Source organism: Spiroplasma melliferum KC3, from assembly GCF_000236085.2.
GTDB classification, from domain to species: domain Bacteria; phylum Bacillota_I; class Bacilli_A; order Mycoplasmatales; family Mycoplasmataceae; genus Spiroplasma; species Spiroplasma melliferum.
This window is the reverse complement of record NZ_AGBZ02000004.1, coordinates 1-230686: the sequence shown is the minus strand read 5'-3', so window position 1 is coordinate 230686 and position 230686 is coordinate 1. Positions and strand designations below refer to the sequence as shown.

Annotated in this window: 233 protein-coding genes, 2 tRNA genes, 2 pseudogenes and 1 riboswitch (1 of these 238 cut by a window edge); of the genes and pseudogenes, 26 read left to right on the top strand and 211 right to left on the bottom strand. The window is 28.4% G+C overall.

The window, feature by feature from the left end; translation table 4 throughout:
- The 5 genes from SPM_RS05430 to thyA all read right to left on the bottom strand — a co-directional run.
- On the bottom strand, positions 1–429 hold the 5' portion of the coding sequence (locus SPM_RS05430; RefSeq protein ID WP_004028617.1) for a segregation and condensation protein A. The gene continues 333 nt to the left of window position 1, outside the view; the window shows 429 of its 762 coding nt (coding positions 1–429); its start codon is at positions 427–429; the stop codon falls past the left edge of the window.
- Positions 430–530: 101 nt separating this feature from the next.
- Complete coding sequence (locus tag SPM_RS05425; protein ID WP_004028616.1) at positions 531–1841, bottom strand: thymidine phosphorylase; 1311 nt, start codon at positions 1839–1841, stop codon at positions 531–533.
- A gap of 19 nt (positions 1842–1860) precedes the next feature.
- Positions 1861–2652 carry a lysophospholipid acyltransferase family protein gene (locus SPM_RS05420; protein WP_004028615.1) on the bottom strand — a complete coding sequence of 264 codons (792 nt, stop codon included), beginning with the start codon at positions 2650–2652 and terminating at the stop codon, positions 1861–1863.
- Position 2653: 1 nt separating this feature from the next.
- Complete coding sequence (locus tag SPM_RS05415) at positions 2654–3136, bottom strand: dihydrofolate reductase (RefSeq protein ID WP_004028614.1); 483 nt, start codon at positions 3134–3136, stop codon at positions 2654–2656.
- Positions 3136–4005: a thymidylate synthase gene (gene thyA, locus SPM_RS05410; RefSeq protein ID WP_004028612.1), complete on the bottom strand. Its 870-nt coding sequence runs from the start codon at positions 4003–4005 to the stop codon at positions 3136–3138. The genes SPM_RS05415 and thyA overlap by 1 nt, the downstream gene beginning before the upstream one ends.
- 140 nt (positions 4006–4145) lie before the next feature.
- Here thyA and SPM_RS05405 point away from each other — a divergent pair, with 140 nt between their 5' ends.
- Positions 4146–4502, top strand: coding sequence for a hypothetical protein (locus SPM_RS05405; RefSeq protein WP_004028611.1), 357 nt, complete (start codon positions 4146–4148; stop codon positions 4500–4502).
- A gap of 148 nt (positions 4503–4650) precedes the next feature.
- Here SPM_RS05405 and SPM_RS05400 read toward each other — a convergent pair whose 3' ends face one another.
- The 5 genes from SPM_RS05400 to SPM_RS06995 form a co-directional block, all read right to left on the bottom strand.
- Positions 4651–5700, bottom strand: a complete 1050-nt coding sequence (locus SPM_RS05400) for a hypothetical protein (protein WP_004028610.1) — start codon at positions 5698–5700, stop codon at positions 4651–4653.
- 138 nt (positions 5701–5838) lie between these two features.
- Positions 5839–7437: an MATE family efflux transporter gene (locus tag SPM_RS05395; protein WP_004028609.1), complete on the bottom strand. Its 1599-nt coding sequence runs from the start codon at positions 7435–7437 to the stop codon at positions 5839–5841.
- Between the two features lie 710 nt (positions 7438–8147).
- Positions 8148–9074: an NAD-dependent epimerase/dehydratase family protein gene (locus SPM_RS05390; protein ID WP_004028608.1), complete on the bottom strand. Its 927-nt coding sequence runs from the start codon at positions 9072–9074 to the stop codon at positions 8148–8150.
- Positions 9052–9750: a type 1 glutamine amidotransferase domain-containing protein gene (locus SPM_RS05385; protein ID WP_004028607.1), complete on the bottom strand. Its 699-nt coding sequence runs from the start codon at positions 9748–9750 to the stop codon at positions 9052–9054. Before SPM_RS05385 ends, SPM_RS05390 begins: the two co-directional genes overlap by 23 nt.
- Positions 9751–9800: 50 nt before the next feature.
- Entirely contained in the window at positions 9801–10055 is a 255-nt protein-coding gene (locus SPM_RS06995) for an ArsR/SmtB family transcription factor (RefSeq protein ID WP_101519225.1), read from the bottom strand.
- 639 nt (positions 10056–10694) lie between these two features.
- Between SPM_RS06995 and SPM_RS06580 the strand changes: the two genes are divergently transcribed.
- On the top strand, positions 10695–10832 hold the full coding sequence (locus tag SPM_RS06580; protein WP_004028605.1) for a hypothetical protein: 138 nt from the start codon (positions 10695–10697) through the stop codon (positions 10830–10832).
- Positions 10833–10874: 42 nt separating this feature from the next.
- Here the strand turns inward: SPM_RS06580 and SPM_RS05380 are convergent, their stop codons facing one another.
- The 15 genes and pseudogenes from SPM_RS05380 to SPM_RS05320 form a co-directional block, all read right to left on the bottom strand.
- Positions 10875–11603: a hypothetical protein gene (locus tag SPM_RS05380; protein ID WP_004028604.1), complete on the bottom strand. Its 729-nt coding sequence runs from the start codon at positions 11601–11603 to the stop codon at positions 10875–10877.
- The gene (locus tag SPM_RS05375; RefSeq protein WP_004028603.1) at positions 11582–12262 is read right to left on the bottom strand and encodes a phosphotransferase; all 681 of its coding nucleotides are present in this window, start codon (positions 12260–12262) and stop codon (positions 11582–11584) included. The genes SPM_RS05380 and SPM_RS05375 overlap by 22 nt, the downstream gene beginning before the upstream one ends.
- Before the next feature lie 78 nt (positions 12263–12340).
- Positions 12341–12796, bottom strand: coding sequence for a peroxiredoxin (locus tag SPM_RS05370; protein WP_004028602.1), 456 nt, complete (start codon positions 12794–12796; stop codon positions 12341–12343).
- Between the two features lie 110 nt (positions 12797–12906).
- Positions 12907–13239 (bottom strand): hypothetical protein, encoded by a 333-nt coding sequence (locus SPM_RS05365; RefSeq protein WP_004028601.1) that lies wholly within the window; start codon positions 13237–13239, stop codon positions 12907–12909.
- 58 nt (positions 13240–13297) lie between these two features.
- Positions 13298–14716, bottom strand: coding sequence for an NADP-dependent glyceraldehyde-3-phosphate dehydrogenase (locus SPM_RS05360; protein WP_004028600.1), 1419 nt, complete (start codon positions 14714–14716; stop codon positions 13298–13300).
- A gap of 60 nt (positions 14717–14776) precedes the next feature.
- Entirely contained in the window at positions 14777–16111 is a 1335-nt protein-coding gene (gene trmFO, locus SPM_RS05355; protein ID WP_004028599.1) for a methylenetetrahydrofolate--tRNA-(uracil(54)-C(5))-methyltransferase (FADH(2)-oxidizing) TrmFO, read from the bottom strand.
- Entirely contained in the window at positions 16092–18758 is a 2667-nt protein-coding gene (locus SPM_RS05350; RefSeq protein ID WP_004028598.1) for a valine--tRNA ligase, read from the bottom strand. Before SPM_RS05350 ends, trmFO (SPM_RS05355) begins: the two co-directional genes overlap by 20 nt.
- A 315-nt stretch (positions 18759–19073) precedes the next feature.
- Positions 19074–19226, bottom strand: coding sequence for a hypothetical protein (locus tag SPM_RS06575; RefSeq protein ID WP_004028597.1), 153 nt, complete (start codon positions 19224–19226; stop codon positions 19074–19076).
- Positions 19227–19229: 3 nt separating this feature from the next.
- Complete coding sequence (locus tag SPM_RS05345; protein WP_004028595.1) at positions 19230–20801, bottom strand: sodium-dependent transporter; 1572 nt, start codon at positions 20799–20801, stop codon at positions 19230–19232.
- A 256-nt stretch (positions 20802–21057) separates the two neighbouring features.
- A complete protein-coding gene (locus SPM_RS05340) occupies positions 21058–21372 on the bottom strand; it encodes a hypothetical protein (RefSeq protein ID WP_004028593.1) in 315 nt (104 codons plus the stop codon).
- A gap of 82 nt (positions 21373–21454) precedes the next feature.
- Complete coding sequence (gene rpmA, locus SPM_RS05335; protein WP_037551448.1) at positions 21455–21745, bottom strand: 50S ribosomal protein L27; 291 nt, start codon at positions 21743–21745, stop codon at positions 21455–21457.
- Positions 21746–21747: 2 nt separating this feature from the next.
- Entirely contained in the window at positions 21748–22062 is a 315-nt protein-coding gene (locus SPM_RS05330) for a ribosomal-processing cysteine protease Prp (RefSeq protein ID WP_004028591.1), read from the bottom strand.
- Between the two features lie 291 nt (positions 22063–22353).
- Positions 22354–22644: pseudogene (gene rplU / locus SPM_RS06865) on the bottom strand (50S ribosomal protein L21); the annotation flags it as partial.
- Between the two features lie 160 nt (positions 22645–22804).
- On the bottom strand, positions 22805–22975 hold the full coding sequence (locus SPM_RS06690) for a hypothetical protein (RefSeq protein WP_004028589.1): 171 nt from the start codon (positions 22973–22975) through the stop codon (positions 22805–22807).
- 66 nt (positions 22976–23041) lie between these two features.
- A complete protein-coding gene (locus SPM_RS05320; RefSeq protein ID WP_004028588.1) occupies positions 23042–23437 on the bottom strand; it encodes a hypothetical protein in 396 nt (131 codons plus the stop codon).
- 241 nt (positions 23438–23678) lie between these two features.
- Here SPM_RS05320 and SPM_RS05315 point away from each other — a divergent pair, with 241 nt between their 5' ends.
- The gene (locus SPM_RS05315) at positions 23679–24794 is read left to right on the top strand and encodes a GNAT family N-acetyltransferase (protein WP_004028587.1); all 1116 of its coding nucleotides are present in this window, start codon (positions 23679–23681) and stop codon (positions 24792–24794) included.
- An 83-nt stretch (positions 24795–24877) separates the two neighbouring features.
- On the opposite strand, the gene SPM_RS05310 is transcribed toward SPM_RS05315, so the two are convergent.
- From SPM_RS05310 to SPM_RS05285, 6 genes are all read right to left on the bottom strand, one after another.
- Positions 24878–26473, bottom strand: coding sequence for an MATE family efflux transporter (locus SPM_RS05310; protein ID WP_004028586.1), 1596 nt, complete (start codon positions 26471–26473; stop codon positions 24878–24880).
- Between the two features lie 127 nt (positions 26474–26600).
- Positions 26601–27581 (bottom strand): ABC transporter ATP-binding protein, encoded by a 981-nt coding sequence (locus SPM_RS05305; protein WP_004028585.1) that lies wholly within the window; start codon positions 27579–27581, stop codon positions 26601–26603.
- Positions 27582–27583: 2 nt separating this feature from the next.
- The gene (locus tag SPM_RS05300) at positions 27584–29542 is read right to left on the bottom strand and encodes an ABC transporter permease (RefSeq protein WP_004028584.1); all 1959 of its coding nucleotides are present in this window, start codon (positions 29540–29542) and stop codon (positions 27584–27586) included.
- Positions 29543–29687: 145 nt separating this feature from the next.
- Positions 29688–31070, bottom strand: coding sequence for a DEAD/DEAH box helicase (locus tag SPM_RS05295; protein ID WP_004028583.1), 1383 nt, complete (start codon positions 31068–31070; stop codon positions 29688–29690).
- A 78-nt stretch (positions 31071–31148) separates the two neighbouring features.
- A complete protein-coding gene (locus SPM_RS05290) occupies positions 31149–31883 on the bottom strand; it encodes a hypothetical protein (RefSeq protein WP_004028582.1) in 735 nt (244 codons plus the stop codon).
- A 141-nt stretch (positions 31884–32024) separates the two neighbouring features.
- Entirely contained in the window at positions 32025–32423 is a 399-nt protein-coding gene (locus SPM_RS05285) for a hypothetical protein (RefSeq protein WP_004028581.1), read from the bottom strand.
- A 287-nt stretch (positions 32424–32710) separates the two neighbouring features.
- Here SPM_RS05285 and ispH point away from each other — a divergent pair, with 287 nt between their 5' ends.
- Entirely contained in the window at positions 32711–33592 is an 882-nt protein-coding gene (gene ispH / locus SPM_RS05280; RefSeq protein WP_004028580.1) for a 4-hydroxy-3-methylbut-2-enyl diphosphate reductase, read from the top strand.
- Between the two features lie 9 nt (positions 33593–33601).
- Here the strand turns inward: ispH and SPM_RS05275 are convergent, their stop codons facing one another.
- The 15 genes from SPM_RS05275 to SPM_RS05205 all read right to left on the bottom strand — a co-directional run bounded on the left by SPM_RS05275 (position 33602) and on the right by SPM_RS05205 (position 52715).
- Positions 33602–34345: a Nif3-like dinuclear metal center hexameric protein gene (locus SPM_RS05275; protein WP_004028579.1), complete on the bottom strand. Its 744-nt coding sequence runs from the start codon at positions 34343–34345 to the stop codon at positions 33602–33604.
- Complete coding sequence (locus SPM_RS05270; RefSeq protein WP_004028578.1) at positions 34345–35007, bottom strand: tRNA (adenine(22)-N(1))-methyltransferase; 663 nt, start codon at positions 35005–35007, stop codon at positions 34345–34347. The genes SPM_RS05275 and SPM_RS05270 overlap by 1 nt, the downstream gene beginning before the upstream one ends.
- 11 nt (positions 35008–35018) lie before the next feature.
- Positions 35019–36356, bottom strand: a complete 1338-nt coding sequence (locus tag SPM_RS05265) for a sigma-70 family RNA polymerase sigma factor (RefSeq protein ID WP_004028577.1) — start codon at positions 36354–36356, stop codon at positions 35019–35021.
- A 5-nt stretch (positions 36357–36361) separates the two neighbouring features.
- The gene (gene dnaG / locus SPM_RS05260) at positions 36362–38242 is read right to left on the bottom strand and encodes a DNA primase (protein WP_004028576.1); all 1881 of its coding nucleotides are present in this window, start codon (positions 38240–38242) and stop codon (positions 36362–36364) included.
- A gap of 18 nt (positions 38243–38260) precedes the next feature.
- Positions 38261–39628, bottom strand: a complete 1368-nt coding sequence (locus SPM_RS05255; protein ID WP_004028575.1) for a glycine--tRNA ligase — start codon at positions 39626–39628, stop codon at positions 38261–38263.
- A 51-nt stretch (positions 39629–39679) separates the two neighbouring features.
- Positions 39680–40426 (bottom strand): DNA repair protein RecO, encoded by a 747-nt coding sequence (recO, locus tag SPM_RS05250; protein ID WP_004028574.1) that lies wholly within the window; start codon positions 40424–40426, stop codon positions 39680–39682.
- Between the two features lies 1 nt (position 40427).
- Entirely contained in the window at positions 40428–41321 is an 894-nt protein-coding gene (era, locus tag SPM_RS05245; protein WP_004028573.1) for a GTPase Era, read from the bottom strand.
- Between the two features lie 59 nt (positions 41322–41380).
- A complete protein-coding gene (locus SPM_RS05240; protein ID WP_004028572.1) occupies positions 41381–45739 on the bottom strand; it encodes a PolC-type DNA polymerase III in 4359 nt (1452 codons plus the stop codon).
- Between the two features lie 27 nt (positions 45740–45766).
- Positions 45767–47116, bottom strand: coding sequence for an RIP metalloprotease RseP (gene rseP, locus SPM_RS05235; protein ID WP_004028571.1), 1350 nt, complete (start codon positions 47114–47116; stop codon positions 45767–45769).
- Positions 47117–47155: 39 nt separating this feature from the next.
- Positions 47156–48301 carry a 1-deoxy-D-xylulose-5-phosphate reductoisomerase gene (gene dxr, locus SPM_RS05230; protein WP_004028570.1) on the bottom strand — a complete coding sequence of 382 codons (1146 nt, stop codon included), beginning with the start codon at positions 48299–48301 and terminating at the stop codon, positions 47156–47158.
- Positions 48302–48304: 3 nt separating this feature from the next.
- A complete protein-coding gene (locus SPM_RS05225) occupies positions 48305–49396 on the bottom strand; it encodes a phosphatidate cytidylyltransferase (protein WP_239643299.1) in 1092 nt (363 codons plus the stop codon).
- Positions 49374–50081: a polyprenyl diphosphate synthase gene (uppS, locus tag SPM_RS05220; protein ID WP_004028568.1), complete on the bottom strand. Its 708-nt coding sequence runs from the start codon at positions 50079–50081 to the stop codon at positions 49374–49376. Before uppS ends, SPM_RS05225 begins: the two co-directional genes overlap by 23 nt.
- A gap of 61 nt (positions 50082–50142) precedes the next feature.
- Complete coding sequence (gene frr, locus SPM_RS05215; RefSeq protein ID WP_004028567.1) at positions 50143–50691, bottom strand: ribosome recycling factor; 549 nt, start codon at positions 50689–50691, stop codon at positions 50143–50145.
- Positions 50692–51417 (bottom strand): UMP kinase, encoded by a 726-nt coding sequence (pyrH, locus tag SPM_RS05210; RefSeq protein ID WP_004028566.1) that lies wholly within the window; start codon positions 51415–51417, stop codon positions 50692–50694.
- A 125-nt stretch (positions 51418–51542) separates the two neighbouring features.
- Complete coding sequence (locus SPM_RS05205) at positions 51543–52715, bottom strand: hypothetical protein (protein WP_004028565.1); 1173 nt, start codon at positions 52713–52715, stop codon at positions 51543–51545.
- A gap of 408 nt (positions 52716–53123) precedes the next feature.
- On the opposite strand from SPM_RS05205, the gene SPM_RS06455 reads away from it, so the two are divergent.
- From SPM_RS06455 to SPM_RS05160, 10 genes are all read left to right on the top strand, one after another.
- The gene (locus SPM_RS06455) at positions 53124–53273 is read left to right on the top strand and encodes a hypothetical protein (protein WP_004028564.1); all 150 of its coding nucleotides are present in this window, start codon (positions 53124–53126) and stop codon (positions 53271–53273) included.
- A complete protein-coding gene (locus SPM_RS05200) occupies positions 53273–53500 on the top strand; it encodes a hypothetical protein (protein WP_004028563.1) in 228 nt (75 codons plus the stop codon). Before SPM_RS06455 ends, SPM_RS05200 begins: the two co-directional genes overlap by 1 nt.
- A gap of 308 nt (positions 53501–53808) precedes the next feature.
- Positions 53809–54243: a DUF3627 domain-containing protein gene (locus tag SPM_RS05195; protein WP_004028561.1), complete on the top strand. Its 435-nt coding sequence runs from the start codon at positions 53809–53811 to the stop codon at positions 54241–54243.
- A 1-nt stretch (position 54244) separates the two neighbouring features.
- On the top strand, positions 54245–54586 hold the full coding sequence (locus SPM_RS05190) for a hypothetical protein (RefSeq protein ID WP_004028560.1): 342 nt from the start codon (positions 54245–54247) through the stop codon (positions 54584–54586).
- Positions 54587–54762: 176 nt separating this feature from the next.
- Complete coding sequence (locus SPM_RS05185; protein ID WP_004028557.1) at positions 54763–54966, top strand: DUF2649 family protein; 204 nt, start codon at positions 54763–54765, stop codon at positions 54964–54966.
- Positions 54966–55979: a hypothetical protein gene (locus tag SPM_RS05180; RefSeq protein WP_004028556.1), complete on the top strand. Its 1014-nt coding sequence runs from the start codon at positions 54966–54968 to the stop codon at positions 55977–55979. The genes SPM_RS05185 and SPM_RS05180 overlap by 1 nt, the downstream gene beginning before the upstream one ends.
- Entirely contained in the window at positions 55972–56406 is a 435-nt protein-coding gene (locus SPM_RS05175; protein WP_004028555.1) for a hypothetical protein, read from the top strand. Before SPM_RS05180 ends, SPM_RS05175 begins: the two co-directional genes overlap by 8 nt.
- Before the next feature lie 18 nt (positions 56407–56424).
- Positions 56425–56661 (top strand): hypothetical protein, encoded by a 237-nt coding sequence (locus tag SPM_RS05170; protein ID WP_004028554.1) that lies wholly within the window; start codon positions 56425–56427, stop codon positions 56659–56661.
- A gap of 11 nt (positions 56662–56672) precedes the next feature.
- Complete coding sequence (locus SPM_RS05165; RefSeq protein WP_004028553.1) at positions 56673–56981, top strand: hypothetical protein; 309 nt, start codon at positions 56673–56675, stop codon at positions 56979–56981.
- Positions 56974–57594: a spiroplasma phage ORF1-like family protein gene (locus tag SPM_RS05160; RefSeq protein ID WP_004028552.1), complete on the top strand. Its 621-nt coding sequence runs from the start codon at positions 56974–56976 to the stop codon at positions 57592–57594. The genes SPM_RS05165 and SPM_RS05160 overlap by 8 nt, the downstream gene beginning before the upstream one ends.
- On the opposite strand, the gene SPM_RS05155 is transcribed toward SPM_RS05160, so the two are convergent.
- Positions 57524–57775 (bottom strand): lipoprotein, encoded by a 252-nt coding sequence (locus tag SPM_RS05155; RefSeq protein WP_004028551.1) that lies wholly within the window; start codon positions 57773–57775, stop codon positions 57524–57526. The two genes, SPM_RS05160 and SPM_RS05155, sit on opposite strands and share 71 nt — an antisense overlap.
- Positions 57776–57849: 74 nt before the next feature.
- Between SPM_RS05155 and SPM_RS05150 the strand changes: the two genes are divergently transcribed.
- Positions 57850–58935, top strand: coding sequence for an IS481 family transposase (locus tag SPM_RS05150; RefSeq protein ID WP_004028550.1), 1086 nt, complete (start codon positions 57850–57852; stop codon positions 58933–58935).
- Between the two features lie 184 nt (positions 58936–59119).
- On the opposite strand, the gene ffh is transcribed toward SPM_RS05150, so the two are convergent.
- The 5 genes from ffh to SPM_RS05125 all read right to left on the bottom strand — a co-directional run bounded on the left by ffh (position 59120) and on the right by SPM_RS05125 (position 65254).
- Positions 59120–60478, bottom strand: coding sequence for a signal recognition particle protein (gene ffh, locus SPM_RS05145; RefSeq protein ID WP_004028549.1), 1359 nt, complete (start codon positions 60476–60478; stop codon positions 59120–59122).
- A gap of 87 nt (positions 60479–60565) precedes the next feature.
- Positions 60566–62095 (bottom strand): ribonuclease Y, encoded by a 1530-nt coding sequence (gene rny / locus SPM_RS05140; RefSeq protein ID WP_004028548.1) that lies wholly within the window; start codon positions 62093–62095, stop codon positions 60566–60568.
- 310 nt (positions 62096–62405) lie between these two features.
- On the bottom strand, positions 62406–62615 hold the full coding sequence (locus SPM_RS05135; RefSeq protein ID WP_004028547.1) for a hypothetical protein: 210 nt from the start codon (positions 62613–62615) through the stop codon (positions 62406–62408).
- 182 nt (positions 62616–62797) lie between these two features.
- Positions 62798–63322: a ferritin gene (locus SPM_RS05130; protein ID WP_004028546.1), complete on the bottom strand. Its 525-nt coding sequence runs from the start codon at positions 63320–63322 to the stop codon at positions 62798–62800.
- Between the two features lie 48 nt (positions 63323–63370).
- Complete coding sequence (locus SPM_RS05125) at positions 63371–65254, bottom strand: prolipoprotein diacylglyceryl transferase (RefSeq protein WP_004028545.1); 1884 nt, start codon at positions 65252–65254, stop codon at positions 63371–63373.
- Between the two features lie 182 nt (positions 65255–65436).
- On the opposite strand from SPM_RS05125, the gene SPM_RS05120 reads away from it, so the two are divergent.
- A complete protein-coding gene (locus SPM_RS05120; protein ID WP_004028544.1) occupies positions 65437–66630 on the top strand; it encodes a DUF3137 domain-containing protein in 1194 nt (397 codons plus the stop codon).
- Here the strand turns inward: SPM_RS05120 and treC are convergent.
- From treC to SPM_RS05075, 9 genes are all read right to left on the bottom strand, one after another.
- Positions 66603–68252: an alpha,alpha-phosphotrehalase gene (treC, locus tag SPM_RS05115; protein ID WP_004028543.1), complete on the bottom strand. Its 1650-nt coding sequence runs from the start codon at positions 68250–68252 to the stop codon at positions 66603–66605. The two genes, SPM_RS05120 and treC, sit on opposite strands and share 28 nt — an antisense overlap.
- Positions 68253–68280: 28 nt before the next feature.
- A complete protein-coding gene (locus tag SPM_RS05110) occupies positions 68281–69849 on the bottom strand; it encodes a PTS transporter subunit EIIC (protein WP_004028541.1) in 1569 nt (522 codons plus the stop codon).
- Between the two features lie 68 nt (positions 69850–69917).
- Positions 69918–70907 carry a LacI family DNA-binding transcriptional regulator gene (locus tag SPM_RS05105; RefSeq protein WP_004028540.1) on the bottom strand — a complete coding sequence of 330 codons (990 nt, stop codon included), beginning with the start codon at positions 70905–70907 and terminating at the stop codon, positions 69918–69920.
- Positions 70897–71160 (bottom strand): TIGR04570 family membrane protein, encoded by a 264-nt coding sequence (locus tag SPM_RS05100; protein ID WP_004028536.1) that lies wholly within the window; start codon positions 71158–71160, stop codon positions 70897–70899. The genes SPM_RS05105 and SPM_RS05100 overlap by 11 nt, the downstream gene beginning before the upstream one ends.
- 82 nt (positions 71161–71242) lie before the next feature.
- Complete coding sequence (gene yihA / locus SPM_RS05095; protein WP_004028535.1) at positions 71243–71842, bottom strand: ribosome biogenesis GTP-binding protein YihA/YsxC; 600 nt, start codon at positions 71840–71842, stop codon at positions 71243–71245.
- Complete coding sequence (locus SPM_RS05090; RefSeq protein ID WP_004028534.1) at positions 71842–72624, bottom strand: TrmH family RNA methyltransferase; 783 nt, start codon at positions 72622–72624, stop codon at positions 71842–71844. Before SPM_RS05090 ends, yihA begins: the two co-directional genes overlap by 1 nt.
- A gap of 20 nt (positions 72625–72644) precedes the next feature.
- Positions 72645–73355 carry a hypothetical protein gene (locus SPM_RS05085; RefSeq protein ID WP_004028533.1) on the bottom strand — a complete coding sequence of 237 codons (711 nt, stop codon included), beginning with the start codon at positions 73353–73355 and terminating at the stop codon, positions 72645–72647.
- Between the two features lie 165 nt (positions 73356–73520).
- Positions 73521–73964 (bottom strand): hypothetical protein, encoded by a 444-nt coding sequence (locus SPM_RS05080; protein ID WP_004028532.1) that lies wholly within the window; start codon positions 73962–73964, stop codon positions 73521–73523.
- Between the two features lie 3 nt (positions 73965–73967).
- Entirely contained in the window at positions 73968–74441 is a 474-nt protein-coding gene (locus tag SPM_RS05075; protein WP_004028531.1) for a hypothetical protein, read from the bottom strand.
- A 125-nt stretch (positions 74442–74566) separates the two neighbouring features.
- Between SPM_RS05075 and SPM_RS05070 the strand changes: the two genes are divergently transcribed.
- Entirely contained in the window at positions 74567–74830 is a 264-nt protein-coding gene (locus SPM_RS05070) for a hypothetical protein (protein WP_004028530.1), read from the top strand.
- Positions 74831–75160: 330 nt separating this feature from the next.
- Here the strand turns inward: SPM_RS05070 and SPM_RS05065 are convergent, their stop codons facing one another.
- The 10 genes from SPM_RS05065 to rsmD all read right to left on the bottom strand — a co-directional run bounded on the left by SPM_RS05065 (position 75161) and on the right by rsmD (position 87467).
- Positions 75161–76504: a Sapep family Mn(2+)-dependent dipeptidase gene (locus SPM_RS05065; RefSeq protein ID WP_004028529.1), complete on the bottom strand. Its 1344-nt coding sequence runs from the start codon at positions 76502–76504 to the stop codon at positions 75161–75163.
- A 114-nt stretch (positions 76505–76618) separates the two neighbouring features.
- Positions 76619–77698, bottom strand: coding sequence for a radical SAM family heme chaperone HemW (gene hemW / locus SPM_RS05060; RefSeq protein WP_004028528.1), 1080 nt, complete (start codon positions 77696–77698; stop codon positions 76619–76621).
- Between the two features lie 494 nt (positions 77699–78192).
- Positions 78193–79905 carry an MSC_0882 family membrane protein gene (locus tag SPM_RS05055; RefSeq protein ID WP_004028527.1) on the bottom strand — a complete coding sequence of 571 codons (1713 nt, stop codon included), beginning with the start codon at positions 79903–79905 and terminating at the stop codon, positions 78193–78195.
- A gap of 53 nt (positions 79906–79958) precedes the next feature.
- Positions 79959–80219, bottom strand: a complete 261-nt coding sequence (locus tag SPM_RS05050; RefSeq protein ID WP_037551429.1) for a hypothetical protein — start codon at positions 80217–80219, stop codon at positions 79959–79961.
- Positions 80220–80287: 68 nt separating this feature from the next.
- Positions 80288–81646, bottom strand: coding sequence for a BMP family ABC transporter substrate-binding protein (locus tag SPM_RS05045; protein ID WP_004028525.1), 1359 nt, complete (start codon positions 81644–81646; stop codon positions 80288–80290).
- A 71-nt stretch (positions 81647–81717) separates the two neighbouring features.
- Positions 81718–83232: an MFS transporter gene (locus SPM_RS05040; protein WP_004028524.1), complete on the bottom strand. Its 1515-nt coding sequence runs from the start codon at positions 83230–83232 to the stop codon at positions 81718–81720.
- Between the two features lie 47 nt (positions 83233–83279).
- Complete coding sequence (gene argS / locus SPM_RS05035) at positions 83280–84953, bottom strand: arginine--tRNA ligase (RefSeq protein WP_004028523.1); 1674 nt, start codon at positions 84951–84953, stop codon at positions 83280–83282.
- Between the two features lie 54 nt (positions 84954–85007).
- Complete coding sequence (rsmB, locus tag SPM_RS05030) at positions 85008–86279, bottom strand: 16S rRNA (cytosine(967)-C(5))-methyltransferase RsmB (RefSeq protein WP_004028522.1); 1272 nt, start codon at positions 86277–86279, stop codon at positions 85008–85010.
- A 17-nt stretch (positions 86280–86296) separates the two neighbouring features.
- The gene (gene gmk, locus SPM_RS05025) at positions 86297–86872 is read right to left on the bottom strand and encodes a guanylate kinase (RefSeq protein ID WP_004028521.1); all 576 of its coding nucleotides are present in this window, start codon (positions 86870–86872) and stop codon (positions 86297–86299) included.
- Position 86873: 1 nt separating this feature from the next.
- Entirely contained in the window at positions 86874–87467 is a 594-nt protein-coding gene (gene rsmD / locus SPM_RS05020; RefSeq protein ID WP_257986831.1) for a 16S rRNA (guanine(966)-N(2))-methyltransferase RsmD, read from the bottom strand.
- 70 nt (positions 87468–87537) lie between these two features.
- On the opposite strand from rsmD, the gene def reads away from it, so the two are divergent.
- Together def and rnjA are read left to right on the top strand one after the other, a co-directional pair.
- Complete coding sequence (gene def, locus SPM_RS05015) at positions 87538–88119, top strand: peptide deformylase (protein ID WP_004028519.1); 582 nt, start codon at positions 87538–87540, stop codon at positions 88117–88119.
- 173 nt (positions 88120–88292) lie between these two features.
- Positions 88293–90053, top strand: coding sequence for a ribonuclease J1 (gene rnjA / locus SPM_RS05010; RefSeq protein WP_004028518.1), 1761 nt, complete (start codon positions 88293–88295; stop codon positions 90051–90053).
- A 51-nt stretch (positions 90054–90104) separates the two neighbouring features.
- Here rnjA and SPM_RS05005 read toward each other — a convergent pair whose 3' ends face one another.
- A complete protein-coding gene (locus SPM_RS05005) occupies positions 90105–90761 on the bottom strand; it encodes a hypothetical protein (RefSeq protein ID WP_004028517.1) in 657 nt (218 codons plus the stop codon).
- 175 nt (positions 90762–90936) lie between these two features.
- Here SPM_RS05005 and SPM_RS05000 point away from each other — a divergent pair, with 175 nt between their 5' ends.
- Positions 90937–92337 carry an alanine--tRNA ligase-related protein gene (locus SPM_RS05000; RefSeq protein WP_004028516.1) on the top strand — a complete coding sequence of 467 codons (1401 nt, stop codon included), beginning with the start codon at positions 90937–90939 and terminating at the stop codon, positions 92335–92337.
- A gap of 89 nt (positions 92338–92426) precedes the next feature.
- On the opposite strand, the gene SPM_RS04995 is transcribed toward SPM_RS05000, so the two are convergent.
- The 8 genes from SPM_RS04995 to SPM_RS04960 all read right to left on the bottom strand — a co-directional run bounded on the left by SPM_RS04995 (position 92427) and on the right by SPM_RS04960 (position 100827).
- The gene (locus tag SPM_RS04995) at positions 92427–93386 is read right to left on the bottom strand and encodes a CPBP family intramembrane glutamic endopeptidase (protein ID WP_004028515.1); all 960 of its coding nucleotides are present in this window, start codon (positions 93384–93386) and stop codon (positions 92427–92429) included.
- A 128-nt stretch (positions 93387–93514) separates the two neighbouring features.
- Positions 93515–95092 carry a 2,3-bisphosphoglycerate-independent phosphoglycerate mutase gene (gene gpmI / locus SPM_RS04990; RefSeq protein ID WP_004028514.1) on the bottom strand — a complete coding sequence of 526 codons (1578 nt, stop codon included), beginning with the start codon at positions 95090–95092 and terminating at the stop codon, positions 93515–93517.
- Positions 95093–95136: 44 nt separating this feature from the next.
- The gene (locus tag SPM_RS04985) at positions 95137–95949 is read right to left on the bottom strand and encodes a Cof-type HAD-IIB family hydrolase (RefSeq protein WP_004028513.1); all 813 of its coding nucleotides are present in this window, start codon (positions 95947–95949) and stop codon (positions 95137–95139) included.
- Between the two features lie 102 nt (positions 95950–96051).
- On the bottom strand, positions 96052–97014 hold the full coding sequence (locus SPM_RS04980; RefSeq protein WP_004028512.1) for a hypothetical protein: 963 nt from the start codon (positions 97012–97014) through the stop codon (positions 96052–96054).
- A gap of 87 nt (positions 97015–97101) precedes the next feature.
- A complete protein-coding gene (locus tag SPM_RS04975) occupies positions 97102–98112 on the bottom strand; it encodes an NAD(P)H-dependent glycerol-3-phosphate dehydrogenase (protein ID WP_004029095.1) in 1011 nt (336 codons plus the stop codon).
- 11 nt (positions 98113–98123) lie between these two features.
- Complete coding sequence (gene der, locus SPM_RS04970; protein WP_004028510.1) at positions 98124–99440, bottom strand: ribosome biogenesis GTPase Der; 1317 nt, start codon at positions 99438–99440, stop codon at positions 98124–98126.
- The gene (gene cmk, locus SPM_RS04965) at positions 99441–100112 is read right to left on the bottom strand and encodes a (d)CMP kinase (protein WP_239643298.1); all 672 of its coding nucleotides are present in this window, start codon (positions 100110–100112) and stop codon (positions 99441–99443) included. It lies immediately after the preceding gene.
- A gap of 13 nt (positions 100113–100125) precedes the next feature.
- A complete protein-coding gene (locus SPM_RS04960; RefSeq protein ID WP_004028508.1) occupies positions 100126–100827 on the bottom strand; it encodes a hypothetical protein in 702 nt (233 codons plus the stop codon).
- 95 nt (positions 100828–100922) lie between these two features.
- Here SPM_RS04960 and SPM_RS04955 point away from each other — a divergent pair, with 95 nt between their 5' ends.
- The gene (locus SPM_RS04955; RefSeq protein ID WP_004028507.1) at positions 100923–101168 is read left to right on the top strand and encodes a ferredoxin; all 246 of its coding nucleotides are present in this window, start codon (positions 100923–100925) and stop codon (positions 101166–101168) included.
- A 34-nt stretch (positions 101169–101202) separates the two neighbouring features.
- Here the strand turns inward: SPM_RS04955 and SPM_RS04950 are convergent, their stop codons facing one another.
- From SPM_RS04950 to SPM_RS04705, 50 genes are all read right to left on the bottom strand, one after another.
- Positions 101203–101712 (bottom strand): dUTP diphosphatase, encoded by a 510-nt coding sequence (locus SPM_RS04950; protein ID WP_004028506.1) that lies wholly within the window; start codon positions 101710–101712, stop codon positions 101203–101205.
- Positions 101702–103261 carry a vWA domain-containing protein gene (locus SPM_RS04945; protein WP_004028505.1) on the bottom strand — a complete coding sequence of 520 codons (1560 nt, stop codon included), beginning with the start codon at positions 103259–103261 and terminating at the stop codon, positions 101702–101704. The genes SPM_RS04950 and SPM_RS04945 overlap by 11 nt, the downstream gene beginning before the upstream one ends.
- Positions 103262–103287: 26 nt before the next feature.
- Positions 103288–104829, bottom strand: coding sequence for an AAA family ATPase (locus tag SPM_RS04940; protein ID WP_004028504.1), 1542 nt, complete (start codon positions 104827–104829; stop codon positions 103288–103290).
- Between the two features lie 13 nt (positions 104830–104842).
- Positions 104843–105511, bottom strand: a complete 669-nt coding sequence (locus SPM_RS04935; RefSeq protein ID WP_004028503.1) for a hypothetical protein — start codon at positions 105509–105511, stop codon at positions 104843–104845.
- 95 nt (positions 105512–105606) lie between these two features.
- The gene (locus tag SPM_RS04930; protein ID WP_004028502.1) at positions 105607–108348 is read right to left on the bottom strand and encodes a hypothetical protein; all 2742 of its coding nucleotides are present in this window, start codon (positions 108346–108348) and stop codon (positions 105607–105609) included.
- 48 nt (positions 108349–108396) lie between these two features.
- A complete protein-coding gene (locus tag SPM_RS04925) occupies positions 108397–109110 on the bottom strand; it encodes a hypothetical protein (protein WP_004028501.1) in 714 nt (237 codons plus the stop codon).
- Between the two features lie 14 nt (positions 109111–109124).
- Positions 109125–109883, bottom strand: coding sequence for a hypothetical protein (locus SPM_RS04920; protein WP_004028500.1), 759 nt, complete (start codon positions 109881–109883; stop codon positions 109125–109127).
- Positions 109884–109895: 12 nt separating this feature from the next.
- Positions 109896–110465: a hypothetical protein gene (locus SPM_RS04915; RefSeq protein WP_004028499.1), complete on the bottom strand. Its 570-nt coding sequence runs from the start codon at positions 110463–110465 to the stop codon at positions 109896–109898.
- 113 nt (positions 110466–110578) lie between these two features.
- Positions 110579–112786 (bottom strand): hypothetical protein, encoded by a 2208-nt coding sequence (locus SPM_RS04910; protein WP_004028498.1) that lies wholly within the window; start codon positions 112784–112786, stop codon positions 110579–110581.
- An 82-nt stretch (positions 112787–112868) separates the two neighbouring features.
- Positions 112869–114911, bottom strand: coding sequence for a hypothetical protein (locus tag SPM_RS04905; protein WP_004028497.1), 2043 nt, complete (start codon positions 114909–114911; stop codon positions 112869–112871).
- A 142-nt stretch (positions 114912–115053) separates the two neighbouring features.
- Positions 115054–116436, bottom strand: coding sequence for a dihydrolipoyl dehydrogenase (lpdA, locus tag SPM_RS04900; protein ID WP_004028496.1), 1383 nt, complete (start codon positions 116434–116436; stop codon positions 115054–115056).
- Between the two features lie 16 nt (positions 116437–116452).
- Positions 116453–117736 carry a dihydrolipoamide acetyltransferase family protein gene (locus SPM_RS04895; protein WP_004028495.1) on the bottom strand — a complete coding sequence of 428 codons (1284 nt, stop codon included), beginning with the start codon at positions 117734–117736 and terminating at the stop codon, positions 116453–116455.
- 19 nt (positions 117737–117755) lie between these two features.
- On the bottom strand, positions 117756–118745 hold the full coding sequence (locus tag SPM_RS04890) for an alpha-ketoacid dehydrogenase subunit beta (RefSeq protein ID WP_004028494.1): 990 nt from the start codon (positions 118743–118745) through the stop codon (positions 117756–117758).
- Positions 118745–119848: a pyruvate dehydrogenase (acetyl-transferring) E1 component subunit alpha gene (pdhA, locus tag SPM_RS04885; RefSeq protein WP_004028493.1), complete on the bottom strand. Its 1104-nt coding sequence runs from the start codon at positions 119846–119848 to the stop codon at positions 118745–118747. The genes SPM_RS04890 and pdhA overlap by 1 nt, the downstream gene beginning before the upstream one ends.
- 37 nt (positions 119849–119885) lie before the next feature.
- Positions 119886–120872 carry a lipoate--protein ligase gene (locus SPM_RS04880; RefSeq protein ID WP_004028492.1) on the bottom strand — a complete coding sequence of 329 codons (987 nt, stop codon included), beginning with the start codon at positions 120870–120872 and terminating at the stop codon, positions 119886–119888.
- 5 nt (positions 120873–120877) lie between these two features.
- Positions 120878–122236, bottom strand: coding sequence for an FAD-dependent oxidoreductase (locus SPM_RS04875; protein ID WP_004028491.1), 1359 nt, complete (start codon positions 122234–122236; stop codon positions 120878–120880).
- A 237-nt stretch (positions 122237–122473) separates the two neighbouring features.
- The gene (locus tag SPM_RS04870; RefSeq protein ID WP_004028490.1) at positions 122474–123415 is read right to left on the bottom strand and encodes a 3'-5' exoribonuclease YhaM family protein; all 942 of its coding nucleotides are present in this window, start codon (positions 123413–123415) and stop codon (positions 122474–122476) included.
- Between the two features lie 44 nt (positions 123416–123459).
- A complete protein-coding gene (locus SPM_RS04865; protein ID WP_004028489.1) occupies positions 123460–125316 on the bottom strand; it encodes a 2-oxo acid dehydrogenase subunit E2 in 1857 nt (618 codons plus the stop codon).
- Between the two features lie 41 nt (positions 125317–125357).
- The gene (locus SPM_RS04860; RefSeq protein ID WP_004028488.1) at positions 125358–127034 is read right to left on the bottom strand and encodes a phospho-sugar mutase; all 1677 of its coding nucleotides are present in this window, start codon (positions 127032–127034) and stop codon (positions 125358–125360) included.
- 524 nt (positions 127035–127558) lie between these two features.
- Positions 127559–128218 carry a phosphate signaling complex protein PhoU gene (phoU, locus tag SPM_RS04850; RefSeq protein ID WP_004028486.1) on the bottom strand — a complete coding sequence of 220 codons (660 nt, stop codon included), beginning with the start codon at positions 128216–128218 and terminating at the stop codon, positions 127559–127561.
- 20 nt (positions 128219–128238) lie between these two features.
- The gene (gene pstB / locus SPM_RS04845) at positions 128239–129048 is read right to left on the bottom strand and encodes a phosphate ABC transporter ATP-binding protein PstB (protein ID WP_004028485.1); all 810 of its coding nucleotides are present in this window, start codon (positions 129046–129048) and stop codon (positions 128239–128241) included.
- Positions 129048–131138: a phosphate ABC transporter permease PstA gene (gene pstA, locus SPM_RS04840; RefSeq protein ID WP_004028484.1), complete on the bottom strand. Its 2091-nt coding sequence runs from the start codon at positions 131136–131138 to the stop codon at positions 129048–129050. Before pstA ends, pstB begins: the two co-directional genes overlap by 1 nt.
- Before the next feature lie 2 nt (positions 131139–131140).
- The gene (gene ptsS, locus SPM_RS04835) at positions 131141–132463 is read right to left on the bottom strand and encodes a phosphate ABC transporter substrate-binding protein (protein ID WP_004028483.1); all 1323 of its coding nucleotides are present in this window, start codon (positions 132461–132463) and stop codon (positions 131141–131143) included.
- A 93-nt stretch (positions 132464–132556) separates the two neighbouring features.
- Positions 132557–135523 carry a chromosome segregation protein SMC gene (locus tag SPM_RS04830; RefSeq protein WP_004028482.1) on the bottom strand — a complete coding sequence of 989 codons (2967 nt, stop codon included), beginning with the start codon at positions 135521–135523 and terminating at the stop codon, positions 132557–132559.
- 154 nt (positions 135524–135677) lie between these two features.
- A complete protein-coding gene (locus SPM_RS04825) occupies positions 135678–137126 on the bottom strand; it encodes a uracil-xanthine permease family protein (RefSeq protein ID WP_004028481.1) in 1449 nt (482 codons plus the stop codon).
- Between the two features lie 256 nt (positions 137127–137382).
- Positions 137383–138921: a glutamine-hydrolyzing GMP synthase gene (guaA, locus tag SPM_RS04820; protein ID WP_004028479.1), complete on the bottom strand. Its 1539-nt coding sequence runs from the start codon at positions 138919–138921 to the stop codon at positions 137383–137385.
- Complete coding sequence (gene hpt / locus SPM_RS04815; protein ID WP_004028478.1) at positions 138922–139446, bottom strand: hypoxanthine phosphoribosyltransferase; 525 nt, start codon at positions 139444–139446, stop codon at positions 138922–138924.
- Between the two features lie 103 nt (positions 139447–139549).
- A riboswitch (purine riboswitch) is annotated at positions 139550–139647 on the bottom strand.
- Between the two features lie 204 nt (positions 139648–139851).
- Positions 139852–140589 (bottom strand): DNA-processing protein DprA, encoded by a 738-nt coding sequence (locus tag SPM_RS04810; RefSeq protein WP_004028477.1) that lies wholly within the window; start codon positions 140587–140589, stop codon positions 139852–139854.
- 78 nt (positions 140590–140667) lie between these two features.
- Positions 140668–141291: a ribonuclease HII gene (locus SPM_RS04805; protein WP_004028476.1), complete on the bottom strand. Its 624-nt coding sequence runs from the start codon at positions 141289–141291 to the stop codon at positions 140668–140670.
- A complete protein-coding gene (ylqF, locus tag SPM_RS04800; protein ID WP_004028475.1) occupies positions 141284–142174 on the bottom strand; it encodes a ribosome biogenesis GTPase YlqF in 891 nt (296 codons plus the stop codon). Before ylqF ends, SPM_RS04805 begins: the two co-directional genes overlap by 8 nt.
- Positions 142175–142229: 55 nt before the next feature.
- Entirely contained in the window at positions 142230–143078 is an 849-nt protein-coding gene (locus tag SPM_RS04795) for a P-loop NTPase family protein (RefSeq protein ID WP_004028474.1), read from the bottom strand.
- 66 nt (positions 143079–143144) lie between these two features.
- Entirely contained in the window at positions 143145–143501 is a 357-nt protein-coding gene (gene rplS, locus SPM_RS04790) for a 50S ribosomal protein L19 (protein WP_040584452.1), read from the bottom strand.
- Positions 143502–143527: 26 nt separating this feature from the next.
- On the bottom strand, positions 143528–144259 hold the full coding sequence (gene trmD / locus SPM_RS04785; protein WP_004028472.1) for a tRNA (guanosine(37)-N1)-methyltransferase TrmD: 732 nt from the start codon (positions 144257–144259) through the stop codon (positions 143528–143530).
- A gap of 1 nt (position 144260) precedes the next feature.
- Positions 144261–144752, bottom strand: coding sequence for a ribosome maturation factor RimM (gene rimM, locus SPM_RS04780; RefSeq protein WP_004028471.1), 492 nt, complete (start codon positions 144750–144752; stop codon positions 144261–144263).
- The gene (locus SPM_RS04775; protein ID WP_004028470.1) at positions 144753–145004 is read right to left on the bottom strand and encodes a hypothetical protein; all 252 of its coding nucleotides are present in this window, start codon (positions 145002–145004) and stop codon (positions 144753–144755) included.
- 27 nt (positions 145005–145031) lie between these two features.
- A complete protein-coding gene (gene rpsP / locus SPM_RS04770) occupies positions 145032–145391 on the bottom strand; it encodes a 30S ribosomal protein S16 (protein WP_004028469.1) in 360 nt (119 codons plus the stop codon).
- Between the two features lie 115 nt (positions 145392–145506).
- Positions 145507–145983 carry a hypothetical protein gene (locus tag SPM_RS06860; protein WP_239643297.1) on the bottom strand — a complete coding sequence of 159 codons (477 nt, stop codon included), beginning with the start codon at positions 145981–145983 and terminating at the stop codon, positions 145507–145509.
- Between the two features lie 49 nt (positions 145984–146032).
- Positions 146033–146356: a hypothetical protein gene (locus tag SPM_RS06855; protein WP_004028467.1), complete on the bottom strand. Its 324-nt coding sequence runs from the start codon at positions 146354–146356 to the stop codon at positions 146033–146035.
- Positions 146357–146431: 75 nt separating this feature from the next.
- Positions 146432–146902 carry a hypothetical protein gene (locus tag SPM_RS04760; RefSeq protein ID WP_004028466.1) on the bottom strand — a complete coding sequence of 157 codons (471 nt, stop codon included), beginning with the start codon at positions 146900–146902 and terminating at the stop codon, positions 146432–146434.
- On the bottom strand, positions 146902–147390 hold the full coding sequence (locus SPM_RS04755) for a hypothetical protein (protein WP_004028465.1): 489 nt from the start codon (positions 147388–147390) through the stop codon (positions 146902–146904). The genes SPM_RS04760 and SPM_RS04755 overlap by 1 nt, the downstream gene beginning before the upstream one ends.
- A 162-nt stretch (positions 147391–147552) precedes the next feature.
- Positions 147553–147870, bottom strand: a complete 318-nt coding sequence (locus SPM_RS04750) for a helix-turn-helix domain-containing protein (RefSeq protein ID WP_004028464.1) — start codon at positions 147868–147870, stop codon at positions 147553–147555.
- A 127-nt stretch (positions 147871–147997) separates the two neighbouring features.
- Entirely contained in the window at positions 147998–149365 is a 1368-nt protein-coding gene (gene asnS / locus SPM_RS04745; protein WP_004028463.1) for an asparagine--tRNA ligase, read from the bottom strand.
- A gap of 20 nt (positions 149366–149385) precedes the next feature.
- Entirely contained in the window at positions 149386–150096 is a 711-nt protein-coding gene (gene deoD / locus SPM_RS04740) for a purine-nucleoside phosphorylase (protein WP_004028462.1), read from the bottom strand.
- A gap of 80 nt (positions 150097–150176) precedes the next feature.
- Positions 150177–151007: a MurR/RpiR family transcriptional regulator gene (locus SPM_RS04735; protein WP_004028461.1), complete on the bottom strand. Its 831-nt coding sequence runs from the start codon at positions 151005–151007 to the stop codon at positions 150177–150179.
- 4 nt (positions 151008–151011) lie between these two features.
- Complete coding sequence (locus SPM_RS04730) at positions 151012–151827, bottom strand: MurR/RpiR family transcriptional regulator (RefSeq protein ID WP_004028460.1); 816 nt, start codon at positions 151825–151827, stop codon at positions 151012–151014.
- A 5-nt stretch (positions 151828–151832) separates the two neighbouring features.
- Positions 151833–152789, bottom strand: a complete 957-nt coding sequence (gene tsaD / locus SPM_RS04725; protein WP_004028459.1) for a tRNA (adenosine(37)-N6)-threonylcarbamoyltransferase complex transferase subunit TsaD — start codon at positions 152787–152789, stop codon at positions 151833–151835.
- Positions 152790–152922: 133 nt separating this feature from the next.
- The gene (locus tag SPM_RS04720; protein ID WP_004028458.1) at positions 152923–153186 is read right to left on the bottom strand and encodes an HPr family phosphocarrier protein; all 264 of its coding nucleotides are present in this window, start codon (positions 153184–153186) and stop codon (positions 152923–152925) included.
- A gap of 129 nt (positions 153187–153315) precedes the next feature.
- Entirely contained in the window at positions 153316–155508 is a 2193-nt protein-coding gene (locus SPM_RS04715) for an ATP-dependent helicase (RefSeq protein WP_004028457.1), read from the bottom strand.
- 38 nt (positions 155509–155546) lie between these two features.
- A complete protein-coding gene (locus SPM_RS04710) occupies positions 155547–156284 on the bottom strand; it encodes an RDD family protein (RefSeq protein WP_004028456.1) in 738 nt (245 codons plus the stop codon).
- Positions 156285–157259, bottom strand: coding sequence for a glycosyltransferase family 2 protein (locus SPM_RS04705; protein WP_004028455.1), 975 nt, complete (start codon positions 157257–157259; stop codon positions 156285–156287). It lies immediately after the preceding gene.
- 119 nt (positions 157260–157378) lie between these two features.
- Here SPM_RS04705 and SPM_RS04700 point away from each other — a divergent pair, with 119 nt between their 5' ends.
- Positions 157379–157855 carry a hypothetical protein gene (locus SPM_RS04700; RefSeq protein WP_004028454.1) on the top strand — a complete coding sequence of 159 codons (477 nt, stop codon included), beginning with the start codon at positions 157379–157381 and terminating at the stop codon, positions 157853–157855.
- A gap of 32 nt (positions 157856–157887) precedes the next feature.
- Here SPM_RS04700 and SPM_RS04695 read toward each other — a convergent pair whose 3' ends face one another.
- The 30 genes from SPM_RS04695 to rpsJ form a co-directional block, all read right to left on the bottom strand.
- A complete protein-coding gene (locus SPM_RS04695; RefSeq protein WP_004028453.1) occupies positions 157888–158067 on the bottom strand; it encodes a hypothetical protein in 180 nt (59 codons plus the stop codon).
- Between the two features lie 86 nt (positions 158068–158153).
- The gene (gene map, locus SPM_RS04690) at positions 158154–158897 is read right to left on the bottom strand and encodes a type I methionyl aminopeptidase (RefSeq protein ID WP_004028452.1); all 744 of its coding nucleotides are present in this window, start codon (positions 158895–158897) and stop codon (positions 158154–158156) included.
- Between the two features lie 73 nt (positions 158898–158970).
- The gene (gene rplQ / locus SPM_RS04685) at positions 158971–159330 is read right to left on the bottom strand and encodes a 50S ribosomal protein L17 (RefSeq protein WP_004028451.1); all 360 of its coding nucleotides are present in this window, start codon (positions 159328–159330) and stop codon (positions 158971–158973) included.
- 15 nt (positions 159331–159345) lie between these two features.
- Entirely contained in the window at positions 159346–160299 is a 954-nt protein-coding gene (locus SPM_RS04680; RefSeq protein ID WP_004028450.1) for a DNA-directed RNA polymerase subunit alpha, read from the bottom strand.
- 15 nt (positions 160300–160314) lie between these two features.
- Entirely contained in the window at positions 160315–160704 is a 390-nt protein-coding gene (gene rpsK / locus SPM_RS04675; protein WP_004028449.1) for a 30S ribosomal protein S11, read from the bottom strand.
- Between the two features lie 18 nt (positions 160705–160722).
- A complete protein-coding gene (gene rpsM, locus SPM_RS04670; RefSeq protein ID WP_004028448.1) occupies positions 160723–161088 on the bottom strand; it encodes a 30S ribosomal protein S13 in 366 nt (121 codons plus the stop codon).
- 17 nt (positions 161089–161105) lie between these two features.
- A complete protein-coding gene (rpmJ, locus tag SPM_RS06450; RefSeq protein ID WP_004028447.1) occupies positions 161106–161219 on the bottom strand; it encodes a 50S ribosomal protein L36 in 114 nt (37 codons plus the stop codon).
- A gap of 37 nt (positions 161220–161256) precedes the next feature.
- Positions 161257–161475 (bottom strand): translation initiation factor IF-1, encoded by a 219-nt coding sequence (gene infA / locus SPM_RS04665; protein ID WP_004028446.1) that lies wholly within the window; start codon positions 161473–161475, stop codon positions 161257–161259.
- A gap of 24 nt (positions 161476–161499) precedes the next feature.
- Entirely contained in the window at positions 161500–162138 is a 639-nt protein-coding gene (locus SPM_RS04660; RefSeq protein WP_004028445.1) for an adenylate kinase, read from the bottom strand.
- Between the two features lie 18 nt (positions 162139–162156).
- A complete protein-coding gene (gene secY / locus SPM_RS04655; protein ID WP_004028444.1) occupies positions 162157–163584 on the bottom strand; it encodes a preprotein translocase subunit SecY in 1428 nt (475 codons plus the stop codon).
- The gene (rplO, locus tag SPM_RS04650) at positions 163584–164021 is read right to left on the bottom strand and encodes a 50S ribosomal protein L15 (protein WP_004028443.1); all 438 of its coding nucleotides are present in this window, start codon (positions 164019–164021) and stop codon (positions 163584–163586) included. The genes secY and rplO overlap by 1 nt, the downstream gene beginning before the upstream one ends.
- Before the next feature lie 12 nt (positions 164022–164033).
- Entirely contained in the window at positions 164034–164645 is a 612-nt protein-coding gene (gene rpsE, locus SPM_RS04645) for a 30S ribosomal protein S5 (RefSeq protein ID WP_004028442.1), read from the bottom strand.
- A gap of 18 nt (positions 164646–164663) precedes the next feature.
- Positions 164664–165029, bottom strand: a complete 366-nt coding sequence (gene rplR / locus SPM_RS04640; protein ID WP_004028441.1) for a 50S ribosomal protein L18 — start codon at positions 165027–165029, stop codon at positions 164664–164666.
- A gap of 21 nt (positions 165030–165050) precedes the next feature.
- Positions 165051–165590, bottom strand: coding sequence for a 50S ribosomal protein L6 (gene rplF / locus SPM_RS04635; RefSeq protein WP_004028440.1), 540 nt, complete (start codon positions 165588–165590; stop codon positions 165051–165053).
- 24 nt (positions 165591–165614) lie between these two features.
- The gene (rpsH, locus tag SPM_RS04630) at positions 165615–166004 is read right to left on the bottom strand and encodes a 30S ribosomal protein S8 (protein ID WP_004028439.1); all 390 of its coding nucleotides are present in this window, start codon (positions 166002–166004) and stop codon (positions 165615–165617) included.
- Positions 166005–166023: 19 nt separating this feature from the next.
- Entirely contained in the window at positions 166024–166209 is a 186-nt protein-coding gene (locus tag SPM_RS04625) for a type Z 30S ribosomal protein S14 (protein WP_004028437.1), read from the bottom strand.
- Positions 166210–166222: 13 nt separating this feature from the next.
- Positions 166223–166765 carry a 50S ribosomal protein L5 gene (rplE, locus tag SPM_RS04620; protein ID WP_004028436.1) on the bottom strand — a complete coding sequence of 181 codons (543 nt, stop codon included), beginning with the start codon at positions 166763–166765 and terminating at the stop codon, positions 166223–166225.
- 19 nt (positions 166766–166784) lie between these two features.
- Positions 166785–167105, bottom strand: a complete 321-nt coding sequence (gene rplX / locus SPM_RS04615) for a 50S ribosomal protein L24 (protein ID WP_004028435.1) — start codon at positions 167103–167105, stop codon at positions 166785–166787.
- Positions 167106–167116: 11 nt separating this feature from the next.
- Positions 167117–167485, bottom strand: coding sequence for a 50S ribosomal protein L14 (gene rplN, locus SPM_RS04610; protein ID WP_004028433.1), 369 nt, complete (start codon positions 167483–167485; stop codon positions 167117–167119).
- A 21-nt stretch (positions 167486–167506) separates the two neighbouring features.
- The gene (gene rpsQ / locus SPM_RS04605) at positions 167507–167767 is read right to left on the bottom strand and encodes a 30S ribosomal protein S17 (RefSeq protein WP_037551401.1); all 261 of its coding nucleotides are present in this window, start codon (positions 167765–167767) and stop codon (positions 167507–167509) included.
- Positions 167764–168783 (bottom strand): 50S ribosomal protein L29, encoded by a 1020-nt coding sequence (gene rpmC, locus SPM_RS06990; RefSeq protein ID WP_004028430.1) that lies wholly within the window; start codon positions 168781–168783, stop codon positions 167764–167766. The genes rpsQ and rpmC overlap by 4 nt, the downstream gene beginning before the upstream one ends.
- Positions 168784–168786: 3 nt before the next feature.
- On the bottom strand, positions 168787–169200 hold the full coding sequence (gene rplP, locus SPM_RS04595) for a 50S ribosomal protein L16 (protein WP_004028429.1): 414 nt from the start codon (positions 169198–169200) through the stop codon (positions 168787–168789).
- Positions 169200–169958: a 30S ribosomal protein S3 gene (gene rpsC / locus SPM_RS04590; protein ID WP_004028428.1), complete on the bottom strand. Its 759-nt coding sequence runs from the start codon at positions 169956–169958 to the stop codon at positions 169200–169202. Before rpsC ends, rplP begins: the two co-directional genes overlap by 1 nt.
- 19 nt (positions 169959–169977) lie before the next feature.
- Positions 169978–170316 (bottom strand): 50S ribosomal protein L22, encoded by a 339-nt coding sequence (gene rplV, locus SPM_RS04585; protein WP_004028427.1) that lies wholly within the window; start codon positions 170314–170316, stop codon positions 169978–169980.
- 29 nt (positions 170317–170345) lie between these two features.
- Positions 170346–170621 (bottom strand): 30S ribosomal protein S19, encoded by a 276-nt coding sequence (gene rpsS / locus SPM_RS04580; protein WP_004028426.1) that lies wholly within the window; start codon positions 170619–170621, stop codon positions 170346–170348.
- Positions 170622–170704: 83 nt separating this feature from the next.
- Positions 170705–171541 carry a 50S ribosomal protein L2 gene (rplB, locus tag SPM_RS04575; RefSeq protein WP_004028425.1) on the bottom strand — a complete coding sequence of 279 codons (837 nt, stop codon included), beginning with the start codon at positions 171539–171541 and terminating at the stop codon, positions 170705–170707.
- Between the two features lie 55 nt (positions 171542–171596).
- Complete coding sequence (rplW, locus tag SPM_RS04570; RefSeq protein ID WP_004028424.1) at positions 171597–171884, bottom strand: 50S ribosomal protein L23; 288 nt, start codon at positions 171882–171884, stop codon at positions 171597–171599.
- Entirely contained in the window at positions 171884–172510 is a 627-nt protein-coding gene (gene rplD, locus SPM_RS04565) for a 50S ribosomal protein L4 (protein WP_004028423.1), read from the bottom strand. The genes rplW and rplD overlap by 1 nt, the downstream gene beginning before the upstream one ends.
- Before the next feature lie 22 nt (positions 172511–172532).
- Entirely contained in the window at positions 172533–173309 is a 777-nt protein-coding gene (gene rplC / locus SPM_RS04560) for a 50S ribosomal protein L3 (RefSeq protein ID WP_004028422.1), read from the bottom strand.
- A 64-nt stretch (positions 173310–173373) separates the two neighbouring features.
- Positions 173374–173682 (bottom strand): 30S ribosomal protein S10, encoded by a 309-nt coding sequence (gene rpsJ / locus SPM_RS04555; RefSeq protein WP_004028421.1) that lies wholly within the window; start codon positions 173680–173682, stop codon positions 173374–173376.
- A gap of 256 nt (positions 173683–173938) precedes the next feature.
- Here rpsJ and SPM_RS04550 point away from each other — a divergent pair, with 256 nt between their 5' ends.
- A complete protein-coding gene (locus SPM_RS04550) occupies positions 173939–174433 on the top strand; it encodes a hypothetical protein (protein WP_004028420.1) in 495 nt (164 codons plus the stop codon).
- A 22-nt stretch (positions 174434–174455) separates the two neighbouring features.
- Here the strand turns inward: SPM_RS04550 and SPM_RS04545 are convergent, their stop codons facing one another.
- From SPM_RS04545 to SPM_RS04480, 14 genes are all read right to left on the bottom strand, one after another.
- Complete coding sequence (locus SPM_RS04545; RefSeq protein WP_004028419.1) at positions 174456–174926, bottom strand: 23S rRNA (pseudouridine(1915)-N(3))-methyltransferase RlmH; 471 nt, start codon at positions 174924–174926, stop codon at positions 174456–174458.
- Positions 174926–176149, bottom strand: coding sequence for a lipoprotein (locus SPM_RS04540; protein WP_004028418.1), 1224 nt, complete (start codon positions 176147–176149; stop codon positions 174926–174928). Before SPM_RS04540 ends, SPM_RS04545 begins: the two co-directional genes overlap by 1 nt.
- Before the next feature lie 55 nt (positions 176150–176204).
- Positions 176205–177581, bottom strand: a complete 1377-nt coding sequence (gene dnaB / locus SPM_RS04535; RefSeq protein WP_004028417.1) for a replicative DNA helicase — start codon at positions 177579–177581, stop codon at positions 176205–176207.
- 3 nt (positions 177582–177584) lie between these two features.
- Positions 177585–178034, bottom strand: coding sequence for a 50S ribosomal protein L9 (rplI, locus tag SPM_RS04530; RefSeq protein WP_004028416.1), 450 nt, complete (start codon positions 178032–178034; stop codon positions 177585–177587).
- Between the two features lie 83 nt (positions 178035–178117).
- Positions 178118–179047 (bottom strand): hypothetical protein, encoded by a 930-nt coding sequence (locus SPM_RS04525; protein ID WP_004028415.1) that lies wholly within the window; start codon positions 179045–179047, stop codon positions 178118–178120.
- A gap of 182 nt (positions 179048–179229) precedes the next feature.
- Positions 179230–179305, bottom strand: a tRNA-Ala gene (locus SPM_RS04520).
- Positions 179306–179323: 18 nt separating this feature from the next.
- Positions 179324–179400, bottom strand: a tRNA-Ile gene (locus SPM_RS04515).
- A gap of 92 nt (positions 179401–179492) precedes the next feature.
- The gene (locus tag SPM_RS04510) at positions 179493–180557 is read right to left on the bottom strand and encodes a hypothetical protein (protein WP_004028414.1); all 1065 of its coding nucleotides are present in this window, start codon (positions 180555–180557) and stop codon (positions 179493–179495) included.
- 253 nt (positions 180558–180810) lie between these two features.
- The gene (locus SPM_RS04505) at positions 180811–181551 is read right to left on the bottom strand and encodes a tRNA pseudouridine synthase A (RefSeq protein ID WP_004028413.1); all 741 of its coding nucleotides are present in this window, start codon (positions 181549–181551) and stop codon (positions 180811–180813) included.
- A complete protein-coding gene (locus SPM_RS04500) occupies positions 181551–182522 on the bottom strand; it encodes an energy-coupling factor transporter transmembrane component T family protein (RefSeq protein ID WP_004028412.1) in 972 nt (323 codons plus the stop codon). Before SPM_RS04500 ends, SPM_RS04505 begins: the two co-directional genes overlap by 1 nt.
- A gap of 5 nt (positions 182523–182527) precedes the next feature.
- Positions 182528–183445: an energy-coupling factor transporter ATPase gene (locus tag SPM_RS04495; RefSeq protein WP_004028411.1), complete on the bottom strand. Its 918-nt coding sequence runs from the start codon at positions 183443–183445 to the stop codon at positions 182528–182530.
- Positions 183433–184299 carry an energy-coupling factor transporter ATPase gene (locus SPM_RS04490; RefSeq protein WP_004028410.1) on the bottom strand — a complete coding sequence of 289 codons (867 nt, stop codon included), beginning with the start codon at positions 184297–184299 and terminating at the stop codon, positions 183433–183435. Before SPM_RS04490 ends, SPM_RS04495 begins: the two co-directional genes overlap by 13 nt.
- Before the next feature lie 159 nt (positions 184300–184458).
- Complete coding sequence (locus SPM_RS04485) at positions 184459–187425, bottom strand: DNA translocase FtsK (RefSeq protein ID WP_004028409.1); 2967 nt, start codon at positions 187423–187425, stop codon at positions 184459–184461.
- A gap of 101 nt (positions 187426–187526) precedes the next feature.
- A complete protein-coding gene (locus SPM_RS04480) occupies positions 187527–189194 on the bottom strand; it encodes a ribonuclease J (RefSeq protein WP_004028408.1) in 1668 nt (555 codons plus the stop codon).
- 236 nt (positions 189195–189430) lie between these two features.
- Here SPM_RS04480 and coaD point away from each other — a divergent pair, with 236 nt between their 5' ends.
- Entirely contained in the window at positions 189431–189865 is a 435-nt protein-coding gene (coaD, locus tag SPM_RS04475) for a pantetheine-phosphate adenylyltransferase (RefSeq protein ID WP_237238014.1), read from the top strand.
- Between the two features lie 38 nt (positions 189866–189903).
- On the opposite strand, the gene SPM_RS04470 is transcribed toward coaD, so the two are convergent.
- The 25 genes from SPM_RS04470 to rsmG form a co-directional block, all read right to left on the bottom strand.
- On the bottom strand, positions 189904–191178 hold the full coding sequence (locus SPM_RS04470) for a glucose-6-phosphate isomerase (RefSeq protein WP_004028406.1): 1275 nt from the start codon (positions 191176–191178) through the stop codon (positions 189904–189906).
- Between the two features lie 57 nt (positions 191179–191235).
- Entirely contained in the window at positions 191236–191571 is a 336-nt protein-coding gene (locus SPM_RS04465; RefSeq protein WP_239498709.1) for a S1 RNA-binding domain-containing protein, read from the bottom strand.
- Positions 191572–191676: 105 nt separating this feature from the next.
- Positions 191677–193671, bottom strand: a complete 1995-nt coding sequence (gene topA / locus SPM_RS04460) for a type I DNA topoisomerase (protein ID WP_004028404.1) — start codon at positions 193669–193671, stop codon at positions 191677–191679.
- Between the two features lie 86 nt (positions 193672–193757).
- Positions 193758–195287, bottom strand: coding sequence for a hypothetical protein (locus SPM_RS04455; protein WP_004028403.1), 1530 nt, complete (start codon positions 195285–195287; stop codon positions 193758–193760).
- Positions 195288–195485: 198 nt separating this feature from the next.
- Positions 195486–196598, bottom strand: coding sequence for an alanine dehydrogenase (gene ald / locus SPM_RS04450; RefSeq protein ID WP_004028402.1), 1113 nt, complete (start codon positions 196596–196598; stop codon positions 195486–195488).
- Entirely contained in the window at positions 196589–198238 is a 1650-nt protein-coding gene (locus tag SPM_RS04445; protein ID WP_004028401.1) for a sulfite exporter TauE/SafE family protein, read from the bottom strand. The genes ald and SPM_RS04445 overlap by 10 nt, the downstream gene beginning before the upstream one ends.
- A gap of 328 nt (positions 198239–198566) precedes the next feature.
- Positions 198567–199499 (bottom strand): carbamate kinase, encoded by a 933-nt coding sequence (gene arcC / locus SPM_RS04440; protein WP_004028400.1) that lies wholly within the window; start codon positions 199497–199499, stop codon positions 198567–198569.
- 36 nt (positions 199500–199535) lie between these two features.
- Positions 199536–201041: a YfcC family protein gene (locus SPM_RS04435; RefSeq protein ID WP_004028399.1), complete on the bottom strand. Its 1506-nt coding sequence runs from the start codon at positions 201039–201041 to the stop codon at positions 199536–199538.
- Positions 201042–201074: 33 nt separating this feature from the next.
- Positions 201075–202079: an ornithine carbamoyltransferase gene (gene argF, locus SPM_RS04430; RefSeq protein WP_004028398.1), complete on the bottom strand. Its 1005-nt coding sequence runs from the start codon at positions 202077–202079 to the stop codon at positions 201075–201077.
- A 39-nt stretch (positions 202080–202118) separates the two neighbouring features.
- Positions 202119–203318: an arginine deiminase gene (locus SPM_RS04425; RefSeq protein ID WP_004028397.1), complete on the bottom strand. Its 1200-nt coding sequence runs from the start codon at positions 203316–203318 to the stop codon at positions 202119–202121.
- A gap of 349 nt (positions 203319–203667) precedes the next feature.
- Positions 203668–204543 carry a hypothetical protein gene (locus SPM_RS04420; RefSeq protein ID WP_004028396.1) on the bottom strand — a complete coding sequence of 292 codons (876 nt, stop codon included), beginning with the start codon at positions 204541–204543 and terminating at the stop codon, positions 203668–203670.
- A gap of 71 nt (positions 204544–204614) precedes the next feature.
- Complete coding sequence (locus tag SPM_RS04415; protein ID WP_004028394.1) at positions 204615–205379, bottom strand: hypothetical protein; 765 nt, start codon at positions 205377–205379, stop codon at positions 204615–204617.
- The gene (gene rsmI / locus SPM_RS04410; protein ID WP_004028393.1) at positions 205357–206265 is read right to left on the bottom strand and encodes a 16S rRNA (cytidine(1402)-2'-O)-methyltransferase; all 909 of its coding nucleotides are present in this window, start codon (positions 206263–206265) and stop codon (positions 205357–205359) included. Before rsmI ends, SPM_RS04415 begins: the two co-directional genes overlap by 23 nt.
- Positions 206255–206827: an aminoacyl-tRNA hydrolase gene (gene pth / locus SPM_RS04405; RefSeq protein ID WP_239643296.1), complete on the bottom strand. Its 573-nt coding sequence runs from the start codon at positions 206825–206827 to the stop codon at positions 206255–206257. Before pth ends, rsmI begins: the two co-directional genes overlap by 11 nt.
- Before the next feature lie 13 nt (positions 206828–206840).
- Entirely contained in the window at positions 206841–208133 is a 1293-nt protein-coding gene (purB, locus tag SPM_RS04400; RefSeq protein ID WP_004028389.1) for an adenylosuccinate lyase, read from the bottom strand.
- The gene (locus SPM_RS04395) at positions 208133–209434 is read right to left on the bottom strand and encodes an adenylosuccinate synthase (RefSeq protein ID WP_004028388.1); all 1302 of its coding nucleotides are present in this window, start codon (positions 209432–209434) and stop codon (positions 208133–208135) included. Before SPM_RS04395 ends, purB begins: the two co-directional genes overlap by 1 nt.
- 68 nt (positions 209435–209502) lie before the next feature.
- Positions 209503–211098, bottom strand: a complete 1596-nt coding sequence (locus tag SPM_RS04390) for a CTP synthase (RefSeq protein WP_004028387.1) — start codon at positions 211096–211098, stop codon at positions 209503–209505.
- Between the two features lie 84 nt (positions 211099–211182).
- The gene (gene rpoE / locus SPM_RS04385) at positions 211183–211734 is read right to left on the bottom strand and encodes a DNA-directed RNA polymerase subunit delta (RefSeq protein ID WP_004028386.1); all 552 of its coding nucleotides are present in this window, start codon (positions 211732–211734) and stop codon (positions 211183–211185) included.
- 15 nt (positions 211735–211749) lie between these two features.
- A complete protein-coding gene (locus SPM_RS04380) occupies positions 211750–212982 on the bottom strand; it encodes an HD domain-containing protein (RefSeq protein WP_004028385.1) in 1233 nt (410 codons plus the stop codon).
- 7 nt (positions 212983–212989) lie between these two features.
- Complete coding sequence (gene gltX / locus SPM_RS04375) at positions 212990–214438, bottom strand: glutamate--tRNA ligase (RefSeq protein ID WP_004028384.1); 1449 nt, start codon at positions 214436–214438, stop codon at positions 212990–212992.
- A 26-nt stretch (positions 214439–214464) separates the two neighbouring features.
- Complete coding sequence (ispF, locus tag SPM_RS04370; protein WP_004028383.1) at positions 214465–214923, bottom strand: 2-C-methyl-D-erythritol 2,4-cyclodiphosphate synthase; 459 nt, start codon at positions 214921–214923, stop codon at positions 214465–214467.
- 12 nt (positions 214924–214935) lie between these two features.
- Positions 214936–216036, bottom strand: coding sequence for a redox-regulated ATPase YchF (gene ychF / locus SPM_RS04365; protein WP_004028382.1), 1101 nt, complete (start codon positions 216034–216036; stop codon positions 214936–214938).
- A 21-nt stretch (positions 216037–216057) separates the two neighbouring features.
- On the bottom strand, positions 216058–216954 hold the full coding sequence (locus SPM_RS04360) for a ParB/RepB/Spo0J family partition protein (protein WP_004028381.1): 897 nt from the start codon (positions 216952–216954) through the stop codon (positions 216058–216060).
- Positions 216944–217714, bottom strand: a complete 771-nt coding sequence (locus SPM_RS04355; protein WP_004028380.1) for a ParA family protein — start codon at positions 217712–217714, stop codon at positions 216944–216946. The genes SPM_RS04360 and SPM_RS04355 overlap by 11 nt, the downstream gene beginning before the upstream one ends.
- Positions 217715–217773: 59 nt before the next feature.
- The gene (gene rsmG / locus SPM_RS04350; protein WP_004028379.1) at positions 217774–218472 is read right to left on the bottom strand and encodes a 16S rRNA (guanine(527)-N(7))-methyltransferase RsmG; all 699 of its coding nucleotides are present in this window, start codon (positions 218470–218472) and stop codon (positions 217774–217776) included.
- A gap of 93 nt (positions 218473–218565) precedes the next feature.
- Between rsmG and SPM_RS04345 the strand changes: the two genes are divergently transcribed.
- Positions 218566–219069, top strand: coding sequence for an isochorismatase family protein (locus SPM_RS04345; RefSeq protein ID WP_004028378.1), 504 nt, complete (start codon positions 218566–218568; stop codon positions 219067–219069).
- Positions 219070–219104: 35 nt separating this feature from the next.
- Here SPM_RS04345 and SPM_RS04340 read toward each other — a convergent pair whose 3' ends face one another.
- The 12 genes and pseudogenes from SPM_RS04340 to SPM_RS04290 all read right to left on the bottom strand — a co-directional run bounded on the left by SPM_RS04340 (position 219105) and on the right by SPM_RS04290 (position 229625).
- Positions 219105–219692, bottom strand: a complete 588-nt coding sequence (locus SPM_RS04340) for an HNH endonuclease signature motif containing protein (protein WP_004028377.1) — start codon at positions 219690–219692, stop codon at positions 219105–219107.
- Between the two features lie 9 nt (positions 219693–219701).
- Entirely contained in the window at positions 219702–220295 is a 594-nt protein-coding gene (locus SPM_RS04335; RefSeq protein ID WP_004028376.1) for a DNA-3-methyladenine glycosylase, read from the bottom strand.
- Between the two features lie 45 nt (positions 220296–220340).
- Positions 220341–220994 (bottom strand): transcription termination/antitermination protein NusG, encoded by a 654-nt coding sequence (gene nusG, locus SPM_RS04330; RefSeq protein ID WP_004028375.1) that lies wholly within the window; start codon positions 220992–220994, stop codon positions 220341–220343.
- Between the two features lie 30 nt (positions 220995–221024).
- Complete coding sequence (secE, locus tag SPM_RS04325) at positions 221025–221462, bottom strand: preprotein translocase subunit SecE (RefSeq protein WP_004028374.1); 438 nt, start codon at positions 221460–221462, stop codon at positions 221025–221027.
- A gap of 9 nt (positions 221463–221471) precedes the next feature.
- Entirely contained in the window at positions 221472–221621 is a 150-nt protein-coding gene (gene rpmG / locus SPM_RS06445; RefSeq protein WP_004028373.1) for a 50S ribosomal protein L33, read from the bottom strand.
- A 53-nt stretch (positions 221622–221674) separates the two neighbouring features.
- Positions 221675–222259 carry an RNA polymerase subunit sigma gene (locus tag SPM_RS04320; RefSeq protein WP_239643295.1) on the bottom strand — a complete coding sequence of 195 codons (585 nt, stop codon included), beginning with the start codon at positions 222257–222259 and terminating at the stop codon, positions 221675–221677.
- 19 nt (positions 222260–222278) lie between these two features.
- Positions 222279–223013 carry a 23S rRNA (guanosine(2251)-2'-O)-methyltransferase RlmB gene (gene rlmB, locus SPM_RS04315; RefSeq protein WP_004028371.1) on the bottom strand — a complete coding sequence of 245 codons (735 nt, stop codon included), beginning with the start codon at positions 223011–223013 and terminating at the stop codon, positions 222279–222281.
- A 61-nt stretch (positions 223014–223074) separates the two neighbouring features.
- A complete protein-coding gene (trmFO, locus tag SPM_RS04310) occupies positions 223075–224388 on the bottom strand; it encodes a methylenetetrahydrofolate--tRNA-(uracil(54)-C(5))-methyltransferase (FADH(2)-oxidizing) TrmFO (protein ID WP_004028370.1) in 1314 nt (437 codons plus the stop codon).
- A gap of 4 nt (positions 224389–224392) precedes the next feature.
- Complete coding sequence (gene cysS, locus SPM_RS04305) at positions 224393–225730, bottom strand: cysteine--tRNA ligase (RefSeq protein ID WP_004028369.1); 1338 nt, start codon at positions 225728–225730, stop codon at positions 224393–224395.
- A gap of 11 nt (positions 225731–225741) precedes the next feature.
- Positions 225742–227625 (bottom strand): tRNA uridine-5-carboxymethylaminomethyl(34) synthesis enzyme MnmG, encoded by a 1884-nt coding sequence (gene mnmG / locus SPM_RS04300; protein ID WP_408640687.1) that lies wholly within the window; start codon positions 227623–227625, stop codon positions 225742–225744.
- 22 nt (positions 227626–227647) lie between these two features.
- Positions 227648–229231, bottom strand: a pseudogene (gene metG, locus SPM_RS04295) (methionine--tRNA ligase).
- A gap of 157 nt (positions 229232–229388) precedes the next feature.
- Positions 229389–229625, bottom strand: coding sequence for a hypothetical protein (locus SPM_RS04290; protein ID WP_004028367.1), 237 nt, complete (start codon positions 229623–229625; stop codon positions 229389–229391).
- Between the two features lie 331 nt (positions 229626–229956).
- On the opposite strand from SPM_RS04290, the gene SPM_RS04285 reads away from it, so the two are divergent.
- Positions 229957–230589 carry a type II toxin-antitoxin system antitoxin SocA domain-containing protein gene (locus tag SPM_RS04285; RefSeq protein ID WP_004027883.1) on the top strand — a complete coding sequence of 211 codons (633 nt, stop codon included), beginning with the start codon at positions 229957–229959 and terminating at the stop codon, positions 230587–230589.
- Positions 230590–230686 lie beyond the last annotated feature (97 nt).

Genomic DNA, 230686 nt, shown 5'->3' with positions numbered 1-230686 from the left:
TGGTAAATCTTCTTCTTTAATTGAATTCCCTTTAATAATTGTTCGTGGTTTTGATAAATAACGAATTCCCTCTTGATGTTGATCTTTAAAATATTGACTAACTTCTTTAATTTTTTTATATTCTAGCAAACGATTAATTAGTTCATCGCGAGCATCTTTTTCATAATTATCATCAATTTCAACCTGTTCTTTTGGCAACACTAACTTTGTTTTTGTCTCAACTAAATAACTTGCCATTGTTAAATATTCCGATGCAATTTCAATATTCAATTGTTCAATTTCCCTAATATACGCTAAAAATTGATCAGTAATTTCTGTTAACTTAATTTCAAAAAGATTCATTTCCTTTTCTTTAATTAAATGCAATAACAAATCTAATGGTCCTGAAAAATTATCAAGTTTTACTTCATAGCGTGGTAAATGTAACATTCTTTCTCTCCCATGTTTATTTTCTTAGTTAATAATACCGCTATTTTAAAAAAAATTAAAGACATTAAAACAAAAAAAGTGATTAACTTAATGCATCACTTTTATTGAATTATTTCATAAACTAATTCTTCTTGTGGTGGTTTTGTTGAAACAATTCGAAAAGTTCGTTGTGCTCAATCATAGACTGGAGCAGTAACATAGCGACTAGTATATAAAGTCATCACAACATCATCTTTTGCAACTTTTTCACCAGTTTTTTTATTTAAATAAATACCAGCATGATAATCAATTGCTTCATCTTTTGTATTACGTCCAGCTCCTAAACGAACAGCTAATAATCCCAACTCATTAGTATCGATAATTTCCATAAAACCAGCATGGTTTGCTTTAATTTCAATTACATTTTTTACTTTTAATACCTCTTTTAAAGTTAAATTATTATCAATAAAACTTAAATCTCCACCTTGCTTTTTAACAAAAGCACGGAAGTAATTTAATGGCTCTTCAGTTTGTAATTTTTCTTCACAAGCTTTAACTGCTGTTGCTAAATCGTTAAAAAGCCCTGCTTGGCATAAACTTAAGGCTGCCGCTTCACATACAATGTAAGTCAAATCATCAGGTCCTTTTCCTTGCAATGTTTGTAACGCTTCATAAATTTCAATTGCATTGCCGATGGTACGACCTAATGGTTGCGTCATATTAGTAATTTCAGCAGCAATTTTTTTATTAAATTTAATCCCAAGTTCAACCATAATTTGTGCTAATTTTCGCGCATCAGATATTGTTTTCATAAAAGCACCATTACCACATTTAACATCCAACACAATTCCATCACTACCAGTTGCAATTTTTTTACACATAATACTTGCCGCCACTAATGGTAATGAATCAACTGTTGCTGTCACATCGCGTAAAGCATAAATCTTTTTATCAGCTGGAACAAGATTATCAGATTGAGCCATAATTGATAAATTTGTTTTATTAATAACATCTTTAAATTCATGAAAAGAAAGTTCAACTTTAAAACCAGGAATACTTTCCAACTTATCAATTGTTCCTCCTGTTTGGCCTAACCCCCGCCCTGACATTTTTGCTACTTTTAAACCAAAGGCAGCAACTAAAGGCGCATAAATTAAACTAACCTTATCACCAACTCCACCAGAAGAATGCTTATCAACTTTAAAACCAGGAATCCCAGTTAAATCATATACTTCCCCTGAATTAACCATTGCTTCAGTTAAAAACGAAATTTCTGTAACTGACATTGATTGAAAATAAATTGCCATTAAAAAAGCTGACATTTGATAATCCGGAATAATCCCCGTTGTATATCCTTTAACAATAAAGTTAATTTCTTCTCGTGATAACTCTTGTCCATTTTTCTTTTTATCAATTAATTCTAAAATATTCACTATTCGATACCTTCTTTTTTTAAGTTACTTTTTTCTTTAATGAAGTTTTATATTCTTCATAAGCTTTTTTATGATCAACATCTTGATATTGGTCGATCCCTTTTTGAATAATTTGTTTAACATTATTTGCAATTAACTCAGTTGATTTGGTCATAAACGTATCTGGCTTAATTGGCTTGTGAAACACAACATGAACATACTTTTTCCCTCTTTTTTTAAATTCTTTATTAAAAATTGGATAAGAGTTAACAATTGAAACAGGAATAATTGAGACATGTGCTTTCTGGGCAATTTTAAAACTTCCAGCATGAAATTCTCCCATTTCTTGGCTTCGACTCCGAGTTCCTTCTGGAAAAACAACCATTGTTCGCGGTACACGAATTAAATAATTTGCCTCTTTAATAACTTCTAATGCCTGACGAGGGTTTTCACGATCTAAAAATAAAACATCAATTAATGTTAAAAAATTCCGAAATGTTCGGTTATTTTGCAATTCTTTTTTAGCAATAAATGCACAAGGTGCGGTTTTATTAAAATCATTTAAAGCAAATAATATTGCCGGGTCAACATTCGATTGATGATTGGCAATCATTAAACAACCTTTATCAATTCAATTATCACGATCATGAACAATTATTTTAACATCGTGTACTCATAACATATAACGTGTTCGTTTTTGCAATCAATGATAACGATATTCTTCTGAAACAATATTTGGATCTCTTTTAATTTTTTTGCTAATACTTCTTGCTTTAGTAATTGTTCGTAAAAATCGTGGTCATGTCAGAATAATTTTTCAAATATTTAACATTTTAACTTTGTTCCTTTCTCTTATAATATTTTATTACAAATTGTTGATATTCGTTTAATTTAGTTAAAGTAAATTGGTTTAAATCAAACGAAGGAAAATAAGTATCGCCTTGGTATTTTCCTTTAATAAGACTAGTAATTAATTCATCAGCATATGGTAATGTTGCCTCATAAATTTTTTTTCCCCCACAAATATAAATATCTTCGGTTGGATTTTGATGATAAAAATTAATAATTGCTGTTAAATCAGTTACTACTTCCACATCTGGATGCTTAATTTGATAATCAAGCTGTCTTGTTAAAACTAATGTTTTTCGTTTTGGTAATGGTCGTCCAATTCCTTCATAAGTCAACCGACCAAATAAAATTGTTTGCCCTAATGTTGTTTCTTTAAAATGCTGTAATTCTTCTCTTAAATGTCATGGTAATTGGTTATTTTGACCAATTAAATTATTTTCATCCATTGCTCATAATAACTTAATCATTATACTGCGACAGTTCCCTTAATTAATGGGGCTGGGTCATAATTTTCAAGCATAATATCCTCAAATTTAAAATCAAATAACGAAGAAATGGTTTGATTTAACTTCAAGGTTGGTAATTTCCGTAGAGAACGTGTTAATTGTTCTTTAATTTGACTAAGATGATTTTTATAAATATGACAGTCGCCTAAAGTATGGACAAAATCCCCAACATCTAAACCAACAACCTGAGCAATTAAATGGGTTAATAAAGCATAACTTGCAATATTAAAAGGAACTCCTAAAAAAACATCCGCACTACGTTGATATAATTGACAACTTAATTTATTATCTTTTGAAACATAAAACTGAATTAAAGTATGACAAGGTGGCAAAGCCATCTCATCAACTTCTGCTGGATTTCAAGCACTAATAATATGACGACGTGAATATGGATTCTTTTTTAAATTTTCTAATAATTTTGCTAACTGATCCACCCCATTAAAATTTCGTCATTGTTTCCCATATACCGGTCCTAAATCACCAAATTCAGCAGCAAAATTTGCATCAGTTTTAATTTTTTCAACAAATTCAGCTAATGTTTCATTATTATATTTTGATGATGCTTGATATTTCTCATATGGTCATTCATTTCAAATTCGAACATCATGATCCACTAAATATTTAATATTAGTATCGCCTTTAATAAATCATAATAATTCATAAACTATTGATTTAAAATGAATTTTTTTTGTTGTTAAAATTGGAAAACCTTCGCTTAAATTAAAACGCATTTGATAACCAAAATAAGAAATTGTTCCGGTATTTGTTCGATCATCTTTTTCTTGCCCGTGTTCCAAAATAAAACGAGCCATTTTAAGATATTGTTCCATCATTTTCACCCTATTTTCTATTCTCATATACTTAAATCTTACCTTATTTAAAAATAAAATCATCTGAAAAAATAAAAAAAAATCTTAACAAGATTATTTTTTTATGTTATCATATTACTAATTACAAGAGGTGAACAGCAATGAATAAATTTTTAAAAAAAATAATTAAAAAAATTAAGTTTTCATTAAGTTTATTTATTCCTGGCACTTTTAATCCTCTACGTAGTAAATATGAAAATGAAACCGAATTTGATTATGCATATATTTTAAGCAATTCAATTCATCAACAAAATGCTATTGATGAAACTGAAATTACATTAGAAGAAAAAGATAATAATTGTCAATATGATAAACAAATTATTAAAAAAATTAATCGTTTAAAAAAACCTAATAAAAATAATATTTTAGTAATTTTGGGTTTTGTTGTTTGGTTTTTTAAAATCAAAAATAGTACATTACCACCACAAGATTTTAATAGGACAATACAAGCAAAATAAATTAACGACCTAAAAATAACAAAATAATTTTTTCAAATAAAAAACCTTTCAAATTTTAAATAATAGTTAAAAATCTAGATTTTAACCCTTGTCTAGATTTTTTTTTATTTTATTAACATAAATAAAAAAATGTTATTAAATAACATTTTTAAAACCATGGATTAAATGGTACTTCAAGCCCAAATCAACCATTAATTAAATTATGAACTGCTTCTAAATTAAAATACAACATTACAATTGTTATAACTGCTAAAACTAAAACTACTAACACAACAATTAAAACTATTGCTCAAACTGGTAATTTTCGCTTGGTTGTTTCTTCATCATATTGAAATGGCATTTTTGTTGAATCAATTTTGCCCAAAACATTGCTATTATTAAAACCATCTGATGGAACAAAATCAGGTGATGAACTAAAACTTGGTGCTGCATTAAAATCTGGTGTTGGTCCAAAATTTGTATTTCCTTGGCCAAAATCATTTTGACCAGCAAAATTACCACCACCAAATTCATTTGTTTGATTAAAATCATGGTTTGACCCAAAAGGAGGCCCCTCATTAAATGTATCATCAAAACTCTCATCAAAATCGCTATTAATGCCTTGTTGTTGTTTCATCAAATCTGGATTCATAATTGCAAAATGACGGCCTGAATCTTGAGCATACTGTTTTTTATTAAAATTAGAACCTTGACTAGCAGATTGTTGTTGCATTCCTTGTAATTGTTGTTCTACTTCTGGCCCTGCCATTGGAGGATAAGTTAACATTCCGGGATATTGTGACATTTGCGGATAACCCATCATCATTGGAAATTGTGGCATCATTGGGTAAGGAAACATTTGCGGATAACCCATCATCATTGGATTATATGCTCCCATTCCCATCGCATTCATTGGGTTAGCCATAATAGGCATAACAAATGGTTGATAAATAATTGGTTGATAAATTGGTTTATTATGCTGCGGTTTAACTTCCGTCCCATTAATTCCTAAAGCTTTTGAAATATAAGAAGAATTAAAGGGTGGATTAGTTTTTGTTTTAAAATCATTTGCATTATCAGAAACTCTAATTGGTTTTGTTAATGGTGTTACTGGCGAATTTTGGTTTAATAAATTATCATTGCCAAAACCATTATTATTTTCAAACGAATTAAAATAATTTTCGTTTCCTCCATTAAATTTTGGATCATTATTATTCATGCGATACCCTCCATATCAATATGCCCTATTATCCACTTTGCTTATAAATGAATTATACCATATATTTAACTGAAATTAAATGAAACCATTGTCATAATTATTGGAAAGGTATATAATTATTTATCATTTTATTTAATTTTAATAACTTGTTTGTTGTTTTTTGCTTTGTAAATATTCTTGATCTTTTTCATCAACTTCATTAAAAATATGATGACGATGTTTATATCAAAAGAAATATAAAATAATGCCCACAACAATAGCTGAAATTAAATCATTTAACCCTAATAATATAAAATAATAAATATTACTCTGGTCTGTGCCATCCGATAATCCATGTGCTAAGAAATATCCACATAGCATTAAAATTGGTAACACAATAAAGGCACGAAACGAAGAACATAATGCTGCTTTCCGTGCATTATTCATTCCTTGAAATAACGAAACACCTAAAAATGAAATGGCAGCGCAAGGATAACTCATTAACATTAGAACTGCTATTCATCGATATTCATCAACTAAATCAGAAGGAAAAGCAAAAGCCATTAACAATTGTGGGCCAAGAGCAATAAATAATAATAGAGTAAAAAACAATCAGCCACTAATAATTGCTAATCCATATCAACAAGTTTGATACATTCGTAAATATTTTTTCGCTCCATAGTTATAACCAATAATTGTTTTCATCCCTTGTGCAATCCCTAACGCAATTGCGGTAAAGAAGGCAATTCAGGGACTTACCGCACTATTAAATAATTGGAAAGATGCTAAACCATATTGTTGCCGCTGAGCAAATTGTCCTGGCAACGATGAAATAATTGCTGATGATAAAATTGAAACTAAAACAGCACCTAAATTATTAATAAAAGATGAAAAACCTAACCGAAAAATTTCCTTAATTGTTGTTTTATGTAAATAAAAAAGATCACGTCAATGAAATCGCAAATAAGAATTCTTATTATAATAAATACAAATTAATGAAACAATAATAATAAAAATTCATGCAATAATTGTTCCTAACATTGTTCCTTCCAATAACATTTGACCATATTTTACAAAAATAATTGAAAATAAAGCATTAATTGCAATTGCTCCAATTGTAATGTAAATTGCAGCATGGCTTTTCCCATCTGTTCGTAATAATGTTAATAATAAATAACTAACAAACATTAAAGGACTAGCAAGTAACATTGGAAAAACGTAATGCCAAGTTAAATCTTGTACAATTCATGTTCCTTTTTTACTTAATTGAATTAAAATCATAATATTATCTCATTGTGGAAAGACTAAACAAAAAACAAAAAAAGCTGCAACAATTGAAAATAAAACGGTAATTGTTAAAGCATTTCCTGCTAAAGATTGTGTTTGTTGTTTATTACTTTGCCCAGATTTAATGGCAAATGTAATTGATGTTCCAATCGCAAATAAAATTGCAAAAGCAAATAATAAGTTATAAATTTGCATTGCAAAATGGGTTGATAAATTAACAAAAATTTTTGCTGATTCATATGTTAATTCACCATTATTAATTGAAATATGTTCTTTATATCAATCCAAATATGGTTGATGATGAAAAACATTTGGTGTAACAAATGTTAAGGCAATAAATTTATCAAGGATTGGATATAATGCTGTCATTGCCATCACAAGGACAGTTGGTAAAGAAAAAATAAAAATTGTTTTTCATAAATTGTCATAACATAACTTAATCTCGTTTTTTGAAAAAACGGTTTTGTTCATTATCTTCGTTCCCCTTTACAATACTATGTATCTATTATTTTATCATATTTTTAGCCAAAATGCTAGGTCAAAAGGAAAGGCTTATTTTAGTAGTTGGAATAAAGTAAGTGTTTGTTTAAGAGTCATAAATTTAATGCTTTTGGTATAAAAGCATTAACAAGACTTTGTCTTTTTAAGTTATTCTAATTAAACCATGAATATTTATATTCTGCAACATCAAAAATACAAATTAACCTTTGCCATTCGCATCGATAACATATTGTGAAAGACAATTTCACTATATGCTTTTGTTCCATGAGATTGAAAAAAAACAAACTTTTATTAAAATGAAAATACAAAGAAACTCAAATATGTTTTTAATAAAATTAAAAATTTTATTCTACTTTATTTAAGCGGATTTTGATTAATTGCTTATATTGTTATGTCATATCAAAATTAATGTTTCTTTTCTTAACATGACTAATGCAAGTAATAATTTTTTATTATTTAGATCTTAATCCTTTTAATAACAATAAAAAAGATTATTTATTCAATCTTGTTGCTTTTTGAATTTATTTGATATTTTAAGTTTTACTATAAAGTTTGTATGCAAGTTTATGTAACGCAATTTTGGACAATTCTTTAACTTCAAAATGAAAGATAACCGCTTGCATCATGGGAAAATATTTTAGTAAAAATAAAACCACAAAATCTTTTTTGTGGTTTAAAATTTAATTTGTAATTGGTAATAAAATATTTTTTATCCCTTCTTCAAAAGGGGTAATTTTAAATTGTGGAAAACATGTTTTGAATTTATCTGAGTTAAATAAATTATCAACTTTATAACGTGGTAACATTTCTAAAAGTTCTTTAACTTGGCTGTTAAAGTGACTTACAAATTTAAATTGCCATTCCTTAATTATTGAATAATGTAGTTTTCTATTCGTAACTTCACTGGCAATTTCTAAAATTTGTTTATATGTTAAACTTCGATCGCAGGGCAAATGTCAAGTTTGGTTATATGCATCTTTTGTATTACCAATTAAAGCCATCGCTTTGCTTGCATCGGGCGTTCAAATTAAAGTTCGTAACGTTTTTACCGTTATTGGAATTTTAATTTTTTTATGGCGTTTAATATTTTCAAACACCATAGAATTAGTAATACTCTGCGTGTGTCCAGGTCCATAAAATTCCGGGGCACGACATATAACGATATCAATTTCTTTTTTATCCATCGCTGCTAAAACCATATTAGTTAATTGCGCTCGCAAAACTGATTTTCTCCCTTTGGGCTCAAACGGTGTGTCCTCAAACTGTGTTTTAGTAGTTTTGGGATACATATAAGTATTATCAAAAAATACTAGTTTTGTATTATTTACTGTACAAGCTTTAAGCACATTTTGTACAATAACCGGAAACTGTTCTTCCATTAACTTTGCATTCATTGGTAAACCAACAGTAAAATAAACTATTTCGCTTCCTGCAATTGCATTAAGAGTGGAATTGTAATTAATCAAATCGGCTACCATAATTTGGTCTGTTTCATTTATCTTGACAGGTTTTCTACTTACCAATCTAATTTCTTTTGTATAGTTGTTATATAGTTCCTTTGCCAATTCATGACCAATTTGTCCATTACTTCCCAAGATTGTTTGCATTATTTAGTTCCCTAATAAGTAGCTTTGCAACTGATCGCACAGAAAATGGATTTTGTCCTGTAATTATATTGTTGTCAATCAAGGCATAATCTTTATAAAAACGTTTCTTATGTCAAATGGCACCACGACTTTTTGCAATTTTTTGATTTAAAAACGGTACTTGTTTTTTCTTTCCCGCTAAAATTTCTTCTGAGGTAGTAAAACCAGTGATTTTTTTACCAGCAATTATATAGTTTCCTTGATCATCTTTTAGATTTAATAAACCAGCAATTCCATGGCACACTGAAACTAAATAACCATTATTCATATAAATTTGTCTAGCTATTGCTTGAATTTCACTATTGTCTGGAAAATCTCACATTACACCATGCCCACCGGTATAGTAAATTGCACTATATTCATTTGGTTTTATTTCGTTGGGTTTTAATGTGTTTTGAATGCCCCTTTGTAAAAAATCTTTGTCTTCATATACATTTCAAATCGCTTCATCCATGTATTTCATGCTTCTAGGATCAAGGGGTACTAAACCACCGTTTGGACTCACAAAATCATATTTAATTCCATGTTTTTGTAATTCATCAACAAATTCTGCGCTTTCACCCAATCACAAGCCAGTAGCTTCATTGGTATTTTTATATCTATTTGTATTAGTTTCTACAATTAAAATTTTCTTCATTATTTTGTCCTCTCCTTATACATTATTTCACTTATCTTGGTTAAAAAACATTATAGTTTTCCAATTTCAGTTGTATCATTATACAAATAATAAAAATTTTTCGTGCCAACTGCATGAAATGAAACTATTTTAGCTTGTTTTAAAATTTTTAAATGGTGCGATATTGCAGGTCGCGAAAACCCCGTTGCTGCTATTAATTCTTCAACCTGAATTCCAACACAATCGTTTTCTTCTAATAAACAAATAATAATTGTTTGTCTTTTTTTGTCGTCAATTGCAATTAAAAACTTACTTATTTCATTTAATTCTAGCTACAGTTCGCTATATTTTGCCATGTAACCTCCAAAACAGTCATTTAATAGTTTAAATTATTAAACCATTAAATACCAAAAAAATCAATCTATTTTGGTATATAGTTAGAATAGGATGGAATAAAGTAAGTGTTTGTTTAAGAGCCATAAATTTAATGCTTTTTGGTATAAAAGCATTAACAAGACTTTGTCTTTTTATTTTTCCTAAACAATATTAAATACATTATAAGATTAACAATAAAAGACCCTAATAAAGAAAAACTATAAATAAAAATAATTAATTTTATTTTTAGTAATAGAATATTAAATCCAATTAATATAAATGGAATTAAATAAACTGTAAAATTTATTATACATGATTTTATTAATAAGAATTTTAATTTGCCAATCCCAATAAAAACAGCCTCAATCAATGTAGCTCAAGTATAAAAAAGATAAAATCAAATAACAATCGTCATAATTTGCATTGATTCGGTCATTTTTGTTTGATCATTATTAGTTAAAAACCTAGAAAAAGGAATTCATATTCCATAAACTATGCCTGCTTAAACAACAAATAAAAGAAATGAAAGTTTAAAATATTTAATAAATTTTTTATTAAGTTCCTTACTATTTATCCCCTCATCTACATTAATGGCAATTACAGCTTTAAATACTTCAACTAAAGCAATTATTGGTAATAAAATTCAATTTCAAATTAGTTGATTTGCTAATCAATATGAACCAGAAGCAGTTAATGAATTTAATGTTTTTGCAATTACTAATAAATAAAAAAAGTTATTAATTGCCGATGATAAAAAAGTAAAAATAAAATTAAGAAAAAAAAACTTTATTAAATTCTAATTTTGTTAATCGAAAAGTTTTAATATTTCAAAAAATTTTAAAACTAAAAAAGTTTGCAATAATTAATAAAGAAAAAACAAATAAAAATATATTGGTTAAAATACTACTTAATCCCAAACCAATATATGCATTTGGAAAAACATTTTCATTTACTAAAGTAAAATCTAAAATAATATAAATTATCATTTTACCTAGTAATAGAAAAAAGAACCATTTACTTTTACCAATATTTAATAAAAAGGCAGTAGAAATTAACAATAAAATTTCTGGAATTTTTGAATATAATTGCAAATTAAAAAATATTATTTGGTCATTATAATTATAACCATCAATAATTTTAATTAAATTATCAGTAAAAAAAGAAAAAAGAAAAATAATTCCTAAGTAAATCAAAAAAACAAATAAATAAATTTGACGAATTTTATTTAAGTCATTAATTTTATTATTTTTAATTTTTCCAAGAAAAAAGAACAATGGAAAAACAAAAGCTTCTTGAAGAATTTCAAGAATAGTATTGAGATATTCTCATTGGGCATAAGTATCTAATGACACATCCATATATTTTGTAATGATTATTGTACGAACTAAAATTCATATTGATGGAATTAAAGAATATAAGAAAAAACTTAAATATAAATTAGTTTCATTTTTATTTAATTTTATATCAAAAAATGATTTTAAATTCAAAGATTTTTTCATTCAGATTTAATCCAGTCGATACAGTTTAAATATCATTTTAATAATCAATCATTACCTTTAATTTGATAAGAATGTTTTTTCATTTCACTTTTTATAACCTTATAAATTCACCGTTTAAGATATTTAAGGTCTTTTTGATTATAATGTAAAGTGTTTTTAAAAATATTAGCTTCCTTTTTAATTTCACTAAAACTTTTATTATTTCCACCAAAATTTATTCATAATCAAAAAACATATGCTGGGTCTTGATATTTTGAACCAAGTTTAACATTATCTCAATCAACTATTTTTTTAATTTTTAAATCTTGCTTAAAAATAACATTAACCGGGCTTAAATCTCCATGGACAATATATTTATTTTTATATTTTAATTTTTGCAAATTTTGTAATACTAATAAAATACTTCTTAATTCTAATATACCAGTATCACCAATTTGAGTAAAAGTATATCCATCAATTAAATCATATGAAATATAATCTGGAAAAATAGTTATATTAGGAATATAATCATTATTACTTAATAATCAATTAATAATTTTTTTTGTTTTATTGTTTAATTTAATATATTTAAAAACTTTATTATAATTAACAATAATTTTTTGGTTAGACAAACCATTATATTTAAAATTTGTTGAAAAGTTTATTAAATTTTGTACCATATTAAAATCCTTTCGTAATTCTAAACATTTTTCTCCTAAAATTTAGATCACAATACTAATAACACTAAGATTTATTATTTATAAATTGGTTTCTGTTACGGCTAACAACACTGTTTTAATATGCTCAACTGGTTTAACTTTTCGTCATTCTTGAATAATCTTAAAATCATTGTCTAACAAAAAGGTACTTCGTTCAATTCCAAAATAAACATTATTAAACATTTTCTTTTCTTTTAAGACACTAAACATCTCACATAATTTAGAATCAATATCACATAACATGGGGAAACTAACATTATTATCATTTTGAAACTTAGTTTGTTTTTTTAAATTATCACGACTAATACCAATAACATTATAACCAGCAGTTAAAAACTTTTGATAATAACGATTATAAGCAATTGTTTCTAAAGTACAGCCTGGTGTTGCTGCTTTTGGAAAAAAATAAAAAATATAACCCTTTTCTTGCTGAAAATCAGTAATAAAATGTTCTTCCCCATCTGTAAACAAAAACTTCTCTTGTTTTAAATCCATTTTTAATAACCTCCATTAATAATAATAATAATAATAATAATAATAATAATAATAATAATAATAATAATAATAATAATAATAATAATAATATAAAAGACAATAATAATTAATTACTGTCTTTGAAAAAGTTGGATTAAATATTTTGTTACTTCTAACTTATTTTTTAAAATATTAAATGATAATTTTAAATCTAAAAAAATTAAATATAGTGAAATTTCCGTAATATCAAACTTATATTCTAAATCATTGATTTCCTTTGCAATATTAGCAATTTGCTCAGCAATAGTATCATACTCATCAAGAACAGCATTCGTTTTTAAACTTGCTCGTTCTTGTAATTCACTAAGATCTAAATTAATTGCTTGAATTATTGACATTAGTTCATTCAAAGTTTGTTCAATTTTTTCTTCACGCAAAGACATTTGCTCCACTTTATTTTCCATTTTTTATTTTCACCTACTTATAAATATAATATATCATAAAACTAAAAAAAGATTAGTTTTAATAATTAATTACTAATCCTTTAAAACGAGTAACTGAATTAATTGTTTCACGAATCCCTTGCACTCCCTGTCCAGAATCATGAATTCCTAAAAATGGGAATGAATCAGGCCCCCGTTGAGTACGACCATTAATGTTAACCGTTCCTGTTTCTAACTCATTAGCAATATTAAATGCTGCATTAATATCTTTTGTAAAAATACATGCCTGCAATTTAAAGTTTGATTTATTTGCTAAGGTAATCATTTCTTCAACATTTTTGCAACGAATAATTGGTAAGACTGGGCCAAATGGTTCTTCTCATGCTAATCGCATTTCTGGCGTAACATGGTCAATTAAAGTTGCACTAAGTAAATTATCTTTTCGTTGATTACCAAGTACTAATGTTGCTTTTTTTGCTAAAGCATCATCAATTAAACCTTGCACAAAATCTGCAGCTTTTAAATCAATTACTGGAATAATTGCTTTATTATCTAATGGCGAACCTACTTCTAACTTGCCAACTTCTATTTTTAACAATTGTACTAATTCAGCAGCAATTGTTTCATCTACTAATACTCGCTTAATTGCTGTACAACGTTGCCCAGAATAAGCATAAGCACCAGCAACAATTTCTTTTACCGCTTTTGCTAAATCAGCATCTTTTAATACTAAAGCTGGATCTTTTCCCCCTAATTCTAATACTAAGTCTTTTCCATGCCCTAATTTGCGAATATGATTCCCAACGGCAACTGACCCAGTAAATGAAATAACATTAATTTCAGGATTTAAAACTAATAAATCTCCAATATCACGTCCACGACCAGTTACAACATTAAAAACACCTTTTGGAAAACCAACTTCAAAAGCTAACTTTGCCATATATAATCCGGTTAAACTACCATTTGTTGCTGGCTTAAAAACAACAGTATTACCAACAACTAAGCTTGGTGCAATTTTTGCAATACTTAAATTGACGGGATAATTAAATGGTGAAATTGCTAAAACAACACCTTTAGGAACACGAGAAAAAATACCTATTTTATTTTTAACATTTCAACCATCACCAGTTAATGTTTCTGGAAAAACTCGTTTTGCTTCTTCAATCGTATAATCAATATATTCAATACTACGTTCAACTTCAATTTGACCATCTTTTAAACTTTTTCCAACTTCATGGGCCATAATTTTCGCAAGTTCTGTTTTATGACTTTCTAATAATTTTGCTCATTTTTGCAAATAACTAATTCGTTCAAATAAAGTTAATTTTGCTCATGCTTTTTGTGAATGTCGAGCCCCCTTAAAAGCTTCATTTATTTCTTTTTCTTTTAGAGCTGGAACACGACCATATGGCTTATTATTAATTGGTGAAATTATTTCTAATCAATCCCCATTATTGATTAATTCACCATTAATTAATGCATTTAATTCCAAATTCATTTTTAGCGCCTCTTTTCTGTTTGCATTATTCTACTTATATTTTATGCTTTTTTAAAATTATTAAAAGATACTTTCCATATTTAAATTATTGTTTATAATAAAATGTTTTAATATTGTTAATGCCCGATCACTATATGCTAAATATTTTTCATTTTTGCTTTTAAAATGTTGTTCAAAGGCAGGGATAATTCCAAAATTTGCTTTCATCGGTTGAAAATTAGTTTTTGAAGCATTAACAATATAATTCACTAATGCTCCCATCATTGTTTCAGGTGGAAATGTTAACATTGATTTCTTATTTAAAAATCTTGTAATATTTAATGCACTAATAATTCCTGTGGCCGCTGATTCAACATATCCCTCAACACCAATAATTTGACCAGCAAAAAAGATATTATGATGTTTTTTTACTTGTAAAAATTGATTTAATAAAATTGGCGAATTAATAAAATTATTCTTATGAATAACACCATATCGAACAATTTGGGCATTTGCTAAGCCTGGAATCATTCTAATAAGACGTTGTTGTTCAGGAAACTTTAGATTAGTTTGAAAACCAACTAAATTATATAAAGTATCAATTGCATCATCTTGACGTAATTGCACCACAGCATATGGGCGGTTACCACTTGAGGTTTCTAGACCAACTGGCTTTAATGATCCAAACAATAATGACTTAATACCCCGTTTTGCCATTACCTCAATTGGCATACACCCTTCAAAATAAATTTCTTTTTCAAAATCATGTAAGGCCACTGTTTCTGCTGTAATTAATGCTTGAACTCATAATTCAAATTCATCCTTACTCATTGGACAATTAATATAATCTTTGCTATCGCCTTGATCATAACGTGATTTATAATATACTTTAGTAAAATCAATACTATCTTTTGTAATAATTGGCGCTGCTGCATCATAAAAATAAAAATATTCTTGACCCAATAATGCTTGAATGGTAGTTTGAAATTTTGATGTTGTTAATGGTCCAGAAGCAATCAATGTAATTGCCTTATCATCAATAGTTGTTACCTCTTGGTCAATTAAAGTCACATTTGAATTATTTGTTAATCACGTTGTAATATATTCTGAAAACTGATGACGATCAACTGCTAATGCTCCACCAGCTGGAACACGACTTGCATACGCTGCTTTAATAATTAATGAATCAAATGCTAACATTTCTTGTTTTAATAAACCGATACCATTCGTTAAACTTTCACTACGTAATGAATTTGAACAAACCAATTCCGCAAATGAATTTTGTTTTTGTACTGGATTTTTTATTAACCGTTTAGTTTCATACAAGTTAACCTTAAAACCTCTCCGCGCTAATTGATAAGCTGCCTCGGTCCCCGCTAATCCAGCACCAATAATGTTAATTGTTGGAATTGTCATTTGTTATTTTTCCTTTTAATTGTTGATATTGTTCTAAATATTGGGCATATTTTTCTTCTTCAAGTTTAATCTTTTCAGCATTTGCCTTTGCTAAAAAATTTGGATTATTTAAAATGTTTTTGCTTCGTTTTAGTTCTTGTTCTAGGCGAGTTAATTCCGCATTGATTTTTTGGTGCTCAATTGTTTCATCAACAATATCATTCAATCCAACTTCTAAAATAACATTCGTTAATGGAATTGTTGCATATTTTTGGTTTTGATCTTTTTGGTGAAGCACACCCATAATTTTACTATTAACCATTTTTAAAATAAATTCATTAATTAATGAAATAACATTTGTAGTAATGTTATTCTTACTACTTGCTTGATCAAATCAAATTTCAATAATATGTTCTTTTTTAATTTGATAATTGCTTCGCAATTCGCGGATTGCAGCAACAATTTCCGTTACTAAATTTAAATAATCAACATTATAATTAAAATTAATTTTTGGATAAACTTCTAACATAATTGATTCTTTTAAATTTAATTTTTGATAAATTTCTTCCGTTACAAATGGAATAAATGGATGTAACATAATTAAAATTTGTTTTAAAACATAAAACAATGTTTGAGTTGATACCATTTTAATTGTTGCATTATTACTTTGCAAATTAACTTTTGTTAATTCAATATATCATGAGCAAAACTTATTTCATACAAAATCATACAAATCTTTTCCAACTAAAACAAATTCATATTTTTCCATATTAGTTTGTACTTTAGTAATTGTTTTTGCTAATTCTGATAAAATTCATTGGTCAATAGCATTTTCTTGATGGTTTAATAATAAGTTTTTAATTTCTATTTCAAAATTAACCAATGGTTTAAAATTATTTGCTAAATTCATTTCAACATAACGAGCAGCATTTCATAACTTATTAATAAAATTTCAAGCACTATTAACTTTTTCTAACGAAAAACGTAAATCTTGTCCTGGGGCACTATTTGTAACTAAAAAATAACGTAATGTATCTGCACCATATTCTTTAATAACATCCATCGGGTCAATCCCATTCCCTAATGACTTACTCATTTTTCGCCCTTCTTCATCCCGAATTAAACCATGAATTAAAACATCATTAAATGGTTTTTCCTTCGTAAATTCTAATGATTCAAACATCATTCTTGAAACTCAAAAGAAAATAATATCATAACCAGTTACCAAAACATTAGTTGGAAAATAGCGTTGAAATAATGTTTTATCTCAATTTCATCCTAAACTTGTCATTGGCCATAATGCTGATGAAAATCAAGTATCTAAAACATCTGCATCTTGAATTCAATTTTTACTATTATCTGGTGGAGTTAAACCGACATGAATTTTTGTTGAATCATCTTTATGATATCATGCTGGAATTTGATGTCCCCATCATAGTTGCCGTGAAATACATCAATCTTGAACATTTTTCATTCAATTAATTAATGTTATATTAAAGCGAGATGGATAAAATTGAATTTTATTTGTTGATGATTGAAATTTAATAATTTTTTCAGCAAAATATTCCATTTTAACAAATCATTGGTCTGACAAATATGGTTCAACAATAGCACCACTTCGTTCTGAAAAACCAACTTGGTGAGAATAATCTTTAATTTCAACAATTAACTTTTGTTGATTTAAATCATGCACTAAATTTTGACGAGCAGTAAAACGATCTTGGTTATGATATTTCCCAGCTAATTCGTTCATTGTTCCATCTAAGTTCATACAAATTGGCATCGCTAACTGATGACGCAAAGCAATTTCAAAATCATTAGCATCATGTGCTGGTGTACATTTCATTGCTCCCGTTCCAAAATCTTGTTCAACATAATCATCACAAATAATAGGAAGTAATTCACCGTTTGCGGGATTTACTACCTTTTTATTTCAATATTTGCGATAACGATTATCATTTGGATTAACAACAACACATTGATCAGCAAACATTGTTTCTGGACGCGTTGTTGCAATGGTCAAAAACTCACTTGTGCTATTCTCTAAAAAATATTTAAAGTAATACATTTTACCTTGTTGTTCTTGATAAATAACTTCAATATTTGATAAAGCGGTTTTTTGCACGGGATCTCATGAAATAATTCGTTTACCACGATAAATTAATCCTTTTTGGTATAAATCAATAAAAACTTTTTGCACTGCCACTGATAAATTATTATTTAACGTAAATTGTTCGCGTGAATAATCTAATGCTAAACCTAATTTAGCTCATTGCTCACGAATAATTTCAGCATATTCTTCCTTTCATGCTCAAACTTGTTCAATAAACTTTTCTCGTCCTAAATCATGTCGTAAAATATTTTTTGTTACACGCAAACGTTCTTCTACTTTTGCCTGGGTAGCAATTCCCGCATGATCCATTCCTGGTAAATATAAAGTATCAAATCCTAGTAATTTTTTATAACGAATAATCAAGTCTTGCAATGTTGTATCTCATGCATGACCTAAATGCAATTTCCCTGTCACATTTGGGGGTGGAATAACAATACTAAAACTTGGTTGTTTACTTTTAACATCCGCGGTAAAATAACCTTTTTTCTTCCAAAATTGATATTTTCCTGTTTCGACCAAGATATGATCATATTTCTTTGTTAATTCTTTTCCCATTTTTGTTTCCTTTCTAAATAAAAACTCCTATTATTTAAATAAAATAATAGGAGCAATTATTATCTAATAATTACGGTACCATCCTTTTTTTAATAAGTATCACTTATTACCTTAATTAAAATATCAAGTTAAAATATTTAGCAACCTTCATTAAAACAATAGATTAATTTCACACCACCACAATTAACTCTCTGAACTATCCTTTTAATTACTCCTCTAATATTTATGGTTTTATTATAATTCTTTTTCAATTAATTGCAACTATTTTTTGTTTCTCCAAACAATATTATTCTAAAGTAAAAATAAAAGTTATGATTAACTTTTATTTTTACTTTTTTTTAGTTTTGTTTCTTCTGCACTTTTAATATTATTGTTTCAATCTTTATACATAAAAAAGATAAATCCTCCAAATAAAACAAGAAATAACACAATAATAATAGTCAATGTAATAATTAATCAAGTTGCCATTGCTTAGTTCTCCAATCCTTCTTGTCATATTCCAATTGGTACTGGTTTAATTTGATATTTTTTTAAAACAGTAACCGACAAAACACTACATCCTAACGGAATAATAATTCCTAATAAGACTGCTAATACTGATAATCATCAAGGTTTTGATAGCCCCGAACTAATAAAGGCATAAAACATAAAGACACTATTAACTGCTAATAATAATGGTGTTAAATACGAAATAGCAAATTTATATGTTTTACCAATTTTAATTCATGAGTGTGCATTATTATATGCAATCATTATTGGTAACTTTTTGTAAATATGAACAAATAAAATAATTTCAACTAAAGCCATCACCAGCATGTTAACACTACCAGCTAAAGCTTGGAATGAGTAAAGTAACTGATTAGTATCTTTAAACATCAATACTAAACCAATTGTTGCCATTAATATCATTAAAATAATAATGACATACTTTTCCTTTACCTTGTAATTTGAAAAAATTCCATTTATAACAACTTCAATCATTGCAATAATACTACTTAATCCAGCAAATAATAGTGCTGTAAAAAATAAAATTCCTAAAAAGTTTCCAAAACCAACAAAGGTTTGTTTATTAATAACATTAAAAGTTTGTGGAAAGACATTAAAAATAAAACTAGAACCACCATCCTTTGGAAAAGCTTCATCAATTGCGTTGGTATAATCATCAATCGTAATTAATCCCGGATTTTGTTCATGAACTAAAATTCCTGCTGAACCAAAAACCATAATTAATGTTAAAAGCGAAATTGCTAAAACTCCAAATGATAAAATATATGCTTTATTCGTATTATCCTGTGTTTTTGGCGCTGCACCAGCAAATAACATCATAAATCCTGATCCGACGCAAACAGTAAACACACCTAATCCAAAGGCATCACTTCATACTTGCAAGTTGCCAAAGGAACTTAAAGTTTTTTCCGTTGGCATTAAAACTGTTCCTAGTCCTTGTAATGCTCCTGGAATTGTTAAAACATAAATTGCTAAAACTAATAAAATAACAAATAAGACTGGAATAAAAATAACATTCGCTTTTTCAATTCCTTTTGCTCGAAACATCACAATTGTCCCAGCAATAATAACAATCGCAATAAAGGCTAAGTATGCTAATCATTGAAAATTAGCATTACCGGTCACACCAATTCCACCAGGATTTAAAATATTATTATCAAACCATAACGGTGTATTAATTGACGATGTAAAATTTAGTATTAATGAAATTAAAACATAACCAATTAATACAGTATAGTAGTTAGCGACAATAAACATAAAAGCTGATTCAAACCAACCGATAAATCTACTTGCTTTGGGGTTTTCTTCATCAAAAATATTAATTAACGATTTACGACGCATATTACCAATGTTGAATTCCAAAATTAATAACGGAATCCCACAAGTAATAATTGCCAAAATATATAAAACAAAAAAGGCTAAACCTCCATTTTGTTTTAATAAGGTGGGGAACCCCCATACATTACCAAGTCCAATTGCTGCACCCAATGTGGAGACAATAAAACCAAACTTGCTAACATGCTTCTTTTTTTTCATTTTCTTTAATTCCTTTCTTTTAAAAATAAAAAACAATTACTAATAAATTATTAATAATTGTTCTTAACTAATGAGATTTCTTTTGTTTAATAAAAAGATCTCGTTGCATTACTTTATCAAATTTTTCTTATTATTAATTCTGTATCTAAAAAATTGAATAATAGTTTTATAGTTTAGAAAACTAATTCTGAAACAACTATCACCGTGTTCAGAAATCATCGTGCACCAAATACTCCTGCAAATACTTGATGCACATTTAAGAAAAATATTGATAGGGAGATGCCTTCCCTGTTTGGGAATGACATTCTCCATCGCTTATATTAATAATTTTTCCAATAACTGGGTAAAAATAAAATTTTCAAAGATCTCGTTGTTGATAAATGTTTGTTATTGTCATCTTATTTTGATATTTTATAAAAGATAAGAAATAAACAATCATCACAATTGGGCCTATGATATAAATATATTGAATTGGTAAAATAACACTAAAAAAACTAAACCCGATTAAAATGGCAAACAATAATTGATAATAAACTTGTCAAACTTTTCAAGTTTTTTTATTGCAAATCATTCTAATCCTCCTTTTAATAGATATATTATAACCATAAAAAAATACTAATTCTACTTTTTTTCAAAAAATTAGTATTTTTTATTTATTTAACTTGTTTTTGATAAACTGATGCTTTTGTTTTATTTCGTCCAAATTTTTCAAACTTAACAATTCCATCAATTAAGGCAAATAAGGTATCATCACCACCACGCCCAACATTTGCTCCTGGGTGAACTTTTGTTCCACGTTGACGATAAATGATTGATCCTGCTCTAATTGTTTGGCCATCAGCTCTTTTTGCACCTAATCGTTTTGAATGTGAATCACGACCATTTTTAGTCGATCCTACTCCTTTTTTTGAAGCAAATAACTGTAAACCTAATGCGAACTTCATCATTATTCTTCAACCTCCTTTACACTAATAAATTTTTGATATTGCTGATAAATTGTTAAAAATTGATAATAAATTGTTTGTAACACAACTTGTAAGTCAGCACTATTATTTTTTACTGTAATAATAATTAATCCTTCCTTCACAATGAATTGACAACTATTTGATTTAATTTGATCAATTGCATTTAAGCCACCAGTTGCAATTCCTGTTATTGCGGCACAAACAAGGTCTTTACCATATTCAGCTGCTTTAGCATGACCAGTAATTTCAATTTTCTTAATTTTTTGTTCAGTTTTAGTAATTATAATCTTAATCATAATGTTTTACTTGTCACTTTGTTTTGTTTTTGATGCTGGTTTTTTTGCTGATGTTGTTGATGAACTTTTAGCTGCTGGCTTTGCCGCAGTTGTTGATTTTGCTGCTGGCTTTGCCGCTACTGGTTTTTTATCACCTGAAGAAACTGTTTTTGTTGTTACTTTTTTTTCCGTTGTTACTGGTTTTTTATCAGCAACAGGTTTTACAGTTGATTTTGCAGCAGTTGTTGTTTTTGCTACCACAGGTTTAGTTTTGGCATCTGTTGTTGTTCCTTTAGCAGAACTTGATAACAAAATTTGATCAATTTTAACTTTTGTATATGGTTGACGATGCCCATATTTTTTATGTTGTGTTTTCTTTGGTTTATAATGGAAAACAACAATTTTCTTTTGTTTTCCTTGTTTTAAAATTGTTCCTGTTACTGATGCCCCTTTAATAAAAGGAGTTCCTACTTCGCCATCAATCATTAAAATTTCAGTGAAATTAACTTTTTCACCTTCATTACCATTTAACATTTCAACAAATATTTCATCACCTTGAGAAACACGAAGTTGTTTCCCCCCAGTTTTAATTATTGCAAACATTTTTACACCTCCAGTTTAGACTCGCCTTGTAAGTAGATAAGTATTGCATATCCTTTAGGTACTTAAAAGTCAAAGAGCGGTTGAAACTGAAACAACCATAATTAATTATATCGTTATCTTAAAAAAATTCAATAAATTTTATGTTTTTCTTAAAAATTAATTATTCTTCAGATTGTAACACAAGTTCTTCTTTTTTATTACAAGTACAACATTCTTCACAACTATCGCATATTTTACAATCTGGATCTAAATCATTAATTTTATTGCATTTTTTTCCACAATCACAAGTGATTTCACGATATGTCCCCATAATGTTTATATACGTTCCCATTTCTTTGCACTCCAATCTTTTTGTTAATTTTATTCTTCTTTTATTATTACTACATATCTTTTTTTATTATCGACTATATGTTTCATCTTCCTCACCTTGTTCAACAATAAATTTTGAATTCGTTTGTTTTAATTTTTTGCTATCTTCTGGTAAAAAGTTATTAACCTCATTAAATATTTTCTTATATTCATTAGCATACTCTTGATTATATCCTTTATTATTTTCAATATTTTTATTTCTTACATTAAATATTGGTTCTAATGCTTCAGCATCAATTTCAGCATTAATCCCACTATTCACATAGGTTTCTAAGGTTTCATCAATATGGTCAAAAATTTTAGTTGATATTTTAGTAGTTTCATTTTTATTAAAACCAAGTTTTTTTAAAAATGTATTAAGTTCTTTTTTAACTGCTTTATAACTTCTTTTAAAGGTAGATTTTATTTCTGAAATAAATTTCATATTAAATTTCCTTTTTTTATATAATCAAAGTAATTTATTTTAAAAATATTACTAATATTTTTAAAATCATCTACATTATGCTTGATTTTACAATTTTTATTATAAAGTGTCAATAAGATATGATAAAGAAAGAATTGGAATAGTAACCTTTTAATTAAATTTATTTTGAAAATCAACAGATTTTAATATTAGTTTCCTTAAAAACACGATATAATATATATAATTTAAGGTGGATGAAAAAATGAAACAAAAAAAGTATCGACAGAATCCTAAAATTAAGCGAATGTTCCGAATTAAAGGTGAATATGAGGCAACAAAATTAGCACAAAATTTTGTCCGTTACATGACCAATCCCTTTCAAGATAAACGCATTCGAAATGAATTAATTGATACTGAAAATGAAATTTATATGACTGATATTAGCAATGATGATGATAAAACATATACTATTGCAATTAGTACCCAATTAGATTACCAAGAAGATGCTGAACGTGTAAAAGAGTTAGTAAAAGACTATGTTGATAATGACTTAGATTTTTTATGATATACAATTGGCGAACAAATTGATGAAAAAGAACAAGCTTTTTTTGAATCATTAGGATTTATTCAAAATGAAATCTTAGTTGGAATGGTCCTTGATTTAACAAAATGAAAAAAAGTAAAATTAAAAGTTGATAAAAATCTTAAATTCCGACGTGTTAATGATAATAAACGATTAACTGATTTTAGTAAAATTCTTGAAAGTGCAATGGGACCAAAAAGTTGAGATTATGCATTTTATAAAACTTTATTAAAATTAAATAAAAATAAAGATACTGCTGAAATTGATTTATTATATAAAAATGATCTTCCTGCAGCAACTGGAAATATTTACTTTGAAAAAGATATTGCAATTATTGATGATATTTCAACTCATCAAAATTTTCGCCGACAAGGATTAGCAAAACTAATGATGAATCACTTAATTAATCGTGTTTATAATCAGGGTTACGACTTAGTTGGATTGATTGCAACGTCACAAGGATATAATGTTTATCGCAAATTAGGATTTCGTCCAATTAATTTATATTTAAGTGAATACATCACAAAAACAAAAATCACTAATTTAAGTCAAATTGCCACAAAAATTAGTCGTGGTAAAATTAAACATCTCCAAACATTAAATCAAACAGCAATTAATAATATGGTAAATAATTTTAGTTGTAAAAAATGTAATAAAGAAATCACTGATAATAAATATTTAATGGCTTTCAAAGGATTAAGTGATTTTGCTATTAATAATTATCACCAAAATTGTTATAGTTTTTCAACAAAAGATAAATGAGTAATTTTAGTTGAAAAAGATAATAATAATTAAATTTACCCTATAATAAATAATTTTCAATAAAATAGGCACATAAAAAACAATTTTATGTGCCTATTTTTGGTATTAAAACCTTGTTATTTTTTTTGTTGATGTTTTACTTTTAAAACTTTTTTAGTTCGTAAATCTTCTTGATATTCACTAAAATATGGATCAGGTTCATCCACTAATTTATTCCGATATTTTTTTCAGTAGTAAACTAAAATTGGAATAATAATTGCTGCTGAAATTAAATCATTTAAACCAATAAAGATATAATAGAAAATTGGATTTCCAGTTGCTTGACTAACCCCAAAACCAATTCCAATTAATGGTAAAATTACGACAATTGAACGTAAACTACTTGTAAATGTTGCTAAAAATGAACGATTAATTCCTTGGAACAACGTTAAAGCAATATAAGTTAACGAACAAAATGGATAAGTCATAAAGTTTAAAACAATTCATCAACGATATTTAATCGCATATTTTTCAGGAAAAGCAAATAGCATCATCATATCTTTTCCAAAAATAATAAAGACAATTAACATTAAACAAAATCAAATAATAATTAATAAACTAACACGTTTTAAAACTTCTCAAATTCGAGCATTCTTTTTCGCACCATAATTATAAGCAATAATACTACGAGCACCTTGTGTAACACCAACCCCAGCCGATAATACTAATGTCATTCATGGCACAATTGAAGAATAAAGTTCTTGTAAAACAGCAACCCCATTATGATATTCTTGGTTTGGTAATTGAACAACAAGAGATGTCGCAACATAAGATGTAACTACTAAAGCAGCATTATTAATAAAATTTGGTAGCCCTGCTTTAGTAAAATTAGCAATATTTTTTCCTTCAATTTGGAATAAATCATTTCAGTAAAATTTTGAATAACTATTTTTTGTTTTAAAAACAATAATAAATCCTCAGATTACTTGTACTGTTCAAGAAAAGACTGTACCTAACATTGCTCCTGACATACCAAGATGACAAACTTTCATAAAGAAAATTGCTGCTGCAGCATTAATTAATAATGAACTTAAAATCATAATTATTACTCATTTCATTCGTCCTTCACTACGAATTAATGACATAAAATAATAACTTAAAAACATCATTGGCGCGGCCGCTAACATTGGAAATGAATATTCCCAACATAAACTTTCTGTAATTGGATTATAATGTTTTCCCATTTGAGAAGTAATAAAAATAGCATTTCATCCTGGAAACACAATACAAAAAATTGCAAATGCTACCATTATTGAAAAAAGAACTGTTAATGAAAAACCATTTCCCGCAATCCGGCGCATACTTGGAATATCCCGTTGCCCATAAGCAATTGAAAAATTCATTGCACAACCCATTCCAATCATAATACTAAATGACCATTGTAAATTATATGTTTGTGAAGCATATTGAGTTGCAACATTAATAAATGACCGCATATCCGCTAAAGGAATTTCTGTAACATTAATATTTTTTAACCGATTATATGCATCAATATAAAATTGGTCATGAATTAAATCAGGTGCGGCAAATGATAACGCTAAACTTTTATCAACAATATTATACAGCCCTTGTACAATCATTAAAAAAACAGTTGGAACACAAAAGTAGGCTATTGTTTTTCAAGGTTTTTCAAACCGTAATTTTTTTTCACGAACCGTTAAAACTTCTGACAAATTAATTTCCCTCCCCTCAATAAAAAAATAAAAAAACCTTACGATGTAAAGTAATTTTGAAACTACATTAATAATCTTCGTTATAATTATAGCTCAAAAAAAATTATTTTACTAAGGTTTTTTAACATTAATTACTTAATGCACTTGCTTTACCAAAATTTTTATTAACTGAAAAAACAACACGATCGTAAATTTCTGTAATATTTGTTACAAATGGTTTAATCGTAATTAAGATAACTTTTTCCTCAAAAGCACGATAAGCAATATCTTTAATTTGCGCATTACCATTTTCTAAATGTAAAATTAAACCATCAGCTAATTTTTCAATTACTGGAAGATTTAATTTTTTTACAACATTTTCTAAACTTGCTAGCATTGGTTTTTCCATTACGGTAAATTGATAATAATTTTGACTAGAATTAATAACAGCGCCTGAAAACACAACCTTACCATAATTTAGAATTGTAATCTCATCGGCTAAATCTTGTAATTCAGTTAAAATATGTGAACAAATTAAAATTGTTTTACCTTGATTTTTAACTTTAATTAAATCATTGAATAATTCTTGACGAGCAGTTGGATCTAAATTAGCAGCTGGTTCATCTAAAATTAATACCTTTGGATCAGCGATTAATGCTTGTGCTAACAAGACCTTTTTCTTCATTCCTGATGAAAATGTATTAGGATTTTTAGTTCGAAATTTTCATAAATTTAGATTTTCTAAAATTTCCTTTGCTTTTATTTTTGCTTCTTTATACTTAACATCTCGTAAATAACTCATTTCAATTAAATATTTATAAACATTTAAGTGCTTTGGAAATCGAGCATTTTCAGGTATATATCCAATCAGTTTCTTTGCTGCTGGTGAATTAGATTTTAAACCATTAATACTAAAATTACCACTTGTTGGAATAATGGCCCCAACTAATGATTTAATTGTTGTGGTTTTCCCAGAACCATTTGGCCCAATAAAACCATGAATTTTCCCTTTTGCAACATTCATATCAATATCATCAACAGCTACAAATTTTTTAAATTTTTTTGTAAATCCATGAATCTCAATTGCTAAATCAGGATTTGGTGTAAAATTACTTTTTTTTGTTTTCATAACTATACAAAATCCTTTCTTGTAATTCATCATAATGTTAACCCTGCTAATGCAATAGTTACTAATAAATAACCTGTGTACAATCCAGCTAAACTTGTTAATGTTACTGGTTTATTAAAGTCCCCCATTAAAAAATAATTTGTTTTTATATTAGAATCACTTGTTTGATAAATAACACTATCAATTTTAACATCTAAATAATTATTAATTGGTAACAACATTGTTGCAGCCATATCGTTTGTTCCTGATACACTAGCACTAGCATTTCCTGTTCACATTACAACTCATTGTTGTCATAAATTTAAGTATGCCATTAATTTATAATTTGTTTGAGCTTTTTTAACACTATTTAATTCATTTTGTGACTGTTGTTCATTATCATGAATAGCATCATATCGACCATATATTCCTTGTTTTGACCAATAAGACATTTGCGCAATAAATTGAGTATATAACGACATAACTGGATCATTAATATAAACATTTTCATTATATAAATTATGGGCCAAGAATTCACGAAAATCTCAAGAAAAATTATTAAATCTATTTTGACTATTTTTTGACAATGTGTTAAAAACAAGAGATGCAATTCGACTTGGTGCAAGGATTCCTCCTGAAAGATAACTATTTTTTGGATAACCAAAAATTGTCGGTGAAAAAATTGATTTATCATACATTGTTTTAATAATTTGATAAATATTTTTTGTTGTTTTAGTTTTTAATTTTGTTTCATCTAAAACATTTAAATCAATTTTAGAATTAGATGATGGTTTTGTTCTTGACAGCGTAATTGGCTGTTGTAAACTTACATCATTATAAAAATCAGATAAAATATTAATTCCTTTATCACTATTATTGGTAAATGTAACTTCGTTACCTGTTGTAGGTTTAACAACATTAAATTTATTTGACTTATAACCATCAAATTCTAATACATTAGTATTAATTAATTTAGCTAATGTTGGATAATCATTTGGTGTTTTTTTAACTTCTGCAACAACATCATCTCAAGAAATATCTTTTCCATTATTAGGTATTTTCGTAATCACTAAATCAATATTTCGTGCTAGCGAAGTCACATCAAAAGCTTCCATATTTTCACTACTATTAGAAAATGACATACTAAGTTTATTGTCCGTTACGCTTCATACTGGTCAACCAGTCGGATTTAATAAATCATCATATGTTTTTTTAACATCAGAGTCCTTAAATTTAACTGGATTTTTTGCTAAATCCGCGGTTTGGATCAAATATTGTGATGCGCGATCACCTTTACTTGCATTATAAATAAAAGGAATCATTGCCCCAATTACGGTTAAAAAACCAATTGTAAATAAAATACCAATAACACCTTTTGCATTTAACCCTAACGAAATTAGAATACCAATTGTAGTTAAAAATAATTGTAAAATAAAACTTGTTAAAATCATAAAGTTAACTTTGCTTAAAATTACTTTTCCAAATGCTGTTCCTTTCGGTCCCATGGCTAATGATAAAATTGGTGGTAATAATAAAATAATTAGTGAATAAATTAAGCATAATAACTGTAAAGCTAATCATTTTTCAATAATCATTCTTGTTCGCGATATTGGAATTGATGAAAAAATTAATAACGTTCCATCATCAATTTCATCACGAATTAACTGTACCGCTTTAAAACCAATAAACATTGATGTTAACCCAAAGTATAGCATATATCAAATCCATGAATAAATAGTAAATAATGATTTAGCAGCATCAGTATAGTCTCCACTAGCGACATCTCTCATTCCTAATCCTAATGATAAAACCATAATTATTCCCACTGCTAATGTTAAAACAAACATCACCCATGTTGATGGTGCCTTTAACATTTTAATTAAAGTATAACGAAACATTTTTAATGAAAAAAAATGAACTATCTTTTTATTTAAATCCGCTTTTTTTCCTTGCGTTGCTTCGACTGTTTCATTATGAGTCATAATTTTCCTCCTATTTCATTAATTTCATAATATATTTTGTAATTTTAAAAACTACAAAATAATTATACAAAAAAAAAAAAAAAAAAAGACTTTTGTTTCTTGTTTTAAAAAATTAATATTAACAAAAAACTTGAAGTTTTTCTTTTTAATCTTTATCAAATAATTTGTTTGCCCGTTCTTTCGCTTTTTCTTTTTTAATTCTTTTAATTGATTCCTTAATATGACTTCGCCGAACTTGTTTTTTAAATTCATCAATTTCTGCTTTACGTTTTTTCTTATAACCAGGTTTAACTTTTTTATTATTATCTTTTGTCTTATAACGATGAATAATTTTATTAATTTCATTATCAACCACAAGAGAAGAATGTTTTTTAGACTTATCAATACTAATAACTGTTTCAACCAATTCTCCCTGTTGATTTCATTTCTTTGTTTTAAAAGTAATTCCCTTTGAAATTAATTGTTGAACTAAAGTTAAATTTTTCGTATCATAAAGAACATAACTATACCCTGTATAATTTGCCCGCCCAGTACGCCCACTACGATGAATATAATATTCTAAATCATTTGGTAAATCAATTGAAATAACATGACTAACACCAATAAAATCAATCCCACGGGCTGCAATATCACTTGCAATAACATATTTATATTCTAAATTTCGAATCCGTTTAACAACTTGTGTTCGCAATCGTGGTTCTAACCCTGCATGTAATTGAACTACAGAATAATTATGTTCTAATAACAAATCATAATACTTATTAATGTCTGTTTTTTTATTAACAAAAATTAAACATAAATATGGATCAAATGTTTTTAAAAGTTTTAATAAAATTGTTTCTCGTTCTTGATGCTTCGTTGGAATTAAAATATGTGTAATGTTTTGATTTGTTAATTGATTGGCATTTAAATCTAAATAATGTGGATTTTTTAAATATTTGATTAAAAAAGGTTTCAACTCATGCGGAATTGTTGCAGAAAAAACAGATACTTGAACATTAGAATTAACTTTACTCAAAATATAATCAACATTTTCAATAAAACCCAAATCAAAAAGCATATCACATTCATCAATAATAAAAGTTGTTAATTTACCTAAATTTAAACTTTGTTGCTCAAATAAATCTTTTAGCCGAGTTGGAGTGGCAATAATAATGTGCGGCTGTGTTCGTTGTAATTGTTCAATTTGACGTTTAATATCTTCGCCACCAATAAAATAATTAACTTGTAAATTTGGTTCAAATTTTTTAAAAAAACGAATATTATCATAAATTTGTTTTGCTAATTCACGTGTTGGGGTCACAATAATGGCTTGAATCTTCACTTGCTCATAATTTATATTATTTAAAATTGGCAAACAAAACGCAAATGTTTTTCCAGTTCCTGTATGCGCCTTGCATATAACATTTTGATGTTTTAACAATAATGGCATTACTTTTTCTTGAACAATAGTTGGTTCAACAAAATTTAATTCAGCAAGACCGAAATTTAAAAACCGTTTAAAGCCAAATTGATTAAAATTACTCATAATTTAACCCTCTTTTCTCACCTTCCAAATTATAACATATTTAAAAAATGAAATTATTGCTAATTTCATTAATAACTTTTATTTTTTACCAACAGGTACTAATTTTTTCACAACTGGTTTTTTATTATCCTGCGTTTTAAAAAGTTCTTTTTCTTTAATAAAATCTGCTTCAGCATTAACAATTAAATTAGCTCATCGTTCTTGTTCTCGTGCTAATGTTGTTGGTGTTTCACGTCCTTTGCGAACAGCTTTATTCATTTTTTTCAGTGCCTTTCTAGCTCCTTTTATTGTTTTTTTCAATTTTTTCTGTGTATCTAAATATTCAATTGAGTAAGGATGTGTCATTGCTTTTATCATTTTTTTTGTAACATATATCCCAATTAGGATTAAAACAGGAATAGCAACTAATAACACAATTAATAAACTACCAACTACTTCCGCAAAATTTGTCCCTGCTTCTAATTCATAATTTTGGGGTCATTGAATCACACCACTATTATTAACATTACCCGGTTGTTGCAATCATGTCATTAAATCAATTCCTTGACCACCATCAGGCACAACAATATTTGAATATCCTCAAATAAATGACCCGGATGATACTAACCGCATTAATTTTCCAATTCCCAATTGGGTTATTAACTGATAACCATTTCCATTAAATGTTTTAATATCATTAATATTAACCGGCAATCCTTTTCCTTCTCAATAATAACCATCATAGTATATTCCTAAAAAAACTAAGGCTAAAACTAAAATAATTAATACAATAACTCATATTAAAGTTATACTTCATTTACCAAATGATTTCATGATCCAACCTCTTCTCTTTTATTATTATAGTCCTAATTATTTCAAATTCTTAATCTTATTTTTCTATTTTGTAAAAACAGGAAAAATATTAATAAAAACTTTAAATAAAACAATAACTAGAAAATCTAGTTATTGTTAACATTACTTATTTTTTGTCCCTACTTTTTTCAAAGGTTTTTTTGGTGCTGCTTTTTTAGCAGGTGTTTTGTCTTTCTTTGAATTTAACATTTGAATGGTCTTTTTTTTACTTTGTGCTTCAATTGCTTTTCTCTGTGTTGCTGTTTTTCCTAAACGTTCTGCAATTAATCTTTCTGCTGTAATGGCAGTTCTAATGGCAGTTCCATCTTTTGCCCGATAATCTGCTGCTGTTTTTGTATAAATATCTCCTACTGAACGATCAATTGATCTTTTCATAGCTGGAGTTGAATCAACAACTGCTTGTGATTTAATGAATAATCATTTTTCTTCTGTCGCATTTTTTGCTACTGGTTTTTTCGACTGGGGCACCTTTTTGCTTTTAGCTTTTGAGCTTACTGGCATACTCAATCTCCTTTCATAATGAAATCAAACCAATGTTGGTTGCTAGTGTTAAAATAGCATTAATCATTAGTTTTTGCATTAAATAATTTTTTATCCCAAATTGAATTTAGTATTTAAGATAATTGTAATATTTTAAGAAAAAGATAAAATTTTCACTTAAAATAGACGAGTTAATTATATCAAATTTAGTTTGATTAATGAATAAGTTTAAGATATTATTTTAAAATGATAAAAGACATTTTTAGTTATGATATCATATAAGTAGATAAAAATGGATTGGTGAAAAAATGAAAGTTGTAAAAGTAACACCTCGTGGTTATTGTCTTGGTGTTGTTAAATCAATTAAATGAGCAAAAGAAGCTGCTATTAAATATGCCGGGCGACAAATTTATATGTTAGGTTATCTTGTCCATAATAAACATGTCATTGATGAAATCGTTAACTTAGGTGTTATTCCTGTTAATGATTTTAAACTTAATCGCCTTGAGTTAATTCAAACTTTGCCAGATAATGCTGTTGTGATTTTAAGTGCCCATGGTAGTGATGATCGGATTAAAGATGTTGCAGTTCAAAAAAATATTACACTTGTTGATACTGAATGTGAATGAGTAACAGTTACGAAAAATTTAATTAAGGAATATTTAGCAAAACCGGATTATCAAATTATTTTTATTGGGAAGCACTTTCATCCCGAAACAAATGCAATGTTAGCACTTAGTCCAACCATCAATCTTGTGACAACAGAACAGGAAGTTGCTAGCATTTTACCCAATCTTGATCCAACCAAAAAGATTTTAATTACAAACCAAACAACGCTTTCTAAAATTGATATTGAAGCAATTGTTGAAAAACTTAAAACTCTTGTTCCAAATGAAATTATTTTTAAAAATGATTTATGCAATGCAACATTAGAACGACAAAATGCTGTCCTAAGTTTAGATCCAACAACAATTGACCTTTTACTTGTTGTTGGTGATGATCGTAGCAGTAACACCTTAAAATTAGTTGCAATGGGTGAACAAATTGGTATTGAATCATATCGCATTAATGATAAAAGTGATATTCAACCAACTTGGCTAGCAAATAAAACTTGTGTTGCTGTTACTGCTGGAGCATCAACACCTAGTATCATCCAATTAGAAGTAATTCGTTATTTAGAACAAATATAAAAAATATTATTAACGATAGTTAATAATATTTTTTGTATGATATGGAATAATTGTTAAAGTTGGAAACTTTCGTGTTAAGTATCCAGCAAAAGCAGCAGTAAAAAAATCTTCCATATAGTGGTTGAAACAAATAACTGCTAATTGTTTTTCATTTGCTAATACTCATTGATCTCATTTAACTTCACCAGTAATAAAAAGATCAATATTTTGGTCAATATTTGCAATCACATTACCTGCTGCTCCTGCTGCTAAAGCAACTGTTTTAATTGGTTGATCTAACGTAGGTAAATTATGCTGTACTGTTGTAATTTTAAAAATTGCTTTTAATTTCGTAATAATTTCATCAGCTGTTAAACTGATATGACCAATCTTTGTTAAATTATCATCAAATGCAACAATTTTTTGAGGATTTAATTCTTGTAAAATCAATTCATTCATTAAACCATCATAATTGGTATGTAAAGCATAAACAGCAATTTGATGTTTATTAAGAAGCTCAATAATTGTTTGTTTATAAGGAATGCGTTGAATTCTTTTTTTCTTGCCAAAACAAAAAGGATGATGGGTTATAATAACATTAATTTGCTTAGCTATTGCCGCTGTAATTACTTCACTCGTTAAATCTAAACAAACCATAATTTTTGCTACAAAATGATTTTTACTTCCATACTGATGACCACTATAATCTCATTTACAAGCTGCTTTCAATGAAAAATCAGTTTCAATTTCTTGATATAATTTTTTAATTAACATTATATCACCTTGTTAATCATTTTTAGTTTTGCTTTAATTTCTTGATAGCTCTTAGTGTTCGAAGGAATCTTGTTTAATAATGTTAAATAATAATCATTTTTTAACAATCATTTTTCTTGAAAAAGTTTATTATGTTCTTTGCGAAGACAAGGACCAAAATATAAGTCTTTGTTATTTTTAACTTTTTGACCTGCACTTTTATTAACAACAATAATTTCATAAATAATATCATTTTCTTTAATTAATAATTCTTTTTCAACAAAGTATTTTTGTTTTTTAATTCATTCTCGTAATAAAAATGGATCATCATTAGGACATAAAATATAGCGATCAATTAAATCAGAATCTTGTTGCAGAATGGTTAAAATTGTTGCACTTCCTAATCCTGAAATAATACATGTATCAATCTTAATATGGGAAATTCCTGCTAAGCCATCTGCTAAAATTGGGGTAATAAGTTCTTCAGCATGATATTTTGCAATATTTTTTTTTGCTTGGTTTAATGGTTGTTCAGCAATGTCGCAAGCGTAAGCTTTGGTAATTAAATTTCCTTTTGCTAAATAAATTGGAATCATTGCATGATCTGTCCCAATATCACAAATAATATCTTTTTCATTAACTTGTTTAGCAATTAATAATAAACGTTCCGATAATCTATCCATTTTTAAAACCTCTATCCTTTAAAAAAGTCTTTTAATACTTTTGCTTTTGAGTTAGCTTGGTTTGGTTTAAACTTACGAATTGTTTTTGCTTCAATTTGACGAATTCGTTCACGTGTAACTTTAAACTCTTTGCCTACTTCTTCTAATGTTTTTGGCGAATCATATTTTGATAAATGTTTATCAATTAACGCATTTTTTTGACTTTGTACTTTTTCAATTGGTGTATCATAGTGAATATCAAGCGCTTTAACTGTTTGGACTAATTCAGGAAAAGTTTCATCTTCGCATTCTTTTGCTAACCGTAATACTGTTCGTAACTTTGTTGGTAAAAGTCCAAACCGCATTCTAATTACTTTTTCTTCTCGGGCTGATAAAATTTCATGGAAAACTTCATCAATTACTTCTCGTAATGATTCTTTTTCAGCATATTCATCCGGTGTAAAAATATCTTTATCATCAACAAAATCACCAAAATGAGTATCATCCTCATCACCAATTGGTTTTTCTAATGAAACCGGTTCAATTGATAATCTTTTAATTTCACGAACTTTTTCGCCAACCATTCCTTGCCCCATTTTTTCGGCAATTTCATTGTAACTTGGTTCGCGCCCTAATTCTTGTGTTAATTGACGTTCAATTCTTGTTAATTTATTAATTGTTTCAACCATATGAACAGGGATCCGAATTGTTCGCGCTTGATCAGCAATTGCCCGTGTTGTTGCTTGTCTAATTCATCATGTTGCATATGTTGAAAATTTAAAACCACGCTTATAATCAAACTTATCAACAGCTTTCATTAACCCGATGTTTCCTTCTTCAATTAAATCTGAAAAATCTAATCCCCGGTTTAAATGTTTGCGGGCAACTGAAACAACTAACTTTAAGTTAGAAGTGATTAATTTATCCCTTCCAAAACGTCTTTCTTCTGGATCAGATGATTCTAGAATTTTGGCATATTTAATTTCTTCCTCACGAGTTAAAATCTTACTTGTTCCCAAAATATTAAAGTAAGCTTTAATAATATCCTGAATTTTTGTTTCATTTGAAATACCACCAACTTTATAACGTAATTTTTCATCTGGTTGTTTTTTTGTTACTTTTTCTGGTTCAGGAACTTCATTTTCTTCTAATTCTTCTAAATTAACATCACTAAATTCAACACCATTAGTGACTAATTCTTCAAAATATTCTTTAACATCATTATCATCAACTTCAAAATGATCATTAATTAATGTTATTAATTTTTCTTGTTCAATTTCATTGTTATTTTCTTCTAAATATTTATTAATATATTCTTTAAATTCATCAAAAGATTTCATATCTCTGACTTCTTTTTTTGATAATCCCATTCTCTCTACCCCTTTTTAAATTTTAATCGTTGATTCAACTTGTCAATTTCCATTGAAATTGCTTGTTGCTCAATTAGATTACTTGCTTTTTCTAACTTATTTCATAGCATTGCAATCTCTTTTTCATTAGCAAAATCATCAATTAAGAGCGCATAGTCTTCTAATTCTTTCTTATTATATTTAATTTTAATCGTTGATTTATTAATAATATCCATTAATATTTTTTTTAAATTTGGATCATTTATTTCATCACACAACATATTAATTTTAACATTTTCTGCCCCCAAATGTCCATTATAATAAGTAATTATATCATTTGCTAACAAACGATAACCATCAAAATTTAAATTTCCAATTTTTCTTTGATAAAAATCCGCTGCTTTCCGAGAAGCAAGTAATTGTAAAACCATATTTTGCTCTGCTAAAAGATATCGCTTTAAATTTTTAATTTTATATTTTGTCTTTTTAATTATAACAGTCTTGCTTTGCTGTGGTTTGAACCTTGTTGATAACCTTTGCTGATAATTATTATCGTTCGTTACATTAGGAATTGGTTCTGATGTCATAGGTGAAAAAACTGCTTTTTGATATGATTTAATTTGCCCAATTTTTGTTGTAATTGTTTCTTTCGATATTCCTGTTATTTTAACTAAATTATTAACCGCTAATTCTTGTTCCAATGGATTTGGACTGGCTTTAATTAAAGGTGCCACAATATTAAAAAATTCTTCTAATTCATTTGCTGCTTGTAAATTAAATTTATTTTGAAAATAATCAAGAGCAAAATTAATTGGATGTTGGGCATTTGCTAACATTGTTTGAATTAATTCCCCTTGACCACTATTAACTAATTCGTCAGGATCTTGCTGAGTTTCATTCAAGACAATTTTAACTTTTAGATTATTACTTAACAATTTAATTGCTGCTTTTAAACTAGCATTAATTCCAGCCTTATCGCCGTCCAAAAAAAGTAAACATTCATTCGTTAATCTTTTAATTTCTTTTAAATGATATTCACTTAAATTAGTTCCCATCAAAGCAACGGTATTTTTAATATCTAATTTTTCTAAACTAATAACATCCATATATCCTTCAAGTAAAATTAGATTATTTTGCTGACGAATAAAAGGTTTCGCCCGGTGAATATTATACATTAGTTGTTCTTTTTTAAAAACCTTTGTTTCAGGAGTATTAAGATACTTTGCTACTTGGCTGGTAGTTCCAATTACTCGCCCAGAAAAACCGATAACATAACTATCTTCATTTTTAATTGGAAACATTAGGCGATTATTAAAATAATCATATACCTTACCATTTTTAATTGTAATTAAACCCGCTTGTTGGATATCATTAATTGAATATCCTTTTTTAATTAAAAAATGGTACAAATGATCAAAACCACTTTCCGCATAACCAATCTGAAATAATTCAATTTCAGTATTATTAATGTTCCGTTTTGTTAAATATTCTTTTGCATCATAAGCTTTTTTTGTTTCTAAATTATTACTAAAGTAAGCACTTGCTAAGGCATTAATTTCAAAAATTAACTGTTCACTTTGATCATATTTCGGTTTTTCTTGATAAGCAGTTAATTCATCTAATGAAATATTGGCCATTACTGCAACTTTTTTTAACGCTTCAATAAAACTAATATTTTCATATTCTTGTAAAAAAGTAAAAACATTGCCACCAGCTGAACAAGCAAAACAACGATAAATTTGCTTTTCTGGTGAAATACTCATTGAAGGATGTGAATCTTGATGAAATGGACAAACTGCTCAATAATTACGGCCACGTTTTTCAAGCGATAAATATTCTGACATTACGGTAACAATATTTACTTTTGACTTAATTAAATCAATTTTTTCATTACTAATTAATGCCATACCTTTCACTCCTTTTAATTATTTTAATGCTGCGGTGAAATAACTTTCTAAATTAGTAATTGCCACTCGTTCTTGTTTCATTGTATCACGATTACGAACGGTAACTTTTTGGTCTTCTTGAGTATCAAAATCAACTGTTACACAAAACGGTGTTCCAATCGCATCTTGACGACGATAACGCTTTCCAATATTTCCTGTTTCATCATAAGTACACTGAAAATGAACTAAGAGTTTTTCATATAGTTGATAAGCCTCGCTGTTTAATTGTTTGCTTAATGGAATCACCGCAATTTGATACGGAGCTAATAACGGACTTAATTTTAAAACAATTCTCGTCTCATTGTCATCAACTTTTTCAACATGGTAAGCATCATATAAAATAGCTAGCAGCAAACGACCAACTCCAACAGATGGTTCAATTACATGCGGCATAATTTTTTCATTTGTTTCTTGATTTAAATACGACAAATCATTTTTACTCATTTCACTATGACGACGTAAATCATAATCCCCACGGTCAGCGATCCCCCATAATTCACCTATTCCAAACGGAAATTTATATTCAATATCAATAGTTCGTTTCGCATAATGGGCTAATTCATCAGCATTATGCTCACGAAAACGATAGTTTTCTGATTTTAAATTAATTAATTCTAAAAACTTGGTTACTTCTTTAACTCAATATTCAAATCAATCAACCTTTTCGTTACTATCATAAAAAAATTCTAATTCCATTTGTTCAAATTCACGTGTACGAAAAATAAAATTTCCCGGGGTAATTTCATTACGAAATGACTTTCCAATTTGACCAACTCCAAAAGGGATTTTTTTTCGTAAAGAACGTTGGACATTTTTAAAATTGACAAAAATTCCTTGTGCTGTTTCTGGCCGCAAATAAACAACTGATTTTTCATCTTCAATTACACCTTGATTTGTTTTAAACATTAATTCAAACTGACGAATTTCAGTAAAGTCATGTCCACCACAATTTGGACATAAAATATTTTTTTCAGTAATAAAAGTTTCTAATTGTTCATTAGTTCAACCACCACAATTTAATTTCGGATAATTATCTTCAATCAGTTTATCTGCCCGCATTCGGGTTTTACACTTTTTACAGTCTAATAATGGGTCAGCAAAATTACCAAGGTGCCCAGAAGCTTTTCAAACATTATTGTTCATTAAAATAGCACTATCAAGACCAACATTATATTTTGATTTCGTAATAAAATGTTGTCATCATAAATTTTTTAAATTTCGTTCTAATTCAACCCCCAACGGTCCAAAATCTCAGCTGTTTGCTAAACCGCCATAAATCTCACTACCTTGAAACACAAAACCTTGTGTTTTTAAATGATTAACAACTTCTTCTAATGTATATTGCATTAATGTAACTCCTTCTTATTTTTCTATTCTCAATTATACTATTATACTATGTTATTCTTTAAAATAAATTGATTTTTGTCGCATTTCATAAATACTACACGAAAATATTCCAACTTTTGTTAAATAATACTCACATAACATTTTAAATAATATTATTAACACTTTTATATTAATCTTATTGTGAAAATAAAAATTAGTATGAAAATTACTATTAAAAACTTTAACTAATTCAATTGGAAAAAGATAATCTCTTGGTAATAAACAATTTTTACAAAGATATCCTTCTTCAAGAAAACTAATTGTTTTAATGTGTTGTTTGCTACCACAGCGTTTACACATTGTAAAGTTTCATTCTAATCCATATCATTTTAAAGTACGAAACATAAAAGCAATTACAATACTTAAATTATCTTCTCATGCAACTAAATTATCTAATGTTGTTGTTAATAATTCGTACAATGCATTATCGGGCTGACGGTCAGCCACCGCTTGTTCAGCAATTTCACAAATTAATGTTGCTAATAAATAATCATCATAATTTTGCGCTAATTTAATTCTTGTTCTTAATAAATTTCCTGTTTTTAATTTACTTAACTTATTATTATGATATGATAAAAATATTTCAAACTCACTTGTTGCTAAGAATTGTACTGCATACTGATTTTTTGATGTAATTTTTTGTACTCCAGGGGCAAAAAAAGCTAATTTGCCTAATTCTTTTGACAAAATCGTTACAATGGCACTATTATCATCATAAGGTTGTTTATTCAACACTATTCCTGTTAATTTTTGGGCCATTTTAATAACTTTCTTTGTTATAACCTAAACGAGCAATCATTGAAGGCTTATCCCGTCATTTATCAACTACTTTAACAAATAATTCTAAAAATATTTTTGTTCCTAAAATTTGTTCTAATTCTAAGCGTGCTTGTGTTCCAATTTTTTTAATTAGGCGTCCTTGTTTCCCAATAATAATTCCTTTTTGTGAATCACGTTCAACACAAATTGAAGCCATAATTTTTAATAGTTGTGGTTGATCTTCAATTTTATCAATTAAAATCGCAACACTATGGGGAATCTCATCTTCTGTTAATAACAAAATTTTTTCTCGAATAATTTCACGAATTAAAAACTTTTCGGGTTGGTCAGTTAGCATATCATCGGGATAATATTGTGGTCCTACTTCTAAATGTGTTTTTAATAAAATTAATAATGTTTCAAGATTTTTATGTTTAACTGCTGAAACTGGAATAACTGCAGTAAATTGATGAATTTTTTCTCATTCAGCAATTTTTACCATTAAATCACCTTTGGAAACTAAATCAATTTTTGTGACAACTAAAACAATTGGAATTGCTCGCTCTTGTAGTGCTTTGATAATATAACGATCATTATCACCAATTCGTTCATTTGCCGGGGCTAAAAATAAAATAACATCAGCTGCTTTGGTTGCTGATAACGCAACTTTGTTCATAAATTTTCCCATTTCATGATGAGCTTTATGAATGCCTGGTGTATCCATAAACACAATTTGTGATTCTTGATCATTATAAATACCTTGAATCCGGTTACGCGTTGTTTGTGCCTTTGCCGTTACAATTGCTACTTTATTATTTAAAATTGTATTCAATAATGTTGATTTTCCGACATTTGGTCGACCCACAATTGCAACAAAGCCTGATTTAATTGCCATTTTCCTCACCTCTTAATTATTCTAATTATAAAGGAAAATACCTTAAAAAATTATCTTATTTAAAACTCAAAAGCAATTTGATCATCTAACGATAAATCTTTTAAAATTCCAAGTTCTTCAAATGATTCTAAATGAGCCTTTGTAATATTTGTTCGTTTTTGTAAATCAGCAACTGATAAAAATGGTTTTTCATAACGAGCATTAATAATACTATCACCAACAGCACCTCCCAAGCCATCAATTGCCGAAAATGGTGGTAAAATAATTTTTTCATTATTTTCAGTTGTAATAACCGTAAAATTTTTATTGCGACTTGTTTTTAAATCAATATTACTCATTTTAATTCCTCGGGCATACATTTCTAATGCTATTTCATAAACTGGAATTAAATCTTTTTCTTTTTGAGTTGGTTTATTCGGTGCATTAAAATCTTTATTATCCAACCGAGTTTGAATATCTCTTAATACTTGTTTGATTGTTTCTGCTCCTTTTAAAATTGTTTTAATGTCAAAAACATCTGTTCGAGTTGAAAAAAATGTTGCATAATATTCAACTGGGTAATTAATTTTGTATCATGCCACCCGTCATGCCATTAAAACATAGGCTGTTGCATGTGCTTTTGGGAACATATACTTAATTTTATTACATGAATCAATATATCATTGTTCAACATTATTATCCCGCATTAATTGCTCATGTTCAGCTGTTAAACCTTTTCCCTTACGAACATCTTCCATAATCTTAAAAGCACTTTGAGCAGGTAACCCTTTATAAATTAAATTAACCATAATGTCATCACGACACCCAATTACTTCTGAGATACTAATATTTTGATTTCGAATTAATTCTTGGGCATTACCAATTCAAACATCTGTTCCATGTGATAATCCTGAAATTTGAACTAAATCTGCAAATGAAGTAGGTTTTGTATCTAATAGCATCTTACGAACAAAAAAAGTACCAAATTCAGGAATGCCAATTGCGCCAGTTTTTTCACCATTAATATCTTCTGGTTTAATGTTTAAAACATCTAAACTTCGAAAAAGACTTAAAACCGCTTCATCATTTGTTGGAATTGTTTTTGGATCCACTCCCGTTAAATCTTGTAGCATTCGCAAAGCAGTTGGATCAACATGACCTAAAATATCTAACTTTAAAACATTATCATGAATTGCGTGGAAATCAAAATGAGTAGTTAACCAATTTGATTTTATATCATCAGCAGGAAAATTAACTGGTGTAAACGCTTCAACTTCATATTCATTTGGAATAACAACAATTCCACCTGGATGCTGGCCAGTTGTTCGTTTAACCCCTTCACAACCCTTAGCAATTCGTTCTAATTCTGCGCGGCGTTTTAAATGTAAAATATTTTTACTTTCAAAATAACCTTTCACATAACCATATGCAGTTTTTTCTGCCACTGTGGAAATTGTTCCCGCACGATAAACACTACGCTCGCCAAACATTTCTTTGGTAAAATCATGCGCAATTGGTTGATATTCTCCTGAAAAGTTTAAATCAATATCAGGAACTTTATCCGCTTCAAACCCTAAAAATGTTTCAAATGGAATATCATGTCCTTCCCCTTTTAATGGTTTTTGACACTTTGGACAAGTACGAGCTGATAAATCATATCCACACTTAACCGATCCATCAACAATAAATTCACTATAACTACAATAAGAACATAAATAATGTGGTTGTAATGGATTTACTTCGGTAATATTACTCATTGTTGCAACAAAACTACTACCAACGCTTCCCCGCGACCCAACTAAATAACCATCTTGTAATGATTTATCAACTAATTTATGCGCAATTCAGTAAATAACAGCAAAACCATGTTTAATAATAGCATTTAATTCTCGTTCTAAACGGGAAGCAACAATTTCTGGCAATGGATTACCATAAATTTTATAAGCATTTTGATAACATAATTCTTTTAATAATTGGTCACTACCCTTAATCTTAGGCGTATATAATTTATCTTTAATAATTTCAACTTTTTCAATTTGGTCAGAAATTAAATTTGGATTTGTTACTACAATTTCATAAATTAATTCATCATCATTTAAAAACTTAAATTCGTTCATCATTTCCATTGTTGTTCTTAAAAACTGATCAGGATTATCCGTTACTCGTTGCTTATAGTCATATAAAGGATGTGGTCGGCCCCCAATTCCTTTTGCATTAATATAAACTTCACGAAAAATTTTATCTTCTGGATTAAGATAATGAACATCACCAGTAGCAACAACTAATTTATTTAATTCTTTTGCTGTAAAAACAATATCTTTGATTACCGTTAATAGTCGTTCTTCTGACAAATCACCCATTTGGACTAAATGTTTATATACACTTGGGGGTTGAACTTCAATATAATCATAAAACTTAATTGTTTCTCGTAATTCCGATAAATCTTTATTTCGTGCCACTTCAAAAACATCACCGTTAACACACGATGACCCAATTAATAAATTACTACGATGTTGTTCAATTACACTTCGTAATAATTTTGGTGATGAGTAAAAATATTTAGTATGTGCAGCAGTTATTAATTTAAATAATTCCAATAAGCCCGCCTGATTTTTTGCTAAAATTGTCATATGTTTTGGTCGCAATTTTTTGTAAACAGCCGGGTCATGAATATTCTCAATGTCATTATCAAACTCAATACCATAATTATTAATCATTTTCCGTAGTTGATGTTCATAAATGTCAGTTAAAACAATTGCATCATAATCACCACGGTGAGCAACTTCTTCATTATAAATAACACTATAACAACGAGCAATTGTTCCCAAGCGATAATTTTTCAAATGTGGTTCTAAAATCCGTGATAATTGTAAAGTATCAATTACTGTATTATTAATTTCTGAGCGCCCAGCTTTTTTTAACCATGATTGAATAAAACCAAGGTCAAACTCAGCATTATGCGCAATTAAAATTGCATCCTTAAAATATTCTAAAATTTGGTCAATTGATTCAATAAAAGTTGGTTTATCAGCTAATAATTCATCAGTAATTCCTGTTAATTCGGTTGTAAATGATGATAACTTAACTGATGGTTTGAACAGATGATTAATTGTTTGGCGTTCACCACTAATACCATCCATGATAACGGCTCCAAACTCAATAATTTCATCATAACTACTACTTAAGCCAGTTGTTTCTAAGTCAAAAATAACATATTTTGCAGTTCGTAAATTATGGTGATGAGGGTTTTTAACATATCATACTTTATCATCTAAAACATCTGCTTCAACACCATAAATAACTTTAATATCGGGATATTTCTTATTAAGATTATAAATTTCCGGATAAGCTTGAACATTTAAATGGTCAGTAAAAGCAATTGCTTTATGATTCCAATGCTGTAATGTTTTAAAAAGCATTGCAAGATCTGTTACTCCATCCATAACACTCATTTTAGTATGTAAATGTAACTCTATGCGTTTCTCAGGCGCATTATCTTCACGATACAAGTCTTCGCGATCTAAACGAGAAATTTTTTTAATAAAAAACATTTGTTCATTCGCATAAGTATCATACCGAATATCACCAAAAAGACTAACTCATTCATTAGTTTTTAATTCTTCAATAAAATCATCTGGTTGTTCTGTTCGAGTAAAAAACTTTGCGCCAATTGTATCACTATAATCAGTAACTGTTATTACATAAATAAATTTTTTTGTTGAAATTAATTGCCGTTCTTTACTCAAAATTTTTCCATAAATTGTAACATTGGGAACATCTTGGTCAATATCAATTAATCGTTCATAACTTGCTTCTCCAATTTTTGCTCTATGATAACTATTCGGTTCTCTTCGAACAGAATTAGCGCCATTTGTTGGCTTTGAAATTAACTGTTCTGTTTTTTGCGCTGTTTCTTGATATTTAATTAATTCTTGTTCGTTAATTTCTAAAATATTATTTTCCCGTAAATCAATCACTAGAGCTAATTGTAAATCACTAAAACCATAACGACGAAGTTTTTTTTGATAATAATTACAATGCTCACCTACTAATTTTTGTTCACTTTCTGAATGAACAGTAATTTTTAAAATATTATCAGTTAAAGCAAATCGCTCTGGGGATAATTTACTAAAAAAACTATTTTTTAATTCCGATTTATTTAACCGAATATATTCTAAATAACTAAAAATAGTTGCTAATTCATATTGTTCTTTTCGAACCCGTAAAGAAATCTTTGTGGGTAATGTTTGATTTTCTAATAAAGTTTGTTCTAATTTTAGTAAAACTTCTGGCGGTAAAAAATCATTAATTTCAATAACAACACGAAAAAAACCTTCACTAGTACTATATTCTGCTTTAATGACTTTAGCATCATCAAAATAATTTCCGGTAAATTCTAAATTATTTGCTGTAAATAGTTTTATCAATTGTTGGTCCATCATCTAATCCTCACCTAGCTTTTCTGCTTAAAAAAAGACATCTTTAATTGTTATTCCAATAAATAATAAAATAAACAATATTGCTCCCGTCACATTAATGATAATCTTTGCTTTATGTGGTAACTGTCATTTTTGGTCTTTTGCTTGATATTCTTCTAATAATATTTTTTGTTGCGCTGGATCATAACGTTTTTTTCAAATTCTCATACGACCATTTAGACGTTTCACTCCACCAACAATTCCTTCAATTGATGTTTCAAAAAACTTATAACCATCTAATGGTGGAATTGGAATTAAGTTTAAAACAAATAAATTAGCGGATAACATTGCCACATACATAAAGAAAAGTGCTGGCCCTTCTGTTAACATTGAAGAAATTGTTTTAGCAATTCCAACTGGACCAGATAATTGCCCTCATTGGCCAGTAAATAATAACCCAAATGATTTTAAAATTGTTACTGATTTTCTAAAGGTTTCTCCCCAACCATATCCATATGCTTGCGCAGTTGAAGCAAACTGACGATCAGGAGCTCTAATTCCAACTGTATAAGTATTGTTTGTTTTTGTTAATTCAACTGCTTCCGTATAAAATAAATGACCATCTGCAGCAATTGTAACTTCTTGTTTACTATTTACAAGAGCAAAACCAATAATAATATAATTAATTTTTTTATCGTTATCACTATTATCATATTGTTGTTTTAAATTTTTAATAAAATTAGAAACTGTTGTTAAATAAGTTGGAATCTTATCTACTGTTCCCAAGTGACTTGCTAAAATATGATTCTGGTTATTATCAGGTTTATCCTGCTCTTGATCACGATAATATTCTTGTGCTACTTTAAGTTTTTCTTTGCTAGGTCCTAATCAATAATCTAAAATCACAATATCTTGGGCAACATTTTGACCACTAGTTGCAAAAGCAGCATATGCTGCACCATTCGAATCATATTTAGCTCCTCAATATGTCATATCAGATGGTTTATAACTTAATGCTGCAAAAGTTGTGGTAAAAATAAAAACAGCAATAAAAAAATTCATTAAAGCCCCTGCTACAATAAAAATTAATCGTTTTCATTTTGCAATATTTTCCATTTTTCGTTCTTCAGGAACATGTTCCTCTTCACGTCCCTTTGGTGGATCAACTAATTGACTCGCAATATAGACATACCCTCCAAAAGGAAAAATTCGGATTGAGTAACGGGTTTCTTTTTTCCCTCAAGAAAAAATTTTGGGACCAAAACCAATTGCAAATTCATAAACATACGCTCCCGCTAATTTCGCAATAATAAAATGTGCAAATTCATGAATTGTAACCAACATTAATAAAATTATAACCCCAATTACAAAACCTAAAACTACCATTCCTGCTGACATTTATTTCTTAACTCCTTACTTTTTTTATTTGGAACAACATTATTTTTCAGAAAAATAATTAATAATATCTCTTTTAATGATATCATTTAATTCTTTGATTTCACGATAATTAACTAATTTTTGTGGCTTAATTTGGTCCATAAAATATTCAATATAATCCACAATTTGATAAAACTTAATTTTTCCAACTACAAAAAGAGAACGTAATTCTTCGTTTGCTGCATTAAAAGCAATTGCTAATGAATTATTTTCATTCAAACAACGATAGGCTAACTGTAGTGCTTTTCAACGTGATAAATCAGCTTTTTGAAATGTTAAAGTTATTAATTCCTCAAAATTTAATGGTTTTAAGAAAGAACTATTCTTTCGAGTTGGATAATATAAAAAATAATTTAAAACTTGTAACATTGAAGGCTTTGATAATTGGCCAATAATTGAATAATCTGCATATTGTACGGCAGAATGTAAAATAGCTTGTGGATGTAAAACAACAGTAATTTTCGAAGTTTTAAATAAATGATAAGCTTCAATAATTTCCAATCCTTTGTTCACCATTGTTGAAGAATCAATGGTAATATTTTGTCCCATCTTTCAAGTTGGATGTTGTAATGCTTGTTGCTCATCAATCGTTTTTAAATCAGTTAATGTTTTATTAGCAAACATCCCTCCCGAAGCTGTTAAAATAATTTCTGAACACGGATTGGTTTGCTCTAAACATTGAAAAATAGCACAATGTTCAGAATCAATTGGATATAATTGATTATTATTTTTTGTTAATAAACTGTTAATTAAATCCCCTGCCACTACTAATGATTCTTTATTTGCTAATAATAAAGTACGATTTTTTCCATATAAAGTTTGTAATGTTGGGTATAATCCTGCAAAACCACTAATTGCATTTAAAACTAAAGCTGTAGGAAAAGCAGCTAACATTGCATTAATTCCCGTTTCTCCGGTTACAAAAGTTATATTTGGATATTGTGCTGTTAAAATAGCTTGTTGGGTTTCATCACCAAGATGAACAATCCTGATTGTGGGATGCTTTTCTAAAATCTTAATTAGAGTTGGAACATTATGATAAATACTAACAGCTGTAATTTGAAAATCATTTGGATTTGATTCAATAATTTGTAACGCTTGTTGACCAATATTCCCAGAAGCGCCAAAAATAATAATATTTTGCATAAATTATCGTTGTAATACTATATTGGAAATGATAAACATTACAAAAAAGACTAATGAAAATGAATCCAAACGATCTAAAACACCACCATGCCCAGGTAATAAATTGCTAAAATCTTTAATATTATAACGACGTTTAATTCAAGAAAATGATAAATCACCCAATTGTGATAAAATACTTAATACAAATGCTAATAAAATATAAATTACATAACGCATGACATTTTTATCATTATCATTTGAGAAAAAGTTAAAAACCCAATGGTTACTAGTTGCAAAATGAAACATTAAAATTGCATAAGTAATTGCAATTCCTGCTGCTAAGATTGTTCCTGTCACAGCTCCTTCTCATGTTTTGTTTGGAGATATTGTTGGCGCTAATTTATGCTTTCCATAAGTAACACCTCCAACAAAAGCAAAAGTATCAGTTAAAATAATAATTAATGCTAATCAAACCACGCTACTTCAACCATAGGCAGGATTTAACATAAATTTATTCATTGCTTTTAAAGCAAAAGTTAAATATAAGGTAAAAATTAAAACTAATGTCATTTTACCAAAAGTAATTTCTTTTGAACTAAATACTAAACAATAATATCCAAAAATAGCACATAAATAAATAACAAAGATAATTCAAGGTTTTAATCAATTTCAATTTAATAACGTATAAAACGGATAATTAATTGCTCCAATTCCACCATATTCATTTGCGATTGATTCAACTGGAAACAAAAATAAAAAAATTATCAATAAATATGTAATAATTTGCGTATAAATTGGTCACTTTGTTCCCCCAACTAATCGCAAAATTTCATAGTTAACTAAGCCTAAAATAACAGCATTAATTCCAATAAAAACATAATTAGCAATTTCAATATGTGGAACATTATTATGCCATTCTGTTGCGATTGCTCCTGTGAATAAATATAAACTTAAAAAAACTAATAACGAATAAAATGTAATATGACGAGCAACATATTTTTTTTGAAACATTCCTTTATGTTCCTTATTTTTTGATACGTTATTTGTTAAATTGTGCTCTTCTGTCGATGTTTCATTTTCATTCACAAGAACATTATCTTCCTGATTGTTCATCATTTTCAATTCCTCCAAATCTTCTATTTCTATTATTATAATCTAATATTGCTGCAGTTAAAGCATTTTCATCAAATTCTGGTCAAAATGCTTTGGTAAAATATAATTCAGCATAACGATTTTGCAATAACAAAAAATTACTTAAACGTTGTTCACCACCACATCGAATCATTAAATCAACATCAGGTAAATCTGCAGTATATAAATGTTGAAATAATGTTTTTTCATCAATGCTTGTTAATTTTTTAACTAGCATTTGATTAATTGCTGTTAATAATTCTTCAATCGCTCCATAGTCAAAAGCAAATGTTAACACCATTCCATTATTATCTTTTGTTTGTAAAATAGCATGATTAATTGCTGCTAATGTTTTTGGTGGCATTTTTGTACGGCGACCAATATGATTTAAAACAATATTCTCATTCTTAAAATTATTAACTTGTTTATTATTTAATAATCGTTCTGGCATTGCCATTAAATAAGTAACTTCTTGTGCATTTCGTTTTCAATTTTCAGTTGAAAAACAATAAATAGTTAAATACTTAACACCAAGAGCATTTGCTTTTAGTGCTACATCTTTAATTCGTTTTGCTCCTTCTTCATGTCCAACTGTTCGTTCTAACCCTTGCTTAGTTGCCCAACGACCATTACCATCTAAAATAATTGCAATATGTTGTGGTATTTTCATTTATTATGCCCTTCTTCCCCGTTTTGTTAATTATACCGAGACTCATAAAAAAATGAAAGTTTTAAACTTCCATTAGTTCTTTTTCTTTTAAGGTTGCCTTTTCATCAATTTTTTTAATAAATTGGTCAGTCAATTTTTGTACTTCCCCTTCATAGTATTTTTTATCATCTTCAGTTAAATCAGAATCTTTTTTAAGATGTTCATTACTATCTCGTCGCTCATTACGAATTGCTACTTTAAACTGTTCACTTGCTTTTCACATTTCCTTAACCAGCATTTTACGACGTTCTTCAGTTAGCGGAGGAATGTTTAACCGAATTAAATCCGCTTCTGAGCTTGGTGTTAAACCTAAATCTGCTTTATTAATCGCTGTTAGAATTAAATTAATAATTGAACGATCATATGGCTTAATAACTAATTGTCGTGCTTCTGGCACCATAATATTAGCCAATTGTTGGATTGGCGTTAGCGTTCCATAATAATCAATCATAATATGTGATAACATATTTGGATTTGCACGACCAGTACGAATTTTAATTAATTCATTTTCAAATGAAACGATTACTTTTTCCATCTTTTCTTTTGTTTGGTTAATAACTTCTTGTGACATTTATTTTTTCCCTCCTGTAACAATCGTTGAACGAGCATTACCATGTGCTGCCTTATAAATATTATCTGGTTCATTAATATCAAAAACAACGATTTTAACATCATCTTCCATTGCTAAACTAGATGCTGTTAAATCCATTACTTTTAATTGTTTTTTTTGTAATTCATTTAAACTAATATTATCGAAGCGAACTGCATCGGCATTGTGGCGAGGATCTTTATCATAAATCCCATCAACCCCATTTTTTGCCATTAGCATAACATCGGCATCAATTTCAATTGCTCTAATTGTTGCTGCTGTATCAGTTGTAAACTTTGGTTGACCAGTTCCCCCAGCCATAATAACAATTGCCCCTTTTTCTAAAGCAGCTTTTGCTTTTTTAAATAAATATGGTGAAGCAACTTCAGGAACTTGAATTTTTGAAGTTACGACAACATTTTGACTACCTTCATTCTTTAATACAGCTTCTAATGCTAAGGCATTCATTACCGTTGCTAGCATCCCCATATAATCTGCACTAATTGGATTCATTTTGATTGTATCAGCACGATTACCGCGTCAAATATTACCACCACCAACAACAATAGCAATTTGTAATCCTTCTTTTTGCAATTTAACAATTTGTTTTGCAATATCATAAATTTTTTTCGCATCATATAAATCATCAGAATTGCCCAATGCTTCACCAGATAATTTTAGTAAAACTCGCTTATATTGTAATGCCATTATAACTTTTCCTCTCTTTTTCTATTTTATTCTAATATATTATAAATTGTTTTAACAAATAATCAAAATAAAATTACAAATTAGTGAAGAAATTTAATTTATCTTTCAAATAAAACTAATTAATATTAAGTTAAACTTGGCAAATAAGATGTTAAAAACTCATGTCAAAATTCTCATGCTTTTGTTTTTAAAGCATCATTTGTTAAAAGTCAATATACAAACCCTTCGGCAAAAAATTCAAAATTATCTTTAAATGAAAATTTACTAAGATGAAATAATTGAAAAATCTTTTCTTTTGTTAAACTTTGTTGCTGTTGAAAGTTATTAATTTTTTTTAATAAAAATGTTTTTAGTTGTTCAATCACATTAACTTTATAATCTAATTTATAACGATAATGCAGTAAATGCCCTAACTCATGACATAGAGTATAAAAAATACTTTGTTGTGAAATTCCACCTTCAACTCAATTACGATTTCATATCTCTTCATAATTACAATTTACTACATCATTTGCAATTTCAATTTGACGATTGTTTGAATCTGTATAGGCCTTTGTTTTTAAAAGTTGTCCATCTTTAATAATAACAGAACTTAAAACTTTATTAATTTCTTGTTTTGTTCAAAGAAAAGCACAAATATTATAAAATAATGTAATAATTTCTTTTAATTTATTTTGATAAGTTGCACAATAATGATTAATAAATTGTTGTCAAGAACGACGAACCGGTTCATCTAAAAATGCCAATAATTCATCATAAGAAATAAATGTTTTTTGATCATAAAATGGCAAATTAGTATAATTCGCCGGACTTAAAAAAGCATTTGTTAAATTTTGTTCAAGTTTTGTTGCAATATTATTACTAATTCATAATCCCCGATAACCCCGATTTTGTACTCAAGTTTTATTTGGAACATATTGATGATTTAAATCAATGTGATTAGCAATTGATTTATCGAGAGTATAATAAAGAATCACTGACCCCCGATAAAACGAAAAATCACTTGAAACAAGTGTTGCCGAAGAAGAACTAATCTTATCTTTAATTTTTATTTTATTAATATTCAAATTCGGAAATTGTTGCTTTAGTTTTTCTTTAATATGAATTTTTTTTGGAACATGTAAACCATTAGTTTTAAGGGTTTTTAAATTAGGATTAGTAACAATTGTCCCTAACTCAAGTGGTCTTGGACTTAAATAACCAAGATATAAGACATATAGAATAAAACTGACAAAAACCGTTACCATTAAAACTAATGTTGAATTAATCATTCACCATTTTTTGCTATTTTCTTTCATATGTTTTTCCTTTTCTAAATATTTTAATAATTTATAGTATTCAATTTTGTATAGTCATTTTATCATTTAGAAATAATTTTTGTAGAAACCACACACATTTTGTACTTTTGTGGTATTTACAGTTTTAGAAACAAATTTTATTAATATTTTAATTAAGGAGTTGAAATTATGCAAACAAAGCAATATTTTATTTTGCGGTCGTTAGTGAAAAAATATGGCAAAGATATTGTTATTAATATTGTCAATAAGATTGCAAAAGATATTGAAATTAAAAAGTAAAAGAATAAATTATTCCGCGTAATTTATTAGCGGATAATTTATTTAATAATGTTTTTAATGGAGCAAAGCGACAACGAGCGGAGCGAGTTTGCAAATTTCAATTTTTTAATTTATGAAAGGAGTTATATAGTGCCAGTATGATTAACATGAATATTTAGTATTTTGATTTTGTTAGGTATTTTTGCGTGAATTGGCTTATCAATTTATCAAAAAGTTAGACAAATTCAATGTAAGAAAAAAGAAAAAAAAGAACTTGAAAAAAAGGAGGATAGAAAATAATGAATTTATTAACTGAAACAGTTACAAAAATCGGTTTTGGTGATGGAATGAATTCTATTTGAACTGGTTTAGGTAATGCAATGGGTAAAGTAAAAGATGCTGTATATGGTATTTTACCGCAATTAATGACCTTTTTAGGCGATGCGTGAATTATTTTAATTCCATTTGGATTATTTATTATCATTAAGATATTAAACTTTTTCCGTCATATGGTTAAAGGATTTTAATAGAATATAATACTATATTCTAAGTTATTTTAAACAAAACTAAGGCACACTAGTTTATTTATTTTTTATTAATTTATTTTATATAACTATTACTTTAAAACTTAATAGTATTTTTCAGTGTGCCAATTTTTACTATTTTATATATTTAACATTGTTAATAACATTGTTTATTAAACATTAAATAAACAATATATTAGCATTATGTATAACATTGTTAATAATCAATGTTTTTATCAATAAATAAGCAATATATATACATTAAATATAACATTGTTTATTAAACAATAATTAGTTAGGAGTTGATAAAATTGATTAATTTTGTTAAGAAAAATCAAAATATAGCAAATTATTTTATTCGTAAAGAGTTGATAGTTTTTGAAACAGATAAAGCAAGTTTTATAAATTTACCTAATCATAATCGCCATATTGGTTTTTGATTGAGTAATAAATTTATTTATTCGAGTGAAAAACATTCTGATCAAGTAGCAATCGGTTTGATTTATGATAATTCTTATCGCATTGTAAAATATGATGAAAATTTAAAACAACACGATTGAAAATATTTAACTGGAACAGAATTAATTAATTTATATAATCAATATAAACAAAATTATTTTATGCGTATGCATAAAGCATTATTTCAAAATGAACCTAAAAAAGTAAAAACAAATAACAACAATAATTTAATAAATTGAAATGACGAAAAAGTAGAACAATTAATTCGTGATTTGGAGGAATTATAAAATGGAAATTAAATTAATAGAAGAAGTAGAAAGAGAAAATAGAATACAATACGAAAAAAATAAAGGTTATAAATTATGTGATAATGGTTATATTTTTCATCATCTAATTAAAAATTATTTAAAAGTAGTTGGTTGTTCTAATAATTTTATAAAATCTAAGGTTTCTTATATATCTTTTTCTTGCAAAAATAAAATTAAATTCTTATGTAAAAAATGTTATAAAAGTTTTAAAAAAGAGTCGAATTGTGTTTTATCAATTTATGATGAACAATGTTATAAAAAACCTATTCAAATTAATATAAAAGATTTTAATTATGAAATTGAATATCAATGAATATGGTAAATACTTTTTATAGAGGTTTTTATAATGAGTTTATATAATTATTGAGTTCAATTTGTTAGTTATATTATTGGTTCAAATGCCCCTGAATTTTTATATGTTTTATCGTTTGTATTATTTATAGTTTTATTTTTTGGAATGTTTTTTAAACTTATTCAAAAAATGTGGAGTTTTTAAATATGCAAAATGATTGAGAAAAATTAAAAGAGTTTTTTATTTATGTCTTTTTGTTTATAGATAAAACAAATGTTGAAGCTATTACAACTTGAAATTTAACACAAAATGAATATTTAACTTTAATGGTTGGTATTTGAATTGTTATTTTGTTTTTAACTTGGTTCTTATTGTGAATGATTTTTAAAATAGTTGGTTATTTTAAATAATGAGAAAGTTTACATTTTTTTTAATAAACTTTTGTTATATTAGTGGTTCAATGATTTTGTTTAGTTTAATTGATTTATTACTTTGAATAATTTCATTAAATTATACTGGTTTAGTATTTTGACTATTATTTGCCTTACAATGTGTTTATTTTGTTTGGTGAGTTTGAAAAAATATTTTTTATCAGTTAAATGTTTTTCGTTTAGTTTACTTTATTTGAGATAATCCATTATCAGTAATTATTGGTAAATTAGGAACTGGTAAAACATTGCTTTTAACTTTTCTATCACAAGTTATGAAACTTTTAACAAATAAAATTTATAGTAATTATCCAATTGAAGATGATGCAATAAAACTTTTAACTTTTAATAATTTAGATTTTACTGATAGAACTAAATTAGTTCCCCCTGATGATAGTTTAATTTTGTTTGATGAAAGTTTTTTATATATTGATGGAACTAGTCCCCACGAAGTTAAAAAAGTTCATGGTGGTAAAAGTGTGTGGATTGTTTTAGCGAGACATTTTAAAAATAGAGCGATTTTTACCGTACAGCGTGAGGGTATGATGTGAAATAATATTCGTCATTTAGCAAGTGGTATTATTATTCCGATTTCATTGAAAAAACCCGTTAAATCAAAATTAGGTAATATTTTTAATCGTAGTTTTGTTATGCGAATTGGTATTTTCCAAGATATTACAGATTATGAAATTTGAAAAACAAAATCAGTAGAACGAACAGCAGAAGGTAAACGAGCAAAACATAAATCGGATGTTGGTTTGGGAATTCGGTTTTTTAAGATAATTATTCCGCTTGAATTTGCTAATAAATACGATAGTCATTGATTAAGTTTTGTTCGTGATTTGAAAAACGATGAGGTTATTAATAAAAAAGAATACTTTTGAAAAGATATATCAAAATTAAACAATAAACAACGCTTAGAATTGTTTGATATTGATATTTTGAAAGAAAATTTAAAAGCAAAAAAAGGGAAAGGAAAGATAAAAAATGAGTAATTTATTAAGTGAAAGCGTTAATAACGATAATTGAAATAAGATTTTTAGTTTTATTTTTGATACTTTTTTATTTGTTTTTGATGTAATTTGAAATACTAAATTGCCAATGACAAATATAACAATTGCTTATTTTTTAATCTTTTTTATGATTATTAAATTATCTATTTATGCAATTCACGGAACATCAACTAATTATAACGATTTAGGTTCAACGGTTAAAAGTGGTGTTATTAATAGTTCTAAACTATACGGTGCTACTGTTCGGGGTGTTTCTAGTACTAAACAAGGTTTACAAAAACATATTAAAGAACGAAAACAATTTAAAGTTAGTCGCAATAAACAACAGTTATCAAGTTTAGCAAGACAAGCAAAAACAAGAGAACAAGGGTTTAAAAGAATTCATACTACTAAACGAATAAAAAAATAAGTAAGGAGTTGATTTTATATGATTAAGTTGGTTTTATTAGTAGCGGCAATCGCTATATTTGGAACTGGTTTTATTACAGTTATTATTAATCAGTTGACATCAGCAAAAAATATTATTATGGATTTATATAATTCTGATACTTGGTTGTTATCTATTTTTGGTAAAATGGCGATTTTATTTAGTCATCCGTTAATGTTAACAATATCAAGTTTATATATTATTGGTTTTATTATTTCAAAAACATTATATAGTTAGGAGTTGAATTTATGAAAAGTAATGTAGAAAATAAAAAAGAAAAGAAACAAAATGGTTTGTTTATTTCTTGGGTTGATTTAATTTTGTATCTTATTATAAGTTTTTCATTAACGCTTTTATGTATTTTAGATACAGTTTCAACGATTGGAGAATTAAAAGAGAAATATGCTGGTATAAATGGTTATATAATTTATGGTTTATGATTTGATATATTATGATATATCTTAATAATTCATTATTTTTATGGTTATTTATTTAATGAAATTATTAAATTAATAAAAGAAAATCGTAAAAATAATTTGGTAGATAATAATGCGTAAGTTTTTAGTATTATTTTCGTTTGTACCAATTTTATTGATTTCTTTTTTCTCGTTAGGAGCAATGACATTACAACAAAACCATCAATCACAACAAACAGAAGAAAAAACAAGAACAAAGCGAAGTGTAGAAACTGGTATAAATGAAACTGATTTTATTAATACGATGTTTTTACGCAGCACTTTTTTTGAAAATTGAAGTGATACCAATTATTTTATTAATCCTACTTTAAAAACATCAAAATCATTAACTTATAACGATAAATGATACTTAGATTTTTTAAAGGATAGTTATTCAACTGGTGTTTCTTATGATAAACCTAGTTATAAATTTATGGATTTATATAAAAATTGAGATACTTATGTTAAACAATATAACATTAATAAATTTTATGATGTTGATAAAAAACAATTTTTAAGAGAATTAACTAATTTTATTTATTCATTTGCAAATAAATATAATTTAACGCAAATGTTAAATAAATTAAAAACAAATATAAATGATTTACAAACAGTTAATTTAATTGAAGATAATTGAAAATTAATTACCGATTATAATTCTTTTGAAAATAATGTTGATAATAAATATTATTTTCAAAAGAATTATAATCGGTAATTAATTTTCAATTACTATTTTTTGGTGGCTCTTGTGGTTCGGGTTTGGTGTTTGGTGTAAGTTTATTATTCCCCCCGTTTTCATTATTATTATCTGATTTTGGTTTTTCACAACTAATTAATGATGTTGTACTTGTTGCTGTTAATCATATTGTTCCTAAAATGCTAAGTATCTTTTTCATATTTTTATCCTTTCTTTTTAAATTATCTTCAATGTTATAATTATACTATATATCCTTAAGGAGGGTGTAAATTAATGAAATATATTATTAATATCTCTAATTTAAGCGATTTACAAGCAAAATTGCAAGATTTTTTAAGTAAAAACTATCAAAATAAATACTATAAAAGAATAAAAACAAAAATATTTGCATATATTAATTTATGTAAGGAGTTTTTTCTTAAAACCAAGTTGTTATTAAAAGATTTAATTAAAAAATATTTTAAAAATAAATTTTCAACTTTTTATTATTGAGCAAAGAAAATTTTAGTTGCATATGCAAATAATAATTTTGAAGATTTATTATTAAAATCAACAGTTCCTAATAATATTAATTATCAATATAGTAATGATGTTCGTGAAAATATCTGTGATTTATATTTTGAATATTCTGATAAACGTGCTGGTGGTGTTTTGTCATTGTATTATAATTTAAAAAAAGGAATTCACGGAGAAGAATTAAAAAATAAAGCACCTAAAAATTTAAAAACATTTTTTCGTTGACTTAAAAAAGATAAGCGTTGATTAAAAATAAAAAATAAAATTAAAGAAATTAAAAGACAACATCCAAGATATGAAGTAAAAGAATTAGGATTATTACAAATGGATGCTAAATATTTTATGCCAAGTAAATTTCCAGTTGATAAAAAGTATTATGTTTATGATTTTATTGATGAAAGAATTAGAGGAGTATTCGGTTATATTTATGATAAATTATGCACTGAGAATGCTATTGATGCCGTTAAAAGAGCAATCAGTGATTTTAAAAAAATATTTGGTATTAAAATAACACGGATTAGAACTGATAACGGTTCTGAATTTATTAATAGTCATCGGAATAATCAAAAAAGTAGCGTTAAAGAAACTACTTTTACTCAATTTTTAACAGATAAAAATATTTTACATCAAACAACACCTGTTCGTTCTCCGCAGTCAAACGGTAAAATTGAAAGATTTCATCAAAATTATACTAAGTTATTTGTATTTGATGAAAAAATATTGGATGCAGTTGGTTTACAAAATAAATTAAATGATTACTATTATTTTTATAATTTTGAAAGAGTACATAAATCTTTAAACTTTCAGACACCATTTGAATTTTTAACTAATTTAACTAAATAATTTTAAATTTATAAAGTTTTATTTAAACTATTTTTTAGTGTGTTAATTTTATTATTTTTTCTTGTTTTCTTGCAATCTCCAAAATGTGTGTGGTATACTACATTTAGAAATAATTTTGTTAAAACAACACTATTTTTTTGTTACAAAATAAAAACTGTTTAAAAAACAGTTTTCTTAAAATAGATTAATTAAAACCCATTCCGCTTAAACCACCCATACCAGGAATATTTGGCATACGCCCTGATTTAATTTGACGAGCAATTTCATCAACTTGTTTTTTTGTTTTCTCAAATTGATTAATTAACTCATTATATTCTTTTTCAGTTCGTCCTGAGCCTTTTAAAATGCGATTTTTTCGTGATAAATGTTTTAATAACCGTGGTTCACGGCGTTCTTTCACTGTCATTGATGATAACAATACCTCAGTTATTTTTAATTTTCGTTCAGCATCAGCAATCTTTTCATCACTTAGTTTTGGCATTCCAGGTAACAATTTCATAATTCCGCCCATTTTACCCATTTTTGAAATTTGACGCATTTGGTTTAATAAATCTTGCAAATCAAACTGTCCCATCATCATTCGATTCATTGTTTTTTTGATATCACGTTCATCTAACACATCTTTTGCTTTTTCAACTAAGGTTTGAACATCTCCCATTCCTAAAATTCGATCAGCCATTCGATCAGGATAAAAGATTTGTAAATTACTCATTCCTTCTCCAGTTCCGATAAAAGTAATTGGTAATTTTGTCAAATGTGTAATTGACAAAGCAGCCCCACCACGAGCATCACCATCTAATTTTGTAACAACTACTCCTGTTAATTTTAATAACTGATTAAATTCAGTTGCAACATTAATAATGTCTTGCCCTGTCATTCCATCAACAACTAGAAGAATTTCATCTGGGGTAATATTATTTTTAATTTCTTTTAATTCTTGCATTAACTCAGCATCAATGTGTAAACGTCCAGCTGTATCAATTAAGATAACATCATTTTTATTATCTTTTGCATAAGTAATTGCTTGTTGCGCAGTTGTTATTGGGTTTTGCGTTCCGCGCTCAAAAACTTCAATATTTAAATTTTTCCCAATTGTTTTTAATTGTTCAATCGCTGCTGGTCGATAAATATCACAAGCAACTAATAACGGTTTTTTGTGATATTTCTTTTCAACTAACTTAGCAATTTTCCCCGTTGTGGTTGTTTTACCACTTCCTTGTAAACCAACCATCATTATAATTGTTGGTTTTGAAGCAAACGATAATTCTTTGGCTGTTTTTCCAAATATATTAACTAATTCTTCATGCACAATTTTTACCATCATTTGTGTTGAATTTAATCCATCAAGAATATATTCACCACGAGCTTTAGTTTCAACAGCTTTAATAAAATCTTTAACTACTTCATTATTCACATCCGCCTCTAATAATGCTAAGCGAATTTCACGCATTGTTTCAGTAATGGCATCAGTTGTTAAAGTTGATTTTTTCATATTTTTTTCAATTGATTTTTTCAATCGATTCGCTAAAAAATCTCCAATCATATTTTTTTCTCCTTTAATTTTTATAACAAAATCACTCTTATTAATTATACTAAAACTAGCATAAAAAAAGAATAAAAATTTTATTCTTTAAATAACAGTTTCAGTGACTCGTAATTCACGGATAACGGTAATAACAATATCACCAGGAATTGTTTTTGCTTGTTTAATTTTTTCCTTAATATCAAGAGCAATTTTATGAGTACGAGCATCGTCATTAATAATTGGATTAACAATAACTCGAATTTGTCGTCCTGCTTGTAAAACATAAGCTGATTGGACACCATGTACTGTTTGACAAATTTTTTCTAGCTCATTCATTCGAGCAATATAATTTTCAACAGTATTATTACGGCTACCTGGGCGAGCAGCTGATAAAGTATCAGCAGCTGATACTAAAACAGAATAAGGATTAGTTACTGGTACTTCACCATGGTGCGAAGCAATTGCATTAATAATAATTGGATGTTCATTACATTTTGTTGCAATTTGGATACCTAAGGTAACATGACTTCCTTCATTTTCAAAATCAACTGCTTTTCCAATATCATGTAATAGCCCAGCTCTCATTGCAATTGATGGATCTAACCCCAGTTCACTAGCCATAATTGCTGCTAATTTTGCTACTTCTACAGAATGTAACAAGACATTTTGACCATAACTAGTTCGATATTTTAAAATTCCTAAGTGACGAATTAATTCAATATCTAAATTATCAATTGCTAATTCAGTTGCAATTTCTTTTCCTGCTTCAAGAATTGTCATTTCAATTTCTTCTTGTTCTAATTTGATTGTTTCTTCAATCCGATTTGGTTGAATTCGACCATCAAGTAATAATTTTTCTAAAGTTTTTTTTGCAATTTCCCGACGAATTGGATTAAAAGATGAAATTTGGACAACATTAGGTGTATCATCAATAATTAAATCAACCCCTGCAGCTATTTCAAATGTACGAATATTACGACCATCTTTCCCAATAATTCGTCCTTTCATATTATCGTCTTCTAAATAAATTGAAGTTGTTGTTTTTTCTGCCACAACTTTTGCTGCATAACGTTCAATTGCAGTAGTAATAATGTTAATGGCTGTTTGTTTGGCATTAATTTTTGCAGTATTTTCAGCATTTCGTAAAAATTCACCAATTTCCTTTTGATACCGATCACTTATTTCTTTAAAAAGAACATCCTTTGCTTCTTCAAGTGAATATCCGGCAACTTTTTCAAGTTGATGAAGATTCCGTTCTACCATTTCTTGATAATAGTTAATCTTTCCTTGCAATTCTTCTTTCTTGCGAAACACTTCTTGCTCTTTGCCATTTAATACTTCTTCTCTCTCAACAATTAAACGTTCTCTATCTACTAAAAATTTTTCGGTCGCTAAAAATTCTTCACGTTTGCGAGTTAATTCATCTTTCATTTCTTGTCTAATTTGTGCTGCTTCAACGCGTCCATCTGCTTTAGCAGCGTTAATAATTTTTTTTGCTTTTTCTTCAGCTTGTTTAATTTTTAATTTTGTTTTTTTGATTAATTTAAATCTTAAATATTTTTCAAATAAATATCCAAGAAAGTAAGAACCTATTGCAACAGCAATAAGGATAATTACTCATATGTGTGTTTGCATAATTATTTCTCCTTTACTTAAAAGATTAAGTAAGAAGTATTAATTGTAAATATATAAGTGGAATACTAGCAATGAAATCATTGCCACATATTATTATACTCTCTTTTAGAAAAATTTTCGCGTAAGATTTTGATTTTATAAGAATATTTTTTAATTTTAAGCCTATATTTTAATAGTTTTTTATTATTTTATCACCTTTTGACTTAATTTTAATCAATTTTAACTTCATAATTATATATCTATTTAAAATAAAAAGTGCTTTTATTGAATATGTCTATTTTACTTAACATATTCATATTGCACTTATTTTTTAGTATGGAATAATAACTAATTCGTTAATTTTATTTTGTAATTCTGTTTGTTCTTTCTCTAAATTATTTTTTGTTTGCTCAAATTTTTCAATTTTTAGTGTTAAAGATTCTAATTGTTTGTTTGAATCATATGGACTCATCGCACTTAATGCTGAAATTGGTGCACCAGAAATTGTTAACATACTTAATAAACTTAAAATTTTTTTCATTTTAAATTCACCCATCTTTCTGTCTTAGTTTAACTAAGATAGCATTATTTTATATTAGAAAATTAGAAAATAATTTTTTTCTATATAAAATATACCAATATTTAATTAATAGGATTTGTTGCACTTGCATTTACAATTTACAAATTTAAAAAATGTTTTTTCTTTTTAAGAAAAAACATTTTTTATGCATGGGGACTAAAAGGGTCAATAACTGTTAAAGTATCTGGTTCTTCTTTTGTTCCCATTTTTCGATCAATTTCATAATAATTATTGTTTGACATTTTAATTCATTCAATAATGTCTTTTACTTCAGCTAATTCTTCATAAAAGTCAATAATAAATCAATCATAAAATTTATAAGTAACTAAATCACCAACGGTATTGGCATGTTGTGCTAATTTATTTGTTAATTCAGCAAAATATGCCCGTTTTGTTTGATAGGTTTCCATTAATTCAATAATATTTTTAATATCTTTATATTCTTCAGCAATATTTTTAATTTGATAATGACCATCACGGTCTAAAACAAAATTCATAATTCGACGTTGATGTAAAACTTCATCTTGTGCTTGAACTTGGAAATAATGACTAAAACCAGGAAACCCTAATTTATCAGCGGCTGAACTCAAATTATAGCAAAAGAATTGCATTTTAATGTGTTCATCAATATAATGTTGTAAATCTTTTTCAATATCTTTTGTTAACATAACTTCTTCCCTCTCTTTCTATTCTTATTGTACACTCTTAAAAGTTAATTATTTTCATTTTAATTTAAAATAAATCTTTTTATTAAAGTAATAAAATTGATTTTCTTTAAATTGGAATTTTGATATTTCAATTTTTTTAGCTTTTGGATTAATTTTTAATTCATCAAAAGCAATTAAATCATTAAAATCAAGATTAAAAATTGTTGTTTTTTGTTCATTAATATGAGGATAAAATTGATGCCAACTTGTTTTAATATCACTTGTCTTTTCAGAAGTATGAATAATATCATTTAATAATAATCCCAATTGTTTTTTTGTTAAGGTAAAATAACTATTATTATCAGGTTTTGATAATTCTAATGTTGTTTGTTGTAAAATTTTACTTAAATTAAATTTAAAAGTTTGATTAACAACTAATTCATCAATAAATTTATTCTTTGCTGTTGCTAATGCAACTATTTTAAAACTATAATTAATAACTTCATCTTTGCTTCCTTCGTGTTCACTTGTTTTAATATATTTTAATTCAAAATATTTTTCAAAAGGTTCAACTTGATATCCTAAGAATTCCATTACTTTTGTTTTAATGACTGTTGGTAGTTTATCAATGTAATTGTCTTCGCCAATAACAATATTATTATTTAAATATTTCTCAAATTTTCATGTTTGCAAACTATGAAAATCAACATATTCTTTTTCATACATAAATCCATTCTTACGGAATTTTTTAGGTGCTCCTCATTGGGCATAAATTGCTAATCCTAAACCAATCAGAGCAATTAAAATTAAGACCGTATAATCTAGGGTGCGATGATTTTTAATAAATAAACTTGTGTCATCATCACGTTGTGTTTCTAAAATAAAACGAATTAAATTTCATAAAAAGAAATAAAAACCAGTTTGAACCCCACTGCGTGTAATTGCATAACGCCCTGGATTATTTAATTTTGTTAATGCAGCACTATCATTATGTCATCATTTTTTAATTTTATTTGTAAAACCAGATTCTTCCTTTAAACTATCCGCTTGTTCATTTCTTTTAACCATTTCATCTAATTGTTTTTGGTTTGGTATATAGTTAAAATATGCTTTATCTCAAACTTCTTTTCAAGTCAGTTTATCGGGTTTAATATATTTTCGATTAAAAAAATGAATAAAATTATACTTTAAATCAAAAGGATATTCTTTTGCATCTTTTTTTCATGGCTTTTTACTAAATAATTGTCCAGCAACAGGAATAAAAAAAGTAATAAATAATCATGCTAAGAAATTAAAGAATGATTCATATAAAAAGATCGGTTGGCGAAACACAATTTCACCAAGTTTATTTGTTTCTGGTGATAAACCATCCCACTGTCATAAATTATCACGAATAAAAGCTGGTAATCAGCGTAATGAATCATAGGAAGTAACACTTCCTAATAATTCATGATTAAAAAAATTACCTCAACGACCTAATACTTGTCCTAATAAAATATTTGGAATAATGCAATCAGTATAAACTCAAAGTGAAACTTTTGCTTTTCGACCAACAATGCCAAAAACAATTAAACCAGTAATTGTTCCAAATAAAACACCGCCATGAATACTCATTCCAGCTTTTCAAAACGCAAATAAAGATCAAAATGGAACATCACCTGGTTCTAATACTCAAGGATGATTAACATCATTATTAAATTTTCCAAAAAAACTAGCTCCAAATAATGAAAATGGAATAATAGCAAAAATTGATCAAATTAATGGTTCAATTGGAACTTTTTTTAATTTTAGTCGAATAAAACATGCTAAAACTGAGCAAATCATTCCTAATGTAATAAAAACAGCATACATATGAATTCACCCACCATATGTTGCTAAAATATTATGTGGCGTATTAGTTGGTGTAATTCATCCTGGATTTGGTGGTCCACTCGTTAATAGTAACCTGTTCATTTATTTTTTTTCACTCCTTAAGTGTTTTTAATTTCTAAATTATAAAACAATGCATAATTATTATATACCAAGTTCAAACAAAAAAGTCCATTTATTTTTAGGACTTAATTGTAATCTTAATTTTTTTAAACTATAATTTATTTAAAACAATATTACTTTTAGAAAGCGATGTGAAATAACAAATGACTAGCACTGCGTTATCAGAATCAGCAATTAATAAAATTAAGGCACTTCATCAAGACCACATACAAAATCATTATCGAAAAATTACTAGTTTTTGGCGTAAATCAATTATTATTGATGTTATTTTCAGTTCATTAATCTTATTTTTTACTACTGCTTTAATTATTGGCATTATTCTTACCTTTATTGCTAATAATTATGACCCTGCACTCACATTTTATTTAATATATTTACCTTTACCACTGTTAGTAATAACAATTATTCTTTATATGTTGATTAAAGCTGGTGCTATTAGTATTAGTCTTTTCCTTGATCGATTAGATTATAATGAATATTACCGAATTGCAATTGCTGATCTTTGAAAAGATGAAGTTATTTTAGATGAAATAAGTAATAATTTTAAAATTATCCCAGAACCAAATTTCACTAGTTTTAGTAAAAATCCGAAAAAAAATAATTTATTGCAACAAAGTTTAATTCGAGTTAGTAGTTTAGAAGAAAAAATTGATAACAAAGTTATTAACGGCACAATAAAAAATAACGCCTTTTCGTTAGGCGTTATTACGGTTCGTAAAACAATGGTTTTTTTAAAAACATTAATTTTTTGTCTTTTTATTGGTTTAATTGTTTTAGCTTCTCTTTCTAATAATAAATCAAAAGACCAAAAAACATCAAATAGTATTGCAAATGGAATTAATATAACATATTTATTATTATGAATTGAAATGAAACGCTCTGAAAACTACTTTTTCTTTACAGCTACTTTACCAAAAAATCTTGAAATTGAAGCCAATATTGTGCCACATCAAGGCAAATTTAAAAAATTTATTTTAAATAATAAAGAAATTGAATTAGAAGGAGCAGAATTTCCTAATCTTTTTGATACTAATACAACAGACCCTGTAAAATTACGTAAAATTTTAACCCCAAAAGCAATGGCTAATCTAATTGATAATAGTAACAAATATCAAGAAGTTTTATCGATGTCATTTGTTAACAATAAATTTACTCTTTTATTAGATAAATATTTCTATAGTAAAAAAGCCCACCATCAAAATCAAATTTGAAAACCAATCATTGCAAGAAATAGAAACATTCAAAATTGTATTGATGATTTAATTGCTAAAATTGAACTAGATTTATTTCATTTAAAAAAAGGGTTTGATTATTTAAATGGTTTTGCCATTAAATAATCAAACACAATAACTTGATAAGGATTAATTTTTTTTTCAAAAGTTGAATAATTGTTATACATTGTTTTTTCAGGCAATAAATTATCTGGAATCATAATTGTTTGATCAGATAAATTAATTAATACTAAAAATTTGTTTTGTTCATAATAACGATAAAAACTTAATATTGTTGGAGCAATTTCAACAAATTCAATTTCGCCATAACTAAAGGCAAGATTATTTTTACGAAGTTGAATTAACATTTGATAAGCTTTAAAAATTGATTGCGAACTATGATAATCTTTTTCTCAATTAATTTTTAAATAATTTGTATTAACATCAATTCAAGGTTTATGCGTACTAAAACCAGCAAATTGCTGATTATTTCATTGCATTGGAGTACGAGCATTATCACGTGAGCGTGCACTTAACACTTCTAAAATAGTATTTGGTTGTTCTCCTTCTTTTTGAAGAATGTGATAATAATTAATTGATTCAACATCTTTTAACTGTTCAATCTTTGTATAATTATTATTTTCCATACCAAATTCTTCCCCTTGATAAAGATATGGTGTTCCTCGTAGTAACAAGACAACAGCCGCTAAAGCTGTAGCTGATTCAAAACGATAATTTTCTGGATCACCAAAGCGGGATAATGCCCGTGGTTGATCATGGTTATTTAAAAAATTAGCTAACCAGCCACCTGCTGCTTGTACTGGGATTTGTCATTCCTTAATTTTTGCTACTAGTTTCGCTGGATCATAGGGAGCTAATTTTCATTTTTCATTATTTAAATAATCAATTTTTAAATGATGAAAAGTGAAAGCCATATTTAATTCTTGTGACACTGGTTTTGTATATAAAATCGCTTGTTTTATTGATGTTGATGATAACTCACCAACAGTAATAATGTCATTTGTTTTTAAATAAGTATTCTGTGCCATTTCTTGTAAATATGTATGAACTTGTGGTGTATCAGTATAATACTTCCGACCATCACCAGTTAAGTCATTTTCAAAAATATTTGGTTTACCAATTAAATTAATAACATCAAATCGTAATCCTCGTACCCCTTTTTGTAATCAATAATTAACAATTTGATAAATATCTTGGCGTAAACTTTCATTCTTTCAATTTAAATCAACTTGTGTTTTATCAAATAAATGTAAATAAAACATTTTTAATTCATCGTGATATTCTCATACCGAACCACCAAACTTACTTTGCCAATTATTTGGGCACTTTGCTTTGTCACCAGGAAGAAAGAAAAATCGTTGTAAGTAATCTGGATTCCCTGTTTGTGCTTTTTGAAATCATTCATGTTCTGTTGAACAATGATTAAAAATCATATCCATCATAATATAAATGTTTCGTTTTCCTGCTTCTGTAACTAACATTTCAAAATCATTCATTGTCCCAAAAAGTGGATTAATATTTTTGTAATCTGAAACATCATAACCATTATCTTTTTGTGGTGATACATAAATTGGATTTAATCATAGATAATTAACTCCTAACATTGCTAAATAATCTAATTTTTGAATAATTCCTTGTAAATCACCAACACCATCATGATTACTGTCATAAAACGATTGCGGATGAATTTCATATACAATCGCTTCTTGAAAATTTATTTTATTCATTGATAATCTCCTCTACAGTTTCAAAGATTTATTTACTAATATTTTCAACCACTTTTGGTTGTTTTTTAAAACTAATTAAACTTGTTCCCTTAACTTGCAATATTTCATCTCGTAACTTTGTAAAACGTGGAAGTTTTTCTAAAAATCATGTTAAGGCCATTGTTACACTCATTGTTAATAGTGCACTAAGAATAAACCAAGTATATCCGGTACCAATAAATGTTTGAACACCTTGGACTTGACTAAATGATTGAATTGATAAAATTCCTAATCATGCTCCATTTCCAATTCCATTTGAAGTTACTCCTGCAACTGTTAATAACATTGCACCACTTGCTGATCCAACAATTGCTGCTAAGAATGGATAAAGAAAACGTAAATTAATTCCATATAATGCTGGCTCAGTCACTCCTAATCAAGCGGACGTTGTGGCAGAAATTCCAATTTCTTTCATCTTGGGGTCTTTTCGATTATTAATAGTAAACATCAAGGAAGCACTTCCTTGCGCAATATTTGACATACATAAAATTGGAAAAATAAAGGTTCCCCCAATTTGAACTGTATCTTGAATCATTACTGCATTAAGCATCGTATGAACACCAGTAATTACAATTGGTGCATATAATAATCCTAAAATTGGACCAAAGAAGTATTTTGCAATTGGATTAACTAATGCTCAGCTTAATCCAACTGAAATTGCACTTCCAATAATATAACCAATTGGACCAATTAAGCATAATCCAACTGTAAACGATAATAAAATTGTTAATAATGGTACAAAAATTTGTTTTAAAACAGCGGGGACAATTCGATTTAATCCTTTTTCTAAATAAACTCCAAAAAAGGCTACTCCAATTGCTGGAATTACTTGTCCTGTATATTGAATTTTTCATGGAAAACTTCATGCTCCAAAGTCAAATGTTGGTGCTACATCAAAAATTCATAATGAATTTTTAGCTCCTTTGGCAATTTCAAAAATATCGACTAATGGTGGTAATAATAAGGTTAAACCAATAATAATACCAAGAACTGGAGAACCTCCCATTTTGGCAAAAATTGATCAACAAATTGTAACTGGGATATATCAAAAGACAGCTTGGGCTGGAATTCACAAAAAATCATCTAACCCTTTAGCAAATCCTGAAATACTTACCAATGAAGTTCCTTCGCCATTTCAATTTGCTTCTAAAATGTTACGAAATCCTAAAATTAATCCCCCCGCTATTAAGGCTGGGACTAGTGGAATAAAGATTTCTGAAAAATGTTGTAATAAGCGTTGATATCATTTTCCTTTTTTTACTGTTGATTCATTTGTTATATTTTCTCCTAATTTTTCTGTTTTAGAAGTTAAGTATTTTTTAAATTCAGCAAAATAATTATTGACATCAGGTCCAATTACAATATGATATTGTCCAATTGGTTGAACCGTTCCTTTAACATTATCTAATTCTTCGATTTCCTTTGAATTTGCTTTTGTATTGTCTTTTAAAACTAATCTAATCCGGGAAACACAATGAGTATATGAAATAATATTGTCAATTCCTCCCAATAACGGAATTAACGCTACTATTTCAGTAGTATATGTTTTTTTTGTCATAATTTTTATCTCCTGTATGGAATCATTTCCATATCTTGATTATAATACACATTTTTTAAAATATAAACTTATTTTAAAAAAGTTTTAATCTCATAACTTAAACATTCAATTGTTTTATCTTTTGTTATATTATTTCCATCTAAAATTTGCTTTAACTTAATAATTATTTTTGTTGCTAATTCACTATAGTTAATGGCAATATAATAATGTTTTGGTAAAATTGATAGAAAAAAGTCATTACTATTACAAATATCTGTGACCAAACTATTAGTAATATTATTTTTCATTAAAAAGGAAATCACAACTTTATAGCAAGTATGTGTTCCTGCAATAATAATTTTATTATTTAAATTAATTGTTTTGACTAATTCTCAAATTATTCGTTCTTGATTCTCAGAAAAAAAGTACGTTTGAAATCGATAATTGCGACGATTAAATCAATCAGCAACAGTATCATATCGAGCAAATCCAGTTGGTAAATTTGTCACCGGATTCTCTCCAATATAAAGAATTTCTTTTTTCTTATCAAATTCATGATTCTTTGCCATTTCTTGGAGTAAAGCATACATCATTTCATTATCATTATTAATAAACACGGTATCCCCTCATTGACGACCATATACAATAATTGGAATATTAATCGTCTGTAAAAAGGCTCTAATATTTTCATCATTACTAATCGTAAATAAAATTAAAGCAGCTGGGTTACGGCGTACAATTTCTTGTAAATGTAATAAATAACGATCCTCATCATAAGTTGTTTCAACAACAAAAGGAACAATTTTAGTAAAATCATCATTAATTTGTTTTAAAATTGATTTAACAATAAACGTATTACTACTTGTTAAATCAGGAATTAAAATATATACTTCTAACATTTTCTTTTTAATTGAATGCGCAGCAAAATCAGGTTGAAAATTATATTTTTCCACAACTTTTTGAATTAAAAGACGCTTTTCCTGGCTAACATAACCACCATTGAAATAACGTGATACCGTCCCAATACCAACGCCACATTCAGCAGCAATTGTTTTAATTGAAATTTTTTTATTTTTCATTAAAACCTTTTTTTAAAAATCAATTTTGCTTAATAATGGGACTAAATAATAAAAATAGTACACAATAAAGCATTATTATCGCAATAATAAAAATAAAAAAATAAGGAAAATCTCATCGTTTAATATATAAAAATTGAAATAAAAGTCCAGCTACAATTCCAGTCATAAGAAAAATGACATGATAAAATCATGGAATTTTTTTAAAAATTTTTTGTCAAAGGCCTTTTTCTTTTGTCAATGAAAAATTATTCATTTTATTCACTCCTTATGTGTCATAATTATATGCTAATTTAATAGAAATTGTTTTAATAAGTTTTTAATTCAAAATATTTTAACTATTCATTAAAATTTAATAATTTTGCAAATAATGTCCAACATTCATCACGAGCGATTTTATTTCGACTTGATGTTTTAATAAAATAATCACTATCAGCGAAATTTAATTTAGCCTTAATCATCTTTTCATGCTTTTGAATATCATTCTTTTTTACCTTATCAAGTTTTGTTCCAATTAAAACTGTAAAAATGCTAAAATGCTTTAAATATTGATACATTTCATAATCATCTTGTGTTGGTGGATGCCGTAAGTCTACTAATAAACAAACAAATTTTAAATTTTCTCGTTGAGTTAAATATTCTTCCATCATTTTTGCAAAATCCATCTTATATTGATTACCAACTTTTGCAAACCCATATCCTGGTGCATCAACAATTCGAAATTGGTTATTATTAATTGCAAAGAAATTTAGCATCCGCGTTTTCCCGGGAATTTGCGAAACTTTTGCTAATTGACGTTGATTTGTTAACATATTTAAAAAACTTGATTTACCAACATTACTTTTCCCTAAAAAAGCAATTTCAAATAAATCATCATTAATTCAACCTGCTTTATTAACCGCTGATGTAATATAATTCGCATTTTTAAACTTAAACATTATTTTTCCTCCATCTGACGATTAATTTCATACATTAAAATTGTTCCTGCTTGAGCAACATTTAATGACTCAAGTTGTGAATTAATTTTAATTTGGACATTATAATCACTAATTTCTTGCAATGTTGTTGAAAGTCCATGTCCCTCATTACCTAATGCTAAGATATATCGTTCATTTTGTTTAAACTGGCAATCTTGTAAAAAGACACTTTGTCGTTTTAAACCAGTTGTAATAATTTTATATCGGTTTAATTGAAAATTTTTAATTTCAATTAAATTAGCTTCTTTAATTGCGACTTTAAAAATAGCACCTTGACTAGCACGTAATACTTTATCATTAAAAAGGTCAACAGTATGATTATACAAAATAATATTTGTAAAACCAAAACCAAGGCCAGTTCTTATTAATGTTCCTACATTACCTGGGTCTTGGATGTTTTCTAATAAAAGAATATTTTGATTGAATTGAAAATTATTTTGTTCCTTAACCTTAGTTAAATCAATCACACCGATAATATTTTGACTATTTTTACTTTGACTTAATTTAGTTAAAATTGATTCGGAAACTATTGTTAATAAAATATTATTAAAATTTTTTAATTTTCGTTGATTTATTTTTGTTGTTAAAATTTCAACAACAAGGTTCTGCTGTAATGCTTCATCAATAATGTTCCATCCTTCAATTAAGGCTAAATTAAATTCTTTTCGATATTTTTTTTCTTTTAATTTTGCCAATAATTTAATATGTTCATTTTGCGCTGAATTAATTTCTCGATAATTCATAATATCGGATTCTTTCTTTCTTAATTAACATACATAAAACCAACAAGGTATTTTTTGGTTTTTGGGTCATCTCATTTTTCCTTTGTCTCTGCTGTTTCACGCATTACAACAGCCATTGCTCGTGGGCGTTTTGGTGGATCTTGCATTTTCCCTAATAAAACTGCTAATCCCGATCTATTATTTTTATTATTAATTTCTTTATTATAATCTTCGGCATCCTTAATCCCAATTTGTTTTGCCATAATTTTAACCTTGTTTTTTTCATATCAACGCTGAAACTTTTGATATTTTTCAAACGACCATTCTTTTTCTTCTCAATCTAAGAAAATGCGGTCTTTTTCTTCATCTCAACTAGCTAAATAATCACGAAAATTTGTTTGTGCTGTTGGTCCTTGTTCCATCATTTTAAAAGTCTGATTAATTGTTTCTTCTAAGGTATCATACCCATAACCAATAAAAGCGTTGCCAATTCAATGATGTTTATAAATTGGTTTTAATGGATTAAGAGGTTCAGTAAAAGTTAAAGCATATGCTCAATATTTGTCGTCTGCTTTACTACGAAAAAGTTCATAACCAAATTTTTGATGCTTAATAACAATGGCATCTTTTTTAATTTTACAAACTAAATGCTTAAAAGCTGTTACAATAGCATTAATTTCGGCATCAGTTAATGGTGCTTTTAATTTTGGTTGCTTCAATTTTAAAATATGTTCTGTATAATATGATGGCATACCCTAAACCTCCTTTTTTAGTTAAAATCAACTACTAGTTATAATTTTATCTTGGATATTTTGTTAAGTAAAGTAATAATATGAAATTAACAAAACAATCTATCATAATCATAATTTAATAATAATTTAAAAAAGGAAATTAATTTCCTTTTTTAAATATAAAATTTATTTTACTTGAGCATTTAAATAATCTTTTAAACATTTTAATGAACAAACATTAACATTATCAATGCGCATTATTTTTGCTTTAAGTTTATCACATTGATAGCAGACAAATGCTTTTGATTCATTTAAGTGATGACTACAAGGTTTTTCTTTATGAACTCAACATTCAGTAATTGCTTCCCCTAATAATTCAAAATTATGGCCATGATCATTAACAATGCGTGAAAAATTAACTCCTTTTGTAATATCATGTCCACAAGTTGTTTTAATTAAAACTGATAATATTTCATATGATGAATTAGCAAAAAGTAAATTTGATGATTGATTTTCATAATTACATGTATGACAATCAACATATGGAATATTTGTTAGTGTTTGAATTTTTACCACTGATTCAGCAATTTTATCTAGTCATTTATTATTAGTCAAAACTTTTGTTTTCATAACTTATTCTCCCTCTTTAATTGTTTTATTCAAATATTTGCGCAAACATTCTCGTGAACAATAATTATTATTATCAAGTAACAAGTGCTCATCATCTTGATAAAGTAATTTTTTACAATAAATACATGCAACATTGTTTTGCAATACTTTAATATATGAATTAGTAACATCATTCATTTCATTACATTCGTTACATAATTCAACAATAAAATGGTCAATTGTTTCTGTCTTAACATTGATCTTATCAAAAGTAAATCCAAAAAAAAGATCATAAATATTTAAATCGTCAACATCTTTTCCCTGCTGACAATTATTACAATAAAACATTTTAATTTTTCCAAGCTTTATTATTTCTAATAAATACTGAAATAACTCATCTTTAAACTTGATTCAATATTTATAATGTTTTTTAACAAGTTCTTCATTATTTTTTAAATTTATAAAATCATTATTTTCTTGTGAGTTTTTTACATTCATTATTATTTCCTCCAAAAACTGAGTATAATTATTATATCATAAATTAATAAAGAAAATTTTTGATTTAGATAATAAGATTATAACAAACATTGTATAATTATATATATCTGAAAGGAGGCTATATTATGGCCAAAAGAATGCTATCATCTCTTTTTAATATTCTTTTTTGTTGATTAAACGTTATTTTATGAATTTTCAATGTTAATCCCGTTGGGACTTTAGTTTTCGGAACAGACTGTCCAAAGGATCGAAAAGGAAAGTTTATTTATGGATTATGTTCCTTTTTACAATGAATTTTAATGGCAACAGTTATTGGAACCGTTTTTGTTATTATTTTCTGGGCAAAAGGTGAACCATCAATTGCTCAACGTCTTGCTAAAACAATATAATAAAATAAAAAGATAATATATTTAATATTATCTTTTTTAATAATTAAATTTATTTGGTTCAAAATACGATTTGTTTGAAATAAATGGTAATATTTTTTTTTAATTCTTTTTCATTTGTAATATTTTTTTGATGATATAAAGGATTAATTTCTTTTTTAACATCTCACTGATGAATATTATTAAAATTCTTTTCAGTAATGATATTTGTTAAAACTTTTTCTAATTTTTGATTTAATTTTTGAACCTTTTTATGAGAATTAAAATATTGTTTTTCAATTTTTTATTTATAAAAAATATGAATAGATATCATTATTTAAAGTAAGTAACATGCTACTTTTTTGTTAACAAAGGAATTGCTTTTGTATAAATTTCTAACATTTTTTTTAAATCATCAAGTTTAACATATTCATTATAAGCATGCATCGTTGATTCATTAATGTCAAATTCAGCTCCAAAAGCCACACAATTTGGCATTGCTTTAGCATAAGTTCCACCACCGATTGCCACAGGTTTTGTGTAGTTATCACCAGTAACCTCTTGATAAACTTTCATCATATTTTTAATCATTGGACTATCAACTGGCATATGCAGTGGTTCTTGCCAAGAAATATTTGTTAATTCCAAGTTATATTTTTTTAATTCTTCTATTAATGGATTTTGTACATCATGTAATTTATATGAAATTGGAACGCGCATATTTAAAGTTAATCGTGTTTTTTCTTGATTAATTTCAACTATTCCATTATTAACAATTAATAATCCTGTTTCATCTTTCATATTTGGGAAAAGATGACTAAAATGAAAATTATTATATAAATGTTTTTTTGCAAAATTTGCAATCACTGAATTATTATCTAATTCAGCATATGTTGCTAAAGTAATTAAAGCAGCATTGATTCCTCGCTCTGGTAAACTACCATGTGAAGATTTCCCTTTAACAATTAAGCAATCATTTTCCACCTTTGTTTCAATATTTTTTTGTTCTAATCTAGTTTTAATATCATCCAAATAAGAACCTTGGTAACTAACAACATCAGCAACAGAATTATAAGCCTCACCACCTATTAATGTAAATGGTTCACCTTTACCGATGATATCAGCATTAATAATTCCTTTTTCAGTATACACAACAGGAAATTCTCCATCTGGAGTATATCCTAAGGCAGGCACTCCTTCTGTTTTCATATAAGCTTTAATTGATGCTCAATCTGTTTCTTCTGTTAAACCAAAAATTAAACGAATAGTATAATCTGGATGATAATTATGGTCTTTTAAATATTTTAAAGCATACAAATTAATGATTGTAGGACCTTTATCATCAATTGACCCTCGACCAAACAATTTATCATCTTTAATTTGTGGTTTAAATGGTTCAAATTCTCACTTGTTAAGATCACCTGGAGGAACAACATCTAAATGTCCTAAAATTGCAAAAATTTCTGAGCCAGAACCATATTCAACATAACCATAGCTATTTTCTAAATCTTGATATGTTTTAAAACCTAATTCTGTTCCTAAATTAATAGCATATTCTAAAACTTTTTTTATGCCTTCACCAAATGGAGCCTCTGGTTTTGCTTCACTACGAACTGATGGAATTCGAATAATATCTTGAATTTTTTGTAAAGCTTTATCAAAATATTCTTTTTGTAATTTCTCAACATCAATTTCCATAATATACCCCTCCTTTATTATGCTTTTTATTCATAAGTCTTTATTACTTATAATTTCTTAATTATCAATTTTTATTATTCATAGTTCTTCTTTACTTACATTATAGCATGAGTCTTAATCCATAATATTAACTAAAATATCATTTAAAATGTTTAATCCTTGACTTGTACAACGTAAATGATTATTATCAAAAACTAAATTATTTTTTTGTACTTCTACATCAATTTTACTTTGATAGTAATTGACTGCTTTCTTTGCATCTTTAACCTTTACTAAATCAATGCCATCTAAAACACGTAACCCCATCATTAAAATTTGAAAATAATAATCCTTTAACGATAATTCTGTTTTAGTTTGTGTTCAATTAGCATATTTTCGCGAATTTTGTAATAAATAATATCCATCATTATTAATAAAACCAGCTGCACTAGGACCAAGTAATCAAAAAGATTTATTAGTTCAATATGCCAAATTATGTCGTGATTTTTTCTTGTTATTAGTGTAATTTGAAATTTCGTATCTTTCATAACCTATTTTAGTTAATGCAGTATTAATAATTTCATCAAATGCAATATCATACTCTGGTAATTTAAGTTTTGTTTTGCCCCAATATGAATTTTCTTTTAAAATTAACGAATATCAACTAATATGATCAGGTTGTAATTTTTGAATCATTAATAAATCTGCTTCAATGTCAACTTGTGTTTGGTCAAATAAATTATAAATTAAGTCAAACGAAATATTATCAAAGCCTTCTTGCCGAGCTAAGTAATAACTATTAACAACATCAGTACTATTATGATAACGATTAACTTTTTTTAATAACTGATCATTAAAAGTTTCAACCCCAATTGAAAGACGGTTAATATGATATTTCTTTAAAAGTTGTAATTGACTTTTTGTAATCTTTTCTGGATTTAGTTCAATTGTATATTCAATTATTGGACCTTGCACAACTTTTTGTAAAAGTTGTAATAACCGTTCTAATTGAATGTCATCTAAACTATTGGGTGTTCCTCCTCCTAAATAAATTGTTTTTAAAGCAAAATTAGGATGAGGTTGAGCAATTTCTTGCTCTAATGAAGTTAAATATTCATCAATCATTATTGGACGTGATTTTTTAATTTTAAAAAAATCACAATAAAAACAAATATGGTCACAAAAAGGAATATGTACATATAAATGCTCAATCATTATTAATCCTCATTTCTTTTATATTTTAATAATATAGATTATAATTTCAAGTGCAACATTTATATATTTTTTAATAATTAAATTAAAAGATTTATTTAAAAATTAAACCAGTTGTGTGACTGAAACCTTGTTTTATATTCTAATTCTAACCTGTTCCTAAAAAATTATAAATAGAAAATGAAATAAAACATTTATTGGGTATTTGGATTCTAAATTGCAACACATTTAACTAATTCTTTAAACTCACTTTAACACATATTAAAAACAAAACATTATTGAATATATAAAAAGCACCGCAGTACCTTCAACAAATTATTTGCAAGATAAATTTTATCTTGCAAATAAAAGATATTAAGAAATCACATTATTAAAATTTAGTGCTATCTTTTGTCATATAAAAAATGTTTCTCCTAACATTTATATTCAAGAATAAACTATAACAATTGTTATTTATCTTGGTTAAAAGAAACATTATAATTTTTTTAAAACAATATTTAATTTCGGTTAAATCAACGTCCAAGTAATGCCTCACCACTTCGTTTACGACGACGAGCAATTAATCATGGAATTGAAATTACTAATGTTAAAATAATTAAGAAAATAATAAAAATTACTAAACAAATCCGATTTGTTTTTTTCTTTAAAGCAGCTAATTCGTCTGGATGAACAATTTCATATCCATAATAACCAATAATATTTGCTTTTCTTTTTTTTGTTAAAACAATATTTGCAATATGAACGCCTAATGTTACGATTAAAATAATAATTGTAATTGTAATGGCTGCTGTTAAATCATCAACAATGCCTCAACTTCAAAAACCAAACCGGAATTCTTCACCTGAATGTTGTTGGAATCCATATAAAATTCCTAAAATAATTCCACCAAAGAAATAAGTAGGAAATGCTAATCAATTTAAAACAATACTACGAATAGTCATTTTTTTGTAATTATCAATTAAGAAATGGGGAATAGTATGATTACCTCGGGTTAAATTAGAAAGATAACTATTTGTTTCAATTCGAACTCGTGATAAATCAAAAATACCAGCAAATAATAATCCTAGTGAGATTAGTAAAAAAGTAATTGTCAAAAATGGATTAGGAATGTATTTCGCTTTAATTCCCATAATTTCTTCTAATTCTTGTTGATGAGAAATAAAATATAAGGCAATAAATAAACTTGTCATCATTGTTCCAATAAAACCAATAATAATCATAATTAAGGTACGAACTTTTTCTGAACGAATTTCACGAGCAATTTCGAGGGGAATTAAGCGGTTAGCATATTCCTTACTAAAACGACGACGACGTTGTTTTTCTGATAACTGTGGCTGATAAGCATAACGATTATTTTCCCTACCATTTGTTAAAGCTGGTGGGTCAAATTGTGCTGATGGAGTATAATGGCCATTTTGATAATAAGATGGTGGCGCTGGCATTGAATTTGCCACCATTTGATTATCATCAAAATATTGTGCTGAATTTGCACCATAATAGGCTCCTTTGCTATCATAACCTAATTCTGAACGATTAAATTGTTCATTAACTTGTGATTGATTATATGGTGATATAACACGTGGTTGATAAGGATGACGATATTGATTTGTATACATATTATCATCATTAAAATAACCATCACGGTGGCTTTGATATCCCATAAATTCCGCATTGTCATATCGTCCTTGATTTTGTTGTCCTGACCAATATTGACCATAATTAGAACTTGATGTATGCTGTTGAATTCGGCGTGGTAAAATTTGTTGTTGAACTGGACGCGAATAATTTTGCGCAGCATCATGATTATAATATGGTTCAACATAACCTGGCGGCATTTGTGAAGCATTTATATTCATTCCCTCACGTTCTTCTTCAAGATACTGGCGGTCATGATTATTAGCGTAATAATTATATTGATTACTTAAATTCATTCGTGCTGGACGAATTGTATTATTATTTTGATATAACATTTCCGTATTATTTAATTGGTTTTGTTTATATGCTTCATTTGGACGAAAGTATTGATTTGGCGAACGATGATTTTGGGGAATTTCACTTGGATAGGGTTGATTTTGGTTAAAATCAGCATTATTTTGGTTTATTAATTCAGAATTAAAATTGTCACCAAAACGATTTGCTGATTGCATTGGTGGTTGCTCACGTTGTTTATCTTTCACCATAAAAGATTTAACCGTATTAAAAAAACCCATTCTTTGTTTCACCTGCCCTAAATGTGAATAACATTGTATTAAAAAAGAAACTGCTAGATTTTATCACCCATTTTTTTAGCTAGCATAATTTCTTGTTCAAAATACTCAATGTTTTCCTTAAAACTAGTTTCTTGTTTTAATTTTACAATATTCGTTCAATTACTACTGCTTTTTTTACTTCGAAATAAAGAAAAAGTAATAGTAAAATAAACAAATAATAATAGCGCTGCAAATCCTAGTAGAAAACCAATTAACCCGATTACTGGAATATCTAAATCTAAGATTGTTATACTTGTTGTCAAGAAGCCCTCCATATAAACACCACACTATCTATGAGTATTATACTATACTTTTTAAAATTTATGCAAAAAATATATTATTTTTATTTTAAACCATTTTCTAAAGTTTCTAGTCAGTCAGTTTTTAACTTATTTTGTGTTTGATAAGTTAACTTTAATGTATCAGTAAAATGTGCTTGTTTAATTTGATCATAAATTATACCAATTGTTGTTGTTAATTTGGCAATCTTTGCATCATTATTAATATAATTAATAATACTATCATCAATTCATTTTGTTTTTTCAATGCCTAATCAATTTGGATTTGTTTTTGAAGATTGATCAGTATTAATCCAACAATAATCAAGTTTATTATTTTCTCATTGCTTAGTGGCATTATTATAACTACAAGTTGATGAATAGATATTAGATAAGGCATCCTGTGTTGCTTGTGCAATATTTAATAACCCACTAGTAATAATATATTCATCACCATATATTCGGGATTGTGCTGTATCCACCCCGACAACTTTTGTTTTTGTTTGATTATATTTAATTCGGTCAATTGTATCTTGGGTTTGTGGTCCTGCAACAGGGAAAATAATACTTGCTTTTTTATTAATTAAATAATCAGAAATTACTTTTCCTTCTCCTTGGTTAAATGATTGTGAAAACCATGATTCATTGTCATTTAATACTTCCTGAACTTTTTTTATTGGTAATAAATTATTAATTTTGGGGTTTATTTTTTGCATTATTGCTAAAATATCTGTTCCTAGTTGACGCAAATTAGGATATGAATTATCTGTCTTAATAATCTCATTAAAAAGATCTGACGATAATAAAAATCCTCATAAATAATTTGAAACTCCAACTGGATTATCCATTCCTCCATAAGTTGCAATATTTAATTGCTGTTGGAATTCTGTTTGATGCAAATTAAGTCATATTGCTGTGACAAGACCAGCCAAAAAACCAGCAATTTCTTTTTGAAATAAAATTCCTACAATATTATCAGCTAAAGAACCATGCGGATCCATATTTTTATATACATTTTGCCCACTACCATCAATAAAAATAACGTTATCCACTAAGTTTGCTGCTCAACCAATGGTATTGGCATGACTAAAACCAGGTAAAATTAAGGTCTTTGCCCCAGCAATACTAGCTGTAATATAAGCTGCTTTAAATTCACCTGGTGTAATACCACTTGGTTCAAAATAACTCGCTCGCAATGGACTATCTTGTCAATTTGCCATTGGAGCTTGGGCAAATTGTGACACAATATATTTGCTTGCTCCTTCTCATGCTGATTGAATATAAGATTGATCATTAATTGAACCACCACTAGTAATTACTCAAATATCATACATATATTGGTACTTTTTAACACAAGATGTTAAAAAACTAGCCGAAGTAGTGCCTATTTGTAACGCCATTAACATTTTAATTATTTTTTTCATTCTAATCTCCTTTAACCATAATTAAAAAATACTAAAAATATTCTTTTTTATCAAAACAAAAATTATTTTATTTAAGTTTTTTTCTTGTTATTTGTTTCAGAAGTAATATTTGATTTAACACGACTAATAAAACTTTCTCGTAATAATAGATTAACCTTCGGAACTAATAAACGCAAATGATTACGATATTCAGCTAAAATTAGGTCTGAAGTATAATAAAATATCAACAATAACAGTAAAACAATTGTGGCACAAATCGTTGAAATAATTGTTGTAATATTATCAATTTGAATCGCAAAACTATCACGAGAAATATATTGTTGACCATAAATATATTCTTTAAATATACCAACCTTTTTATCACGCATTACATCATCAACAAACTTAATAATGAATTCTAATCCAAATCATAATAATTGAAATTGCGCTACAATTGGTTTGTTTGTTGGCGAACGATATTTTCATTCACAAGTCATTGCAAACAAAATGTTAAAACACATAGCAAAAGCTAACCCATTAATAACTTGCAATGCTAAGTAAGCTTCTGGCGAATGATTAAATGCCGTAATACTAAAGAAAATAAATCATAATAATAACCCTAGTCCAAAACAATATTTAACACCAATTTTATTATAAAGTAAATGACAAACTAAATAAGCACCAAAAAACTGTGGAATTAAGAATAATTGTTCATTTAAGCGGACAAATTGGTTGACTTTCCAAACATCATGGTATTTTTCCCATGTGCGCTGACCTAACAATCAAATATAAATATTTGATTGGGACACTTCTTTTAAAATAATAATTAAAATTGCCATAAAAAAGATAATTAACACTTTCCCTCATTTAAATGGTTCAAACATTTTTTGTTGTTCAACTGTAAATGATGTTGAGGTAAACTCTTTATGTGAAAACAAGGCATATAAAATGGTTGCCCCTGCAATAGCAACTATTGCACCAATTCCAATAATTCCTATTTGTAAATGATTAGTTAAATTACTTCCTGTTGTAATAACAATATTGTTAAACTCACTACCAAAAATAAGCGCAAATGTCATTAGCGGTGCCACTAAACTAATTGTTTTAAATGGAAAAAACTTACGACCATATGCCTCATTATATGATAAAAAATAACTCGCCTTAGTAATAATTCCAAAACCAAGAAAAATTGCCGCTATAATTAATGTTGGCGCGGATGGATAAATAATTAAAATAAAAATTCCTAGCATTGATATTCCAAACATTGTATATTGAAAAAAATGTCAGCCAATACGAGAAAAAACCTTATGTAAAAATACATAAGGAATCATCGCTAAAAAAGCATAAAGAGAAAGGGAAGTTGTGGCAATAATGGCAATTCCTCCCATATTATTAATTGATGCAGCAAAAAATAAATCACGGAACTCAAAATTATCACCAATAATTGCTGATAACGCAAATCAATATAAAAAAGTTTGAATAAAGAATGCCTTCTGACTAGTATGTTTAATTTTAATGTTTTTTATTAAAATTAATATGTAAAGAACAAATAACAATAATAACATTAATGGATTAAATAAAAAAACATCTCAATTATTTTGCAACACACCTGCACCCTCTTTCTGTCTTATAGATTATAACATAACTTAAATAATTACATCTGTTCAATAACATTAACCCCTAATAAATTAAAGGCATTTGATAAAACTTGATAAATTACTTTAATAAATACTAAACGTTGTTTTGTTAATTCTAAGTTATCTAAATTAATAACTTTTGATTCATTATAATATGAATGGAATTGCCGTGCAATATTTTGCACATAATCACAAATAAGATGTGGTTGGCGTAATTTTGCTGCTCCTTCAATGCAACGATTAAATAAATCAATCTCATTTAAAAGGTATAATTCTTTTTGTGACGTTAATAACTCAAAGGTTTTAACATCGGTAAAATTAATTTTGCTTATTTTAGCTTGTTTTAGCACACTATTACAACGAGCTGTTGCATATTGTGCATAATAAACAGGATTTTTTGAAGAATGTTCTTTTAAAATACCAATATCTAAGTCCATATGACTTTGAGCACTTTTTGAAGATAACATATAACGAATTGCATCAACTCCAATTTCCTCAATTAAGTCAATTAATCAAACTGCTGTTCCTTTTCGTTTACTCATTTTATATTCAGCACCATCTTTAATTAACCGTACCATTTGAATCATATCAATATCTAAAATGTCTTTTTTATAACCTAATAACTGTAATCCCGCTAACATTCGCACAATATAACCGTGATGATCACCACCTCAAAAATTAACTAATTTATCGGCCTTGCTTCGCATTAACCGTTCATTATGTGATGCTAAATCAGGGGTAATATAAGTTAAATCACCATTTGATTTAACTAAAACCCGATCTTTATCATCGCCAAAATCAGTTGTTTTTAATCATAATGCACCGTCTTGTTGATAAGTCTTTCCCAATTTAGCATACTGTGCTAACGTTGCATCAATTTTTCCTCCTTCGTACATTGAAGCTTCAGAAGAATAATATTCAATATCAACTCGAAATAATTGTAATTGTTTTTTAATAATATCTAAAAATAAATCAACTGATTTTTTACGAAATATTTCGTGTACCTTTGGATCACTAATTTTATAATCTTCGTTAAAAGTTAAATTAATAAATTTATCTTGATAATTGTCAACAAAGTATTGTGCAACAGCATCATACATATCGCCACGATATGCATCAGCAGGTAACTCGGTTTTTTTACCTAATAAATTTAAATAACTAACAAAAACCGTTACTGCTAAAGTATTAATTTGATTACCAGCATCATTAACATAATATTCAGTTTGGACATGATAACCAGCTGCTCGCAAAATTCGAGCAACACTGTCACCAATAGCACCATTCCGAGCATGACCAATATGTAAAAATCCCGTTGGATTAGCTGAAACAATTTCTAAATTATAAGTAAAATTCTTCGCTGCTGAATATCCATAGTTTGCTTGTCGTTTTAAAACCTCATTAATAACTTGATGTAACTGGTCATCAGCTAAGGTAAAATTAATAAACCCGGCGCCAGCAATTTCAATCTTTTTAAAATATGATTTATTATTTTTTTCAATAAAAGCAATAATTTCTTCAGCAATTTTATTTGGTGTCTTTTTTAATTTTTTTGCTAGTAACAAAGCCAAATTGGTTGATAAATGGCCAAATCCTTCTTGACGTGGTTTTTCAACCATCACTGGTATTGTTAAATTATTTGCCTTTAAGTATTCTTGTAACAGATTTTCAATTAATTTAACATTCGTATTCATAATTGTGCTTCCTTTCTTCTTATTATTTATATATATTTTACATAGTTTTTATAATTACTTATCTTTTTTTCTAATTTTACAATAATAAAATCCATCTGTATTATTTTCATAACCAAAGATTTGTTCTGTTGTAATAATTTTTAAATCCGGATGTTTTGCTAAAAAATTGCGGATTTGAACAATATTTTCATACCCACCAAAAGTACAAGTAGAATAAACCAAAATTCCACCTGGTTTTAATAATTGATAAGCTTTTTCTAATAATTGTTCTTGAATCTCAACTAAATTTGCTAATTCTTGATTAGTCAAAGTATGATATTTAATTTCTGGCTTTCGTTTAATTACCCCTAAGCCACTGCAGGGCGCATCACAAAGAATTTTATCATATTGAATTTCACTATTAATTTTTCTAGCATCTAATAAGTGTGGATAAATATTAGTAATTCCTAATCGACTAGCATTCATCTTAATTAAATTAATCTTCTTTTCACTAATATCATAGGCATCAATAATCCCTTTATTGTTCATGATTTGACTTAGATGCGTTGCTTTACCACCCGGTGCACTACACATATCTAACACGCGGTCAGTTTCTTGTGGGTCTAATATCTCTGCAATACGCATACTCATTTCATCTTGAATAAAAATTAAACCTTTTTTAAACATTTCTGAGTTAACAACTGGTTTATCAGCAATGACCCCCACAGAAGACACTAAACTTTTTGTCAAATTATAATTTGAATATTTGGATAATAATTCATCTCGGCTAATTTTTAGGGTATTAACGCGAAATGAAAGTTTTGGAATGGTTAAACTATCAATCATTACTTGTCGAGCAATATCTTCACTATATTCATTCCGAAGAATTAAATATAATGATGATGGAAAACTATATTTAATACTTAATTTTTTTGTTTCATCAGCAATGTTAATTTCAAAAATCTCATCTTTACTGTCAAAAATCTTTTTTAACGTAGCATTAATAAAACCAGCATATTTTGGACTAACACTTTTACTAATATTAACAGCTTCATTAACAATTGCATAATTAGGAATACGATCTAAAAAACGAAATTGATAAATACTCATTCATAACAGAACTTGTAATTTTTGATTAGTTTTCTTGGATTCAATAAATTGATTAGCAATATATTCTAAATACAATTTATTTTTTAAAGTACCATAAACAATTCGATAAATTAAAGTTTTATCTTGGTCAGTAAAGTTATCATTTTGTTCTACGATATTTGATAATAAATGATTACTAAACTTATTTTTTGCAAAAATTTTTCATAAGATATTCCATGCTACTTCTCTTGCTTGCATTTCTTAATCCTTTAAACTTATGAACGATTAGCAATTTCTTGTTCTAAAATTGTTTTAATTTCTGCAACGGCTTGTTCTACGGTGTTATTTACAACAACATAATTATAATTACTTTGCAACGGAAGTTCATCAGCTGCTTTTGCTAATCGTGCTTGTAATACTTCTTCGGGTTCACTTTTTCGGCCTCTAATTCGTTTTTCTAATTCTTCTAAACTTGGTGGAATTAAAAAAATTGAAACTGCATCGGTTACCTTTTGTAATACTTGTGTTGCACCTTGTACTTCAATTTCTAATAAAACATTTTTTCCATTATTAATTTGCTCAATACAATATGATTTTGGCGTACCATAATAATTACCAACAAATTCAGCATATTCTAATAATTCATCATTTTTAATTGCAGTTTCAAATGTTGGTCGGTCAACAAAAAAATAATTTACCCCTTCAACTTCATCCTGCCTTTTTGCTCTTGTTGTCATTGAAACTGAATAAGCCAAATTTAACTCCTCATATTTAAAAAGTTCTTGGCATATTGTCCCTTTCCCGACTCCTGATGGGCCAGAAAAAATAATTAAAAAACCCTTTTTCTGCACATTAACGTTCTCCTTTTTCTAATCTTAATATATACAAATACTTTTTTTTATATGCTTTACAGCGTAGCATAACTAAATTAAATTGATCAAATGACAACACTTGATTTGATTCACAAACTATTATTCCATAGTTATTGATAATATTGTTATTCAATATTATAGTAATAATATCATAATAATACTCAATTTGCTTAAAAGGTGGGTCCAAAAATAAAATATCAATTGACATTTTCTGCTGTATCATTCAACTTAATAAAATTTTATAATCATAATTTAATATTTTTGCATTATTTATTTTTAATTTATTTAAATTCGTTTCAATAATTTTGTAAGCACCCTGATGAGAATCATTAAAATAACATTGTTGTAACCCCCGTGATAAGCCTTCAATTCCTAATTGACCACTTCCAGCAAAAATATCTAAGCCAATCTTATTTTCATAAATAAAATAATTATCTAAAATATTAAATGCATCTTCTTTAATACGGGCCGTCATTGGCCTGGTATTCATTCCATCTAATGTTTTAATTTGATAACCCTTATATTTTCCACTAATCACGCGCATTTTCTTAACCCTTTTCTTTCTTTTTTTTATTATACTAAAACTTTAGAATTTTCTTTAATAATTGCTGAATATGTTATAATTTTTTAAGAGGTGATTTTTAGTGTTGCAAAACGAAATTCCAACTAAAGACTGACTAGTATTTGATGACACACCGTCAATTCGGCAACCATCAATTGACGTTTCTTTACCATTAGCACCTGAAAATGAACTTGTGATGAAAAAATTAATTGATTTTGTAAGATATTCCCAAGATCCACAAAAAAATAGTGGCCATACAATTAGACCAGCTGTTGGCTTAGCAGCTCCTCAAATTGGATTTAATATTAAAATGTATTATATTCGGATTGAAGAGACAAATGACGAAACAGGAGTCAAAAAAATAATTGAGCATGCAATGATTAATCCTAAAATTATTGGAAAAAGTGCACAAATAGCTTGCATAGAAGAAGGCGAAGGCTGTTTAAGTGTTAATGGTGATAAAAAAGGCTTTGTCCCTCGTAGTTTTCGAATTATTGTTGAAGGTTATGATTATTTAAAACAACAACAAGTGACAATTACTGCTCGTAGTTATGAAGCAATTGTTTTTCAACATGAACAAGCACATTTAGAAGGCAAACTATATTATGATTTAATTAATAAAAAAGAACCTTGATTGAAAAAAAATGATTGAATTATTTTATAAATTTAATATTATTTAACTTTTTTAAAGAAAAAGTATTTTTTTTGTAATCTTATTAATCTTTATGTTATAATTTTTTGGATACTAGTAAATTAATTTTTTTTCTTTTTAATAATAAGCAATTTAATAAAGAAAAAACTATGCGTTAATTTTAGAATTATGAGGTGATAATTTCAATGAATGAAGAAAAGAAAGAAACAAGTAAAAACAAAACAATAGTTACAAAACCAACTAGTATAGTAACAAAACAACCAACACAAAATGTTGTTAAAAATAAAATTCCAACAAAAGTCTTTGCTTTAGGCGGATTAGAAGAAGTTGGAAAAAATACATATTGTATTGAGCATGATGAAGAGTTAATTATGCTTGATGCAGGAGTTAAATTCCCAAGTTCAACAATGCTTGGAGTTGATGCTGTTATTCCGAATTATAATTATTTAAAAGAAAATCAACGAAAAATAAAAGCGTTATTTATTACGCATGGGCACGAAGACCATATTGGTGGAATTCCCTATTTATTACGTGAAGTTAATATTCCAATTATTTATGCACCACGATTAGCAGCTGCTTTAATTCGTGATCGGCTAAAAGAAGCAAAATTGGAACAAACCACAATTGTTAAAGAAGTTGATAATATGAGTGTGATTAAAACGAAAAACTTTAAAATTAACTTTTTTGCTGTTAATCATAGTATTCCTGATGCTTTTGGAATTTCAGTAGTTACTCCAAATGGAAAAGTTGTTTCAACAGGTGATTATAAATTTGACTGAACGCCACTAGGACATCGTGCTGATATTGAACGAATGGCAAATATGGGGCAAGAAGGTGTTATGTTATTAATGGCTGATAGTACTAATGCTGAAGTTGAAGGTTATACTCAAACTGAAACAAAAATTATTAAAAATATTAGTGAATTATTTGTTAAAGCTAAAGGGCGAATTTTAATTTCAACTTTTGCTTCAAATGTCCATCGAATTCAACATATTGTTGAAATTGCAAATAAATATGGACGAAAAATTTTAGTTTTTGGTCGAAGCTTAGATCGAATTATTAAAATTATTCGTCAAATGGGACATTTAAAAATTTCCGATAAGGCATTTATTAAAGCTAATGATGCTAAAAACTATAAAGATAATGAAATATTAATTATTTGTACTGGAAGTCAAGGTGAACCAATGGCTGCATTATCACGAATTGCAAATAACCAACATCAACATATTTCTATTATTCCTGGTGATACTGTTATTTTTTCATCATCACCAATTCCTGGTAATCAAGCTGATGTTGAACGAGTTATTAATAAACTAGTTCGTGCCGGTGCTATTGTACAAGAAAATAGTCCTCTAAATCAAATTCATACTTCTGGTCATGCTTCGCAAGAAGAACAAAAATTATTATTTACCCTATTGAAGCCAAAATACTTTATGCCAATGCATGGTGACTATCGTATGCTTCGTCAACATGGTGAAACAGCAATTAGTGTCAATGTGCCAAAAGATAATGTCTTTATTTGTGCTAATGGTGATCAAATTGAATTATTAAATGGAACAGCAGCAATTGGAAAACGAATTGAAGCTGAAGCTGTCTATGTTGATGGCAAAGATTTATCAGGTCAAACAACAGCTGTTGTTCGTGACCGTGAAATCTTATCAAAAGATGGTTTAATTGCTGTTGTTATTTCAATTGATTCACAAAATAACCAATTGCTAACTCCACCACGGATTATTTCAAGAGGAAGTTTCTATGTTAAAGAATCTGGAAATATTATTAATGAATCAATTCGCTTAGCAACCGAAGCAGTTAATGAAGTTTTAAAAACTCAAAAGCCAACTTTTGGGGCTCTAAAAAATGCTATCAAGCAATCATTATCTCCTTTCATTTACCGTTATAAACGTCGTAATCCATTAATTATTCCAGTAATTTTAAATAAAAAATAAAAGAATATGTAAAAATATTCTTTTATTTTTTAATATATATTTTATTATTATTTAATCATTATATAATCTAATACCAGTACCAATCCCCATTCATGTCCCACCATATATCCATGAATGTCATACTTTTACTCAATAGTATGTAAAAACTTGAATATAATAATTATTATTATCATAATATCAAGTTAAGGCAAACAGTTGCGTTGCTGAAAGGTATGCCCTAATATAACGAATTTCAAGTGACTGAACAAAAAAACGACTTTCATTTCTAACAAATCTAGGAACATCAAGATTTGGATTAAGAACTTTTGCATTAATAATTTTATTACTTACTTTATTATCATTATAACAAGCATTATATTTGTTTAATTTATCACCATAATATTCGTCATTTCCTCAACTAATTTTTGTATAAAAATCTGCATTTGTCCCTAAAAACATAATTTTTTTATAAGTAATAGGATTAATAAAACCAATATTAAATGTATGTCACAATCTTCACCCATCGCTTTTTAAACCTCAATCATTAAAAACAACATCACCTTTATTATCATTATAATTATCACCATTTTTATAAGATAAATCTAAATTAGTTTCCGCTTTTATTACTGGTGGTATGAGTTGGCTTTCTAATGCACTAGCGGCAATAATCTTAGACATAGTACCAAAACTAAAACTCATGAGTGTTAATAAACTGAACATTTTTTTCATTTTATTCGCCTCTTTTTTGGCTTTTTATTATTAAATTATTTTTTCATAGTTTATAAAATATTATCTTGTTTATTGTGAAAATCATTTTAATTAAATTAACAGATTTTTCTTATCGTTTATTTACAATTTACAAATATAACATATAATTTAATATTAAGAGAGGAACCAATATCTTATGACTAATGAACAAATTGAATTATTATGAACTACCTTCAAAAAACAAGAGAATAATGTTAATCTTCCCCCTACCACTTTTCATGGTTATGACCAAACAACTGATACTGCAACAGTTTTAGCATTATTTGATGCAAATGGTTATCCAGTTACCACATTAAATGGAATTGGATTTATTGCTTTTGATCATACTGTTTTTTATGCCCTTGGTGGAGGTCAAATCTCTGATACAGGAGTATTAATTAAAAAAGAACATAAAATTTCTGTTTTTGACTTAAATAAACAAATTTATAAAAAAGTATATCTTCATCTTGTTGATACTAATGGCACAACAATCGAAATTAATGATGTATTAATCCAAAAAATTGATGTTGAACGTCGGATTAAAATTACAAAAAATCATACAGCCCAACATATTCTATCTTACATTATTGAACATATTTTAAATGATGGTGACATGACAGATTCGGTGCAAATTAAAACTGATTATGCTTTCTTAGCAATGAATAAAGTTGATAACTGATTAGAAATTATTTTAAAAGCTCGCAAGCAAATTATTGAAAAATTAATTAATCATGACATTGCTAAAATTGAACATCAAATGCCAATTGCCCAAGCAAGAGAATTAAAAATTGCTCATCCAAATTTTGAATATGATCCAATTGTTCGCGTTGTTGAATTTCCAACTGCAACAATTGACTTATGTGGGGGGACACATGTTAATAACTTACAAGAAATTAATTTTTTTGAAATTTGGGATTGTTGAGTTGATAAAAAGAAAGTTCGAATACAATTTTCAACAAATAAAGAAGCAACACAAAGTTACTTTACTAATTGAATTAATCAAAAAAAAGATAATTTATCCCAAAGTATTAAAAAAATCAAGAATTATGATGCTGAATTTAATTTTACAATTCCCAATTTTGTAATTCCAACAACGATACTTGCAAAAAATAATTTAAATATAGAAATTGAACAATTAGAAAAACAATTAAATGAAATTGCAAAAGAAAAATACAAATTATTATTACAAACAATTGATAATACTGTTTTTCCAATTAAAGAAATAAATATTAATAATAATTTAATAATCAAAGAAATTATTATTAATGATGAAAAAATAACACTTGAATTAATACGCAATAAATTAAATAAATTTTTACAAGAATACGAAAATAACTTGCTAATTTTTATTAATTCAACCTTACAGTATGGATTTATTGGTTTTACTAAAAAACATCAAAGTAAATTTAATCTTAATAACTTTTTGCAAACTAATAAAAATGCCTTTGCAATGGCTGGCGGCGGGACAGCTTTATTTATTAGCTTTACCTTTCAAAATGATATTAAACCATTTTTGGACCTTTTAATAGTAACAATAAAAAAAGCAGAAATGGATTAAAAAGATGATATTATGTATCATCTTTTTTGTATTAAAATTATTGATATATTTAATAAAAATAAAAAGCACTTGGTGCTTTTTAAAACTAATTATGATAAAAATTTTGGTGCAACAAGCATTAAAATGGCAACAATGAAATTATAACCAGCATGGGGAATTATTGTATATGTAACATTTCCATTAACAATTAGAAATAACATTCCTAGTGTTAATGATGCTCCAATATATCCAATAATATGTTCTCAATCTCCTGTTCCAGCAACATGTATTCCAGCAAAGAAAATTATTGATGAAACAAATCCAAGTCATTTGTTACCACTTAAACTAAAAATCCCATGTCTAGTTGCTAATTCTTCAACAATTGGAGCAATACAAATTGTATAAATAAATAAGAAAACAATATTTCACCATTTATCTAATCCTACAATTAAATTATTTTGATTGTTTGAAATTGTTGTTGTTATTAATGATTGTAAATAAACAAAAAATAAATGAATTGAAAAAATAGCAATAATACCAATTGGACAAACAACAAGAATGCGTTTATAATCCTGTTTTAAAGTTAATTTAATTTTTTTAAAAATTGATGGTGACGATCTATAAAGAATAAAAATTGTTACCAATCCTGCAATTATTGATGCTAATAAATTAATTGTTGTTTTAACGCTAACAGCTGGATGAAACTGGTTTGCAATAGTCCCAATTACTAAACCAATAATATTTGGAATAAAATAAAAATAATAAAAGGCAATAGCACCTGACCGCATAATTTCATTTTGGGCCCCACTAATAACAAAATATGAACCAGCTGCAACAATAATTCAACTAATAAAGTTCATTCCTGCTAAAGCATATTCATTGTGTGCAAACATATATGAAATCAAAATATTAATAAAAAAGGGAGCAAAAATAGCTGTGCTTAAAAAAATATAACCCGTGTTTCTAAGTTTAACTAAATTAAAATCAAAGGGAGCAGCACGATCAACTAATGTTGGCTTTAATTCATATCATGCTCTTTTAGAATTATATCCATTATCATTATTAGTCATTTTTTATTACTCCTTTAAATCTTACTTTTTATTATATAATAAATTAGTTAAAAATCCATTGAAAATTTAAAATTATTTGTTAAAAAATTTTGAATATATCCACTAAAAAAGACATTTTTCAATGCCTTTTACTTAATAATTAATGATGGTTGTGTCATTTCAGGAGGAATCTCTTCACCTAATAAATCTAAAATTGTCGGAGCAATATCAGCAATTGCCGGATTATCTTGTCGTAATTGTAACCCTTCTTTGGTAATAATAATTGGAACCAATTGTGAAGTATGTTTTTTATTAGGACCACCCGTTTCATCTATCATAATTTCAGCATTTCCGTGGTCAGCAGTAATAATCATAATTCCGTTAACTTTTTGAATTGCTGTATAAATTTTGCCAAGACAATTATCAATAGTTTTAACTGCTTCTATTGCCGCTGGCAAGATTCCAGTATGACCAACCATATCACAATTTGCAAAATTTAAAATAATAACATCAAATTCATTTTGATTAAGTTCAGTAATTAACTTATCAGTAATTTCATATGCTGACATTTCTGGCTTTAAATCATAAGTTGCTACTTTTGGCGATGGAATTAAATCTGCCGAAGCCCCTGTTAATGTAATTTCGGCTTGTGTTGCTAAACCATTTTTAAAATAATCTTTTCCACCATCAAAGAAAAATGTAACATGAGCAATTTTTTCTGTTTCAGCAATTCGTAGTTGTCGATAGCCTTTTTTACTTAATCATTCTCCTAAACCATTAACAACTTCAATTGGTTTAAAAGCAACATGTTTTGAAGCAACTGTTTCTGCATATTCCATCATTGAAACAAAATAAATATCATGTAATTTCGGCATAAAATAAGTTTGTGCTTCATTACCCGGAAAATTAGGATTTGTTAAAGCTGAAGCTATTGCAATAGCACGGTCCGGGCGAAAATTAGCAAAAAAGACACCATCACCTGATTTAATATAACCTTTTGGGGTATTAATATTATATGCTGGCATTAAAAATTCATCATTGCGACCAGCTTGATATTCACGGTTAATATACTCTATTGGGTCACTAAATTCTGAACCCTTTCTTGAAACTAAAACATCATAAGCAATTTGCACTCGGTCATATTTTTTATCACGATCCATTGCGTAATAACGACCACCAATTGTTGCAATTTCCCCAACTTTTAATTGGTTTTGTAATTGTTGAAATTGTTCAAGGTAAATTTTAATACATTCTGGTTTCGTATCACGTCCATCGCCAAAAATATGCAAGTAAATCTCTTTTATTCCTTCTTGTGCTGCTAATTTATAAGCAGCAAAAATATGGTTTAAATGCGAGTGAACACCACCATCAGAAAATAACCCCATAATATGAAAGGCACCATTACTTTTTTTTGCAAAATTAATTGCCGCTAAAAGTTCTGGATTTTGATTAAATGTTCCATCTTTAATTGCTTTATTAATTAAAGTTAATGATTCATATTTAATGCGACCTGCTCCTAAATGAATATGTCCAACTTCAGAATTTCCCATTTGTCCTTCTGGTAAACCAACTCATTCTCCTGCCGCATGTGCTGAGACTCATGGATATTTTGTTTTTAATTTTTCAACATTCACCATATGTCCTTGTGTTACAGCATTTCCTTTTGAATCAGGAGCAATTCCTCATCCATCAAGAATTGCCAATAAAATTGGTTGTTTAACTTTCATTTTACTATTTCTCCTCTTTTTCTCTTTCCTTAACAATTATATAATTATTTTTTATTATTGAGAATATATTTTTCAATCATTTTTGCAACACCACCTGTTTCAACGGTAGTAGTTACTTCTTTTGCAACTGCTTTAATTTGTTCTTGGCTATTCTCCATTGCAATTCCTAACCCTACATTCTTAATCATTCAATAATCATTCATACTATCGCCAATTGCCATCATTTCTGATAAAGCAATATCCCATTGGGCTGAAATTCATTTTAAACCAGCTAGTTTACTAATACCTGGCGCATTTATTTCTGCTGTTCCTGAGGCATCAATTGCAATTTCAATATTTTGTCCACGCGCTGCAATAATAAAATCATCGTTTTCATGTACATTCATTACAATACACTTATAACTCTCATTTTGAATTACTAATGTAGAATCATATTGAATGAATTCCCCATGAAAAAATGCTAATTCAGGATTATTTTCAGCAACAGGATTAAAGTTAACAATAACTTTAGTTAAATCATCAATATAACATCATAATTTTTTATGGTATTTTTTTGCTAATTGAAATAAAAAATTAACTTGAGAAGCAGATAAGGTTTGTTGATAAACAATTGTATTAGTTTTAATATCATAAATGCATGCACCATTAAAACCAATAAAATATTGCTGAAAATAATCCATTTTTACTTTAATAGCTTCTGACAACGAAGTTAATACTGGCCGTCCCGTTGCAAAAACAACACGAACACCCATTTCTTGTGCTTTAATAATTGGCATAATATTTGTCTCGTAAATCCCCTGATGAAAAGAACAAGCAGTTCCATCCATATCTAATGCAATTAATTTAATCTTAGTCATAATTTCCTACTTTCTATTAAAATCTCATAATTATATTGTAAAAGAAAAAACCATATTTTTAAATATGGTTTAAAAGTTAAATCTTAAAACAAGAATTATCCCCTAAGCAACTGCATTTTCAGTTGTTACTTCATCTTTCAATAATCAATCTCTCAGTTGAGGGCGAAAACCATAAATAGCCCCAACACAACCACCTAAAATAGCTAAAACAATTAATATAGTAATAAAAACAGTTAATCAGGGGCGTGCTTTCTTTACACAATTTTTACATTGACATTGAATTTTTTCAATATTTGATTGATATTTTTTGCTATTGGTTCCTTTTTGCTGCTTATCATCAAATAAATCAGATGACCCTGATACCCCAATATTCATATTTTTACCAAGACCAACTTTAATGTTTGGATCAATTGGTGCATTTAAGAAATCTGATGGTTTAATTAAAGTACTATTTTGCCTATTGGCAATTCATTCAGCAATTGTTTGCGGTTGGGTTCCTTGCCCCGATAATTGTTGTGGATTTTCCTGCATCGTATTTATTGGTTGACTATTTTGTTGTCCTCAATTATTAGCATTAGGAGAATATTGTTGATTCACATTTTGCTGTTGATATTGTTGTGATGGTTGACCCCCTTGGTTAGTACTAAGCGGATTATAATTTTGATTATTACCATTCTGTTGTTGATATTGTGAACCAAGATTTGATTGTTGATTAAATTGCTGTGGTCCAATATTTTGAGGTGGACGTTGCATTAAATTTTGTTGTTGATATTGTTGTGATGGTTGACCCCCTTGGTTAGTACTAAGCGGATTATAATTTTGATTATTACCATTCTGTTGTTGATATTGTTGAAAGTTGATATTTCTTGCTGGGGAATATTGTTGTTGCGAAATATTTTGTCCTGTTTGTCCAGATGTTACTGGATTATAATTTTGATTAGGTCCATTTTGTTGATACTGTTGTTGTGAAACACTAAAATTATTTCCCTGGTTAAGAGAAACTTGTTGTTGATTACTTTCTGGTCTGTTGCCCGAATCATTGTTAAAAGAATGTTTAAAATTCATTTTGTGCCCTTCCATTTCATCAATAATTACATACTCTTTATTTTGATATACTTTGTGTAGTAATTATAACATAAAATAGTGGCATTTTTAGGACAATATTGCTTTTGTAAAAACATTATTAATAATTACACTTGGCCGTTTATTATGATATAAAATATCATATAAAGCTTCAAATAGAGGTAGAGTAATATTATTTGCTCGCGCATCTAACACAATTGTTTTACAAGTTAAAACGCCTTCTACTGTTTTTACCTGCTCTGATAAAACTTTTTGAGCATTATCAACTTGAGCAATTTCAAAACCAAGAGAATAATTTCGTGATTTGCTTGAGGTAGTTGTTAAAATTAAATCAGCTAATCCCGCAAAGTTAAAAAAAGTTTCAATTTGAGCTCCTTTTGTTTTGGCAAAAAGTTGAATCTCATTTAATCCCATCGTAATTAATGATGCTTTAGCGTTATCTGATTCATAAAGACCATTAAATATTCCTGAGGCAATTGCTACTGCATTTTTCAAAGCAACAGCATATTCAGTACCAATAACATCCGTATTAGCAAAAGTAACAAAATATTCATTGTTAAATAATTCACGAACTTCTTGTGCAATTGCAAAATCCTGTGAAACCGCCATAATACATGTTGGTTTTCGTTGTAAAACTTCTTTTGCAATACTTGGGCCATAAATACCAGCATATGCTTTTAAAATTTTTGGATTCACTAATTTTATAATTGATTTTGATAAAACTTCATGCGTGTCAGGGTCTAATCCTTTAGCAACATTAATAATAACAACTGGTTTAGTTACTGTTTGATTAATCTTTTCAATAATTAATTTAATAGCAACAACAGGGATTCCTAAAATAATATATTCAGCATCTTCAACTGCTTCAGCAAAATTTGTTGTAGCTTTAATTTCTTTATTAATTTTTAAATTACCAAAAAAATGACGATTTAAATGTGCATTATTAATATCATCAACTTCTTTATTATCAATTCCATACATAATAACGTTATGATCATTATCTGTCAAAACATTTGCTAAAACTGTCCCATATGCTCCTGTTCCAATAATAGTAATATTTTTTTGTGTTTTTTTCATCATAATTTCCCTCGTTACTTTCTTTCTCTAAATAATATTTTAATTGGTACTCCCTCAAATCCAAAATATTCTCGAAGTTGATTCTCAAGAAATCTTTTATAAGAAAAATGAAGATATTTTGGATTATTACAAAACATAATAAAAGTCGGAATAATACCTTCGGGTTGGGTAGCATAATAAATTTTTAAACGACCACCATTAAAATCTGGCGGTGGATTTAACAATTGTGCTTTTACTAAAATTTCATTTAAAATACTAGTTTTTACTCGTTGGGTTAAACCAGCATAAACTTCATCAATTGTTTGAAATAAAATATGTAATCGTTTTTTTTCTAAAGCAGAAACAAAAACCATTTTTGCATAATTTAGATATTTAAAATATCCACGAATACTTTGCTCAATTTTTTTCATTGACCGTTCATCTTTTTCCATCACTGCATCTCACTTATTAACTACTAAAATAATTGGTTTATTTTGTTCAAATGCAATTCCAGCAATATTTGTATCTTGGTCAGTAATAGGAACTGTTCCATCAATAATCAATAAAACAAGATCACTTCGTTCAATTGCACTAACAGCACGAAGAACACTATATTTTTCTAATTTCTCATAAACTTTCCCTTTTCGTCGAATCCCAGCTGTATCAATCACAGTATAAAGTTGATTATTACGTTTAAACGATGTATCAATTGAATCTGTTGTTGTCCCTGCAATTGGTGATACAATAACTCGTTCTTCACCTAAAATTGCATTTGTTAACGAAGATTTTCCAACATTTGGTTTTCCAATTAAAGAAAAATGAATTCCTTCTGTTTTTGGCTGAATTGGAATTTGATCTAAATAAGAAATTACTTGGTCTAATAAATCACCAATGCCAATCCCATGCGTAGCAGATACAGCAATTGGCTCACCAAATCCTAATGTCATATATTCAAATAATTCACTTTCTTTTTCTTGTTTATCATATTTATTAATAACTAAAAGAACCGGTTTTTTAGCACGATATAATATTTTTGCAACCATTTCATCATCTGGGGTAATTCCTTCTTTGTACGATAAAACAAAAATAATAATATCGGCTTCTGCAATTGCAATTTCTGCTTGCATTTTAATCTCTTGCGCAAACATTGCCGTATTATTTAATGTAATTCCACCCGTATCAATTATTAAAAATTCCCTTGTTAATCATTCTGAAAAAGCATAAATTCGATCACGTGTTACGCCAGGAGTATCTTCAACAATTGCAAGACGATTTTTAATAATACGATTAAATAATGTTGATTTCCCAACATTTGGCCGCCCTACAATTGCAACAGTTCCTTTTTGTGCCATTTATTTTCCTGCTTTCTTATAATTACATACTACTTGATAAATCTTAGTTACTGTTTGTTCAAATGTTAACTTACTACTATCCACAACAACCGCATCAGGAGCAATTTTTAATGGTCCTACCGCTCGTGTTGTATCAACATAATCTCGTTCTTTTAATTTGACTTTAATTTCTGCTAAATTATTTGGAACAATATTGTTTTCTTGATTTTGATTTCATCGGCGGTTAGCTCGTGCTGTAATACTAGCTGTTAAGTAAATTTTCACTTCCGCATCAGGGAGAACAACAGTAGTAATGTCTCGTCCAACAACAACATTACCTTTTTTAACCACTAATTTTCGTTGTAAACAAACCATTGATGCTCGAATAAAATCAAGTCCAGTAATTTTGTTAATATTATCAAGAACAAGATTAGTTTGCAACTTATCAGTAATATCTTCATTATTAACATAAACATGGTTATTAATTACTTGATATTTAAAGTTTGCTAATTGTGCTTGCAACTGATGATGATTTGTAAAATCAACTCCAACTTTTACACAAAAATAAGTAAAAGCACGATAAGTTAGACCAGTATCAATAAACTGATAATTTAGTTTTTTGGCCAATTCATAACCAGCAGAAGATTTTCCACTACCAGCCGGGCCATCAATCGCAATATTTATTTTCATCATCTACTCCTATTTTCTATAACATAAAGATTAAAACTAAACAAATAGCCAATAAAACAACAAGCAAAACCATAGTACTAAATAACATTTTATAACCTGGTTTTATCTTTCGATAAACAACTAACACATTATTATGCTTTTCTTCTAAAAGAGCACTTGATTCTTTTAGCATTTCTGCTGTTGACCGTTGGTCATTTTTCCGCATATGTGCAATTGTACTAAATTCAATATTAGCTGAATTAATTTTAAAATTACTATTTTCTGCTTGAATTTTATCACTTACACGATGATAAATAATTTTTTCTGCTAAAATACTTTCTAAAATTGCTTGATATTTTTGATATGTTGGTTTGTTTAACAATGTTTCAGCAATTAAAATATTATGCATAACATCACCGGCATCTTGGTCATTTTTTTGATTAGTTTGAATTGTTGCTTTGGTTGTATTAACAACTTGTTCTAGCAACTGTTGTAAATCATATTTAAAATCAGATGGATATGGTTGTTCATCTGGGTTTTTATCCAAATACACTTTTTCTCAACTAAATTCTTGTTCAAAATTTGATTTAACACCACCAAAAAAATTATCATCAATAGCGTTTAATTTCGCCATATAACTATTAATGACCTGACTTGTTTGATTAATTTCTTGATCAATCTCAATCTCTTTCTTAATCATTTCACGTAGCTGGGCAAATTTCTCCATTCTAGTTTCCATGTTAAACCTCCAACTTTTTTAAACTACATTAAAATTATATATTATTATTAAAATTTTTGTTATTATTATAGTAAATAAATAATGGAGTGATAAATATGGCAAATCGTGATATATCAAAAAAAAGAACATATGTAAATACTGACTTATGTATTTCTTGTGGAAGCTGTATTATGATTGATGAAACCGAAACATTTTTTATGGATGATGATGGTTTCGCAAATACAATTGATAATGAAAAGGAATTAGTGGAAGCACAAATGGTGTGTCCAACGGCGGCAATTTTTATTAAAACATTAGAAGAATTTAAGGAAAATCGCAAAAGTAGTCTTGATACGGATTAAAAAAATGTTTTATAATTTTTTATAAAACATTTTTTTAATAATTATTTTGTTGACGAGTAAAATTAATTTTATTTTTTTTATTATAAGCGATAAGTAAATCATCTTCAGTAAATTTTAACTGTTCAGCAATTATTAAATACTGATTTAAAACTTTAAAATAAATTTCTGGTGTCTGATTTTTAATTAGTTCTGTCGCAACAGCAAAACAATTTAAATAAAGTTTCGTCAAATTAATATTTTCCTTACAACATTCATTACAATATTGATATGTTTTAAAATCAACTCCTAAACTATTACCAATACTAATCAAAAAATGAATTCCATCAATATATTCTTCTAATAAAACATCTTTTGTTGAAGCTGGTTTAACACTTCAATATTTAAAATCACGTTGTTCATTAATAAATTCTGCTAATTCAACTAAGAAAGCTAAAATTCGTTTCTCAAATGTTTCATCATCATTTAATTTAAATTTTGTTAAAATGTGCTCATCTAATTTTTTTTGATTTTCTAACAAATAATTAAAAGTATCCTTACTTAACATTTTTGCTAATCTCCTTTGCAGTTATCATTCGTCCTAAAATTGCTTTTGCCCCAGAAACTTTATCATATTTCTTTACAATTTGGCCTGTTAACGAGGCAATAATTCGTTCTGAAGCAAATGGATCACGTGGGTCATAAATTCAAGCATTGTTAAAAATTGTTTCTACATTTTCTGCTCCCATTGTGCCAATTACAATAGCATGAAATCGATTCCGACGTTGTTTTAATAAATTTATTTTTGTTATTAATTGAGGTGATAAATCAGAAGTTAAAAAGTCACTAATTAATAATAAATCAGCATTAAAATATTCATTACTATCCATTACTGTTAAGGTATGTTCTAAAGCTGGTTCAACATCGGTATCTCCAGCAAAACTTTTTGATAAAAATTCAATTAATTTTGGGAGTGAATCTTTTAAAGAAGATAAATTATAGACATCTAAACTTTTAGAAAAATTAATCATATAGCAAGGACGATGTTCTCCTAAAGCAATTTTTGCAATTGCTAAAGCAAGTGCTTTGGCAATTTGTTCAGGACTACCTCGCATTGAAGAAGAAGTATCAATTGATAAAATGATTGGTCCTTTTTCTTCGGGAACATATGTTTCAATTGTCCGTAATTTAATTTGTTCTTTAGGAACTTTATCTTGTGATAAAAATTCAAATGTTGTTAATTTTCCCTCAATATATTTTTTATAAAAAATATATTTTAAAACTGGATCTTTTAATAAAACTAATTCGGCTGGGAACATATGTTCTAAATCCTTTGACTCAGTTGCCCCAATAATTTCTTCTGGTGAAGAACCAATTGGTTTTCATTCATAATCCATCACAATTTCTTCTAAAATTCGTTGTTCAATTAAATTACTTTCACCTTGGAAACGTCCTAATAATGTTGCAATTTCCATAATTGCTGGATTAGTTTCTAAAAATTTTGCAAACTTATCAATGGCTGACATATTAACACCTTTTTTTAGTTCTGTTGGATTTCATATTTTACCAAAAAAGTTTCATATTGTTTTTAATAAACTATTAGCTTTATTATATATTTCCACTTTATTATATAAATCTTGCATAAACTTTGTTCTTAATTCTTCAATTTTTGCAAAACGATAATCATTAATTCTTTTAATTAAAATTGATTCTCAAATTCCAATAAAATCACGAAATAACATATTTGGATTATTATTTTGTTTTTTATTAAATTCATAGCGATAATAATTTAGCCGATCATAAAATGGTGAATTAACTTTAAATAAAAAGTCTTGTGTTGAAGCATAATTCTTTTTTAAACCATCATAACCATTAACTTTAATTCAATGAAACAAATAAATTTCTTTTTCAATATTTGAGTCTAACTTAATTTTCATAATTTCATTTTCAATTTGGTGATCATAAAAATTATTAACAGCTTGATCAAACATTTCACTTAATCAACGATTTGTTGTTTTCATCAGAGCAAACTTTGGATTAACTAAATCCGTATTTTTTAATGCTGTTAACTTATTAACTAATTGAATTCCCGCTTTTTGCTCTAAATATGGATTCATGTTAAATCCTCCCTTGTTTTATCCACTTAATTTTTTGTTGATTGTTCAAAATTATTATTACTTATTTTTTGTTCTGGGATTGAAAAATGTTCTAATTCTAACCCATCTTCATTAAAATTTAATTTACTATCACTAAAAGCATTGTTAACTGCTAACATAAAACGTTCTTTAAAAAAGAGACAATTTAAAGATAATAATCGTTCCTTTTCATCAGGAAAAGCAGTTGTTAAACTATCAATTTCCCGTTCAACAGCTAAAATTCTTTTTTCCAGTTTTGAATTATTATCCACTTTTGAATTCTTAATTTCAATTTTAATTTCTTCATTTGTTTTAATAATTTTAAAAGTACTATCATTAACATAACTAATCTCTGTTTGTAAAACATCTGCCATATTATCTAAATCTTCGCCATAATATAATTCAATTAAAGTTGGTTGTGTTTTATTATGACGAGCATCAATGAAATCCTCAACACGGATAAAACAAATTGGATATTGTTGATTTTTTCAAAAAATTCGATGAAATGTTCCTTGTAATTTTCCATCAAAAACATCTAAATATTCACTTTTACGACTATTAACTTCTTGAATATCTTCATATTGAGCTGATAATTCTTCTAATTCTTTGCTTAAACGATTCTTTTTTTCACGAACATCATATGTTAAAGCATCTAAATAAAATTCATTAAAAATAGCATTATATTCTTCTTCTTGTTGTTCATCATCTCAAATACAATATGGAATTACTAATCAATCAGCTTTGTCAACTGTATCACGACCATTATAAAATGCTGAAGCTTTCATTAAATGAGCAATCTTCTTTCAACGACGATCGGAAATATAATATTCACCTTCAGTAGCAATATACATTGCTTTTCGAAATCGTGAAATGAAATCAAAGGTTACTGATGTTATTTTAATCTTATTAATTTCTTTTCGTCACACATCATATTCTTCATGTGTAATTTGTAAAGCCTCATCAACTTTTACATCCAATTCAGTTACCCCAGCAATCATATCATTAAAGTTTTCCTCATCTTTTAAACCTTGGGCAATATAACGAATAATAAAGCGGTCATATAAAGCTTCAAGGCCTTGTCCTTCTGCTGGCAATTCATTTGATGCGGAAATTAATAATTTCATTGGTACTTTAATATCTACTCCAGCATTACGAAAAATCTTTTCATTAATAATTGTTAATAAAGTATTTTGAATTGATGGTCCTGCTTTTCAAATTTCATCTAAAAATACAATTTCTGCGGTTGGTAAATATTTATCAATTAAACGTTTATATACTCCTTTTTGTAAATCTTCAATTGAAATTGGACCAAAAATTTCTTCTGGTGTAGAAAAACGATTCATTAAGTATTCAAAAATAGTACCATTTTTAAAAGCATGTTTTAAACGACGAGAAACTAATGATTTAGCAATTCCGGGTTTTCCTAAAAGAAAAATTGATTCACCACTTAGCATTGCTAACATTGCTAAATTAAAAATTTCTTCTTTTTCATAAACATTTTGCTGTAGTTGTTTTGTTAATTCTTCTAATCTTTCTGTAAGTGTCATCATTTTCTTTTTTCTCCTAAATTTCTAAATTAATTCTTCGTTTAACATCATCTGATTTAACAATCAAGAGGCATGCTCCAATAATTCAAATGGAAGTAATTATTAGAACCAAAACAATAAAAACTAGTAATCAAATATTAATTGGTTCAGCCGGATTTCCTTTAATACTTCCTAAAATCAATAAAATTGCACATAAAATTTCAACAAATAAAAAATATAAAATTGCTAACATAATATATGCAATACCTCATCCATAAATAGCACCCGCAGTTCGAGCCATTGCCATCGGAATAAAATATAATAAACTAAATAATAAACTAAGAAATAAGAAGCCATAACTTAAAAGATCTTTAACATAAAGCTCAGCAAAAACTTTAATATTTGGATCAAGATAATTACTTAAAGCAACTAAAATTGCTTTTTGACCAATAAAATAAGCTAAAACAATTGCTATCAACTGTCCAAAAATAATAAAACTTCGCCCTACTCGTTCAAGTGGACTATCCCAAAACATTCGTCGTTGTGAAAAATCATTATGCTGAGTTGGCGACAAATAACTAAAACGTTTTTGCTCTTGTTTAGATAATTCTTTAACTTCTTCCTCATATTTTCGGCGTTCTTCTTCAGTATCAAGCAACTCTAAATCTGGAAATTTACTTCCATATGTTGGCTTATTTTTAAACATTTTATTCCCCCTTTGGTATTTAACCCTATTTTATTTTAATTTGTGTAAATATTTTAACATTTTCCCTAAATTTAGGCAATTAAATTATTTTTTTCCTATTTTTTAACAATTAAATTATTTGATATTGTTCCATCAAAATATCTTGCTCCAAAACTTGTTACTTTAATATAATACCAATATTTACCTTCTACTAAAAAGATATCATTAGCACTTAGTTCACGGTTATTTTCAGTTAAAATAATAACATCAAAATATTGACGTGGATTTATAATGTTATACCCATCTTTCCTAATTGGTTGTTGTAATTGCGCAAAAATCATGTTAATTGTCTCGCCAATTGAATGATTAACTTTTTGAAAACCTAGTTTAAGAGCATTATCATATTTTCTAATATTAACTGGATTTACAATTAAATTAATAGTTGCCGTTCCAGTTACAACATTATCATTTCCCAAAGCAGTAATAATAATTTCTTTATTTCCAACTGGTAATTTTTCTACATTATTTTCTGAAATACCACTAATACTAAAATCACGATCTGTTAAATTTAAACCATACTTTGCAGCTTGATTTAAAATATTAGTTTTAATTTGTCGATAAGCTTGTTGCTGTGTTCATGAACTATTTGCAAGCAATGACTGCACTGTAATATGCTCAATTGGTGCTGCTTTTACATAAATTAAATTAGTTGTAAATGTTCCTTGATAATTTAACGATTCTTTTGTTGCTGTTACACTAGCATTATAAGACCCAACTCTTAAATTATTGTTATTATTTCGTCCAACATTAATTTGGTTTAACTTAATTGCAAAAGAATTTCAATTTGAAAATTCAACGGGATAATTATTATCTCCATTCCCTACTCCCATCGGATTATTATTTTCTCATATATTAGCAACACTAATTATTTCCTTACGATAATCATTTTCTAAACTTGTTATTTTATCAAGTGTTGTATAATTCCGTGAAAAGTTAAAATCACCTTGTAAAACATTAAGACTATTTTTATCAACACCACGTCAATCTTTAACTACTTTTGGCGCCACATCATATTGATAAGATAAATTATAAGTGTTGCTGTTAGTACCATCATAAGAAAAACGTACTGTGATGTCAATTTTCGGTAAGGTTAACAATTTATCTTGATATACTTTATTATTATTCCCCCGCAAAGTTCCATTAATAGGTACCTGTTTTGCAAAAACTGTTCCTTCAATTGTAGAAGCATTATGTGTAACACCAACAGTAATTTCTTTCACAATATTGTCAATTTTAATATGGGGATTATTTAATTGCTTTAATAAATAATCTTTTAAATTTGCTTTAATAACTCCACTTTGATTTGTTAATCGGCGATCAATTTCTGCTTCAGAATCATCATATTGAACTTTTTCAATAACATTTTTAACATTTGCCGCTAAATCAAACGCTTGGAAATTAATTGAAGTATTAGTGTAACGTTGTTGGTCATAGTAAATTTTAGTTGGACTACGATAAATATTATTTCCCAAATTGTTATTAATATTTAAAAATTTAATTTTAACTTCATTATAAAAAATTTGATGTTCTGAACCTCAAACATACTGGCTATTATCATTAGTAACATAATTAAAGTTATCAGCAATATTATCAGAATCAACGCCCATTTCTTTCACAAATCCTCGATAAGAATTTACTCGTTGGTCAATCATTGCATCAGTAAGAAAAGTATTTTCACTGTTTCGATCATATAAATCATAACTATTTTTGACATTTTCAAATGTCGGCATTGTAATTCCAATTTTAGTAAAAATATTAGCAATTGCTGAGTAATTTTTATCATGATAATTAAAAAGATTAGCACCAAATTGTTGTAATGAACTAAATTTTTTAGAATCATACTTAATATTTAATGTTAAGTCACTGGCAGATGGCGTTCCAATAACTGGTGCAAAAGAAACACCATCTTTATTTACAATTTCTTCATTAATAAGAATACTATTATCTGGTTTTGCAATTGGATAATATTCACTTAAAAGACTATTTAAAATTAATTCATTACCACTGTCTAGTCTAACATTATATTTTTGCACTAAATTAACAATTTTTTGATTGCTAATTAAATTTAAAAGTTGACTTAATGTTAAAGCAACTGGGTAAACTCCTTCTACTGTATCATATGTATAATCAAATGTTTTCTTTAAATCAATATAATAACCAGCAAAATCAGTCGCAATTAATTGCAAAGCAAAACGAACTTTATATGTAAAGAGCCCTTGTTGAGAATCCACTGGAACAACTGTTACCAAACCATATTTATCATCACCATCATTATATGGATAAGATAAAATTTTTGGTCGCAAAACTAAATTCAAGAGATTATTTTGATAAATTACTTTGGTTCCTGATAAACTAGCACCTGTTCCCTTTAGCATTGTTTCAACAATACTTAAATTATCTTCAATTCAATTACTTTTTGCAAAAATATCTTGAATAATTTGAATATTAGTTAAATTAGCATAAATATCAATTCCATCTTTTTCACCGACATTAAACTGAACATAACTAGTTAAATTCTCTGGTTTTGCAACTCCATTAGAATCAACTAATGCTTTTGATAATTGTGAATTAACCATTTTTGTAATTTTATCATCTAGCAAAATAGCATTTGCTCATGGATTTTTATTATGATAAAAAGAAGCAGCAATAATTGAGTAAATAACTCCACCTAGCCCAGCAGTAATTGCTATTATTGCAATAATAGCAAAAAGATTTAAATTTGTTTTCCGAGAAATTTTTCGCCGAACGGGCTGAATTGTTACTTCCACGACATTATTATTGTTATCTTCTTTATTCATTAATACGGTCTCCTCTAATATTTATTATATTTTTTTGTTTAGATGATTTTAAATTTCTTCTTGTTCTTGTTCTTCTAAAACAGGCTTTTGAACATAAATATGTTTCTTTTTTTCCTTTAAATTATTTAAACTATACTTTTCTTTATTATATTTAATTGTTTCTAATTCAACAAGGCGTTCACGTTGTAATTCTAAAGTTGCTAATTTTGTTTCTACTTTTTTCATTTGTTCTTCATCTGCTAAATACTCAAATTTTTTTCGTAAAATCCATTGTTTTTTTACTTCACGTCAAAGTGAAAAATACGACGAAAAAATTACGACCAGACAAATAATAAGCAAAGTAAAACCAACAATAAAATAATTATTAATAGTATTAAACATATTTATAAAAATTATTGCTAAAGTAAAACATGTTGTGTAATATATTGTTGCAAAAATAGTTGAAATAATAATTCAGCTTTTAAAACTAGTTGCTTTTTTTAATTTTAAATATGGTAAACCAATAAAACAAAAGAAAAAAACAGCACAAATAAAACCAACAATTCCAGCAATAATATAATGTAATTCATAAGTTCGATGTGAAATAACACCCGTTAGATTCTTAATATTATTATAAGCCATTGCACAACCAGCCCCAATAAAATAACCCATAAAAGTTCCTAAAATTGAAAAACTAAAAACTAATAAACGTGCTGCAACTTCAATTCGTGTGTTTCATTGCAATGCTAATTCGTCTCGTTTTGAACTAATTTTTGTTAACATAATAGTTTTTCTCCTTACTCTCTCAGCGCCCTAATTTGATTTGCTATTTCATTTTCTAACTTTATTTGGTATTTTTTGCGATCACTTTTTAAAAATAAGCAACCCAATATAAAACAACAAAAAGCAATAATCGCAAATGACGGTAATATAAATGGATTAATATTTAATCCAGCAACTGAATTCTTAACATAAACAAATTGTAAAATGGCTAACCCAAGAACTGAAGAACAATTAAGATTACCAACAATACTAACAATAATTGTTCAAATATTAACAGTTTTTAATGTTTTGGTAATTAAAATTGGAATTGTGATAAAAAAGAATGTTGCAATTCATAAAATAGCTAATAAAATAATTATTCCAATTACAATTGGTTGGCCAATTGTTACAATTTGATCAGTAAATGGAGTTTTAAATTTTGATAATAAAGAGATAATAAGTTGTGCTCCTACTTGCCCTAATGTTGGAAGATATATTAGTGCAACTACAATTAATAATAATTGTGAGAAGACAATTAAAGTTCTTGCTATTGTTTCACTCTTAGTAGAGAAATAATATTTACTTGCTTCAAGGTTGTATTGATAAGGTAATGGTCGAATTTGCTGTTTTCGATTTAATTCATATTCTCCTAATGATTTTACTGTTTTATCAATAACAGTTTTATCTAAATTTTTTAACACTGGCGGACGATTATCAACAATGAACTGCATTGTTTTCACTACTTTTGCTGATTGTTCTTGATTTATTGTTTTACTATTTTTTGTTTTTTTCATTAAAACACCTTCCTATTCAACTATTTTTAATTTAGAACTAAAATCTAAACTTTCAGCAACAGCAAGGTTAATTCGTTTTTGCTGACGAATTGCTGATAATCATAATAAAAAACTACCTCAAAATAATGTTAACATACAAATCCCAGCCATAATTACCCCTGGTAAATTTAATCGAACAGGAATATAAAGATATGCAATAATGCTTAATCCTAACATTAGAAAAACAAAGATGCATCCAACCGTATTAAAAATAATTCCAGTTACCTTTAGAAGCTTAATATTACGAACAATTAACGTTGGAATTACAAAAATTAAGGAAAAGAGAATTCCAAACAGAGCAATAACAATGGTAAGACCACGAAAAACACCATCAGCTAAACCAAAATTATTAAAAACTGCAGGAATTGGTAATTTACTAGTTGCAATCATTGCTAAAGAAGCTGATACAATAATAATTACTCCCAACATAACTGCTTGACCTATTAAAATCATAATTCTAGCAATAATTTCCATTGGCGTAGTAAAATACATTCTCGTTAACCGAACATCATTTTTTTGAAAATCTTGTGTTGCTTTTTCCATCAATACCACCTAATTTAATAATTTCTCCCTCGTTTACAATGATTATAGCATTTTCTTTTAAAAATACTATCCCTCTTATTAAAAGGAAAAAAACTCTTCTTTTTTGAAGAGTTTTAAGGTTGATAAATTAAATTTATTTTTAACATAAATGAACCATTAACGAATTGGCCAGATGATGTTTTAATGTTAATAATTAATTCTCGTTGTGGATTACTTTCTGTTGGAAAATTAAATTGTTCAATAAATTCTTCCGTTGCTGTATCATAAGATAATAATTGTCATAAAATATTTCGTTGTTGTGCTTTTAAGTCTGGATTTTTTATGATTCCATCATATAGTATTGTATTAACCATATTTTTTACCAATTCTTTTTTATCTTCTGATGTTGTTGGTAAACTACGAATAAATATTGGTAACATTGAACTTGTTAAATTAAAATCAAGATTAATTGGTTCACTTGCTGTTAAATTTAATTTAACAGTCACTTGGCCTGTATAAATAGCATTGTTTCTAAATGAAAACTTCAACTCTAATGGAATTTTATCGTCACTACTACTTGCATCATATTTATTAATTGCTTCATCTATTTGTTGATAAATTGGTTCAAAGTAATTTCAATCAGTTTGAATTTTTGAAAGACCAAAAGCTTGTTCATCGTTAGCAGTAAATATTGAATTTTTAATAATATCACCTCAAATTTGATGAACTAAATAAGACACTTGATTATCTGAACCAAATTGTTTTCTTGGCATAAAGTTATAAGTTTTATCGGATAAATCAATTATGGCATCTTTTTCTATCGCTTTATTAACCATCTTAATTTTACCGTGAACAGTTATTTTAAAGTCACGACCAGCATCCTCTTGTTTTCCAGAAATATTAATTGCATAAGATTTTCATTCTTCACTGTTTTCAGCGTCTCGTAAAGCATTGCTTAATCTATCTAGGTCTTCAGGCTTAAAATTCACTAAATCACGTGATAAATGCGGATTTCATGCTTTATTATTAATAAGTTTATCTCATACTAAATGTAAGACTGAATCTGTTGTATGATTATCACTTTTAACTAATAAAATTGGGTCTAATTCTAATAAACCAGGATCAATCCCTTGATTAATTAATTTTAATGTAATTTTAACATCGCCTTTAAACATTGGATCAGTGTTACGATTAACTGCACGCAAAGTAACTGTTTCTGTTCGCCCAATATTAGGTCAATTCTTACTAAATATTGTTTGTCAATCTGTTGTATTAAAATTAGTTAATGCTGGACCACCATTAATGTTTGCTTTTCGCATTGCTAATTTTCAAATTCAATCTTTATCAACATTTGGCCGTTCTTGTTGAGTTACAACAATTGGAATTGATAATTCTATTGTTGATGGTAATTCAATTTGGTCTTTACAAATAAACCCATCAACTCTCATATAATGATGAATGTTTTCATTATTTGGTGTTGCTAAAAAATTCAATCATGTATTGCCACCAATATCTGGTTCTATCACATCACTTCATTCAACTTGATAGTCATTATAATCACTTGAAACTCCATGGTCATCACTAAATTGTTGTTTAACTTTTTTTCACACTAAATCATATAACAATTTTGGATCTAAGTTATTTTGTTGTAATTTCAAATTAACCGTAGCACGATAACTGATAATGTTTAAGTTGAATGTAATTGTTCCACTAAAAAGACTTGTTGGCGTATTTGCTTTTCCATTATATTCAGAAAACATTGTTACAGGTAACTCTGTGTTATAAACGCTTGGTAAATCAAAACCTGAGATATCATAAGTTTCTATATCAATTGGTGTTTCTGGTTTAAAACTACCAACTGCCTTTTCCCAAATATCATTATATAATTCCTCAACATTTTCATATTTTGTTACATCTCACACATTTTTTAAGTTAACAGTTTGACTAATGTCCATTGACAATTTTTTAACTAAAGTAAAACGAATGGTAACCGAACCAATATATGGAATATCTTCATCTTGGCGAACGGTTAAAACAACATGTCCAGTTTGTGGCGTATTAGCAGCAGTTGGTTTTACCATATTTTCCGCATCAGTAATTTCAAAAAAATCTAAGGATAAATCTTGAGAAATCCTTCCTTCACTTTTTGCTTGATTAAATATTGATTCTTCTACAGCCATATTGTCATCAGTAACAATAACATTATTAGTTAAAGTGAATTCTGTTGAAATATTTTCTCTTCCAGCAATTTTTGGTGGAGAAATTGTTCCGCATGATATAACACTAGTTATCGAAGCACTTGTAATCAGAAATGTTGTTAAAAGTGTTAAAATTTTACGCATTTAAATCCCTTCCTTTTCAAACATTAATACTTACTATCATTATATACACTTTATATACATTTTTATATTTTATACATAAATTTTAAATATAATTAATGTTAAAACGGAAAGTAATTGCTTGGAGATTTTGTGGAACATTTTCTTTCTCTTTTAATTCTAATTTAATATCAATAACAGTTAAATTACTATATTCTTCTTCACTTTTTGCTTGCAATGCATAAAATCATTCATTAAAATTAGCAGCAGCATTATGATAATTATTTAAAGGTGTAAATGTTATAATATCTTCTGCAATCGCCTTAGCATAATCTATTTCTAATACATTATCACTAATGTTTAAATTGTTTCCTACCTTCTGACTAATATTTTGGATAAATTCTCATGTGCGATTAACAATTTGGTTTTGTAGCATTGTTTTGAATGAAGTTATATCACCTGGAATATTTGAAACATCAATGTCAATATAATTTAATGGCTTCTGTGCACCATATAAATTAGCACTTCAATATTTTGTAAATAAAGTATTTCGTTTCTGTTTATTACTAATTGAATAGGCATCACGATCGCCAGTATTAACTAAATTAGTAATTGAATGTAATGATGGTTGATCAATTATTACATAGTCTGATTTTTTCGCTTGATTGTTATTAAAATTAATTGTTAAATCACCATTTTCTTGAATTGTTCTTTTAACAACAGTATAGTCTGCTTTCTCTATTATTCCATATGATTGAAATGGTAAAATATTTCAATCATAAACTCATTTATATTTTGACCCATTAGGATTGCTCAAAACATCTTCTTCCAATTCTCTAATTGCTGTTGATAATGAATATTTACCATTTAAAACATCTTTAATTTCTTGCCCCAATCGATTTGCAATCACATTTTTAATTGTTTCACCTTGTGGTAAAAACATAAAATAAAATTGCTCTGGCTGATTAACATTTAAACGTTTTGGTTGAAGATGTTGATATCAAATTTGTCAATCTGTTGGTACAAGTTCTGTTGGTAACACTAAACCACGATTTTGTGATGTTTCTAAAATGTTAATTAAGAAAATTAATAATTGTGGAATATATTTACCATTAATCTGAGTATCTGTTTTTGCAAAACTTTGCTCTGAATCACCTTTTTTATAGGCTGATTGAATTACCCGATTAATATCAAGCATGTAATGTGTACTATCAATAAAAGTACCTGGAAACAGTTGGTCATTTGGATTAACACTTGAAATAGCAAAATTACTATATGGATTATAATCGCCAATAAATTCTTTATCATTTCCTTTATTTTCTGCATAAAAAGCAGCAAAACGTTCTTTATAAGCAGCATAAACTCTATCTGCTAACGCTAAACTATCATTAGTACCATTAATCATAATATTATTAGCTTGTTCACCTAGAATATTTGTTTGTTTTTCTCAAACTATTGGTTTTAAATCATCTTTGTTTCTTGTTTCTCCTAATTTAAAACTTAAAAAGTTTGATAAAAATCCTTCATTACCAGCAAATAATGTTGGCATTCAAATTAAATTTTTTTGTAGTACTCCTTGGTATTTGATTTTTAAAAATAATAAATTTTTCATTAAATTAAATTGATTTTGCTGCACATCAGCAAGACTTAACCGCTGTGTGCCTCGTGAATCAGTAAAAATATCTAAAATTTGAATTTGATTAGGCTGATTATATTTATGTTTAAAAAAGATATTATTTGCAATATATAAACTAGGTGCTTTTTCAAAAATTAAATTATAAGCATATTCTAATCGTAATGATCTTGCACGAACACGAGTTTGTGCAACTTGCCCAGTATTAGGGTCAGGAGGAATTTCATAAGTTTCAAAGACTGGAGTTGTTGTTGTATTATCTCGCAATTCTGTTTTTGCAAAGTTAACTTCAAAATAATCTCCATCATTAACATCGGGCAAGGGTCCATCGGTTTCAATACCACCATAATTTAAAATATCTGCTAAAAATGCCACGGCAAAATAAGCAGAGGGAATTAAAGCGCTAAGGTATAATACAGCACAAATTGCAGCAAGTCATCCCTTTTTACGTGATGCTACAGTAACATTTTTTGTTAAATTATTAAGTTTATGTCAACTGCCTGGTTTTCTTGCCATTGAAATCTCCTTTAGTAAACTTTATAGACCGATTTAATGGGTTTATTATAACAAAATTAATATTAAATGAAAAGCAGACTTTTCAAACAAAATTAATCTTTTTAGTTATTATTTTTAAATAAAAAAAGTTACTTCTGTAACTTTAAATATGAATTGCATGGCCTTCTAAACCATGGGCAACTTCCATAATAATCTCTGATAGCGTCGGATGTGGGTGAACTGTTTTTGCCAATTCATGAATTGTTCCTTCTGTTTCCATACAAGCAGTAATTCCAGAAATCATATCTGTTGCTGTTGCAGCAACAATATGAACTCCTAAAATTTCACCATATTTTGGATCACATAAAATTTTAACGAAACCATCAGTTTCTCCGTCAGCTATTGCTTTACCATTTGCTGCTAGTGGAAATTTAAATGCTTTATAAGCAATTTTATCTTTAATTGCCTGCTCTTCAGTAATTCCAACTGTTGCTACTTCTGGGAATGAATAAATGCAAGAAGGAATTCGATTATAATTCATTTTTACATTTTTTCCCTTGATATTATCAATTACTAATATTCCTTGTGCTGAAGCAACATGAGCTAGCATTGCACGTCCCACAACATCGCCAATTGCATATACACCAGGCAAGTTTGTTTTACATTGCTCATCAACTTCAATGTTTTTTCGCTCTCCAATTTTTAGTCCAATGTTTTCAAAACCAGTTGTTACTGGTGTTCGACCAACTGAAACTAAACAATAATCTGATGTTAGTTTTACTTCTTTTCCTTCACTATTATCATAAATTACTGATTTACCTTTAATTGCTTTAATCTTAACTGAAGTTTCAATTTTTACCTTATTTTTAATTAACAATTTTGTTAATTCTTCACGAATGTCTTTATCTAATAACTCTAAAATAGTGTCTAAACCTTGCAAAATTGTTACTTCGGTTCCTAAACGATGATATAAACAAGCAAATTCAATGCCAATGACACCACCACCAATAATAATTAATTTTTTTGGAATTGTTGGTAATGATAAAGCTTCTGTTGATGATATAACATAACCAGCTTTTTCAGCTTGTTCAAAACCTGGTAATGGTAGCCCACGCGAAACACTTCCTGTTGCAATAATCAAATTAGCACATAAATAACGTTTCCCAGCAACTTCAACGGTATTTTTGTCAATTGCTTTCGCTTCGCCTTTAATTAGGTCAACTTTATTTTTTTTCAATAAAAATTCAACCCCTTTTGTTAATTGCGTCACTACTTTTGCTTTTCGTTCTTGCATTTTTACTCAATTTGGGGCGACTGCTGCTTTTGCAACATCAATACCATAGTTGTCAGCATGTTTCATCATATCATATACTTTACTACTTTTTAACAACGCTTTTGTTGGAATACAACCAACATTTAGACAAACACCACCATAATATTCCTTTTCAATAATTAGTGTTTTTAAACCTTCTTGCGCTGCTTTAATCGCTGTAACATAACCACCTGGACCTGCTCCAACAATAATTACATCATATTTGTTTTCCATTTCATAACCTCTTCTCTTACAATAATAATAAAGCTGGTGATTCTAGTAATTCTGTTACTCGTGCTAAAAAGCGACCACCATCAGCACCATCAATTAAACGATGATCAATCGTTAACGATAATGGTAAGATTGAACTTATTTCTATTTCATTGTTTTTATTAATAACTGGTGCCTTTTTAATAATTCCAACTCCTAAGATTGCTACTTCTGGGAAATTAATTACTGGTGTAGCAAATTCAATGCCCGCTGACCCAAAATTAGTAATTGTGAAGGTTCCATCTTTCATTTCATCAGGTTTTAATTTACGCTCACGTGTTTTTGTTGCTAAATCATTAATCATTTTTGCAATTTGCATAATATTTAACTGATCAACTCCTTTAACAACAGGAACCATTAAACCAGTCGGTGTGTCAGTTGCCATTCCAATATTATAGTAGTCTTTAAAAATAATTTCTTGTTGTTCTTGATCATATGCTGCATTTAAAATTGGAAAATCTTTTAAAGCAATTGCACAAGCTTTCATAAAAAAGGGCATATATGTTAACTTAACTCCTTGTTGTTCTGCTTGTCCTTTTAATTGTGCTCTAATTTCAATTAATTTTGTTACATAAATATTTTTCATTAATGTTGCCTCAGCAATAACAGTTTTTGACAAAGTCATTTGTTTTGCAATTGCTTTACGAATTGGTGACATTGCTTCGCGACGAACAGCACCTGTTGCATTAATTTGCGGAATATTAATTGGCAATGTTGATAAAGTAGGGCCAGTTGTTGTGCTTTTTGCCCCTTGGACTAAATCAGCTTTCATAATCTTACCGTTTTGTCCTGAACCTTGAATTTTTGTTAAATCAATTTTTAAATCAGCTGCCATTTTTCGCACAATTGGCGTTGATAACACATTTTTATTATTATCAACATTAGCACTACCATTGTTTGGTAAATGACGTGGCGCTAAAACGGTATTAGAAATTGGTACTGCACCAACTACTCCTGCTGCTTTTTCCTCTTCAACTGGTACTGTCGTTGGTTGTTCTGATGTAGCTGGTGCTGGACTATCGCCGGCAGTGCCATCATCAATTTCAACTACGACATCACCAACATAAATTGTATCGCCAACTGCCATATTAATTTTGCTAACAATACCATCACATGGCGCATAAATTTCCGTATTAACTTTATCAGTTTCAACGGCAAACATTTCATCTCCGTCTTTAATTTTGTCACCAACTTCAATCATAATTTTGGCCACTTTTCCTTCTGTTAATCCTTCTCCGATATCGGCGAATTTAAATTTAACCATTTTTACTTTCAACTCCTATCTAAAATTGGTAGTTAACTAATTCTTTAATTTTAACTACAATTTTTTGAACTGATGGTTGATGATAATGCTCACCACGATCAAATGGAATAATAATATCATAACCAGTTACCCGTCCTGCTGGGGCTTTTAAATATTCAAAACATTTTTCATTAACAGTTGTAATAACTTCTGATGCAACTGAAAATGAACGAACAGCTTCATGAACAACTAGAATTCGTCCTGTTTTTTTAACAGATTCAATAACAATTTCACGATCTCATGGTTGAATTGTTCTTAAATCAATTAAATCAACATTAATAGGGAATCCTTCTTCTTTTAATTGTGCTAAAGCTTTTTCACATTCACTAACTTGTGCTCCATAAGTAACAATTGTTAAATCATCTCCTTCTTGAATTTTATAACCTTCACCAATTGGTAAAGTATAATATTCATCAGGAATTTCTTGTTTAAAAGCACGATATATCTTCGTTGGTTCTAAAAAGATGACTGGATCAGATGATTCAACAGCTGCTAATAATAATCCTTTGGTATCATATGGCGTTGACGGAATAACTACTTTTAGACCTGGATTATGCGCAAACATTGCTTCAACTGCTTCAGAATGATGTTCTAACGCACGAATTCCTCCACCCATTGGCATACGAACAATTAATGGACAAGTAAAACGACCGCGTGAGCGATTACGTAATCGTGCAACATGGGTAAAAAGTTGTTGAAACGCTGGATATGAAAATCCTTCAAATTGCATTTCAACAATTGGTTTCATTCCATTAATAGCCATTCCCACCGCCGTTCCAACTAATGTTGCTTCTGCAATTGGTGCATCAAAACAACGCTCTTCACCATATTTTGCTTGTAGACCAATGGTAGCACGAAAGACTCCTCCTTCAAAACCAACATCCTCACCATAAATCACAATATTTTGATGTTTTTCCATCGCTAAATCTAAAGCATGTGTTAATGCTTGGATATTATTTACAACTGGCATTAGTGGTGTCCTCCTTTACTTGGATATTTTGCAAAAAATGCTTCGGCTTCTTGATATTGTTCTTCTAAGAATTTTGGCATTTCAGCATAATTGTAAGCAAAAATATCACGAATTGAAACAGTATTGTTTGCTTCTACTCATGCAAATTCATCTTTAATAAATTTATCTTGTTCCGCATCTAATTTTTCTTGTTCTTTTTCTGATCATTTTTTTTGCTTAATTAAATAAGCTTTTAAACGAATTAATGGGTCTTTTTTTAATGCTTCTTGATGTAATTTTTCATCACGATAAACCTTAGGATCATCAGCTGAGGAATGTGCTCCAATTCGATAAGTACTACATTCAATTAATGATGGTCCTTCACCTTTACGAGCAAATTTAATAGCTTCTTGCACAGCAGCATAAACTGCAAAAAAATCATTCCCATCAACTAAAATATTACGCATTCCAACCGCAATCCCTTTTACTGCAAAGTTTATTGCTTTTGTTGCTTTACGACGAGGAGTTGAAATTGCATACTGATTATTTTCCACAATAAAAATTGCTGGAACTTCATGTAACTTAGCAAAATTCATTGCTTCATAAAATTCTCCTTCTGAAGAACCCCCATCACCGGTTGTTGTAATAACAACACCATCGCGTTTATTATATTTTTCAGAAAATGCTAATCCAGTTGCATGCGAATATTGTGTTGCAATTGGAATATTAATAGGTAAAGTATTAATTCCTTCTGGCATGTAACTTCCCATTTCATTTCCACATCAATATAACATAATATTACGCATTGGAACACCTGTTGCTAATCAAGCAGCATTATTTCGATATGCTGATGAAAATCAGTCTTTTCCTTTAATAATTTGCATTCCATATGCTACTTCAGTTGCTTCTTGTCCAGTTGATGAAAGAAATGATAGCATTCTTCCTTGTCGTTGAATTTTATTTTGAAAATCATCTTGGCGACGTGATAAGCACATTAATTTATATGCTGTTAAAACCTCATCATCGCTAATTTTTGGCATCAAATCTGGTTTAACAATCTTTCCAGTTGCATCCATAATTTGAAGCATTTCATTTTTTAACGAATCAAATTTGTCAAAATACATTTTTTTGATTCCTGCCTTTCCTGTTTTTTAAATATTTTTAAGTAAAAATAACATCTAAAACTTCTTGTGTTTCAAATTTTTCACCAAAAATATCTTTAATATTCACTTCTAATAATTTTGTTTTAATTTTATCCAGATTATATTCACAACCTGTTAAAAGAGTTTCAAGTGGTTCTGTTCCACCAGAACCTAAAAAATCACCAAAAAATTTAATCTTTGTAATCTTTCCTTCAGTAACATTTAAACGCACATCAACAGTACCTTTTCCTTCATATCGAATTTTATTCTGATAACTAAATTCAGGTGAATTACCAAAGTTTCATTCCCATGTTCGATATTTTTCATCAGCTAATTTATTAACTGCAGCAATAATATCTGGTGGTAAATCTAACACTGGCGTTCCTTGTGCCAAAAACTCATTAGTAATAAACAGCATAAATTCATCAATTGTAATATCATTTACTAATAATGGACGAATATTAGTTACTCGTGCTGGAATTGATTTAATTCCTTTTGAAATAATTTTATCCTGACTAACATTTAAGTATTTTTGCATTTTGCTTAAATCAACATCAAATAAAAATGTTCCATGGTGTAGCAAACGATTTTTATATTTTATTTGTGCATTACCAGAGATTTTTTTACCATCAATTTCAATATCATTTTTACCAGCAAATTTAGCATTTAAACCAAGTTTTTGCAAAACATTAATAATAGGTTGTAAAATACTTTCATAATTTTTTGCTATTTTATCATCTTTATTAACAATAATGGAAAAACATAAATTACCATCATCTTGATAAACAGCCCCACCACCTGTTATTCGCCGTGCAACATTCACCTTATCAGCTTCAACCGCTTGTAAATTAATTTCTTCAATTGTATTTTGATTTTGACCAATAACAATTGTATTAAAATTTTTTCACAAAAAGAAAATATTGTCTTTAATATCACTTTTTAAAAGATACTCGTCTAAAGCCAAATTAAAGTAAACATCTGTAGAAGAATTTTTAAAACAAATCATTTTGCTTACTTTTTAAAGTAATTTAATCCTAATACTTCTAAGCCTGGTAAAGTAATAAAGTTATATGGCTTATTAAAATGTGGCAAGAAGAAAATATCAATTAATGGTAATTCATCAATTGTAACTCCCTTCATAATCGCTAATGAAAACATATACATAACTTCGGTATGATTAGCTTCTGAAGCTACTTGTGCACCAATAATTTTTCTTGTTTTTTTGTCTCAAAGAATTTTAATTAAAACTTCTTGATAAGAATTCATAAATTCTGGACGATCATTATCTGTAAATGTAATTTGCTCGTAGTCAAATCCTAAATCTTTTGCCACAGTTTCTGTCATTCCTGTTGATGCTAATGCTCAACCAAAAACATTAATTGCATTTGAACCTTGGAATCCTGGTGATGCTAAACCTGCTGGTTTCAAAGCATTAACAGCTGCAATAACTCCTGTTCGTACAGCATTTGTTGCTAAAGCAATATATGCTGGTTGCTTTTTAGCATTATCATAAACTTCAATGCAATCACCTATTGCAAAAATATTTGGGTCTGATGTTTGCATGTATTGATCAACTTTAATGGCTGTATTTTTATCTAAATAAACAACACCATTTAAAATTTCTGTTGCAGGTTTAAAACCAACTGACCAAATTACTAAGTCAGCATCATATGAACCTTTATCTGTTACTACTTTTGTTACTTTGTTATTATTTCCCTCAAATTTAATAACTTTTTCGCCACCACGTAAATTAACACCCGCTTTACGCATTGCTCCTTCAACTTTGTCAGTAAAAGGTTGATCATAATAACGTGGCATAATTCGGTCTGAAATATCAACTAAAGTAACATTTTTTCCTTTTTGATGAAAAGCATCAACTAATTCAACGCCAATGTATCCTGCCCCACATACAACAACATTTTGAATATTTTTGTCATCATTTGCTTTTTTTACTAATTCCCCATGTTGATATCATTTAACAATATGAACACCTTCTTGCTTAATTCCTTCAATTGGTGGAATAATTGGTCAAGAACCAATCGCTAAAATCAATTTATCATAATTATCATCAAATTCTTTTCCTGATTTTAAATCTTTTACACGAATTTTTTGATTTTTATTATCAATTGATAATACTTCGTGTTCCATGTTTACTTTAATACCTTCATTTTTTAACACCTCTGGTGAAGCATAAAATAAACCATTTGGATCTTTTACCTCTCCTGAAACTCATAGTGCAATTCCACATCCTAAAAATGAGATATTGTTATTTTTATCATAAGTAACAATTTCTGCTTTTGGATCTAGTCGTCTTAAGGTTCTAACAGCAGTTGTACCTGCATGGTTAGTTCCAACTACAATAATCTTCATTTTATATTCTCCTTTTCTATTCTTAGCAGTATTAATAGTTCTTTCGATATAACTAACTAAATATGCCGGTAGTTATCTTTGCTAGGGCATTTATTCCTGAAAATTAAATCATACCGTAATGTTATTATATACCTTTCAGAAAAAAGAAAAAAGAAAAAAGAAATGAAAAACAGAAAAAAATTGCAAAAATTATAAAATTTTAAAAAAATTTTAAACTTTTTGCAATTAAATTAATCTTTATTTTTCAAAATGTTTTAAAAATCAACGACCTTCAACAGATAATAACCGTTGTGTTTGTTCATTAAGCAATGTTTTTTCTAACTCTTTATCAATGCGGTAAATTCGTGCATCCAAATTATCTAAAAATGACAAAATTTCTGCTTCTAATAAATGTGGTTCAACAGGTGAACCATATTCCAAACGGCCATGACTAGCTAAAATCATATGTTCTAACAAAACAATTTTTTCTGAATTTAAATTATTACTTTGGGCAAGATGATTTAATTCATTTGCCATAATTGAAATATGCCCAAGTAATTTTCCTTCAAATGAAAAATCATTTGTCGCTCCACTTGTAATTTCAATAACTTTTCCTAAATCATGTAAAATAACACCACAATATAATAATTCCGAATCAATTAAACGATCATGATAAACATTGACAACATTTTTTGCCATTTGTAGCATAGTTAAACTATGTCAAATTAAACCTGATTTAATTTCGTGATGATTACGAATGGCAGCTGGTCAAATTTTAAATTGCTCACCATATTTTGCTAAAATTAAAGTCATAATTTCACGATATTCAGTTGTTTTCATTTTTTTCACTGTTGTAATAATTTCATCATACATTGCATCTGCTGGAAGTGGCGCAACTTCAATAAAATCATCTAAATTAATATTGGCATTATCAATAATATCATAACTATTAATTTTTGCTTGTAAAACTTTACGATATTCAATAATATTAATATTTACTTTGTAACAATTACCTTTAATTCAAGTCTCAATATCAGCTGGACGAGCATCTCATAACCTTGCTTCAATTGTTCCAGTACGGTCTTTCAAGGTTATTGATAAATAAGTGCTTCCATTGGAAGCTGTCCCTTGGGTTACCTTATCAGCAATCACAATTAATTCTACATTATTAACTTCTTTTGTTAAATCTTTAATATTCATTTTTCCCCTCCTAAAAATAAAAAAGTGAGTAATGACTTTTTATCTTATAATAAAAGTCCTGGATTTGATAATAAATATGCAACATAATGAACAAATTTACTTGCTTCGGTAATATCAATTACAGCTTCATTATACCCTAATGTAATTACCATAATATCACGAATTGCAATATCATTTTTTTCAACAACAACAGGTTTTTTAAAAATAATACCCATTGCAATTCCAGCAACATTATCATCTGGAATTGTAAATGTTCCCCGTGTTATTCCATATTCACCATAATTTACAATTGAAAATGAAGCATCTTGATAGTCTTTTTCTTTTAATTCATTATTAATACTTTTTCCTATTAATTTTGTTACCTTTGAAGCAATTTCTTTAATTGAAACATTTTTTAAATTATATAAAACTGGCATTTTCACTGCAGTATCACTATCAACACTAAAAGCAATATTATAAAATCATTTTAATAAAATTGCTTTTTCCTGACTAATAAAAGATGCATTTAAAATAGGGAATTTTTTTAATCCATCATAGACTGCTTTAACATAAAAAGGTAATAATGTTAATTCAATATCATTTTGTGAATATGCTTCACGCATAATTGATAATAAACTAACTAATTCGCTAACATCAACTTCAACATCAATGAAACCATGAGCAATATTTTTTTTACTTTCCATAATTTCTTTTGCACGAATAATTGCTTCTTGATTTAATTTAACTTTGTCAACTTGCAAACTCTGCGTGTTTTCTTTGATTTTATGGCCTGAAAAAGCAGCATGTTCTCTTGATGTTACATCTTCTGTCTTATGTTTTTTAAGATAAGTTGGAGCAGACGAATGCACCGTTGAATGCGACTTTGACTGTTCTCCATGATGTCCCTTTGACTTATCATCCACTGGTTGATGCTTCTCTAAATGCGACGAAGCAGACGAATGCACCGTTGAATGCGACTTTGACTGTTCTCCATGATGTCCCTTCGACTCATCATCTACTAATTTATCTTTTTCTAAATTTATAATAGGTTGCATTTTTGAATCATCAACATTATTTTGAATTGAAGCAAAATTACTTTTTAATTCTTCTTTTGTATTACTTTCTGGCTTGCATTCTTTTTTTACATCAAAGGGGTGATGATTAATTAATGGCTCTGATATTTTATCATCAACTTGTTTTTTCTCGGCCATTTCTGCTGTAAATGCTAAATCCCGTTCTAAATTTTCAAGATCTTCAATAATTTCTTCTTCAATTGTCATTGTTGCTAAATCATCTTTAACAATTGCCAAATCTTCTTTTAAATCACCCAAATCTTTTTGTAATGTTTCAATATTCTCTTCACTAGGAATATTTTCAAGAACATTTTCAACTTTATCTTTAAAAGGAAATGTCTTTGAATTATTATCCTGGCTAAAAAATGGCGTTGAATCTTGTTCTATATTTTCTTCTGGTAAATCAATTTCAATTGAATCATCAAAATCATCTTGAAGATTTTCACCAGCTACTTCACGTGCCAATAATGTTTCAATTAACTCTTCTCGAAAAATTTCTGTTTCTGACTTTTTAACATCAATTGGTGGTCGATTTTGCATATTATATTTTCCAGAACCATTAAAGGAAACAGTATTATAGGGTTGCTCAAAATGATTATGCTGTTCATTAAGGGTTGGCTCAAATGGCAATAAATCTAATAAAACATCACCACTATTAATAACTTTATTTTCATAAACAATAAGATTTAACACCTCACCAGTAATTGGTGCTTTGATTTCATAAACCTTATTTTGTGTAATAATGTTAGCAATCTTATCGCCCTTTTGGACAACTTGTTTATTTGTAACAAAAATTTTATCAACAATTCCTTTACGATTATCATCAGCTTCAAAAATAATTTTTGCCATACCAAAACCCCCTATTTTCTAACTATATATTAGCATAACTTTTATTCTTTTAAATAATTAGTTTCTAATTCTTGGTACATTGCTTCCATTTTTCTTTTTGCTTCTTCATTTGTTTTATCAACACAAACAAAATAGAATTTTATTTTTGGTTCTGTTCCACTTGCCCGAACTGCAAATCAACTACCATCTGCAAAATAAAACTTTAATAAGTCTTGTCCTGGCATTTCATACAAGCCATTCAAATAATCTTCTTTCTTAATACATTTAATTTTATTCAAACTAGTAATTGTTTCTTGTCGCAATTTTTTTAACATATTATTAATAACTTTTTTACCATCAATTCCATCACGAACTAAATTAACTGTTTTACAATAAAAATAACCAAATTTATTATATTGTTCAACTAAAACATCATATAATGTTTTTCCTTGATTATGATAATATCAGCAAGCTTCTGCTAAGACTAATGACGATTGAATTCCATCTTTATCACGAGTAATGTCTTTTAAAACATAACCATATGCTTCTTCAAATCCAAATAAAAATTGTAATCCTTTAGCTGATGCTTTGCTCATTTGATCACCAATTCATTTAAAACCAGTTAATGTTTTAATAACTTGAACACCATAACCTTCAGCAACTTTATCTGATAAATTACCAGTAACAAAGGTATTATACATAACCCCATTCTTAGGTAATGTTTTTTGACGTTGATAATGAGAAAACAAATATTCAATTAATACCGGAGCTGTTTCATTACCAGTCATTAAATAATACTCATTGTCCTTGATTTTAACACCAATTCCTAACCGATCAGCATCAGGGTCATTTAAAATGATAACGTCAGCATTAACTTTTTTCGCATATTTTAATGCTAAATCATAACATTCTGTTAATTCTGGATTTGGATTAGGTGCAAAAGTAAAATTAGGGTCATTGTCAAATTGCTCTTCTACAATCGTGACATCATAACCACATTCTTCTAAAATTCGTGGTGTTCATTCTTTACTTGTTCCGTGCAAATTAGAAAAAACAATCTTAATATTACGTTTTTGATTTGGATAAAACTGCATTGCTTTAACATCACTAACATAATTATCCTCAACCTCTTTTGCAACATATGTAATTAAAGTTGAATTTGGGTTTAAAGTTAAAGTAAAAACTTCTTCTTTAATTTTTAAGTAATTTTCACCAATAATATCGGTCGCAACTGGCAAAAATTGTGAACCATTATGATCATAAATTTTATAACCATTATATTCACGTGAATTATGACTTGCCGTAATAATAACACCCGCTGCCGCTTTTATTTTACGAATGGTATATGAAACCATTGGTGTTGGCCGAAGGTCATTATTCGCAAATAAAATTGCTTTAATATTATTACTAGCAAAAATATTTGCTACTTCTTGCGCAAACTCAGCTGAAAAATGACGGTTATCATGTCCAATTACGATTCCTTTTGTTTTTAAATCTGTCTCAGAATAAATTGTTTTTAAATACTGCATAAAAGCCAATGTTGCTCTCCGAATTGTATATAAATTCATTTTTCCGGTTCCTGGTCCTAATAAACCTCGTAATCCAGCGGTTCCAAATTCTAAATCATCTGAAAAAGCAGCAATTAAATCTGCTTCAGACATTTGTTGAAATTCAGTGGCTAACGTTGGATCTAAATTTTTAGCATTTTTTCATAAATTTAAATTATCTAAATATGACATCTTAATTCTCCTTTTATTTTTTTAACAAGGAACAAGGTTTTTGGGTTTGACCATAAATATAACCTTGTTCTCTTCAACCAACATTTTTCACCTTATATTGTGAATTTTTCTATCTTGATGTTAGTCATTTTATTGTTTTCATATTATTCAATGAAATATGTAATCTATATAATCTTATGTATACTTAAAATAATTAGTAATAGTAAAACAATAATTGCAATACCAACTATAATTCAATATCATTTTCTTCTTCGCTCAAGACAATCTTTACAAAAATTGTCAATTTGTCCATTTCCTATTAACGATCCCGTTAAACGTGATTCTTCATTTTCAATATTTTTTTGCATTTATTCCAGATTTTCATATTTTCTTGTCACCTTCTTTATTTTTTTATATCCATTATAAATTATACTTTTATTTTTAAATATTTAACAATAATTTTAATCATATTAATATGATTTTGGTACACCCACAAGTTCATTTATAATTTTGCATTAAAAATGATCTTCATAATGAAGACCATATTAAATTGGTAATTCAAAATCATAAATTTTTCCTTCAATAATATAAATTAATGTTTCAGCAATATTAATGATATGTGTTCCGGCACGTTCAATTGAACGTAATTGTTGCATTGTTAAAGTAATAACTTTAATTTCTTCTTTTGATTTTGCTTCACGAATTTTTTCAATTAAAGCATCATTTTCAACTTTATAAATCTTATCTAATTCAGTATCATATTTTAAAATATTATATGCTGATTCAATTCGCTCTTCTTCAAAAATATTTGATACCTCTGTTAACATTTCAATGACTTTTGCAACTAATTTTTTTAAAAAATTAATTAACTTTGTTGAAGGTTTATATTTGATATAATAACGACAAATACTTTTTGCATAATCTGCAATTCGTTCAACTTCCTTGACAATCAAAATGAAACCAACTATTCGGCGTAAATCTTTTGCAACCATTTGTTGTTTTGCAATTTTTCATAATGAAACTTCAATGAAAGCTTCTTGCATTTTATTAATTGTTTCATCAGCGGAAATAACACTTTGACCAAGCTCAGTGTCATTTGTTTCTAAACATTTAACCATATCATCATATTGATTTTTTGTCATCGCAATCATATCAATAATCATTTGTTTTGTTTGTGCTAAATCATTTTCAATTTTTATGCTCATATTTTGTCACCCTCCTTTCATTACTCAAAACGCCCAGTAATATAATCTTCTGTTTTTTTATTAGCCGGACGAGAGAAAATAATCTTAGTTTTATTATATTCAATTAATTTCCCTTTTGCAAAAAAAGCTGTATAATCAGCAACTCGTGCTGCTTGTTGCATATGATGTGTTACTAAAACAATTGTAAAATCTTTTTTTAGTTGGGTAATTAATTCTTCAATTTTTGATGTCGAAATTGGGTCTAACGCACTAGTTGGTTCATCCATTAATAAAATTTTCGGTTTCATTGCAATTGCCCGGGCAATACATAAACGTTGTTGTTGCCCCCCTGATAATGCAAAAGCAGAATCTCGTAAATTATCTTTTACTTCATCTCATAATGCTGCTCGTTTTAAACTTTCAACAACAATACTATTAACTAATTTTCGATCACGAACCCCTTGATTCCGTGGCCCATAAGCAACATTATCATAAATTGACATTGGAAATGGTGAAGGTTTTTGAAATACCATTCCAATATCTGTTCGTAATTTAACAATATCTGTTTCAGGACTATAAATATCCTTTCCATTAATTAAAATTTCGCCTTTAAAAACTGACTTTGGTTCAACATCATTCATTCGATTAAATAAGCGCAGCAATGTTGATTTTCCCGATCCCGATGAACCAATAAAAGCAGTAACAGTATGTTCTTTAATTTTCATTGAAATATTAAAAAGCGCCTGTTTGTTTCCTTTGTAAAAAAAGTCAACATTTTTAACCGTAATTAAATCTGGATTATTATCTGATGAATCAAATGTTGGATTCTTAATAATTACTTTTGGGTCCATTATTTTTCTCCCTTCTTCTTTGTTTTATTTTTTTCATGGCGTTGTTTTTTCTTTGGTAAAATTTTTTTTCAAAAATTATTAAAACTTTGTTTTTGATGAAGATAATTCTCTTTTGAAAAGAAGAATTTTAAGTTATTAATGCGATTTTTTCATTTTGCTTTAAATCCAATATTAACATAGTTTGGTGCAAATTTCTTTCCTAAAATATGTGCTAAACTATTTGATAATCAAATCAAAACCATAATTGCAAAAGCTAATTCAAACATAATTCGCATTGCTCCTGCTGTTGCTCCTTCTTTTGATAGCATTAAAATTTGGGTTGTCATACTTGCCCCTGGTGACATAAAACCAGCAATTGGTAACCGCACCGCTGTTCCTAATGTTAAATAAACTGGGGCTGATTCACCAATAACACGGCCAATTGCTAAAATAATTGCTGTAATAATACCTGGCATTGCATTAGGCAACACAACTTTCAATGTTGTTGCTGTTTTGTTAGCTCCCAATGCTAACGATGCATGTCGCAATGAGTTTTCAACACCTGATAAAGCATCTTCAATACTACGAATCATAATTGGTAAAATAACAATTGTTAATGTTAAACCAGAACTTAAAATGGATAATGGTAAATGACAAACACCAATAAAGAAAGCTAATCCAAAAGTTCCATAAATAATACTTGGTGTTGATGATAAAACATCAATTGCAAAACGAACTACTTTTGCAAAAATACTATTTTGGCGGGCATACTCATTTAAATAAATGGCAACCATTAATGATAGCGGTATCGCAAAAATTATTGAACAAATTACTAATAACAGAGTAACTAAAAATGTTGAAAGAATTCCTGCTCCACCATCAAAAGTTGATGTTGAAATTAAATCACTTCATACCATTCCAAATAATCCTTTTCAAATAATTGTGGCTAAAATAACTAATGTAAATGATACGACAATTACAGTTGAAGAGATTAAAAGGAACATTCCAAGTCCATCTTTAAACTTTTTTAATCCTCTTGTTTTTTCAATATGTTCATAAAATAATTTATTAATTTTATTAGCATTATATGATTTACTTAATCGTAAACCTTTTGTTGTTTTTCGAGAATGATAGTTTCGTTTTCGATTATGAAACGCTTGTGATGAAATAATAAAAATATTAATAATACAAACAATAATAAATAATACTAGTCCAATTGCATATAATGCTGATTCATGCATTGGTCCGGAATTTTCTAGCATTTCTAATCCAATTGTTGATGCTAAAGTTGCTATTGATGAAAAAATAAAATTAATAAAACCATTTCCAAGTTTTAAGCCATCTGGTGCATTTCCAGCAATCATCATCACCGCCATTGTTTCTCCAATGATCCGTGCAACTCCCATCATAATGGCAGTAATAATTTTAAATCAAGCTGAACGTAAAACAATACGATAAGTTGTATGGGTTTTACTTAATCCTAATGCTAACGAACCAAATCGATATGAATCAGGAACATTTTCTAAAGCATTGATTGATAATGAAATCATAATTGGTAAACCCATAAAAGCTAAGGTAATTGATGTTACTAATAAGTTTGAGGTTGAGGGAGCTCCCATCAACATAAAAAGGGGTCCTAAAATTGCTAAGGCAAATAATCCAAAAACAACAGAAGGAATTCCAGCTAGCAATTGAATAATGCCAATTACTTTACGTTTAATCCTTGGACTTAAATACTCTGAAATATATAATGATGAAAAAATAGTTAATGGAATTGCAAATAGTAAAGCAATTAATAAGACAAAAAATGTTGCAATAATAATTCGTCAAATTCCAAATTGACTGTTATTAGCATTTCAAGTATTACCCGATAAAAAGCCTCAAAAACCACCAGGATAATGTTGAAAAAAATAAATTGATTTATAAATAATAAATCCAACTAAAGTCAATAAAATTAAAATTGTTAAAATTGCAAAACAATAAATAACAATTTTTGAGGTGAAATCAATAATTTGTTTTCGCCCACGAAAATTATTTGCAAAACGAATTTTTCATAATGCTATTTTTTGGGAAAACGGTTGTTTTTCTTTCGTGACTTCTTTCTTCGCCATAGTTAATTCTCCATTCCATTATATTCATATTCAAAATATGCTTGATATTTTGTGGGAAATTTTTCCACAATAATATCTCAAATGCTCTTATAATCTGATTTAAAATTTCAAGGTGTTTTTTCATCTTCAGTTGTTTTCCCGCTTTTTGCAAATGTTGTATTATTATTATACTTTCGGAAGAAAAAATCATCAAATGATAATGGTTCTTCACCTTCTTCAATATATCAATATGCAGCATCATGTGGACTTAAAATAAAATCTGGGTCATAATAAGGATTAACTTCCCCATTTCGTAGTTTTGGTTTTGTTTTTGAATATGGTAATGGATCTAGCATTCACGCAATAAATGATAAGGCACGATTGAATTGCTTTCCTTCATAATTAATAATTCCAGTAAAGGGTCTTGTTAAAGAATAAGCCGGATTAAATTCATAATTATTATTAACAACTTTATATGGTAACTCTGGTTTAGCACTTCCTTTGCTAATAACACTAGCAATTGCTTTTGCCCCTAAATCTTCATTGATAATAATTCTTTTAATATATGAAAAAGAAATATAACCAATTGAACCAGGAGTAGTTGAAATTGCTTGATACATTGAACCATTTGATGAAGCTACTTGATTTGTTTCATATTTTTTGCTTTTAATTACTGCTGATTCAAAAAAATCTCTTGTCCCACTTCCAGACTCACGTGTTAAAGTATAAAATTTATTGCTGCCACTACTGCAAACTAATTGCGACCCAAAGGCTTGTTGTCAAGTAAAAGTTGGATCGGTATAAATTTTGCGAATTAATTCAGTTCCTTCTCCACCAAAAAAACTTTTGAATTGTAAGGAATCTTGTTGTGGATTAATTTGACAACCATTTGGTAAATGATATACCAAGATAATATAATCACGGGCAAAAACAAAACGACCAGTATGATACTCTGCTCATAGTTGTTGAGCATTCGCACGGTTATCTCCTGCTTTAGGCGTTGAATTAACATCTTTTGATAAAAAACCAAAAGCATAACTACCATTTTTTACGCCAACTAGGGCAGCAGCACTTCCTAATGAATTATATAAAATATCTTCTTTGTTATCACGTTTATATTGTTCCGTAATATTTGCCATTACTTGGGCAACTGATGTACTTCCTCCAGCAACAATTACATTACTCGCCGATGCAATTGTTCAAATAATAATTGATATTACTAATACCAAAGCAGAACCAACTAAAGTAAACATTTTATGATGGCTAATCTCTCCTACTAAACTCTTAAGAAAATGCTTTTTTTCTTTCTTTTCCTCAGTAGCCTTAGTAGATTCGTTTGGCTTCATTCGTTAAGTTTCCTCCCCTTTTTAGTAAATGGTTTTATCCTTTAAAACTTATTTGTATTAATTGTATCAAAAAAATAAAAAATCATAAATAATTTATGCTTTTTTATTTTCAAGTTTATTTTCAAATTCTTTAATCATTTCTGCCGCTTGTTGTAATTTAATTCCAACAATTTTTGTGACACCTTTTTGTTGCATTGTTGCCCCATATAATACATCACAATGTTCCATTGTCCCAACTCGATGGGTAACAACAATAAATTGAGTGGTTTCAACAAAACTACGAATATACTTAGCAAATCGTTCAACATTAGCTGGATCTAATGGTGCTTCTGCTTCATCTAAAATTACTAATGGAATTGGTCGTACTTTTAAAATCGCAAAAAGAACTGATAGAGCAACCAATGATTTTTCTCCTCCAGATAATAAATTTAAGTTAGTAATATTTTTCCCTGGTGGCGATACTTTAATATCAACCCCTGTTTCTAATAAATTTTCTGGCTCAGTATAAATGATTCGTGCTGAACCACCACCAAATAATACTTCAAAGGTGGATGGTAAATTCTCATTAACCTCCTTAATTGTTTTATCAAATTGTTCTTTCATAATACTATCCATCTCATCAATTGACTTTAATAAATTTTTAACTGAATCATTTGCATCGTTATATTCATTATTCATAAATTGAAAACGAGCATCTTCTTCTTTATATTCTTCAATTGCTTCTAAATTAACATTTCCAATTTGAGCTAAATCACTTCGTAACTGCTTAATTTCATCACGAATTAAATCTTCATTATCAATTACCTTTAATTCCAACGTTTTAGCATGATCATATGTCATTTGATATTCTTCTGTTAGTCTTGTTAGATTTTGTTGAATCTTAACATTAATAATTGATACATCAGTATTCATTTTGCTAATTTGTTCTTGTAAAGCTGAAATATAATATCGTTTTTCAGCAATTTGATTATTAAGTTCATTAATTGCTAATGACTGTTTATCTTTCAAACTGCGTGCAACATTTAATTGTTGTTCAATTTTTGTTTTTAAAAGTTCTTTTTGTTTAATTTGATCCACAATATTAAGTACTGCTTTATTTTCAACTATTTTTGTTTCATCAATATTTTTTGCTGTTAGTAACTGATATTCATTTTGCAATTTCGTTTGGTCATACATAATAATTTCAATTTGTCGTTTTCCTGCTCCAATTGAAGCTTGATTTTCAGCAATAACTTCATTAATTTCATCTAATTGGCGTCGAAGCATATTTAATTGTTTTAATACATGATGATGTTCTTCAGTTCGCATTGCTAATTTTTCATTAAGAACTCTTAATTCCTTTTCTGGATTAACAATTGTCATTCGTGTTCGACGTGAACCCCCTGTAACAGCTCCCTGCGGGCGAACTATTTCTCCATCTAAGGTAACAATGTTATAGCGATACTTTGTTAATTTTCCAATTTCCTGCGCACTATCAAAATCAGTACAAATTAAATACCGGCTTAACAAGTAATCAACTGCAATTCGAAACTCTTTTTTTACTTTAACTAAACTATTTCCTAATCCTAAATATCCTTGCACTGATTTAATCACAAATTCTTCATCACTGTTAAGATAACGGGGCGAAATTACATCTAACGGAATAAATGTTGCTCGTCCAGCACGGTTTTGTTTTAAATATGAAATTGCTCGTTTTGCACTATCAACATTTTTAACTAAAATATCTTGTAAACGCCCACTTAAAGCAGTTACAATCGCTTGCTCATATTTTTCATCAACATTAATAATATCTTGAACTAATCCCATAATTCCAGGCAGAACGGTCTTATTGTTAATAATATTTTTAACCCCTTCATGTAAATTATCTTGATTTTCAAGATTATGTTGAGCACGTTCTAATTCACTTTCTAAGCGAATAATGGTTTTATTAATTGCTCCTAATTGTTCATTTAACACAGCTTGCTTTGTATTAAAAGCTTCACGTTGCGCACGATATTCTTGTTGCTGTGTTTCTAATGTCGTCAATTTTTCCCGTTCATTTTGTAAATTAACAGTTAACTCATTATAATCATTAACCATATTAGTAATAGTAATATCATTATTAGACATTTTTAAGGCTGCTTCTTTGTTATCTAATTCAATTTTATGTACTTTCAAATCACTAATTTCTGAAACTAAACTTTGAAATTCTTTAGTTAAGACATTAATTTTGCTATCCAAATTAAAATTTTCTTTGCTTAATTCATTATATTCAATTTCCTTGTTTTTTAATTCTCGATCAGCATCTTGTTTCGTACTAATAATTTTTTTCTGCTGCAAACGTAATTCTAATAATTTGTCATTAAAAAAAGTAATATCTTTTACTAAAACCGCTAATTCAATTTGATTTAATTTGTCTTTCAATGTTGTATATTTGATTGCTTTTTCACTTTGACGTTTTAAACTTGGTAATTTTCGTTCAATTTCATTCAAAATATCTTTTAAACGCGCTAAATTTTCATTTGAACGGTCTAGTTTTTTTAAAGCTTCCAATTTGCGGCGTTTATACTTTGCAACTCCAGCAGCTTCTTCAAATAAAGCACGTCGTTCTAATGGTTTTGCTTCTGCAAAAGCATTAATGTTTCCTTGCGAAATAATTGCTAATGATGATTTTGTTAAGCCACTATCCATCGCAAAATCCTGAATGTCTTTTAAACGAACTCGTTGTTTATTAATAAAATATTCATTTTCACCAGTTCCTCGAAAAACACGACGAATAATTTCAATTTCGTCATAGTCCATTGCAAAAATCCGGTTTGTATTATCAAAAATTAGTTTAACCTCGGCCATATTTAATGCTTGTTTTGTTTCTGAACCATTAAAAATAACATCTTCACTATTATTTCCACGAAGTGATTTAATTGATTGTTCTCCTAAACATCAACGAATTGCATCATTAATATTGGATTTTCCGCTCCCATTTGGTCCGACAATTCCTATCATTTCATGATCAAAATTAACTGTTAATGGATCAGCAAATGATTTAAAACCAAATGCCTCTAATTTTTTTAAAAATAACACTACTCATCACTTCCTTAAATTTCAAAATTAACAAACCAAATTATTCTTTAATAATTATTCTATAAAAGTTTATTATTTGCAACTAAAATTAATAAAAACATCAAAATAAACCTTCATAATAATGTGAGTAAAATGCATTTTTATTTTACTCGCATTATTTATTTTTTCTTTTTTTTGCTCTCTTTTTTTCCCTTTTTTGCTCTTTTTGTGTTTTAATAAATAATTTTAATTTTTTCCAACATTGAAAACCATTATTTTGATGATCTGGTAGTAATAAATTTAAGAAAATTCCAGCAAATGCTGCTAGTGCCACACCTGTAAATTGTAAATTACCAGTTCCTAAATTAAAATTAAAAATTGCACCTCCTAAACCTAACACTAACATAATTGCTGTTACAAAAACATTTTTCATATTTGTATAATCAATTTGATTATTAATTAACACTCGAATTCCGTTTGTAGCAATTAAACCAAACATAATCATACTAATGCCACCCATTACTGGTGCTGGCAACATTTGTACTAATTGATTAACTGGAGCAATAAATGATAATCCAATTGCAAATAAGGCAGCCAACCCTGTTACTCATACTGAAGCAATTCGTGTCATTCCAACGACTGAAGCATTTTCTCCATATGTTGTATTTGCTGGTCCACCAACTAAACCATCAAAAATAATGGAAACTCCATCAGCAATTAATGTTCGATGCATTCCAGGATCTTTAACAAAATTTTTCCCTGTCATTTGGCCCATACTAATATGATCACCAATATGTTCAGCAATAGCAATAATTGCCAAGGGACTAATTGCTAAAATAGCTGGTCCAATATTACTTGCTTTTAAATCTCAAATTTTTTTAAATGATGGATATCATTGTCACTGACTTGGGTCGGTAATTTTTGATGTATCTAAAATTTGATATTCTGTTCCAATTGCAAAATGAAGAATTACACATAATAAATATCCTGCAACAACACCAATAATGACTGGAACTACCTTAGCAAATCCTTTACATTTTAAAGCAATAATTGCTGTTATTAAAAATGTAAAAACAGCAATTCCAATCCCAATTCAATGTGAATAAGGTTGTTTTCAAGCATCTGGATTAAAACCAGCATTATTAATTGCACTCGGTGCAACTGACATTCCAATAATAATAATTAGTGGTCCAACAATTACGGCTGGTAAAATTCGTTCTAAAAATTTATTACCAATAAAATATACTAATATTCCAAAAGTGATATAAATAACACCAACCATCATTACGGCAATAAAAACCGCATTGCCATATAAAGGATAACACACTCCCATTGCCCCCATATATGCAAACGAACTTCCCAAATACATTGGTACTTTTGCGGCAGTAATTGCAATATAAATTAATGTTCCAACTCCTGAACAAAACAAGGCCATTGCAATGTTCATAACTTCAACTCCAGCCGTTTGATTAATAATTAATGGTACTAACACCGTTGAACCAAACATAGCAAAAACATGTTGTAATGCTAAAATTGATCATTGAAAAAAACTTTTTGGGCGATCGTGTGGTCCTAATAGTAACTTAATATTATTTTCAATCAAAATAGTTTGTTCTTTTTCCATTATTTTTTCTCCTTTTTTCTTAAAATTGCATAAAAAAACTAGTTTGTAAATTATTACTAACTAGTAAATTGCATTATTAATATTAATTATTGTTTTATTTTGTAGAATATTAAAGATATCAAAAAGAATCTTCTTTTTTTGTAAAAAAATTTCAAATTCTTTCATCAAACCAATTTGCATTTTATACCTCAACATTCCTGAAAGTAATACTAACATTTTTAAACACTAATGTAAAGGATTCATTAATATTTTTTTATTATTCTCATTCAATTGTTCCTGGTGGTTTTGATGTAATATCATAAGTAACTCGATTAATTCCATGCACTTCGCTTACAATTCGAGTTGATACTTTTTCCAATAATTCAAATGGTAAACGACTTCAATTTGCCGTCATAAAATCAGTTGTATCAACACTACGCACAACAGCAGTGTATCCATATGTTCGCACATCGCCCATTACACCAACCGACTGAACAGGTAATAAAACAACAAATGCTTGTGCAACTTGATCATATAAATTTGCTTGATATAATTCATCAATAAAAATTTGATCAGCTGCTTGTAATAAGGCTACTTTCTCTGCTGTAATTTCACCAATAATGCGGACTGCTAATCCTGGTCCCGGAAAAGGATGCTTGTACACAAATTTCGAATCAATTCCCAATGCTTCGCCAGTTCGGCGAACTTCGTCTTTAAACAATTCGCGTAATGGTTCAATTAATTGAAATGGTAAATCTTTTGGTAATCCCCCAACATTATGATGAGATTTAATTGTGGCAGAGGGTCCCTTTACGGAAATCGATTCAATAACATCTGGATAAATTGTTCCTTGTCCTAATCATTTAACATTTTTAATTTTTATCGCTTCTTCATTAAAAATCTCAATAAATAAATTTCCAATAATTTTTCGTTTTTGTTCTGGATTAGTAACTCCCTTTAAGGCAGTTAAAAATCTTTCTTGAGCATCAATTTTAATAATATTTAATTTAAATTTTTCTTGAAATTTTTGTAAATCATTTCATCCACTATCTTGTCGTAACAATCCGGTGTCAACAAAAATACATGTTAATTGTTTCCCAATTGCTTTATGTAATAAAACTGCACAAACACTAGAATCAACACCGCCTGATAATGCTAAAACAACATTATCGCTTCCAACCTTACCTTTAATTTCGGTTGTTGCTGTTGAAATAAACTCTGTAATTTTTCATGTTGGTTCGCAACCACAAATATTAAAAACAAAATTGCTTAATAATTGTTCACCAATTAAAGTGTGAGTTACTTCAGGGTGAAATTGTAAACCATAAATTTTCTTTTCTGAATGTTTAATTGCACTAATTGAATTTTCGCTATGAGCAATTTGAATAAAATCTGTTGGCATTATTTCAATGTGGTCAGCATGGCTCATTCATACTTGTGATTTAATAGGAACCTTAGCAAACAAATCTTCTTGATTATCAATAATTAATTCTGAAAAACCAAATTCTTGTTTTGTTGCTCGTTGTACTGTGCCTCCATGCAGATGACTTATTAATTGCATTCCATAACAAATTCCTAAAATAGGAACTTCTAATTCAAATAATTTTTTATCAATTATAAATGCATCTTCTGCATAAACAGAAGCAGGGCCACCTGATAAAATAATCCCTTTCATTGGTGTTGTTTTAATTTTTTCTAATGTTGTATTATACGGTCATACTTCACAATAGACCTCTAAGTCACGAATTCGACGGGCAATTAATTGAGTATATTGTGACCCAAAATCTAAAATAATAATTTTATTTGCTGTTTTCATTTATTCACCTCTCCATATATATACATTTGGTAATTGTCGAAATTGATCATTGTAATCAAAACCATAACCAACAATAAACTCATTTGGAACAGTAAATAGTGCATCATAGGGATAATTAAAATTTGAATGCATAGCAACCTTATCTGCTAAGCAAACTACTCGTAAACTATTTGGTTTTTTTGCTTGAATTTGTTCAATGACAACCGATAATGTTTTACCAGTGTCAATCAAATCTTCAATTAATAAAACATCTTGTCCAATAATATCTTTTGAAATATCCTTATGAATAGTAATCTTATTTGTAGACTGGGTCCCAATATAACTTGAAATATTCATTGTATCAATCACAATTTGGACTTTAAGTTGTTTTAATAAATCACTCATAAAAAATAATGCCCCATTTAGTAAACCAATACAATATAACTTTTTCCCCGCGTATAACTTATTTATTTTTTCCGCATAATCCTTAATTTTATCTTGAATTTTATCTTCTGATAGATATAATTCTAATTTGTCTGTTTGCACAATTGTTACTCTCCTTTACAAAATAAAAAAATAAAAGCATAAACTATCATTGCTAATGCGAAATAGGTTATGCAAATTATTTTTGTTAAATTCCGAAAATAAAACAAAAAAAATTATGCCCTATAGTATCTTAATGACGGTAAGATGTAGAAACATTAGTCCATAATACTAACATATATCAGCATTTTATTTTTTTATCACACGTTAACTATAACTTATTCTTAGTATTAATGCAAGATAATTTGTAAAATCTTTAATTAGGTAATTTAATTAAAAAAATGTATATGATATATACATTTTATTTATCAACTAATTTTTTAAACTTTTCATTATAACTAAGTTCTCTTTTGGATCTTTTTTATTCGTTAATATGATGGCATAAATTAATCCATATTCCTTTAAAAATTATAATTTTCCACAAATATCATCAACATTTTCTACTAATTGCGCTCCGTTTTTAATAAAGCCATTATTTTTATTAGCAACAGTAATTTGAGCTGGAAAACAAAAAACTTCTTTGCCATCATGTTTAGCCAATGTTACAATCCGATGTGTTTCATCATCTAAAGTTGATTGAACAATAACAACACCATCCATCAACCCCGACATAATACGATAAAGTTCATACTGACTTTTATTAACACTATTTTGATATGCTTCAGAAATAATGATTTGAAATTTTGTATTAGGATATTGTTTTGTTATTTGTTTATAATCGTTTAAATTTTTAAGAATTAAAATACTACTTCCATTGCCAAGATTTTTGACCACACATTCATTAATGCCTGCTTCTGAAGTAACAATTAAGGTTATTTTTCGCTTTAAGATTTTTTTTGTTAACATCTTAGCTGTAACTAGCCCTCTTTTATTTGGTACTGTTGTTCCACAAATTGCTAATTTATGTCTTTGGTCATTTAGAACGGCTAAGTTACCAACATAAAATAAAACAAAGGGAGGCCGATAAATATTGCACAATGATTTTGGATATTCACTGTCAATAATAGTAACATAATGACATGTTATTTTAGTTTCAATATCAATTAAATCTTCGTAAGCAATTTTTTCTTTTGTTTCTAAAGCTTGATAAATTTTAAGTCAATCACCATCATATTTTAAAGCAAAAAAAAGTAAAACTTGACGCATATTAATTCCTTTCTATTTAATAATTAGAATCTTATTAACATAAAGAATATAACATTAACAGTTTTACTTTCTTTATTTTTATTTATAATTAACATTATTTTTTAACATAGTTTCACGAACGGGACGATATGTTTTCCGATGCAATGATGTAATTCCAAATTGTTGCAATGCTAATAAATGTTTTTTGGTTCCGTATCCTTTATTATTTTTAAAATCATACTGTGGATAGTCCTGATCAAATTTGAGCATTAAATTATCTCTTGTTACTTTTGCTAAAATTGAAGCTGCCGCAATTGATTGCGAAAGACTATCTCCTTTAATAATTGCTTGGTGATGATAAGAAGGTCCTAACTTTTCTGCATCAGTTAAAATTATATCTGGTTTAACCATTAAGTTGTCAATTGCTTGTTGCATTCCAAAAATACTTGCTTGCTTGGGATTCAATTCTTCAACCATTGCAACAGAAATAATTTCAATCGTATAACTAATTGCAATGGACATAATTTCATCTGCTAATTTAATTCGTTGTTTTGCTGTTAATTTTTTACTATCCTTAATTTCATCGTTAACATAATCTAGTGGTAAAATAACAGCACTAACAATTAAAGGACCTGCTAAGCATCCGCGACCAGCTTCATCAGTTCCTGCCAGAATTGTTGTATTAGGATATGATATTAGAATCTCTTTTTCAAATTTATTCATAATTAAATATTCCTCTTCCAGGTGGAAACTCAAAAGACATTAACCCAAACTTATTATTTCATAAATTATTTAAAAAATCAGTAACAATATCATTAACATTATCTTCATTAACTTTATGAAAACGGTTTTGTTGCATTATTAATAATAACTCAAAAAGTTTTTGTTCATCTGTTACATCAAAATTGTCACTTGCTGTAAGATGATATTGCTTAGCTAACAAAGAAAAATAATGTTTATACATTCACTTTATTGCAGCTAAACAAATTTCTTCTTTTGGTAAAATATCTTCTTTGATTGAACGAGTAAAAGCTAAATTTATTGCTACTTGTGGGTCATTAATTTTGGGTCATAAAATTCCCGGAGTATCAACTAAATCAATTTGATGATTTAATTTTAATCATTGTTGACCTTTTGTTACACCTGGTTTATTACCAACTCGAGTTGAATTTCGCTTTATTAAAGCATTAATAAAAGTAGATTTTCCAACATTAGGAATCCCAATCACCATTACTTTTAGTTTTGGTGACTTAATTCCTCTATTTTGGTCGCGCTCAATTTTACCAGATAAAACATGATAAATTTTTTCAATAATTAATTTTGTAATATTGCCATGCTTACTATCTAATGGTAAAACAGCAATTTGTTGAGATTGATAATATTCAAGTCACGCCTTAATCACAACTGGATCCGCTAAATCTTTTTTATTTAAAATAATTAACTTTGGTTTTAAACCCCGTAAGTTATCAACTAATGGATTTGAAGAGGAAAACGGAATTCGACTATCAACGATTTCAATTACTAAATCAATTAATTTACTTTGTTCATCAATTTGTTTAATTGCTTTTGCCATGTGGCCAGGAAATCAATGAATATTTGTTGTCATTTTATTTTCCTCCTTTCAACCTTTTTTTGAAAACTTTTATAATTTTAAATAAAAATTATTTAACGTAATCTTCAACTCATTCTAATGAAATTGCGGGAATTTTTTTCCCTTTTTTAATATCTTCTAAAAATTTAGCACAAAGAAATAAATTATCGGTTGTTTCACCTTCTGGTAAAGACAAATTTGTTGTCATTAATTTAATAAATTCTTTAACAATTTGTTTTACTGATGATTTTGGTTGAATCCGGACACTATATGCTGTTTCTAATTTTTTTTGATATTTTGTTAATAATAATTGGAATGCTTTAATTGCTACTATTTCCGTATTATCTTCTATTTTAAAAAGCCCTAAAATTTGTGTATTTCAATAAACATTTGGTTGAGAAAAATTAATCCCCGTAATTGGTACTGTGTCAATAAATTCAATATTATTATAACGATAAATCTTTTCACGAGCAAAAAATATTCCTTTTCCTTTCTCAAAGGATTCATTATTATCAAATATTTTTTCTAATAAAATCTCTTTATTACTATCTGGTAAACTAATAATTAATATTTTCTTATTAGCATACTTTTTTAAAAGTTTCTTAAAATTGGCTAAACACTGCTGATATTCTTTACTAGTTTGCTCATCATGACACAATAACATTTGGCAATAAATTCCTTGGCTTTGATAATATTCCATTCATTTTTTTGTTTGTTCAACATCAGCTTTTTGTGTGTTTGAAAATAAAATTATTCTTTTCACATCATTTAATTTTGCATAATTTAAAAGATTACCACCAGAATGTGCAATTCTTGCATCAACAATTTCAATAATAACATCAGCTGTTTCAGCAAGTTTATAAACCTTTTTATTATTTTTAATAAATTCTTTGGGAATTGAAAATTTCTTATCACACATAATTGTGTTTCCTCCTTGTGTTATTATTTTAATACAAATTAAAAAGACTTTATCAGTCTTTTAGGGTTATTTTGTTTTAATAATCTCTTTGATTCGAGCAGCTTTACCAGTACGATTACGCATGTAATAAATTCTAGCACGACGAACTCGTCCATATTTTACAATTTCAATCTTATCAATTAATGGTGAATGTAAAGGGAATTTTCTTTCAACTCCAGCTCCATTACTAATTTTACGAATTGTAACTGATTTAGCAATTCCGCTACCTTGTAACTTAATTACTACTCCTTCAAAAGCCTGAATTCTAAACTTATTTCCTTCCTGGATTTTATAATGTACTTTAACTGTATCTCCTGAAGAAAATTGTGGCAAATCACTACGAAGTTGAGGCTTTGTAATTTCTTCTGTTAAATTCATCTTCATAACTGTTTTTTTCCTTTCTACGGTAATTAAACCTTTTTTTCGCTTTTAATTTTTTCTAATAATATTTGTTGTTCTGTGGTTAAAACTTTTTTTTCTAAAAGATCAGGACGTTTTAATCAAGTTTTTTTTAATGCTTCATATTCTCGTCATTGGGCAATTTTCTGATGATGACCACTTAATAAAACTTCAGGAACATAATGTCCATCATATTCAACTGGTTTTGTATAAACAGGATAATCTAATAGATTGTTAGAAAAAGAATCATTTAAATGTGATTGTGTATTAATTACATTTTCACATAAACGAGTGACACTATCAATTACAACCATACTAGCTAATTCACCACCAGTTAAAATATAATCACCAATTGATAATTCGTAATCAATATAATATAAAACTCTTTCATCAAAGCCTTCATAATGCCCACAAACTAAGATTAAATCATTATTATTTGCTGCAAATTGTTGCACTTGTTCCTGAGCATATTGTTTCCCTTGTGGTGTTAACAAAATTGTTAGACTGTCTTTTGTTTGGTGAGCTTTAATCGCTGCTACTAATGGTTCAATCATTAAAACCATGCCTTCACCACCACCATATTGGTAATCATCAACTTGATGATGTTTGCCAATGCTATAATCACGAATATCAACAATTTTAATTGTAATCATCTTTTCACAAAGTGCTTTTTTAATAATTGATGTTGTCATAAAATTATTAAACATTTCTGGAAATAAAGTTAATACTGTAAACTTTTTCATCTTAAATCATCCTTTTTAAAATAATTTTTTGTTGTTGAAGATCAACTTGTTCAACATACGCATCAACATTTGGAATCATCATTAATGTACCATCTGTTGTTTTAATTTCAAAAACAAGATGTGCTTTTGTTTCAAATTGATTTACTAAGACTCCAATTTTTTTATGACTATGAAAGACTGTAAAATTAATTAAATTTTCTTGATTAATAACTTCTGCGTAATTCAAATCTGTTTTTTGACCAAACAAATAGCATTCTTTAAACGATATTACCTCATTAATATTAGTAAACTCTTTAAACTTTAAAATATAATCTTGTTTGGTAGCAGTAATCTTAATTAATGTTACTGGTGTATACATCATTTGAACTTGAATAAACATTAATTTATTAAGTAATTTATTTATATTTTTAATGTTTATTAATAAAGTTGCTTTAACCTCGCCTTTAATTGCATGGGGCTTTTTAATCTTAAAAATTTTTAATAAATCTTCCATCTATAAAACCTCAAACTTAATATTAACTTTATTTTGATCAACATGTGCTCTAATATTTAATAAAATTCGTAAACTATTAGCAATTATTCCTGCTTTACCAACAACATACCCAAACACTTCTTCACTACACATTACTAATAAGTTAATTTCTCCTAGTTTTGTCGGTGGCATTTGGCGAATTTCATAATATAATTCATTATTAGCCTGACAAATTAACGGATTAATTAAATTTTTAAGTTCGGTAATATACATTAATTAACACCACATTCTTAATTACAACTATTTTTTTGCTTCTGTTGTTGTCTTTGCTTTTGTACTTTTTGTTACCTTTGCTTTTGAATTTGTTGCTATCTTTTCTTTTGTACTCTTTGTTGTTTTAGCAACATATTTTTCATTATGCAATTTAGTCATTAAACCTTCTTTACTCAACAAATTACGAACAGTATCAGTTGGTTGTGCCCCTGTTAATAATCATTTGTAAGCAAGATCATGATTAATTTTCACATCACCATTAATAGGATTATATGTTCCAATTAACTCAATATATTCTCCATCACGTTTGACACGAGCATCTGTTGCAACAATTCGATAGAATGCTGCTTTCTTTTTACCTATTCTTTTTAAACGTAATTTTACCATTAATAATTTCCTTTCTAATTCTGTGTTCATGTTAAACTATAAAACTTAACATCCTTTATATAATACCCGAAATTAAAAAAGAGTCAAGTTTTTTAACTTAACACTTTATTTTTTGCTAATCATATTTTCCTCCTTCAGAAGAATCATTTTTAAAAACATTTAGCACTGATTGTGGAATGAAAACATCTTTTTTATGCAATGTCATTCTTTTTCCACTAATACCAAATATTTTTTCATTTACTCGTTTGTTTAATGTTTCTCCCTGATATTTCGAATATAACTTATTATTTAAAAAAATATATAAATATTGTAAACCAATAAATAAAGTTAAAATACAAATAAAAGAAAAAGTTAAAATTAATCATCCTCACTCTTGATAAACATTAAGAAAAAAATAAGGATATCAAGTATCAGATGGTCTATCATCTAAATGACGTAATGTTCCTCGAATTAAAATTACAATAAAATAACAAACTGGATAAATTAAAATTAATCATAATGCTAATTTATAATGTTGTTTTAAATTATATTGAAAAGTACCTGCTGTTAAAATATAACTAATAATCATACTAATTGGAATTACTAAGCGCAAAACAATTGTTGATATTCAAGCATATACATTGTATTGATTAGCATCTTGTTTACTTGTAAAAATTCCAAGTCAAAAAAACTACCATTGTAATTGTAATATATGTTGTCACCGCTAATTTAATTAAATAACTAGGACTTTGAATTTTAAACTTATTTTCAAATAAATAAATGAAAAAATAGACAGCAACAATATAATTAGTTTGCGTTGTAAAAAACGAATAATAATTTGATACTCGTTCTGCATATCCTAAATCAGAAAATTGGGGTTGCGGACTAATTATTGCTAATACTAAATCAGTAATTAAAAAAAATAAAATTAAAAATAAAACATTTAACCGTACATAAAATAAAATTTTAGTATTCCACTTTAACATAAAAAACCTCCTATAATTAATATTATTTTAATATTTTGATGGTATCTTTTTGTTAAAATTTTATTTTTTAAAAAACTATTTAATATTTAAATTTTGTAATAATGTTTGTGTGCATTCCTGACAAGCTAAAGATGGAAAAACATCACCATTTGAAACAAATTTAATCCCAACTGGGTTAAAAAAATTATGACAAACTTCACATTCTTTTAAACCTTGTTTTACTTGCCCTAAACACTCATCACACATATTAGCATTATTTTCTCGTAAAAAATATTTATGACAATGAATACAATTGCCAACCATATTTTTAAATTGAGTTGTTTCTCATTTTGAGTATTCATAAAAATCATTAGCTCCAACATAACTATACACTTTTAAAATTCATTTATTATCTTTTGTAATTTTTTTTCCGTTTAAATTAACTTTTGTCAATAAATATTTTCTTGCTGGTTCACTATCAGTAAAAACTTTAACAATTTTCCCTTGGTTAGGATAATGCGCATTATCAGTATAAAAAACAATATATAAATTTTTAATTGTATTCACTATCTTTTCATCCCTTCTGTTTTTGCGTCCTTTTGAAAATTTTGTGCAGCACATTTAAAACAAATTATATATTCTTTATTATTTACTAATAATTTTCCAAATAATTCGCGATTAAAGTCATCTCGAACAAGACGGTGTTTTTTACATAAATCACATTGAAAAGTTTCCAAACCAACTAATTCACTTTCACATTCTGAACAAAGTTGATGGCGATCTAATTTATTTTTAACACGATTACATTGTTGACAAATTGATAATTTTTTAATAAAACTTTCTGTTCCTTGTTTGTTTAATTCGTAATTATCAGTTGTACTATCAAATGTAAATATTAAACAAAATGAAATTGCTTTAATAATATCTACATTATATTTATTATCTAAATAACAATCCTCTAATGCTTGTTCTGCATCAGCAGCTGTTTTACAAATACATCGTAAATTTTGTTCTTCACCATTACCATCAAAGATAAAATAATAATCTCAAATCAATTTTTATTCCTCACATTACTATAATTAATAATTAATATATAGTATTATTATATCATTTTTTAATTAAACCGTTTATTAAAAGATAAAAGACCTAATAGGTCTTTGTTTTATTTTCATAGTTAATTCAACTGCATGGTAAGACAAAATTATCTAACTTTTTTCTTAATTAGTAAAAATTCGTAATACTTTTAATGCTAATAATCGTGGATTTTGATCAAGCTCTTTACGAATTTTGGGGTTATCAATAATTAATGATAAAAACTCATATACTTTATATTCATTGTATGTATATAATTTATCAATAAATTTTTTAACATCTAATTTTAGTGCAACGAGTAATTTTAAAATTTTATTTCAACTTGTTTTTGAACAATCTTTTTCAATTCGACAAATAGTTGATTGTTGTAACCCTGACATTTTGGCTAATTCACGTTGAGTTAATCCTTTATGAATTCGTAATTGTCTAATAACTTCGTTCATTTATATATGTTCCTTTCATATTATCATAAGTAACTAAGTTAAATATTTTATGTCTCCCTATCTATGCAATGCTAAAATTATAACAAAAAAAAATTTATAATTAAATAAAATTTTTATATGCATCAAATTAAAATAATAAGTTTCGTGGGGTGCGTGGAAATGGAATCACATCACGAATATTTGTCATTCCTGTCACATACATAACAAAACGTTCAAACCCTAATCCAAAACCTGCACTTTTATAATATCCATATTTTCGTAAATCAATATATCATTGTAAATCTATCGTTGGAATTTTTAATTCATTGCAACGGTTAACAATTTTATCATAATCATTTTCACGAACACTACCACCAACTAATTCTCCAATTCCTGGCACTAATAAATCACAAGCCGCAACTGTTTTATTATCATCATTAATTTTCATATAAAATGCTTTAATTTCTTTTGGATAATTAAATAAAAAGGTTGGTTTTTTTGTTTCTATTTCACATAAATATCTTTCATGCTCAGTTTGTAAATCCATTCCTCAAAAAATATTCGTATTTTCAAATTTTTGGCCTTTTGTCACAGCTTTTTGCAAAATTTCAATTGCCTTTGTATATGATAGACGAACAAATTCATCATTTATAACACTTTTTAATCTTTTCAATAATTTATCATCAACGTTACTATTTAAAAAGGCAAGTTCATGGCTATTATTAACAAATAAATAATTAATAATATGCTTAATCATTTTTTCAATTAATGCCATATTTTCTTCTAGATCAATAAAAGCAATTTCAGGCTCAATCATTCAAAATTCAGCAGCATGTCTTGTTGTATTAGAATTTTCAGCACGAAATGTTGGACCAAAAGTATAAACATTGCGAAAAGCTTGTGCAAAACCCTCAGCATGAAGCTGACCTGAAACAGTTAAACTAGCTTTTTTCCCAAAAAAATCTTCATTATAATTGTCATCCGTTCTCGTTGTTACAATAAATGATTCACCAGCACCTTCAGCGTCATTTCCAGTAATAATTGGTGTATGAACATAAATAAAATTATTTTTATTAAAAAATTCATGAATTGCAAAAGAACTACTACTACGAATTCGGAAAACTGCATTAAATGTATTAGTTTTTGCTCGCAAATGAGCAATTTCACGTAAATATTCATAAGAATGCTCTTTTTTTTGTAATGGATAATCTTCAGTTGCCTCATCAAGAATTTCAATTACTGATGCTTGAATTTCAAATGGTTGTTTTGCAGATGGTGTTAAGCAAAACTTTCCAACTACTTTAATTGCTGATGAAATTCGTAAACTACTAATTGCTAAAAAATTAGCAAGTTGCTCTGGTCTATAAACAATTTGCACATTATCAAAAACAGTCCCATCATTCATAACTAAAAAACCTAATTTACCACTACTACGATTAGAACGCACTCATCCCAAAATTGTAACTTCACTTTGATCTTTAACTTGATCTTGGTATAACTGTAAAACTGTTGTCATATTTTTTCTCCTTTTTTCTTTTATAATTTAATTGCACTTTCTAATGCCAACTCTACCATTTGGTAAAAATTATTTTGTCGTTCGGCTGCTGTTGTTAATTCACCTGTAATAAAGGAATCAGAAATTGTTAATAATGCTGCTGCATTTTTCTTTAATGTTAATGCATTCGCAAACAAAGCAAATGCTTCCATTTCTACACATACTGTATTATACTTGGCTTTAATTTTTTTTCAATCATCCTCATTTTTACGATAAAACACATCAGATGAATGAACAATTCCAGGGAAAGTTTTAATTTGCTTTGCTTTAGCAACTTCTTCAATTGTTGCAAAAAGATGTTGTGAAGAATTTAAAACTTCATCTTCTATTCCTGCTACAATTCTAGCATAATTATTTTCACCATAAGCTGCTGTTGCATTAACAATATCATAAATCTTTAGTGCATCATCATAACTACCCGCTGAACCAATTCGAATAATATTATCAACATTATAAAATTTAAATAATTCATATGAATAAATCCCAATACTTGGACAGCCCATTCCACTTCCAGCAACTGTAATTGTTTTATTTTTATAAGTTCCAGTATAGATATACATATTTCGAATTTCATTTACTAATTTTATCTTTTCTAGAAAAGTTTCCGCAATAAACTTTGCTCGTAATGGGTCTCCGGGCATTAAGACTGTTTCGGCAATTTCTTCTTGTTTAGCATTGATATGTGGTGTCATTTTGTTTCCCTCTTAACATTTTCTATATTTAATTTATATTGTACTATAAAAAATAAAAAGGAACATTAGTTCCTTTGATTTTAACAATATTTTTTTAAAATTTTATTACTTTTAATTCTATTTTCTAAATATTGATGCTCTTTATCAACAGATAAAAGAGTTTTAATTAAATTATCATTTCAATATATTAACGGTAATAAAGCAGAAATAAAAATTTCATTTTTTTCATACAAAGTTGAAGAAACAATAGTATGCATAATATCGGTATATTTTGATAAATCCGAATTATATTTTGATGTAATACCAATTACATTTACCCCATTATTTTTAGCTTCCTTAGCTGCTGCTATCACAGCCATTGTTTTTCCTTCTAAACTTATACAAATTAATAAATCATCTGGTTGTATTAAACTCGCACGGGTAATAATATTGTTTTCATTTTCCACCAACAAACTACAAGTAAACCCAAAACTAAATAAACGGGTAGCTAATTCTTTTACTGCTAACGATGAAATTCCCAAACCAGCTAAATAAATTACTTTCGCTTTTTTTAGTAAAGTAACTGTTTCTAAAACTTTAACATTATCAAAAGTCTGTTGATTACGTTCTAACATATCTTGATAATATAAAAAAATATTTTCTGTTGCATCTAAATACAAATTATTGGTTTCCAAACGTTCTTGTTCTGCAACGATTGCAATAATAAAATCACGATAACCAATAAAGCCTAATTTTTTAATTAAAGAATAAATTGGTGAATAACCTATTCCAGTTGCTTTTGACAAATCTTCAATTTTAAGATTTCGAATATTATGAATATTTTCACGAATATAATTTGCAATTTTAATTTCTTTTTTTGTGCAAGTTCCTTGAATCATTGATAACTTTGAGAGAATTGAAATATTATCCATTGTTTTAATAATCTCAACGATTGTCTTGTTGAGCCATTACAAAATCTTTATCAACAATATCTGATGATCAAACTTTATTAATTAAATCATCAGTAAAATACATTCAAGGTAATAATTTGTTAACATAAATTTTATGATCATTTACCCGTTGATTTGGGGTTGAAATAATGTGTGACCAATTCGCTAATTTAACTGCTTTTGACATATCTTTCCCAGAAATTACTACAATAGTTACTCCTTTTTCTTTTGCAATTGTTAATGCTTTATTAACTGCTTCATTATCACCGAATAATGAATAGGCTAAAATTAAATCATTTTTATTCATAAAACGAGAACGAACCATTAAGTCTTCTTCATTCTCATTTAGATTAAAAGCATTAAAGCCAAAACGATATAATTCTAACGCTAATGTTTGTGATAAAGCATTTGTTGAACCCATTCCAATTACAAAAATTCGATATGCTCCTTTAATTGCATTAATTGTTTGATTCATCTTTTCATTATTAATAATCGTATCATTTTGATTAAGAATATCAAAATATGTCTTCTTCATTAGACTTTCCATATTTTCAAAATCTAATGATTTAATTTCAATATCAGCAGCAATCGCAATTAAAAAGTCTCGATAACCATTAATTTGCATTTTTCGTAATAAACCATATATTGCACTATAACCAGTATTTACCTGCTGTGCTAAAACTTCAATATTCATTGTTGTTACTTCTTTCATATTTTCTTTAATATATTTAATAATTTCATTTTCTTTTTTAGTAAAATTCTTTGAATCAAATGTTTCTAATTTTGATAAAAATGATGCCATTTTATCTAGTCTCCTTTTATGTTGTTTTCCAGTAGTTCTTGTGCTGCTAACCGAGCAATCATTGCAGCATTATCCGTACAATATTCTAATTTTGGAATAATGACTTTTAAATTTGGTGCTGCCAAATTTAAAATTGCTGCTCGTAATGCGCTATTAGCTGAAACCCCACCGACTAACGTAACCATTTGCGGTTGAAAATTTTGAATTGCTAATTTTGTTTTTCGCATAATAATATCAACACATGTTTTTTGAAATGTCGCGCAAAAATTAGACAGGTTAATTTTAGTATTACGTTGTTCTTTTACAATTAAATTAGCCACGGCTGATTTTAATCCGCTAAAAGAGAAATTATAACTTTGGTCATTTAATGGTAATGGTAAGTGATATTGTGTTGTTGTACCTGTCGCTGCTAACTTATCAATAACTGGCCCGCCCGGATACCCTAAGTCCAACATTCGGGCAACCTTATCATAACATTCACCAATTGCATCATCCAATGTTGAGCCTAAAATTTCAAAATTCAAATGTTTTTTCATCAATATTAACTGAGTATGGCCACCACTAACTAGAACTGCTAAAAGAGGAAATAAAAAATCATTATTGATTGCACTAGCATAGATATGACCATATAAATGGTTTAAAGGTAAAATTGGAATTTCTAAATAATTAGACAATGTTTCTGCTATTATTTTCCCAATATGTAATGCTCCAATTAAACCTGGTTTTGCTGTGTATGCAATGTATTGTAACTCTGTTATATTAATCTTAGCTTTTTGCAAAGCTTCAAGTAAAACATAAGAAAAGTTTTTTAAATGTAACCGCGAAGCAAGTTCTGGAACAACTCCGCCATACTTTGTATGTTCTTTAATTTGTGACGAAATAATATTTGCTAAAATTTTTCCATTCTTAAAAATCGCAATACTAGTTTCGTCACAGCTTGTCTCAATTGCAAGAATTACCATTTCATACACCTCCTCATTATTATATAATAATTTTCCCTTAAAATACTAAGAAAGAAACAAGTATCAAAAATATACAAAAAAATAATAGATAAATCTATTATTTTTTAATTTTTGTATATTTAATAAAATTACCCTAAATAACCTTGTTATCCTTCATTACTTTTTCAATCCCTGCAATTGCTGCGTCTTCATCAGAACCAGTTGCAACAATTTCTACTTCTGCACCTTGATGAATTCCTAACGCAATAATAGTCATGATTGATTTTAAGTTACCAGTTTTTCCTCCTGAGAAAATAGTAATATCTGACTGGTATTTGCCTGCTTCTCCTACAATTAATGCTGCTGGACGTGCATGCATCCCAACAGGATCAGCGATAACAGCTTTAAATGATGCCATTAAATTTCCTCCTTTAAAATATACTCACTTATTATATCAAAAAAAATAAAAATAAGTATATTATCCCTTAACAATTTTTTATGTTTTTAAATAAAAATTTCAAATAATTGACATTATTATTTTCTTTTATTATTCTACTTTTTTAATTGCTTGACTATCTGCTGAAATAATTTTGATATTATAAGGACTCGGAAAAGCAATTTGTACATTTTGGGCAATGATTTTAACAACAACTCCAATTCCAAATAATTCATGACTAACAGTATCATTTACTTTTCATGGATTAGATTTAAAAGATGACTCAAGGTTTTTATTAAGATGAAAAGTAGTGCGTGATTGTTTTTCACTTTGATTATGAAAAGAAATAGTAATTGACTTTGGCTTACTAAACAACCTTTCACTATTAACTTTTTCATAAAAATCACCATTTAATTCTTTAATAAATCGTGATTCAAAGCGTTCATTACCCGTAATATATGAATAACCATCAGCATAACTTATAAACAACAATTCTTTTGCCCTTGTAATGGCAACGTATAAGGCTCGTCGTTCTTCTTCTAATTGTTCAGTTCCCATTTTAATAGCCTGCGTTGTTGGAAAGATTCCTTCATTTAAACCAACAATAAAAACAACCTTTTTTTCTAATCCCTTTGCATTATGAATTGTCATTAAAGAAATAGTATTATCAGTTAAATCATCACTATCACTGTCAGTTTGTAATGAAATCAATTGTAAATATTCACTTAATAATTCCGTTCCTTCTAAATCCTTATTTTGCTTATCAAATTTAACAACTGAAGCAATTAATTCTAAAATATTTTCTTCTCGTTCTTCTTCAAAGTTATCACGTAAGCGCTGCAAATAACCTGTTTTATCTAATAGTAGCACTAATAGGCTTTCAATTGACTTAGCGGTTGGTAATTGTCCCAATGCTATTACAATTGCTTCTCGCAGTTTATTTAAACTATGTTGAAGATTTAATGGTAACAAATCAAAATGTTGTTCCAATAATGTTGTAAACATTATTTGCTGTTCTTTTAATATTTGCATAATTTGTTCAAATGCTTTTGGTCCAATTTTTGGCGTTAACAACAAAATCCGTTCAATGGCTAAAGGATCATTATTCATAATTATTTTTAAAAAAGCAAGGGCATCTTTAATTTCTTTTCGTTCATAGAATTTAAAAGCACCAAAAATACGATATGAAAGGCCATAATCAGCAAGAGCTCCTTCTAAATCACGCGATAAGTAATTGGCACGATATAAAATTAAAATATCATTATAATTATAATTTTCTTCTTTCATTAAAGTTTTAATTTTATGAGCTACAAAATCACTTTCATCGCTACTATTAGCACCGTGATATAAAATTGGTAATTGACCTGAAGCTTTAATAGTAAATAAATCTTTTTCAATTCGATTTTTATTATGAATAATTAAATTATTAGCTAATGATAAAATATTTTGTGTTGACCGATAATTTTCATTTAAAATAATTGTTTGGGTGTGTGGAAAATACTTATCAAAATTTAAAATTAAATTAATTTTTGCTCCTCGCCACGAATAAATGGTTTGGTCAGGGTCACCAACAACGGTAATATTGTGATTGTCACCAACTAATCATTTAATAATATCAAATTGTAATTCATTAGTATCTTGAAATTCATCAACTAAAAAATAATCAAAACGATTTTGTCATTTTTTCAATACTTCCACATTATTTTTAAATAACTTATATGTTAATAAAATTAAATCATTAAAATCAACGCTATTTATCTCTCGTAAACGTTTTTCATAAACGTCATAAATTTCTGCTCATCGTACTTCATCCCCACTTGCCAATTGTTTTGCACTATTTGGACTAATAAAGTCATTTTTTCATTTGGAAATAAAATTCTTGACCATTTTTGCTTCTTGTGCATCATATTTCACAGGTAATGTTTTATAAATATTGCGGATGATGCTATCTTGATCTGCCATATCAATAATATTAAATTGCCGATCATAATTTAAATGAATAATATCTTCTCGTAAAATACGAACACATAGAGCGTGATAAGTTGCAATCAGACAACGCTGACCACTATTTCCAATCATATCAACAATACGTGTTTTCATTTCATTAGTAGCTTTATTAGTAAACGTAACAGCACAAATCCGTCATGGTTGCAAATTAGCATATTTAATTAAATATGCAATTTTATTAGTAATAATACGTGTTTTGCCACTTCCAGCGCCAGCAATAATTCGCACTGGTCCAGTAATTGCTAAAACAGCTTCGCGTTGATTTGGATTTAAATTTTCAATAAATTCATTGAGCATGATATTCTGCCTTTCTTTACAAACAATTACATTTTACCCTATAATTCATCAATTTCTTTTAATATTTCATCAGAAATATTTCCTGGTTGGTTTTCTTGCAAATGAATATGTTTTGTTTTTCTTGTTATTAATTTTTTTGGTTCTTTTGGTTCTTTTTTAGAAATGGGATTTTTCTTTACAGTAAATAAATGAAAATGACGATCAAATAAAATTTGATGGTTTGGATTTAATACTAAACCAAAGATTAAACCAATATATCATAAAAAATAAATTGTTGTTATAGTTCGAATAATAATTAATGCTATTGGATTTTTATTAGTTGCCCGAAACAAATCACTTAAACTAACTTTAAAAATTAAATTTAAACTTAAATTTGTTAATAAAACAACAAATCATGGTAAAAATGTAATAAATAACTCACGAGTAAAAATAACCGCTAATTTTAATTTTGTTTCACTAGTAACTAATTTAATTTGAAAACAAAACTTTCCAATTGTTTTACCATCTCAAAAATAAGGAATAAGAATAAAATAAAGAAAGAAAAGAACAAAAGTAATCCCAATAACTAAAATAGGAGCTCAAATTGTTCGAGCTTGATCTCAATATTTCATCGTTAAAGTTAGTGCTAAGGGAATTAAACTCGCTAAAATAATATCGAAAAAACGAGCAAAAATGACACGAACTGGACGCGCTAATTGATGAAGCTGATATTCTTCTTCCGGTTCTGATATCGTAGTAACGGTTGAATTTTTATTGTTTGCTAACTCTTGCATCATTTATTTTGTATTTTCCAGTTTTCAATGTTTAATAAAACCTTTAATATCAGCAACAATCATTTTAAATTGTGGTTCTTTCACATTTTTAATATATTTATTTTTCACAAAACTTTTATAACGACGTTCTAACTTGTTCTCGGCACTATGAATAGCTTTAATTAATAATCTTTTATTGTTTTGTAAACTAACAATTTCTAAAAATGTTATTAAGCAAAAACGAATAAAAGAATACTCTAATTCTTCTTGATATTCACGATATAAATTTAAATCACGATATAAATTAAAAATATAAATTCATTGTTTAATTAAATCAAAAACACTATAATTAACAATTCCTAAGTCATACTCAACTAAAACATCTTTAATTGCAACAAAACCACCAGTATAAACTAATGCGTTATAAATAAAGAAAGTATCGGTACGACGATAATCAAGTAATGTAATATTTTTTTGCAAAATAAGGTTTCGACGAAATATCTTTGTAAAAAGTGAAGAATTAATATATGCTAACACTTCTTTATTAGTTTTAGGTGATAGTAAAACATTACATTTATTTCAAATTTCGCTTTTTTCCTTTGAATTAGCATACTGTAAACGAAATTCAAGCATATCAATTTTTTTATGGTCAACTTGATATGTTTCAACTTTTTCTTTTAAAACTGCAACTGCTGTTTTATGAATTGTTTGTCCTTCATCAACAATCATAAAAAAATCTCCTTGCGCAATTGAAATAGCGGTATTAATGCCATATGAAAAACCTTGACTTCGTAAATTTGTAATTATTTGAATTTGTTTACCAATATTATTATAAAAACATTCATTCATAAATTCTAAGAGTGGTGATTTTGGTTGGAATCCACTATCATCAATTAAAACAATTTCATAATCATCACTTGTTTGTTCTTTAATTGATAGTAAAGTTTTCATTAATTTTGTCTGATTATTTTGTGCTACAATAAGAAATGATAAAAACATTGTAATCCCCTCTCTCAATCAATTCTTGCCATAATTATAACATTTTAATCTCTTTTTAGTATAATTATTATATTAGAAAAGTAAAATAATTGACAAGTTTAAAAAGAAGGATTCCTCAAATGCCAAATGAAACATTACAAAAAATTTTACAACAAAAAGAAATTACAACTGATGATCAAATAATATTTCGGACAATTTTTGATGTCTTAAGCACCTTGTTTACTGATGAAAATCATCTTTCAACTTTAACAAGTGGTTATAATATTAATCACTATCAGCAAGTTTGATTTCCTAATATTGTTCCTCTGCAGCAAAAAGAATTAGCAATTAAAAAAGGGTATGCAAATTATATGTCAGATGATTGAACTTACATTTACTATTTTAATGGCACAAACAATCTTATAAAACAACAAAAATTAGGCGAAAAACAATTGCATCATAAAACTCAATTAATTACTTTTGCAAAATTAAATGAAAAAAAATTCGGCATTGGTTATCATTTTGTTGGTGTTTTTACTTTTATTGGATTTCTTGATCAAGATTGCAAAACAATGATTTATCAAAAAATTAAAAATAGTTATCATTTTAATAAATAATTTAAAAAACCATACTTTCTTAGTATGGTTTTTTAAAATTGATAGTTATTATTTTTATTTGTTTTTGCTTCTAATCGTTGTTTTTTTATTAATTCTCGTGTCATTTTTTTAACTCGGGCATAATCAAACGGATTTCTTTTCCCTGCTCCAACTTTAATATGTTTGCCAAAAATATTAATTTTTCAAACTCAATTTCTTTGTTTAAATCGCATAATATCTCCCTTCATGTTAAACATAAAGCCCTATTTATTTATGATACACAATAATTACCGATTTTTCAATTTATTAACAAGAAAATTTAAGTTAAAACTTCATATCCAGTTGGTGTAATTAAAATGGTATCTTCAAAATGCGCACTGCATAAGTGCAAAGCTGACACTGGCGTTCAATTATCATCTAACATTTTAATTGATTTAGTTCCAATTTGAACCATTGGTTCAATACAAATTGTCATTCCAGCTTGTAAGCGCATTCCGACACCTGCTGTTCCAACATTAGGAATCATTGGATCTTCATGTAATTCTCGCCCAATCCCATGGCCGGTAAATTCAGTTGGCAAGAAAAAACCTTCTCCTTCAACATATGTTTGAATTGTTTCACCAATATCACCAATTCGCACTCCTGGTTTTAAAATTGCAGTTGCTTTTGCTAAGGCTGTTTCAGTAACAGTTAATAACTTCACATGTTCTGCTGTTCGCGGTTTACCAACAATTACAGTAAAAGCACCATCACTATTATAACCTTCATATGAACAACCTGCATCGACAGAAACAAGGTCACCCTCCATAAATGGCGTATGATTTGGAATTCCATGAACTAAAACTTCATTTAAAGAAACACAAATTGCAGCTGGAAAACCATATAAACCTTTAAAATTTGGTTCGCAATTATTTGCTCGAATAATTTCTTCTGCGCGATGATTAAGCATAATGCCTGTCATTCCTGGTTTAATCATCGCTTTTAATTCTTGGTGAATTTGTTTTAATGTTGTGCAAGCTTTGCGCATATATTCAATTTCTTGGTCTGTTTTAATTGTAATCATCGTTAAATTCCTTTCAGGTTTTATTTTATCATAAAAAGAAAAAAACTAACGATACAACAGTTAGTTTTTTGGTTTAGACTAATTCAATAATCACCATTGGAGCATTATCTCCTTTACGATTATCTAATTTTAAAATGCGTGTATAGCCACCATTACGAGTTTGATATTTTTTGGCAATGCCATTAAATAATTTTTGTAATGCAGTTTCTTTTTCATTTGCATCAATATCACGTAAAAAACTAGCAGCACGACGACGAGCATGTAAATCTTGTCGTTTCCCTAATGTAACTAATTTATCAACATGGCGGCGTAGTTCTTTTGCCCGTGTTTCTGTTACTTCTAAACGTTCATTAATAATTAACTCGGTTGCTAAATTACGCATTAAGCCATTTCTTCATGCAGTATTTTTCCCTCTTTTTTGTTGATATGACATCCTATTTCACCTCTCTTAATCACGTCGAAAGTGTAAACCTAATTGGGCCACTTTATCTTTAATTTCTGTTAATGATTTTTTCCCTAAGTTTCTAATTTCTTGAATTTCATCTTCTGATTTTGAAACTAAATCACGCAAGGTATCAATTTTTGCTCTTTTTAAACAATTTTGTGAACGTTGCGTAAATTCTAGTTCATCAATGCTACGCTCTAATTCATCTTCTTCAGCCTCTGCTTCCGATGAAATAATTTGGGTTGCTTTAATTGCTTCATTCAAGTTAACAAAAAATTCTAAATGCTCAGTAATAACTTTTGCTGCCATTGCAACAGCATTAACTGGCGTAATTGAACTATCAGTTTGAATTTCTAATTCTAATTTTTCTAAGTCAGCATTTTTTCCAACCTTTGTTGGATCAACATTATATGCCACACGCTGAATTGGACAATAGTTTGAATCAATGACAATTAAATCAGCATATTTTTTTTCTTTTTTATTATCTGTAAATGATTTATACCCACGTGAATTACGAGCATGTAACTCTAAATCTAATTCTCCACCTTTAGCAATTGTTGCTAATAATAAATCACCATTAATAACTTCTACTCCCGTTGGGACAACTAAATCTCTTGCGTAAATTTCTCCTTCTTTTGAAGAAACAACTTTTAAAATTACCGATTCTCCATCGGGAATAATATCTTGATTAATTTTTAATACTAAATTTTTAATATTTAAAATTATTTTTGTAACATGTTCAACAACACCGGGAATAGCAGTAAATTCATGCGAGGCACCTTTAATTCGAACAGCAAAAACGGCGGCTCCTGGTGTTGCTGATAGTAATGTTCGACGTATCGCATTTCCTAATGTTACACCAAATCCTCGTTCTAATGGTTCAACTAAAAATTTTCCGTAATTATTGGCTTTATCTTCTGCTTGTAATTTAAATTCTGGTCTAATAAATTGTTTCATCGCCTAATCTTTCTCCTATCCTCTTGGTCTTTTTGGTGGACGTGCCCCATTGTGAGGAATTGGCGTTACATCTTTAATTGAAGTGATTTCTAATCCAATTGCTTGAATGCTCCGTACCGCAGCATCACGCCCTGGGCCTGGCCCTTTTACTTCAACTTGAACACTACTCATTCCGTGTTCTTGGCTTGCTTTCCCAGCTGCTTCAGCAACCATTTGAGCAGCATAAGGAGTTGACTTTTTGCTTCCTTTAAAACCCATTGCCCCTGCTGATGCTCATGAAATGACATTACCCGCTTCATCAGAAAGGGTAACAATTGTATTATTGAAAGTTGAATGAATATGTGCAATTCCTTTTAGGACATTTTTTTTAACTTTTTTCTTATTCGTTTTTTTTCTAACAGCCATAATTGTTCTCCTTATCTACTATTTTTTCTTATTAGCAACTGTTTTACGTGGTCCTTTAACTGTTCGTGCATTTTGCTTTGACGACTGTCCGCGTGCAGGCAAACTTTTACGATGACGCATTCCACGATAACTACCAATTTCCATTAAACGTTTAATATTCAAGGCAACTTCACGTCGTAAGTCTCCTTCGGTTTTTAATTTGGCAATTTCATTTCTAATTGTTGTTAATTCATCTTCTGATAAATCTTTAACACGAATATCTTCTGATATTTTTGCTTCTTTTAAAATTTGTTGTGATTGTGGTTTTCCAATTCCATAAATATATGTTAACGCAATTACTACGCGCTTATCATTTGGAATATCTACTCCGCCAATACGTGCCATTTTCTTTTCCTCCCTTTTTAACCTTGTCGTTGTTTATGTTTTGGCTGTGAACAAATTATCATCACACGCCCTTTTCTTCTAATTACACGACATTTGTCGCAGATTTTTTTAACTGATGATCTTACTTTCATCGTGTATTCTCCTTTACCAAAATTTTTGTTATTTTGTTTATTTATGTCTAAAAACAATACGCCCACGTTCTAAGTCATAAGGTGACATTTCCACAACTACTGTATCGCCGGGTAAAATGCGAATGTAATTCATCCGGATTTTACCCGAAACGTGAGCTAAAATAGTTGCGCCATTTTCTAATTGCACCTTAAACATTGTATTTGGTAATACTTCTAAAATTGTTCCTTGTACTTCTAATAAATCAGTTTTGGCCATTTTATCTATTACCTCCAATCTCCGTTATTTTAAAACTGCCATAATTTGATCTCAAACAGCATGTCCTTCCATATCAGCATCAATAACGGTTAATACTTGCTGATTTAAATAATATTCAATTAACGGTGCAGTATCAGCATGATATGCCGCTAATCTAATTTTAATTTTTTCTTCGTTATCATCTTTTCGTTGTACTAATGGGGTTTGATCATCATCACAAATTCATGCTACTTTTGGTGGCAATGCTGTTTTATGATATGTTCGCCCACAAGTTAGACAAGTTAAACGTCCCGTAATTCGTTCGATTAACTTTGCTTCATCAATTTCAAAATATAACGTATGGTCAACTTTGCTATTTAGTTTTTGCAATAATTGATCTAATTTTTTTGCTTGTGCAATTGTGCGTGGAAAACCATCTCAAATTAAATCACCACTTACTATTTGTAAATGGTTTTCAACCATTTGAATCATAATATCATCCGGAACTAATTTTCCCTGGTCAGCATACTGTTGACACAAAATACCTAATGGTGTTTTTTGCTTAATATTATCTCGAATAATATTGCCAGTTGAAATATGAGTAAAACCAAACTTTTTGACTAAATGGTCTGATTGGGTTCCTTTTCCACTTCCAGGAGCTCCTAACAAAATAAAATTTCGCATTAACTTTCCTCTGGCTTTCTATCATAAATATGAATCTTTAGTATCATCAGTTAATTGTTGTGATTTTTTATCAATAAACGCTTGTTGCGTAATTCGCCCTTTAACTTGACGCATTGTTTCTAATGCTACTGATACCATAATAATTAACCCTGTTCCTCCAATTGCTAATGCACTTGGTAAAGCTGTTAATTTACTAATCACATAGGGTAAAATCGCAATTGCTGCTAAAAAGACTGATCCTAAAATACTTAAACGGTTGATTGTTCCTTTAATGTATTTTTCCGTTTCTTTCCCAGGGCGAACGCCAGGAATAAAAGTTCCGGCCTTCTGAAAATTCTCAGCAATTTTTTCAGGATTCATTTGTACTTGTGAATATAGGAAAGTAAATAAAATTGTTAAAATTGCATAAATAATAATTCCTGGTCATGTACTAAACGATAAATAATTATTTGTAAATTGCACAAAACCATTATTTGGATTACTTACACTAATAATTTGTGCAACAGTAATTGGGGCTGAAATTAATGCCGAGGCAAAAATTACGGGAATAACTCCGGCGGAATTAATTTTTAATGGTAAGAAGGGGCGGTTTTCTTCATTTCCTGATACTAAACCACTTCCTGTTTGCTGAATTGGCAATTTACGTTCTGATTCATTTAACATTACAACAAATAAAACAACCAATAAGAACATTACGACATACACTAAGAATTTTAAAATTCCATCAAATAATAAGTTAATATCTTCTTGTCCTGAAATTCAGAATTTAAAGGTTGTTTGTAAATTATTTGGTAATTGCGCAACAATTCCAGCAAAAATAATTAATGAGACCCCATTACCAATCCCTCTAATTGTCATTTGATCAGCTAATCAAAGCATTAACATTGTTCCTGCAATTAAGGCTGTCGGAACTAATGTATAATAAAAGATTGGACTTCCAGTTCCAAAATCAGATGAATCTCATTTTGGAGAAATAATGCCTTGGTTTGCCATAGTAAAAATTGTGGCAATTCCTTGCATAATTGCAAACGGAATTGTTAATCATTTTGTTAAACGATCTAATTTTTTCCGCCCACGTTCACCACTTTTTGCTCAGCGTGATAAGGGCGGAATTACATCGGTTGATAATAACTGCACAATAATAGATGCAGTAATATAAGGTGATACTCCTAAAGCTAAAATTGAAAACTTTCCAAGTGTTCCTCCCCCTAACATCGAAATCAAACTAAAGAACTGATCATTGTTTGATAAATCTTGAAAGTTAGGTGAAATTTTTACGCCTGGAACTGTTAAATAACTACCTAAACGAATTAAAACTAAAATTAATAAAGTAAAGCCAATTCGTTTAATCAAATCTTTATTTTTAACAAAAAAATTTGATGATTTAACAATGTCAACCTCACGATTACGGCGAGTTGTTTTTCTTTTTTTCGCTTTAGTTTTCACTATATTACCTCCACTTTTCCTCCAGCTTTTTCAATTGCTGTTTTTGCAGTTTGCGAAACTTTGTTAACTTTAACATTAACACTCTTAGATATTGTACCATTACCTAAGATTTTAATTAATTCTTTTTCATTTTTTAGCACTTTTTTGGCAACTAATGTTTGATGGTTAATTTCATTTAATCCTAACTTTTCCAAATCACTTAAGTTTAACAAGACATATTTTTTGGTTGTTAAATTAGTAAAACCAACCTTTGGTAAACGACGGAAGATTGGGGTTTGTCCCCCTTCAAATCCAGGGCGAACACCCCCACCTGTGCGGGCATTTTGCCCTTTATGTCCCTTACCAGCTGTTTTTCCTAATCCTGATGAAGTTCCTCGTCCTAGTCGTTTCTTACTATGACGGGCTCCATCAGTATACTGTAATTCGTTTAATTTCATTGTTCTGTCCTCTTATCCTTGTAACTCTTCTACGGTTTTACCACGTAATTTTGCAATTTGATCAATTGTTCGTAAATTACTTAAACCATCTAATGTTGCACGAATCATATTAATTGGGGTATTTGATCCTAATGATTTTGTATAAACATCTGCTAAACCTGCTAATTCAATCACAGCTCGGGCTGGCCCTCCAGCAATAACTCCTGTCCCTTTGCGAGCTGGTTTAATTAATACTTTTCCTGCTCCAAAATGACCAATAACTTCATGCGGAACAGTTGTTCCCACTAGTGGCACTTTTACTAATTGTTTTTTTGCCTCTTTAATTGCTTTTTTGATTGCATCAGGAACTTCGTTTGCTTTCCCAGTCCCAAAACCAACGCGACCTTTTTTATCACCAATCACAACAACTGCCGCAAAGCGGAAATGACGTCCTCCTTTTGTTACTTTAGTAACACGACGAATTGTTACGACTTTTTCTTCAAACATATTTTCATCGCCACGGCGATCATTACGCTCAAAACGTTGATTGCCTTGACGAGGATTATGTTGTGGCCCTTCTTTTTTTGCTGCTGGATGAACTGGGTTTCCTGTATTTGGTTTTAAATCTGTTTTATTCTCTGCCATATCTTCTTATTGCTCCTTTTAAAATTTCAATCCTGCTTTACGAGCAGCCTCTGCAAATGCTTTTACTTTTCCATGGTATAAATATCCACCACGATCAAATACTACCGTTGTAACTTTTTTTTCAAGTGCTTTTTTTGCAATTTCAGTGCCAACTTTTTCTGCCGCAGCGATATTGCTTCTTGATTTTAAACCAGCCATTTTTAATGTTGAGGCTGCAACAATTGTTTTTTGCTTCACATCATCAATTAATTGGGCATAAAAATGCCCATTTGATTTAAACACATTTAAACGAGGAACAGCTGTTGTACCATTAATTTTGGCACGAACACGAAAATGTCTTCTTTTTCGTTTTGCACTACGACTTTGACTTTGTAAATTTGCCATTGTTGATATTCCTTTCTTCTGCTATTTACCAGCAGATTTTCCTTCTTTACGGATAATGTGTTCGTTTTTGTATTTAACTCCTTTACCTTTGTAAGGTTCTGGTTTACGATAATTTCTGATGTTTGCAGCTACTTCACCAACTAATTGTTTTGAAATTCCTTCCACAATAATTTGTGTTGGCTTTGGAAGTGTAATTGTAATTCCTTGCGGAATTTTATATTCAACTGGATGTGAATATCCTAAACTTAACGTTAACTTATCACCAGCTAACGCCGCACGATACCCTACTCCATTAATTTCTAATTCTTTTTTGAAACCTTTGCTGACACCTTCTAACATTCCTTGAATTAAAGAATTAATTGTGCCATGTAATTGCTTACTATGTTTCACATCATTTGCTCTAGTTGTTGTCACAACACCTTCTTTGGCGACAACAGTAATAACACTTGGAATTGTTTGCTCTAATTGTCCTTTTGCGCCTTTTACAATAACATTATTTGGTTGAATTGTTACTTCAACACCAACTGGAATTTTTAACTCTCTATTACCAATTCGAGACATTGTTTTGCTCTCCTTTAAATATTTCTATCACACATAAGCAATAACTTCCCCACCTAAGTGAGCTTGTTTTGCTGCTTTGTCTGTCATAATTCCTTGGTTTGTTGAAATAATTGCAATTCCCATCCCATTTAAAACTTGAGGTACTTTTTCAACGGTTACATAAACTCTTAAACCTGGTTTTGAGATTCGTTTTAATCCTGAAATAACTTTTGTTTTACCTTTATACTTTAAAGTTAACGTTAAGTCTTTTTTAATATCCCCTGATACTTTAAAATCTTCGACATAGCCTTCTTCTTTCAAAATCTCAGCAATTCTTACTTTCATTTTACTTGATGGCATTTTTACACTTCTGTGTAAACGTTGATTAGCATTGCGAATTCTTGTTAGCATATCAGCGATTGTATCAATCATCATAATTAATTAGTCTCTCTTTCTATCATGAAGCTTTTCTAACCCCAGGAATTTGTCCTTTACTTGCTAAATTTCTAAAGCATAAACGACATAAATCAAATTTACGTAACACAGCATGAGGTCGCCCACAGTTTCCACATCGAGTATAACCTCTTACCTTGAATTTTGGATGGCATTGTTGTTTAACTTTTAATGATTTTTTGGCCATATCTTCTTTCCTCCTATTTTTTAAATGGCATTCCCATTTTGTTTAATAATGCTTGAGCATCAGCATCATTAGTTGCACTTGTGACAATTGTAATATCCATTCCCCGTACTCTTTTAACTTTATCATAGTCAATTTCAGGGAAAATAATTTGTTCTTTAATTCCTAGGGTATAATTTCCACGCCCATCAAAGGCATCTTTATTAAGCCCACGGAAATCTCTTACTCGTGGTAAAGCAATGTTAATTAGTTTGTCTAAAAACTGATACATTTTTTTCCCACGTAAAGTAACTTTTGCTCCAATTGGCATTCCTTCACGTAATTTAAAGGAAGCAATTGAACCTTTAGCTTTGGTAACAACTGGTCGTAGGCCAGTTATTAATGCTAATTCATTTGTAATATCTTCAATTACTTTACTATTTTGTGTTGCATCACCAGCTCCCATGTTAACAACAATTTTTTTAACAACAGGAACCTGCATTATTGATTGAAAGCCTTGCTCTTTGAATAATTCTTTAACAATTGTATTCTTATATTTTTTTTCTAAATTAACATTCATTATTAATCATTATTCCTTTCTACGCTAAATGCGCTTTTGATTTACGAGCAATGCGAACTTTTTTACCATTATCAGCAATTTGATAACTAATTTTAGTAATTTCTTTTTTATTTTTTGGATCAATTAATGCAACATTTGAAATATGAACTGAAGCGGGAACTTGTTGAATTCCTCCTTCAGTGTTATCTTGCGAAGGTTTTACATGTTTAATATTTGTAATTCCTTCAATTACCACACGACTTTTTTCACGTAAGACACGAATGATTGGTCCTTCTGTTCCTTTGTGTTTTCCGGCTATAACTTTCACTAAGTCACCTTTTTTAAATTTAACTTTATTCATAATATAGCCTCCTATAATACTTCTGGTGCTAATGATGCAATTTTTACAAAACCAGCATCTTTAACTTCCCGGGCAATTGGCCCAAAAATTCGTGTTCCTCGTGGGTTTTTATCATCTTTAATTAATACGACAGCATTTTCTGAAAATTGAATTTGTGTTCCATCACTTCGTTTCAAACCACGTTTAGTACGCACGATAACCGCTTTAACAACTTGCCCTTTTTTAACAATTCCACCAGGGGTTGCTTTTTTAATTGTACATACAACAATATCCCCAATATTAGTAAACTTTCGTCATGAACCACCCAAATTTTTAATTACTAACACTTCTTTTGCCCCAGAGTTATCAGCAACTTTTAATCTTGATTCTTGTTGGATCATTTTTTTATTATCCTCTTCTTACTAACCAATTGCTTTTTCAATAACTTCAATTAAACGAAAGTGTTTAGTTTTTGATAAAGGACGCGTTTCCATAATGCTTACTTTATCTCCAATATGGGCTTGATTTTGTTCATCGTGTGCTAAATATTTTTTTGAATACTTTACACGTTTTTTATATAAGGGGTGATTTTTATATGTTTCAACTAAAACAGTAATTGTTTTTTCAGATTTATCTGAAATAACACGTCCTTGTAAGACTTTACGACTATTTCTTTCCATTATTTTTTTCCTGTCCCTTTCTTAGTTGTTTTGTCATCGGCTTTTTTTGTTGTTTTACTAGCGGTTAAAATTTTATCACGATTTTCTTTTCAATTTGTGCCGTAAGTATATTCTTTTGCGTTAGGATCTTTTGCTTTTAATTCTAAATCAATCTTAACTCCTGACCCACGCCCTTTTGCAGTACCACCCATCGCAACAGAACTTTTGATTGCTGCTAATTTTTCTTTTGCATTAAGTTCAGTTGCTTTTTTGACAGTTTTTGTTGATGCTGCTTTTTTTGTTTCTTTCGGTACTTCAATATCTGCTTTAGCAGAAGTAACTGATTTAACAGTCACTGTTGTTTTGTCGCTTGGTGTTGATGTTTTACTTTTTGCGGTTGGTTTCTTTTCCGCAGCTTTTTCTTTAATTAAAGCTTTTAATGCTGCATCCTTATCAGTTTTAGTTTCTTGTGCAACATCTTTTTTAGCCACTGGTGCTTTTTTAGCAGATGGTGTGGCTGCTTTTCCAGTTGCAGTTTTTTCTTCCGCAACATCTTTTTGCTTAGGAGAATCTTTAGCAGCAGCTGGTTTCTTTGCAGCAACTGGTGCTTTTTGTTCATCAAGACCATTTGTTTCTCCTATTGGTGTTGAAGCAACAGCTTGTTCTTCTGTTAAATCCATTGCATCATTTAATGGTAAATCCATTAAATTTGCCATTTTTCCTTCAGCAGCTTGTTGCTCAGCCATCATTTGTTCAATTTTTGCCTTGCGTTGTTTTGCAAATGCTTGTGATTCTTTTTCAATTTTCGCATATGTTTCATTTAAATTAACTTTAACATTAATTGCCGTATTTTCCCCAGCATTTTTACGAGCAGATAAGATTGTTAAAATGCGAGCAATTTGCTTTTTTAATTCCCCAATGCGATGTGGTTTTTCTAAATTCCCCATTGCTGATTGGAATCGTAACGCAAATAATTCAGCACGTGATTCTTCTTCCAGTTTTTTCAATTCTTCAACTGATTTTTTGGTTAAATCATTCATCTCTTACTCTTCTCCTTTTTTAACAATCTTACATCTTACTGGTAATTTATGCATTGCTAATCGTAATGCTTCACGGGCAGTTTCTTCGGAAACCCCTGCTACTTCAAACATAACAGTTCCTGTTTTAACAACTGCTACTCATTCTTCAGGTGAACCTTTTCCTGAACCCATTCGAACTTCTAATGGTTTTTTTGTTTTTGCCATATGAGGAAAAATTCTAATTCAAACCTTTCCTCAACGTTTCATATAACGTGTCATCGCAATCCGCGCTGCTTCAATTTGGCGGTTTGTAATTCACGCTCCATCTAGTGATTTTAATCCAAATTCTCCAAAATCTACTTTCGTATTTCCTTTTGCTTTTCCTTCATATTTAATACGATGCGGACGACGATATTTTGTTCTTTTTGGTAATAACATTATTTTGCCTCCTTAGCAACAGGATGTGATTTTGGTGCTTGATCACGACGATTATTGTTTGAACGATTAAAATCGCGTTTTTCAAACTTTGGTTTTTCATCACTTGTGGAAACTAATTCTTTGCTTAAGATTTCTCCCTTACAAATTCAAACTTTAACTCCAATTTGGCCATAGGTTGTTAAAGCTTCTGCTAAAGCATAATCAATATCACTACGTAAAGTTGCTAATGGGACGGTTCCTTCGGTATATCCTTCTGTTCGCGCCATATCTACGCCTCCTAAACGTCCTGAAACGGAAGTTTTAATTCCTTGTGCTCCAGCTTTCATTGCTTTTTTAATTGCCAATTTTTGTACACTTCTAAATGATGCACGATTAACAATCTGTTCAGCAATGGTATTTGCCACTAATTGTGCATCAGTGTCCGGGTTTTTAATTTCAACAACATTAATTTTTACTTCCATTTTACGATCGCCAATTGTAATATGTACTAATTTTACTAATTTTGCGATGTTTTTTCCTTCTTGTCCTAAGACAACACCAACACGAGCAGTTCTAATAAAGATAACAATTTCTTTTTTTGTTCGTTCAATTTCAATTTTAGAAACACTTGCTCCTTTTAATTCTTTCATTAGAGCTTTTCTAATCTTGATATCTTGATGCAATCATTTGACATATTCTTGCTTTTCAGCGTATCATCTTGAATCTCACGTTTTAATAACTCCAACTCGTAATCCTGTTGGACTAACTTTTTGACCCATCTCTTGTTATCTTCCTTTCTTATTGTTGCCCATCACTAACAGTAACTGTGATATGACTTGTTCTCTTCAATATTTCATATGCTCGTCCATGTGCACGCGGACGGAAACGTTTTAATGTTGGTCCTTCGTTAACGAAGATTTCTTTAATAAATAAGCGATCAGCATCCAATCCATTATTATTAACGGCATTTGCTACCGCTGATTTAACTAATTTTTGAACTGGAACTGATGATTTTTTGTTTGTGTTGTTAAGAATAACTATTGCGTCTCCCACTTTTTTATTCCGAATTAAATCGGTAACTAGTCTTACTTTTCGCGGCGATATTCTAATACTTCTTAAGTTTGCTCTTACATCCATTTATATAAATACTCACTTTCTGAATTTAATTATTTTTTCTTCTTCTTATCGTCGCCATGTCCACCAAATTTTCTCGTTGGTGAGAATTCTCCCAATTTATGACCAACCATATCTTCGGTAACATAAACTGGAATATGTTCTTTTCCATTGTGGACAGCAAAAGTATGACCAATAAACTCTGGGAATATAACGCTTCTTCTTGATCAAGTTTTAACAACTTCTTTTTTATTCGCAGCATTCAACGCTTCAACTTTTTTTTGTAAATGTTTATCAACAAATGGCCCTTTTTTCAGACTTCGTGACATTGTTTTACCTCCTATATATAATCTCTCTAATTTTGATTTTTACTTTCAACTATTATTTGTCGGATTGACCCTAATTAGCAAGATTATTTAGTACGTCTTCTAACGATTAATTTAGTTGAAGCTTTTTTCTTGTTACGAGTTTTGACCCCTAATGCTTTTTTACCTCATGGTGTCATTGGTGCTTTTCGCCCAACTGGAGCTTTACCTTCTCCCCCACCATGCGGGTGGTCATTTGGGTTCATAACTGACCCACGAACAGTTGGACGAATTCCACGTCAACGGTTTCGTCCCGCTTTTCCTCAATTTACTAGGGCATAATCTTCGTTTCCAACTTCACCAACTGTTGCTCGACATTCTCCTAAAACCTTACGAACTTCACCTGATGTTAACCGAATTGTGACATATTTGCCATCTTCATCTTTCCCTAATAATTGCACTGATGAACCTGCTGAACGAGCTAATTGTCCACCTTTGCCTGGACGTAATTCTAAATTATGTAGAACAGTCCCTTCTGGAATGTTTTTTAATTTCATGCAGTTTCCAACTTTAATATCCGTCTTCTCACCACTAACAATTTGCATTCCAATTTTAATGGTTTTTGGTGCCAAAATATATCTTTTTTCACCATCAACATAATTAACTAAACAAATAAAGGCATTACGATTTGGATCATATTCAATTGTTGCAATTTTTCCAACAATATTATCCTTATTACGTTTAAAGTCAATAATACGATATTTAACTTTGTGGCCGCCACCTTTATGTCTTGTTGTAATAACTCCTTGGTTATTACGACCAGCATGTTTTTTCCGAGTTTCAACTAATGATTTTTCCGGGCGGTCAGTTGTCAGCACGGAATAATCTAATGACGTCATATTACGACGACTCGGTGTGACTGGTTTAAAACTCTTAATTGGCATTGTTATTTATCCTCCTATTTCGCCAATAAACAGTCCCAGATAGTGTATCCTGGAATTATTTATCTTCTCCTAATAAATCTAATTTCTCACCTGGTTTTAATTTAATAACTGCACGTTTTGTGTATGTTGTCTCTCCAACAAATTTTCCCATTTTCTTTTCTTTTGGGTCATAATTAATAACATTAACTTTTTCAACCTTTACTTCAAAGATTTTTTCAAAAGCTTTTTTAATTTGAACTTTGTTTGCAGTACGCGCAACTTCAAAAGTATAAACCCCATTCGCCATATTACGATATGTTTTTTCTGATAAAATTGGTTTTTTAATGACATTTGTAATATGCATTATGCGTACACCTCCTCAATTGCTTTTAATGCTTGTTCTGTTACTAATAATTTGTTTGCATTTAATAAATCATAAATATTAATACCAGTTGATGTAATTATATTTACTTTTTCAATATTACGTGATGATTTAAAATTAACTTCATCACCTTCTGTGGTAATAATTAATAGTTTTTCACCATTAACTTTTAAATTATTTAAGACTTCAACCATTGCTTTTGTTGAAGGTTTGTCAATTCCAAATTGATCAATTATCATAATGTTTTTATCTTGAACTTTTAATGATAATGCAGATTTAATTGCTAATTTTCTAACTTTCTTATTGACATGTTTTAAATAATTTTTCTCCGGAGTTGGACCAAAAACAATCCCTCCTCCTTTTCATTGTGGTGCTCTAATTGAACCTTGGCGAGCACGACCAGTTCCTTTTTGTCTTCAAGGTTTTCTTCCCCCACCAGATACTTCAGTTCTTGTCTTAGTTTTGTGTGTGCCTTGACGCATTGCGGCTTGTTGCGCAATAACAGCATCAAACATTGCTTGCTGATGTGGCTCAATTCCTCAAATGGCATCATTTACACTAATTTCTTTAACGCTCGTTCCCTTCGCATCAAGTACTTGTAATTTCATTTTAAAATCCCTTTCTACAAAACTATTCTGTCTTTGATGCTGGTGCATCAGTGACTGCTGTTGGTGTTGTATCAACTGTTGCATCAACAACTCCTTCAACTGGTTTTTCTTCTTTTATTGTGGGTTCTGGTGTTTTTGTTTCAACAGTTATTTTAACTAGTGCTGTTGGTGTATTTGGTTCTAAACCTTTAATTGCTTCTTTAATAACTACAAATTGTTTTTTGGGACCTGGAATTGAACCTTTTACTAATAAAGCATTTTTTTCAGTATCAATTGCAATAACTTCTAAATTTTGAATTGTTACTTTTTCGGTTCCCATATGTCCAGGCATTTTTTTAGATTTTAAAATTCGATTTGGGGCAATAGCTCCCATTGACCCAACGCCACGGTGATAACCTGAACCATGTCCCATTGGTCCCCGTGAATAGTTGTGTCTTTTAATTGAACCTGTAAATCCTTTCCCTTTTGAAGTTCCTGTAACATCAACGAATTCCCCAGCAGTAAAGATATCAGCTTTAATAATATCACCAGGATTATAACCATCCATATTTCTGATTTCTTTAACGAAGCGCTTAGGTGTTGTATTCGCTTTTTTGAATTGTCCTTGGTCTGGTTTTGAAACCAAGCTAATTCTTTTATCTTCAACAGCTAATTGAAGCGCTTGATAACCATTTTGTTCTTTTGTTAACACTCGTAAAACAACATTTGGTTCTACTTCAACTACTGTAACTGGTATTAATCTACCATCGGTAGCAAAAATTTGTGTCATACCAATTTTGCGTCCTAAGATTCCTTTCATTTCTTTCCTCCTTGAAAATACGTCATGTATATCTTGTCTATAAATTAAACTTAAGAATGGTTATTTATTTCATTTCAATTTCCACACCACTTGGTAGTTGCACTCTTTTTAAAGTGTCAATTACCTTTGGACCATCAGGATTAATAATATCAATAATTCTTTTATGTGTTCTCATTTCAAATTGTTCTCTTGAATCTTTATATTTATGAGTTGCTCTTAAAATAGTAATGATATTACGATCAGTTGGTAAAGGGATTGGCCCTTTTACCTGTACTCCTGCGGCTTGAGCTGCTTCAATGATTTTTTTAATTGATTGATCAACCACACGGTGATCAAAACCTTTTAATTTAATTCTCATTTTAGTTTGAGCCATTACTTTTCCTCCTAATTTATTCATATTTTTTGTGTAAACATTGACAACGCCTATCAGTGTATCAGTGATAGACCACAAAAGATGTTCCCACAAAATATACATGCTTATTTATTTTATTGGATAATAATCAATAATGCAAGTCTTTTTTAAGAAAAAAAATGAAATATTTTATCTTTTTTACTTCTTTGTTTCATCTCATTATAATTAATATTATAATAGAACTAGAATAACTACATATTAAAAAGTAAGGAGAAAAATGGCAAAACAGATAGAAAATAAAACTATTATATGAAAAAAAACAAAAGATAATGAGCATGATTTGCGTTATCAAAAAATTCAAGAACATAAAGCACAAGTGGTTAAACTCCAACTTGAAAGTTTAGCACGCAAAACATCACGAAGTCATGAAATTTACCGTAAAACAAAGAAAAAACCACAATTAGATAAAAAGAAAATTATTGACAAAAATAATCCAATGTATAAAATTTTATTAAATGTGGAAAAAAAGAATAATCAATTAAAAAAACAAGCTTTTAAAGCAAATGATCCTAATTATATTGATGTTAATAATATGACTGTTGCTGATCGAATTAAAGTTATCAAATTAGCTAAAAAAAATAGTCCTTATTATCGCCAATTATTATTAGAAAAAAATACAAATGCTTTATCAGAATTAGCGCGAAAACGAAAAATTGCAATGATGGAACAAGCTCTCCAAAATAAAAAAAGAACTAAAACCAAAAAAATATAATCTGATTGTTCTTTTTTTAAAATTACTTATGATAAATTTCATTATTAATTATCTTAAAACTACGATATATTTGTTCTAATAATACTAATCGACATAATTGATGCGGTAAAGTTATTGCTCCAAAACTCAGGTGAAAATTAACTTTTGGTAATAGTTCATTATTATTAAAACCATGACTACCCCCAATAATAAATAATAACTTTGCTTTTTTAAAATCTTTAACTTCCGTAATGTATGCAGCAATTTGTTCACTTGTTAATATTTGTCCTTGTGAGGCTAATAATATTTTATAATATTCCGGATAATCTAATAGTTTTTTTATTACTAATGCCGTTTGTTCATTAATTGTTACTTGTTCAGTTTTATTGTTAACTTCTTTTAATTCAATAATTTCTAATTTTGCATAATGCTTAATTCGTTCAAGAAAAGTTTCACAACCTATTACCAAATACTTTTTATCTAATGAACCAATTGCCAGAATTTTAATATCCATTATTTATATTGGTCAGTAATCGAATCAACATTAATTTTTCATTTTAGAGCTGGGAAAGTATAATCTGTTTCTGGCGTCGGGAATTGACCACGTTTACCAACTTCCTTATCTTCATCCGCTGTCAAGATTCCTTTGTCATCATTTTTTTTGACAAATCCTAATGCAACTTTAATATTTTTATCAATCTTAACATCATCTGGAAGCGCATTAAAATTATAGTGATGATACTCATCATCTTTTAAACTCTCAAAGTCATAAAAACCATAACTTAAGAAAAATCATTGGTGACCGTAACTTGGATTATCTTTTGTACTATTTGGATTTTCGTAAACAAGGTAATTTGCATATGCTACTAATTTATCAATTGTTACTGTAAAGGTAAAACGATTATGTTCTCCTTGAAACTCAAAGCGAATTGTAACATTAGGAATAGCAATTGCAAGATAACGTGCTGATTGATATCCTCGATTTTGGTCAATTTGATCATAACCTTGACTATAACCATTTTTTGGATCATTGAATCATTCAAGAATTGATGCTATAGGTGATAATACTTTTAATGATGAAGGTGTATAAGGACTTTTTTTGCCATCTGGTCAAGTATGTTCTTTAACTCAATCTTTATTGTTTGTTTTTTCTGCATTTCCAGTCATTGTAACCAAATTATCATTTGTTTTATTTAAAATTGCTTTATTTTCATTTGCAAGGAAAGCAACTTGACTATAGGATGAGTCAAAACTAGTCGAATAATTGTTGAACAAATCTTTTCATATTGCTTTTTGATTAATTTTTTTACTACTATCAAAAGGGTCTTGCGCATCAGTTTTTGCAGTTTGAATTAGTTGCTCTTTTTGTCCTTCTAACCCAGCTGCAATTTGCTCATCAGTTCACTTTGCTCCCTTACCAGTTGTTGCACTATTATCTTTTGTTAAATTTATCCCATTTAAAATAGGGTTAATTGCATTATTAATTAAACCCATTCGTCCTCCCTGTAAACTGTATTCAAAAGGAGCACCATTTTCATCTTTTCCTGATTGTGTTACATCATCAATTCCATTTATTGATTTACGAGTTACTGTTGGCGCATGACTAAATTTTTGATTTCCATTATACATAAAAATAGGAATAAGATTTCCTTGTGGCGCGCCACTACAAGCGACAGCTGATGCTGCTGATGTTGTAACTAAAGTTGTTGCTGCAAAAATTGATAATAACTTACGCATTGTAGACCTCGTTTCTTAAACACTAATTTATTTTTTCACTACTTAATATGGTATCCTAAATTTTTGTATTTTGCAAACCATAATCAGCAAATGAACCATGTTTTTTTACAAATAATAATTCAACACTCCCAGTTGGACCATTTCGATGCTTTGATAAAATTAATTGTGCCTTTTCTGTTTCTAACATTGGTGCCCCCAAATTGGTTGAATCGTGGGCAGTATAATATTCTTCTCGAAATAAAAACATAATAATATCAGCATCTTGTTCAATTGCTCCTGAATCACGTAAATCAGACATAATTGGTCTTTTGTCTTCTCGTTTTTCAACCGACCGTGATAATTGTGATAAACAAATAATCGGAACCTCTAATTCACGTGCTAATGCCTTAAGCTGACGGGAAATTGTTGAAACTTCTTGTTGACGTGAATCACCAAAATGAGTTCCAGTGCTAAGTAATTGTAAATAATCAATAACAACTAAACCAACTTCGTTTTCACGACATAATTTTCTTAACTTTGATTGCAATTCAATGACTTTCAAACCTGGCGTATCATCAATAAATAATTTTGTTTGTTTTAAAAAATCTGCCGCCTTAGTAATATTTTCTCAATCGCGTTCTTGTAACCCTTTACCAGTTCGAACTTTAACAGAATCGACTGTTGAATAACTTCCTAGCATTCTTTGAATTAATTGTTCTGCTGGCATTTCAACGGAAAAAATAGCAACTGCTTTTTTTGATTGCGCAGCTGATTTAACAGCAAAATTTAAAGCCAATGCTGTTTTTCCCATTGAAGGACGTGCCGCTAAAATAATAAAATCCCCTTTTTGAAAACCTGATGTCATACGATCTAAATCACGAAAACCACTTGGACTTCCTGTTAACATTTCTCCAGAATTTTCTAACAATTCAATTTTTTGTAAGACTTTATCAACTTCAGCATATGAAGTTTTAAATAAATTACCTTTTCGTTCCTTTTTAACATCTAAGATTTCTTTTTCTGCATGACTAACAACTTCATCAATTGGCTGATGAGCATCAATCTGACGATTAATACTATCAACAACAGCCTTCAAGCGGCGTGAGGTTGTATTTTTAATAATAATATCTAAATATTCAGATAAATTAGCATCTGTTGTATAGGATTGAAATAAATCAGTTAAAAATTCAATACCACCAATTTTATTTAAAATATTATTTTTTAACATGTAATTACTTAATGTTGTAATATTAATTGCAACCTTCGCTGAAAATTGTTCTTGTAAAGCTTTGAAAATCACTTTGTAATTCATTACAGTAAAATCTTCTTCTGTCAAAATTGAAAAAACTTCTTCCGCTGCAGTAATAGAGTGAGCAATTATTGCTAAAACATTTTTTTCCGCATCATTAATAACATTAAGTTTATTTAATTCTGTTTTACTGATGTTTTCCATTAATTAACTCTCCTTTTTTTCTACCATCACTTTTAATGTTGCAATTATATTTGGAGCTAATTTAATTTTTAAGTAATGTAATCCAAAACTTGTTAAATTATTATTATCAATAAATTTCTTTTTATCAATTTTTAAGTTAAATTCTTTCGCTAATCGATCTTCAATTTGTGTTAAAGAAATAGAACCAAACGTTTTATTATTATGAACTTTTAGTTTAAAATTCAATGTTAATTGTTCTAATGCTGTTTTTAATTCTTCTAAAGAAGCTTTTGTAGCTGCCTCTTGTGCTGCTTGTTGTGATAAAACAATATTTAACTTAGCTAAATTAGCAGAAGTTGTTGGAATTGCGAAACCTTCTTTAATTAAATAATTTTTTGCATATCCATCAGCAACTTCAATTACATCATTAACTTTGCCTTTTCCTTTAACTTCTTTAATTAAAATAACTTTCATCATAATCACCTACTACAAATTATAACGGAAAAACTTCTTAAAATAATTTTAATAAATAAAAAACGAATTATTTTCTTCGTTTTTTAATCAATATCTAATAAGTATAAAGATAACACCGCTTTTTTAAAAACCTTATCTAAACGTTTTTCAGCATCACTATCTTCTTGATATGTTAAAGAGTTCCGATATTTTGTATGTTGTAAAAAACTAAAAATATCATATTCTAACTTCGGATTAAACTCTTTAATTTCAGCTCGTTTTTCTTCTAACAATGGTAACAACTTATTTAAAGCAATTAATTTAGCACTAATATTACCATTATTTGCAAAATACTCAGTAAAAATTATTTCTTTATTAATTTTGTCATCATCATTGTCAATATTTTTTAAAGTTTTGTTTGACATTAATCTTGGTTTTCTTCTTATTTTGTTATTACTACTAGGACTATTTTCTTTAACTCCAAAGCGTTTTATTTTTAATCCATTATTAATTGCATCAACAATTTCAACGTTAAATCAATCTAGTAATTCATAAATTTTTGTTGGATAACTATTAAAAGCAACTGACTTGTAATTATTTAAGGCACTAATTGTTGGTCCATCTGTCGCCATTGATAAATTAGTAATATTTAATGTATATTCACAAAATTTTAATAATTCTGAATCTTCAATAAAAAAATTATCAATCTGATTATAAATTAAATCATAATTTTTTTCTTCGTTTTTCTTAGTTATTTTTTTCCCTAAATTTAAATCTAAATCATTTGTTAAATCAATACTATAACTTTCTTTAATAATTCCTAATTCATGTAATTCACTATTTGTATCTAAATTAATATCAAAAAATAAAATTGCTTTATCAACATTCATTCCAAATAATTTAGTTGATGAATTATCTAATGATGACTTAATAAACTGATCATTAATCATAACTGCTCAATCTGCAAGTATTTCTTTAAAATTCGTTAAAAAATATGCATATCTTTCGTTTTCATTTTTATCAAAAATTGACATACTTCACCCCTGTTTATATTTTGTTTTGCATTAGATATATTATACCAAAAAAAGCCATTTTATTAAACCCTCCCCCCACAAAAATTAAGGATATTAGGAAAAGACTACCTTTAAGTCAAATTAAAAAAGCATATTAATAATTTAATATGCTTTTTTAATTAATTGTTTAAATCTATTTGAAATGGTGGACCCGAACGGGATCGAACCGTCGACCCCCTGCGTGCAAGGCAGGTGCTCTCCCAGCTGAGCTACGGGCCCAAAATTCTTATAAAAAAATGGTCGGGCTAAATGGACTTGAACCATCGACCTCACCCTTATCAGGGGTGCGCTCTAACCAGCTGAGCTATAGCCCGAAAACCTAAATCATTATAACATTAATTTTATTCAAAAAACAACCATAAATTTAAAATATTTTAAAAAAATAAAAAGCAAACTAATTTGCTTTTTATTCTACAATTGGGTCTAATTCCTCAATATCAAGTGCTCCTTGACGCTTTGCCTTTTTACGATTCTGTTTTTCTAATTTTGCTTGTGTTTTGGCTGCTTTTAATTCTTCTTTCATTAAGCGTTTTGTTTCCTTTTTTGAAATTTTGGAATTATGATTAAATTCTTGTTCATTAGCATATTTAAAGAATTCATCATCATCAGTTACATTAATTGATCGTGCCACTTGTTGTGGTTGCTCTGATTGTTGTGGTTGCTCTGATTGCTCTGATTGTTGATTAAGAAAAACCGGATTAGAAACAAAAGCTTGTTCATAGTATGGTTGGTTATTTGTTGGTTGAGAATGATTTGCTTGTTGTTCTAATTCTTCCGAATAAAAATTTGGGGTTACTATCGGTTCTGAATTAGTAACTGTCTCAGAATTATATTCTTCAACCGGAGGTTGAACTAGTTGTTCTTCATATCCATTATTTGAATATTCATCATTTTCTTGTGTTCAAGAAACTGTATCATCTTCTAATTCATTATTTTTTTTTATGTTTAAATCATTGCTGGCATTATTTCAATTTGGTCTTAAATCTTCATTATTTTTACTGGGAGAATTTTTTTCAAAATGTTCATTATAATCTGAATTATTATGCCCACAAGTACAGCCTCCTGACCCATAATTATTATTTTGTGGACCATAATAATTTGGATACATCCCCGGATACATACCATGGCACATTCCTCCCATTGGTGGCGTTGGTGGCATCATCGGATAAAATGGATATGGTGATGGCGTTACTTGTTGTGCTGGAGCTGGTTGTTGAATAAAAAAAACTTGTGGTGAAGCACCATTAGTTGGATACGGTGTAATAATTTGTTGAGGTTGAGATGAATAGTGAGGAATTGAAGTTCCTGGTGAATAATTATTTGAAAATGAAGGTGTTGGTGATAATGTTAAAGTGCTAATAAACACTTCTGCATCACGACGACTTCTAAATAATGCAATTTCACTATTAGTATCATGTGACTTTACTAAATATCCTTCTTCATTTGGTAAAATATAAAAACCATTATTCATTTTTGCACCTCATTTGCCGTATTTTCTACCCATACTTGTTACTATAAATTATACCATAAAAAGTGAAATGATATATAATATCATATTTATTTTTTAAAGGAAAGTAGACTAATTAAAATTAATATTTATTTTTTTAAATAATGTTAAATTTTTTTGTTTAATTAAATTTAATCTTAAACCTTAAATTAACTAAAATAATTTTATCTTAACAAATAATATAATTAGATTATTTCAAATAAATTAAGAAACTATCTTAATATTTTATTTTTTTCAAACATAAACCATATGGTTTTGCACAATACTTTGTTGTTGCTCCTTGAGGAGGATGTTTTAACTGTGCTTGCAATTCACTTAAACTAACTTTACCAGCATAACAAGCTAAAATATTTTGTGTTAACATTCGAATTTGATAACGAATAAAACTTTTCCCCATAAAATGAATTTCAATTTTTTTTGCCTTGTTTCGTTTAACTCAAATCTTATTAATTGTTCGTTGTGTTACAATATTTTCGGTTGGTTTAACCCCTGCAAAATATCCAAAATCATGTGTTCCAACAAAAATTTGACTAATTTGATGTAACTTTCTAACATTTAATGGTGTATTAACTTTAAGTTCATAACGATGATTAAAAAGATCATACTCTTGATCATTAATTGTATAAACATATTCTTTTACTTTTGCAGTTCGAACACTAAAATTTTCTGAAACAAGCTGATATCCTTTAATATTAATATTTGGTGGTAAAGTTTTACTAACAGTTTTAATAAAAAAAACTAAATGTTGTGGTTGAAATGGTAGTTTTACTAATACCTTTTGGTCAGAAGCATGTACACCAGCATCAGTTTTACTAGCACCTAAAGTTCAAATTTTTTGATGACAAATGCCAAAAAATGCTTTCTCCAATTCACCCTGAATTGTTCGAGCATTTTTTTGTTTAACTCAGCCACTATAATCATAACCATCATATTCAATACTTAATAATAAATATAACATTATCACCCTAAAACAAATTCATCAATATGTGGAATACGAATTTGTAAAAATCCTGTTTTAATTTTACCAAATATTCATCCATTGGAATCATTATCTCAATGTCAAACTTCATAAAAGGTTTCATATTGCCCCATCGTTACTGATTGAGCAATAATAATGCTAGCAATCCCAACCCCAAAAATAAATAATAACACATCAGGAAAATGAATCCGATAATGACGATAACGTGTTCGTTTTGCATGTGGGTCATAACCGCGGGCATCCATTGCATATGCTAAATCTTCAGCTTTTTGAAATGCTGATACTAATAATGGGATAATTAAAGCTGTTGTCGACTTAATTTTATCTTTAAAATGACCATTCTTAAAATCAACCCCACGCGAGGCTTGCGCTTTCATAATCCGCCCTGCTTCTTCAATTAAAGTTGGAATCATTCGTAAGGCAATTGAAATAATTGTTGATAAAATATGGACTGGAAAACGAACTAGTTTTAATGGACTTAATAAATCTTCTAACGCTAAGGTTAAATCTAATGGTTGTGTTGTTGCCGTTAAAATTGTTGTAATTAAAATCATTAAATAAATCCGGCACGCCATGTAAAGGGCATTAAAAATAGCTTTTTCGGAAAAAGCAAATCAACTTTTTCCTCCCACAGCAACAGGGCCTGTTGCTGTTGTTTTCCCACCTCAATGTCATCCAATATAACCATCAGTGACTAAAAAACAATTAATTAACAACAAAATAATAAACATAAATAAAATTGGTTTTAGTAATGCTCGTAATAACCTTGGTGGTAATTTTGCTAAAAAGAACAAACTAAAAATTGTCATTCCCAAAATAGCATAACCGGTAAAACCAGTTGAAAAAAAGATTGATATCATCAATGATAACAACATAAATAATTTTACCCGTGGATCCATTCGATGAATCGGGGAATTATAAGCAATATAACGTCCAAATGATAAGCGCATCTTTTTTATCCCTTTCTTTTTTGTTCTTTATGCTGAATAATTTCTTTTGCTAATTGGTTAATATTCCGAATATTAACATTTGTTAAGTCAAGACCTTTTTCTTGCAATTGATAAATTAAATGATAAATTTTTGGTGGTTCAATTAACAATTCTTGTAATAAATTTTTATCCTTAAAAATTTCAAATGGTGTTCCAACTTTTAAAATTCGCCCTTCTTTTAAAGCAATAACTTCATCAGCAATTTCTAAAACATGATCCATATTATGAGTTACTAAAATAATCCGTTTATTTTGTTCTTTATTAATCCGTTGAAATAACTTAATAAAATCTTCTTCACCCTCAGGATCTAACCCAGCGGTTGGTTCATCTAAAATTAAAGTATTACCCTCCATTGCTAAAATCCCTGCAATGGCAACCCGGCGTTTTTGCCCTCCTGATAAATCAAACGGTGAACGTTCTAAATAGTTTAATGGTAAGCCAACCATTTCTAAGTATTTTTTGGCATTTTCTCGAGCAACTTCTTTACTTTCACCTAAGTGAACTGGACCAAACATAATATCTTTTTCGATTGTTTCTTCAAACAATTGATATTCTGGAAACTGAAACACTAAACCAATTGATTTTCGTAATTGTTTAATATTTTTAATTCGTTTTTGTTTTGCTTTAATAATAAAGCCATTTGCATCAACAACTCCCGTGGTTGGAATTAATAAACCATTGATATGTTGAATTAAAGTTGATTTTCCACTTCCTGTTGACCCAATAATAGCAGTAATTTTCCCAGGTTTAATAACAACATTAATATCTTGCAATGAAGTATATTCATAAGGCGTTTTAGGAGCATAAACATAAGACACATCTGTAAATGTAATATCAACATTTTGTAATGCTTCAATTTTAGGTTGTTTTTTTACTTTTGACATATCTCATCCACCAACTCTCTAAGATCTAGTGTATTTTTCACTTCTAAACCATTTAAGCGTAAACTATCAACGACTTTTGAAACAAAAGGCACATCTAAATGAATTGATTTTAAAAATTCTTCATCATACAAAATTTCATGTGGTTTACCACATTTAACCATTTGGCCTTTATTCATAACAATCACTTTATCAGCATTTAAGATTTCGTCCATATCATGCGTAATTGAAATAATTGTTTTCTCACGTGATTCTTTCAATTCAACCATAATTTGTTTAATTTCTTTTCGCCCTTTTGGATCTAACATACTTGTTGCTTCATCAAAAATAATAATATCTGGTGATAATGCTAGTGCTGAAGCAATTGCAACTCGCTGTTTTTGTCCTCCTGATAGCATTAATGGTTCATGGTCAAGAAAATTATTCATGCCAACTTTTGCAGCAGCTTTATCAATAATTGCTTGCATTTCTTTTTGTGGAATTTGCCGATTTTCAAGGCCAAATGCGATATCATCACGAACTGTTGATCCAATAAATTGATTATCTGGATTTTGAAACACAATCCCTAAAAATTTTCGAATTCCTGTAATTGTTGATGAATGAACCTCATTACCAAAAACTTCAATTTTCCCTTTTTGTGGACGTAAAACACCGATAATAATTTTACTAATTGTTGATTTTCCACTACCATTATGACCAATGATTGTAACATATTCCCCATGGTTAATTTCAAAACTAACTCCATCAACAGCATTAGGATGATTTTCCCTATAGCGAAATTCAACATCAGTTAATTTTAATGAAATATCATTTAGTTTCTTTAACTTTGCATTTATTTTTTTTGTTTTTTTTGCCATCTTTTCTCATCCTTAATGTTTTTTTACATAATATTTTAATTATATACTTAATATTTAAAAATATTAATTGAAATTTTATCTTTCCAATTATACCATTAATTATATATAAAAATTATAAATACACAATAAATCATTGCTTTTTTATAAATTACTTGTGTTTTATCAATAACCGCCATCATTAAAAGGATTATCATCTAAGTCAATATTTTGAACATAGACATCTCGTGGTTTTGCACCATTTTGAGGACCAATAATGCCATTTTCTTCTAAAGCATCAATTAAGCGACTAGCACGATTATATCCAATTGAAAATTTTCGTTGAATTAAAGATGTTGAAGCTTTTTGATTTAAAATAACAAAGCGTTTAACTTCTTGATACAATGAATCAATATTATCATTTTCATTGCCACCACCTGTTTCACTATTTATTTCAATATTTAAAAACTCTTCATCATAATCAGGTTCTTGTTGCGCACGACAAAAATCAACTAATCGTTGAATTTCATCATCGGAAATAAATGCTCCCTGTGCACGAGTTGGAATATTTTGTCCTGCTGGTGCATATAACATATCACCATAACCAATTAGTTTTTCTGCACCACCTTGGTCTAAAATTGTTCGAGAATCAATTGCCGAGGTAACTGAAAAGGAAATTCGTGATGGAATATTTGTTTTAATTACTCCAGTAATAACATCTGTTGATGGTCGTTGTGTTGCAATCACCATATGAATTCCAGCAGCACGCGCTAATTGCGTAATTCGCATAATTGAATCTTCAATATCTTTTCCAGCTGTCATCATTAAATCAGCTAACTCATCAATTACAACAACAACATAAGGTAAACGGTCTTTTGGCGTAACTTTTTTATTAAAGGATTCAATATTACGAACTCCACGTTCTGATAATATACTATAACGACGTTCCATTTCAGCAATTATTTTTTTCAAGGCGGAATTTGCTAATTTAGTGTCTGTAATAACTGGGGCTAATAAATGTGGCAAATTATTATAAACAGCTAGTTCAACCTGTTTTGGATCAATTAATAATAATTTAACTTCCGATGGTTTTGTTCGTAATATTAGTGATGATAAAATGGTATTAATACAAACAGATTTTCCACTACCCGTTGAACCAGCAACTAATAAATGTGGCATTTTATCTAATTCAACAAAAATAATTTCCCCATTCACACTACGACCAATTCCAACTAATAATTTACGATCTTGTTTTTCTAATGGTAATCGCTCCATAATTTCACGTAATGTTACTTTATTACTAATTTCATTAGCAATTTCAATCCCAACTGCTGACTTTCCTTGAATTGGTGCTTCAATTCGAACATTTTGGGTAGCTAAAGCATATTTTAAATCATTTTCTAAATGCATAATTTTATTAACTTTTACTCCTGGTTGCATTTGAACCTCAAATTTTGTAATAGTTGGCCCAATATTAATCCCTTGCACACTAGCAGCAATATTAAATTGTTGAAAAACCTGATTAATTTTCACTGCTTTCTTTTGTGCAGCAAGTTTATTTCGTTCATTATTACGACGATTGTCTTCCTTTGGACTTAATAAACCTAAATTTGGTAATTTATAATGCGGATTATTAAAAGTATTTCGACGTGAAACAGTTTGACTAAATTTTTTATTAATTTCAATTGACTTGGGTTTCACAACACGGTGTGGTGGTTGATAAGGCATGTCAAAATGTTGTTGTTCCATTAATGGTGCCTCATAATTAGGATAATACTCATCTTGGTATGGTTCTAATGTATGATGATATTCTTGATTACTTTGTCGATGATAAATTCCTTCATTAATATCAACTGTTTCAAATTGCTCTGATGGAGTTGGATTAAATTCTTCCGTTGGTAATTGTTCATCATAAAATGATGTTTGCTTTAAAGTTGTTGAATTACCACCTCGATTAATTTTACCAAAAGGTGTAATATCGGTTGCTGAATTCAACTTATCTCGTGCAACATCAATATTAATATCTTTTCCATATGAAGAACCATAAACTGGTAAATCATCAAGTTTTTTATTAAGATGAGTACTATTACTACGACGATTACGTGGTTGAATATATTGGTCAGGAGTTAATTGCATTCTTGAACGGTGTGGTAGTGATGAAGAATGTGATGGTTGCGAAGACATTGAATGATAATCATTAAAAGGTTCTTTTCGTAATTCTGGGGTGGAACTAGTTTGATTATCAAAACGAACATAATTTTGTTTCATTTTTTTCTTGCCAACAAAATCATCGGCAATTAAATCATCAATTAAATGTTGGTCATGTAAAGCTGTGTATGATGGCATTTGAATTGTAATATCTGATGCTTCTGTGGTATGCATAACTTGACGAGCAGAAAATAATTCCTCATCGGGAATATTAAAATTTTGGTAAATATTTTGCTTTTGACGGCGATTTGCTGATAAACGCAAAACACGCACTCCTTGTTGTTGACGTTCATTTTTTGGCAAAAACATTCCAATTGCTGTTCCTGTCGTTACTCAACTTCCTCATAATAAAAAAACTGATAAACACAAAATTAAAGAACCAAAAATGGTAGTATAACTAGCAATCCCCGCTAGAAAATTTCCAATCATACCACCCCCAGCATATAAAGTAATTCAAGCACCATTAAAATTAACAAATGTCACTGGGTGATTAGGATTAAAAATCGATGCATCTTGTCATCGTTGCAAATAATTCTTAACAACATCTAAAAAAACAGTTTTATCAAAATATGCCATTTGACCATTAGCATATTGATAAATTAATAAAATACTGCTTACCAATCAGCATGACAAAATAATAAAGGTTACTATCATTCAAATTACCCGTGATTTTAATCGAATTCGTACCCCAATAAAAATTGTAAGTCCTAATACTAAACATACAAAATACATTAGATACTTAAATCAACCAAACGCAAATGTAAATAAAACATCATCAATAAATTGCCCAATTAAAGTAATTCGTGCTACTGCAAGAATAGTAAAAAATGTCACTAATAATGCTCCAATTACTCACCCGATGGAATCATTACGACGCGGTTTTTTTTCGACTTTTAAGATTGCAGTTTTCTCATTCTGATCATCATAAGATTCCTTTCCCATAGTGCAGCCCTCCTAAAATTCTAAATATTTAGAAATTACTTTAAATATGACCATACATTTAAAAGCTTCAAATATTTATCTACTATAAATATATCATAAAATTAAATTTCATTCACAATTGCTAAAATAATTGGTGTTTTTCCTGTTTCTGCTTTAACAAATGAACTAATTGTCGATCTAATTTCATTTTTTACTTCATTAACATCATACATTTCACCAACAACAGCTTTTTTATAATGTTTCTCAATAATTTCAATAATAACTTTTTGCATTTTACGAAAAATGTCATTATTTTCTTGAATGTAAATTACTCCGCGCATTTGCGTATCAATTAAAGAAACTAATTCTTTTGTTTTACTATCAATTGAAACTCCAATAATAACAACGCCATCAGTAGCCAATTGTTTTCTTTCATTTAAAACAACTGCTCCAATGTCACCAACACCAATCCCATCAACATATAAATCAGCGGTTTTTACCTTATTACTTTTTTTCGTATATTCACCATCAATAAACTCAAGCCCTTCTCCATTATCAACAATAAAAATATGTTCTGGATTAATTCCAGCTTCAATTGCTGCCATTCTCGCTTGCACAAAATCTTTATATAATCCTTTCACTGGCACAAAGTATTTTGGTTTAATAATTGAACTCATTAATTTAACATCTTCATAACTTGCTGTCATTGTTCAAACTTTTTTATCTGATAAGGCAATTGTTTTTGCCACAGTTCGCGCTAATTCATCTAAAACATTGGCATGATTTAATTCACTTCCTGGGTTTGGCGGTGTTGCTAAAATAATTGTATCGCTTTCTTTAATATCTAAAATATCATCATTACCAGAAGCAATTTTAATTAAACGACTATATAAACGTTCTCCACTACCAGTTACAATAATTAATGATTTTTCTTCTTTAACTGCTTCTTGTAATCCTTTTAAATTAATTCCATTAAAATTTAGTTTTTTACTATCAGATAATACTTTTAATGACTCCAATAAAGTTTGACCATAAATTCCAACTGAAATATTATTTTCCCGAACTAAATCAAATAACTCACTAATTTTATGTAAATCTTGATCAAAGCAAGCTAAAATAATCCGACTTTCTGTTTCTTTAACAGCTCGTTCAATATAATTTTTAATCTTATGGTTTGGTGCTGTATAGTCACGACGTGAAGCTGATGAAGCTTCTGATAAAAATAATAGTACTTTATTTTTAGCAATAATTTGATTTAAATGTTGTAAATCTGTTGCAAAATTAGGGTCTGCTTTAGCATCAAAAATATAATCTCCAGTATAAATAATTGTGCCATCAGGTGTATGCAATGCAAAACCATAACTATTTGGCATATTTGTTGTTGTTGAAAATACTTCAACCTTGCATAAACCAAAATCAAGAATATCTTTTGCATTAATAACATGAAAACATTCTTCTTTACCACGAACTTTAAAGCGTTGTAAATGAAATTTTAAAATATTACAAGTTAAATCACTTCCATAAACTGGTAATGCTAATTCTTTTAAAATATAAGTAATTGCTTCAGAACATTCATCGGAAGGCTTTGTAATAAAAACACCCTTAATGCGAGCACGGTTTTCCTTTAGATAATCAAAATTAGGAATTACTACATCAATTCCTAAAATTCCACGCTCCGGATTTTTTGTCCCTGCATCAAAAATAAAAATATCTTGTTCTACTTCGATACAGTATAAATTCTTACCTCGCTCATCTAATCCACCAAGAGCGAAAAAATTAATTTTTGCCATAATTAAAATCGTCTACTTTCTATTCTCTATTCATTAATTAATACTTATTTACATTTTATTTTTTAAATGTATTTATACATTTTTCCCCTTAATAATATAAATGTAATCTCTCTAAATAAATGTAATCTTAATTATTATACATTAGTATTAAAAAAATATCCAAATAATCGGAAAAATATCATATTACTATTATCATAACACATTTTTTCAGTTAAAATAATAATATTTAAAAGGATGTGAAAATAATCTTGAAAGCAATTTTTCCTGGTAGTTTTGACCCAATTCATGACGGTCATCTTAATATTATTAAAAAAGCAAGTGCTTTATTTTCGAAATTATATGTTGTAATTACTAATAATTTAGAAAAATCAAACCAAACAAATATTAAAACTCGTGCTAAACAAGCTGTCATAGCTTGTCAAAACCTTAATTTAAATGTTGAAATTGTCATTAATGACCAAATGTTAACTAGCGATTTTGCTAGACAATTAGGTGCTAAATATATTATTCGAGGATTACGAAATAATAACGATTTAAAATATGAAATGGAATTAGCGTTTGCTAATAAACAATTAAATAAAGATCTTGAAACAATTTTTTTTATTGCTGATTATGGTTTGAATGAAATTTCTTCAACTTTTTTAAACCAAATTAAGCAATTAAAAAAATAAAAAAAATATTGAGTTTCAATATTTTTTTATTTTGTCTTTTATTTTCCTAATAAATTAAACATATTTTGTTTATAAATCTCAACTCCGGGTTGATCAAATGGATTTATCTCTAACAAATAAGCTGACATTGCACAAGCTTTCATAAATCAATATGATAAATAACCAAACATTTTATCATCCATTGTTGCAAATTCTAAAACAATATTTGGCACATGGCCAACTTTCCTATGCGCAGCAACAACACCTTGAACAGCAATGGTATTTACTTCATGTAATGTTTTCCCAGCGAGATAATTTAAACCATCAGTATCTACTTCTGCTTTTGACAGTTTAAGATCAATTTGTGGTTTTTTAACTGCAATAACTGTTTCAAATAAAATATTTTTTGTCCCTTCTTGAATGAATTGGCCAAGAGAATGTAAATCTGTTGAAAAAACACATGATAACGGTAGTAAACCCTTTGAATTTTTTCCTTCTGATTCCCCAAATAATTGTTTTCATCATTCGGTAATCATCTGCATTTGTAACTCATAAGTTACAAGCATTTCTGCTTTATATTTTTCCTCTTGATTTAAAATATAACGTCCAACAGCATATTTATAGGCATGATTAGTGAAATCATCAATTAAAGTGTCTTGATAAGCTTGTTGTGCTCCTTTAAAAACATTATCAATGTTAATACCACTTACTAGCATTGCAAAAACACCAACTGGCGTTAACACTGAATATCTTCCACCAATGTCATCTGGAATAACAAAGGTTTGATATCCTGCTTTATCAGCTAATGTTTTTAGGGCTCCTTTCTGCTTATCTGTAATGGCAACAATTAAGTTAGCTGCTTTTAGATTTCCTTCTTTTTTTTCTAAAAGCTCTTTACAAAGACGAAATGCAATTGCTGGTTCAGTTGTTGTTCCTGATTTAGACACAACACAAATCCCAAATTTTTTGTCTTGAAGATATTTTAAAACTTGTGCTGTATAAGTTGAAGACATTGTATTTCCAATATAAATGATTTCTACTTTTTGTTGACTATATAACCCATTAATCATTTCAATTGCTGCTCGTGCGCCAAGATAACTCCCACCAATTCCAATTACTAATAAAACATCAATTTCACTAGCTAATTGCTTTGCTGTTTGTTTCATCTTTGCAAGCTCTGCTTGATCATAATTATTTGGTCATTCAACTCAACCAAGGAAATCATTTCCTAATCCTGTCTTATTATGAATCATTTGGTGAATATCTTTAACTCGCCCTAAATATTTGTTAAAAACAGATTCGGCTAATGCATTAGTAAAATCTACTTTAATCATTTTAATAATATGCCTACTTTCTATCTAAAAAAACCTTCCATTTGTAAAAATTTTAATTTATTTACTTGTTAGTGAATTAATTTTTTCACTTAACATTTGGAATCCTACTCCTGTTTCTTGAATTTGACTATTATTCTTTTTCAATAATTCAGGTCGACAATTTTTATAACTTAATTTCACTTGTTTCTTAACTGGGTCATAGTCTAGTACCTCTACTTCAACACTGTCACCAATATTAACAAATTCTTTGATATCTCTTACATAGTAATCTGAAATCTCACTAATGTGGATTAATCCAGCAGCATTTTTTAATTCACAAAATGCACCAAACGGTGTAATGTTTGTAACTTTTGCAAGAACTTTACTTCCTTTTACATACATAATTCGTCACATCCCCTTTCTGAAACTGTACTAATTATACCGCCAGAACTATGAAAATCATTTTCTAAATAATAAAATATTTTACATAAATGCCTAGCATAAAAAAAGTATCGTTTATTATTTTAATAAATTAATTCGATACAATCCGTTATTTTCGTTACTATTTTCTTCTTGTTCTGTCTTTTCTTCTTTATATGAATCAGTGTAATGACAACTTGGATAATTAGTACAGGCTTTAAAGCGTTGACGTCTCTTATTAAATTTTAAAATAATTTCACCAACTCCACATTCTGGACAAGGACCAAATTTTGGACCAGTTTTATGAATATAACGACATTTAGGAAACCCTGAACATGCAATAAATTTACCATATTTTCCATACCGATATACTAAATCATTTCCACATTCTGGACATTCAATCCCCGCCTTCTCAACTGGAATTTCTTCCATTAATTCCATTGCTGCTTCAATGCGGGGCTCAAATCGTTCTCAAAATTCTTTTAATAATGGCTTTGGATCAGCATCACCATGTGCAATCACATCCAAATTTTCTTCAATTGTGGAAGTATACGTTTCATTAATAATATCACTAAAATATTCTTGTAATTTGTCACTTGTTAAAATCCCTTTATCAGTTGCTTTAATTGCTTTATTTTCTACAATAATATAGCCACGATCTTTTAATGTTCGCATAATTGGCGCATAAGTTGATGGACGGCCAACCCCAATTTCCTCCAATGTTTTAATTAATTTAGCTTCAGAGTAACGACTTGGTGGTTTAGTAAAATGTTGAATTCCATATAACTCATTTAAATTAATAATTTGATTTGGTTTTAACATTGGTAATTTTGCAATTTCCTCATCACCTTCTAAAACATAACATTTTAAAAACCCATCAAATTGAATGGTACTTCCTGTCATTCGAAATTCATAATTATTATTATCTAAAATAATTGCTTTACTTAATAACTTTGCATTAGCCATTAAACTAGCTAGCGCACGATTATAAATAATCTTATATAAACGTAGTTGATCACGACTTAAATATTCTTTTGCCACTTCTGGTGTCATCGTTAAATCAGTTGGGCGAATCGCTTCATGGGCATCTTGCACATTTTTTTTATTTTTTGGTGGTGTTTTAACTTCGCCTAAATATTCTGTGCCATATTTAATTGTAATATAATCAAAAGCATCCTGAACAAACTTATCACTTAACCGAATTGAATCTGTCCGCGGATATGTTATAAACCCTGTAATATTATCTTTAACTTTAATTCCTTCATATAATTGTTGGGCAATTAATGATGTTTTATTTGAAGCAAAACCCATTTTACTACTTGCTTCTTGCAACATTGTTGAAGTCGTATGTGGATTGGGCGATTTTCGTTGTTTTTCACTTTCTTTTATTTGAACAACAACAAAATCTTTTTTTAAAGCTTTTTTAACTTTTAAAACATCTTCTTCTACTTTTAATTCAATTTTCTCATCCTTAAATTTTGTTAATTTAACGACTGCTTTTTTATATAATCCTTCAACAGTTCAATATTCTTCTGGCACAAAGTTTTGTCATTCTTTTTCTCGTTCAACAACTAACTTTAAAGCAACCGATTGTACTCGTCCTGCTGATTTTGACTTAATCTTTTTCTGTAATAATTTGCTTAAGCGAAAACCAATAAAACGATCTAAAATTCGTCGTGTTTCTTGTGAATGAACTAAATTCATATCAAGATCTGTTTGATGTTGAAATGCATCCAACACTGCCTCTTTTGTAATTTCATTAAAGCGAACACGGCGTGATTTATCACCACAATTTAAGACTTCATTTAAATGATACGCAATTGCTTCTCCTTCTCGATCAGGGTCGGTCGCTAGAATAACCAAATCTGCTGCCTTGGCTTCTTGCTTTAATTTTTTAACAAGTTCTTTTTTTCCACGTTCCATTTTATAACTTGGTTCAAAAGTTTTAATATCTACTCCTAATCCATATTCACCCTTTGTTGATAAATTACGAATATGTCCTTCTGATGATAAAACTAAATAATTTTCGCCAAGATATTTTTCAACTGCTTTCGTTTTAGTTGGGGACTCCATTATTACCAGCGTCTGTGCCATGTTTTCTCTCCTTTATTTTTTAAAACACATCAATAATTATTATACATAATATTTTAAAAAACTATTTTTAAATTTATTATTCTAAATTAAAATATTTTTTTTATTTTAGCAGTTATTGTATTTATTCCTTCAGCAACACTAGGAACAGTAAAATACAAAATAACAGTTATTGCAATTAATAATAAAATAACACCTAAAATACCCATAGTAATTCAAAAAGCTTTAACATTAAATTTTGATTTAACAACTACGCCAAATTCATTTTTTTTAATTTTTTTTGTCTTATTTTCTTTTGCACGATAAAAATTTTCAATTAATTGATCATATTGTTTTTCTGTCACACCAAACTGTGCCATTGCTTCAAAATGGTCCATTTTAAGATGACCATATTCATCAAATATTTTGGGATAAATTTCACTAGCTCGTTTTTCCCCTAATGATGTCTTAATTGTATAATCCTTATATGTCCAGAAAACTGGTTTTGTATCCTTTACTTTATCAATATCAACAAATTTTAATTCTTCATCTAAAACATTTGTTTCTATTATTTCTGGATTAGATTCCATTAAATCAAAATCTGGTGATTTGACACCTAAAAAATCATGAATATCTTCAGCAGCAATATTATTAACATCATTATCATTTTTTGAAATATCATTGTCTTTTTTTTCGGGGGAATCTGCTTCTTTAAATTCTTCATCATTAAAAAAGAAACTATGCGCATCATCTTCAGGATTAAAGTTATTATCTGAATCCTCTTCAAAATCAAGGAAATTAAACTTATCTTCTACATTCTCTTCAGTTAAAGATGAACTTTTTTCTGGTTCAGAACTAGCAATTATTGGCGAAACATTTTTTTCATTTAAAGCATCAGATTGGTCAGTTTTTTGCTTTAATAATGTTGAATCATTATTATCTGTTGGTAAATTCATAGGACCATTATTACTTGTATCATCAGCTGCTGAAGTAGGATTTGTTTCTTTATCTTTTTTTTCTCAAGCATTAACTAACTTTTGGTTTAGTGCTTCTGCTTCTTTCAAATGACGTAATGACGTATCTAATGTCTGTTTTAAGTTTTGATATTCATCAAAATTAGATTTTGGTCGACTACGATGACGCCCAATAAACTCATCTAAAATATCAGAAATATGCACTGCTCAATTATATTCTTCTTCAGCGCTTAATGATGAAATTGGACGACGAAAATCATTATAATATCGTTCTGTTCCTAATGGAATGCGAGAATTATAAGGAGATAAATAATAATCTTCTCTAACCGGTTGATATTGAAAATTATCATTAATTCTAGCATTATTTGCTAAATTATTAAAATTTTGTCCAACATTATAAGGATTGTATTGATAAGGCTGTCCTAGGGGCAAACTTTGATTTGGTTGTGGCCCTGGCATTGGATATTGAATAATTGGAGAATATTGATACTGGGAAAATAATGGCGGATATGGTTGCTGTGGAATTGAATATTGAATTAATGGTGGTGTTCCACATCCATAAGAAGGAAAAATAGGATATTGATAATAATTAAAAAAATTCGGATGATGAATCCGACAATTATTGTGACAATTACTGTTATGACCCTTCTTACTATTTTGACACATATATTCACCCTACTTGTATTAATCACTTGTATTTATTATATCATAAAATAATATTTTCTTCTATTAGCGTTATTATTAAGAACCTACCTTTTACCCTTACAAAATAAATTAGATTAAAATAACTTTTAATAAAAATAATTGAAGAAAACTTCAATTATTCTTATTTTAAAAAACTTTTATACTCTGACAAGTTAATAATTAACAAATTGATAACACATCAACATATTCCAAGTTATGTGCTTCCGCAACTGGGGCAAAAACAAGTTTACCTTCAACTGTTTGAATTCCTTTTCGAATTGGCGGATGTGTTTTACATAGTGTTTTAAAATCAGTATTAGCAATTGCTAGAGCATATTGAATTGTTGCATTTGTTAAAGCAATTGTACTTGTTCTTGGTACTGCGCCTGGCATATTTGCTACTGAATAATGGATAACATCATGCATAATGAAAGTTGGATTATCATGGGTTGTTGCCTTAGTAATTGTTTCAACACTACCACCTTGGTCAATAGCAACATCAATAATAATACTATTTTTTTTCATTTTTTTAACCATTTCTTCAGTTACTAGTTTTGGTGCTGATGCTCCTGGGATTAAAACCGTTGAAATAACAACATCACTAGCTAAAACTGATTTTTCAATATTAGCATGGTTAGATTTTAAAATATGGACTTGTTTACCAAACAAGTGATACAATTGTCGAATTCTATTTTCATTAAACTCAATTAATGTAACATCACAGCCAATGCTTGCTGCCATATTCGCGGCAGCTGTTCCGGCAACACCACCACCAATAACAGTAACCTTCGCTCGTTCTGTTCCAGGTGTACCATTCATTAATAAACCACTACCACCAGTTGTTTTAAACATAAAATACATTGCATTAGCAACTGCTAATCTTCCTGCAACTTCACTCATTGGTCTTAACAATGGTAATGAATTATCTTCAAGTTGAATTGTTTCATAAGCAATTGCCGTTACTTTTGCATCAAGTAATGCTTTAGTTAATGCTTTATCTGAAGCCAAATGAAAGTATGTAAAAATAATTTGTCCTTCATAAAAAAATTTATATTCACTTTCTAATGGTTCTTTCACCTTAATAATCATTTCCTTTGTCCAAATTTCAGCCGGATTATCTAAAATAATAGCTCCTGCTTTTTTATAATCATCATCAGTAAAACCGCTTCCAAGACCAGCATTTTTTTCAACATAAACTTCATGCTTATGTTTTACTAGTTCAATCACACCACTTGGTGTTACCCCAACACGATTTTCTTGTGCTTTAATTTCTTTTGGAATTCCTATTTTCATGTCTTTGTTTCCTTTCCTAAAGACTTATTAAGTAAATCATTATAAAATTGTCGTTTGTCATAATATGCTAGTAAATAATCATCAAGTTGATTAACTAATTTTTCATTTCATTGATCATAGCTTTCCGGTGAAAATATTATCTTTCTTGTCGTTAAATTATTAGCATTTGGTTTTTTTCTAATTTTTAAATAAGATAATAATAGCATAATAGCTACATAAAAAACGACAATAACTGCTAATCATTTTAAATAATTAGTAAAAACATCGGGCTTAACATCTAACCCAACTTCAATACCAACAAAAACTGTTAAAAAAGCTAATACTACGCCAAGAGCCCCCCCTAGCATTAAACCAAATCCTGTTTTTGGCTGATATTTATTATTTTTATAATAAGAATATGCTGCAACTGGAAAAGCTGATCCTGACGCTAATGTCATAATTGGAAATGCAACTTTAATATCCATTCCTAATAATGCAATTGTTGCTAACGCGGGAGCATATAACCCTATTCCGAATGCTTGCAATCCACCATAAACCATAAATAAAATAAAGGCAAGTCCTAATTGTCATCCTTCCAAACCAGTTTTATTTCCACTTGGTAAAACATTTAATTGTGTTAAAATCATTAGGATTGCAACAATTGCTAACACAATGGCCATTGTTAAACTAATATGTTTGGCACTAATTCTTTTTGTTAATTCGGCACCAACAAAACTACCTAAAATTGCTCCAACAACCAATAATACTAATGTTAAAACCTCAACATTAATTGCAGCAACAAAGATGGTTCCAGCAATTAAGTTTGGTATTCCTAACCCAATGTTTAGTGTTCCTGGTAATAATGCATCATTTTTAACAATCTTTGTTGCTTTTAATCCTGCCGTTGCAACAGCAAAACTACCAACTCCAATTGTATCTAAAAATGAACCAACAAAACCGATTGCGGTTATCTTAAAAATATTTTTTTCACGATCCATATAAGTCTTTTTAATAACTTTTAACATTAAAATAAAATAACCAATAATAACTATTAAGGTTATTAAAACAATAATAAAAGCAATTAAATATTCTTTTTTTGTTAAATCAAAACTTTCATTTCTTGTTTTTGGAAAGTAAAGTAAGTAATTAATTAATAATGTTCCAATAATTAATAGTGGTAAACTAATAACACTTATTAAAACTAAAGTTTTAGTACTAATTGGTTTTCTGGTTTTAAGCTTTTCCTCTTTTAAAGCTTCTAACATTGTTGCTTGTTCTAAACTTGCTTTTTTCTTTAAATCTTTGATTTCACTATTTAATTTTATAAGTTCTGCTGCAACTTCAATTTTATGTGCTTTTTTAAAAGCAATATTTTTTTCAAATGTAAACATACATAAATCAGCCATTTTATTAATATCTTGTTTTAATTCTATCATTTTAGATTTATATAAATTTTTTAATATTTTTAAATTAGTTTGATATTCTTCTATTGTTATTTTTTTGCTCTTTTTTAAACTGTTTAAATCTGTTAAATGATTTTTAAAATCTTTTTTTAAGTTTTCTAGTAACGTACTAAAATAATATAAATCAGTAACAAATTTATCCAAATTATCTTCTTGTGTTAAAATTTGATGTTGAATACTATTTAAATTCTCTTTCATTCCTTATCCTTCATTCTTTATTTAAATTAGATTAATATCTTTTGTTATCTCGGGCTAAATTATGTCACATTTCTTTTTCTTAAAATGATGATATATTAATTTTATTCTTTTGTAAATTTTTAATAAATAGTTTAAATAATTATTAAGTTTTTTCTTAATCTTATTATTACTTAAATTTAGAAAAAAATATTTTTTTTTTTTTAAATTTCAAACTGTTTTTTAAGCCTTCTTTTTGCTAACTTTACCATAATAAAAACCTTCTTTCTTAATTGTACTTTCTAGAAAAAGCAATTTTTAGCGAAAAAAGGTTTTAATAACTACTATGAATTTATTTCCTAATTGTTGTACCAGCTTTACCCGCTAATGCTGCTTTAGCTTGGGCTAACTCCGCAATAATTGCCATTTTCTGTGACCCAGAACTAGCAAATTTCATTGCAGCTTGTACTTTTGGTAACATACTACCTGGCGCAAATTGATTTTCGGCAATATATTTTTCTGCCTCAGTTAAAGTTAAAACATCTAACGCCTGTTGATCAGGTTTTCCATAATTGATTGCAACTTTAGCTACTGCTGTTAAAATCATCAATTTATCGGCTTTAATTAACTCCGCTAACTTTGCACTCGCAAAATCTTTGTCAATAACAGCAGGAACGCCTTGATAAGCAGTTCCTGTTTTTACAACAGGAATGCCCCCACCACCAACGGTAATTACAATATGTCCTTGCTTAATTAAATCTTCGATAATTTCTTTTTCAACAATATCAATTGGCTGTGGTGATGCAATTACTCGTCGTCATCCCCGTCCAGCATCTTCTTTAACAGTAAAACCATTTTTTTCAGCTAATGCTTTTGCCTCTGTTTCGGAATAAAACGCCCCAATTGGTTTTGTTGGATTATTAAAAGCAGAATCTTTTTGATCAACTTCAACTTGTGTTACAATTGTTACAACATTTTTCTTAATTTTACGTTTATTTAATTCATTTAAAATTGCATTTTGTAAATGATAGCCAATATAGGCTTGTGACATTGCTCCACACTCTGGAAATGGCATCATTGGAATTTTATTATTCACATGTGCAGCTTCATCAAAAGCATTGTTAATCATTCCAACTTGTGGTCCATTCCCGTGCGCAATAATTAATTCATCACCATTTTCAATGATGTCAACCATTGCTTTCGCAGTATCTTTTACAATTTCTTGTTGTTCACTGGGGGAATTTCCTAATGCGTTTCCTCCTAACGCAACAACTATTCTTGCCATAATTTACATATCCTTTCTCTTAAAATGAAAACTTTCTTAATCAATTGGCATTGAGAATCAAGGGCTAGTGTTTGAAATTGGTAGTAAAGTTCCAATTCCTAATAAGATAATTGTTGCAATAACAATTCCAACAATTAATGGTCATGATGCTTTAATAAAACTACCATAAGGAACTTTTGAAATTGATAAAGCTGCCATTAAAATTGCACTTGTTGGAGCAATTAAATTAATAATTCCATTTGCGAATGAAAAGGCAGTAATTGTTCCTGATGTTAAACCAGTTGCTACCCCATTAGCAACAGGACCTAAAATTGGGAAAACAGTTTGAGCAAATCCTGAACTAGATGGAATTACAAATGAGATAATTAGGAAGAAGAAGAAGGCTACCATAATAAAACCTGTTTTTCCTAATTTCGACATTGGTGCAGATAATCCACTAACTAATTTGTTTTGCATTCCAGTATTTGTCATAATAAACCCAATTCCAGCTGCAAATGCAATAACTAAACAAACGGATAAGATATCAGCTGAACCACTGATAAAACTATTAACGTATTTTTCTTCTCCTTTTCAATTAATTAATGCAATAATAATTGATGCAATAAAGAATAATGCTGAAATTTCCATAAATGATCATTGTCCTAATGGTGCAAAGAAATTGGCAATAAATGGGGCATGTTCACTAACTAATTTTGTAAAATTAACAAAGGCAGGAATTCCAAATTTGTCTCATCCAATTAATGAAAAAATCATCAAGACAAAACTAATCATAAAAATTGCCATAATTGCTTTTCGCTTACCATTATATTCTGGTAAATCATCAACAATTGCAAATTCTGCTTCATAAAAATCTTTTTTATCAAACAATGGTGATTTCCCTGGTGTACGGCGAACACATAATGCATATCAAACAACAAATGAAATTCCACCAGCTGTTAATAATAATCATGACACAGCTCTTCAAATAATTCCTGTTGTTGATGTTAAATCAGGCACACCAGCACTATCAGCGGCAATTTGAATAACAAACGGATTTAATGTTGAACCAATACAACCAATCCCGGCACCAAATAAAATCGCCATTACCGCTGTTAAAACATCAAAACCAGCAGCCAATAAAACAGGAATAATAACTGGGTATAAGGCAATTGTTTCCTCACCCATTCCATAAGTTGTACCACCAACTGAAAATAAAAACATTACAATTGGAATAATTCAAATTTCACGGCCTTTCATTTTTGCGACTAAACGGCCAATTCCAGCATCTAATGCTTTTGATTCAATAACGATTCCTAAGAATCCTCCTAAAACTAAAATAAAGACAATAACATCAACTTTATTTTTAAATCCTTGCATTGGAGCTAAAAATAAGTCAAAAATTCCGGCAGGACCACCATTGTGAAGGTTTCCATCAGCATCTTTTCATTGGCCAGTTGTTCCTGGAATTCAAGATACAATAATAATTAAAAGCGTAATTCCTAATAAAATTGTAAATGCTGTGGGTAATTTAAATTTAAACTTTTTTTTCTTTTTTATATCCATTTTTGCACCCCCTTTTAATCTTTCATAAATAACCTAGCCACGAATTGTTGCTAGCATTACTGCTTTAATAGTATGTAAACGATTTTCTGCTTCTTCAAAAACACGTGAATATTTTGATTGGAAAACTTCATCAGTAACTTCTAATTCTCCAGTTCCACCAAATTGTTTAATCACTTGTTGTGCAGTATCTGTATTCCCATCATGGAAACTTGGTAAACAATGTAAAAAGATAGCATCTTCTTTTGCTTGTTTCATTTTTTCCATTGTTACTTGATATGGTGTTAAATCCTTAATTCTTTTTCCTCAAACGGCAGGATCTTCTCCCATTGACACTCAAACATCAGTGGCAATTGCATCAGCATCTTTTGCTGCTGTTTTGTGGTCTTCAGTTAACGTAATTGAACCACCATGTTCTTTCGCAATTGCTTGTACTTTTTTCAATAATTCTGCATTTGGTCATAAGTCTTTTGGCGCACAAGCAACAAAATGCATTCCTAATTTAGCACTAACAACCATATAACTATTTGCCATATTAAAACGAGAATCACCAAAATAAACAAATTTTAGCCCTTTCATATTGCGTTGTCCTTTTTCTTCTTGCAATGTTAAAATATCAGCTAACATTTGGGTTGGGTGAAATTCATCAGTTAATCCATTTCATACTGGAACACCTGAATATTTTGCTAATGCTTCAACATCAGTTTGTTTAAATCCACGAAATTGAATTCCATCAAACATTCTCCCTAACACTTTTGCAGTATCTTCAATTGATTCTTTTTTCCCCATTTGACTACCACTTGGTCCTAAATAAACAGGGTGCATACCTAAATCAAATGCTCCTACTTCAAAAGCACATCTTGTTCGTGTTGAATCTTTTGCAAATAATAAAGCAACAGATTTTCCAGCTAATGGTTTTTGTTCAGTTCCAGCATATTTTGCTTCTTTTAATTGTCTTGCTAAATCTAATAAATAGTAAATTTCTCTTTGCGTGAAATCTAGTAAAGTTAGGAAACTTCTTCCTTTTAAATTTACAGCCATATTATTTTTTCTCTCCTTTTAAAATATAATATTAATATTTTAGATATCTTCTCTTCAAATTGGCATTGACATACAGCGAGGTCCTCCACGCCCACGTGATAATTCAGCTGAATCAATAACGTGGACTTTAACACCAGCTTCTTTTAAAATTTCAATTGTAATTTGATTTCTTGAATAGGCAATCACTTCGCCAGGACGAATTGTAATAACATTTGTCCCATCATTTCATTGTTCTCTTGCCTGTGCAATTGGATCTTCTCCACCACATTTAAAAATTTGAACTGGCTTACCAACTTCTTCTGATAAATAATCCTTAATTGTTTCTTTAATTTCTTTAACTCCATTTTTTGTAATTTCAAAAATTTTAAATTCACCCATTGCTTCAAAAATTAATGGATGCGCGATAAATTTATCATAATCAATATTAGTAAAAACAGTATCTAAATGCATAAAAGCACGATTTTTTGTTTTTAAATCTAATGCAATTACTTTTTCATAACTAACTGAATCATTTTCAATTAAGTTTTTTGCTACTATTTTAATAGCTTCCATCGATGTCCTTTGTGAAACACCAATAATTAATGTTTTTGCATTTAAAACTAAAATATCTCCACCTTCTAAAGTTTCTTTTTCGTTACGATCATATCAAAAATTAATTTTTCCTTTAAAACGGGGATGATGTCTTAAAACAACATCAGAAAATAATGTTTCACGATTTCTAGTAACCGTAAACATTTTATGAATAGTTGCACCATTTCCAATTGATGCAAATGGATCACGTTGGAATAAAATATTTGGCATTGGATCAACCGCTAGCGGATAATTATCTGTAATTTCTACTCCTAACTCGTATTTTGTTACTCCTGCTATCATTTTATTAACAAGAGCTTGATTATCTAATTTACCTAAATAAGTACGTAACTTACTAATGTATTCTTCTTTAGCACCAGATTCTTTTAAAAACTGTTCTAGTAATTCTTGCCGCATTTTTGAATCAGTGTCTAAAACTTCAGCGACTAATTTTTCAATATATAATACTTCAACACCTAAGTCTCTAAAAGTTTGTGCAAAAAAATCATGTTCTTTTTGTGCAACTGCTAAATCTGGTGTATCATCAAACAATAATCGTTCTAATAAATCTGGTGATAAATTAGCTAATTCATCGCCAGGACGATGTAGTAATACTGTTTTCAAATTACCTATTTCTGAATAAACATTAATACCATATTTTTCTGTCATGTTACTTGTCCTCTTCTCTTTCTACGTCCATTTTTATTAAAATCTTTTAATAAAAATTAAAGATAAACATGCAAAACTAAAAAATGCAAATTGCTGTTAAATACACAGAATACCTATCAAATTGTAATGTCCTTTAATATCATTTAAATAAATATACTCAAGATTGATTATGTTATCCTTTTATCAAATATATTTAAAGCAATACACTTTCTCATATTGCATAAGTAAAAATGCCATTGTTTACTTTTTTATCCTTATACTTTTATATTATTCTTTTTAATTTTAAAAACAAGTCTTTAAAGTTTTTTATTATGTTTTTTATCAATAAAAATAAAAAAACAATAAATTCTTATTGTTTTGTTGTATTAATGATATTTGTTGTAGTTAAAATATTAATTAATAAATCATGTAAACATTGAATAATTTGAACTAAAGGAACAACTTTATTACGATATTCTGTTGTTTTTTCAGCAATTTCTAATCGCTTTTCCGGGCTTAATGCGATGACAAAATTATGATACGCTTGGACTTCTTCAATAATTTTTTCTTTATTAAATTCTGGTAATTTAATTTTTCCATCATTATAATCTTTTTCAATTTGATTAATATTTTCTAACTGCCCTTTTAACTTTTCTTCTTCTTTTTCAGGAGAAAAATCAGTTAACATAATATCACGTTGTAAAAATAAGCCTAATTGATTTACTAAATTTCAAATTTCTAAAGCATCATTAGCACTATTAATATCTTTTAAACATTTATCAAGTGCTGGGTCAAGATCTTTTATCTCATCATCATAAATTTTTGTTAACTCACCAATCTCTACCTTCATCATATTTACAAAAAGTTTATTTAAATCAACAGGGCTAGCTTCTTTTGCACTAGTCATAAAATCATTTAAAAATCGTGGCAATGGAATAATTGCGTTAAATAATTTGCTTACTTCAATTAATGTTGTAACTTTTTTCTGGTCAATTTCTTCTGGTTTTTTATCTTGTAAATATTCTGCTCTAATATCATCAAATAATGGTTTGATTTCTGTTTTCACAAAATTAAATAAATCTTCAAAATTAGTTTTAAACTTTGCCCCCGCTAAAAAAGCTTCTACTTTTGGATTTTTTTCCGCTGTGTCTTTTGCATAGTCTGTTTCAAAAAGATTAATATATTTTGTTAAATAACTCATCATTCCTTTTTCAACATCTGTTCAGAAATTACTCTGTTGTGTCATTTTTTATCCCTCTATTCTTCTATAATTTTTATGTATTTCAATTTTACCGTAAAATAATAATTTATTTAAATTTAATTTATCTTTTCTTGCATTTCTTTAATTTTTTGACGGTTAACTAATAAATTATTTAAATTAACAACAAATGTTATTAATAAAGCAATAATGATACTTAACACAAGTAAATATAAAATATAATATTCTAAGTGGCGAAAATCTTGAAAAAAATATGGCACATAATAATTATTTGCTGGAACACTATAATTTCATAATTTTTCATCAACTGGAGTTAATAATAAAACGCCTTGGCGGACAGCAATAAAAATGGTGTAAAAAATTGGATGAAGATAAAACTTATATAATTTTTGTAAACAAAAATCTTTATAATTTATAAATTCTTTTTCTACCAATATGCAAAAATAGATAATAAAAATAACTGGACAAACCCAATGTTGCACTGTTGTACTAATTCAATAAATTGCTATGTTATGCCAACTGCCAGTAAATTTTTCACCAGTAACCGCACCGATAATTGTTCCAAGTGTAAAAAATAAAAATGTTAACAAAGCGGCAAAGACAATATATAAAATAAAAAACCGATTTGTCACAAAGCCACAATTTCTTAATTTTGTAAAATAAATTAATCCTCCTAAGGCAAATAATAAAATTAAACAATCAGTTTGCACACTTCATCAACTAACAAAATATCATAAATAACTTAATCAATTCAATTGATAATAAAATAAACTATAAAAATAAGTTAAAAGTAAAATAATAATTTCTAAACTAAAGAGAATGCTACAAAAGACTAAGTGTTTAATTCGTTCTGTTTGTTTCATCTTGTTCCTTTTGCTGATGATATTTATTATATAAAACATTTTTACTAATTTTATATTTATTTGCAACAAAATCAATTGCTTGTTTAACTCGATAATTTTGTTTTATGATTAACTGGTCAATTTCAGCAACCAAAATTTCATCTGCAATAACAGGGGCAGTAACATTCCCCACACCATCAACAACAAGCACATATTCACCAACAGCAACATTTTCTTCTTGCTGTAAAAATAAAAGCACTTCGCTTAAATGACCACGATATCATTGCTCATGAATTTTTGTAATTTCCTTACCAACGGCAATTTTACGGTCACCAAAAACTGTTTTAATTATTTTTAATGTTTCTAAGATTCGATGGGGTGCTTCATAAAAAATAATGGGGTATGGTAATGATAACAACTGTTCTAATTCATTAATTTTTTTTGTTTTTGCTTTATTTAAAAACCCAAAAAATAAAAAATGGTGCGGATTAAGGCCCGAACTAACAATAGCGTTTAAAGCAGCATTAGCACCACTAATCGGTATTACATCATAAGGATAATGTTCCAAAATATGATTAACGGCATAATAACCCGGATCACTAATAAGTGGATAACCAGCATCACTAATAATCGCAATTGATAAGTTTTGTGCTAAATCATTTAACATTTCTGTTAAACGATGCATTTCATTTTCTTTGTTTAAAGAAATTAACTGTTTTTTACAATTAAAATAATTTAATAGTTTAATCGTGTTACGGGTATCTTCACAATAAATTTTTTGAACATTATTTTTAATAACTTCAATTGCTCGCGGTGTCATTTCTTGCAAATTACCAATTGGAGTTGCAATTAAGTAAATTTTGGGATTATTGCTTTTAAAACTATATTGTTTAATTTTATTTGCCATTATAAAGACTCATCAATTTATCAAAACTAGTTGCTTTTACTAAATATTGCACCATAATTTGATAAACTCTTTCTAATAAATCATTATTAATAATTTCTAACTGAGCAGGAGAAAACTTTCCTAGTACTCAGTTTCGGGTTGGAATCTGGACATCTTTGCCAATTCCTAGACGAATCCTTAAAAAATTTTCACTACCTAATTTTTGAATTAAATCTTTAATCCCATTATGGCCAGCACTTGAACCATTCTTTTTTAACTTAATAACATTAAAAGGAATATCTTTATCATCATAAATAACAATAATATCTTCTCATGTTAATTTATAAAATTGTTTAATTTGATAAACGGCAGTGCCACTTAAATTCATAAATGTCTGTGGTTGGCAAAAAAGAACTTTCTCGTTGTTAATTGTTGTTTCTCATATTAAAGCATTAAAAGCATTTTTTGGCTTTGCTAAATCAAATTTATCTACCAACTTAGCAATTGCTAAAAAACCAATATTATGTCTTGTATAAGTATATTCATTGCCTGGATTCCCCAAACCCACAATTAACTTCATCATTTCGCTCCTTTTTTTACTTTAGCACTCGGTGATAAATTTGTTCAATATTTCGTAAAAAATAATTGTTATCAAATAATTGTTCTAATTTTGGTAAGGGCAAATATTTTGCCACATTATTATCAATTAAAACATTTTTAAAATCAAGTTGCTGCTGTTGTGCTATTAAAGTACATTTTTGAATAAAATCATAAATTTCTTCTCGCGAATAGTTAGTTTCTTTCAAAATATTTGTTAAAACAACTTGGCTAAAATAAATTTGATTAGCTTGTTGTAAATGTTCAATAATTTTATCCGGACTAACAACCAAATTATTAATAACACCTATCATTCGCTTTAATAAATAAACTACTAAATGATATGTATCGGGGATAATAATTCGCTCATTACTACTATGTGAAATATCACGTTCATGTCATAATAAGTTATTTTCAAATGTAACATTCATATTACTACGAATCAAACGAGCTAGACCAGCAATATTTTCCGCACTAATTGGATTTTTTTTATGTGGCATCGATGATGACCCTTTTTGACTTTTACTAAATCCTTCGGCAATTTCCCCCACTTCTGAACGTTGTAAATGACGAAATTCAAGCGCCATTTTTTCTAATAAACTAGCAATTTGACTAAAACTTGTAAATAGTGCAATATGATAATCGCGTGATGTTACTTGTGTTGTAATTGGATCAAGGTTTAACCCTAATTGTTTTGCCACATATTCTTCAACCTGAACTTCAACATGCGCATAATTACCAACTGAACCCGATATTTTTGCAACAGCAATTGCTGAGCCTGCGGCTTCAAATCGCATCATATTGCGTTCTAATTCAGCATACCAAAGTAAAAATTTCAATCCTAATGAGGTTGGTTCTGCGAACATTCCATGGGTACGTCCCATAATTAATTGATTTTTATATGCAAGAGCCTTTTCTTTTAACGCAGCTTTTAATTCAAATAAATATTTTGCAACAATATGATTTGATTCTTTCATCAAATAATTTTGACTAGTATCAACAATATCAGTTGATGTTAAACCATAATGAATTCATTTTTTTTCTGGCCCTAGTGTCTCCGATAACATGCGGGTAAAAGCAACAACATCATGCTTCGTTTCGGCTTCTAATTCTAACATTCGTGGTAAATTTACTGTTAAATTAGTTTTAATTTTTTCAATATCTGTTGGAGGAATTAATCCTATTTGTGCTCATCCTTCACAAACTAATAATTCTACTTTTGCTCAAGTATTATATTTATTTTCATCACTTCAAATTTTTCCAATTTCTGGAACAAAATAGCGTTCAATCATTAAAAAATCTCCTTATTCATTAAAATAGTTTGTTCACGATCAGGACCAACAGAAAATAAACTAATTGGAACACCAACAATTTCTTCTAATTTCATTAAATATTGTTGGGCATTATGTGGTAAACCTTCAAATGTTGTAACATTACTAATGTCTTCATCTCATCCCGGCATTGTTATTAAAATTGGTTTACACATCTCATATTCTTTAATTGTACTTGGAACATAATCAATTTGTTGCCCCTGATATTCATATCCAACACAAATTTTTAATTCCTTAATAGTAGTTAAAACATCTAATAACATAATTGCCATACTAGTATAACCACTAATTCGTAGCGAATGTTTCATTAAAATACCATCAAATCACCCAATTCGTCGTGCTCGCCCAGATACAGTTCCATATTCATGTCCTGCTTCACGAATATACGTTTCAACTTCCCCAAAAATTTCGGATGGAAATGGTCCTGTCCCAACACGGGTATTATATGCTTTAACGATTCCTAAAACATTGTTAATATAACGAGGTGCAATCCCAACACCAACAGGAATTGAAGATGCTGTTGGATTTGATGAAGTAACAAAAGGATAAGTACCGTGATCTAAGTCTAACATTACACCTTGTGCTCCTTCAAATAAAACCTTTTGGTGAGTATGAATTGCATTATCAACTAAAATTGAAGTATCAGTTACTAAAGATTTAATTTGTTGAAATAATGCCAAATATTCTTTTCAAATTAATTTTGGGTCAAATCCTTTACTATTAAAAACTTTTGTTAAAACTTCATTTTTAAATTTTAAATTATTTTCTAATTTTTGTAAAAATCCTTTTTCATCAAACAAATCACCTAGTCTAATGCCAATTCGTTCGGCTTTATCTTGATAACAAGGACCAATTCCTTTTTTTGTTGTTCCAATTGAGTCTTTTTGACGATACTCTTCTTGCAACTCATCAATTTTCATATGATATGGAAAAATTAAATGGGCACGATCACTAATTCGTAAATTTTTACAATCAAAACCATGTTCTTGTAAATAACTAATTTCACTAACTAATTTACGTAAATTAACAACGCAACCATTCCCAATTACATTCATTGATTTTTTATTAAAAACACCAGAAGGAACAATACTTAACTTATATTTTGTTCCTTTAATGACAATTGTATGTCCAGCATTATCACCACCAGCTCAACGAACAATAACATCTGCTTGTTGAGCAAAATAATCGGTAATTTTGCCCTTTCCTTCATCACCTCACTGGCTCCCAACAATTGCTAATGTTCGATAATTTGTACCACTCATAACTTATTTCCAACCTTTCTACGGTTTAATCTTAATATAAATCTGCCTATTTTTTTAAATTTTTCATTTTATTTATTTTTAATTACTGCTTGCACAAAACCATTAAATAATGGATTCGGTTTATTTGGGCGAGAAGTAAATTCGGGATGATATTGAGCAGCAAGGTAAAAAGGATGTTTGGGGATTTCAATGACTTCCACTAAGTTTTTCTCAACATAAAGGCCACTAAATACTAACCCTGCTTGCGCTAATTGTTCACGATAATCATTATTAACTTCATAGCGATGGCGATGACGTTCTAAAACCTCATTTTTGCCATATAATTTATGGGCTAATGTGTTTGGAACAAAAGTTGTTTTATAATTACCTAAGCGTAATGTTCCTCCTAAAGCATCAGTTTTATCTTTTCCACGAATAATGTCAATAATTGCATTTTTTGTTTCTGTTAATTCTGAAGAATTAGCATCTTGAATATGACAAACATTACGGGCAAATTCAATTACAGCTGCTTGCATTCCAAAACAAATTCCAAAAAACGGAATGTTATTTTCACGAGCAAATTGGCATGCTAAAATTTTCCCTTCAAAACCACGTTCACCAAAACCACCAGGAACTAAAATGCCTTTGGCATTTTTTAATAATTGTTGATAATTTTTTTTATTAATATCTTCTGCTTTAATTCAATCAATTTTAATTTTAACCTTATTTTCATATCCAGCAATTCGCAACGATTCACTAACTGATAAATAAGCATCTGGAAGTTCAATATATTTTCCAACTAATTTAATTTCAATTACTTGTTGAGACTGATTAATTTTTTCAACAAACCGTTTTCATTCTGACATATCAGTTTTAGTGATTTTTAAATTTAATAACTTACTAATTACTATTTGAGCATTTTGTTCATACATTTTTAATGGTACTTCATAAATACTAGCAACATCAGTAGCTACTAAAACATTACTTTTTTCAATATTACAAAATAGAGCAATTTTTTCAAGAACGTTATCATCTAGAACTTGTTCAGTACGGGCAACAACAATATCTGGTTGAATCCCCAGTGATAATAGTTCTCGGACTGAATGTTGGGTTGGCTTTGTCTTTGATTCTTTTGATGCTGCAATATATGGAACTAAGGAAACATGCATATAAATAACATTTTCTCGTCCTTGTTCCATTCGAACTTGACGAATTGCTTCAATAAAAGGTAACGATTCAATATCTCCAACTGTCCCCCCAATTTCAGTAATAATAATATCTGCTTTTGAAGTTGATGCAGCATGATAAACTTTCTTTTTAATTTCATTTGTAACATGTGGAACAACTTGAACTGTTCCACCTTCATATTCGCCACGACGTTCTTTTTCAATTACATTTTTATATATTCGTCCTGAAGTAATATTTGATTCTTTAGTTAAATTTTCATCAATAAAACGTTCATAATGTCCTAAATCTAAATCTGTTTCAGCACCATCTGCTGTTACAAAAACTTCACCATGTTGATAAGGACTCATTGTTCCAGGATCAACATTTAAATATGGATCAAATTTTTGCATAAAAACATTTAACCCACTTGCTTTTAATAAAACACCAATTGAAGAAGCTGTAATTCCTTTCCCTAAACCACTAACAACTCCACCAGTTACAAAAATATATTTTGCCATTGTTTTATCATCCTTTCATCCTCAAATTAAAAAGAGTTTAGAAATTAACAGGGTTGTCACTTCTAACACTCTTTAATCTTGGTATTAATTATTTTCTTCCATTTCTTTTTCAAGAGCTTTTCAGTCAATTTCTTCTGTAATACCCAATTTAGCTGCTACTGTTTCGTCGTCATCATCAATAGAATAATCATTTTCAATTAAATCGTCATCAACTTCTATTTCAACAAAATCATCTTCCTCGTTATCATCATCATCTAATGTATCATCAAAATCAAGAGTACCAATTAATGCTTCTTCATTTTCCTCTTCGTCTTCATCTTCATCATCTTCATCTAAATCAATATCTTCAAATTCTTCTGTTGTTTCAAACTGATCAGTATAATCATATTGTTTTTTAATTTCATCATATTTTAAGAATTCACGTAATCCTCACATACCTTCACTTGTCAAAACAAAACGGTTATCTAACACCAAGTCAGTATATAATTCCGCAATAACATCTTCTTTGCTGGCTCCGTGAACTGTCACATCACTTTTTGATGCAATATCATTTCAAATATTTTCAAAAGTATCACTATTTTTTTTCTTTTTTAAATATGAATACACTAATTCTAACAATTCTACATTATCGTTCATTAATTTAAACCTTTCTTATCAATCATTCTCATATTTTTCCCCAATTGAAAACCAAATTGTTGTTGCTGTTTTTTTACTATTATTTTTAAACGCTAAGACTTCTGAAACTTCCATAATGCATTTAATTCCTTTTGGTGTATCAATATAAATTGGTTTAGTATCACTATCATATAATTTAACTGGTTTTAGGTTGTATTCAACCATAAAATAATTATAATGGTTTTTATATTTTTTTATCAAATTATTTTTAATTTCTTCGAAATTTCTTTTTTCTGGGTTTATTTTTTGAAGAAAATTCCGCATCGTTAACATTTTAATTAATGTAACTAAAATCTCATCATTTTCACTTTCTAACATTTTTAAATAGGTAAATAATGTATAATCATCTAACGTACAATATTGGTTCGGACTCATCATTTTTCCTTCCAACACCGGGGTTAATAAAGTAATAATTGCTTTATTTTTAAACTGATACTTGTTGTGATATAAATCATACAATCGTTTAAACATCATTTGGAAAGTTAAGTCAAATCCAATGCTTAACGAATGTAAATAAACTTGCTTATACATATGATAACGACCAATTAAAAATGATTCAATTGCATATTGTACTTTTAACGGAAAAACAATCTTTTTATCTTTAATAAACAAATGCCGAATAATTCACTGCGTATCAACATGGCTATAGCCTACGCCACTCGTTTGCCCATCACGTAATAAATAATCCATTCGGTCAGCATCTAATTGAGATGAAACTAACGATGATAAAACCCCATCAGGATGTTTGCCTTCAATCATCATACATAATTCATTAATTTCGTCTGGACTAAATTCGGCCGCTAAAATTTTATTAATATTTGTTGTTGGATCTTTAATTAATAAAGACGAATAATTTTCATGACTAATATTTTGTTTTGTTACTTGATTAGTCATTTCAAATGTATGGGAAAATGGTCCATGTCCAACATCATGCAGTAATCCTGCTAATTTAACCAATAATTGTTCATGCTTACTATACATTTCTTGAAAACTTGTTGTTTCTAACATTTTACTAACTAAATAATAAACACCAATACAATGTGAAAAACGCGTATGAGAAGCACTTGGAAAAACAAATTGCCCCCCTGCTAATTGGCTAATGCGACGCAAGCGTTGGAATTCTGGAGTGTTAATTAATTTTACGGTAATTTCTTCATTAATTTCAATATCGCCATGAACACTATCTCGGATTGTTAGTGGTAATTTCATTTTTTCGTTATTGCAATTTAGTAATATTACTAATTACTTGTTCTTTCCCTAATAAATAAATAACCTTTGCTAGTTCTGGTCCATGTTCCTGATGAGAAGTGAAAATTCGAATTGGCATAAATAAATTCTTTCCTTTCATAACATATTGCTCCCCCATTTTACTAATTAATTGCTTAATATTTGGTTCATCTCAAACTGGCAATTGACTTAACGCTGTTTTAAAAGATGTTATCATTTCTTCATAACCACTTAATTCTGTTAGCACTGCTTGCGTTGTTGCTGATAATTTTGTTGTTGGTTCAAAAAATGGTTTTGTTAATGCTACAATTTCTGCCCCATATTGGAGTTCTTTTTTATAAATTAATAATAACATATTTACTCATTCGGTTGTTTTTTTTGTTAAATCATAGCCCGCTGCTAAAAAAGGTCGGACAAAAGTTAGATAATCCTCATCACACATTTGTTTAAGATAATAATTATTCATTCAAGTTAATTTTTTAACATCAAACATACTTGGTGATTTACTAAATCGTGTTTCATCAAAAATTTTAATTAACTCATCATGACTAAAAATTTCAACAGTACCCGGGGGGGATCATCCCAATAAACTAATAAAATTAAAAATTGCTGTTGGTAAATATCCTAATGTTCGATATTGACTAATAAATTGCATTAAATGACTATCTCGTTTTGACAACTTTTTATGTTGTTCATTAACAATTAAGGTTAAATGAGCAAAAACGGGGGGGGTCGCATTAAATGCTTCGTAAATCATTAATTGTTTTGGCGTATTCGAAATATGTTCTTCTCCCCGCACAACATGACTAATTTCCATTAACATATCATCAATGACTACCGCAAAGTTATAAGTTGGAATCCCATTTGATTTTAAAATGACTCAATCACCAAGGTCTTTTCCTTCAAAATGAACAGATCCGCGGACTAAATCATTAAAATCATAACTTGCTTCATCGGGAACAAAAAAACGTAAATTATACGGAATTTGTTTCGCTAATTTTTCAGCAATTTGTTCGGAAGTTAATTGTCAACACTTGCGATTATAACGTGGTGAAGAATATCCTTTTGCTAATTGTGCTTCACGATCTTTGTCAAGTTCAGCTGGAGTACAAAAACAATAATATGCTTTTTTTGTTGTTAATAATTTTTGTGCATATTTCTGATAAAGCTCTAATCGTTCTAATTGTCGATATGGCCCATAAGCTCCTGGGCGATCAATTGTTTCATCTGGTTCAATCCCTAATCAACGTAAATTATCTAATTGTGATGCAATTGCTCCTTCCACATTTCGTTCAATATCTGTATCTTCAATTCGTAGAACAAAAACACCATCATAATGTTTTGCAAATAAATAATTAAATAATGCCGTTCTTGTATTACCAATATGTAAAAATCCCGTTGGACTTGGCGCATAACGTAATCTAACTTTTTGCTTCATTTTAATCCCCTATTCTAACCTTTTACCTAATCATTTTCTTTTAATAGTAATAATGTTGTATAACTTTGAATAATATTTGGAAAATTTTGTTCAGTAGTTGTTGCTTTTAAATTAATTTTTTCAGCTGGAATTTGTAATAATTTTTGTAAATTAGTTTTAATTGCTTTTTTATGTTTTTGTAAACGTGGTTCATCAATAATAATTGTTGTATCAATATTACTAATTTGATAATTCTGCTCAGCCATTAATGTTAATGCTTTTTTTAAAATTAACTGTGAATTAAGTTTTTTATTTGTTTCATCAAATCATTCACCTAAATCACCCAATCCTAAGGCTCCAATAATTGCTTCACTAATTGTATGCAACAAAATATCACCATCAGAAACAGCTTCAACTTGGTATTGGCATGGAATAAGAATTCCCCCCAAATAAAAACCTGTTCCCATTTTTAAATTATGTAAATCATAACTATTGCCAACTCGCATTATTATTTCTCCTTAGACATTAAATTTAAAAAAACATATATCACCATCTTGCATAACATAAGTTTTTCCTTCGCTTCGTAAACGTCCATTTTCTTTGACAGCTTTTTCACTACCATATTTAACTAAATCAGCATATGAATAAACTTCTGCCCGAATAAAACCGCGCTCAAAATCAGAATGAATAATTCCTGCACACATTGGCGCTGTAGCTCCTTTTTTAAAAGTTCATGCTCGTACTTCTTGCTTACCAGCAGTAAAAAATGTTTGTAGGCCTAATAAAGCATAAGATTTTTTAATTAATTGGCTTAAACCGGCTTCTTTAATACCATAATCAGTCATTAATAACTTCCGATCATCTGGTTCTAATGCTGATAATTCTTCTTCAATTTTAGCACAAATAACAACTACTTCAATTTCTTTTTGTTGAGCATATTCTTTAACTGTTTTAACATAAAAATTATCTGGTTGATTTAAATCACTTTCTGCAACATTCGCAACATAAATAAAAGGTTTAATTGTTAATAAATTAAAATTCTTTACTACTCTTAGTTCATCATCTGATAATGTTAAATCTTTTAATAATTTATTTTCTTCTAATGCTGTCCCTAACTTTAATAACAATTCATATTCAAAAACATCTTCTTTTTGTTTAAAAGTCTGTGCTTTTTTACCAATTTTATCAATTCGTTTTTTAATTTGTTCTTGGTCAGAAATAATTAATTCTAAATTAATAATTTCAATATCACGAATTGGATCAATTGTTCCTTCAACGTGGGTAATATCTTTATTATCAAAACAACGGATAACCATACAAATTGCATCAGTTTCTCGAATATTTTGCAAAAAAGCATTTCCTAAACCTTCGCCTTTGCTAGCTCCCGCAATTAATCCTGCAATATCATAAAATTCAAAAGTACTATGAATTGCCTTATCGGGAGCACAAAGGGCAATTAAAGTATCCATTCGTTCATCAGGAACGGCCACTGTTCCAACATTTGGATTAATTGTTGCAAATGGATAATTAGCCGCTTCAACTTGTGAATTTGTAATTGCGTTAAATAAAGTGGATTTACCAACGTTTGGTAAGCCAACTATTCCCATTTTTAATGCCATTATGTTCTTCCTTACTATTAATTAATCGTCAATTAAACCTAATAATTCTAAAATACGGTTTAAATCTTTAATTCCAGTATACTTGATAAGAATTTTATCAGTATCAATGACTACTTTGGTTCCTAATCTTCGCATTATTTTATTTTCCAAAAATTCATTAACAGCTCGTTTTGACGAATCCTTCTCTGAATGTTCAATCAATGGTTTCGTTATTTTTGGATTGTATTCTTTTACTAATTCTTCAACCTGACGCGCATTTAAATTTAAATTAATAATCTTATTAAGAATGTTTTTAAATTCATTTTTGTCAACATTTAAACTAATTAATGGTTTAACTTGGCCCATTGTTACTTTATTTTCTAATAACAAGGTTTGCACTTCAGTTGGTAAATTTAATAATCGCATTGTATTTGTGACATGACTACGTGATTTTCCAATTCGTTGTGCTAATTCTTCTTGTGTTAAACCTAATAACTCAATCAATTCTTTATAAGCATTAGCTTCTTCAATTGAATTTAAATCAACTCGTTGAATATTTTCAATTAAAGCAACTTCTTTCATTTGCTGATCATTAAAATCAACTACAATTGCTGGAATCGTTGTTAATCCCGCTAATTTTGCGGCACGACTACGACGTTCTCCGGCAACTAAATAATAACCATTATTAGTTTTTTTCACAATAATAGGTTGAATTAAACCATATTCTTTAATTGACTGTGCTAATTCTGTTAACTCTTCTTCGTTAAAATTTTTGCGGGGTTGATGCGGATTAGGAAAAATTTCCGCTAATGCAATTTCATTTGCTGTTTCTTTTAAAGCATCATTACTCTCAATCCCTTTAATTACTTCGTTGATTCCTTCACCAAAAATTTTATCTAACCCTTTTGAACTTAATCGACTTTTAGTATTACTTGCCATTGTTCGCCAACACCTCTCTCGCTAATTCTTCATACGCAACTGCACCTGCACCACCTTTATCATATTCAAAAATACTTAAACCATGTGATGGTGATTCACTAATTTTAACATTTCTTGGAATATGTGTTCGATAAACTTTTTCATTAAAATATTTTTTAACTTCCGTCATCACTTCAAATGATAATTTTGTTCTTGAATCAAACATTGTTAAAACAATTCCTTCAATTGTTAAACTTTCATTAAACATTTTTTGAACAAAATGAATTGTTGTTAATAACTGTGCTAAACCTTCTAACGCATAATACTCTGCTTGAATTGGAATTAAAACAGAATCAGCACAAGCTAGTGCATTTCGATTAATCAATCCTAAAGAAGGAGGACAATCAATTAAAATAAAATCATATTTATCACGAACCGGTTTAATCCGCTCTAATAAAATGCTTTGGTTATCTTCTGTTCTTTCCATCAAATAAATATCTGCCCCCGCTAATGAAATGGTTGCTGGTGCTAAATCAACATTAGTTATAATGTCTGAAATAATAATATTTTTTAATGGGATTTGTCCAACTAAAACATCATACATACTTTCATGAATTTCTTCTTTATTAGCCCCTGTTCCCGTTGTTGCATTTCCTTGGGGATCAATATCAACTAATAAAATTTTTCGTCCAGTACGTGCCAATCCGGCCGCTAAGTTAATCGAAGTTGTTGTTTTACCAACGCCACCTTTTTGGTTTGTGATTGCAATAATTTTTCCCATAATTGTCCTTTCCGTTCCGTTGCATCTGATAATTTTATACATTATTATTATATAACACTTTATCCAATTGGAAATTTTTTTATTTGATTAAACCGACGTGGGTACGGTTCTGCAGTTGGCCTTGTCTTAATAAAATAACATATGTTCCGTTCACCAAGTTGTAAAATTGTTTCATGTTGAATTTTTTCTAATTTTAAATTCAAAACAGATAAAGTTTTTTGCGCTGCCTGCAATTCAGCATTAACATTTGGTCCTTTATAACAAATAATCATTCCTGATGTTTTAACCATTCGCACTACCAATTCTAATAGCATACCTAAATTAGCAACAGCACGAGAAACAACAATATCAAAAGATTCAGAATGCGCTCAACTATATTCTTCTGCTCGAGCATGAATAATTTCAACATCTTTTAACTGTAACTTCAGCACTAATCGTTGTAAAAATAAACATCGTTTTTCTAACGATTCAATAATTGTTAATTTAATTGTTGGACAAAGAATTTTTAAAACAAGCCCTGGAAAACCAGCCCCACTACCAACATCACTAACTGTCATCTCCTTAGAAAATGAGAATTCTTTTAATAATAATCCTGAATCAAGAAAATGTTTAAGATAAACCTCTTCTTCCTTAATAATTGTGGTTAAATTCATAATTTGGTTTTGTTCAATTAAATATTGATAATATACTTGTAACTGTTTTTCTTGTTCAGGTGTAATTTGTAATGCTGGTAAAGCTGTTTTAATTAATTTAATCATCGATATCCCCCATAACTTTTAATTGCTTTTAACATTATAACAATATATTTGGTAATATATAAATAGTTAAGAAATAATTAAAAGGAGTATAAAATGAATAAAAAAGCTTTAATTGTCGTTGATTATCAAAATGATTTTGTTGACCCTAATGGAGCATTATATGTTCCAGGAGCAGAAAAACTATATGAAAAAATTGTTGCTTTAATTGCTGAATTTCAGCATAATGATGATTTAGTTATTGCAACAAAAGATTTTCATCCTAATAATCATTGCTCATTTGCCAAATGAGGTCCACATTGTATTGCAAATACCTTTGGCAGTGAGTTTTATAAATTAACTACAACGCAATTTGATCATATTATTTTAAAAGGAACACAACAAGATGCTGATAGTTACAGTGGTTTTTTTAGTGATAATCAAACTTCAAATGGATTACATGAATTTCTTCAAGAACACAAGGTTACCAACTTAGTCATTGTTGGTGTTGCTTTAGATGTTTGTGTTTCAGCAACGCTTGTTGATGCTATTAAATTAAACTATCATGGTACTGTTGACTTAACAGCTAGTATTGGTCTTAAACCACAAGTTGTTTTTTAAAAAAACTATTATGAATGAACAACATAATAGTTTTTTTAAAAATCATCATCATCTTCATTATCACCATTATTAGAATCAATATTTTTGACACGCATAATTGTTTCACCATTTGGTAATTGACCAATGCGTCCTTTACTACTTCCTTTTCATTTAACTTGATAGTAAATAATGCCTTGAGCATGTAATAGTTTTAAAATTTCAATTCAATTATATAGTTCACCACGATACATTCATCGTTTCTCACTATGTGCTTCCACTAAATCACGATTATAAAAACTATGCGGATGTGATCACATCCTAATTTGTCGAATTGTATTTTCTCGTTTTGAAACAATTTCTAAATTTTCTGCTCTATTATCACGTGGGTTACCATTAATATGATCAATTGTCATATTTGGTGGAACTGAACCAATAAATAATTCAACAACCAATTTATGTAATGGTCTTGTTTTTGTTTTTCCGTCTTCACGACGACGAATTAAATAATAATTAGTGTTTTTTGGTTTCTTTAATTCCTTAATTTTCTTTGTTACAATATTACGAACACGTCCCATATTGCTAATCTCAAGATAAGGAAATTCTCGGTGGACCTTTCAAATTTCTGCTTTTTTTGCTTTATTCATTTTAACCTCTTATTTTTTCGAAACTGCCTTGTGATCTGTAATATAAAATCGATATGGTTTTAATTTAAAATTTGTTGCATACTCAATGTTGACTCGTGATGTTGTTGTAATGTCAATTGTAGGTGGAACGATATCTTCGGCAAGATATAAAACCGAACTTTCTAGCAGGGCAAGACCATCATCAGCTTTAGTAATTTTTAAATAGCGTGACAACTTCCCAGGACCATTTGCTAACCGTGGTGTTGAAACAAAGTCAGGAACTGTTTCATCAATAATAATTTCACCAGCGCGTAATAAAACTGCACTTGGATAATCAGTTTGATCAGTAACAATATTAAAGCAATAATACATTCCGTAAATTAGAAAAACATGTGCAAAACCGCCTTTTCAAAAAAGTGTTTCATTACGAGAACTACGGTTATTGTTAAACCCATGATTAGCATCATCATCAGGTCCATCATAAGCTTCGGTTTCAATAATTTTACAAACAATTTTTTTCCCATTAATAATTCGAACTAAATATTTTCCTAATAATTCGCGTGCAACAACAACAGCATTTTGCATAAAAAAAGTATCATCAGTTAAACGGTTTACATTTATCATTTTAAAAAAGCATAACAAAAATTAATATTAATTTGCTATGCTAACCTACCCAATTTTTTCACATTGGTCAAATTCAACCTCAGTAGGTGTCAAACGACCAAACATTTCTAAATTTACTATTGCAATCCCTTTTGAAGTGTCAATTTTTGTTACTTGTCCTTCCATCTCAGTAAAAGTTCCTGATAAAATTCGAACATAATCATTAACTTCAAAGTTTGCCACAAATACTTTTTTAACTTTTTTTCCTTGCTGTGTTGCTGTTTTTTTAGCTGCCAATGATTTTGAAAGCATTGTTCTTGCTTCTTGATCTGTTAAAGGAAAAGGTTTTGTTCCTCGCCCTGATGAACCAATAAATCCAGTAACCCCTGTTGTGTTCCGAACAATATATCAAACTTCATCATTCATAATCATATTAATAAAAATATAACCTGGATAAACATTTTTCTCTTTTTCTATTAGTTTTCCTCCTTTTTTGGCTGAAACTGTCTCTTTTACAACTCTAATATCAAAAACAACATCTTTCATATTTAATGATTCTACCCGCTGAATTAAGTCATCACGAACACGATCTTCATGCCCAGAATAACAATTAATTACATATCATTTTCCAGGATACTTCGTAATATCTTCTAAAGTTTCTCTGTCTTCACTTTTATCATTATCAATGATTTCATCTGTTATTGTGTTTTTTCCTAACATTACTTTACTCCTTTTAAACCTATTTATTAATTATATAATGCGAGCAACAGTTAGTAAATGATGTAAAACTAAATCTAATACTAAATAAAACACCGCAAAAGCAATAATAAATAAAATTGTGATTAAAAACTTGCGTCCTAAACTACCCTTACTTGTTCATCGAATTCTTGTAACTTCTTTTGCCATTTTGACAGGAAATTCACGAAAAGCTAATTTTCAATTTGTTTTTTTACTTTTATTTGAATTTTTACGCTTAAAAAGACCTTTTTTAATTGGTTCACCATTTTCATCAACTTCTGGTGTTGTGCTTATTTTTCTTGTTCCAACTTGAATTGGTGCTGTTTTACTTGCTTTTTTCTGAAAAATTAGCGCTGCTTTTTCATTTTTCTTTTGAATTTTTAACGCTTTTTTTTCTTCTTTTGTTAAAACAGTTTTAATTTTCTTTTTTGATTTTTCATTTTTTTCCATTGCAAACACCTACCTTGTTTCTTTATGTTTAGTATGTTTATTACATGTTTTACAAAACTTATTTATTTCTAATCGTTCTTTCTGTGTCATCTTGTTTTTAAATGTTGTATAGTTTCGATTTAAACATTCGGAACATACTAATATAATCTTTTCGCGCATAATATTCACCATAATTAATTATAGTATATTAATAACAATATTCATATACTTAATTAACTATTTTTATAAAAATCTCTTGTTTTTTGCATAATTCGTTGCATTGCATTATCAACTTGGCGATAATTCAACCCTAATAACTGATGAATATTATAAATATTTTCACCAGCAAACCATAATCGAAATACTTCTTTTTCTAAGGGCGACAATCGTTGATAAAATATTTTAATAATTTGTTTTTGTTCATCAAAACAAGCCATTTTATTCGAAAAATTATCATCTTTATTAGTGATATTCTCATTAGTTAATTTAATATAATAATTTAAGACTCTATTTTTTAAATTAAAAAATTGGCGAATTTGTTTATGAATATCTCATGTGTAACGTTGAAAAATAAAATCTTTTAATTTTTTTGACGACTGGGGATTATACATTTTGGCACTTTCTAATACTGAAAAATATTTTAAACTTTCTAAATCAGCTAATTCAATTGGTAACCCAAAATACTTATAAAAAGTTCGTCGCTTAACATTTTCTAGAAAGGGCGCATATAATTTATATAAACTAAATAATGCTGTCTTATTATGACCTTCTTGAAATAAATAAAGTAATTCATATTCATTCATCGTAACAATAGTCAAATCCTTTCTAAATTAAATTCTATTGTTGCAACATTTTAATTTGATAAATTAAAATAGCACTAGCAACCGATACATTTAAAGAATCAAGATGACCTGCTGTTGGAATATAAATATTAAAATCAGCATGCTTTAATAATTTTGCACTAATTCCTGTTCCTTCATTACCGACGATTAGACAAATTGGGGTATCATATTTTAATTCACTTACATTTTGTGCTTTTGTGGTTAAACTTGTTGCATAGATTCAAAACCCTTGTTTTTTTAAATATTCAATTGCATTAGTTAAATTATTTACTCGACAAACTGGAACATAATTAAATGCACCGGCAGATGTTTTGGCAACAGTAGCATTAATATCAACTTGTCGTTTATCTAAAATAATAACCCCATCAACATTAAACAAATCACAAGTTCGCAAAATTGCACCAAAATTATGTGGGTCAGAAATTTGATCAAGAACTAATAAAAATGGATGTTTATTTTGTAATGCTTTTGTTGTTATCGAAGTTAATGAATAATTTTGTGGTTTACAAATTTCTAATACCAAACTTTGATGCTTACTAGTTTGTACAAGCGTTGTCATTTCAACTGCTGAACAAAATACAACCTTAAGTTGACGACTTTTAGCTAGTTTTAAATAATAATCATTATTTTTCCCTTGTGGTAATAAATAAAGTTTATTAATTTTCACTGCTGGATTTAATAATGATTCCACAACAGGATTAATTCCATAAATGTATATATATTCTTGCATATTTTCTTCCTTTTCCTGTTTTATTATCCATAACTAATATTAATAAATTTCTTTATAAGTATTATAATTTAATTTGATATTTTTTAATAGTTTCTTTTAATTTTTTTATTGCTCGAGAATAAATTGCTAAATTTTTCTCTGTTTTACTTTTGAATTTAGTTGTTAAAGTTGGCACGATGCCAATATTTGCTTTCATCGGTTTTAAATCTCGTTGTTTTGGATTTGTAACATAGTTAACTAATGCTCCTAGCATAGTTTCTGAAGGAAATTTAATTAATGGTAAATCCATTACATATTGATAGACATTTAAGGCACATAATAAGCCTGCTGCCGCTGATTCTAAATAACCTTCTACACCAATAATTTGACCAGCAAAAAAAATATTATTATTTTGTTTATATTGTAAAAATTGATTTAAAACTTTTGGAGAATTAATATAATTATTTTTATGTAAAACTCCATATCGAACAATATCTACTTTTGCTAACCCTGGAATAAATTGTTTAATAATTCGTTTTTGTTCTGGTCACGTTAGATTTGTCTGTCAGCCTACTAAATTATATAAACTATCAATTACATTATCTTGTCGTAATTGAACCACCGCAAACGGTTGCTTACCATTTTTGTCTATTAAATGATTACTACTCATTGGCCCATTCAAAAGAATTTTTCGTGATGTTTGTGCCATAATCTCAATTGGTTGACAACCTTTAAAATATTTTTCAAAATCTGCAATAGGTACTCGTTTTGCTTTTACTAATTCGGTAACTAATTGATTAAATTCATCTTCTGTTAATGGACAAATAATATAATCCTTTTGTTCTGAGTGTCGTGCGCCATAATATGCTTTTGAAAAATCAATTCCAGCTTTTGTTATAATTGGAGCTGAACCATCATAATAATACAATGCTTTCTTACCAATTAACTTCTTAAGTTCAAAAGCAAAATTTGCTGTTACTAATGGTCCAACAGCAATAATGGTAATTTGTTTTGGATCTATTTTAATAAATTCATCATAAATAATATTAATATTAGGATGATTTATTAAAGTTGCTGTAACTTTTTGTGAAAATAACTCGCGGTCAACACTAAGCGCATCATCAGCAGGAACTTGGACATCATAAGCTGTTTTTAAAATTAAAGAATCTAATAATTTTAACTCTTCTTTTAAAATACCAATTGCATTTTCTTTCGAAACACTACGAAAAGAATTAGAACAAACTAATTCTGCAAATGTATCTAATTTTTGAACTGGATTTTTAAATAATGTTTTTGCTTCATATAATTTTACTTTTAACCCACGTTTTGCTAACTGGTAAGCAATTTCACAGCCTGCTAACCCAGCGCCAATAACATTAGTTTCTTTTTGTTTCATTATGTTACAAAATATCTTTTTCTACTAAAACCTTACGAAGTTCATCTGCTTTGACAAAATCCTTATTATTTTTTGACTTAATTCATTCTAATAAATATTTACGAATTTCACTACTAATTACTGGTAATTTAAAATTAAAATTCATAATATTAAAAATAATATTATAAAAATCACTAGCAAGTTGTAAATTAAGTTTTTTGTCACGTAATTGAGTATTAATAATTTTAGTCATTTTACTAATAATAGTTAAAACATTCGGGCTATTCAAATTATTTGCTAACTCAGCAAGGACTTCCTTAACATTGTGACCATGTTGTGTTAAATTATAATTTAAATCATATTCAGCTAAATATAAATTTATTGCTTTTAACACTTTAAAAATCTTTTCTGTTTCACCTTGCGCACTAATAATTAAAGTTTCTGTTACATTTAATGGTTGTGTATAATTAGTTGCATATAATAAGTAACGTAATGTATTTGCCCCATATAATTTAATAAAATCACGAACTAAAATAGTATTATTTAAAGATTTACTCATTTTTTTATCAGCAACATTTAAATGCCCATTATGCATTCAAATTTTTGCAATTTCCTTATTATTTTTTGCGAAAAATTGAATTCGTTCATTTTCATGATGAGGAAAAACTAAATCAATTCCTCCGGCATGAATGTCAATTGTTTCTTTATGAAAAAATTTATCAATTAAGACAGCACATTCCGTATGTCATCCTGGACGACCTTGATATAATTTACCTTTTTGATCATAAAAGGGGAAAGAAATCCCTTCTGTTGTTTGCTTTCATAATGCAAAGTCATATTGACTATGTTTGTTAGCATCATGTTCAATTCGAGCATTAGCTTCTAATTCTGAAATTTTTTTATTAGCTAATTGTCCATATTGTGTTTGATATTTTGCAATATCAAAATATACACTACCATTAACTTCATATGCAGCATTAATTTTAACTAATTTTTGAATAAAAGTAACAATATCTTTAACATGGTCTGTTACTCGTACTCGCTTAGTTGGTGTTCTAACATTTAAATTAAAAACATCTTCTTCAAAAGCTTTAATATAAAATTCTGCAATCTCTTGTTCAGTTTTATGTTCTGCTGCTGCTTTAGCAATAATCTTATCATCAATATCCGTATAATTTTGAATATAATTAACCTCAATTTGTTGAAATTGTAAAAAACTAACTAATAAATCAACAGTAATAATTGCGCGAGCATTACCAATATGAATGTAATTATAGACAGTTGGTCCACAACCATAAATATTAATTTTTTTTGTTTGACTATAATCTGTAAAATTACGAGTCAAAGTATTATATAATTTCATACTTCACCCTCTTATCTATTTGCATCCAATTCCATTTTTTTTAAATGAAACAAAAGCATTTGAATATCAGCTGGATTGATTCCTGAAATTCGATTTGCTTGACCAATTGAAATTGGTCGAATCTTTTTAAATTTTTCTCGTGCTTCAAGTGCTAAGTTATCTACTAAGTCATAATTTAAATTAGCCGGAATTAATTTATTTTCCAACTTAATTGTTTTTAAAGCAATTTCTTGTTCTTTTTTTATATATCCTTCAAAGCGAATATTAATTAATAAGTTTTGTTTTAAAAATGATTTTAAATTATTTAACGGTGGTAACTCCTCCTCTAAATATTTTAACTCAATATTTGGTCGTTTTAATAAATTATAACCAGAAATGCGTTCTGTAATCTTGGCAACACCTAAGTTAGCTAACTTTTGAATTAATGGTGATTTTGCCGTGAAATAAGTTTCTTTTAATAATTGCATTACTTCATTATAACTTTGCACATTATTTTGATATTCTGTTCAACTTTTTTGATCAATTAAACCTAATTGATAAGCATAATTTTTTAACCGTTCTTCAGCATTATCATTCCGCAATAATAAGCGATATTCGGCACGGGAAGTTAATAAACGATAAGGTTCTTCCGTTCCTTTTGTAATTAAATCATCAATTAATACTCCAATATAAGCTTGATCACGACGTAAAATGAAAGGTTCTTTTTGATCAATACTTAAAACAGCATTAATTCCAGCCATTAAACCTTGACAAGCAGCTTCTTCATATCCACTTGTTCCATTGATTTGACCTGCTGTATATAAATTTTTAATTTTTTTTGTTTCTAATGTATGTTTTAACTGTGTTGGTACAACCGCATCATATTCAATTGCATAAGCTCATTTTAAAACTTCAACATTTTCGAATCCTGGCAAGGAACGGAGCATCTTTTCTTGTACATCAATTGGCATTGAAGTTGAAAACCCTTGAACATAAATTGTATTTAAACTCTTTGATTCTGGTTCTAAAAATATTTGATGACGTGGTTTATCAGCAAAGCGGACAATTTTATCCTCAAAACTTGGACAATAACGTGGTCCCGTTCCTTTTACATTCCCAGAGTACATTGCTGATGCTGTTAAATTGTTTTGCACAATACTATGTGTTTTTGGTGTTGAATGAATTAATCAACATAATTCTTGCTCTTCTAACGGTGTAAATGTTTTTGTTGAATAAGAAAAGGCTAGTTGCAAATCACTTCCTGGTTCTGGTTGTGCTTTGCTATAATCAATTGAAGTATTAAGAACTCGTGCTGGTGTGCCAGTTTTTAGGCGAAATAATTCAAACCCTAAATGTTTTAACTGCGTTGATAACCCTGCTGTTGTAATATCGCCATCAGGTCCTTCTGCTTTTTTTGTCATTCCTTGTAACACTAAAGATTGCATATATGTTCCTGTTGTTAAAATAACTTTTTTGGCAAAAAATTGTGTTTGATCTTTTAACATTACCCCATAACAATTATTATTATCATCAACCAATAAGGATTGAACTGCTCCTTCATATAAATCTAAATTATCTTGCTTTTCAATTACTTTTTGCATATATTTTGCATATTGAATTTTATCTGATTGAGCACGTAAAGCTCATACAGCAGGCCCTCGCGAAGAATTTAATAATTTCATTTGCAAAGCTGTTGCATCAGCTGCTTTTGCCATTTCACCACCGATGGCGTCAATTTCACGAACAACAATCCCTTTCGCTGGACCACCAATTGAGGGATTACATGGCATTAATGCAATTTTATCTTTATGCAAAGTAACTAATAATGTTTTCTTCTGCATTCTTGCTGCAGCTAAACTTGCTTCAACTCCAGCATGACCAGCACCAATTACAATTACATCATATTTTCTCATTAAACTCCCTCCTTTATTACTTTTATTAATTTAATTCTGTTTCAATTTGTTTTAATTCTTGTTCTACATTAAAACGATTAAATAAGTTTTCTTTTTTCTCTATCGTTTTATTATATATGATTTCTTGCATTAAAATTGTTTTAAATGTTAAATTAGTTAAATTAACATTAAAATAATCGGCAATCTTTTGGGCATTATCAACTAAAACTGGCTGCAATAAAAAGGCGCTAACAATAATAGTATAAGCTAAACTTGCTAAAGTTTCATGTAATTGCTCCATATTTTTATTTTTTTCTAATTCCCAAGGTTTATTTTCTTCAATATATTTATTCGCCTTATTACATAGTTCTAAAATAATGCTTAATCCTTCTGAAATTTGATAAGCATCCATTGCTTGTTGATAATTTTGCACCGCTTGAACACAACTTTCAATTAATACATTATCCAATTGTTGTTGTTGTTTTACTAACTGTCCATTAAAATATTTGCTAATCATATTACTTACTCGTGATACCAAGTTCCCGATATTGTTGACTAAATGAGCATTGTATGATTCTAAAAACATTTCATAAGAAAATTTACCATCATTTTCAGTTGGAATTTCATATCCTAAATAAAACCGTAATGTATCACGGCCATATTTATCAATTAAATATAATGGATCAACAACATTTCCAATTGATTTACTCATTTTAGTATCTTTAAATAAAATTCAACCGGCAACCTAATAAACTTTTATCGCATGTAATCCTAAACTTTCTAACATACTTGGCCAATAAATAGTGTGAAACCGAGCAATTTCTTTTCCTAATAATTGTAAAATTTCAACATCCGGATTATTTCAAAATTTATTAAACAATGCATCATCATTTGACAAATAACCTAATGCTGTTAAATAATTTGATAAAGCATCAATTCAAACATAAATAATGTGTTTATCATTTTCTAATGTTTTAATTCCCCAAGAAAAAGTTGTTCTAGTAACAGATAAATCAGTTAAGCCCGGTAAAATAAAATTATTTAACATTTCATTTTTTCTTGCTTCTGGCTCAATAAAACCGGGATGATTATTATAATAATTAATTAAAAATTGACTATATTTTGAGACTTTGAAGAAATATGTTTCTTCTTTTACTTTTTGTGGCTTATTACCGCAAACTAAACATTGGTTTGTTATCTTATCAATTTGTGCTTCAGTTAAAAATTCTTCACAACTAACACAATACAAACCTTCATACTCTCCTAAGTAAATATCCCCATTATTATATAATTTACTAAAAATCTTTTGGACTCCAACTTCATGTTCTTTATCAGTCGTACGAATAAACTTTGAATATTCAATTCCTAATTTATTTCATAATAATTTAAAATTATCAACAATCATTGTTGTAAATTGATATGGCGTTATTCCCGCAGTTTTTGCTTTCTTTTCAATTTTTTCACCATGTTCATCGCTACCTGTTAAAAAGAAAGTTTCATAGCCCGCCATTTTTTTATAACGATTAAGAATATCAGCTAATGTCGTGGTATATGCATGCCCAATATGTAATTGTGCGCTTGGATAATAAATTGGGGTTGTAACATAAAATAATTTCTTGTTTTGACTCATAATATATCCCTCTCATTGTTATATGTTTAACAATATAAATTATATCGTATTTTTACCAATAAAATAAGGGTTTTTAAAAGGTAATTAATGCCTTTGTAAAAGTAATAAAATAAAATAGTTATTTTCATAACTATTTATTTATAAATAAAACTTATTTTTATGCTGTTACTTCATGTAATTTTCGTGAAGAAATATTGCGTAAACCTTCATTTAACATTTCTGTCATTTGATAAGGAATATAAATAAAATCTATTTGCATTAGTTTATCAGCATATTTTTCTTTCAATATTTGAACAGCATCAGCATATAAATTATCGTGTCATTCTTTAATATCTAATTTTTCTTTAAAATAAGGAATTATGTAAAATGAAGTGCAACAAATCTTATTAATCAAATAATATAATAAAAATCATAAAAAATCAATTATAAATTTTTAAAAATTAAAATATTTATAATTTTTATTTTATTTTAATCACACTTAACCGTACTAAAAAATAATTTATTAAGTTGAAAATTGTAAATGCAAGTAGAAAAAAATCTTATATTTTTATATTAACATATTTTTTAATAAAATTGACAAAATAATGTAAACTGTAATATGAAGTTCAACAAATCTATTAATTTAATAATAACTTATTTGCTTATAATTGATATATTAAAATAACATAAAAAGACATAAACGATGTATAATTATATTAATTAATATTAAATTGGAGGAGCATAATATGATAAATAAAAAATTAGCAGAATATTTAGATATTTCTAAAATACAAGCAACAAAAATTGAGATGTCTATTTTATTTTTACTAGTTGAAGCAAATAAAATTAATCGTACAATTTATAAAACTTATGTTTTAAAATTTATGTCATTTTTAGAATGAAAAATGGCGCAAAAATATGGAGAACATTTTTTTAGAACTGATTTTATAGCTTTAGAAAATGGACCAGTTCCAGGAAGTTTTATGGACTATATTGATAATAATCCAAATTGTAAATTCAATTATTTTATGTGCAAAAATATAAATATAAATAATAATAATTCAAAAACTAAAATTTTTTATTTAAAAGATTTGAATTCTGAAAAATTCATAAATTTAGATTACTTTTCAGATGTTGAAAAACCTTTATTAAAAGAAGCAGTTAATTGAATTTTTTCCTTTAATAAAGTTGGAGAATTAAGTGAAGATACTCACTTAAAAATGAAATCATGAAAACAAGCATGAACTAAAGCTCAACAAGAAGGAAAGAAATCAATAATTTTTGATTTTGCATTAGACATATCAAAAAATGAAGATGATGAAACATATGAAATTATTAAATTGTATAAAGAACTAGGATACAAAAAAAATGGAAATTAATAATAGGTATTTTAACAATTGGAATTATATTAATGATTGTCGGGTTAATTTTAATTGGTTCATTTAAAGATGAATTGGGTATTAATGGTTTTGGTTA